This is a genomic window from Microbacterium sp. MDV22-iso44 (assembly GCF_058629135.1).
On the sequence record NZ_JBZVWS010000003.1, the window covers coordinates 1 to 218,989 of the forward strand.

Genomic DNA, 218,989 nt, shown 5'->3' on the forward strand with positions numbered 1-218,989 from the left:
TCGGTGACGGGCTTGACGACTTTGTCGGTGACGGGCTTGACGACTTTGTCGGTGATCGGCTTGACGACCTTGTCGGTGACGGGCTTCACCACCTTGTCGGCGACAGGCGTGACCACCTTCTCAGTGGCAGGCTTCACAATCTTGTCGGTGACCGGGGTCAGTACAGCGTCGGACACCGGTGAGACCGTCTGTCCGACGACCTTGGTCACCCCGCCGAGCAATCCATCGTCTTCGCGATCGGCGGCGCGGGCGTGCGATGCATCCAGGACGGCCGTGAAGGTCATCCAGAGCAAGGCGATGCCGAATCCGATCGCAGCGAGGAGACCGAGTCGGACGAACGCGCGTTGCGTTGCGAGCACAGGTCACCTCCACGATGTCTCATCGGAACGCGTGCCGTGATGGCCGCGTTCTGCGGGGTGCCTGGACCACACACGGTACCGAGTTCCTATGAATTTGACAAGAGCTCTTCGACGCGCTCTTTGAGGGGCTGAGAGGCGTCAGGAACGGGCCGACTTTCTCATTTGACAAATCCCGGATTCTGCACATGGGTGGGGATAACCCCGAACCTTCAACCCGCACTTGAAGTCGGTTGTCTATCCACAGAGTGTGGGAAACGAAAGGCCAGGTCAGAGGCTATTCGAAGCGAGCGGGTTCAACAGATTCCACGTCCTGTCCACAGGGTCTGTGCACAGGACCTGCGGCGTTTCGCGCACGTTGTCCACACAGTTATCCACAGGCCGGTTTGCGTGTGTCGGAACCCCTCCATAACGTGTGCGAGGGCCTTCCAGCGGGCCCGGAAGAGGGGCTTGGATGTCGATTGCGGATCTGTCCGACGACCGGATCGGCGGAGCCCGAGGCCCTGAGCGGGTCCCTCCTCACGACATGCTCGCCGAGCAGAGCACCCTGGGCGGCATGCTCCTTTCGGGCGACGCGGTCGCCGACGTCATTGAGGCGCTCCGCGGCACGGACTTCTACGTGCCGAAGCACGAGCTGATCTTCGAAGCCGTCCTCTCGCTGTACTCCCACGGTGAGCCGACCGACGTCGTCGCCGTTACGGACGAGCTGATCAAGACCGGCGATCTGCAGCGCGCCGGCGGTGCCGACTACCTGCACTCCCTCACGTCGATCGTCCCCACCGCGGCGAATGCGGCGTACTACGCATCGATCGTCCGTGAGCGTGCGCTGCTCCGCCGCCTCGTCGAAGCCGGCACCCGCATCGTCCAGATGGGCTACAACGGGCAGGGCGAGGCGCTCGACCTCGTCAACAACGCCCAGGCCGAGATCTACTCCGTCACCGGTGCGGAGCAGTCCGAGGACTACGTCCCGCTGCAGGTCGCCGTGGATGCCGCCGTCGAGGAGATCGAGGCGGCACGTGGCCGCGACGGTCAGATGACCGGCATCCCGACCGGCTTCGCCGCCCTCGACCAGCTCACCAACGGCCTGCACGGCGGTCAGATGGTCGTCGTCGCCGCTCGCCCCGCGATGGGTAAGTCGACGCTCGCGCTCGACTTCGCCCGCGCGGCCGCCATCAAGCACAACCGCCCGACCGTCTTCTTCTCGCTCGAGATGGGGCGCAGCGAGATCGCGATGCGACTCATGAGCGCCGAGGGTGCGGTGCCGCTGCAGAGCATGCGAAAGGGCATGCTCGACAGCCGCGACTGGACGACGATCGCCTCGACCCGCGGGCGCATCAACGACGCGCCGCTGTACATCGACGACAGCCCGAACATGACGCTCGTCGAGATCCGCGCGAAGTGCCGCAAGCTCAAGCAGCGCGTCGGGCTCGAGATGGTCGTCATCGACTACCTCCAGCTCATGACGAGCGGCAAGCGCGTCGAGTCGCGTCAGCAGGAGGTCTCGGAGTTCTCCCGTGCGCTGAAGCTGCTGGCGAAGGAGCTGCAGGTCCCCGTCATCGCCCTGTCGCAGCTGAACCGTGGTGCCGAGCAGCGCGCCGACAAGAAGCCTGCCATCAGCGACCTGCGTGAATCGGGCTCGATCGAGCAGGATGCCGACATCGTCATCCTGCTGCACCGCGAGGCCGCCTACGAGAAGGACAGCCCCCGCGCCGGCGAAGCCGACCTCATCGTCGCCAAGCACCGTAACGGGCCGACCGACACGGTCGTCGTCGCGTTCCAGGGCCACTTCTCGCGCTTCACCGACATGGCCGTCGGGATGGACTGAGCTGTCGGATCCGGATGATCTTTGCGCAAACCGCGATATCGACCGGGCCACTCTGCGATTATGAAAAGTACGGCTGGATTGATCGAACCTCGACTGCCGCTGACGAGGGATGCTATCTACGCCAGACGTCGCGGTAGTCGGCGTGGTCCTGATGCGCGGATGCGAGTTGCATCAAGACACGTTCGAGAGTCGTCAACGCTGGATCTGACGCGACCAGAAGTCGTTGATGATGCTGCGCTTAGCGGCGCACTCGGCGATCACTCGTTGATAGTCCGCTGCGACGATCATCCGCTCTGGGTCGAAGGCGAACTGGGTCGCCCACAGGCAGAACTTGGTGTCGGTAGTTGGCGAGACGGATGCAACGTGGTCGGCGATGCGTTCGTCCTCCTCGATACGGGCGAGCAAGAACTCTGCGAGATCCGCTGCGTCGTCGGTCATGGCCGTGTCCTTCGCTCGAGTAACTGGCCAGGATGCCACATCCCGTGCTCAACGAACAGTGGCCACCTGAGCCGCAACGGTCCCGTCGAAGAGCGCTGACACGCCTCGATCCATGAGCTCTTTCGCTGCGCCAAGCAGGACTTCGCGAGCGCCAATGCGTTCGACGAACTGCCCAACGGCCGCCCGTGCACCGGCAGACTCCGCGAGGGCGACTGCCCCCAACCCCACTCCCGCGCATGTGAGCGCGACTTTTCCCGTAGTTGACATGGATCTCCGATCTCTGACCTGACTCATCGTCGGGTTCCCATCCCGATGGACTGCAAAGTTAGTGCGCTAAGCTGGATTGTGCAACCGCTAATTCTCGCGAGCCGCGCTATGCTTGTGGTCATGACGGTGTCGGAGTCGGCATTCGGGCAAATTGTCCGTGACCTGAGGCGCGAGAAGGGCCTCACCCAGGGAGCCCTCGGTGCCGCGGCGGGGTACCAAGGAGGGGCGGGCGTCACTGTATCCCGAATAGAGAATGGTCTTCTGGAGCCGAGTGCGGAGAGGCTCGAAGGAATTGCTACGGCCCTCGGCCTGACGAGCCGCGATCTTCTACACCTCGCAGCCGTACGCGCAACCACCGAGCGCGAGCAGTCACCGAGTGGGGTCGAGAGCTTCGACCATCGAATCGCCGCTATCCAAGAGGTGAATGAACGCCGGAAGAGCCTTGCAACGGCTTATCGTGCGTATACCGAGGCTGGAGCTGCCGCCGATTCAAGCTTCCTCGCTCCATTTCGTGCGATCGCCGCGCGGATGGAGGGGATCGAGGTCGAGGATGCGCCGCACGTTGAGGCTGAGGGCGGCGGAGATCAGAACGCAAGCGCCGAAGCTGCCTATCAACTTCGACTCACGACTTACGGGGTCAAGGAGGCGCTGGCAAGGTCCTCAAGGATCGGATCAGCCGGTGGTGCGAGCTTCGACAGTTTCGCGGAAGCAGTCGCGCTCTCCACTGTGGCAGCGGGAGCCGCCGCAGCTAACGCCAGCATGACGTCGGCCATGAGTGGTCTAGGCGCGGCGCTCAACGTCGCGTCTTCCGTGCGTGGCGCGCGGTCCACTGGGTGGCTCGCAGTCGCGGGAGGCGTCGTTGCGGGTGCCCTCGTCGCCGCCCTGACCGCCTCCGGAGCGAAGCGCACGAGGAAGCAGCGGCAGGTTCTTGAGGAGGAGCTCATCAAGGTCGAGGAACAGATCGCGGACACCCAGCCCGGTCTCGATGCGCTCCTCGAAGTCCTCCCGGCCGCTACGAAGACGCTGAATTACATCGCTGTTCACGCTGGACATGCACTTCATCGATGGGATGTCGTCGGCGCCTCTGGTCACGTCGACTGGCGGAGTCTTGGCGGCCTCGATCGTGCGCGGTACGAGGCGTTCACCGAGATCGCCGCTGCGCAGGTTGCTGTCCAGACCATCAGCGTCCGCGACCTCGTCGAGAGTCGCGGGCAGGAGTTGGATCGCACGAAGTCGCTCGTCGATGAGGTTCTGACCCAGTCGTGGGACAGGGTCACTCAACAGGTCTAGATGGGGTTCGCCCTGCCTGTCGGAGCGCGGACGTACACTCCGAGAGCCAACACCCACAGGAAGCCGTCCGCTCTGTAGCGGCCCGATATGATTCGGGCATCATGGCAGATGGTGCGTCGACGCAAAAGGAGCGGTTCAGTCGTGCCTGGATCATCGCAGCCGCAGCGTCTGCCAACTACACGTATGAGATCGTCGCTGACGACGCGCGCGGCGTCGACATGACCGTCCACAGCGACGTGCACACACTGGACTTTCAACTCAAGGCGACGAGCAAACCTGAGATCCAAGACGGCCACCTGATCCACGATCTCGATGTTCGAACCTACAACCTCCTTCGGTCGCAGAAGCGCTCCGGGTACGGAGTCCTTGCTCTCGTCGTGGTGGGGTCGGATACGTCAACTTGGCACCTCATGGACCACAACGGCACCGCCCTCACTCGGTCCGCGTACTACCTGCCGCTCATGGGCATGCCAACGACAACAAACTCGGCGACCGTTCGCCTCAAAGTCCCCATTAGCAACCTCCTGACCGCGGACGCTTTGCGGACGCTCATGGATGCCCAGGCAGCAAGGTGGGCGGCGTGATGGAGTCGCAGGAGTATGCATCCGAATCCGTCGCACCGGCCGATGTTGGGCAGTGGCTGAGAGCTCACGGGTGGCGTCGAGTCGCACAACTTGGCGACATCGCTCAACGCTGGCAGGGCGAAGAGGCTCAGGTAGTCGTGCCGATGCTTGAGTCATCGCCGGACTTCGGACTTCGATGGTCGGAGATGCTTGGTCTCCTGTCGAAGACATTGGACACGGACGAGGCCGGCATTCTGCTTGCCATTGCAAAGTCCGGCTCGGATGTGGCCGAGTTCCGAGCCACCGGTCAGATCGATGACTCCCTTCCTCTGGGCGACGCCGCCACGTTTATCGACTCAGTCCGCCGCTGGATGCAGGCATCTGCCAACTCCGTTCTACAGCCACGCAGCTACTTTGGGCACAGTGTCCCTGACGCTGCGCGAGATCACGCCCGCAAGGTGCGCATGGGGCAGACTCGTCGGGGCAGCTACGTCGTACCAGTGATCAGCCGCCTTCCGATTCTCTCGCCTGAGGATGACGACGACGCGGTCCTGTTCGATGAAGTGTCGTATCAACCGTTTGCGCGTAGCGCGATGCTTCGTCTTGCAGAAGGGCTCGGCACTCTGCGCGACCTTACGCACGGTGCCAGCGCACCAAGCCGGAGCAAGATCACTGAGGCCGTTGGTGCGGGCGTATCCTCCGAGCTCTGCGAAGCAGTCGCCAATACGCTTGAGACCGAGAGCATCGCTAGCCTTGACGTTTCCTTCAGCTGGGCCGAGAGACTGCCCGTTGCTCAAGCGCCGGGATTGGTAACACTGGAGGAGGGTGCGGTCGCGGTGATCCGCGACGTCGAGAACTTCCTCAAGGGCGAGCCGGTTGTGGGCCGCCAAACTGTCACGGGATACGTCAAGCGACTCGATCGGGGCGAAGAGGACCAAATTGGCCGAGTCACGCTGAGGATTCTCGACAACGACAAGGCGCGCAACGTCACGATCGAGCTCAATGATGACGACTACCACGTCGCGGGCGAGGCGAACACGGAGCGGAGGATGGTGTCAGCGACCGGTGTTCTGAACCGCACGCCTGGACGCGCTCTACGGTTCACGGAAGTCGATCAGTTTCGGTTCCTAGACGACCTCCCCCTGTTCGTTGATGATTCCGTGTAGGGCCGTGAGCTGTCACTCGCAGCCGAGCGCGTTGGATACGGTGTGCCGGCGCCGAGATATGGTCCCTCAAATTAGCTGACGGGGTCGCCGATGTGCGCGAGCGTTCGCAGCACGTCGGGCTTGGTCTTTCGGTAGAGAAGCGTCCGCTCGCCCGGGAGACCGCCCGCTCGCTCAATGACGCCGATGCGAATCAAGCGTGAGATCAGGACGTGGATGATGTTGCAGCTAATGCCCTGCGCGTACGACTCCCATGTGGCGGGGGAGCGCGTACTGCTGGGCATCTCCCAAGGCTGACGATTAGGCCACCTCGGCATGGCCTAATCGGTATGGAATTCTGTGATGAATGTTACGTTGAGAGGTCGCCAACCGTGGCATCTCGGCTCTGACGACCGTGGACAGTCCGCGGCATGGGCCAGGATGGGGAACGGGGACGCTGTGTCGCGCCCTCATCGTTGCTAAGCCAGGAGTGCCCACCTGTGGTGAACCACGTCAACTTCATCTGGAACATCGCCGAGTCTCTGCGCGGCCCGTTCAAGCCCTCCGAGTACGGCTCTGTCGTTCTCCCGTTCACGGTGCTCCGCCGTCTCGACGCGGTCCTCGCTGACACGAAGGCTGAGGTGCTGAAGGTCGCGCCGACGGTCGAGTCGGCGCCGGAGATGCTGCAGCAGATGAAGTTGACGGATGCCGCGGGCCACCAGTTCTACAACACGTCGCCGTTCGACTTCGCCAAGCTCGTCGCCGACCCGCAGGACCTGCGCGCGAACCTGTCCTCGTACCTGGCGGGGTTCTCGTCGAACGTGCGGGACATCTTCGAGCGGTTCGAGTTTGACAAGACGCTGAACAAGCTTGCCGAGAAGAACAAGCTGTTCGCGGTGACGGAGAAGTTCGCGCAGGCCGACTTCCACCCCCGCGCGGTCAGCAACATTCAGATGGGCCTGGTCTTCGAAGAGCTCATCCGGTGGGCGAACGAGCGCTCAAATGAGACTGCGGGCGACCACTACACGCCGCGTGAGGTGATCGCGCTGATGGTGCAGCTGCTGTTCGCGCTTGACGACGACGCCTTATCGAAGTCGGGTGTGGTGCGGTCGATCTACGACCCGACCGCTGGCACCGGCGGGATGCTCTCGGTCGCGGACGAGTACCTGCGCAAGATGAACCCGGGCATCCAGCTCAGCCTGTACGGGCAGGACTACAACGACCAGTCGTACGCGATCTGCAAGGCCGACATGGTCATCAAGGGGCAGGATGTCGACAACATCGCCCTCGGCGACACCCTCACCGAAGACGCCTTCGACGACAAGAAGTTCGACTACGGCCTGTCCAACCCGCCCTTCGGTGTCGACTGGAAAGACCAGCGTAGCTACGTCGACGACGAGCACACCAAGCTCGGCTTCAACGGCCGCTTCGGACCCGGCACACCGGCCGTCAGTGACGGCGCCATGCTGTTCCTGCTGCACCTCGTGTCGAAGATGCGCAAGCCCGAAGACGGCGGCTCCCGCATGGCGATCGTCCTCAACGGGTCGCCTCTGTTCTCCGGCGGCGCCGGCGGCGGCGAGTCGAACATCCGCAAGTGGCTCCTCGACAACGACCTCGTCGAAGCGATTATTGGACTGCCGAAGGATATGTTCTACAACACCGGCATCTCCACCTACATCTGGGTCCTCACCAACCGCAAAGACGAGGCACGCAAGGGCCGCGTGCAGCTCATCGACGGCCGCGAGATGTTCACCAAGCTGCGCAAGGGCCTCGGCTCCAAGCGCAACGAACTCTCCCCGAAGAACATCGAGACCATCGTCGGCCTTTACGCCGGGTTCGAGGACGGCGAGCACTCGAAGACCTTCCGCAACGAGGACTTCCTCTACCGCACCATCACCGTCGAACGCCCCCTCAAACTGAACTGGCATGCCACCCCCGAACGCATCGACGCCGTGTTCGAAGCCAAGGCGGTCCAGAAGCTGAACGAAACGGATGCCGCAGCCCTCCGCGCGACCCTCGACCGGCTCGGCGCCGACACGGTGTGGAAGAGCCGTGCCGAGTTCCAGAAGGCGCTAAAGGATGCCGCGAAGGCCGAAGGCCTCGCCCTCCCCGCACCGCTCCTCAGGACGGTGACGGCGGAGCTCGGCGAGCAGGACGACACCGCCGACACCTGTACCGACGCGAAGGGCAACCCGGAGCCCGATGCATCACTCCGCGACACCGAGAACGTGCCGTGGGACGAGGATGTCGACGCCTACGTCGCCCGCGAAGTCCTGCCGTACGCGGCCGACGCGTGGGTCGACCACGCGAAGACCAAAGAAGGCGCGGAGATCCCTTTCACGCGCCACTTCTACCAGTACATCCCACCGCGCCCGCTCGAAGAGATCGACCGCGACCTCGAAGCCGTGATGGATGAGTTGCGCGCAATGCTCGTCGAGGTCGAACGGTGACTCGCTCCCGGAGAGACTCCGGCATCGGCTGGATTGGGGACATCCCGGAGGACTGGATGGTCGAGCCGTTTCGACGGCACTTCCGCGAATCGAAAGAGGTGAACGGGGCGACGCCTATCGGTCCGATGGTATCGATATCGGGGTATCGCGGTGTCGAGGAAAGGGTCTACGAGTCCGCCTCTCTTGTTCGTGATGACGACCAACTGGAGAACTATCGAGTGGTTCGCCCTGGCCAACTCGCCGTAAACACGATGTGGCTCAATTACGCCGGCCTCGGCGTGTCCGATCTGCTAGGGCATATGAGCCCGGCCTATCGGGCTTATTGGATCTCGGACCGCCTTGACCGACGCTACGCGCACCACCTCCTGCGGTCGTCCATCTACGTTCAGGGCTACACGGCTCTTCTCACGGGTATCCGACCCAACTCCCTGCAGATGAGTAGGGCGGACTTGATGTCGTTCCCAGTCCTCGTGCCTCCACTGGCTGAGCAGCGGGCGATTGCGGACTATCTGGATCGGGAAACGGCGCAGATCGACGCGTTCATCGCGAAGAACGAGGAACTCATCACCCTCCTCACCGAACGCCAAACGGCCAGTATCGTCCAAGCAGTTACCTCTGGGCTAGACCGCTCAAGCAATACTTGGAAAAGTAAAGTCGACTGGCTTAGCGGAGCAGCCGTGCCTTCGCACTGGGAAACCTGGAAGCTTGGTCTACTCGCGAAGCTGCAGAGCGGTGACTTCATTAGCGCAGACGAGATAGAACCAGAAGGCGCCTTCCCGGTGTACGGAGGCGGAGGCCTGCGGGGGTACGCCGCAACGTGCAACGTGCGAGGTGAGCATGTAGTGATCGGCCGTCAGGGCGCCTTGTGTGGTCAAGCTCGGCTGATCAACGGCGACTTCTACGCCACAGAGCATGCTGTCGTTGTGTATCCCCGTCGCGGCGTTGACCTCACCTGGCTACTGGCGATCCTGAACGCCATGAACCTCGGACAATACTCAGTCAGTGCGGCACAACCCGGCCTGTCGGTGGATGTCATCGCCTCGAAGCGTCTCCCGGTGCCGCCGCGGTCTGAGCAGCTAGAGATCGGTGAGTATCTACGACGAGTCGTGATGCGAACGGAGTCGGCGCTGTCGGTTGCCCGAAAGGCTATCGAGCTGGCGCGCGAGCGTCGTGCTGCCCTGATCTCCGCGGCCGTAACGGGCAAGATCGACGTAAGGGTGGCTGAATGATGAGCATGGCTGGGGCGCATCTCGAGTCGGTGTTGGAGAACGAGATCGCTGAGCACCTCGCCGCGAACGGCTGGCTCTACTCGCCGACCGACGTCGGGTACGACCGTGAGCTCGCTCTGTTCCCCGAGGACGTGCTGAAGTGGCTGGAAGACTCGCAGTCGGCGGAGTTCGCGAAGGTCGTTCGCCCTGGCGACACCGAGGCGCAGCGCGAGGCGGCGGGGCGCAGCATCCTGAATCGCCTGTCGAAGGCGCTCGACAACGATCCGTTGAAGAACGGCGGGACGATCCGGATGCTGCACGAGGGTTTCTCGATGGTGCCGGACCACGGCGGTGCGGTTAAGTTCACGCTGGCGCAGTTCCGGCCGGCGACGACGAACAACCCGGACACGCTGGCGGCGTACGCGAAGATGCGGATGCGGGTGATGCGTCAGGTGCATTACTCGGTGAAGCATCCGAACAACGCGTTGGATCTGGTTCTGTTCGTCAACGGCATCCCGGTTGCGACGATCGAGTTGAAGACGGACTTCACGCAGTCGATCGGCAACGCGGTGGCGCAGTATCAGTTCGATCGAAACCCGGCGGGTGAGCCGTTGTTCGCGTTTGCGAAGCGGTCGCTGGTGCATTTCGTGGTGTCGAACTCCGAGGTGCGGATGACGACGAAGCTCGCCGGCGCGAGCACCCGGTTCCTGCCGTTCAACAAGGGCGCCGACGAGGGCGCGGGCAATCCGCTGAACCCGCACGGGTCGGCAACCGCATACTTCTGGGAGGAGATCCTGCAGCGCGACACGTGGCTGCAGCTGCTGGGGTCGTTCGTGCACCTGCAGGTCGAGGTCGACGTCGACCCCGACACGGGCAAGAAGACCCGCTCCGAGAAGGTGCTGTTCCCCCGGTACCACCAGTGGCGGGCGGTGACCCGCCTCGTGGAGGCGGCGCGGGTGGAGGGGCCGGGCAACCGGTACTTGGTGCAGCATTCGGCGGGGTCGGGCAAGACGAACTCGATCTCGTGGCTCGCGCACCGTCTGTCGCAGCTGCACGACGACGCGAACGAGCGGGTGTTCGACACGGTGGTGGTGGTGACCGACCGGACGGTGCTCGACAAGCAGCTGCAGGACGCGATCGCGCAGTTTGAGAAGCAGGCCGGGGTGGTGCAGTCCATCACCCGGGATGCGGGTGAGTCGAAGTCGAAGCAGCTCGCGACGGCGCTGACTGGTGGCAAGAACATCGTGATCGTGACGATCCAGTCGTTCGAGGCACTGATCACCGCGATCCAGACCCTGCCCGAACTGCGGGAACGTCGGTTCGCGGTGATCGCGGACGAGGCACACTCCTCACAGACCGGGTCGACCGCGGGCGCGTTGACGAAGGTGCTCTCGCCGTCGGAGCAGGCTGCGGTCGCGGAGGGGGCGCCGATTGATTCGGATGCGTACCTGCAGTGGGCGATGGAGGCCACGGCATCCGCGCCGAACATCTCGTACTTCGCGTTCACCGCGACGCCGAAGGCGAAGACGCTCGAGTTGTTCGGGCGGGTCCCTGAGGGTGGGGATCTTCCGGAGCCGTTCGATCTGTATTCGATGCAGCAGGCGATCGAGGAGGGGTTCATCCTCGACGTGCTGCAGAACTACACGCCGTACAAGGTGGCGTGGAAGCTGCAGCATCCCGATGGGGACTACGACGGTGCGGGGGAGGTCGACGAGTCGACCGCGGTGAAGGCACTGGTGCAGTACGTCCGGTTGCATCCGACGAACATCAGCCAAAAGGCGAAGATCGTCGTCGACCACTTCCGCACATACGCGCAGCCGTTGCTGGACGGCAAGGCGAAAGCGATGGTCGTCACCGGCTCGCGGGTTGAGGCCGTCCGCTGGAAGAAGTACCTCGACAAGTACATCGCCGATGCCGGCGTGCAGGACGTGCGGTCGCTGGTCGCGTTCTCGGGCACGGTCGAGGACCCGGACGATGTCGGTGAGGGGCTGACCGAGCGCACCCAGAACCCTGGAGTGCCGTCTGATCTCGCGGAGGCTTTCAAGCCGGCGACGTTCAACGTGATGATCGTGGCGGAGAAGTTCCAGACTGGGTTCGACCAGCCCCGCCTGGTCGCGATGTACGTCGACAAGAAGCTCGGCGGGGTGCAGGCCGTGCAGACCCTGTCCCGCCTGAACCGGACGTACCCCGGCAAGGACAAGACGTTCGTCCTCGACTTCGTCAACGAGCCCGAGGAGGTGCTGGATGCGTTCCTGCCGTACTACCGGAAGGCGACGCTGACGGCGACGACCGACCCGAACCTGATCTACGACCTTGTGGTCAAGCTGGACTCGGCGGGGATCTACGACATGTCGGAGGTCGAGCAGGCGTTCGACGCCGCCCTCGCGGGTGGAGTGAACGTGAACTCGAAGGTGTCGGCGGCGACTGCGCTGGCGGTGGACCGGTTCCAGAAACGATGGGTCGCCGCGGTCCTGGATGACGACAAGACCGAGCAGGACGAGCTGCGGCTCTTCAAGGCCGACGTGGGCAACTTCGTGAAGTTCTACGACTTCATCTCTCAGGCCCGCAACCTCGAAGACACCGACCTCCCGCGCCGGCATTACTTCTTCCGCCGCATCCTGCCGCAGCTGTCGACCGCGACAATCCTCGAACCGGTCGACATCTCGGACGTGACACTCGTCGGCTACAAGATCAGCGCCGGTGAGTCCGTGAAGCTCAACCTCGAGCAGGGACCGGGCCTCGACCCGATCACCGCGATCGGCTCGGGTGCGATCCACGAGAAGCACCGGTCCGCGCTCGAGGAAATCATCCACAAGCTCAACGAGCGCCTCGGCGACAAGTACGGCGTCGGCGTCATCGACCTCCAGATGAATCACATCGTCGGCCAGCTCGCGCTGGATGTGGATCTCGCGAACCAGGCCGCGGTGAACAGTCCGCAGCAGTTTGCCGAGTCCCCGGCTCTGCCGAAGGCGTTCGCGAAAGCGCTGCTCGGCGTGCGGGACGAGACACCCGCGTTCATCGACGACCTCTTCAACGACAGCGGACTGTTCGCAGAGCTCGGGAAGGCGCTGCCGGCGATGCTGTACGAGTATCTGAAGGACCAGGGGGCTGTACGTGGCTGACCTCAAGCTCTTCCGTGTGACCGCCGGCGTTGCGGCCGAGCTGCACAGTACGACGGTGGCGCTGGAACGTTCTTTGCAGCAGTTGATCGAGCGGAACATGGAGGAGATGTTCGCGACGCGGTTCCTCGCGAGCGAGTTCTCCACCGGCAGCAGGCACGGCGGACGGATCGATTCTCTGGGCATCAATGAGAACAACTCCCCTGTGATCTTCGAGTACAAGCGGGCCACCAATGAGAACGTCATCAACCAAGGCCTCTTTTACTTGAACTGGCTCCTCGATCACAAAGCCGAGTTCACCCTGCTCGTCATGGAGAAGCTCGGACGCGACGTCGCCGACGCGATCGACTGGCGGGCACCCCGCCTCGTGTGCGTGGCGAGCGGGTACACCCGATACGACGAACACGCTGTCGAGCAGATCAACAGATCGATCGACCTCGTCACATACCGCGACTTCGGCGGCGAGCTCTTCGCGCTCGAACTCGTCCACGCATCGCGAGTCGAGCCGCAGTCCGCGAACGATGCCCCCGACGCATCACGCGGGCACGGGCGCACGGTCACGGAACTGCTGAGCCAGGCATCTCCGGAACCCACGGCGTTGTACGAGCAGCTAGATGCTTACCTCGCCGCGCTCGGCGATGACGTGTCGAAGAAGGCGACGAAGCAGTACTTCGCCTATCGGCGCCTGAAGAACTTCGCGTGCGTCGAGGTGCACCCGCAGTCCCGAAACCTGCTGGTGTATCTGAAGGTCAACCCTGACGAAGTTGACCTGGAGGAGGGGTTCTCAAGGGACGTCCGGAACATCGGACATTTCGGCACAGGCGACCTCGAGCTCCGAATCTCGAACCAGCGCCACCTCGATCGAGCGCAGGACTTTCTGCAGGCGAGCTACGAGAACAGCTGATTCATGGAGCCAAGGGTGGTGAGCGTCGACGTTGACGCCAGGTCGAGGACGGCATCGTGAACATTCCAGATATTGACTTCGCACGAATTCGTTCGATGGGTCCCGGGGGGCAGCGGGATGGTTTCGAGCAGTTCGTGTGCCGGCTAGCAGGCCAAGAGCCACCGGCCGAAGATGCCAGGTTCGTCTCGTTGAATGGAGCTGGAGGCGACGGTGGTGTCGAGTGCTATTGGACGCTGGGTGATGGAAGCGAGCACGGCTGGCAGGCGAAGTACTGGACAGATCACGGTGATGTAAGCAAGCGTCAGCTTGACAAGTCGGTTGATGCTGCGCTCGCTCAGCATCCATCGCTCACCAAGTACACAATCGCCATTCCGACTGACCCCACCGGTCCCACCGGCGGCCAAGGCAAGTCTCTCCTTGAAAAGATCACCGATAGGGACGGTTGGCTCGACGGGTGGAGGGCTAAAGCCAGCGCCCGAAACATGAGCGTGGAGTTCGAGCTTGAGTGGTCAACGAACCTCATTAGCCGCCTCGAACGGCTGGACTCGACGGGACTTCAGCGCCGCTACTGGTTTGATGCGGACATTTTGGCGGACCAGTGGTGGGCGGACCGACTCGCCAGCTCTGTTACCGCGGCAAGACCCCGATACATCCCCGAATTGAACGTCGAGGTTCCCGCGCATTTGGCAATCAGCGCGCTCTGTTCCGACGACGACTGGTGGGCGATCGTCGAAGGCCACGTTTCAAGGATCGATGAAGCGTCCCGCGCTGTCGGTACAGCCAAGAATCTCGCCCTGGCAGCCAACATGGACGCGGCTCTCGACGCAGCAGGCCCGGTGAACGACACCCTAGCCGCCTGGCAGGGTCGGCGACGCACGCAAGATCTCGAGGCTCTTGCAGGTGCGCTTGACGCGTCTGTCGCCGCGGTTCGGGAGCAGGAGTCCATTGAGGTCGCCGCAATGGATGCCCGATATCCTGAGACTCGTTGGGACTCCAAACGCTGGCGTCAGTACCAAGCCGAGTATGGAGTTTCCTTTCCCGCCGCCGCGGTTGACGCGTTGCGCGATCTGGATGCCGCGCTGAGCGCCACCACCGAAGCTCTTGTTGGCCCGCTTGGAAGACTCGCGAGCTGCCAAGCCGCGCTCATGACTGGAGCCGCAGGGGTCGGCAAGACATTCGTTGCGATCGATGCGGTAGCGCGCCGCCTGAATCAGGCCCGGCCAAGCCTCGTCTTGCATGGGCGTTGGTTCAATGATCACGACCCCCTCCTTCAGCTCCGCGACCTCCTGCACATGCCCCGCGACCTCACCGGGGATGAAGCCCTTGGCCTCCTCGACGAAGCCGCCATCATTGCGGGGGCCACGACGCTCGTCGTCATCGACGCGCTGAACGATACGCGTCCACGGTCGACCTGGCGAGACAACCTCGATCGCCTCGTATCTGCTGCGGAAAGGTACCCGGGTATTCGCATTCTGGTGACAGCGCGGACACACTACGTCTCCCAGGTCCTCCCGACAGGCATGACGCTGGAGAGGTTCGAGCACACAGGATTCGAAGGCGTCGAGTTTGAGGCGATCACTGAGTACGCCGACTTCTACGGGCTCGAACCTCCTGCCTCGCCCCCCATTCACGGCGAGTTCGACAATCCGCTGTACTTGCGCCTAGTGTGCGAAGCCCTCCTGCGGGAAGGTCGACTTGGGCTCGAACACGCCGCCATGGGTCTCGGCGAGCTGACTGCCATGATCCTCAACAACGCAAACGAAGTTGTCAGTGACCGCATTGATGCGCCGCGTGCGGACCGAGTGGTGCACTCGGCGATGCACGCGCTGGCCTCCGCGATCGTTGACGGCGGACCTGACCCATGGCTGACACGCAGTCAGGCACAGGCTGTGGTCGCTCCAATTTGGCCCGACCGTTCCGCGGAGAAGTCGCTACTTGACGCGTTGATTGCACAGGGCCTCCTCGAAGAGGACGTAGTTCCCGACGGCACGACCTACGGCCGCGACATTATTGCGATCACTTTCGAGCGCATCGGCCAGCATCTCATCGTCAGCGACGCGCTTTCACAGGTGCAAGACGCGGCTGGCATTGAGGCCGAGCTCAAGAGTCGACTGGGCAGGATCGTCGGGTTGGGTTCCACAATCGACCTCGGCTTGTTGGAAGCTACCTCGGTCGTGATCTCTGAGCGGTTTGGGATCGAACTAGCCGAGTTCCGGTCGGTGATCGATGATGACGACGCCATTGCGGCAGCCGTTGTGGCCGGCACCGCATGGCGTAACGACACCTCCATCGACACCGCAACACGCGACATCGTGCTGGACGCACTCCGCAGCTCCCGGACCGTCTCCGACACACTCGCGCTACTCTTCCGGCTCGCCGTCCGCCCCCAACATCCGCTCAACGCAGACTTCCTCCACGAGGTTCTCACCAGCAAGCGCATGGCGGTACGCGATGCTGTACTTGCGCGTTGGTTCCACGGTACGCATGAGACCGGCGGCTCCGTCGATCGCCTGATCCGGTGGGCGCGAGAGAAGCCCCTCGAACGGGTTGGCGACGAAACGGCAAGACTCTGGGTTACAGCACTTCTCTGGTGCACGTCCGCAACGGATCGTCGAGTACGCGACACCGCGTCGATCGCAGCGGTTCGCCTTCTGACAAGGCACACCGATCAAGTGGCCGGGTCCCTTGAACGGTTCACCGCTGTGGATGACGAATGGATTGTTGAGCGCGCGTGCGCCGTCGCCTACGCCGCTCTGCTTGCAAACGGCGCTTACGAAGACTGGACTGCGGCCGCTGAGGTTGCTTCACAGAGAATTTTCGCGGCTGGCCAGGTCACGCGGAATGCCAGTGTTCGGGATGTGGCGCGTAGCCTGCTCGAGGCTGCCAACCATCGGGGTTCGCTACCCGCGGGGCTCACACCGGAGCAGTTTCGGCCACCCTATGCAAGTAGCTGGCCGCTTGAGTGGCCGACTGAACAAGAGGTTGCAGCGCTCGACCGGAACGACTACCCGAAGCTTGTTCACTCCACCACGGGTGACGACTTCTTCACGTACCAGTTGAGCCCCGTGCTCAGGGACCGACCCGGTATCGACCTCGATGCGGCTGCTCGATGGGTGGTCCTTGAGGCGATCCGAATCGGATACGAACCAGGGCTGCACCGCTCGTTCGACATCTACGTCATCAATGAGTTCGGCGATGGTCGTTCAACGCCTGCATGGATCGAGCGCATCGGCAAGAAGTACCAATGGATCGCGCTCAATCACCTCGCGGGAGTCGTCGCTGACCACATTCCGGCAACGCGCGAGTCCTGGGACCCACCGGAGACACCCGTTCCGGGTCCGCAGACGCGTCTCACTACGCAGATGGACCCCACGGTCGTGGAGTTCGACGTGAACCCGGACAGACCGCGACCGTGGGTCCCCGAGTACGAATGGCGACCGGCCATGGAGGCAGCGGAGGCGGACTGGATCGCCAAGGGGACGGACTTCCCTCGCATCGCAGTCGATGCACCGATCCTGGATGGACGGCCGCATCTGGTGCTCTCCGGCGCCTACACCTGGCTCCATGAGGATGAGTCGTCATCCCGTCAACGTCGCATCTCGACCAGCGTCTACTCGCACCTCGTCTCTACTGATGATCTGGCTACAGTCATCGACGAACTCCAGCAACGCGACCTGGTCGGTAGCCCCGTTGCTGAGAGCACCTACGTGTACGACGGGTACGTCGGCGACTTCCCCTACGGCCATCATCACGAGCCGTGGCTCCACCTCGTTCGTCATGAATGGACCGAGCCCCTGAGTGTCGTTTCGCGACGCGCCACGTGGGACTTTCTCGGCGAGCATGAATATGCCCCCGACGACCTGAAGACGATCTCGCTCGACGTCCCCGCACCCGAACTATTTGGATCGGCGCCCGGAGGGCTACGTTGGAACGGCCACAACGGCTGGGTTGATGAAGCCGGACTCCAAGTCGCAACCGTTCGCCACGTCGGAAGGGGCCAGAACGAACTCTTGATGGACACTGACTGGCTCGCACGGTGGTTGACAGCGGAGCGAATGTCGCTCGTCCTCGTCGAGAACAGTGGCAAGGAGGTATACGGCGGGATAGGCGACAGCTCGAACTACCCCGGTCGACACACTCGATCACAGGTCCACAGCTGGACTCCTGGTGAGGACTTGCGGACTGCAAAGCCGGGATGGAATCACACCGAAGCTCGCACCGCATAACCGGTAAGCGCGCGACCACGGCGCGCGCCGTGAGGGTGTTTGGGCGACGTAGCGGGTACCGGGCGACCTAGCTTCTAGCTTAGAGCTTCACTTTCCTTCACCTCCTCACTGTCTATCCCTTTGTCTAACCGGGCCGCTTCGTGGAACCTATGGATAGACAAACGGATTGCTAAGGAGCATTCATGCCCGTCAACTGGATTCCTCTTCTGGTGCCAGAAGCCGACTACCTGGAGCTCGCCGCCATCGTGGCGAGCCGCACCCGAGAGCGCGGTGAGGAACTCGCCTTCCCGCCAGTCGTCGCTGCCCTATCGAGTGAGGAGAGCGCGAACACCAGCACTGCACTGAGCTATGCCAAGGCGGGCGTTGCTGAACTCGTCGCATGGAGCATCGAGGACCTCCGCCGCTTGGCGCGGAGCGAAGCGGTGACTGCGCAGCGCTGGGCACGTGCAATGGATGCCTGCACGGAACGCGTGGGGGAATACCTCTCGACCCAAGAGGTCGCCGCGATGACGGGCATGACCATCAACGAGTGGCGCGATGCACCTCGCAAGATCACGCGGCACTTAGCAACTCACTACCCCGACAACCCTGGATGGCCGCTAGCTGTCCGAAGCGGCCGGCGGCTCGGGCACTCGTATGATCAGGCCTATTGGGCCATCAGCGAGGAGCAGGCCAAACGGTGGCGTGAGGTTCGCGCGGAGGCGAGCTGATGGACGTGCACGAGTACATCGATGAGCCGGACACGAACTCGGGGGCTGGCCGGTACGCGTCGCTGGACGCGGCGTTCGCGGATCAGCGCACTCCGATGGAGAATCGTGATTTCATCCGACGATTGCTCTCGAGGTTCAACGTCGAGGGCTACTACGACCGGGGACGCTACATAAAAGCCGTCCGTCGGGACAGCAAGTTTGCGATCCAGGTTCATCACGGTTGGACGAACGGCTTCACCAGCGAAGACGAGATCGTCGATGCCGTGGGCGATGTGGATCGCTGGCCTAGTGGGCGCAGCAAGAAGTTGTGGGGCGTCGCGCATCCAGAGCACCGCATCCGCTCTGGCGGTGTCAGCCGCGCGAGTCGCCAGGAGCGAAAGCCGTCCCCCTGCCCAACTTGCGGGCTCCAATTGCCCGCGACCGGGCACTGTCCCTACTGCGCGTAGATCGTCGGAGATCACCTGGACAGATTTCGGTCGTCCCACCGTCGGCCGTCGGTGGGAATCCGAAATCTATTGCGGTCAGACCTGCCCGGATTTCACGCAAACTAGGGCGAAACATCTGCTGCTCTGCGCAACGTGTATCGGGATCCGACAGCCCCGCGCGAGCAGGCAGACGAAAGCGGAGAACGAAGAAAAGGGAATACGGGCGCGGTCGACGCGCTTATGGTTGACCAAACACAACTTGTTCTGCCGGCCACTGCTGGCCCCCCGTCGCGCATGACCCGTCGCGCGGCATCCTTATCGGCCTTCACCCCTCCGAGGAACCGTGACCACTGCTGCCGTGTCGAGCCCGACCACCCGAAGCACCCCGGTGATGACCCACCGCCAGATCCTGTTCGTCATCTTCGGGCTCATGGCGGGTATGTTCCTGTCTGCGCTCGACCAGACCGTCGTCGGCACCGCGATCCGCACGATCGGCGACGACCTCAACGGCCTCAGCCAGCAGGCCTGGGTGACGACTGCGTACCTGATCGTGTCGACGATCTCGACGCCCATCTACGGCAAGCTCTCCGACATCTTCGGACGCCGGCCCCTCTTCATCATCGCCATCGCGATCTTCATCGTCGGCTCGGTCGCCGCGAGCTTCTCGACCTCGATGATCGAGCTCTCCGCCTTCCGCGCGATCCAGGGTCTCGGCGCCGGTGGTCTCATGTCGATGCCGCTGGCGATCATGGGCGACATCCTCGCCCCCCGCGAGCGAGCCAAGTATCAGGGCTACTTCCTGGCCGTCTTCGGCATCTCCTCGGTGATCGGTCCCCTCGTCGGCGGCCTGTTCGCCGGCTCGGGTGAGATTCTCTTCATCGCCGGCTGGCGCTGGGTCTTCCTGATCAACGTGCCGATCGGCCTCGTCGCGTTGGCGGTCGTCCTGCGGTTCCTGCACATCCCGCGGCACCCGCACGGGGCGGTGCGCATCGACTGGTTCGGTGCGGCCGCGGTCATCATCGCGCTCGTTCCGCTGCTGCTCATCGCGGAGCAGGGCCGCGAATGGGGCTGGACCTCGCCCATCGCCATCGCCTGCTACGTCGTCGGTGTGATCGGCATCGTCGCCTTCATCCTGATCGAGCGCGGCATGAAGGATGACGCGCTCATCCCGCTGAAGCTCTTCCGGTCGTCGACGTTCTCGATGGCGACGATCATCGGCGTCTTCGTCGGCTTCGCGATGTTCGGCGCGATGCTCACGCTGCCGCTCTACCTGCAGCTCGTGCTCGGCTCGACGCCCACCGAGAGCGGCATCCAGCTGCTGCCGATGATCCTGGGACTCATGATCTCGTCGATCGTCAGCGGTCAGATCATCGCCCGCACGGGCCACTACCGGATCTTCCCGACCATCGGCACCGCCTTCATGGTGCTGGGCTTCCTCACGCTGACCTTCGTCCGGTACGACTCCTCGTACTGGCACCTCGCCGGCGCGATGCTCCTCATCGGTCTCGGCCTCGGCCAGCTCATGCAGACCCTCACGATCGCCTCGCAGAACTCCGTCGGTCCGCGGGACATCGGCGTCGCAACCTCGGGGTCGACCTTCTTCCGTCAAATCGGTGGCACGCTCGGCACGGCCGTGCTGCTGTCGCTGCTGTTCACGCTCGTGCCACTGAACCTGCAGACCAACTTCAAGGATCAGCAGTCACTCTCCGACGCCCTCGACGCCGCCCTCGACCCGACGGTCGCGAGCGCACCGGCCAACGCCGGCATCATGTCGAAGGTTTATGACCCCTTCGTGGGCCAGCTCTCGGACGGCGCCCTCGACGGCGCGCAGAAGGGCGTCGACGAGGCGAAGGCCGCGGCTGCCGACGCGGTCGCTCAGCAGGTCGCATCCGGGGCGATCCCCGCCGCCGCCCAACAGGAGGCCACCGCCCAAGCCGAACAGCAGGCCATCGCGCAGGCGGGGGCGAAGATCACCGAGCAGCTGCCCGTCGCGAAGGTGGCGGCCGACGGCACGGTGACGCTGGACTTCACGGATGCCGCTGCCCGCCGCGCCTTCGTCGACCAGGCGGTCCCGCAGATCATCGACGGGATGTCGAACTCGTCCGGCTCGTCCTTCGACGACAGCACGATGGACGACACCTCGTTCCTCAACGGTGCCGACCCGCGCCTGACGAAGCCGCTTCTGGTGTCGTTCAACCAGTCGACGGTGAGCGTGTACTGGGTGGCCATGGGCGTCGCCCTGATCGCGTTCGTCCTGACGCTGTTCTTCCGCACTCCGCCGCTGCGTCAGAAGTCGGCGCTGCAGGAGTCAGCCGACGCCGAGCGTCAGCCCGAGCCGATCGCGCTCGGCTGACGCCGGCGGGATGCCGCGAGCCCCACTCGAGTTCCTAGAGTGGGGGGATGAGCTCGCGAGGCGACCGCACCCCGTCGCCGGCCGTGCAGATCGTGATCGTGGTCCTCGCGGTGGGCGTCGGGGTTCCGGTCGGGATCGGCGCGTGGATCGGCGGCATCCTTCTCGCCGAGAACCTCGGGGTGCAGATCTCGCCGGAGCAGGTCTTCGCGTGGATCATCGCCGCTGTCGTCGGCGTCGTCCTCTGGCCCCTCTCGCTCCGCGCTGCACGGCGAGGGTTCTCGAAGACGACCGGCGCGGGTCCGGTGATTGCGGCGGCGGCGCGGGGCGAGCGAGCCCTCCGTGCGCTCGTCGTCATGGTGGGTGCCGTCGCGCTCGTGGCCCTCTGTGGACCGCGCGAGACGGCGAGCACGCTCGCCGCCGCGTGGGAGGCCCTCGCGATCGGTCGGCGCGAGAGCGGTCTCGTCATCCAGCTGCTCAGCCTCATCCTGGTGGCCATCCTCGCGACGCCGGTCGTCGTCTACACGCACCGCGCGGCGAAGAAGCTGCCTGCGGGTGACCCGCGCCGCCTCGTACTGCAGGAGCGCGAAGCGTGGACCCTGGCCGCTGCCACCGCGTGGACGACCTCGCTCATGCTCGGCCTCATCCTCGCCATCGCCATCCTGCTCTGGCTCTGACACGCAGACCCCCGAAGGAGACATCATGCGCAACCTCGTCTACTACGTCGCCGTGAGCATCGACGGCTGCATCGCCGACGAGAACGGCGGGTACGACGCCTTCCTCATCGACGGCGACCACAACGCCGTCATCTTCGGCGAGTACGCCGACGCCCTGCCCGGGCACGTGCAACGGGCGGTCGGCATCCACCCCACGAACACGACGTTCGACACCGTGATCATGGGCTGGAACACCCTGATTCCCGCATTGGATGCCGGGATCACGAGCCCGTACCCGCACCTCCGGCAAGTGGTCGCCAGCCGTCGGGAGCGCGAGGTCGATCCGTCGGTCACCCTGACGAACGATCCAGTGGCGACCGTCCGGTCCCTCAAGCAGGAGGACGGCGCCGACATCTGGCTCTGCGGTGGGGGTGAGCTCGCCGGAGCCCTGCTGCCCGAAATCGACCGCCTCGTGCTGAAGCGCCACCCGGTGGCTCTGGGCTCCGGCATCCGCTTGTTCGGTGAGGCCGCCCCCGCGGAGTACCCCTTCACGCGGACGCGCGTGCGCGAGTTCGCCTCGGGTGTCGCGATCGAGGAGTACGCGCGCCGCGCGGGCTGACGAGGGTCAGGCGGGATGCCGCCGGAGCAGCTTCTCGGCCACCATCATCGCTCCGCCGAGCACGGCCGGAATGCCGCCGCCCGGGTGCACCGCGGCGCCGACCCGCCACAACCACGGCCGCCGGAGGTCGTGGTGCGCGGGCTGGTGGAACGGACCGCTCATCCAGAGCGGCCGCGCCGCTCCGTACAGGGCGCCGTGGCGCTCGCCGAAGGTACCGAAGTAGGCGGGGTCGAGGACCGCGGCATCCGTCATCGAATCGGTGAGCAGCTCGTCGAGGCCCATCGTGCGGGAGATCCGTTCGACCTCGCGCCGCACGAACGGGCGCTCGAGGCTGTACCCCGACCCGTCGGCCGGCGCGGTCAGCAGCACGGCGAGCGTGCTCCGATCGTTCGGGTAGACCTGACCGGCGCGGTAGAGGTTGACGAACGCCATCGTGTCGGCGGGCTCATCGCCCGCGGCGAGGCTGCGGTGCAGGGCGTCGGGCTTCGTGGGGAGGATGACGCTGTGCGCGGCGATCCGCTCGGGCAGCGGCTCGCGGAGCGCGCCGTAGATCGCCACCGCGGAGCACGACAGGGCGCCCGGGGTGCGCCGCCGCCCGCCGAGCAGGTCATTCACCCGGTCCGCGTCGAGCGCGCTCACGACGATGTCGGCCGCGAACGAGCCGCCCGCCGTCGTCACCCGTCCACGCTCGATGCGGGTCACGATCTCGCCGGTGCGGATGTCGACGCCCGCGGCATCCGCCATGCGCTCCAGGGCGAGCGGGATCTCGTACACGCCGCCGCGGGGAACCCACACACCGGATGCCGCCATGACGGCCGGCATGCTCGCGTAGAGCGCGGGCGTGCGCTCGGGCGGGACGCCGGCGTTGAGCGTGTGGATGGCGATGATCTCGCGGAGGCCGTTGGGCATCCACGTGAGGCTGTCGAGGTACGAGCGGGTGCTCAGCCGCGGTCCGTAGACCGCGAGCAGCCGGCGCAGCGCCGGGAGCGACCGTCGGTCGAGCGGATCGGCGACGAGGAGCGCGGTCACGTCGTCGGCGAGGGGCGCGTGCTCGTCGCTGAACCGCTTCCACGCCGGGTACCAGGGGTGCTCCGGCGGCACGGGGAGGGTGACCTCCTCGCCGTCGTAGTAATAGCGGCCGACCTCGGGGAGCCGCTCCAGCTCGATCGCGCGGGGGTCCGTGCCGAGGCGTGCGCACAGCTCGTGCCACACGCCGGGGAACGTCACGAGCGACGGACCCGAGTCGATGCGCTCGCCGTCGACCTCGAGCCGGCGGCTCTTGCCGCCGACCGTCGCCGCCCGCTCCAGCAGGGTGACGTCGTGTCCGGCACGGGCGAGCAGAGCGGATGCCGCCAGCCCCCCGAGACCTGCCCCGATGACGACGATGCGGCTCATCCGTACACCTCGAAGAACATCTTCGTCAGCTGCAGCCCGCTCGCGACCGAGCCGGCGACGTAGGGGAAGGCGATCGACACCGGGTACAGGCGACGCCCGGTCGCGGGGGTGGGGCGCAGCAGCATCCACACGACGAGGACGCCCGCGATCGCGAGGTTGAGAGCTGCGACCGGGATGCTGACGGGGGCGAACAGGACGGTGGACGCCAGCCACCAGAATCCGCTCCACACCGCCGTGCCGCGAGGCCCGAGAAGCACGGCAGTCGTCCGGATGCCGGCCTCGCGATCCTCGTCGATGTCCTGCACCGCGTCGTAGGCGTGCTTCGCGACGCTCCATGCGAGGAGGCCGATGACGGCGGGCCACAGCGGCGGCTCGCCGAGCGCGACCGGGACGATCAGCAGGGGCAGGCCGTAGGCGGCGTTGCTGAGGGAATCGAGGAACGGCCGCTGCTTGAACCGCAGCGGGGGCGCCGAGTAGAAGACGAAGACCAGCGTGTAGAGGAGGATCAGCCCGACGGCCGCGGGCGGGTAGGCGATGAGGAACCAGACGAGGAACGGCACATTCGTGATCGCGACGGCCCAGACGATCAGCCGCACCTCGCGCGGCTCGATCCGAGCGCCCTCGATCGAGCCCTTCCGCGGGTTCAGCGCGTCGGTCTCCTGGTCGAAGATGTCGTTCACGCCGTAGATCAGCAGATTGAACGGCAGGGTCAACCAGATGAGGAGCGGGATCGCCGCGGCATCCAGCAATTGCCCCGTGAGCCACATGCCGAGAACACCGGTGCCGATCGTGTTGATCCAGAGGACCGGGCGCGAGATGTGGACCAGACGGCCGAGCGTCGACCAGGCCGAGGCGCGGCGAGTCGGGGCGGGCTGATGGTCGATGGCGGGACTCCTCGGGTGGCGACGGCGCGGACGACCGTGTCCCGCGATTGTATGCGGCGGGGGTGCCGCACCGGCGGCTCTTGCGCCGGGGTTGCTCGCCTGTCGCGACGTGCGAAGGCGCGCGGCGTGTTGTGACAGGGGAGCGGGGGTCAGGGGCGCGGCGCTCGCTGCCCTGTCGCGATGTGCGGAGGCACGCGGCGTGTTGTGACAGGGGAGCGCGGGATGCCGCGTGGAGCGGGGGTCAGGCTGCGGGGGCTCCCGTGCCCGTGAGCCAGGGCTTCAGGATGTCGCGGGCCGTCGTCCAGGTCTGACGTCCGTAGCGCTCGTTGTCCACGTGGCGCAGTTCGCCCTCGCCGCTGAACATGCTCACGAAGTACTGCATCCCCTGCCAGGCGGGGAACGTCTCGTCGGGGTCGCGCGAGAGGCGTCGTCCCACCGCGGCCATCGCCGAGAGCGTCCTCGTCGTGCCCGCCCACTGCAGTTTGAACGTCTCGCCACTGAACTCGGAGGCGAGCTCCGCCACCTGGCGGGCGGTGATCCGGTCGCCGGCGACCTCGACGACGCGAGGGGCGTCCGCATCGAGGGCGACCAGGGCGACGGTCCGAGCGGTGTCGTCCTTCGTGGTGACGTCGAGCACCTGGTCGGCCGACGACCAGAACAGCACGCGTTTGCGATCGCGGAGGATCATCGGTGCCTGACCGGCGAGCAGTTCGGTGAACATGCCGTTCAGCACCGACGTCGCCTGGATCGGCGCCGCGTCGAGGTCCGCGGCGAACTCGCGGCGCAGCTCGAGGTTGCGGTTGGTCCCCGGGGTGAGGCGCCGGTAGTCGGCGGAGTAGTCCGACGGGAGGAAGCGGGGCACCCCGGCCGCGACCGCTGCGGCGAGGAGTGCGCGCTGCGCGTCGACGATGACCGGCCGGATGCCGCTGAGCGCCGAGACGACGACGTCGACATCGGATGCCGCGGCCACGAGCGCGTCGTGGTCCGCGTAGTCGGCGGTCATGATCTCGACCCGTGCGTCGTCGCCGAATAGCTCTGCCGCGGCCGAGCTGCCCGGACGGGTCAGCACCCGGAGTCGGACGTCGTGCGAGAGGAGCTCGCGGGAGATGCGGCTGCCGATGTCGCCGGTTGCGCCGGCGACGAGAACGGTGGTGGTCACGAGGGGGTCCTGTCTGTGGGGGTGGAGGTTCCACGGCGCGAGCGCTCGGGCGCGGCGACGGGGTGTTCGAAGTCCGGGTCGGTGCGCGCCGCGTCGGCGGCGACGGCGACACGGGCGAGGAGGGTCCGGAGCGTCGCGCGCTCATCGGGGTCGAGCGTGCCGAGCAGGCGGTCCTCCGCCTGGCGGAGCTGTGCACGCGCGGTGTCGAGGGTGGCGCGGCCCGCGTCGGTCGGATGGACGTGGCGCACGCGTCGATCGGTCGGCGCCGGCCTGCGCGAGACGAGGCCCTCCGCTTCGAGCGCGTCGAGCAGGTACGTCATCTGCGTCTTGTCGATCCCGAGGCGCTGGGCCAGCTGCAGCTGCGACGAGGGTTCCTCGGTCGTGATCGCGACCAGCACCTGATACCCGCGCGGACCCTGCGGCATCGCGCTCACCGCTTCGGTCCCCAGGCGCGTGAACGTCTGGAAGGTGAGGGGCAGGGCCCAGCCCAGCTCGGTCTCGATGCCGCCGGCATCCCAGTCGATCTCGGATGATTCTGTCTCGATCACGTCGCAACCGTACATGTGCAAGATCGTCTTCTGCAAATACGATCTTGCGATCGACTGAATCAGAGGCGACGGGAGATGATGTCGAAGACGTGCCAGTGCTTCGGCCCCCGACCCGACGGGCCGTCCCTCTCGCGTTCGCTGAGTTCGACGATCTGCCATTGCGCAAGAAGGTCCGCAACCTCGCTCGCCGAGTGTGTGAGCACGTCGTCGTGCGCAGCCCAATCGTTGCGATGTCCGAAGAGCTGACCCGCGAAGACGCCACCCGGGCAAAGCGCCGCAGTGATCAGCGTCCAGATGTGGGCGAATTCGGTCGCGCGAGCGAACGGAAGCGAATAGCTTGCGAGGACGAGATCGGCATCCGGCAACTCGGCGAGATGCTCGAACGACGCATCCCGCGTATCGAGACGCGGTGATGCGTCCGCACGTGCCGCGATGCGCTCCCGCAGTCCGGGTGTCGCGTCGACGGACACGACCTTCCAGCCCCGATCAAGGAGGAATCGCGAGTCGACGCCGTCCCCGGCACCGAGGTCGATCGCCGTCCCTACGCGGGTCACGTGTTCGAGAGCCGCGATGAGGTGCGGTCGTGGCGCCCGGCCCGCCGCAGCGGAGTAGTACTGCTGCCAGTCGCTCGCCTCCGCCATCAGGCCATTCTCGCGCGGTGCGCGGCTCTCGGGCGCAGCATCCGCTCGCCTGTCACGAAGTGCGCGGGCGCGCGGCGTGTTGTGACAGGAGAAGCGGGCGCGACCGCGCGGCACCCCCTCGTCTGTCGCGAAGTGCGCGGGCGGGCGGCGTGTTGTGACAGGGGAACGGGATGCCCCCGGGGGCGCCCCTAGGCGACGTCGAGCGCGATGCGGGCGCGGCGCGCGACGTCGAGGATGCGCCCGACGTTCTCGACCGCGACGCCCGGTTCGTCCGCCCCGAGGTGCTCGAGGGTCGCGAGCTGCGAGGCCAGGAGCGCCGGCGGCATGAAGTGCTGACGCGACCGCATCCGACGGTCCAGCTCCTCGGGCGAGACGACCAACTCGACGAAGCGCACGTCGGGCGCAGCGGCGCGGATCCGGTCGCGGTAGCGCCGCGCGAGGGCGGAGCATGCGACGACGAGGCCCGGCGCCTCGGCGAGGGTCTGTCCGACGATGTCGAGCCAGGGCGCGCGATTGTCATCGTCGAGCGGGTGACCCGCTTCCATCTTCTCGACGTTGGCAGCGGGGTGCAGATCGTCCGCATCGACGAAGTCCACGCCGAGGTCGACAGCGAGCGCCGCGCCGACGGCGGTCTTGCCCGATCCGCTCGGACCCATGACGACGACGCGCGGTGCAGTGCTCACGATTCCACCTTCGCAGAGTTCATAGCGACGACGACCTTGCTGCTCTCGGCGGAGCGCCGTGCGGTCTCGAACGCGTCGACGGCCGCGTCGGGGCGGAACTCGTGGGTGATGACGGCCTCGATCTCGGGGCGACGCCGCAGGACCTCGATCGCCTCGTCGATCTCGTCGAGGAAGCGGAAGGCGCCCGTGAGCGTCGCCTCCTTGGAGATGAGCGGGGCGATGTTCACGCCGACCGGCTGGTTCGGCAGCATCCCGATCTGCACGATGGTGCCTCGACGGCGCACGGCGGCGATCGCGGACGACACCGCGGGTGCGGCACCGGAGCACTCGAGGACGACGTCATACGTGTCGGACGGGATCTCATCCTGGCCGACGCGCCAGACGCCGTCGGCCCCGAGCGCCCGTGCGCGCTCCAGCGGCTCGGGCAGCAGGTCGATGATCTCGACGCTCGCCGCTCCCGCCTCCTGCGCGGCGACGACGGCGAGGAGCCCGATCGGACCGGCGCCGCACACGAGCACGCGCGCACCGGCGAGGGAGCCGGCGCGGCCGGCGCCGTGCAGGGCGACGGCGAGCGGCTCGGCCAGGACGGCGCGGCGCACGGGCAGGTCGGCGGGCAGGGTCCGGATCATGCCGGCATCCACCACCAGGTACTCGCTCATCGCGCCCTGCGTGTGCGGGGTCGTCGCGGCGCTGCCGAGGTAGCTGCCGCCGGGACGCAGGTGCGGCTCGACGGGAATGGGCCCCTCGGGACCGAAGCGGGCAGGATGCACCGTCACCGCCGTGCCGGGTGCGAAGCGGCCGTCGGGGTCGAGGTCGACCCAGCCCGACAGCTCGTGCCCGGGAACGAGCGGCTCCGTCACCACGAACGCGCCGTTCGCGCCCTCGGAGTAGTAATGCAGGTCGGATCCGCAGATGCCCACGTATCCCACCCGCACGCGGACCTGCCCCGCGTCGGGCTCGGGGACGGGACGATCCGCCACCGTGAGGTCGAGCTTGCCGCCGATGACGACTGCGTCCATGTGTGTCTCTCCTCGGATCAGACGACCGCGGTCATGCCGCCGTCGACGAACAGGTTCTGGCCGTTCACGAAGTCGCTCGCCGCCGAGGCCAGGAACACGAGCGGTCCGCGCAGCTCCGCGACGTCACCCCAGCGGCCGGCCGGGGTGCGCTGGGCGACCCAGTCCGAGAAGTCCGCGTCCGCGACGAGCGCCGCGTTCATCTCGGTGGCGAAGTACCCCGGCGACAGCGTGTTGACCTGGATGCCGTGGCGCGCCAGATCCGCGGCCATCCCGCGACTGAGCTGAGCGATACCGCCTTTGCTCGCGGCGTACGGCGCGATGGTCTGACGCCCGAGCAGCGACTGGACGGAGGCGATGTTGATGATCTTGCCCGAGCCGCGCGCGATCATGCCGGGCGCGACGAAGCGCGACACGTAGAACGCGCTCGACAGGTTGCTCGAGATGACGGCATCCCAGTCCGCGACGGGGAACTCCGCGAAGGGCGCCCGTCGCTGGATACCGGCGTTGTTGACGAGGATGTCGGGTGTCCCGACCCGCTCGACGAGCTCACCGATCGCCGTCTCGACAGCCGCGGCATCCGTCACGTCGAACAGGGTCGTTTCAGGACGGACGCCGGTGCGCTCGGCGATCGCGTCGGCGCTGCGGCCGGCCGCCTCGGCGTCGCGGCCATGCACGATGACGCGGGCGCCCGCCTCGGCGAGACCGACGGCCAGGCTCTGGCCGAGCCCTCGCGACGATCCCGTCACGAGGGCCAGGCGGCCGGTGAGGTCGAAGACGTCAGACAAGGGACACCGCGCCGAAGATGCCGAGCACGATGAGGAAACCGACGACCGATTCGATGGCCTGCTGCACGGTCCACGTCTTGAGCGTCGTCTTGACGTCCATGCCCATGAGGCGACCGACGAGCCAGAAGCCCGAGTCGTTGACGTGACCGGCGAAGACCGAGCCGGCGGCGGTGGCGAGCACGATGCAGGCGACCTGCAGCGGGTTGAAGCCGCCGGAGACCACGGCCGGGGCGACGAGGCCCGCGGCGGTGACGAGGGCAACCGTGGCCGAACCCTGCGCCACGCGGAGGAGGACGGCGATGATGTAGGCGGCGAAGATGACCGGCACACCGATCGAGGCGAGAGAGTCCGAGAGCGCGTCGCCGATGCCCGAGGCGCGAAGGACTCCGCCGAACATGCCGCCGGCGCCGGTGATGAGGACGACCGAGCAGATCGGCCCCAGCGAGGACTCGACGATCTTGTCCAGAGCGCTGCCGCCGACCCCGCGGCGGGTGCCGAGGACGAACAGGGCGACGAGCACCGCGATGAGCAGGGCGACCTGGCTCGTTCCGATGAGGCCGAGCGCCTGCACCCAGACGGCGGTGCCGTCGACGGCTCCGGACGAGACGAGCGCGGCGGAGCCGGTGTTGAGGAGGATCAGGACCAGCGGGATGGCGATGACGCCGATGACGGTGCCGGCCGTCGGCGGGTTCGTGGGCTCGACGTCCTCGCCGAACAGGCGCGGGATGGCGAGCGGGATGCGGCGGTCGATGAAGCGCGCCCAGAGGTAACCACTGAGGTACCAGGTGGGGATCGCGACGACGAGGCCGATGAGAAGGACGAGGCCGAGGTTGGCGCCGTAAGTCTCGCTGGCCGTGATGGGGCCGGGGTGCGGCGGCACGAAGACGTGCATGACCGAGAAGGCGGCGGCGGCCGAGATGCCGTAGAGCAGCATGTGCTTGCCGCCGATGCGCCGGGCCACCGCGAAGATGATCGGCAGCATGACGACGAGGCCGGCGTCGAAGAACATCGGGAAGCCCATGAGGAGCGACGCGACGCTGAGGGCGATCGCGGCGCGCTTCTCGCCGAAGACCGAGACCATCTTCTCGGCGAGCACGCGGGCGCCACCCGAGCTCTCGATGAGGGCGCCGAGCATCGCTCCGAAACCGACGAGGAGCGCGACCGTGCCCACCGTGGAACTGAAGCTGTCGATCAGCACCTTGCCGATGCTGCCGACGGGGATGCCGGTGGCCAGCGCCGTGAGCAGCGAGACCAGCACCAGCACGATGAACGCGTGCAGGCGCACCTTGATGATGAGCAGGAGGATCAGGGCGACCGCTCCGGCCGCGATCAGGAGGAGCGGTAGCGCTCCGAGTGTTTGCGTCCACTCATCCATGGGTGTGTTCTCCAGTGAATCGTCCCGGTGCCGGGGCCATTCCCGGCAGCGAGCCCACGGTGCCACATAAGTAGTACCTTTCGCAAGCGAATGATCGTACTTTTCGCGGTAGCGTGAGCATCGCTACGAAGGACACCGATGCCCACGCCTGCCACCACCGCATCCCACGCCCACATCGTCGAGACCCTCGGCCGGAGGATCGTCGGCGGTGAGCTGCCGCCCGGAACCGGGCTGACCCTCGCCGGTCTCGAGGAGTCATTCACCGCATCGCGGACGGTCGTGCGCGAAGCGGTCCGGGTCCTCGAAGCGCACGGGCTGCTCACCTCGCGTCGCCGCGTCGGGCTCGTCGTCCGTCCGCAGGCGGAGTGGGACATCCTCAACGCGGACATCATCGAGTGGTCGCTCGACAGCCCGCGTCGGCGCGACGTGCTGATCGAGCTGACCGACCTGCGCGTCGCCGTCGAACCCGTCGCCGCCCGGCTGGCGGCGGAACGGGCGGGGGGTGCCGAGCGCGACGAGCTTGTGCGGTGGGCGACGCTGCTCAGCGACCTCGGAAGTCAGGGGCTCGGTGACTCGGACGAGTATCTCGATGCCGACATCGCCTACCATCGGCTCCTCCTCAAGGCCTCTGGCAACGCCCTGTTCGAGAAGCTCGGTGACCCCATCGCCGAGATCCTGCGCGGCCGATCGGTGCGAGGTCTGACGCCCGGGATGCCGCGCGTCGGCACCCTCGAGGCCCACCTCGCGACGGCCCAGGCGATCCGCGACGGCCGCGGTGCCGACGCGGAGGCGTCGGCCCGAGAGCACCTGACCCTCGTCTCCGGCGAGGTCGAGGAAGTCTGACTCAAGGCGCTTGACGCGCATACCCTAGGGGGGTACCGTATCCAGCATGAACGGATACGACGCGAACAAGGACGATCTGCAGAAGCGGCTGCGCCGCGTCGAAGGCCAGGTCCGCGGCATCGCGCGCATGGTCGACGAGGACAAGTACTGCATCGACATCCTCACGCAGGTGTCCGCCGCGACGAAGGCACTCGAGACCGTCGCGCTCTCGCTGCTGTCCGACCACCTCAGCCACTGCGTCGCCGAGGCGAGTGCCGAAGGCGGCCAGGTCGCCGCCGACAAGATCCGCGAGGCGAACGACGCGATCGCGCGTCTCGTCCGCTCCTGAAACCCGGAGGAAGAACACCATGACCGACCGCATCCAGCTCGGACTCACCGACGTCTCCGCGTCCGCCGCAGCCCCGGCATCCGCTGTCAACGAAGAACTCCTCGTCACCGGGATGACCTGCGCGCACTGCGTCGCGAGCGTCCGCGAAGAGCTCTCCGAGATCGACGGCGTCGAGGCCGTGTCCGTCGACCTCGTCGCCGGCGGCACCTCGCACGTCACCGTGCACAGCGCGACCCCCCTCGACGACGACGCCCTGACCGCCGCCATCGAGGAGGCCGGATACACCCGGGTGTCGGCGTGAGCACCACCGACGTCGAGCTCGACATCTCGGGGATGACCTGCGCCTCGTGCGCCACCCGCATCGAGCGGAAACTCAACAAGCTCCCCGGCGTCGAGGCATCCGTCAACTACGCCACCGAGAAGGCGCGCGTCCGTGCCGAGGGTGTCGAGACGGCGCAGCTCATCGCGACCGTCGAGGCCGCGGGGTACGCCGCGACCGTACCCACGCCCGAGCCGGAAGCGGCCGAGCCCGAGGACGAGACGAAGCCGCTCCGCCAGCGGCTGCTGATCAGCGCCGCGCTGTCGCTGCCCGTTGCGCTGATGTCGATGATCCCGCCGCTGCAGTTCGAGAACTGGCAGTGGCTCGCGCTGACCCTCGCCGCTCCCGTCGCGGTGTGGGGCGCGTGGCCGTTCCACCGGGCCGCCGCCGTCAATCTGCGCCACGGCGCGGCGACGATGGACACCCTCATCAGCCTCGGAGTGATCGCCTCGTTCGGCTGGTCGCTCTACGCGCTCTTCTTCGGCGGCGCCGGCATGCCCGGCATGACCATGACCTTCACGCTGGTGGGTGCGCCGCGGGCGGGCGGGCACGAGATCTACCTCGAGGTCGCCGCGCTCGTGACGGTCTTCATCCTCGCGGGCCGCTACATCGAGGCCCGCGCGAAGCGGGCGTCGTCCGAGGCGCTCCGCGCGCTCCTCGAACTCGGGGCGACGGATGCCGCGAAACTGCAGAACGGTGTCGAGACGCGCGTTCCCGTTTCACAGCTCGTCGTCGGCGACACGGTCGTCGTGCGACCCGGCGAGAAGATCCCATCGGACGGACTCGTCACCGCAGGGCTCAGCAGCATCGACGCGAGCATGCTCACGGGTGAGTCGATGCCCGTCGAGGTCGCCGAAGGATCCCGCGTCGTCGGCGCGACGATCAACGTCGGCGGGCGCCTCGAGGTGCAGATCACCCGCGTCGGCGCCGACACTGAACTGGCGCGGATGCGGCGGCTCATGGAAGAGGCCCAGACCGGCAAGGCCCAAGTGCAGCGCCTCGCCGACCGGGTCTCCGCGGTCTTCGTGCCCGTCGTGATCGGGCTCGCGCTCGCCGCCCTCCTCGGCTGGACGATCGCCGGTGCGCCGTGGGAGCTCGCCTTCACCGCCGCCGTCGCGACGCTCATCATCGCGTGCCCGTGTGCGCTCGGACTCGCGACCCCGACCGCCCTGCTGGTGGGGACCGGACGTGGCTCGCAGCTCGGCATCCTGATCCGCGGACCTCAGGTGCTCGAGCAGACCCGCACCGTCGACACGATCGTGCTCGACAAGACCGGCACCGTCACGACCGGACGCATGAGCGTCACCGAAGTGCTGCCTGCGGGCGTGTCCCGCGATGAGCTTCTTGCGGTCGCTGCGGCAGTGGAGTCGGGGTCGGAGCACCCGGTCGCCCGCGCGATCGTCGCGGCATCGCCGGCCGGACGTGTCGAGTCGTTCCAGTCGCACGCGGGGTTCGGCGTGCAGGGTGTCGTCGACAGCGCGGCCGTCGTCGCCGGCCGGCCGTCGTGGCTGGCCGAGCAGTGGGCCGTCGCCGTGCCCGCGGATCTGCCCGAGGGGACGGTCGTCGCGGTCGCCCGTGACGGCGCATACCTCGGTGCGATCGTCGTGGCCGACACGGTGAAGGACTCGAGCGCCGCGGCGATCGCCCGGTTCCGCGAGCTGGGGCTCGAGCCGATCCTGTTGACCGGCGACACGGCCTCCTCGGCAGCGCGGGTAGCCGCCGACGTCGGGATCTCCCGCGTCGAAGCCGGCGTGACTCCGGCGGGCAAGCTCGACGCGATCCGTCGCCTGCAGGGTGAGGGCCGGGTCGTCGCGATGGTCGGTGACGGCGTCAACGACGCCGCGGCGCTCGCCGCTGCCGACCTCGGCATCGCGATGGGCGGCGGAACGGATGCGGCGATCGCGGCATCCGACATCACCGTCGTCTCGGGCGACCTCACCGTCGTCGCCGATGCGGTGCGCCTCGCGCGGCGGACCCTGGGCGTCATCAAGGGCAACCTGTTCTGGGCGTTCGCGTACAACGTCGCCGCGATCCCGCTCGCGATGGCGGCGCTGCTGAACCCGCTCGTCGCCGCGGCCGCCATGGCGCTGTCATCCGTGTTCGTGGTGACGAACAGCCTGCGTCTGCGCGGGTTCCAGGGGGTCGGGCGGGGCTGAGCGTGTGCTCGGCGCGCGGGCGTCGCGCCCGTTCGCGGATGCAATAGTTCGAGCGCGACACGCCGGGCCGCGGCATCCCTCACCGGGGTGTCGCCCCGGATCTCTTGCATTCGTTGACAGGGTGGCGGGCGGGAAGCGTCGAGGGAAATGTTCACCGATGCAGTGGATGCCGAGCGACACGCCGCACTCCGGCATCCATCACCCGCGTGTCGCTTCGGATCTCTTGCATCGGCGGACGCCGAAGCGCGTGGAGGTGCAAGCGATGATGGAGCTGATGCTCGCGAACAGCCACGTCCTCCTCACCCCGATCACTCCTGACATCGCCCGCCGGATCATCGATCGCACCGAGCAACCGGGTGACGACTGGCATCCCGACTACCCGTTCGTCGACGAACTCGACCCGTTGGCCGCGCTGGCGGCCTCGGAACTGTCGGAGACTCCGTTCACGATGTACGCGATCCGACGCCCTGATGACCGCGCCGCCGTCGGCGGATTCGGGTTCTTCGGGCCGCCCGATGCGAGCGGCGCGGTCGAATTCGGCTACGGCCTGATACCCGCGGCACGAGGGTATGGGCTCGCATCGGCCGCGGTCATGCTCGCCCTGCATCACGCCGGGCAGTGGGGTGCGCTCCGCGCGAAGGCCGACACCGAACGCACGAACGCGGCATCCCGCCGGGTGCTCGAGAAAGCAGGGCTTCACGAGGTCGGCCGACGTGGGGACCTCGTGTTCTTCGAACGCGCCCTCGGCACCGTGACACGATCGGACCATGACTGACGCCGTGTACGCCGAGCTCGATCGACTGCTGGCCGCACGCGATCGCGACGACATGGCGCCGACACTGGCGGCTCTGAAAGTCATTTACGACGAGCATCCGACGGACGCGGGGGTGCTCTACGAGTACGCCGGTGCGCACGACACGGCCGGTCAGGAAGAGGCGGCTGCCGAGCTCTACGAACAGGCTCTCGCCGCTGGCCTCGAGGGAGATGTCCGACGCCGTTGCCTCCTGCAGTACGGCAGCACGCTGCGCAACCTCGGTCGTTTCGACGAGTCCCTCGCACTTTTCGCCGGAGCGCGGACGGAGTTCCCGGATGCCGCATCCCTCGCCGTCTTCGAGGCGATCACGCTGCACGCGGCGGGGCACGTGCACGCCGCGCTCGGATCGCTCCTCGATGTGATCGCCAGCTACGTCGACTCTCCCGAGCTCGAGCGCTACAAGCCGGCGATCCGCGGCAACGCCGCCTATCTGCGCGACCTGGACGCGGGAGAATCCGCCGGCTAGACCCCGGCCTCGCCGTGGCGCGCGTTCCGCAGCGGCGAGAACACGATCACCAACGCAGCGACGGCGAAGACCGCGGCCGCGACGCCGAGGCTGGCCGCATACCCGAGCCAGGTGGCGAGCACCCCGGCGCCGAGGGCACCGAAGAAGAAGACGATGCGGTTCGTCGTGCGGATCGTCGCGTTCATGCGGCCCTGGATCGCATCGGGCGCGATCGCCTGACGATACGAGATGTCGTTCGCATCCTCGACGCCCATCGCCAGGCCGAAGAGGAACTGCGCGATCGACACGATCACGAGGAGCACCGTCATGGTCGTCGCGCTGCTGAGAGGGACGACCGCCAGGAGCAGCCACGGCACGACCGTCAGGCTGCGGCCGACGAGGATCGCCCGCCCGGCTCCGATCCGCTCGCCGACGGCGGGCGCGATGATCGCGCCGAGGAAGCCGCCGACCCCGCCGACAGCCACCGCGATGCCGTAGGCCCAGGCAGGCATCCCCAGTTCTCGGAGCGCGAAGACGGCGAACACGGTCGCCACGATGCTGTTGCCGAGGAACCAGACGTGCACCGACAGCGCCAGCGGGCGAAGCGTTTTGTGCCGGTACGTGAAGCGCATGCCTTCGACGATGTCGTGACCGATGTGACGACCCGCCCTGCGGGGAGCGGGCGCGGACTCGGTGACCCGGATGCGGGACTGGAGAACGGCCGACACCGCATGGATGACGGCCTCGAACACGAAGATGAGAGGCGCGCCGAGGAGGGTGAGGAGTGCGCCCCCGGCAGCAGGGCCCGCCGTCCCCGCGACGGTCTCGCTCTGGCCGAGTCTCGCGTTCGCCGACACGAGGGACGACCGGGGGACGATCTGCGGCACGAACGGCTGCTCCGCCGACTGGGCGAACAGGGTCAGGACTCCGAGCGTGAGCATGATCGCCGCGAGCGACCAGAAGTCGAGGTGGCCGAGCAGCAGCAGGACCGGGATCAGCGCGAAGACGACCGCGCGGCCGATGCTCGTCAGCACCAGCGTGCGCTGCCGGTTCCAACGATCCATCAGCGCTCCGATGATGAACCCGAGAAAGAGGTACGGCGCGACGCCCAGCGCGTTCAGGATGCCGATCTGCGCCGGCGTCGCCGCGACCACCGTGACGATGAGCACTTGGAACGCGACGTTCGCGATGGCCGACCCGAACCCGCGGATGGTCGTCGCCGTCCAGAAGAGCCGGAATGCCGGGATGCGCAGGACCTCGGTTCGGCCTTCGCCGGACGATCCCGGCGGGCCCGCGTTGCGCATGGTGCGACCCTATCCGCGCGGGTGGGTGGGTGATGCGCGGTCAGCGGAAGTAAGCATCCGGGAGCAGTTCGCCGACCGGCCGCATCACGGGACCGTCGGCAGTGGGGATGGCGACCAGGATGTCCGGGTGCTGGTCGAGCAGGACCTGACGGCACCGGCCGCATGGTGGGATCAGGCTGCGCCCACCGTCGCCGGCCGCAGCGATGGCGAGGAGTCGCGGTGCCCCAGCGGTCGCCGCGACGCCGAGAGCGACCAACTCTGCGCAGGGCCCGCCGGTGAAGTGGAAGACGTTCACGGCCTCGTGGACGCGACCGTCGATGTCGATCACGGCGGCGGCGACGGTGTGGTTCGCGTTCTCCCCCAGCGTGCGGGCACGGGCCTCAGCCGCGGCGATGACCTGTTGGTCAGGTTCAGAGGGTCGCATGGAGGGCAACTGTAGTGTGCGCTGGGTCTTGTCATCGCTGGTGCGCAGGTTCGGACGACGCACACCTTGTCGACCTAGGCGGCGGCGTCCGCTCAATGCACGGCGCTGGCGGGTCGGAGGGTCGTGCCCATCTGCACGCGCCGCCCGTAGCGGTCGAGTCCGAGGCGTGCCTCGACCTCGACGAGGGAGCGGTGGAACGCGGTCGAGGGCTCCTCCTCGGCGAAGCCCACCGTCGCGTAGAACGGTGCGTTCCACGGCACGTCCGCAAACGTCCGGAGCGTGATCCGCGAATGCCCGCGTTCACCGGCGTGACGCTTCGCGGCCTCCGTCAGGGCCCGGCCCAGGCCCCGCCGCGCGAACGCCGGACTGACGGACAGCTGCTCCAGGTGGCACGCGTCGTCGATCTCCAGAACGTGCACGAAGCCCACGACGTCCTCGTCGACCTCCGCGACGAGAACGAACCCCAGGTCCGTGATGCGCTCCGGACTCGGGGGCGCCGGCGACCATGCATCGGGTTCGAGCCGGTCGATCAGGAGACGGTCCGCGTCGTTCTCGATCCGTTCGATCGAGGTCGCGTCCGCCGTGGTTGCGAACCTGATGCGTGGCGACACCTGACCAACGTACAAGTAGGCGGCATCCGGGGTCATGGTCGGAAGCCCGCGAAGCCAGCCTGTCGAGGTGATCTTCCGGCCCCGCCGGTGACGGATGCAATAGTGCAGGGGCGGCACGCCGGTGATGGATGCCGGGGCGCGGCGTGTCGCGCGGCATCCATTGCATCCGTGCACAGCCGCACGCTCAGCACGCCGGCCAGGAGCCCGCGTTCGACACGGATAGAGTCCCGGAGTGTCCACAAACCCGTTCGGCGAAGTTCCTGTCCTGCCGGTGGCGATTCCGCTCGGCGTCGCACTGTTCGTCCTGCTGATCGCCGTGCTGGCGCGGCGGAAGAAGCTCACATGGGCTCGCGCCGTGACAGCTCTCGTCGTCGCGGTCTACGCCGCCGGGATCTTCGCCAACACGATCTTCCCGATCTACCTGATCCCGGTTGACAGCGGTGAGCCGTGGACCCCGAAGCTCGCGCTGGTGCCCTTCTACGACTACGAGGTCGACGACGCGCTCATGAACATCGCGGTCTTCGCACCGTTGGGAGTTCTGATTCCGCTCCTCGTGCGCCGCGCGTCCTGGGCGAAAGTTGTGCTCATCGCCGTCTCGATCAGCCTGGGGATCGAGTTCCTGCAGCTCGCGGCGCAAGCCTTCTTCGCCGGCGGTCACATCGCCGACGTCAACGACCTGATGTGGAACACCGTCGGAGGTGTCGTCGGGTACGGGGTCTACCTGGTCGCTCTGCGGATCCCCGGATTGTCCGCGCTCGTTCGCCTGTTCCGGTGGCACGAAAGTCCGGTTTCGGATTCAGCGTTGGGCGCACCCGGTGTCGGCGGACCCACGCCCTCGAGATCACCTGCGAAAACGGACGCCTCTTAGTCACCGCGGCTGCGAAAACGTGAAGGCCCCACCGGCTGGCCGGCGGGGCCTTCACACATTCAGTCCACCTGGCTTACTTGAACGCGTCCTTGACGTTCTCGCCGGCCTTCTTGAGGTTCGCTTCGCGCTGGTCGGCTTCGCCCTCGCGGCGAAGGTCCTCGTCATTGCGGTGCTCGCCCAGGGCTTCCTTCGCCTTGCCGGCGATGTCCTGCGCAGCGTTCTTGATCTTGTCGTCGAGACCCATGGCACACTCCTCAGTTCGTGGGAATCCCAGGATCCGACTCGCGACGATTCCACTCAACCGCTTGATTTCGGCGCCGATTGGTGAGAGTCACAACTCGCGCCGCCGACTCGCCGTCGCCTCGTAGGCGTGCAGCCACACGAGGTCGAACTCCTCGCGGGTGATCCGGCCTCGCACGAGGTCCTGCTCCGCGTGGTCGAGCTCGTCGGCCTGCTGTTGGATGCGGTGGGCCACATCCAACGCCGACGGCGAGAACATCGCCTGCTTCGCGGTGGACGCGCGACCGATGAGGCGGCAGTGCTCCCACTGGATCGGGAGGTCGTGGGTGGTGCAGTCGACGAGCGCCAGACGGCGCGCGTCCTGCGAGTCGACGCGCAGCGTCACGCGGAAGACGAGGACGGTGGCGTCCATGCCGATGCCGCGGCGACGGGCATCCTGCGTGTGCGGGTGGGCGAGGTCGCCGGTCATCACGCACGGCGTCCCTTCGAGCTCGGCCAGGCGCGTCAGCGACACACCCGCCACGGTCACATCGCGCACCTCCGCGACCGTGTGCTCGGGCCATGCCCGCCGTTCGATCGGATCGGGGATGCTGCGTCGCAGCGAGGGGAGGACCGTGGTCAACGTCATGAGCACAGTCCTAAGCGCTCGCCGAGGCCCGCGGAACAGGTCCGAACGGAACCCATACGGCCGGCCCGCGCGTCGCATCCGGCACCTAGGGTGAGGGGATGTTCACCGTCACCGAGTCCGTCACCATCGACCGCCCGGTGACCGAGGTGTTCGACTTCTTCACCGAGGGCCGCGCCCGCTGGGACGAATCCGTCATCTCCGAGGAGCTCACCTCACCGCCGCCCGTCGGCGTCGGGTCGACTCTCCACACGCGGATGCGGGCGGTCGGCCGCGAGGTCGACTTCGACTGGCGCGTCACGGCCTACGACCCCGGTGCGCGGATGGCGGTGACCAGCACGAGCGGGATCATGGCCACGTCCTCCGACCTGCAGTTCGCCGACGCGAACGGCGCGACCGTCGTCGCCGTGCGCATCGACGCCGAGCCGACCGGGATCATGCGCCTCGCGGAGCCGATGATCGCCGACTCGATCCGCTCGACGCTGTCGACGTCACTCACGCGCGCGAAGCGGATGCTCGAAAGCTCCTGACCCGGCGTCATCCTCTCGGCTGACACGGATGCCTCTCCAGGCCGACGCCCCGCGCGCGACGACTGCGTAGACAGAAAGCATGAAGCGCACACTCGCCGCCCTGTCCCTCGTCCTCGCCGCCGCCGGGCTCACGACCGCCTGCGCGCCGGGGAGTAGTGACGTCGAAGACCACGTTGTGACGGCAGTCAGCGGAGGCCCGTCCGTCCCGGTCGCAGACCTGGTCGACGACGCGGACGCGAAGCGGTTCACGATCGTGTGCCCGTACGAGCTGCCCGCGGATGTCGCGACCCGCCTCGGCGTCTCGGCGAAGGACCTCCCCGATCTGTCGAAACGCGACGACGCGCAGGCGCTCGTCGCCGTGACGGCGAACGGCGTCGATGCGGCCGAGTTCCGACGCGAACGCGTCGACCTCTGCTCCTCGGAGGGGCCGTGGCCGGTGTACGAGAAAACGGACACGGCCACCGTCGCCGTCACGCGGAACGAGGACGACGTCTACATCGTCACCCGAGCGAGCTGACGGCCTGTCACTTCACGAGCGGACGCACCGTCGTGAAGCCGCCGTCGACAGGGATCACCTGACCGGTGATGCGACCGGCATCCGTCGACAGCAGCCAGTCCATGACGGCCGCGACATCGTCGGCAGTCTGCACACCACCGAGCGGGTACTGCTTCTCGGCGCCGTCGCGCTGCATCGGCACGCTCAGCATGCCGGCGGTCATCGGGGTGTCGGTCATGCCCGGGGCGACCGCGTTGACCCGGATGCCGCGCGCGGCATACGTGGCAGCGGCGCTGCGCACGAGCGCCTCGACGCCTCCCTTCGCGGCGGCGATCGCCTCGTGGTTGGCGACGCCGATGCGGGCGACGACCGAACTCGCGAACACAGCGGCACCCGGCTTCTTACCCGTCGCCTCGAGCCAGGCCTGCAGGATCCAGATGCTGCTCTCGAGGTTCACGCGCAGGATGTCGCGCGCGGCGTCGGCCTTCGTCCGATGCAGCGGGGTGATGAGCGTGCTGCCGACCGCGTGCGCGAGCCACGCCGGTGCGTCACCCAACTCGGACCGGCAGCCCTCGAGCGCCGCGGCGGCACCCTCGGGCGTCGTCACGTCGGCTTCGATGTGCGCGTCCGCATCGACGGAGGCGAGGGATGCGGCATCCCGCCCCACGGCGGCGACGCGCAGACCGCGCGCCCGCAGCCGTGCGACGAGGGCGCTTCCGACGCCACCACGGGCGCCGGTCACGAGGGCGATGTCGGTCGAGGTCATGATGCTCTCCTTGCTCAGGTGTGCGGAACCGCGATGTCGCCGCGCCGGATCGCGTCGGCGCGCTCACGGATGCCGGCGATCTCGTCGTCGTCGAGGCGCGACACGTTCTTCACCTGCAGCGACATGCGGTGATTGGCGGCGAGGGGCTCCTCGTGCCGGATGAGGTAGTCCCAGTAAAGGGTGGTGAAGGGGCACGCGTCGTCGCCTACCCGCTTGGCAGGGTCGAACGGGCACGTCTTGCAGTAGGGGCTCATGCGGTCGATGTACTTGCCGGTAGCGGCATACGGTTTGCTGCCCATCAACCCGCCGTCGGCGTACTGGCTCATCCCGAGCGTGTTCGGCAGTTCCGCCCACTCGACCGCGTCCACGTAGACGGCGAGGTACCAGGCGTGGACCTCCTTCGGATCGACGCCGAGCAACATCGCGTAGAGCCCCGTCACCATCAGCCGCTGGATGTGGTGCGCGTACCCGTTCTCGAGCGTCGTGCCGATCGCGTCCTGCAGGCACGCCATCGCCGTGTCGCCAGTCCAGTAGAAGTCGGGGAGCGGTTCGAACGCCTCGAACGCGTTCCGCTCGAGATACCCGGGCATCTGCGTCCAATAGATGCCGCGGACGTACTCGCGCCACCCGAGGATCTGTCGGATGAAGCCCTCGACGGCAGGCAACGGCGCCTTCTTGTCGCGGTAGGCCGCCTCCGCCGCGGCGACGACCTCGCGCGGGTTCAGCATCTTCAGGTTCAACGACGACGACAGGTGCGCGTGCCAGAGCCACGGCTCGCCCGGCCACATCGCATCCTGCGTCTCGCCGAACCCGGGCAGGCGTTCCTCGATGAACAGGTCGAGGGCCTCGAGCGCCTGCGCGCGGGTGACCGACCACGCGAACGAGTCGAGCGAGCCGGGGTGGTCGGCGAACCTCGCCTCGACGAGGGCGATGACCTCGCGGGTGGTCTCGTCGGGGTCGAACCGAGCGCGCGGGGGAACCAGCCCGGGTCCCTGCTTCGGGAACGCCTTGCGGTTGTCGGCGTCGTAGTTCCACGAACCGCCGACGGGCTGACCGCGGGTCGTCATCAACACGTCGTGCTTCTTGCGCATCTCGCGGTAGAAGTACTCCATCCGCAGCGAGGTCCGTCCCTCGGAGTGTGCGGCGAACTCGGCGACGGTGCTGAAGAAGTGGCGGTCCTCACGGATGTCCAACGGGATTCCGCTGTGCTCGGCCACTTCGCGCAGCGCTTCGCGCACCCGCCACTCGCCGGGCTCCGTCACGACGAGCCCCTCGGGCTTCAGCTTGGTCACATCGGCCGCGAGCTGGTCGGCCAGCGAGTGCTTCGTCGACCGACCGTCGAGCTTCGCGTAGTGCAGGGGACGCTCGGCATCCGTCAGCTCTGCGGCGAAGTGCCGCATCGACGCGAGGAAGACGGCGGTGCGCTGCTTCGTGCTCCAGACGTGCTCGGATTCGCCGGCGACCTCAGCCATCCAGACGGCATCCTGATCGGCGTCGAAGTCGTCGAACGCGCTCGAGTCGTGATCGAGCTGATCGCCCAGCACGATGACGAGGTGTCGCAGCATGGCGCCAGCGTAGGAAGAGGGTCGGACGGTTCCCAGCGCTTGTGTGCGCGACGGGGCTGCGCTAGCGAAGGGGTGTTCTGCCAGGGACTCCCTCGTCCGGGTCGCGGGGCTTAGCGTCGAGGGCAGGAGGTTGACACATGCACACCAGGACACTTGGACAGGACCTGCAGGTCTCGGCGATCGGGCTCGGAGCGATGGGGATGTCGCAGAGCTACGGACCCAACCCCGGCGACCGCAGCGAGATGATCGCGGTACTCCGTTCGGCGCTCGACGCGGGCGTCACATTCTTCGACACGGCCGAGGTCTACGGCCCGTACGTCAACGAGGAGCTCGTCGGCGAGGCCCTCGAACCGGTGCGCGACCAGGTCGTCATCGCGACGAAGTTCGGGTGGGACATCCAGAACGGCCAGTCGGTCGGACTCGACAGCCGTCCGGAGCAGATCCGTCGCGTCGCCGACGCCTCGTTGCGCAGGCTCCGAACCGACACGCTCGACCTCTTCTACCAGCACCGGGTCGACCCGGACGTGCCCATCGCCGACGTCGCGGGGACGGTCGGCGAGCTCGTCGCCGAGGGGAAGGTGCGTCACTTCGGGCTGTCCGAGGCTTCCGCCGCGACGATCCGTGCCGCGCACGCCGTGTTCCCGGTGACCGCTGTCCAGAGCGAATACTCGTTGTGGACCCGCGACCCCGAGGTCGAGGTCCTGCCGACCCTGGCCGAACTCGGGATCGGCTTCGTGCCGTTCAGCCCGCTGGGCAAGGGATTCCTCACGGGAACGGTGAGCACCGACACCGCGTTCGACGACGGCGACATCCGGCGCCGGGTACCGCGTTTCGAGGCGGAGAACCTGGCCGCGAACCAGGCGCTGGTCGATCACGTGAAGGTCCTCGCCGAGGCGAAGGATGCCGCGCCCGGCCAGATCGCGCTGGCGTGGCTGCTCGCGCAGCATCCGTCGATCGTCCCCATCCCCGGCACGCGGCGCACGTCGCGCATCGGCGAGAACGCCGCCGCGACCGAGGTGGCGCTGTCGGCGGATGAGCTCGCCGACCTCGACGGCCTCGCGCAGCGGGTCGGCGTCGCCGGCGACCGCTATAACGCGACCCTCATGGAGTACGTGAACCGCTGAGCGACGGCGGCCTGCGGCGCGCGGTACCGGCGCGGGCTGGCATCCTGGGTGCATGCCCGCGACCGAGGATGCCCCCGACGTCGACGTCGAGCACGTCGGACGCGGCACCCACCGCACACGGGTGACGCGCGTCGAGACCACGGCCGGCGACGGCGGACGGCCCTTCGTCCTCGTGGCCGGTGTCGGCGTTGCGGCGACGTACTTCGAGTTCCTCGCGCCCTCGCTCGCCGAGCACGGCGACGTCTTCGCGCTCGACCTGCCCGGCTTCGCAGGGATGCCGCGGCCCGGCGACCAGCCCACGGCCGAGTTCTTCGCAGACCGGGTCGAAGAGGTCCTCGACCACTACGGCCTCGATGATCCTGTCGTCATCGGTCATTCGATGGGCACGCAGGTCGTCACCGAGGTGCTGATCCGGCGGCCGCAGGTGCGTCACGCCGTCCTGGTGAGCCCCGTCGTCAACGACCAGGAGTCGTCACTCCCGATCGTCGCGCTCCGCTTCGCCCAGTCCGCGACGCGCGAGACGTTCCACCTCGCGATGACGGCGCTGTCGGCCTACGTCCTCTGCGGCTTCGTCTACTTCATGCAAGTGCTGCCGCACATGCTCCGATACCGGTTGGTCGAGCGGATGCCGCGGGTCGAGGCATCCGTCCTGTTCATCCGCGGCGAGTACGACGCGACGTCGCCGCGCCGGTTCCATTCGCGGCTGGTCGCGGCCGCGCAGAACGCGCGCCGCTGGGAGATCCGCGGTGCGGCGCACTCGATCATCAACGCGCACGCCGTCGGGGCGGCCGAGCTCATCGTGACGCACGCGAACGACACGCTGCCGCCGAAGGGACGGATGCCGGCCGAGGAGGCCGCCGTCCCGCCGCCGCCGCACGCGGGCATCGGCGTGGTCTGGAGCGCGATGCGCGAACGCGCCGCCGAATGGTGGTCGGCCGCGCGCCGCGACGAGGCCGGCGTCGAACGCGCGAAGGAACGGCACGCCCGCATCCTCTGGCGCGTGTACTCCCGCGCCCGTCAGGACCCACGCCGCGAGGTGCGCTGAGGCGCGAACACCCCTCACCCCGCAGCGGAGCCCCACACGTCGAGCGCGCGCTCGCGCGCCGAAGCCACGGCGGCGGCGACCGCCCCGGTAACCACGACGTCGCCGCCGAGCGTCGAGGCGACGAGCTCCGGCGCGGGCAGGTCGAGGTCGGTCGGGAGCGACCGCCGCGCAGCGGCGACCACCTCGTCCACGCCGTCGGCGATCGCACCCGAGACGACGACGCGTTCGGGGTCGAACATGCTGCCCAGGACGCTGACGATGCGGGCGAGGGTGAGGCCGACCCGCTCGACGATCTGCAGCGCATCGGCATCGCCGCGGGCGGCCATCGTGAGGACGGTCCGGGCGTCGAGGCTGTCGGGGGAGCCGGCGCGGAAGCCCGCGGTCGCCTCGCCCGACCGGGCGAGCTCGGCGGCCCACGCGGACACGCGTGCTCCGAGACCCTCGGCGCCGCGCACGCCCTCGACGTGATCGAACGCGACCATCTCGCCGACGCCGCCGTGGTGGCCGCGCAACAGATGCCCGTCGACGACGACACCGGCACCCAGGCGTGATCCGGCGAGCAGGGTGATGTAGTCCTGGCATCCCACCGCGGCGCCGACCGAACCCTCTGCGACCGCCGCCAGCGACGCGTCGTTCTCGATCCGGGCGATGGGTGCCCAGGTGAGGACGTCGACCAGGTCCGGGTTCATCCGCTCCCAGAAGCCGGTCGGATGCCGCGGCGACCGCCCCGTGCGGTCGACGGGCGCGGGCACACCGGCGCACACCGCGAGCACGTCGGAGCGGGAGCGGCCGGCGGCGCTCAATGCGCGGTCGACCGTGTCGCTGACGACGCGCGCCCGGGCGGGGGCGTCTTCATGATCGAGGACGAGGCGCGCGTCGGCGTCCGCCATCGGCTTGCCGCGCAGGTCCGCGATCCAGACCGACACGTGTTCGTGGCCCGCGTCCACGCCGACGACGACGGCGGCATCATCGCGCAGCGCGAAGCGGCGGGCGGGTCGGCCCTTGCGATAATCCCCGGCGAGACGGGCATTCGGTAGCTCGGTCACGAGCCCCCGAGCCACGAGTGCCGCGGTCGCTTCGATGGTCGTCGACCGCGTCAAGCCCGTGGACTCCATCGCGTCGGTCGCGGTGAACTCGAGCGTCTCCCACGCGAACGCGAGCACGGCGTCCTGACTCGCCGGGCGAGCTGAGGTGGAGGCGAGTGTCGACATCGGGGCCTTGACCTTTCGGGATCTGCCCTGCAATATTGCCTGCATCGGATTGATTTGGCGACTAAATATAGTCGTCGAGCCATCCGAGAGGGATCTTTCGTCCGCAACGACGCGATCGGATACACATGTCATCGACCCATTCCCCCTGGCGCCGAGCCGCGGCAGCACTCGCCGTCACAACGCTCGGCGTGGCTCTCCTGGCCGGTTGCTCGGCCGACGGCCGCGAAACCCTGCGCTTCACCTTCAGCAAGCGCGAGGCGCTGCCCTTCATGCAGGACGTCGTCTCGGAATACAACGCCTCGCAGGACGCGGTGACCGTAGAGATGGACACGTCGGGTGTCGACGTCGTCTCGGCGAGCTTCGTCCGCGGCAACCCGCCCGACATCATGCTCGCCAACTACAACTACGAGGTCGCCCGGTTCGTCCAGCGCTGCGCGCTCAGTGACCTCGGGGGGACGGATGCCGCCGGCACGGTCCGCGAGGACCTGCAACCGCTCATGGAGCAGTACGGCGCTTGCGAGGGTCGCACCAGCGCCCTGCCGTACTCGGTGATGGCCTCGTCTGTCATCTACAACACGAAGATCTTCGAGGACAACGACCTCGAGGTCCCGACCACGTGGGACGAGCTCATCGCCGTCTGCGATGCGCTCGAGCAGGCCGGCATCACGCCGATCTACGGCACGTTCAAGGACGACTGGACCGTCGCGCAGGGCTGGTACGACTACGCGATCGGCGGGTCGGTCGACGTGATCGACTTCTTCGACCAGCTCGCCGCCGAAGGCGCCGAAGTCGACGGCTCATCGGATGTCTCGTTCGAGAAGGACTTCACCGAACCGATGGAGCGCGTGCTGCAGCTCGCGACGGAATACACGAACGACGATGCCGACAGCCGGGCCTACGGCGACGGCAACCTCGACTTCGGAAACGGCGAGGCTGCCATGTATCTGCAGGGCCCCTGGGCCTTCAGCGAGATCGCCAAGACCGCGCCCGACGCACCCCTCGGGACCTTTCCGCTCCCCATGACGGACGATCCCGACGACCGTGCGATCCGCGTGAACATGGACCTCGCGGCCATGATCCCCGAGGCATCCACCAAGAAGGATGCCGCGCGGGACTTCCTCGAGTACCTCTACCAGCCCGAGATCATCGAGGCCTACAACGAGTCGCAACTGGGCTTCGCGCCCACGACTGATGCCCCTCCGCCCCAGGATCCGCGCATCGAGGGCATGCAGTCCTTCTACGACGAGGGACGGATCTACCAGGGTCCGTCGGTCCTCGTCCCGAAGACCATCCCGGTCTTCGCTTACGCCCAGGCCATGCTCTTCGGCCAGGACCCCGCACGCACGTTCGCCACCATGGACAACGACTGGTCGCGACTCGCGTTCCGCCAGCCCGTCCTCACCGACGAGGCCGAGGAGGCAACGCGATGACCACCACCACCGGGTCGACGACGACCCTCCTCACCCAGGGCGACCGTACCGCGAGGCGCAGCTCGAAGCGCGTCGAGCCGATCTACTACCTGTTCCTGCTGCCGACGGTGCTGCTGTTCACCCTGGCGATCACGGTCCCGGGGCTCATCGGCATCTTCTTCAGCCTCACCGACTCGATCGGGCTGGGGGAGTGGAACTTCATCGGGTTCACGAACTACATCGCGCTCTTCAGCGACCCTGCGATCCTGCAGAGCTACCTGTTCACGGCAGGTTTCGCCGTCGCGACGGTCGTCGTCGTGAACATCGCGGCGTTCCTGCTGGCGGTCGGGCTGACCTCCCGCATCCGTTTCAAGACCGGCCTGCGCACGATCTTCGTGATCCCGATGGTCATCTCGGGCATCATCATCGCCTACGTCTTCAACTTCCTCTTCTCGAACTCGCTGCCGTCGGCCGGCTCGACCCTCGGTATTCCGTGGCTGCAGGAGAGCCTGCTCGCCAACCCCGATCTGGCCTGGGTGGCCATCGTCATCGTCACGGCCTGGCAGGCCGTCCCCGGGACGCTCCTCATCTATATCGCAGGACTCCTGTCGGTGCCGGGCGACGTGTACGAGGCGGCCGACCTCGATGGCGCCTCGAAGCGCCAGCAGCTCTTGCGGATCACGATCCCGCTCGTCGCGGGCTACGTCGTCATCAACGTGATCCTCGGGTTCAAGGGCTTCCTCAACGCCTACGACATCATCGTCGGCCTCACCGGCGGCGGGCCCGGAACGGCTACCCGCAGCGTCGCGATGACGATCATCGCGGGCTTCAACGGCGGCGACTACGCCTACCAGATGGCCAACGCGACGATCTTCTTCATCGTCGCCGTCCTGATCTCCCTCCTCCAACTCTCGCTCACGCGCGGAAGGAACCGAGTCTGATGTCCACCACGCAGCCCGCGCTCGCGTTCGAGCAAGCCGACGCCGTCACCGCGACCGACCGACCCGCAGCACCCCCGCGACGCCGCAAGAGGGTGACCGAGCGCCTGAACTGGTCGACCACCGTCATCCTCTTCCTCTGCTCCATCACGGTTCTCCTGCCGCTGTACGTCACCATCTCGATGTCGCTGAAGACGACGGGGCAGGCCGTCGACGGCAATGCGTTCTCGCTGCCGGCCCCGATCAGCTTCGACGGCTTCGTCCAGGCGTGGAACCTCACGCAGTTCCCCGTCGGGGCGGCCATCTCGTTCTTCGTGACGGCTGGCACGGTGATCGCGACGATCATCCTGGCCGCCTTCGCGTCGTACGCGATCGTCCGCAACTGGGAGCGGAAGCTCTTCCGGTACTCGTTCTTCTACCTGCTCGCGGCGATGTTCATCCCGTTCCCCGTCGTGGCGCTGCCGCAGATCCAGCTCACCGGGCGGCTGGGGCTCGACAACCCGTTCGGGGTCATCCTGCTGGCGACGATGTTCCAGTTGAGCTTCAGCGTTCTGTTGTTCACCGCGTTCCTCCGGTCGATTCCGATCGAGCTCGAAGAGAGCGCACGCATCGATGGTGCGTCGACGTGGCAGACGTTCTGGAAGCTCATCTTCCCGCTGCTCGCACCCATGAGCGCGACGGTCGGCATCTTCGCCTTCCTGTACGCGTGGAACGACTTCATGCTCCCGTCGCTCATCATCTCCGACCCGTCGATGCAGACCCTGCCCGTGCGTCAGAACCTGTTCCAGACGCAGTTCAGCAACAACTACAACGTCGCCTTCGCGTCGTACCTCATGGCCATGGCCCCCGCGATCCTCGCGTACCTCTTCACCCAGCGATGGGTGATGGAGGGCGTGACGCAGGGCGCCGTCAAGGGCTGACCGAACCCCACCGAAAGGACCCCCGTGACCACTGACGTGCGTACCGCCACCGAGACCTCCGAAGAGACCGTGACCCCGGAATGGTGGCGGCAGGCCGTCGTCTACCAGGTGTACCCGCGCAGCTTCGCCGATGCCGACGGTGACGGCATCGGCGACCTGGGCGGCATCCGTTCTCGAGTGGCGTACCTGAAGGAACTGGGGGTGGATGCCGTCTGGCTGAGCCCGTTCTATCCGTCCGAGCTCGCGGACGGCGGGTACGACGTCGCCGACTACCGAAACGTCGACCCCCGGCTCGGCACGCTCGAGGACGCGGATGCGATGATCGCCGCCCTACACGAAGCCGGGATCAAGGTCGTCGTCGACATCGTCCCCAACCACACCTCCGACCAGCACGCGTGGTTCCGAGAGGCGCTCGCCGCCGGGCGTGGGTCGGCGGCCCGTGCGCGGTACATCTTCCGAGAGGGCCGGGGCGAGAACGGTGAGGAGCCGCCGGCCGACTGGCAGTCCGTCTTCGGCGGCCCGGCGTGGGAGCCGGTCGGCGACGGCCAGTGGTACTTCCACAACTTCGCCGTCGAGCAGCCCGACCTGGACTGGTCGAACCCTGAGGTCCGCGCCGACTTCGTCCGGACGCTGCGGTTCTGGTCGGACCGGGGCGTGGACGGATTCCGCATCGACGTCGCCCACATGCTGACGAAGGATCTTCCCGACGCGTTGCCCACGCAGGCTGAACTCGACGCGATGCCGCACGACGGGCAGCATCCGATGATCGACCGCGACGACGTGCATGAGGTCTACGCCGAGTGGCGCCAGGTGTTCAACTCCTACGATCCGCCGCGCACCGCGGTCGCGGAAGCGTGGGTCGCCCCCGACCGCATCCCGCTGTACGCGAGCGCCGACAGCCTCGGGCAGGCGTTCAACTTCGACCTCCTCGAAGCTGACTTCGAGGCGAGCCAGTTCCGCCGCATCGTCGCCGATAACCTCGCGCTCGCCGCCTCGTCCGGGTCGTCGACCACGTGGGTGCTGTCGAACCACGACGTCGTGCGGCATGCGACGCGCTACGGGCTGCCTCATCCGGATCGGGATGCCTCGGGTCGCCCCTCGCGCAAGCACGGCAATGAGTGGCTGCTCGCGGGTGGCGCGGCGGCGACCGTCGATACCGAGGCGGGGCTGCGTCGGGCGCGCGCGGCGAGCCTGTTCGTCCTCGGTCTGCCGGGATCGGCGTACATCTACCAGGGCGAGGAGCTCGGCCTTCGGGAGGTCGGGGACATCCCCGACGCGGACCGGCAGGACCCGACATTCTTCCGCAGCCCCGGCGAGGACATCGGGCGCGACGGATGCCGCGTGCCGCTGCCCTGGACCGAGTCCGGGTCGTCGTTCGGCTTCGGCTCGGGGCGCGCGCACCTGCCGCAGCCCGCCTGGTTCGGCGAGATGTCGGTCGAGGCCCAGGAGGGCGACCCCGCGTCGACGCTGAACCTGTACCGCCGCACGCTGCACCTGCGCGACGAGCTGCAGACCGCGGAGGAGCTGACATGGCTCGAGACGGGTCGTGCCGACGTGCTCGCGTTCGCTCGGCCGAACGGCTGGACCGTCGTGACCAACTTCGGCGGCGAGCCGGTGGACCTGCCGGCGGGTGAGGTGCTGCTCGCGAGCGGAGATCTGGACGGCGGGCGGCTGCCCGGGGCTACGACGGTCTGGCTGCGTGCCGCGGGCTGACGCCGCACGTCGCCGAGGCACCCTCCGGCGAGGTTCCGTTCTCCGGATGGAGGGGGGCTTCGCGGCGGCGGTAGGGCTCCTGTGCCTCGATCCTCCGGAGAACGATCCGCTGTCGTTCCCCCTCCGGTAGGACGCGCACGCGAGCAGCCGTGCCGGAGTGAAGGACGATAAGCGGAGATTGGCACGCAGGAGGGGGACGGATGCCCGAGGGCGACAGCGTGTACCGGTTGCAGGAGCGGCTGGCCGCGGCATCCGTCGGGCACGTCGTCATTGCAGGCGAGCTGCGTTCCGGCGCGGCGGCGGGCACAGCGCTCGCCGGAGCGCGGATCATCTCGTACGACACGCACGGCAAGCACCTGCTGACCCGCTTCGACACCGGGCGGACGCTGCACACGCACCTGCGGATGCAGGGCAGCTGGACGGTGACGCGGCCGGGGCGCCGCATCCCTTCCCGAGAGGATCACCGGGTTCGCGTCCGGATGCGGCTCGATGACGGGTCGACGCTGTGGGGCATCGACCTGCCCGTCGTCGAACTCGTCGCGACTGCTGATGAGGGTGCGCTGCTCGGGTACCTCGGTCCCGATCCGCTGCGCGACGACTGGGATGCCGCCGAAGCCGTCCGCCGCCTTTCGGTACGGCCCGAGCGGCCCCTCGTCGCCGCGCTCCTCGACCAGCGCAACATGGCAGGACTCGGCAACCTGTGGGTCAACGAGACCGCGTTCCTCTCGGGGGTTCATCCGTTCGCGCCGATCGCGTCGGCCGACCTCGGGCCGCTCGTCGAGCGGGCAGCCCGGATGCTGCGGATCTCGGCCACCGTGCCGGGCATGTACCAGGTGACGACCGGCTCGACGCGGAAGGGCGAATCGCACTGGGTCGTCGGTCGCGCCGGGCGCCCGTGCCTACGGTGCGGCACCCGGATTCTCGTGCGCGACGAGGTCGCGAACGACCCCGAGCGTCGCCGCACGTGGTGGTGCCCGCGCTGTCAGCCTGATGCGTGACGGTGCGGCATCCGCAACCCCTTCGTCCGCGCCGGTCGGGCGACGTAGCGTCGCGGCATGGCTTCCACCCCTGCACCCAAGACGTGCGCCTCGTGCGGACGCGAGATCCAGTGGCGCAAGAAGTGGGAGAAGAACTGGGCCGACGTGAAGTACTGCTCCGACGCGTGCCGGAAACGCGGCGTCCGTCCTGTCGACGAGAAGCTCACGGCGTCGATCCGCGAGCTGCTCGATGCGCGCGCGGCGTCGGCGACGATCTGCCCGTCCGAGGCGGCGCGCGCCGTCGGCGGCGAGGACTGGCGTGACCTCATGGAACCTGCCCGCCGCGCCGCGCGTCGCTTGGTCGCGATCGGCGAGGTCGAGATCACCCAGCGCGGACAGGTCGTCGACCCGTCGACCGCGAAGGGACCCATCCGCATCCGGAAGGCACACTGACGTGCAGACCTTCGTCCCGTTCGACGACCTCGCCCGCGGCATGGCGGCGCTCGACACGAAGCGGCTCGGCAAGCAGCGCGTCGAGACGCTGCAGGTGATGCGCGCGCTCACGATTCCGGACTACGGCTGGCGACACCATCCGGCCGTAAAGATGTGGCGCGGGCACCGAGCCGCGCTCATGGTCTACCAGGACCTCACGGTCGATGAATGGATGCGGCGCGGCTTCGCCGACACGACCCGCGCCTCGACCCTGGCGACCCTCGACGAGATCCCAGAGGACGGCGCCGAGTACCGGTCCGGAACGGTGCGGATGCCGTCGTGGTTCGGCCGCGAGGACGTCCACCGCTCGCACCGCTCGAACCTGTTGCGCAAAGATCTCGAGTACTACCGCGCGCAGGGCTTCGACGACCCCGACGACCTGCCCTACGTGTGGCCGAGGGCCGAGAGCGGCTGACTGGATCAGTACTCGATGCTGGGCGAACTACCCTCGGACAGGCCGAAGCACGGGGAGAACGACGCCACATTCACACTGTCATCGGTCCGAGGATCGACGATGTACCCCGAGTTGTACGGGCCGAGCAACTGCACCGCTGGGCCGACGGAATCGGTGACGTCGCGCGGGCGGAGTTCGTCATCGTCCGCATATGCCTCGAGGACCTCTCGGATCACGCTCTCCGGCGAGGTCGACTCCGTCAGCGTGACGACGGTCAGTCCCGTCCACTGATACTCGCGGTCAGGACCGCAGCGCATGAGAACGCCTGTTGCCCGCTGATCAACCGACGCCACCATCGACTCGGGCAGCTTCGCGACGATCGAATCCTCAACGCCCTGAGCCACGCGCTTCGCCTCGGCGATCGTCAGCCCCGGCTGCGTCTTCTCGACCGCCCTGTCCTGGTCGGCTGCCTGTGCGCACCCGACGAGCATCAGCACGGCCGCCGTTGCGGCGGCCATTCCCGTCACCCTGTTCGTCATCGGTGCCTCGATCCGTCGAGTCTGACACCCGCCCCCCGGCCGGATGCTCGAACCCTAGCCGGTGTTCGGCCGTCGCCAACCGGTTCAGACACGGGCTCTGCACTGATCGATCAGGCGGATCCCGCCCACTCCCGCACCTGTGCGAGGAGGTCCGCTTTGCGCCCCGCATCCGCGAAGGACGCCTCGATCGAGTTCGCGGCGAGCTGCGCCAGCTCGGCCGTGTCGAAGCCGAGCGAGGCGACGGCGGCGTAGTTGTCGCCGATGTATCCGCCGAAGTACGAGGGATCGTCGGAGTTGATCGTCACGACGACGCCGGCATCGACGAGCTCGCGCAGGGGGTGGGCGCTGAGCTCGGGCACGGCCCGCAGGCGCACGTTCGAGAGCGGGCACACCGTCAGCGCGACGCGGTGCTCGGCGAGATGCGCGAGCAGCTCGGGGTCGTCGATCGAACGGATGCCGTGGTCCACCCGCTCGACCTCGAGCAGACGTAGCGCCTCCCAGACGTACGCGGCCGGTGCCTCCTCGCCGGCGTGGGCGACGCGACGCAGTCCCAGCTCTGCAGCCCGGCCGAAGACGCCCTCGAACAGCGACGGCGGGTAGCCGACCTCCGCGGAGTCCAGGCCGATGCCGAGCAGCTGCTGCGCACGCGGCGCGATCTCTTCGAGAAGGGCTTCGGCCGACGCAACCGGGTGGTCGCGGACGATGCAGACGATCAGCCCGCCGGTGATGCCGAACCGCTCCCGCCCGATGTCGAGCCCGGCGCGGAGCCCGTCGATGACGACGTCGACCGGCACGCCGTTGGCGGCGTGGACCTGCGGGTCGAAGAACATCTCGACGTGACGGACACCGTCGGCCGCGGCCCGCTCGAGATAGGCGGTCGCGAGGTCGGTAAAGTCCTGCTCGGTTCGCAGCACCGCCATGCACGCGTAGTAAAGGTCGAGGAACGACTGCAGATCCTCGAAGTCGTAGCGGCGCCGCAGATCGTCGACGTCCGCGAACGGCAGGGTCACGCCGGTGCGCTCGGCGAGAGCGAACGCAAGTTCCGGCTCGAGCGTGCCCTCGATGTGCAGGTGCAGCTCGGCCTTCGGGAGGGTGCGCAGATCAGGGCTCGTCACGGGGAGCCATCGTACGCACCCGCGTGAGGTGAAGACGGTCCGTCCCCGGCCCCGGATAAGACGGAAGGGTGCGGAGGCGGCGAGTCGGCCGTCTTCCGCACCCTTCCAGGTACTCAGCTCTGAGAGCTGATCAGCGCTTGGCGCCCTTTCGGCCGACGAGCGCGCCGTAGATCAGCAGCACGATGAGCGAGCCGCCGATGGCGAGCAGCCACGTCGACAGCGAGAAGAACTCGTTGAGGTTGACGTTGAAGATCAGACCGCCGAGCCAACCGCCGAGCAGCGCGCCGACGATGCCGAGCAGCAGCGTGACGAACCAGCCGCCCCCCTGCTTGCCCGGCAGGATCAGCTTCGCGATCGCGCCCGCGAGCAGGCCGAGGATGAGGAAACCGAAAAAGCCCATGATGACTCCTTAGTAGTGAATCGGATACCGCTGGAACGGATGCCGTCAGCTCAGTCGCTTGCGCACGTCGTGCGCTACGTCCTTGACGGCGGCGGTGATCTTCTTCGCTTTCCGTTCGCGGTCCTTCTTGGCCTTGCGCTCATCGCGCAGCCGCACGAGCTGGTGCGGCACCGATTCGGACTTCTTCACGGTCACCGACCGGCTGCCGATGACGTAGGCCGCGAACGCGATCGCGCCGAGGACCAGGATCTTGTTGCGCATGGTCAGGCGACGCGCGACTCGGTCTGCTCGTCCTCATCGTCGGCGATGTGGACGTCGTGGATCTCGACGTTGACCTCGACGACGTCGAGTCCCGTGAGCCGCTCGATGGCGCCGGCAACCGAGGTGCGGACCTCGTCGGCGACGCGTCCGATCGGCGCCGGGTACTCGACGACGACCTTCAGGTCGGCGGCGGCCTGCGTTTCGCCGACCTCGACCTTGACGCCCTGCGTCAGGTCGGTCGCGTTCACGGCCTCGCGGATCGCGCCGAGCGCGCGGGCTCCGCCGCCGCCGAGCGCGTACACGCCGCTGACCTCGCGAGCGGCGATGCCGGCCACCTTGGCCACGACGCCGTCGGCGATCGTGATCCGACCGGCGACCGTCTGGTCGTCCTGGTGACGGGTGGATGCCGCACGGTCGACGCGCGTGGCGGGGGTGGTCGTCGTCTTCTCAGCCATGGAAGTGTCCCTACTGTGTGCTCTGTGCCGCGCCGTGCCGAAGCGGCCGCGCGGGAGGGCGTCCCAATCCGCCCTCACAGATGAGAGGGCCGGAACGCAAGGAACGTCACAAAAAAGTCGCCGGGGATACCCTCGATGTATGACGACCCTGGCGTGCTGCGGAATCGAGCACACCGTGTCGTCGTTCGTCGGCTGTCCGCCGTCCGCGTCCTGAGGCACCCCTCCCACCACGTCTCAGCGACCCCCCGATCCCCCGCGGAAGGCGATCCGTCATGTCCTCTTCATCCCACACGGCACCGCACGAGATCTGGCGCGGGATCCGCCAGACCGTCCGCACCGACACCTTCGGCGGCATCCTGCTGCTGGCCGCCACGGTCGCGGCCCTCGTCCTCGCCAACTCGCCCCTCGCGGACTGGTACGTGGGCGTCCGCGAGACCTCGTTCGGCCCCGAAGCCCTCCACCTCGACCTCACTGTCGCGCATTGGGCAGCGGACGGCCTGCTCGCGATCTTCTTCTTCGTCGTCGGCCTCGAGCTGAAGGAGGAGATCGTGGCCGGGCGTCTGCGGTCGCCGCGTGTCGCCGCCGTCCCCGTCATCGGCGCGCTCGGCGGCGTCATCGTCCCGGCGCTCATCTTCACCGCCTTCACCGCGGCTGTCCCCGGCGACGCCGTGCGCGGCTGGGCGATCCCCACTGCGACCGACATCGCCTTCGCGATCGCGGTCTTCGCCGTCGTCGCGAAGGGCTTGCCTCCCGCGCTGCGCGTGTTCCTGCTCACCCTCGCCGTCGTCGACGACCTCTTCGCGATCACCATCATCGCCACCGTCTACACCGACGACCTGCAGCCGATCTGGCTCGCGGCCGCAGTCGTCCCGCTGGTGCTGTTCGCCCTGGCGGTGCGGCGCGGCATCCGTCACTGGTGGGTGCTGATGCCGCTCGCGATCGTCACGTGGGGCTTCGTGCACGCATCGGGCGTGCACGCGACCATCGCCGGTGTGGTCCTCGCCTTCATGGTCCCCGCGACGGTGACGCCGCGGGCCCGCGTGCGGGTGGGGACGGATGCCGACGGTTCCCCGATCCACGATGCGTTGACGGCGCACTTCGCCGACCGCTTCGGGCCGATCTCGACCCTGGTCGCGCTGCCGATCTTCGCCTTCTTCTCGGCGGGCGTCACGGTCGGCGGTTGGGAGGGGCTGACGGCGGCCTTCGCCGATCCGGTGACCCTCGGCATCCTGGTCGGCCTCGTCCTCGGCAAGCCGATCGGCATCCTGCTCGCGGTGTTCCTGCTGACGCGCATCCCCGCGGTCCGGCGGACGTTCGAGCTGCGGTGGGGTGACATGGTGGGCGTCGGCCTGCTCGCCGGCATCGGGTTCACCGTCGCGCTGCTCGTGGGCGAACTCTCGTACGGGGTCGGATCGCTCGAAGACGAGCACGCGAAGATCGGCATCCTCGCCGGGTCGGTCGTCGCCGCGATCCTCGGCGGAGTCGTGCTCGCCTGGCGGGCCCGACGGGTGCGTCAGACTGGAACCACACCCCCGTCCTGAGGAGCCCCGTGAGCCGCACGCAGCCGACGCCCGCGATGTACCAGCGCAACGCCCTCGCGCCGAGCCTGCTTGCCGCGGCGGTGCTGTTCGTCGCGCCGGCGCTGCTCGAGAGCGACTGGTTCCTCACGGTGCGCTTCGTCGCGACGATCTTCGCGATCATCATCGGGTGGTTCGCGTTCCAGGCGAAGCACTGGTGGTGGGTGCCGGTGATGCTCGCCATCGCGGTGGTCTGGAACCCGATCTTCCCGTTCGAGTTCTCGGGTCCGATCTGGAGCGCCGCTCAGGTCGCTGCCGCGTTCGTCTTCCTCGGCGCCGGGGCGACGATCAAGACACCGCGCGAGGTCTGAGTCAGCGGAGGTCGAGCGTGACACCCGGGTGACCGGCGAACACCTCGAGCACGCGGTCGAAGTACGTCGCCCCCGTACCGGCGAGCAGGTCGTCGAGTTGCCGTTGCAGGTCGTCCGCGCGGAAGGTCCCCGGCTGCGCGAGCTTTCCGCGGAGCCACCGCTCGGTCTCGGCGACACCGAGCGCGTCGCGGCTGTGCGCGGCATCCCGCCAGACGATCCGGACGGCGTCATCCTCCGCCAGCGCCCCGTACCCGCCGTAGAGCAGGTCGTCGAGCGCGTCGAGACTGGCGCCGAGCTGCCAGTCCTCTCCGGTCATGAAGAGGCGGTTCAGTTCGACGTAGAGATCCGGGATGCCGCCGATGCGGCCACCCTCGATGACGTACTCGGCCACGCGGCTCAGGGGACCTTGTGCCCTGCCGCGGTGATGAGGCCGTACCACTCGGGTCGGGTGAGGGGGATGTCCGACCCGGCGGCGGCATCCGCGACGCGCTGGGGATTCGTGGTGCCGAGCACGACCTGCATGTGCGCGGGATGCCGGGTGATCCAGGCGGTCGCGATCGCGGTCGGCGTCACGTCGTAGTTCGCGGCCAGGCGGTCCATCAGCTCGTTCAGCTCGGGGTACTCGGGCGCGCCGAAGATGACGCCGTCGAAGAAGTTCTTCTGGAACGGCGACCAGGCCTGCAGCGTGATGCCGTTGATGCGCGAGTAGTCGACGAGACCGCCTCCGTCACGGGTGATGGAGTCGTCCTCGCCCGCCATGTTCGACGCGAGGCCCTGCGCGACGATCGTCGAGTGCGTGATCGACAACTGCACCTGGTTGGCGACGATCGGCTGGGTCACCGCCGTCTTGAGCAGGTCGATCTGCCGCGGCGTGTGGTTCGAGACGCCGAAGGCGCGCACCTTGCCAGTCGACTCGAGGTGGTCGAACGCGCGCGCGACCTCCTCGGGCTCGACGAGCGCGTCGGGACGGTGGAGGAGCAGCACGTCGAGTCGGTCGGTGCCGAGGGCCTGCAGGGACTCCTCGGCAGACGTCACGATGTGCTCGTACGAGTGGTCGAAGTGCCAGTCGTCGGCGACGATGCCGGTCTTGGTCTGCAGCGTGATCTCGTCGCGCTCCGCCGGGCTGAGGCCCAGCGCCTCGGCGAAGCGGCGCTCACAGCCGTGGCGGCTGCTGCCGTACAGGTCGGCGTGGTCGAAGAAGTCGACGCCGGCGGCGCGGCACGCGTCGTAGAGCGCGCGGATGGCCTCGTCGGACATCTCCTCGATGCGCATCATCCCGGCGACGACGTTGGGGACCTGGCGATCGGTGGGACCGAAGGGAACGCGGCGCATCATGCTCCGTTTCTGCGCCCGGCGGGCGCGGTCGAGGGGTCGGTGTGGCCGACGGCGGCGCGCGCGTCGAGCAGGGTGCGCGCCAGGACGGTCGAGCCGGCGACGGCGGCGGGCATCGCGAGGACGGCGCCGAGCGGCACGAGGAAGCAGAGCTGGGTCGCGACGCCGAATCCGAGCACCCGCGCGCGATTGTCCCTGCGCAGGGCCCGGCGGGCCGCGGCATCCAGGCCTCGTGCGACCAGCGCGCGCGAGGTGAGCTCGTCGGCGAGCAGCCAGCCCGTGAGGAAGGCGGCGACGACGGCGCCGAGCGCGGTGCCGACGAGCGGGATGAGGCCGATGAGGCCGGCGATGATCGCCGCGACCAGGCCGCGGAGGATGAGGCCGATGCTGTCGCCGACCGAGCGCCAGAACCCGTAGTCCGACTCGGGCGGAGCGTCCCCGAGGTGACCCTCGACGGAGCGCCAGATGCGCTCGTAGAAAGGATCGCCGACCAGCAGGGTCAGCGCGGTGAACGAGACGACCGCGAGGACGATCGCTCCGCCGAGGATCGCCGCGCCGATGCCGAATCGCACGAGGCCCGCGAAGAACTCGGACCACGTGTCGGCGAATCCGGTCAGGGCGGTGACGATGTCGCCGAGGAACACCGCGAGCGTGATGATCCCGCCGAGCAGCAGCGCGCCGACGATCGCCGCGGGGATCAGTCCGAGCGCCATCGCACCGGGCAGGCGCCCCCAGAACGCGAAGCCGCGGCCGAGGTCGCCGACGCCGCGGAAGAACGAGGCGAGCGGATGCCGCGGGGCGGCGGGTGTGGTCATGTCCCCATCCTGCCGTGTCGCCGCGACGCGCGGTCTCGACACGGAGCGCTGTTTATCGATATACATAGATTGAATAACGATAGATGGAGGACGCATGATCGCACTCGCGAAAGCAGGGGCCGGCTTCGTCTTCACCGTGATCGTCGTTCTGCAGGTGTGGGTCGTGCCGGGCATCCTCGACGTCGTCGTGGGCTGGGTGCCGGAGCTCGCCGGGCTTCGGGATGCCGGTGTGGTGCTCACCGGCATCCTGTCGCTCTGCGCGCTGGCCGCCCTCGTCTGTCTCTGGCGGCTGCTCACCCGCGCCGACCACGGGCGGCTCTTCGAGGACGGCGCCATCCGCGGGGTCGACGCTCTGATCGGATGCGTCGCCGCGGCGATGATCGTGGTCGTCGTCGGCTGCGGGGTCGCCTTCGGCGCGGGGGCGGGGAGCCGCGCTGTGCTGCTGATGACCGGCCTCGCGATGGTCGCCGGGCTCGGCGTCGCGCTCATTCTTGGGGGGCTGCGCGAGGTGCTCAGGCAGGCGGTTCTGTTGCAGGATCAGGTCGCGGCCGGCGCGCACGCATGAGAGAACCCGCCGTGGAAGGGGTTGCATCGCAGGCGCATGTTGGTTGAAGTGGTGCGATGACAAACGACACCTCGGCTCCACCTGCTCAGGAAAAGCCCGGTCTGAAGCGTGCTGTCGGCACCTGGCTGCTCTTCGCCTTCATCGTGGGCGACACCCTCGGCGCGGGCATCTACACACTCGTCGGAACGATGTCGAAGGACGTCGGCGGCGTCATCTGGCTGCCCCTGCTCATCGCACTCGTCGTCGCCCTCCTGACGGCGGGCACCTACGCGGAGCTCATCACGAAGTACCCCCACGCGGGCGGTGCGGCGCGCTACGTCGACAAGGCGTTCGGTCGCCCGTTCCTGTCGTTCCTCATCGGCTTCCTCATGATGGCGTCCGGCATCACGACCGCGGCGGCCCTCGCGAACGCGTTCGCGGGCGACTACTTCGCGGCGCTGTTCAACCTCCCGCCGATCCCCGTCGCCCTCGGTTTCATCGTCGTGCTGACGCTGATCAACCTGCGCGGCGTGAAGGAGTCCCTCGCCGCGAACATGGTCGCGTCGATGATCGAGGTCACCGGCCTCATCATCATCATCGTCATCGCCGGGATCGTCTTCGGCAGCGGTGGAGGCGAGCCCTCGCGCATCTTCGAGTTCGCGCCCGATGTGGCTCCGCTGCAGGGTGCGTTCGCGGCATCCATCGTCGCGTTCTTCTCGTTCCTCGGGTTCGAGGCCGCGGCCAACATGGCTGAAGAGGTCAAGAACCCGACCCGGTCCTACCCGCGGGCTCTGTTCGGTGCGATCCTCACGGCTGCCGTCGTGTACCTGCTCATCGCCGTGGGCGCTGTCATCGTGGTCGACCCGAACGTCCTCGGGGCGTCGTCGGCTCCTCTGCTCGAGGTCGTGAAGGCGAGCGGCGCGGCCCTGCCGCCGTGGCTGTTCAGCGTCATCGCGCTCATCGCGATCGCGAACGGCGCGCTGCTGTTCATGGTCATGGCGAGCCGCGTCGGGTACGGCCTTGCCGAGTCGGGCCTGCTACCCCACGCGTTCGGCAAGGTCCTTCCGAAGCGTCAGACGCCGTGGGTCTCGATCATCGTGGTCGCCGGTGTCACGATGCTGCTCAGCGTGATCGGCGACATCGGGACGCTCGCGAACACGACGGTGCTGCTGCTTCTGCTGGTCTTCATCTCGGCGAACGTCAGTGTCCTGGTGCTGAAGAAGGACAAGGTCGAGCACTCGCACTTCTCCGTCCCGCGCATCGTGCCGATCCTCGCGATCATCGCGTCGATCGTGCTGCTCACCCAGCAGGAGGGTCCGGTCTGGCTCGGCACCGCGGTGTACGTCGTGGTCGGCGCCGTGCTGTTCTTCTTCGCGCGCGCCGGACGCCGTCGCGGCGACCGCAAGATCGCCGAGCGGACGGGTGCCATCCCCACGGTGGGCGGTCGGTGACTGAAAGGGTCAGCACGCGCTGTATAGTCAGCGTGTGCTGACCCTTTCGTCTCGTCTCGACGTCATGAATCGCCTGGGGCGCGCGATGGCCGACCCGTCGCGGTCCCGCATCCTGCTGTCACTCCTGGAGCGACCCGGCTACCCCGCTGACCTCGCCCGCGACCTCGAGCTGACGCGGACCAACGTCTCGAACCACCTCGCGTGCCTGCGTGGCTGCGGACTCGTCGTGGCGACGCCCGAGGGCCGGCGCACGAGATATGAGATCGCCGACCCGCATCTGACCGCCGGGCTCGCACAGCTGCTCGACGCTGTCGTGGCGGTCGACGCCGGCGAAGAGTGCGCGATCGACGGATGCCGGTGCTGCGGGTGACGGCTCTCGCTGAGGCGCCCCGGAGAGAGCTGCTGCGCCGCCGCATCCGCTGGATCGTCGCCGCAACGATCGCGTACAACCTCATCGAGGCCGTGGTCGCGGTGACGGCCGGGACGATCGCCTCGTCCGCCGCGCTGATCGGTTTCGGGCTCGACTCGACCATCGAGGTGCTGTCGGCGGCGGCGGTGGCGTGGCAGTTCACGCGGCGCGACCCGGAGCGCTGGGAACGGGGGACTCTGCGGGTTATCGCGGTCGCTTTCTTCGCTCTCGCGACTTACGTCACCGTGTCGTCGGTGACGGCGCTGGTCCTTCGCAGCGAACCCGAGACCTCTCCGATCGGGATCGTGCTCACGGCGGTGAGTGTGATCGTCATGCCGTTCCTCTCGCTCGCCGAGCGTCGTGCCGGCAGGGAACTGGGCTCGGCGACGGCGGTGGCCGATTCTCGACAGACCCTCATCTGCACCTATCTCTCGGCTGCGGTCCTCGTCGGGCTCCTGGTCAACGCCGCATTCGGCTGGTGGTGGGCGGATGCCGTCGCCGGCCTGATCATCGCGGTGTTCGCGGTGCGCGAGGGCGTCGAGGCGTGGCGCGGTGACGCGTGCGCGACGTCGGTGGGGATGCTGCTGGAGGACGAGCACAACCACTGATCCGGTCTCGTCAGCTCGACGGTCGGACGCCTGCGGGCACTCGCACGGTTGCGCGCAGTCCCCCCGTCGACCGCGCCGCGAGTGTCAGCTCGCCCCCGTGAGCTCCGACGATCGCGCTGACGATCGCCAATCCGAGCCCGTTCCGCTCCTGATCGGACCGGCGGATGCGGGCTGTGCCGCGCTGGAACGGTTCGGCGAGCGTGGCGACCGCGGCCGGGTCGAGTCTCGCGCCGCCGTTCTCGACGATCAGGACCGCGGCACCGTTATCGCAGTGAGTCGAGACCGTCACGGGTTCAGCCGCATCGCCGTGGATCAGAGCGTTCTGCAGGAGGTTCAGCACAACCTGTCCGAGCAGGCCGGCTGATCCGGACACGATCGTCTCATCGCCGTGGACGACCAACTCGACGCCGCGGGCCTCGGCGAGAGGCAGCAGGGTTTCGACGGCGTCCTCCGCGAGCAGAGACATGTCGACGGATGCCTGGGGGAACCCGCCCCGGTCCGCACGCCCGAGGAGCAGCAGCCCCTCGACCAGTTCGACGCCGCGCTCGTTGACTGCGGTGAGGCGGTCGAGGAGATCATCGACGTCACGATCGGGGTCCGACCGGGCGACGTCGAGCAGAGTCCGCATGATCGCGAGTGGAGTGCGCAGCTCGTGGGACGCGTTGGTCGCGAACCGTCGTTGCTCTTCGACCTGCGATTCGATGCGCTGCAGCATCCCGTCGAAGGAGTCCGCGAGCTCGCGGAACTCGTCTCGCCGACCCGTCATCCGGACACGTGTCGACAGGTCCCCGGCGTCGGCTCGTCGCGTCGCCTGCGTCAGCAGGCGCAGCGGCGCGAGCATCCGCCCAGCGAGGAACCAACCGCCGACGGCACCGGTGACCAGCAAGGCGATCATCGCCGCTCCGGCAGGTGGTGCGAACGCGCGAAGCAGGTCGCGCTGACTCGGGGCGAAACCGGTGCCGGTGAACAACGGCTCGTCGGGAACGTAGCGAAGCAGGAACAGCCACACGATGGTGAGGATGAGCGCGCCCGCGACGAGGGCGAGCACGACGTAGCTCAGGGTGAGCTTGATGCGGGCGCTGAGTCCAGGCGGCCGCGTCACGCGGACGCCTCGATGCGATACCCGACGCCCGGCTCGGTCACGATCAGCCACGGCTCGCCCAGTCGTTTGCGGAGCGCCGACACGGTGATGCGCACGGCGTTGGTGAAGGGGTCGGCGTTCGCGTCCCAGGCCTGCTCGAGCAGGGACTCCGCGCTCACGACCCCGCCCTCGGCCGCGACGAGAACGTCGAGGACGGCGAACTGCTTGCGTGTGAGCGCGACGTAACGACCGTCCCGGTACACCTCGCGGCGGAACGGGTCGACCCGGAGTCCGCCGTACTCCCGAACAGGGGGCCGAACCGACGCGCGGCGCCGGTCGAGGGCGCGCAGACGGAGGACGAGCTCACGAAGCTCGAACGGTTTGGTGAGGTAGTCGTCGGCTCCGAGCTCGAACCCGGACTCCTTGTCGTCGAGGCGGTCCGCGGCCGTCAGCATCAGGATCGGCATCCCGCTGCCGGAGTCGACGATCGAGCGGGCGACCTCATCTCCGGACGGCCCCGGGATGTCGCGGTCGAGGATCGCGATGTCATACGAGCCCACGGCGAGGAGCTCGAGCGCCGTGTCACCGTCGCCGGCGATGTCGGCCGCGATCGCCTCGAGGCGCAGACCGTCGCGGATGGCTTCCGCCATCAGGGGTTCGTCCTCGACGATCAGCACACGCACGTGTCGATCGTACGAAGCCGGCCGTATCGTCGGCGTATCGATTTCCGCGTACGCCCTCGCAACACCGCGACCCGTGGGATGGGGGCATGAGATCCACGGCCCTTCTTGCTCCGCTCGTGTTCGTCCTGGCCGCCGTCGTCGTCGGGACGGCGGGATGCGCCGCCGCGGGGTCGGGCGGAAGCCCCGGCATCCGTCCCGTCCTCTCGCCGATCGACCAGGGAGAGGTCCCCGACGACACGACCGTCTACGACACGGACGTCCCTGCCGTCGCCCGGCTCGACGGCGACCTGCGCGCGGCCCTGACCGCGGCATCCGACCGGGCGGCGGGCGAGGACATCACGCTCCGGATCAACAGCGGGTGGCGCTCGCCGGAGATGCAGGAACGTCTGCTGCGCGACGCCGTCTCGACGTACGGGTCGCTCGACGAGGCGTCGCGCTGGGTGGCGACTCCCGAGACGTCGGCGCACGTGTCGGGCGACGCCGTGGACGTGGGCCCGTTCGACGGCGCCTACTGGCTCGATCTTCACGGGGCCGAGTTCGGCCTGTGCCGGACGTACGTCAACGAACCCTGGCACTTCGAGCTCCGCCCCGATGCGCCGATGGTCGGATGCCCGGACCAGTACCTCGATCCGACCGAGGATCCGCGGATGGCGGGATGATCCGATCCGGGTCGCGCGCGCAGCCGTAGGCTGGCTCGCATGAGCGACGGCGCAGGCGAGAACTGGTCCCGGAACATCCGCTACTCGGCTGAGCGGTTCGTCGCGCCGCGGACGGTCGACGAACTGCGCGAGGTGGTCGCCGCATCCGATTCGGTGAAGGCGCTGGGCTCGCGTCACTCGTTCACGCGCATCGCCGATACGGCGGGGACGCTGGTGTCGACGGCCGAGCTCGACCTTCCAATCCGAGTGGATGCCGCGCAGAAGCGGGTGCGCGTCGGAGGCGGCGTTCGCTACGGAGAGCTGGCGCAGGAGCTCGACCGGCAGGGGTGGGCGCTCGCGAACCTGGCGTCGCTGCCGCACATCTCGGTCGCCGGCGCCGTCAGCACGGGCACGCACGGGTCGGGCGTGGGCAACCACTCGCTCGCCGCGGCGGTGACGGGTCTCGAGCTGGTCACTTCGACAGGCGAGCTGGTTCAGCTGACCGAACGCGACGACGCGCTCGCGGGGGCCGTCGTCGGTCTCGGCGCACTCGGGATCGTGACGACCGTCGAACTCGCGATCGAGCCGTCGTACGAGGTCGCGCAGACGGTCTACGAGAATGTGCCGCTCGAAGCGGTCCGCAAGAACTTCGACGTCATCGCCGGTTCGGCGTACAGCGTCTCGTTCTTCACGACGTTCCGAGAGGACATGTACGTCGACCAGGTGTGGCGCAAGGAGCGGACGGATGCCGCGGCGACCCCGATCCCCGCGGCGCTGCGCGATCGCGAGGCGTCGGGCGCCCGGCATCCGCTCCCCGGTGTCTCTGCCGCGTCGTGCACCGTGCAGGGCGGGAAGGCGGGGCGCTGGCTCGACCGCCTGCCGCACTTCAAGCTGGAGTTCACGCCGTCGAACGGCGAGGAGCTGCAGTCGGAGTTCCTGTTGCCGTTCGCCGACGCGGTGGCCGCGTTCGACGCGGTGCGAGAGCTGAAGGATCGGCTGAAGCCCGTCCTTCAGGTGTGCGAGGTGCGCACGATCGCCGGCGACGACCTGTGGCTCTCGCCCAGCTCGGGCCGAGACTCGGTCGCGTTCCACTTCACCTGGACCGACGACGAGGCCGGGGTGGCCGAGGTGCTGCCCGAGCTCGAGGCCGCGCTGGCCCCCTTCGGTGCGCGGCCGCACTGGGGCAAGGTCTTCACCCCGCGCGATCCCGCGGAGCTGTACCCGCGGTGGGCGGAGTTCGTCCAGCTGCAGCGGGCGCTGGACCCTCGCGGTGCGTTCGTGAACGACTACCTCCGCGCGGTCGGACTGTAGGGCGGGCGGGGCGCTCCTGCGTGCGGGGCGCTGCTCGCGACCGCACGGATCGGCGTCAGTCAAAAGGGTGCCGGGTCTCCGGGGTGTGTGGTGGCAGGTGTGAAGGCGACGGCCGGGGTGGGTGCGTCTTCGCGGTAGATCCTGCCGAGGGGTGAGGTCCATTCGAGGACTCCACCCTTCAGTTGTCGGACCCGCCACGCGGTGAACTGCTTCATCGAATGATGCCGTTGGCACAAGTGGGCCAGGTTGGAAAGTTCCGTCTTGCCGCCGAGGGCGTGGTCGTGCGTGTGGTCGACCTCACACCGGATCGCGGCGACCCGGCATCCCGGAAACCGGCAGTGCTGGTCGCGGGCTTGCAGGAACCTGCGCATGCCGGAGGGCACGCGGTAGGAGTCGGTTGAGACGGTGACTCCGGTGGTGGGGTCGTGGAACAGACGCTCCCATGTGTGCGTCGCACCGGCGAGAAGGCGGGCGGTGGCCGGGTCGATGGGCGAGCGGCCGGCAAGATCGCACGGACCGTCGTCCGCTCCGGTGAGTGTCGCCGCAGGGACGAGCACTTGCACGCGGGCGCGGATCGCGCCCAGCGGCCCGGCGGTCGTGTCGCGCGTGTCATCCAACGCCGGGGTTCCCGCGAGGAGCAGGTCCGCGAACACGTCCGCGCGGACCTGATCGGTCGAGCGCGCGTCGGTCGCGACGACCTCCGAGTTCGCGGCGCGTTCGTCTCTCGTGTCGACGATCGCCCGCGCCTGCTGCGTGAGCCGAGCGTGGATCCCCTCCGCAATCACGGTCGGGAGAGTCGCGATCAGATCCGACATCCCATCCCGCCCCGGGATCACCCGCACGCACCGCCCCGCCGCGGCCTCTTCATGCCTTTCCGCGAACGATCGCGGGTGCATCCGGTGCGCGAGGATTTCCAGCTCACCTCGCACCCGGTTCGGCGTCTCACCTTCGCACCGTTCGATCGCTATGGTCTCGAACTCCGCCCACAACTCAGCCGGCAGGTTCACCCCAGCGTCGACGATCGCCCTCACATGCCCCTGCACGATCCGGCCGGCCTCCCACGCGGCTACCGCCGCGGGGAATCCTTCGATCGTCACCCGGGCTTCGCCGATCCGACGCTGCACGGTGCGGTCGGTGGTCCGCATCGCCCCGGCGACTTCGGCCGAGATGGACCGCAGCACCATGTCGTGCAGGGTCACTCTCGCGTTCAAGTGCGCGCCCTGCTCCTCCGCCAACCGGCCCGCGGCAGTGAGCGTACGGAGCTGCGCGATCTGCACGGCGGCCATCCGCCGCTCAACGTCCTCGACGTCCGCAACGATCCCCGCGATGGCCGCGAGATACGCCTCGCCACCGGGGGTTTCCATCGCTTCCGTCATACCTGCACTCTTGCACCAACCTCCGACATCGAGACCCCGAAAACCGCCGGAATCCGCGCTCCGGCGACACCTTGCAGATGAGAGATCGTTCATCCTCGGAAGCGTCGCGGTACCGAGCACCTCGTCGACGCAGACCCCTGCCTTTGCGGCATCCTGAAACCACCCCACAAGCGCTCCCAGAGGACCGATGCCCCACCTCCGCACCCGACCCGGCGACCACGACGCGACGGTCAGCTTCTTCATCGTCCGCACCGACGGCCCGGAAGCGCGCCTGACCTACCACCTGCACCTCAAGGCGCAGAAGCTCATGATGTTCGGCGGACACATCGAGCGCGACGAGACGCCGTGGGCCGCGGTGTTGCGCGAGCTCGTCGAGGAATCCGGCTACCAGCCGTCGCAGGTGCGCGTCCTGCAGCCGCGCGTCCGGATGAGGCAGGTGACGGATGCTGCGGCCCACCCGGTCCCCGTCATGTCGTCCACCGCCTGCACCTCCGCCGAACCGGCACACTTCCACACTGATCTGCTCTACGCCCTCGTCACCGACGAGGAGCCGGTGGGCGCTCCGGATGCCGGTGAGTCCACGGACATCCGCTTGGTCACGCGCAGCGAACTCGGCCGCATCCCCGACGAGGACATCGTGGAGATGTGGCGCGAGGCCGGACGGTTCATCCTCGATGAGATCCTCGACGCCTGGGAACCCGTTGCGATGGCCGACTACCCGGTCGCCGCGCCGCTCGTCGGCTGAGCGTCAGGCCTCGTCCGTCTCGACGTCGCCGTTCGCGATGGCGTCGGCGTAGGTGCGCAGGTCCGGACCCGGCTCCCAATCGATGAACTTGTCCTTCAGCGTGCCGGTCAATGCCGCGAAGGCCTCGTCCGAGGTCATCGCGCCCGACCCCGCGAGGTCCACGACGGCCTCCCGTAGGACGCGGTCGGCGTCGTCGAGGATCTTGCCGCGTGCTTCGTCGTTCCATCGGATCTCTGAGCTCTTCATGCCGGGACGGTAGCCCGCCGGCGGACACCGCAATCCGGGGTTGCGCTCCTGCGCACGATGCGCTTGCGCTCCGTACCCCATCGCCGCACCCCTGGCAACCGCATACCTCGTACCCGGCCCAGGCCGAAGGATGGCCGAAGCGGTCGAAGCTCGACTCCTCGGGTGGATCTGCCCGGTCGGGCTCCCGCAGGAGGAGTCGCCGTGAGCAGCACCACATCCCGAGGCGTCGCCGTCGTCACCGGCGGCAGTGCAGGACTCGGCCGCTCGATCGTCCGCGAGCTCGCCGACCGCGGCTGGGATGTCGCCGTCCTCGCCCGCGGCCGTGACGGGGTGGATGCCGCCACCGCCGAGGTCCGTGCGAAGGGACGCCGCGCCCACGGCATCTCGGTAGACGTCGCCGACCACGCCGCGCTCGACGCCGCCGCATCCGAGGTCGAAGCGGAGCTCGGTGAGATCGACCTGTGGGTCAACAACGTCATGACGGGATCGATCGCCCCCTTCCTCGACACCACCCCCGAGGACTACGAGCGGGCGACGCAGGTCACCTACCTCGGCACGGTCAACGGCACCCGTTCCGCGCTCCGACGGATGCGTGTGCGCGACCGCGGGCACATCATCCAGATCGGGTCGGCTCTCGCCCACCGCGGCATCCCGCTCCAGGCGGCCTACTGCGGCTCGAAGCACGCCGTCCACGGGTTCACCGACTCGGTCGTCTCGGAACTGACCCACGAGAACAGCGCCGTCGCCGTCTCGATCGTCGACATGCCCGCGCTGAACACGACCCAGTTCGGCTGGGTGAAGTCGCCCTTCTCGAAGCACCCGCAGCCGGTCCCGCCGATCTATCAGCCCGAGGTCGGAGCGCGCGCCGTCGGCGACGTCGCCGACAAGCCCCGCCGCCGCACCTGGGTGGGGGAGTCGACCGTCGGACTCGTCCTCGGCACCCGCGTCGCGGGCCGTTTCATGGACTGGTACCTCGCCAAGAACGCCTGGGAGGGCCAGTTCGCCGACGACAAGGGCTCGTCGACGACACCGCCGAACCTGTACGAACCGGTTCCCGGCGATCACGGAGCCCACGGCGCATTCGACGACCGGGCGCGCGGCGAGAGCATCCAGACCCGCGCGCTGCGGCACCGGCCCGAGCTGTACTCCGCGGCATCCGTCGCCGTCGTCGCAGCACTCGCCGGGGTCGTGAAGCTGCTGCGGCGCTGAGTCCTCCCGGGCCGCGCAGGCCCCGGGTAGCATCCCTACTCGTGCCCGCCTATTTCGAACGAACCGACGTCACCAGGTTCCAGCCGACGACATTCACCGGCGGAGCCTGGAACGTCACCGAGCAGCACGTCGCCCCGCCGATCGGCCTGCTCGCCCACGCGATCGAGGCCGATCACGCGGCGCGCAGCCCGCAGCCGATGCAGCTCTCGCGGCTGTCGGTGGACATCCTCGGGGTGATCCCGATCGACGAGGTCGAGGTGACCTGCAGGGTGCTGCGCCCGGGGCGGAGCATCGAGCTCGTCGAAGCGACCCTCGCGCACGCGGGCCGGCCGGCCCTGAGCGCACGCGCCTGGCTGATGCACACGCGCGACACCGACGCGCTCGCCGGATCCGCGCACCCCGCGATGCCGCCGCGCGACGCGATCGAGCGCGTAGACCCCTCGTCGGCCTGGCCCGGTGAGTTCATCGCCACGGTGGGGGAGGTGCGCCGCCGGCAGGAGGCCCCCGGTCGCGCGTGGACGTGGATCCTCCCCGCCGTGCCGCTCCTCGAGGGCGAGGCCGTATCGACGACCGCGCGCCTCGTCTCGCTCATCGACATCGCCAACGGTGTCACCCCACGCGCCGACCCCCGCGACGTCGCCTTCCCGAACCTCGACCTCACCCTGCACCTCGTGCGGCAGCCCGAGGACGGCTGGATCGGTTTCGACACCACGGTCTCCTTCGGCGCGACCGGCCTCGGTATGACCCATACGGTCCTCCACGACGAACGCGGTGTCGTCGGCTCCGTCGTCCAATCCCTCACCGTGAGGCCGCACCGATGACCCTCCCCCTCGCAGGAAAGAACGCCCTCGTCACGGGCGTCTCGCGCCGTCGCGGCATTGGCTTCGCGGTCGCCTCCCGCCTCGCCGAGCTCGGCGCGAGCGTCTTCGTGCAGCACTGGCGGCCGCACGACCTCGATCAGCCGTGGGGCGGGGACGACCTCGATGCGGTGCGCGGCGGCATCCGCTCTTCCCTCGTCGGCGACGCGAGCTTCGGCGACGTCGAGGCGGATCTGACGGATGCGGATACGGTCCCCGGTCTCATCGACGCCGCATCCGCGCTCACCGGGCGCCTCGACATCCTCGTGTGCAACCACGCCAAGAGCGGCGACGACGGCAGCATCCTCGACATGACCGCCGACCGGCTCGACGCGTTCTGGGAGACGAACACCCGCTCGACGCTGCTGCTCACCGCCGAGTTCGCCCGCCGTCTGGCGCCGCCGCAGTCGGGTCAGCGGCGCCCGGGCGACGCGATCGAGGGCGCGAAACCGTACGCCGAGCCGACCGGTCGCGTGTTCTGGATGACCTCGGGGCAGGGCCACGGCGCGATGCGCGGCGAGGTCGCGTACGCGACGAGCAAGGCGGCGCTCGCAGGCATCACCCGCACGGTCGCGGCGGAACTGCTCGAACTCGGGATCGTCCTGAACACCGTCAACCCGGGCCCCGTCAACACGGGCTACATGGACCCCGACACCGCCGACCGCGACACCTCCGCGCTCGAGGAGTGGCTCGGATCGACGCCGTTCGGCCGGGTCGGCGTTCCGACCGATCCCGCCGCGCTCATCGGCTGGCTGTCGACCACCGAGGGCGCCTGGATCGTCGGGCAGGTGCTCACCAGCGACGGCGGCTTCAGCCTGTAAGGCGACATCCGCACGACGCCTGGTGCAGGAGTCGCCTCGCCAGGCGGCGCAGGCATCACCCGCACCTCGGGTCGTGCATTCGTCACCGAGACCTGGTGCGAGCACGGCCGATGTGGTGGGATCGGCCCATGAGAGCGGGGTCGCCGGGGCGCGCGGTGCTGTGGGGTGTCGTCGCGCTGATCCTCGCGACGATCGTCCTCGCCCCGGTCATCGGCGTCGGACGCTGCGCGGACTCGATCGTCCCGGGGCAGTCGTTCTGCGAGTCGTACACGACGACGTTCGCGGGTTTCCGCATGGACGTGTGGCCCTGGCTCATCGCCGTCGTCGCCATCGTGCTGGTGACCGCCGTCATCGCGGTCCGTCGCCGCGGCGACCCGGCGGCTTAGAGTCTCTTCAGCACCCGTCACCGACGATGGGTGCTGCGGAGGAGACGCACGCATGACAACGGATGCCGCGGACGCGATCGTCGTCGGAGCGGGACTCGCGGGGCTGATCGCCGCCTCCGAGCTCCTCGACGCCGGCAAGCGTGTCCTCATCGTCGAGCAGGAGCCCGAGGCGAGCTTCGGCGGGCAGGCGTGGTGGTCGTTCGGCGGCCTGTTCCTCGTCGATTCGCCCGAGCAGCGGCGCCTCGGGGTGAAGGACTCGCTCGAGCTCGCCCGGCAGGACTGGTTCGGCTCCGCCGGCTTCGACCGGCCCGAGGACCGCTGGCCGCGCGCGTGGGCCGAGGCGTACCTCGAGTTCGCCGCCGGTGAGAAACGGGCATGGCTGCGGGAGCGCGGCATCCGCTTCTTCCCCGTCGTGGGATGGGCCGAGCGCGGCGGCGACCGGGCGACCGCGCACGGGAACTCCGTGCCGCGGTTCCACATCACGTGGGGCACCGGGCCCGGCGTCCTCGAACCCTTCGTCCGCCGCGTGCTCGCGGGTGTCGCAACCGGTCGCGCCCGCATCGCCTTCCGGCACCGGGTCGACCGGCTCGAGGTCGAGGGCGGCGCGGTCGTCGGCGTGAGCGGCGCGGTCCTCGCCCCCGACACCGCTGAGCGCGGCGCCCCGAGCAACCGCGACGAGACGGGCGAGTTCTCGTTCCGCGCCGGCGCGGTGCTCGTCTCGAGCGGCGGCATCGGCGGCAACCACGACCTGGTCCGCGCGCAGTGGCCCGCCCGCATGGGGCGTGCGCCCGAGACGATGCTCTCCGGCGTTCCCGCGCACGTCGACGGACGGATGCTGGGGGTCGCCGAGACCGCCGGAGCCCACCTCATCAACGGCGACCGCATGTGGCACTACGTCGAGGGCATCCAGAACCACAGCCCGGTGTGGCCGAGCCACGGCATCCGCATCCTGCCGGGTCCCTCGTCGCTGTGGCTGGATGCCACCGGTCACCGCCTGCCCACCCCCCTGTTCCCGGGCTTCGACACGATCGGCACGCTCGAACACATCGTGCGTGGAGGCCACGACCACAGCTGGTTCGTGCTCAACCAGGCGATCCTGAAGAAGGAGTTCGCGCTGTCGGGCAGCGAGCAGAACCCCGACCTCACCGGGAAGGACGTGCGACTCCTCGCGCAGCGGCTGAAGGGTGACCGGGCGACGGCACCCGTCGAGGCGTTCAAGGAGCGCGGCGCGGACTTCATCGTCGCCGACACGGTTCCGCAGTTGCTCGAGCGGATGCGGGCGGCATCCGCTCTGCTCGACATCGATCGCGTGCGCCTCGAACTCGAGGCCCGCGACCGCGAGATGACGAATCCGTTCACGAAGGACGCGCAGGTCACCGCCGTCCGGCAGGCGCGGCGCTACCGCGGCGACAAACTGCTGCGCGTCGCGACACCGGGCCCGATCGCCGACCCGAAGAACGGACCGCTCATCGCGGTGAAGCTGCACGTCATCACGCGGAAGAGCCTCGGCGGCATCGAGACCGACCTGTCCGGCCGTGCGCTCGCCGCTTCGGGTGAGCCGATCCCGGGCCTGTACGCCGCGGGCGAGGCGAGCGGCTTCGGCGGGGGCGGCGTGCACGGGTACCGTGCGCTCGAGGGCACCTTCCTCGGCGGCTGCATCTTCTCGGGACGCGCCGCCGGCCGCGCGATGGCCGCCGCCGTCTGATCCGAGCGCGTTCCCCTGTCGCAACACGCCGCGCGGAGCCGCACTTCGTGACAGGCGAGCGGCGTCCTGGCCTCGCCCGATCGTTCCCCTGTCGCAACACGCCGCGCGGAGCCGCACTCTGTGACAGGCGAGCGGCGTCCTAGGCGACGGCGCCGGTCTGCGGCGGCTGGATCGGGGTGGAGCCGGTCAAAGGGAGCACGATCGACTCGGCGAGGGGGCGCGCCGCCTCGCGAAGCTGGTCGAGCGCGCTGCGGGTGCGTGCTTTCACCGTGGCCAGGGGAGTGCCCGTCATCTCGGCGATCTCGGGCTGGCTGTGGCCGCCGAAGTAGGAGAGCGAGACGACCTGTTCCTGCTCGTCGGGGAGCTTTCGAAGTGCCCGGTGACTGGCCGCGGTGCGATCCGGGGTGTGCGCCTCGGCGCCGGCGGGCCGCGCGTCGCGCAGGCTCTCGACGGCGTGCCGGTGGACGATGGCCAGGATCCAGGTGCGCGGGGACGTCCGGCGCGTCGAGTACCGTCGCGCCTCGTTCCACACCGACACGAAGGCGCTCTGCAGCACCTGCTCGGCGAGATGTCGGTCATCGGTCACGCGCACGGCGACGGCGAACGCCGCCGCGGATGTCGCGTCGTAGAGACGCGTGAAAGAGGCGACGTCGCCGGATGCCGACCGGGCGATGAGTCGCGCCAGCGCGGCATCCGTCGCGGACGCGGGTGTTTCGGACATGACTGAATGGTGCGCTTCCGCGACCCCCGCAACGAGCGCTTGCCGCCCGGTCGGGAGAGTGCTAGGAGATTCCATTCATGTGAATCGCTTCACGTGTCGTCAGCGCACCGCTGCCCCGAGCGTCGCCATCAGGCGCGCCACCTGCATCGCGAGGACCACGCGGTAGAGCGGTGCCATCACCCAGCCGAACGCGCTCCGTCGACGGGAGTAGGTGCGCTCCCAGGAGTAGTCGATGTGCACCGTCGTCCCACCGGCGGCGGGTTCCAGACGCAGGCCGATGCGTCGCGCGTTCGCCTTCGGTGCGTCGGGGTAGCGGAACGTCCAGGTCACGAGGAGCGCCTCGGCATCCATCGTCCGCGAGATGGACAGGCGACGGAACGCCGGCTTCGCTTCGACGTCGTCGCGAGGCGCTCCGGCCCATCCGCCGTCGGGTGCCTCGCTCACATGCCCGACCGACTCCTCCCACTCCGGCAGTCGCTCGGGGTCCGACACGAGCGCCCAGGTCTCGTGGACGGGTGCGGCGACGAACGACGCGGCAGACCGGGCGAGCGGATGCCGCCGCCGCACCGTCGTCGCCGGCGGCAGCGCGCCGGCGGCATCGAGTCGCGCACGCAGATCGTCCGCCGTCAGGCCCAGTCGGCGCAGCAGGGCCTCGATCGCACCGCTCGGCTCGTCGAGGAGTCGGCGCAGGATGCCGGAGCTCGTCCCGTCTCCCGGTGAGGTCAGCACCCGCTCGGCCACCGGAGACCACGCCCATCCGGCCGAGGGTCCGACCGCGATGGGGCCGGGCGAGAGGGCAGCCCCCGCTGCGCCGAGCGCGGCGAGGTGTGCGGCTTCCTCCGCGGCGACGGCCTCACGGACGGTCGTGATCGTCGCCCCCGCCGCTCGCAGGACCTGACCGGCATCCGCCTCGTCGAGGGTGAGGGCGAGGAACAGGTGCTCGACGCCGAGTTCGGTGCGACCGGTGCGGGATGCCTCTTCCATCGCGTAGCGCGTGAGGCGATGCGCGTTCCCCAACGCCGTGGTCATCTTGCTCATGCTCTCCTCCGGGGGACCTCGATGGTCGGATCGATCCGCTTCGCATACTTCTTGTGCACGGCCTGGCGGGTGACGCCGAGCGCATCGGCGATGCCCTGCCACGACAGGCCGGCGCGCAGGGCGGCCTCGACCTGCCGGAGTTCGAGAGTGTCGGCGAGGATGCGGAGCGATGCGACGGCGCGGAGTCCCGCGCGGGGGTCCGTCGTGTCGCTCGCGACCTCGATCGCGCTGGGAGTGTCCATGAAGCAACCTTGGTTGACAGAGCGACGAGTTGTCAACCTTCGTTGCTCGACACGGACACCGATGCCGCATCCGCGGCGATTCGTCAAGGCATAGGGATCGCTCATCCTGCGGTGGAAAAGTGACACCCATGACCGTTCCCACCATCACACTCAACGACGGACACACCATCCCCCAGCTGGGCTTCGGCGTCTTCCAGGTCGACCCGGCCGAGGCCGAGCGCATCGTCAGCGTCGCCCTCGAAGCCGGCTACCGCCACATCGACACCGCAGCTGTCTACGGAAACGAAGAGGGCGTCGGCCGCGCGATCGCGGCCTCCGGCATCCCCCGCGACGAGCTGTTCATCACCACGAAGCTGTGGAACTCCGAGCAGGGCACCGACACCCCCCGCCCGGCGATCGAGGCGAGCCTTCAGAAGCTCGGACTCGACCACGTCGACCTGTACCTGATCCACTGGCCGCGTCCCGACAAGAACCGTTACGTCGAGACCTGGCAGCAGTTCGAGACCTTCCGGTCCGAGGGTCTGACGCGCTCGATCGGCGTCTCGAACTTCCACCAGCCGCACCTGGAGCGACTGTTCGACGAGACCGACACCGTGCCAGCCGTCAACCAGATCGAGCTGCACCCGGCGTTCGCGCAGCGCGAGCTCCGCGCGTTCCAGGAGCCCAAGGGCATCCACACCGAGTCGTGGGGCCCCCTCGGGCAGGGCAAGTACGACCTGTTCGGCGAGAAGGCCGTGGCGGATGCCGCCGAGGCCCACGGTGTGAGCCCGGCTCAGGTCGTCATCCGCTGGCACCTGCAGGAGGGCCTCATCGTCTTCCCCAAGTCCTCGACGCCCGAGCGCATCGCGACGAACTTCGACGTGTTCGGCTTCGAGCTGAGCGCTGACGAGGTCGCCGGTATCAACGCGCTCGACCGCGGCCAGCGTGTCGGTGCCGACCCGGACACCGCCACCTTCTGATCCATCCACGAGGGGAGGGCGCCGAGGAATCGGCGCCCTTTTCTTGTGCGACCCCCCTTTCGGCTCCCAGGGTGGGCTCGGTACAATCGATCGTCCTCGAATCGATTCGAAATCCCCCGAAGCCCCGAAAGCCCGCATGGCCACCTCTTTGACGACGGGCCGCCCCTGGCGCGTCATCCTCCTGTTCACCCTGCCGCTCATGATCGGCAACGTTGTGCAGCAGATGTATCACTTCGCCGACACGATCGTCGTGGGTCGGCTGCTCGGCGTCGACGCGCTCGCCGCCGTCGGCGCCACCGGGAGTCTGCTCTTCCTCCTGCTCGGCTTCGCGTGGGGACTGACCTCGGGTTTCGCCATCCCGACCGCGCAGGCCTACGGAGCGATGGATGCCGCGGGCGTCCGCCGGTCGGTCGCGACCGGCGCGTTCCTCAGCGGCATCACGACGATCCTCCTGACCGTCGGCGCCCCCCTCATCGCCGAGCCGGCACTCGTCGCGCTGCAGACTCCGCGCGAACTCCTCGCCGACGCGACGGTGTTCACCCAGATCAGCTTCCTCGGCGCCGGTGCGCTGATGTTCTTCAACTTCCTCTCCGCCGTCATCCGGGCCATCGGCGACTCGCGGACGCCCCTCATCTTCCTCATCGTCTCGTGCGGCCTGAACGTCGTGCTCGTCATCGCCGCCATCGCCTGGCTCGGCATGGGCGTCGCCGGAGCGGCCCTCGCGACCGTGATCGCGCAGGCGACGTCGGTGCTCCTGTGCCTCGAGTGCGTGCGCCGCCGCATCCCCGAACTGCACCTGCGCCGCGAGGACTGGCGCATCACCCGCGCCGACATCGTCGCGCACCTGCGCCTCGGCCTCCCCATGGGGTTCCAGGCGTCGATCATCGCGATCGGTGCGCTCACCGTGCAGGTCGCGCTCAACACGCTCGGCGGCGAGGCGATCGCCGCCTACACCGCGGCATCCCGCGTCGACGGTCTCGCCGTCGCCCTCCTGCAGTCCATGTCGCTCGCCGTCTCGATGTACGTCGCGCAGAACTACGGCGCCGGTCGTCCCGACCGCATCCGCCGGGGTGTCGTGCAGGCGACGTGGATCGCGCTCGGCACGGCGGTGGCCCTCGGCATCCTGCTGATCTCCTTCGGCGGTCCCATCGTCCGGATCTTCGTCGGCGATGGCGCGGACGAGGTCGTCCATCTGGCCGTCTCGATGCTCGTGATCAACGGCCTGAGCTACACGGCCCTCGGCGTGCTGTTCGTCACGCGCGGTGCGCTGCAGGGGCTCGGCAACGCCGTCATCCCGACGGTCACGGGCGTCGTGGAGCTCATCGCGCGCGCGGCCGCGGCGATCCTGCTCGGGTCGCTGTTCGGCTTCATCGGCGTCGCGTGGTCGAACCCCCTCGCCTGGATCTCGGCCGCCGTCATCCTCATCCCGTCGTACATCCGCGCGCACAAGACGCTCGCGACCATGCCGATGGCGCCCATGACGATCACCCCGACGACCCCGATCGCGGTCATCGGCCCGGTCGACGGATCCATGACGGTCGAGACGGTCGTCACGCAGCCGGTGCCGCTGCCGCAGCATCCGTCCCGTATGCGTCAGGCGCTCCGGCGCCGCCCCCGCGCGCCGCGTCGGCTTTCGCGCAAGCGCTGACCCCGCGGCGCCTCGCGCGGGTGTCGGCGCCGAGGTCCCACTCCGGACGGGTACGTGCCCGCCATTCCCGGCCCGATCGGGACCTCGATCGGGCCCCAGGCCGCCGCCTGCGCGTCAGGAGGTCGCGCCGTCCTCCAGACGCGCCCGTGCGCGATCGTGGCGGCGGCCGATCTCGACCAGTCCGGTCGCGGCCCCCAGGCCCATCGGGGGAGTGTCGACGTAGATCGACTCCGCGGCCGCGACCCGGTAGGTCTCGTGCCACACGCCGATCGCGCCCGGGTGCTTCCGCGCGTTGCGGTTGAAGCTCGTCCACGCGGGGCGGTGCGCCTGCTCGGGCGCCGACGCGTAGGCGTAGAGCTTCTCGAGCGACGACCAGTACTGAACGAGGTACGGCCCGCGGCGTCCGAGGAGCATCGTCGAACCGAGCAGGCCCGACTCGGGGTCGCTGAACAGCTCGCCGAGCATCTTCGGCATGCTGGCGGAGACCGGCATCCACACGTCGGGACGCCACCACTTCTTGATCGTCATGCCGATGTGGAAGACGACGAGCTCGCCGTCGTACGAGTGGGTCATGCGGGCCATGTCGACGCCTTTCGATAGTGTCGCTATCTAGAATGGATAGCGGTACTATCGATGTCAAGGGGGAATCGATGCGGATCTCAGAACTCTCCACCGAGACGGGCGTCCCGGTAGCGACGATCAAGTACTACCTGCGCGAGAAGCTGCTCCCCGAAGGTGAGCGCACCTCGGCGACGCAGGCCGTGTACGGCCCTGCACACGTCGAAAGGCTGCGGCTGATCCGCGCTCTCGTCGATTCCGGCGTCGGGATCGCCGCCTCGCGACAGGTCATCGCCGCGCTCGACGATCCGCCCGCCAACCCGAACCATCTCCTGGGGATGGCGCACGCCGCGGTCTCGCCGCCGGCCCCCGCAGACATCGATCTGTCGGCGGCCGAAGCGCTGATCTCGCGGTGGGGATGGAACCCCGACGCCTGCGGTCCGCAGCAACTCGCGGGCGTCGCGCGTGCCCTCGACACCCTCGATCGGGCCGGCTTCACCGTGCCCGAGGCCACCATGGACGCCTACCTCGCCGGCATCCGTCGGATAGTCGACGCGGAGATCGACGCGATCCCGACGACATCGACGGATGCGGCGGTTCGGTACGTCGTGCTGGGGACGGTGCTCGTCGAACCGCTCCTCCTCGCGCTGCGTCGCGTCGCCGAGGAGTTCGTCTCGGGCGACCGGTACGGCGACGCGGTTTCCTGAGGGGAACCTGGGGGGTGCACAATCGGGGGATGACCACCGTCTTCCCCGCGTTGACCGAGACCCCCGACCCGCAGTTCGTCATGGTCGGCGACGGGTACCGGATCGCGACCTACGAGTGGGGACCGGCGGATGCCCCGACGGTGCTCCTCGTGCACGGGTTCGCCTCGAGCGCGCGTGACAACTGGGTCAACACGGGCTGGGTGCGCGACCTGCTGCGTGCCGGATACCGTGTGCTCGCCGTCGACCAGCGCGGTCACGGCGCCAGCGACAAGCCGCACGAGTCGCGGGCCTACGCGCTCCGGACGATGGTCACCGACGTCGAGGCGGTGCTCGACACCTATCTCGTCGACGAAGCGCTCTACGTCGGGTACTCGCTCGGCGCCCGCGTCGGCTGGGAGGTCGCCCGCGACCTGGAGCCCCGCATCCCGCGCGTCGTCCTCGGCGGCGTCCCCGACGGCGTTCCGCTCGGACGACTCGACCTCGACCAGGTTCAGGCGTACGTCGATGAGGGCACGCCGGTGACGGATGCCGTGACCCTGAACTACATCACCCTCACCGAGCGCGTGCCCGGCAACGACCTGCGCGCCCTGCTCGCGATCGCCCGCGGCATGCGCGCGACCGGCACCGTCGACCCCGACCCGGGCAACGCTCCCGCCCAGCCGGTGCTCTTCGCGACGGGGACGAAGGACGGCATCATCGAGGGCTCCCGCACGCTCGCGGCGGCGACCCCGCAGGGCCGGTTCGTCGAGATCCCCGACCGCCACCACTTCAACGCGCCCGGCTCCCGCGCGTTCCGCGAGGCCGCGCTGGCGTTCCTCGCCGAGTAAGGCGCGGCATCCGTCGAGGTCCCGTTCCGGCCGGGAATCGCCGGGGCATACCCGGCCCAATCGGGACCTCGCGGCGGACTACGCTCGCGTCATGACAGACCTCTCGTCGTGGGGCGTGGCATCCGACTCGCCGACGGCGGAGCACTACCGCACGTTCGGCTCCGTCGAGGCCCGCGGCTCGTCCGACACATACGAAGGCTGGGCCCTCGGAGTCGCGGACGACGCCGAGATGCTCGCGCTCATCGATGAACTCCCCCGAGCCAAGCGGCAGGCGAACCTCGTCTTCGCGGCGATGCGCGTCGCCGGGGTGCCGGTCGCTCCGTGGCGCGATGCCCGCCGCGCGGCGATCGCGCGCTGGCCGCGCATCCGCGACATCGCGCTCACCCACGCGACCCAGACGAACGAAGCCGCGCGCTGCGCCGTGCTCCTGCCGCAACTCGCGCGCATCCCCGGTCCGCTCGCGCTCCTCGAGGTCGGTGCCTCCGCCGGGCTCTGCCTGTATCCCGATCGCTACGCATACCGCTACACCTCCGCCGACGGCACCGTCACGACGCTCGACCCGACGGAACCGTCCGGCGTCGTGATCGACTGCGACCTCTCGGATGCCGCGCCCCCGATGCGCCTGCCCGAGGTCGTCTGGCGCGGGGGCATCGATCTCAACCCGCTCGATCCCGCCGACCCCGACACGCTCGCCTGGCTCGACGCCCTCGTGTGGCCGGAGCACGAGGACCGGCGCGCCCGCCTCCGTGCCGCCATGGCGGTCGCGGCATCCGATCCCGCACCGATCCGCGCCGGCGATCTCAACGACCTGATCGCGGATGCCGCGGCATCCGCCCCCGCCGACGCGACCCTCGTGGTCTTCCACACCGCGGTGCTCGCCTACCTGAGTCCCGAGGATCGCGAGCGCTTCCGCCGCACGATGGTCGACACGGATGCCGTCTGGCTCTCGAACGAGGGGCTCGGCGTGTTCCCGGAGTTCGAGTGCATCGTGCCGCCGGGGGAGCGGCACCGCTTCGTCCTCGCCGTGGACGGCGAGCCCGTCGCCCTCACCCACCCGCACGGCCGCAGCTACCGCGGCCTCTGATCGCGCTCCGGGGACGCCACGCGCCGCTTCGGCGGCATTCCCGCGACACCACGCGTCCCCGGAACCGACCCCCTCGCCCCGCACCCCCGCACCTGGCAACATCGGCAGAAGACACCGAGAGGATCGACCATGGCAGGCAAGACCAGTGACGGCGCCGGCTTCAGCGACGCCGAGAAGGCCGCGATGAAGCAGCGCGCCGAGGAACTCAAGGCGATGAAGGGACTCAGGGGCCTCGCGAAGATCGAGAAGGAGAACCAGGCCTGCCTCGACGCCATCGAGGCGCTCGAGGGCACCGACCGCATCGTCGCCGAGAGACTGCACGTCATCGTCCTCGAGGAGGCGCCGCACCTCAACCCGAAGACGTTCTACGGCTTCCCGGCCTATGCGAAGGACGGCAAGGTCGTCGTCTTCTGGCAGCCGGCATCCAAGTTCACCACCCGCTACGGCACGGTCAGCTTCGACGAGACCGCGCAGCTCGACGACGGTCCCATGTGGCCGGTCTCGTTCGCGGTGATCGAGATGACGGATGCCGTCGAGCAGCGCATCCGCGAGATGGTCAGGACCGCGGCACCGCGAGACTGACGATCCGGTCGTCGCCCTCCCGCGGGGACCCGCGTCCGTCGGTGTTGTTCGTCAGGACGAACACGGTGCCGTCCGGGCCGACGGTCACGTCACGGAGCCGGCCGTAGTCGGCGCTGAGCTCGGTGGACGTCGACGGGTCCGCCACGGGGACGGCGCGCAGCACGCGCCCGCGCAGGTTGGCGATGAGGATCGTGTCGTTCACGATGGCGATGCCGCTGGGGCTGGCGGCATCCGTCGGCCAGGTCTGGACGGGATCGATGTACCCTTCCGCCTCGCCGCCGGTGCCCTCGACGTAGGGCCAGCCATAGTTGCCGCCCGGCTCGATGATGTTGATCTCGTCGCGGTAGTTGCGACCGAATTCGCTCGCGAACATCGTCCCGTCCTCGGCCCACGCGAAGCCCTGCACGTTGCGGTGTCCGAGGCTGTAGACCGCTGACTGCGGGTCGGGATTGTCCGACGGGATGCCGCCGTCCGGGGCGATCCGCAGGATCTTGCCCGCCAGCGAGCCCGGGTCCTGCGAGGCCGGTTCGTCGCTCGTGTCGCCGTTCGCGATGTAGAGCATGCCGTCGGGACCGAACGCGATACGACCGCCGTTGTGGTGGGTGCCGGCAGGCATCCCGTCGATGACGGCCGCCGGCTCGCCGAGACCGTACGAGCCGGGAGTTCCGGTCAGCGGGTACTTCTCGACGCGGTTGCCGCTGCGGGCGGTCGAGTAGACGTACAGCGCGTCGCCGTCGGTCGCGAGGCCCAGGAGTCCGCCTTCGTCGCTGTGCACGACGCCCTCCACGGTGGCGGCAACGCGCGTGGTCCCGTCGAGGGATACCTCGAGGATGCGGGCGGTGTCCCGCTCGCTGACGAACACGACGTCGCCGACAACAGCCATCGACCAGGGAGCGTCGAGCCCGCTCGCGACGGTGCGGGGCGTCACCGGTACGGGCGTCGGCGTCGGCGTCGCGGTGGGGGTCGGGCGCGGGCTCGCGCTCGGCGTCGAGGAGGGTGTCGGGGATGCGGCGTCGGGATCCTCCGCCGGCGTGCACGCGCTGAGCAGCAGGGCGGCGGCGACACCGACCCCGGCGACGGACGAGGAGGTGCGGCGGCGCGGCGACATGCGCCCAGTCAACCGCATCGGGCCCCGCGGAGAGCGAACCCAGGTGAACGACCTAAACTGGGGGCATCCCGTTCCTGTCTGTGAGAACCACGCCTGTGTCTGACGTCGCCCCCCGCACCTTCGAGGTGCGCCACCTGCAGATGGGGCGCGCCCTCTTCGCGGCTCTCGCGGCGATCATGATCACGTTCTCGGTCGACCATTCCGCGCCGGTCGGGATGTCGGTGTTCAGCGGGTTCGCGATCGCCACCGCGCTGATCCTCCTGCTCTCGGCCTGGCTCGTCTTCCGCGCCGGCGAGCGTTGGCAGGCGGTGCTCCTCGGCTCACTGACCCTCGTCGCCGGGATGGTCGCCTCGTTCCCGGCGCTCCGCACGGTCGACGGCTTCTTCACGACCGTCCTCGTCTGGGCGCTCGTGACGGGGGCGGCCGAACTCGTCATCGGCATCCTCGGACGCCGTCGCGGCGACGCCGCCGCGCGCGAGGCGGTGTTCGTCGGCAGCCTCACCGTGCTCCTCGGCGTCGCATTGCTGTTCGTCCAGCGGGACTACCTGCTCGAGTACTACATAGCCCAGGCCCGACAGTCGTTCAGCCTCACCGGCATCACGATCGGCGTGGGTGTCCTGGGCGGCTACGCGGCGATCGTCGCCGTGTACCTGGGAATCGCGGCGTTCTCACCCCGCCCCGACGCGGCGGCCGCCGTCGAGACGGCCGACACGGATGCCGCTGGAGGCCGCGCATGAGCGAGAAGAACCCCACCCGTCGCGATCTGATGCGTCCGGTGCAGCTCCTCGGATTCGCCCTGCTGGCGGCGGTGTTCGCCGGTGTCGTCACCCTCGTCTCGATGGGCGTGCTGCAGGATCAGCGTCCGGGGAGCGACGTCGACCAGCACCTGCGTGCGTGGGCTGTCGCCGGCATCGTCACGGGCATCACCTTCATCGCGACGCTCGTGATCATGGCGCTGTCGCTGCTCGCCGTCGACCCCGCGCAGATGGCCAAGCCGGTCGAGCGGGGACTGCTGCTCGACGCCGAGGACGAGTCGACGCCCGGTGAGGGCGACGCGGGTCGCCGTCCGGCCCCGCCCTCCGGGCACTGACCCGGGCTTCGGTCTGCGCCGCGGTTCGGCCTGCGCGGTGCGCGCGGCCGGCGCCGCGGCATCCGCTGGGCTCGGTTGTCGCGTTCAGTCGCGTCAAAGTGCGGCCTCGTGCGCGCTGAACCCGCCTTTCGGCGCGACTGAACGGTAGGGCCGGCGTTCATTCGCGCCAAAGTGCGGCCCCGTGCGCGCTGAACCCGCCATTCGGCGCGAGCGGATGCCGGGGCCACGCGCCCCCGCCCCGCCCCCGCGCGTCAGCGCAGCAGGTCGACGAGCCGGTCAGCGAGGCCCGCGTAGCCGGCGGGCGTCAGGGCGAGCAGGCGCTGCTTCGCGGCATCCCCGATGTCGAGCCCGTTCACGAACTCGGCGAGCTCCTGAGCGCCGACGCGGCGGCCGCGGGTGAGGTCCTTCAGCAGCGCGTACGGGTCGGTGATCTGCGAGCGACCGGCGACAATCTCGGCGCGGACGACGGTCTGGATCGCCTCGGCGAGCACTTCCCAGTTCGCGTCGAGGTCCGCGAGCAGCACGTGGCGCGACAGCGAGATCTCGGTGAGACCGCGCTGCAGGTTGTCGAGCGCGAGCAGTGAGTGTCCGAACGCGACGCCGATGTTGCGCTGCGTCGTCGAGTCGGTGAGGTCGCGCTGCTGACGTGAGGTCACGAGCGTCGACGCGAGCGTCCCGAACAGGCCGCCGGCGATCTCGAGGTTCGCTTCGGCGTTCTCGAAACGGATCGGGTTGATCTTGTGCGGCATCGTCGACGACCCGGTCGCCCCCGCGACGGGGATCTGGGCGAAGAAGCCCATCGAGATGTAGGTCCACACGTCGGTGGCGAGATTGTGCAGGATGCCGCCCGCGTGCCGCACGCGGTCGTAGAGCTCGACCTGCCAGTCGTGCGACTCGATCTGCGTCGTCAGCTCGTTGAAGCCGATGCCGAGACCCTCGATGAAGCCGCGCGACAGGGCGGGCCAGTCGACGTCGGGCTCGGCGGCGAGGTGCGCCGACCACGTGCCGGTCGCGCCGGAGAACTTCGCGAGGTACTCGCCCTGCGAGATCTGGGCGGCGACGCGCTGCAGGCGCCAGGCGAAGACGGCGAGCTCCTTGCCCATGGTCGAGGGCGTCGCCGGCTGACCGTGCGTGCGCGACAGCATGACGGCATCCCGGTGCTCTTCGGCCAGCTGCGTCAGCGACTCGACCACCGCATGGAGCTTCGGCAGCCACACGCGCTCGACGGCGCGCTGGACGGTGAGAGCGTACGAGGCGGAGTTGATGTCCTCGCTGGTGCAGGCGAAGTGCGTGAGCTCGGCGATCGCGTCGAGTCCGAGGGTCGAGAGGCGGTCGCGGACGAGGTACTCGATCGCCTTGACGTCGTGGCGGGTGACCGCTTCCTTCTCGGCGAGCCAGCCGATCTCGTCGGCGCCGAAGTCGCGGTAGAGGGCGCGGAGCGACTCCTTCTGCGCGTCCGTCAGCGCGGACGAACCGAACAGTCCGCGATCGGTGAGCGTGATGATCCACTCGACCTCGACCTCGACGCGGGCCCGGTTCAGGCCGGCTTCGGAGAGGTACTCGGTCAGGGGAGCGACGGCGGGGGCGTAGCGTCCGTCGAGGGGGCTCAGCGACATCGAGGGCAGGGAGGACACGCGACTCCGTTCGGTGGGGGGTGCGCTCACCGGCGAAGCGCGGGTTCGAGCTGCCGGAACAGAGCCCGGCTCGCGCTCTCGATCATACCGAGCACCTCGTCGAACATCGTGGGGCCGCCGTAGTACGGGTCCGGGACGTCGAGCGCACCGTCCGCGCGCGCGTCGAAGTTCAGCAGGAGTGCGAGCTTGTCGACGTCAGCGGGGCTCCGTGCCCACTCCGACAGGATCCGTTCGTGCGAGCGGTCGAGCGCGATCACCAGGTCGTTGCGGTCGAAATCCTCACGCGAGAACTGCTTCGCCCGGTGGCGGGTGCCGTCGTAGCCGCGTCGCTCGAGTGCATCGAGGGTGCGGCTGTCCGCGCGCTCCCCGACGTGCCATTCGCCCGTGCCGGCGCTCGTCGAGACGACGCGGTCGCCGAGTCCCGCCTGATCGGCGAACCACCGGAAGACGACCTCCGCCATGGGGGAGCGGCAGATGTTCCCGGTGCACACGAAAACCACGCGAAAAGCATCATCGGGCGCGGGCACCACTCCATTGTGCTGATCGAAGCGCCTTCTGCACAGACCGGGGGGTTCCTGAGGCATCCACCGGGCTTCGTCAGGGTCGCTCGCAGACGGATGCCGCGGGCCACCCTCGACGCATGTCCGATGTCGTCGCGCCCTACCCGTACCTCTGGGGCACCCCTCTCGAGGAGCGTCTCGCCACCTTCGATCAGGCCCTGGCCCTCCTGCGGCAGGCTGACGAGGAGGCACTTCGCCTGCTCGCCGACGTCCGCGGTCTCGCGCACCTCGTGGATTGGAGTGCGGATGCCGCCGATGCATTCCGCGCAGCGGTGTCGGCCTGGGAGAGCGAGCTGGTGCAACTGACCGCCGCCATCCAGGCCGTGATCGACCAGACCTGTCTCGACCGGCGTGTGGCGGAGGCGGCGGGCTGATGGGCGATCTCGAGATCCGCAGCGGGCGGGTCGTCGCGGTGGACACCGAGACGCTCCGACATGCGGCCGCGCGAGCCGACCTGGCCGTGGCCGATGCGGAGACGCTCGGCACGACGCTGCGACAGGCGGACCAACTGCTCGACATCACCCTGACCGGTGTGATGGTCGGCCACCCCGTGACGATCGCTCAGACGGTGACCGAGCAGGGGCGGATGCTGGTGACCGCGCTGCGCGACACCGCAACGGCCTACGAGCTCGTCGAGCTGCAGGCGCGTCACGCTGCCGCGGCGGCAGGGGACGCCGCGGATCGTCGTGACGCGGTGCTTCTCGCCCGCCGGATCGAGCAGCTCGAGGCATCCTCTCCCGCGGCCGCAGCGCTCGCGGAGCAGGCGGTCGCCGATGCTCCGAACCCCTTCGCGACGGTCGCGCGCGAGCTGTTCTGGCCGAGCCTCCTCCTCGGCACGCTCGGCGCCGGCACCATGGGTCTCTACGGCGCGGGGACGCTCGCGATCCGCGCTGCGGGGAAGGGGGCGATCCCCGACGGCAGCAGACTCGTGGGAACGCCGAGGACACCGACCGTCTCGCTGATCACGGTCGCGAAGGGCACGGCGCCCGAGTCGATGTCGGCCCTCGCCCGGCGGCAGCCGTCGACGGAGCGACCGGGAGACATCCGCGTCGAGCGGTACACGATGCCCGGCGGAGGTCGGCGGTTCGCTCTCTACGTCTCGGGGACGCGCACCAAAGGCGACGTCGGCACCTTCGGCATGGGGACGAACGTGCCGCTGTACCTCGGTGCCGCGTCGTCGTCCTATGAGTCCGTCCGGATCGCGCTCGAGAAGGCGGGCGCGAAGCCGGGCGACTCGGTGATGGTCAGCGGGCATTCGCAGGGCGCGATGATCGCCAGCCGCGTCGCGCTCGAAGAGGAGTACGAGGTGCCGATGCTGGTCGGATTCGGCAATCCCGTGCAGGCCGACGTCGGCGCCGACACCCTGCAGGTCGACCTCCGCCACAGCGACGATCTTGTGCCCCTCCTGGCTGCCGGAGGGCATGACGGATCGATCGGCGCTCAGGGCAGCATGGTCGTCGAGCGGGACGTCAGTCCCTGGCCGGGTCTCGACTCCCACCAGATGGACGCCTACACCGAGACCGCCGAGATGCTCGACGCATCCTCCGACCCGCGGGTGGATGCCGTCCGGCAGCGTCTCGCCGAGTTCGGGCAGGCCGAATCGGTCGAGGTGTTCGTCTACGACACCGAGGAGGGCGTCACGCCTTCGTCTGCGGACGCAGGATGATCCCGAAGACGAAGTTGATGATCGAGATGATGAGGGCGGCGACGACGCCGAGCCAGAAGGACTCGACCGTGAGGCCCCAGCCCCACCACTCGGTGAACCATCCGGTCAGCCAGAACAGGAAGCCGTTGATCACCAGGGAGATGAGACCCAGGGTCAGGATGTAGAGCGGGAAGGCGAGGATCTTCAGCACCGTCCCGATCACGGTGTTCACGATCGCGAACACGGCCGCCACGGCGAGGAGCGACAGCACGAGCTGCAGCGTCTCGCCGGGGGCGAACGGGGTGACCTCGACGCGCAGCGGCTCGATGAGGGTGACGACCCAGATCGCGAATGCGTTGATCACGACGCGGATGATGAAGCGCATGCTCGCAGTCTCCCACGCGCGCCGCCACGCCGCTCGTAGACTCGTCGCGTGACCGACATCCCCATCCGGGTTCGCCCTGAGATCGCCGCCCTCCCTTCGTACAAGCAGGGCAAGCAGGCCGGCGTCACCGCCTACAAGCTCTCCAGCAACGAGAACCCGTTCGAGCCCCTGCCCGGCGTCGTCGACGCGGTGCGGGGTGCGGTCGCGTTCAACCGCTACCCCGATGCGCTCGCCGGCCGGCTCCGAGCCCGGCTCGCCGAGCGGTTCGGCGTGAGTGACGACCGCATCCACATCGCCGCGGGCTCCGTGTCGATCCTGTACCAGCTCGCTCAGGCCGCGGCATCCGTCGGCGACGAGATCGTCCTGCCCTGGCGCTCCTTCGAGGCGTACCCCGGCATCGTGACGGTCACGGGCGCGACCCCCGTCATGGTGCCGCTGAACGACGCCGCCGCCGTCGACCTTCCCGCGCTCGCGGCAGCCGTCACCGACCGCACCCGCGCCGTTTTCGTCTGCACGCCCAACAACCCCACCGGTGCCGTCGTGACCCAGGCCGACTTCGACGCGTTCGTCGCGGCCGTCCCCTCGGATGTGCTGATCGTCCTCGACGAGGCGTACGTCGAGTTCGTGACGGATGCCGCAGCGGTCAAGGGCGAGCAGGTCATCGCCGCCGGGCATGACAACGTCGTGATCCTCCGCACCTTCTCGAAGGCCTACGGGCTCGCGGGTCTGCGCATCGGCTACGCCGTCGGGCACCCCCGCATCCTCGATGTCGCCCGCAGCGCCGGCATCCCCCTATCCGTCACGGCGCAGGCCGAAGCGGCGGCTCTCGCGAGCCTCGATGCCGAGGACGAGCTGCGTGAGCGGGTCGCCGTCGTCGCCGAGCGGCGCGACCGCTTGGTCACGCGGCTGCGCGAGATCGGCTGGGACGTCCCGACCGCGCAGGGCAACTTCGTCTGGTTGCCCGCGGGGGAGCGCTCGCTCGAGGTCGCAGCGGCGTTCGAAGCCGCCGATCTCGTCGTCCGGCCGTTCGCCGGCGACGGCGTCCGTGTGTCGGTGGGCGAGGACGAGTCGATCGATCGCGTGGTCGAGGTCGCGGCATCCGTCCGTCCCTGACCGGGCCCTGAGACGACGACGTCCCCGGAGCCCTGAATCGGGCACTCCGGGGACGCGTCGTGTCGGGGTCTGTGTCGTGTCTGTGTCTGGCGGTTCGGGCGACGTCTCGCGTCCCCGGAACCCGTCGCGGCTCAGCGCGAGGACTTCTCCTTCTGCTTGCGCACGAACAGAGTCTCGGTCTGCTCGAGCTCCATGCCCTTCGTCTCGGGCACGCGCCAGGCGACGTACACGAACGACAGGGCCGCGAACAGCGCGTACATGCCATAGGTGAGCGGCAGCGACCAGCCCGACATCGCCGGGAACGACACCGTGATGAGGAAGTTCGCGATCCACTGTGCGGCGGCCGCGACACCGAGCGCCTTGCCACGGATTCGGCTGGGGAAGATCTCGCCGAGCAGCACCCAGACGAGCGGGCCCCACGACGCGCCGAAGCCGACGACGAACAGGTTCGCGGCGACGAGGGCGATCGGACCCCACGCGCCGGGCAGCGAGACCTCGCCGTCCACGGTCACCGCGAAGGCGAACGCCAGTGCCATCGTCGCGAGCGACAGGGTCATGAGCACCGAACCGGTCAGCAGGATCGGCTTGCGGCCGACGCGGTCGACCAGCCAGATGGCGATGAGCGTGACGACGACGTTCGTGATCGAGGTGATGACGCTGATCGTCAGCGAGTTGCTCTCGTCGAAGCCGACCGCCTTCCAGAGCGTCGTCGAGTAGTAGAAGATCACGTTGATGCCGACGAACTGCTGGAACGTCGACAGGATGATGCCGACCCAGACGATGCCCTGGAGCCCCAGGACCGGGCCACGCAGCGACGCGCTCTTGCTCTTGCGGTCCTGCTCGATCGCCGAGCGGATCTCGTTGACGGACTTGTCGAGGTCGGCCTGGGGGACCAAGCGCGAGAAGACCTCTCGGGCTTCGTCGTTGCGGCCCTTGGCGAGAAGGAAGCGCGGCGATTCCGGCATCGTGAAGGCGAGGATGCCGTACACGGCCGCCGGGATGACGCCGACGAGGAACATCCAGCGCCAGGCCTCGAGCCCGAGCCACAGCTGCTCCGCGGCACCGCCGGCACTGTTGGCGAGGACGGCATCCGACAGGAGGGCGGCGAAGATGCCGAGGGTGATCGCGAGCTGCTGCAGCGACGCGAGGCTGCCGCGGATCTGCCGCGGCGCGATCTCGGCGATGTAGGCGGGGGCGACGACCGATGCGATGCCGATGCCGATGCCGCCGATGACGCGCCACACGATGAGGTCGGGCACGCTGAAGGTCAGACCGGAGCCGATCGACGAGACGAGGAACATGACGGCGCCCAGCATCATCGTCTTGAGTCGACCCCAGCGGTCCGACAGGTTTCCGGCGATGATGGCGCCGACGGCACACCCGAGCAGGGCGACGGCGACGACGAATCCCGTCAGCACCTTGTCGAGTTCGAAGTTGCCCTCGATCGCATCGACGGCACCGTTGATGACGGACGAGTCGAAACCGAAGAGGAACCCACCGACCGCCGCGGCTATCGACAGCCCGATCGCTCGTCGCCCGTAGGGGCTTTTGATCGAGAAGGCGTCTGCAGGAATCGTGCCGGTAGTGCTCATGAGGGACGAGGTTACCCCCGCTCCCACGAGCCGAGGGTGGACTTGCGCGAGCGCGAGAATCCGGTAATGGATGCCGGTCGGCCCGCGGGTTCTCATCGTCCGGGTGCCGGATGGGGGTGTGTCACGATGCTCGCATGGGGATCCCGGTCACTGACGAGCTTCGCGCGTTGCGCGCCCGCGCCTACGGGCCGGCCGCCGACATCCATCTCGATCCCGCGGCCATGCGGCGCTTGGAGGAACTCGAGGAGGCAGGGCGGCGCTCGCCCGCGGTCGCGGAGCGGACCGATCCGCCGGCGCCTGCCGACACCGACGACGCCATCGACGACGACGACGACGACGACGACGCGCAGATGGATGCCGCGCGGGAAGGGCCCGCGCCGTCCCTAGCCGTCCCCGCGCCGAGCGCGTGGCGCCGCCGAGGAGTGAGGCGGGGTCTCTGGGTGGTCTCGGTGGTCGTCGCCGCGGCGGTGGGTGGGGGGCTCGCGTACTCGGTCGCGGAGATCACGCCGGTCCCGAGCTCCGCGGGAATCCGGCAGAGTGCGACCCTCGAACCGACGAACGGCGTCGAGGTGCCGGTCGGCTTCTTCGGGCGGAGCGAGGACACACCGATCTTCGAATACGAAGGCCTCACGCTGTTCGTGCAGACGGTGGACTACGGGCCGGAGGCGAGGGTCGACCCCTTCCCCTGCCTGGCGGTCGCGCCCACCTCGCTGATCCCGTCAGCCCGGGAGTTCGATCCCGACACCGACCAGGGGATCGACGGGCCGATCTACAGCGGATGCGAGACGGGCGCCTTCCCCGCGACGGTCACCTTCGGCCTCGACGACTTCTCGCCCGGTGCGCTCCCCGGCATCCGCGAGGGCCGCGCTCTCCAGTTCGTCCTCGAGGGGGATCGCGTCGGCGTCTTCCTCGACCGGGGCTGACCCCGGCGACGGGTCAGGACGACAGGCGGCGGTAGGCGTCGCCGAGCCAGCGGTCGTAGGCCGCCCAGGGCTCCCCGATCCGGCTGCGTACGTCGGCGATGTGCGTCGCCAGGTCGCCGGTCAGCGTGAACCACTCGCCTCCCTCGCGGAGGTCGGCGAACTCCACGTGCCGCTGATGCTCGACGTGGCGATCACCCGGTTCGAACGCGAGCAGCTCGTCGTGCATGATCGCGGCGAGGCGGCGTCGCGGCGTCGCGGACGTCCCGATCTTCACCCGGTCGCGGAACCGCAGGTAGTAGACGACGTCCATGCGCGGTCGGGGAAGGTCCGCGTCGGGGGCGTCGCCCAGTCGCCAGCCGCAACGATCGCAGTACCAGGCGTCGTCGAGACGATCGCCGGTGACGCCTCCGCACACGCGGCACGGGCGGGGGAGGGATGCGGGCACCCGCCCATCCTCGCCGCGACCGCCGACACCCGTTCGTCCGGCGGGAGGGTCCCGGGTCGGAGTCGAGGGGGAGGTCGACTCGACGAACCGGGCCCCCGGATGCGTAACTGCGACGTGCAGAAACGCGATCCCGCGCGGACACCCGGGGCTGGGTTGTCGGCGACGATACGCGCACGCACGCCGGGGCGGAACCCTCTATGGACGAACCCGGCTGGAGAGGGGCGTCCCCCTGACCCCAGCCGGGTCGTGTCGCTGTAGCGTGGCCCGCACGCGGGAACGCCTGGAATCCCCCAGAAACCAGTCCGGGTGCGGGCTAACCAGCTCCCCAACTGTTGGTCTACAGCAGGACGAATATAGAACCTCGCGAGGAGCGATTTGTCCCCCTTTCGGGGGACAAGCCAGATGTGCTAAAAACTTCTCCCCACTCCCGCGAGGCAGCCAGGATGGAGGGATGTCCACCCTCATCGTCGTCGCACACCCCGATCCGGCCTCCCTCACCCACCACGTCGCGAAGCGTCTCGCGGCGACGCTCGCCCCGGGTGACGTCGAGGTCGCCGATCTCGCCGCCGAGGGCTTCGACCCGCGATTCTCCCCCGCCGACCGGCACTCGTACGCCGTCGCGGGCGAGTACCCGGACGACGTGGCAGCCGAGATCGCGAGGATCGAGCGCGCGGACCACATCGTCCTCGTCTTCCCCGTGTTCTGGTGGTCGATGCCCGCCCTCCTGAAGGGCTGGATCGATCGCGTGTTCGTCAACGGCTGGGCATTCGGCGTCGGTGAGGGCGGCGGCATCCGTCCCGGACTCGGACGTCTGACCGCGCACCTGGTTCCCCTCGCGGGGTCGGATGCGGCGCTCTACGAACGGCGCGGGTACGACGTCTCGTTCTCGACGCAGATCGCGACCGGCATCTTCGACTACTGCGGCGTCCGGCGCGGACTCACCGAGTTCCTGTACGAAGCGGATGCCGGTGTCGCGGCATCCGACATCGACGCGGCTGTCGAGCGCATCACGGCCGCCATCCGCGGCTGAGAGCTCGCCGGCCTCACCGCGATCCTCATCGGAAGGCGTCGACGACCTCTGTGCGGCGCTGCGGAACGGTCTGCGAGACGGTGTCGAATACGCGGGTCGCGCGCGTCGCCCCGAAGGCCGGCCAGCCCGGGTCGCCGGTGCGGATGAACGACACCCACGCGCCGTGCATCTCGTCGGCGAGGGACTGCGGGGCATCCTCTCCCGAGAGCGCCACCGCGTCGGGGCCGCTCAGCCGGCCGAACGCGAACGCGATCTCGACGGCGTGCGCGGCGCGCAGACCGCGGACGGGGCTCTGCCAGGCGAATTCGTACACGAAGGTGCGTTCGGGGCGGTTCTGCGCGAGCCGCGTCGCGGGCGCGCGCAGGATCTTGTCGCTCAGCGCCTGACCGAGCGCTTCGGCGCCGTGTGACCCGTCGGCCCGGGCCGCGCGCATCGCACCTGCCGGGATCCGCCCGAACAGGGCGAGGGCGGCGACCTTGAGCGGGCCCAGCGCGGCGATCGCGGCCGGCGACAGCCAGAGTCGGTACTCGTCGGTGTTGGTGCCGAGGAGGATCGGGGCCGCGGCATCCGTCAGCGCCTTCTCGGGAGCGCGGGGCACCGACGCGGGGTCGAGGGCGAGGGCGAAGCCGCCGACGGGGATCGGCGACGACTTCCGCGTCAGCTCGAGTCGGGCGTCGACGAGCCGCTGCGGGCTGACGGCGGCGAACGCGTCGCGGGTCGCGGGGATGCCAAGGTGCTTCGCGATCGCCCGGGTGACGCGGCCGGCGCGTTCGGGGGTCGACGCGTCGAGCGGCCCGGACTGGATGATCGCGCCGTGCGCGCGCTCGCCGATGCGGGGGATCGCCATGGCGGCAGCGACCAGTGCACCACCGGCGGACTCGCCCATGAGGGTGACGCGCTCGGGGTCGCCGCCGAACGCGGCGATCTCGCGGAACACCCAGTCCACGGCCGCCCCGACATCGAGCAGCCCGAGGTTGCGGGGCACGTCGTCGAGCACCGAGAACCCCTCGCTCCCCAGGCGGTAGTTGAGCGAGACGAAGACGACACCGTCGCGGGCGAACGTCGTACCGTCGTACCCCTCGAGCGCCGCCGTGCCGCGCTCGAGGGCGCCACCGTGCACCCACACCACGACGGGGGCGGCGTCGGCATCCGCGGGGGTCCAGACGTTGACGGTCAGGATGTCCTCGCCCGGGATCTCGACGCTGCTCAGCAGCGTCGCCGAATCGCCCTGGTACGGACTCTGAGGTGCGGTGGGCCCGAATCCGGTCGCCTCGCGCACGCCCTCCCACGCACGTGCCGGGACGGGGGCGGCGAACCGCCGGTCGCCGAAAGGCGGTTCCGCGTAGCGGATGCCGAGGAACCGGCGGACGCCGGCGCTCTCCGTCCCGGCGACGGTGCCCGTCGTGAGGGTGACGCTGGGTGAGGGGTGAGGCATCGGCATCCTTCCGAGACGGTGCGGCGGATGATGGCCGCGGCAGTCATCGTGGCATTCGGGGCTATGCGAACGCCATGCTCGGGTGACGGACGCCGACGGGCGCGGACCCCGAAGGATCCGCGCCCGGAGCGAGGGATGCCGCGCCGCGGCATCCGCTCAGTCGTCGATCTCGGTGGCGATGACCTTCCCGCCGGCGTCGAGGGTGACCTCGACGATCTGGCGGTCACCGGTGAGGATCGACACGTCGAACGGCGAGCGGTTGTCGTCGTCGGCGTCGATCTCGAGGACGCGGCCGGGCTGCTCGGCCAGTGCGGCGTCGACCATGGTCGCGAGGGTCTTCGCGTCGAGCACGTTCTTCGGGGCGCGGTCGTCCGCGTCAGCGGCCTCGGTCTCGCGGACGACGGCCTTCCCGTCGGCGCTCACGCGCACCTCGGTCTCGGCGCCGTCGGGTGCCGTCAGGGTGACGTCCCAGCTGCCGTCGCGGTCGGCGTCGATCGAGGTCGGAGCACCGTCGGCCACGCCCTTCGCGGCGCTGACCGCGGCGCTGAGCTCGTCGGCGCCCGCCGCGCCGATGGATCCGGATGCCGCACCCGCCGCGTCGTCGTCCGCGCGGTCGTCGGTGCGGTCGTCGTCGGTGTCCGTCGTCGTCGCGGCGGGGACCCCGCTGGACGGGGCGTCGGAGAGCCGGCTCGAGGCGACACTGTCGAGACCGTCCTCGTCGCGGTCGTCGGCCACCGCGGAGCCGATGGCGACGCCCCCTCCGACGAGGAGGAGCGCGCCGAGCGTGGCGCCGCCCGCGATGAGGGCCGTGCGTCCGCGCCGCTTCGGGGCGGTGGGGGCCTCGGCGACGGTCGCGTACTGCTCGGTGGGGGCGGTGGTCTGGTCGGGGGTGGTGTTGTTCTCGCTCATGACCCCAGAGTGCCGAGTGGGCACTGAAGCGGACCTGAAGCGACCTGAAGCCGTCTTCAGGATGCCGGGGTGAGAGGATCGACGGATGTCCGAGAGCCTCTCCTCCGCCGCCTTCCCCCTCGACCGCGACGCCGCCGACCGGATGTGGGCCGACTACCGCGCGGCGCACCCTGCCGCCGCTGCGGCCGGAGCCGAGTACACCGTCGAGCACTTCGGCGACAGCCCGCGCCTCGCCGACCAGCTGCTCGACGCAGTGCTGAACGGTCCGAAGCGGGCGACCTCCGAGCTGGTCGCCGAGTTCTCCGAGCACGGCGACCCGCTGCCGCGGATCGGCTCGCACTGGATCGCATGCGATGGCACGGGCGCCCCGCGGATCATCATCCGCAGCACGGAGCTGCGCGTCGGGCCCTTCGCGAGCGCCGACGCGGCGTTCGCGTTCGACGAGGGCGAGGACGACCGGTCGTTCGTGAGCTGGCAGCGCGAGCACCGTCGCTACTTCACGCGGGTCGCCGCCGCGCGCGGCGCGGAGTGGTCGGAGGACGACGAGATCGTCTTCGAGCGCTTCGCCGTGGTCTGGCCGCCCGAGCACGCCGACTGAGTCTCAGCGGTCCGGCTCAGCCGACGGCGGGGATCAGCCTGCCGCCGGCAGCCGGACCGTGAAGCGTGCGCCGCCCCAGGGCGACTCGCCCACCGCGACGGTGCCGCCGGAGGCCCGCACCACGCCCGCGACGATCGCGAGGCCGAGGCCACTGCCCCCGGCATCCCGCGCCCGTCCCTCGTCGAGACGCACGAAACGTTCGAACACGCGCTCGCGCTCTGACGCGGGGATCCCGCTGCCGTCGTCGTCGACCGTCAGTACCGCGTCCGCTCCGTCGCGCGCGACGCCGACGGCGACGCGGGATGCCGCGTGCCGGGCCGCGTTGTCGGCCAGGTTGCGGGCGATGCGGCCGAGCAGGCGTTCGTCGCCCACGACCTGCACCGCCGTGATCGCGGAGCCGTCGACCGTGACCCCGGCAGCGCGCAGGCGCGACACCTCGGCGAGGGCGAGGTCGTCGAGGTCGACGACGCCTCGCCGCTGCGGGGCCTGTTCGTCGAGGCGGGTCAGCACGAGGAGGCCGTCGACGAGGTCCTGCATCCGCACACCCTCGGCGGCCACCACTTCGGCGAGGTCGTCGAGCGTCGTCGCATCGGGATGGGCGCGGGCGAGCTCGGCGTGCTGTCGCATGGTCGCGAGCGGGGAGCGCAGCTCGTGCGAGGCATCCGACACGAACCGGCGCTGCGCGGTCGCGGATGCGTCGAGCCGGTCGAGCATGCGGTTCATCGTGACGGCCAGCGCGGCGATCTCGTCGCCCGACGAGGGCTCGGGCACGCGACGGTCGAGTCGGTCGGCGGTGATGTCCTCGACCTCGCGACGGATCCGACCCACGGGACGGAGCGCCCGCCCGACGACCCACCAGGTGACGGCGGCGACCACGAGGACGACGAGCAGAGTGGATGCCGCGAGCAGCCAGCCCGCCGTGGTGAGCGTGGCCTCGTCGCCGTCGACCCGTGTCGCCAGCACGACCCGCATGTCGTCGTCGGTCTCCTCCACGACGATGAGGACCGGGTCGCCGTCGTAGGTCACGACCTCGCCGCCGCGATCCGCGGGCAGGGTGCCGTCCTCCGCGTCCTCGGATGCCGCGATCACACGACCCGACTCGTCGATCACCTGCACGATGTCGTCATCGAGGTCGGGGATGCCGGCGGTGCCCGTGTCGTCGATGCGGGTGGCCAGCTCGGAGGCCCGCGTCTCGGCCGCTCGGGTGGTCGCGTCCCGCACCTCTGAACCCAGCACCGCGCTGAACCCGATCGACGCGAGAATCATGACGACCGCGACGATGACGGTCGCGGCGGCGGTGATGCGCGCTCGCAGGGACCTGAGGAGCGGCATCCGTCCGCTCGTCGTCACCTGGTCAGCCACCGTCGGCCGCCAGCCGGTATCCGGCGCCGCGCACCGTCTCGATCGCGGTCCGGTCGAACGGTCGGTCGAGCTTGCGGCGCAGGTGCCCGACGTACACCTCGACGATGTTCGGGTCGCCGTCGAAGTCGTCGTCCCAGACACCGGCGATGAGGTCGCGCTTGGAGACGACCTGTCCCTTGTGGCGGATGAGGTGCAGCAGCACGGCGAACTCGCGAGAGGTCAGTTCGATCGCGGTGTCGCCGCGGTGGACGCGTCGCGCGGCCGGATCGACGTGCAGGTCGCCGGCCTCGAGGGCGACGGGGCGCTCGACGCCGCCGCGGCGGATGAGGGCGCGGAGCCGCGCGACCAGCACGGGGTAGGAGAACGGCTTCGTGACGTAGTCGTCTGCTCCGGCATCGAGCGCGTCGACCTGGTCCCACTCGCCGTCCTTGGCGGTCAGCATGAGGACGGGGGTCCAGTTCTCCTCGGCTCGCAGCGCCTCGCAGACCTTCCATCCGCTCATCCCCGGCATCATGAGGTCGAGCACGATCGCGTCGTACCGCGTCTCGCGGGCGCGCCACAGTCCGTCGACGCCGTTGTGCGCGACGTCGACGGCGAAGCCCTCGGCCTCGAGCCCGCGCCGTACGCCGTCGGCCAGGCGTACCTCGTCGTCGACCACCAGAACACGCATGCGCCCAGTGTGGCGTGCGCACGCTGAAGCGGGGCTGAAGCGGATGCCGGGGCGGGGCCGCCTTGTCCTGAACGCACGGCGAATCGCGGCATCCGTTGTCGACCTCATGCAGAACCGGTCATGCGCGGGGGGTTAGCGTGGGAGGGTGACCCCCTCGTTCGAGGCTCCGGCCGAAGCATCCGACGTCGTCCGCGTCCTCGCCGCCGACGGTTCGTACGCCCCCAGTGAGGCGGCCGAGCGCTACCTCCCCCTCATCGACGCGCTGACCGACGCCGAGCTCGAGACGTTCTACCGCGACATGGTCGTGGTGCGCGCCTTCGACCGGCAGGCGACCAACCTGCAGCGGCAGGGGCAGCTTGCGCTGTGGCCGCCGTCCCTCGGGCAGGAGGCCGCGCAGGTCGGCTCGGTGCGCGCCGCCCGCGCGCACGACCACGTGTTCCCCTCGTACCGCGAGCATGTCGTCGTGACGACCCGCGGCGTCGACCCGATCGACATCATCCGCCTGATGCGCGGTCTCACGCACGGCGGCTGGAATCCTGCCGAGCACCAGAACACGCACATCTACACGCTCGTCCTCGGCGCGCAGACCCTGCACGCGACGGGTCTCGGCATGGGCCTCGTCTTCGACGGTCGCACCGGCACCGGCGACCCGGAGAAGGACGAGGCGGTCATCGTCTACTACGGCGACGGCGCCTCGAGCCAGGGCGACGTCCACGAGGCCATGGTGTTCGCGGCCAGCTACCAGACGCCGCAGGTCTTCTTCCTGCAGAACAATCACTGGGCGATCTCGGTGCCCGTCTCGACCCAGTCGCGCGTGCCTCTCGCTCGCCGCGGCGAGGGCTACGGCATCCCGTCGGTGAGGGTCGACGGCAACGACGTCCTCGCCAGCTACGCCGTCAGCAAGCTCGCCCTCGACGAGGCGCGCGCCGGTGGCGGTCCCCGCGCGATCGAGGCGCTCACCTACCGGATGGGCGCGCACACGACGAGCGACGACCCGACCAAGTACCGCACGAGCGACGAAGAGCAGTCCTGGGCCGAGCGCGACCCGATCGCGCGCATGCGGACCTTCCTGCAGAACCGCGGCACACCGGCATCCTTCTTCGACGAGGTGGATGCCGCAGCCGCCGCCTACGCCGACGACGTGCGCGTGCGCACCAACGCCCTCGGCGACATCCCGACGGGCATCATGTTCGACCACGTCTACGGCGACGCCCACCCGCTCGTGCAGGAGCAGCAGCGCTGGCTCGCCGAGTACGAGGCATCCCTCGAGGAGGGGAACGCGTGAGCGACATCCAGACCCTGCCCTTCGCGAAGGCGCTCAACGCGGGCCTTCGCGCGGCGATGAACGCCGACGACCACGTCCTGCTGATGGGCGAGGACATCGGTCCGCTCGGCGGCGTGTTCCGCGTGACCGAGGGCCTGCACGCCGAGTTCGGCTCGCAGCGCGTGCTCGACACCCCCTTGGCGGAATCGGGCATCGTCGGCACGGCGATCGGCCTGACGATGGCAGGGTTCCGTCCCGTCATCGAGATCCAGTTCGACGGCTTCGTCTTCCCCGCGTTCGACCAGATCACGACGCAGCTCGCGAAGCTCACGAACCGCCACGAGGGGAACGCGAACTTCCCCGTCGTCATCCGCATCCCCTATGGCGGGCACATCGGCGCCGTCGAGCACCACCAGGAGAGCCCCGAGGCGTACTTCGCGCACACTCCAGGCCTGCGGGTCGTCTCGCCGTCGACACCGAACGACGCGTACTGGATGATCCAGGACGCGATCGCTTCGCCCGACCCCGTCATCTTCCTCGAGCCCAAGGCGAAATACTGGATGAAGGGCGAGGTCGACGTCGCCGAACGCGCCCTGCCGCTCCATGCCTCGCGCGTCGTCCGCAAGGGCACCGATGTGACCCTCGTCGGTCACGGCGCCATGGTCACGACGCTCCTGCAGGCCGCTGCGCTCGCCGAGGGTGAGGGCACCTCGTGCGAGGTCATCGACGTCCGCTCGCTCGCGCCGATCGACTACGAGCCGATCCTCGAGTCCGTCCGCCGCACCGGGCGCATGATCTACGCCCAGGAGGCCCCCGGCAACGTGTCGGTGGGCTCCGAGGTCGCGGCGACCGTCATGGAGAGGGCGTTCTACGCCCTCGAGGCGCCGGTCCTGCGGGTCTCGGGCTTCGACGTGCCGTTCCCGCCCGCGAAGCTCGAGGGCCAGTACCTCCCCGACGCCGACCGCATCCTCGAGGCCGTCGACCGCGCCCTCGCCTACTGACCCCCGACGATGCCCCCCTACCCGCGACCCCCGCACGTCCGCGAGACTGCACGTGTGCGCCGAGACTGCGGCGTCAGCCCGCTGTCTGGGCGCGCGGCTGCAGTCTCGCGGGGATGGAGATGACATGAGCACGCAGACCTTCCACCTGCCGGACGTCGGCGAAGGCCTCACCGAGGCCGAGATCGTGCAGTGGCGTGTGGCGCCCGGCGACAGCGTCGACGTCAACGACGTCCTCGTCGAGATCGAGACGGCGAAGTCGCTCGTCGAGCTGCCGTCGCCGTTCAGCGGCACGGTCGGCGACATCCTCGCCACCGAGGGCACGACCGTCGAGGTCGGTGCGGCGATCATCACGATCGCCGGTGGCGAGGGGCAGCCGGATGCCGACATCGGCCGCTCCGAGCACGGTGAGAAGCCCGCCGAGGAGCCCGGTGGATCGGTGCTCGTCGGCTACGGCACCGGCGGCGAGGTCAAGTCGCGTCGCCGCAAGCCGGCCGAGAAGCCCGTTACCCGCGCCGTGGGCGTCGTCGCGAAGCCCCCGATCCGCAAGCTCGCGCGCGACCTCGGCGTCGACCTGGCCGACGTGTCGCCGAGTGGCACCGCCGGCGAGGTCACCCGCGAGGACGTCGTCCGCCACGCTGAGCAGGCCTCGGTGTTCCGCAACATCGCGACCCCCGACCTCCCCGAGGAGCGCGAGCTCTCGATCCCCGTCGCGGCACCGGCGGCATCCGCCCCCGCTCCTGCAGCACCCCAGGCTGATGCCCGCGAAGAGGCCATCACGGTGAAGGGCGTGCGCAAGGCGACCGCCAACGCGATGACCTCGAGCGCGTACACGGCGCCGCACGTGTCGGTCTGGACCGACGTCGACGCGACCCGCACGATGGAGCTCGTCAAGCGGCTCAAGGCCTCGCCCGACTTCGCCGACGTGAAGATCTCGCCGCTGCTGATCTTCTCGCGCGCAGTCATCTGGGCCCTCCGCCGCACGCCGATGATCAACGCCGCATGGGTCGAGACCGAGAACGGCGCCGAGATCCGCGTGCGTCACTACGTGAACCTCGGCATCGCGGCGGCGACCCCCCGCGGTCTGCTCGTCCCGAACATCAAGGACGCGCAGGACCTCAACATGCGCGGCCTCGCGCGGGCCCTCGAGAAGCTGACCACCACGGCGCGCGACGGCAAGACGACGCCCGCCGACCAGCAGGGCGGGACGTTCACGATCACGAACATCGGCGTCTTCGGGATGGATGCCGGGACCCCGATCATCAATCCGGGCGAGTCCGGCATCATCGCCATGGGCACGATCCGGCAGAAGCCGTGGGTCGTCGACGGCGAGGTGCGCCCCCGCTTCGTGACGACCGTGTCGGGATCGTTCGACCATCGCGTCATCGACGGCGACGGCATCAGCCGCTTCATCGCCGACGTCGCGTCGGTGCTCGAGGAGCCGGCGCTCCTGCTCGACTGAGACCGGCGACGCCGACCTCAGGCCCGGCCGGCGACCGCTTTGTCCGTGAACCAGTCGCCGAGGGCATCGGTCGACCGACGCGTCGACTGCTCGTCGACGGGCTGCTGCAGGGCGGTGACGGCGTCCCCTGAGCCGTCGCCGGGGACGGTCGGTTCGTAGCCCATCGACCAGGTCGCGTACTTGCGTTCCGGGACCTGCTCGTCGAGCAGGACGCGGACGTCGGTGTGGCGCGGGTCGCGGCCGATGCGCTCCAGGAGGGCGCGGACCGCGGCATCCGGTCCTTCGAGGATCTGGATGAAGTCGGGCTCGCTGTAGACGAGCATCCCCGTGATGCCGTCGCGGGAGTTGTTCGCGCGGCTCTCGGTGAGCAGGTCGACCAGGCGCGCGTGATCGAAGGATGCCGTGGCGCGGCTCGCGTACGCGATGAAGGTCAGCTGCTCGGTCATGTGCGAATCCCCCGGGTGATGGTGCGCCGGAGGGTGCGGGTGCCGCCCGGTCCGACGACAGTAACACCGGGTGGCGGGCGTTTCCGTCGGCCGGGCACGGACCAATGAGTCCGCTGAGCGTTACACGCTGAGTTTGAGAACCGTTATCAACAGGCGGTACAGTCGGGACATGACCTCTCGTGTGCCCGCCCTCGCCGCCCTCGCGGCCGGATCCGTCCTCGTCCTCGCCGGATGCGCCACGGCGACACCGGCCGGTTCGTCCGGCGGCGACGCCTCCCCCCTCAAGGTCGTCGCATCGACCAACGTCTACGGCTCCCTCGCCGAGGCCATCGGCGGCAAGGACGTCGAGGTCACGTCGATCATCCACTCGATGTCACAGGACCCCCACTCCTACGAGGCATCCGCCCGCGATCAGCTGACCATCTCGGACGCCGACCTCATCCTCGAGAACGGCGCCGGCTACGACAGCTTCCTCGACTCGCTCGTCGAGGCGAGCGGCACGAAGGCTCCGGTCCTCACCGCCGTCGAGTACTCGCACGCCTACGAGGACGCCGACCCGCAGCACGCCGACGACCACGGCCACGGGCACATCGAGGGCTTCAACGAGCACGTCTGGTACGACCCGCACACGATGGAGGAGTACATCACCGCCATCGCGAAGGAACTGGGCACGCTGGATGCCGCCAAGGCCGACACCTTCACGAAGAACGCCGACACCCTCATCGAGGGCATCAGCGGTCTCGAGACCTCGCTCGACGGTCTCAAGGCGAAGTACGACGGCGAGAAGGTCTTCGTCACGGAACCCGTGCCGCTCTACCTGACCGCTGCCGCGGGCCTCGAGAACGCGACCCCGGAGGCGTTCAGCGAAGCCGTCGAAGAGGGTCAGGACGTCCCGCCGGCGACGCTGCTCGAGGCCACGAAGATCCTGGAGTCGGGCGAGGTCCGTACGGTCGTCGTCAACGCGCAGACCGGTGGTGCCGAGACCAGCGAGATCGAGAAGCTCGCGAAGACGAACGACATCCCGGTGCTGAAAGTCACCGAGGTGATGCCCGAAGGGCTGACTTACGTGACGTGGATGCAGAAGAACATCGACGAGCTGGCGGGTACGCTGACCCGGTGACCCGGCACGCATCACCCCCTCTCGAGATCCGGGGTGCCGCGCTCCGGCGCGGCGGACGCGAGCTCTGGAGCGGACTCGACCTCACGGTCGAGCCGGGTGAGTTGATCGCCGTCCTCGGCCCCAGCGGCTCGGGCAAGACCACCCTTCTGCGCGCCATCCTCGGACTCGAGGACCTCAGCGAGGGCACGGTCGAGGTCGACGGCAAGCGGGTCGCCCGCGCGGGGAACCGCGGCATCGGCTACCTGCCGCAGACCCGGCCGCTCCCGCGCGACACCGCACTCCGCGGCCGCGACCTCGTCGCCCTGGGCGTCAACGGGCACCGCTTCGGGCCCCCGATACCGCGGCGCAGAGACCGCGAGCGGGTCGACGAGCTGATCGCCGCGATCGGCGCCACCGACTTCGCCGATCGACCCGTCGGCATCCTGTCGGGTGGTGAGCAGCAGCGCCTGCGCGTCGGTCAGGCCCTCGCCGACGACCCCCGTCTGCTCCTCTGCGACGAGCCGCTGACCAGTCTCGACCTCGCGAATCAGCAGGCCGTCGTCGGTCTCATCGACCGGCACCGCCGCAGCGGTGCCGCAGTCCTGCTCGTCACCCACGACATCAACCCGCTGCTCGGCAAGGTCGACCGCATCCTCTACATCGCGAACGGGCGGTTCACCCTCGGCGCACCGAAGGACGTCCTCACCTCCGAGGTCCTCACCGACCTCTACGGCGCTCCCGTGTTCGTGCTCGAAGCGGGCGACCGTCTGGTCGTCGTCGGCGCTCCCGACGCCGAGGCATCCCACCACCATCACGAGGACCACGCATGAACTGGGACGACATCGCGAACGCCATGTTCGGCGGCGTACCCGTGTACGGGCAGATCCTCGCGCTCGTGCAGAACTCGGTGTGGGCGGGTGCCATCCTCGGCCTCGTCGGCGGGCTCATCGGCGTCTTCGTCCTGCAGCGCGACATGGCGTTCGCCGTGCACGGCATCAGCGAGCTCTCGTTCGCCGGTGCGGCGGCAGCGCTCCTGATCGGTGCGGACGTCGTCACGGGGTCGATCGTCGGGTCGATGGTCGCCGCGGCGTTGATCGGCTGGCTCGGCTCGCGCGCCCGCGACCGCAACTCGATCATCGGCGTGCTCATGCCGTTCGGTCTCGGCCTCGGCATCCTCTTCCTCGCGCTCTACAACGGGCGCAGCGCCAACCGGTTCAGCCTCCTGACGGGGCAGATCGTGTCGGTGCAGTCCGACCAGCTGACCTGGCTGATCGCGATCTCCGCCGTCGTGCTGGTGGCGCTTCTGCTGATCTGGCGACCGCTGCGATTCGATTCGCTCGACCCGCAGTCCGCGGCGGCGCGCGGCGTGCCGACGGGGCTGATCTCGCTCGCGTTCATGCTGCTGCTGGGACTCGCGGTCGCGGTGGCCGTCCACATCATCGGCGCGCTGCTCGTCCTCGCGCTGCTCGTGACGCCGGCCGCCGCCGCGGCGCGCATCGCGCACGGCCCCGTCGCGGTCCCGCTGCTCGCGGCCCTGTTCGGCGTCGTCTCGGCGGTCGGCGGCATCCTGCTCGCCGTCGCCGGAACCCTGCCCGTGAGCCCGTACATCACGACGATCTCGTTCGTCATCTACCTCGTCTGCCGTGTCGTCGGCGACCGGCGGGGCCGGGTGGAGCGCACGGATGCCGCGCACCGCACCCAGCCCGTCGCTAGCGTCCGCGCGTAGAATCCGCCCCATGGCCCAGCGCAACACCTGGCAGCGAGAGCGCGTGCGCTCGGCGCTGTCCGACGCTCCCGGATTCGTGAGCGCCCAGGATCTGCACGCCGCCCTTCGCGACGAGAACACCGGCATCGGTCTCGCGACCGTCTACCGGGCGCTCGCGACCCTCGCCGCGAGCGGTGAGGCGGATCAGCTCCAGTCGCCCGAGGGCGAGGCGATCTACCGCGCCTGCGCCAGCACCGGCCACCACCACCACCTCATCTGCCGGGTGTGCGGCAAGGCCGTCGAGATCCAGGCCGACGAGGTCGAGACCTGGGCGAAGCGGACGGCGGCGGCGAACGGGTTCACCGACGCCGAGCACGTCGTCGACATCTTCGGCACGTGCGCCGAGTGCTCCGCGCGGATCGCGCAGGGCGACGACCGGCCTGAGGCTCGTGCGGACTGAGGTCCGCCCCGCGGCATCCCGAGCATCGTCGACTCCCTCACCGGGGTCGGCTGCGCGCGGCGCGCTCTGGCTGGGGCTCGGGCTCCTCGCCGTCCTCGCGCTCATCGGCGTCGCGCTGTGGAGCCCGTCGCCCGAACTCCCCACGCGAGCGCAGGACGGCCTGACCCTCGCCCTCAGCGTGCTCATCGAGTCGCTGCCGTTCGTCATGCTCGGCGTGATCCTGTCGATCGTCGTGCAGGTGTGGGTGCCGCCGGGGGTCATCGAACGGTGGATGCCGCGGAACGCGTGGGGTCGCCGCGCCGTCCTGTCGCTCCTCGGCATGCTGATCCCGGTGTGCGAGTGCGGCAACGTCCCGTTCGCCCGCGGCCTCATGATGCGCGGGTTCTCGGTCGCCGAGACGCTGACGTTCCTGGTGGCGGCGCCCATCGTCAACCCGATCGTCATCATCACCACCCACCAGGCCTTCGGCCTCGACGACGGCATCCTCGTCGCCCGTCTGCTCGGCGGCTACCTGATCGCCAACGTCATCGGATGGCTGTACAGCCGGAATCCCGATCAGGACGCCCTGATCACCGACCGCTTCCGTGACGCGTGTCTGGCCGAGCAGGGCGTGAGCGGCGACCGGGCCCGCCGCAGCCTCGCTCAGTTCGTCGTCGAGCTGCGCGCGGTCATGCCGGCCCTCATCATCGGGTCCGCCGTCGCCGGCGCCGTCCAGGTCATCGTCCCGCGCAACGTGCTGCTGTCGATCGGGTCGAACCCGGCCCTGTCGATCGCCGCGATGATCATGCTCGCGATGATCGTATCGATCTGCTCGAACGTCGACGCGTTCTTCGCGCTGTCGTTCGCCTCGACGTTCACCCCCGGTGCGATCGTCGCGTTCCTGCTCGTCGGACCCCTCGTCGACGTGAAGATGCTCGCGCTCCTGCGCACCACCTTCCGGACGCGGGTGCTCGGCGTCCTCGTGGCGACGGTCGTCCTCGCGGCGGCCGCGATCGGAGGGGTGGTGAACCTCCTTGCGTGACACTGTGTGGTTCCGGATGCTTGGCGTCGGTGCCGTGGCATCCATCGCCGCCCTGACGATCGCCCTCGCGGTGACCGGCCGGCTCGGTCTGTACATCAACCCCGAGTCGTCGTGGTTCGCCGTGACGATGGCGGTGCTCGCGCTGGTCGGCTCGGTCCTGAGCTTCCTGCTGCCGCTCGGCGCGGCCGAGGACCACGGGCACGACCACGGCGATGCTCCCGCGGCGGATGCCGCGCACGACCACGACCACCACGATCACGCGCCGCGCACGAGCCGTCAGCTCGTCGGCACAGCGGCGACGGTCGCGGGCGGCGTGCTCGCCCTCGGGGTCGCCACGACGATGCTCGTCGTCCCGCCGGCGACGCTGTCGGCGGAGCTCGCGGCCTCGCGCAACACGGGAGCCCCACCGCTGTTCCAGGGGTCCGACACGGTGGCACTGGCGATCACCGGAGACACCGCCTCGTTCGGCATCGGCGACTGGGCGAGCGTGTTCGCGACGGCGACCGACCCCGAGGTGTTCGACGGCACCGAGATCTCGCTCACCGGGTTCGTCGCCCCCGGCGAGGGCGGCTTCGACCTGACGCGGCTCATCATCACGCACTGCGTCATCGACGCGCAGCCGGCGAGCCTGCCGGTCACGGCCGACGACATCCCGGACGACGGCCAGTGGGTGACCGTCACGGGCACCATCCGCGACGTGAACGGGCAGCTGCAGGTGGCGGCGGCATCGGTGAAGCCGATCGCCGAGCCCAAGGATCCGTATGAGTTCTGACAGCCGCCGCTCCCATCGCCAGCGGCGGCGGGCGCGCGGGTTCTCGGTGCGCGTCCTCGCGGTCGTCGCGGTGCTCGGCGTGGTGGCGCTCGCCGGCGGCCTGGTGACCACGCTGCAGGGTCCCCGCGTCACCTCGGTTCAGTCCGACGCCGCGGCCGCGGTCAGCTCGGCCGGCTCGCGCCTCATCTTCGAGACGACGCAGTCGCTGCAGAAGGTGGATGCCTCGCAGGTCACCGTGACCCCCGCGGCGCCGTTCACCGTCGACACGTCGGGGCGGAGCGTCGGCATCCGTTTCACCGACCCGCTCTGGGACGAGACGACGTACACGATCCGCATCGACCGGCTCGCGGGCCTCGGCGGAGGGCCGACCTCGACGGTCGAGGAGTCGTTCTCGACCCCGAAGGTGCACTCCTACGTCCTGCAGCGCGGCGAGGGCGGCGACAAGATCTACCGCGTCGGCCTCGACGGCGACAACGAACCCGTCTTCGAGGACGAGCACATCGAGGACTTCCGGGCCACCGCCGCCCGCCTCGTCGTCTCGACCGTGAAGGACGGCGTCTCGCACCTCATCGTCACCCGCACCGACGGCACCCACCGGCAGGAGCTGACCCTGCCGGGCAAGGGCGTCGTCACGAACCTGCAGAGCGCCGAGCGGGGCAACACGATCGGCTACACCTTCACGGATGCCGACATCTCGGCATCCGGCGGCCGTGAGAGCCTGCTCTTCACCGGATCGACGGCCGATCCCGCGGCGAAGCCGACCGAGATAAAGGTCACCGGTGCTGACCCCCGCGTCGAGGACTGGCGCTTCGTGCCGGGCACCGACACCATCCTCATGCTCACCTTCGACGGCGCCCTCAGCCTCGTCTCGTCGACGGGCGCCGCGCCCGTGGAGCTCGGCAACGCGACCGGCATCGACGACATCTCGGGCACGACGGCCTACATCGAACGGCTCGAGGGACCCGTCGTCGTCGACCTCGCCTCGGCGAAGGAGAAGCCCCTGCCCCCGACATCCCCCGACCTCGGCCAGACCGGGTCGGTCCTCGCAATGTCCGACGGCTCGACTCTCCGCGCGCTCACCCCGTTCGACGGACTCAACCCGCTGGGGACGAACATCCTGCGAGTGGATGCCGCCGGCAAGACGAGCGTCGTCGCGAAAGTCGACACCGCCGACGGCCTGCTGCAGACCTGCGTCTCGCCGAGCGGTCGATACGCGGCCCTCGTCATCGCGCCCGACGTGGTCGACAACCCGTACGACGGGTACACGCTGCCCCTCCCGAAGAAGCTCGAGACCCGGATCTTCAGCTTCGACGGGAAGCAGATCACGACGCTCGAGGGGTTCGACGTCGCGTGGTGCCGCAAGGCTCCGTCGCAATGACCTCGCTGGTTCCCGCGACGCGCGAGGCGCTCGAAGGGCTCCCGGCCGAGGTCGCCCCCGCGCTGCTCGGCGGCGAGCTGCGGGTGCAGACGTCGATCGGTTCGGTGGCGCTCCGCATCACCGAGGTCGAGGCGTACCACGGGCGGGGTACCGGCCCGCAGGTCGACCCCGGCTCGCACGCCCGCATGGGGCCGACCGCCCGCAACGCGACGATGTGGGGCGAGCCAGGCCATCTGTACGTCTACTTGAGCCACGGCATCCACTCGTGCGTCAACGTCGTGAGCGGTCCCGAGGGCGTCGCCGGCGGAATCCTGCTGCGCGCCGGAGAGGTCGTCGACGGAGCGGATGCCGCGCACGCCCGCCGTCCCGCGGCGCGCGTCGCGCGCGACCTGGCCCGCGGGCCGGGTCGCCTCGGCGATGCGGTGGGGCTCCGGCATCCGATCCACGACGGGATCGACGCGGTCACGGGGGAGGAGCGGGCCGGCGCGAGCGCGCGGCTGTTCCTGCTCGCCGAGCCGCTGGCCGAGATCGCGACGGGACCCCGGGTCGGTGTCGCGGGGATCGCCGGGACGGATGCGTTCCCGTGGCGCTTCTGGATTCCGGGCGACCCCACCGTGTCGGCGTTCCGCTGGGGCCGCGGCGCGCGCGAGGCGGCGGGCTGATTCGGCGCCCGGGAACACCCGCCGGCCTCGGCGCGTTGCCGTGAGGGTGGGATGCCGCCTCCCACCCGACCCCGTGAGGTGACCCGTGACCGACACCACCGCCGCAGACCGCCTCGAGGCGGCGCTCGCGTCGCTCGACCCGTCGGCGCGTGTGCAGGCCGCGATGACGGCCGGCACCCACCCGCGCTCGGAGTACATCCCGGTGCTCGTGGCGCAGTGCCGCATCGAGCCGCAGTTCCTCGTGCGCGAGATGCTGACCTGGGCGTTGACCCGGCACGACGCCGATGAGGTCATCGACCGGCTCCTCGTCGAACTGGGCTCGCGCGGTGCGCAGATCCGCGCGCAGGCGCTGCACACCATGTCGAAGATCGGCGGGCCGCGCGTGTGGCCGGCGATCACCTCCGACCTCCTGAAGGATGCCGACGACGCGGTCGCACGCGTGGCCTGGCGCACGGCGGCCCGGCACGTGCCGGCAGCCGAGGCATCCGCTCTCGCGACGACCCTGGCGACGCAGTTCGCCCGCGGCGAGGACGACACTCGGCGGAGCCTCAGCGAGGCGTTCGCGACGCTCGGCGAGCCCGCCCGCCCGCAGGTCGACTGGGCCCTCGCGACCGGCGGCCCGTACACGCGCGCCCATGCGGCCGTGACGGCTCGACTCATGGACGACCCGGAGCAGACGTACGACGAGGCAGTGGCCGCGGCATCCGCCTGAGTCAAGGCGACACGCCCGGCCGTGCTAGACTGACTCTTCGTCTGCGCGCACTCCAGCACGCAGTTCGCATCCCACCCTCAGAAGACGGCCTACAGCCGTGTCCGGGAGCGGGGTGCAGACAAGGGATCTTGGGTGGCACCGTCCGGTGTCACGGTACTAAGGAGAATCACTATGGCAGCAGTGTGCCAGGTGACTGGAGCTGTTCCCGGCTTCGGTCACAACATCTCGCACTCGCACCGCCGGACGAAGCGCCGCTTCGACCCGAACGTGCAGAAGAAGACCTATTTCGTTCCTTCGCTTGGTCGCAAGATCACGCTGAACGTCTCGGCTAAGGGCATCAAGGTCATCGACGCCCGCGGCATCGAGTCGGTCGTGAAGGACCTCCTCGCGAAGGGTGTGAAGCTCTAATGGCGAAGAAGGCTCAGGACGTTCGTCCGATCATCAAGCTGCGTTCGACCGCCGGCACGGGGTACACCTACGTGACGCGCAAGAACCGCCGCAACAACCCCGACCGCATCGTGCTCAAGAAGTACGACCCGGTGATCCGCAAGCACGTCGAATTCCGAGAGGAGCGCTGATCGCATGGCGAAGAAGAGCAAGATCGCGCGCAACAACCAGCGCGAGGTCATCGTCGCCCGCTACGCCGAGAAGCGTGCCGAGCTGAAGAAGACCCTCGTGGACCCGAACGCGACCGACGAGGCCCGCGAGGCCGCCCGCGTCGGCCTGCAGAAGCTTCCCCGCAACGCGTCGCCGGTCCGCCTGCGCAACCGCGACGCCATCGACGGACGCCCCCGCGGCCACCTGTCGAAGTTCGGCATCTCGCGTGTCCGCTTCCGCGAGATGGCGCACCGTGGCGAGCTGCCCGGCGTGACCAAGTCGAGCTGGTAAGCACCACTTCCGCACGAAGCCCCCGTCTCCGGACGGGGGCTTCGTCGTTCTCGCGGGCTCTCGAGAAGCGGCCGGAAGCTCACCGCCCGGTCGGGTCAGAATTCGAAGATCCGCGCGAGGTCATCTGACAGGAGGACCGTGTGCGGTAGATCCCGGAACGCGGAGGCGTCCACGTTCACGCCGCGAAGTCGTGCTGCTTCCGCGTACTCGTCCCATGGGAGCGATTCTGGATCGGGTTCGTCGGCTCTGATGATCGTGAGGATCTCCTCGATGACGTCAGCAGGTGAGCGTCTCCACGACACCGGGCGGGCGTGACCGTGCGCGAACGATGACAGACCGCGGTCCATGTCCAGTCGAATCATGGAGCCGTCGGACATGCGGATGTACTGGGTGATGCTTACGTGAAGAGATGGTCGGATGTTCTCTGCCGGCACATCATCGAGCTCGCACACGATCACGAGGCTTGTTGCGGTGAGTTGCGTGAGCGCGAACGGGAGCCGCTTCGCTGCCTCTTGCTGCAGCCGATCGGGTCGGTTCGGCACGTATCGGACAACGTGGTCGGGCGGGTTCATGCGGGTGAGCATGCCACATCCTTCTTGACGCCGTAGTCCCACCCGAAGGGGTCGAAGAAGTCGGTCAGCGCGGTGTCGACGCGTCCGCGCCATCCGACGACGCTCGAGCTCGCGCATCGCTTGTGCGGTGTTGCCCATTTGCCGGTACCGGATCCAGGTTTCACGCCCTCGACTGTGTGGGAGGCCTGAGTAATCCAGGTGCATCCGTAAAGCGAGCTACAGGCCAGAGCTTGCAGCTCAGCGGTCACGGTCCCGGTAGTTGGACAGTCGCCACCGTCTTTCACCCAATACCCGTGCACGGAGGCCTCGCCGTTTGTCTTGTGGGGATAGTCAGCCTGACCGTGCCAGTCGCACCCCCACCAGGACCAAAGGGGCATGAAGATCGGCTCGTCGCTACTCGCCGGATCGCTTTCCTCAGCCCGCGCGTCGAAACCGTACGCTTCCTCCGCCTCGTTTATCGACACGTACTCCATGGCCGGGTCACCGGCTACCAACGTGGCGACGGCAGAGGGGCTTACAGGGTCCTCGACCGGCTGGGCTTGAGCCGCCGCGGGGCCAGCCAAGACGAGAGCTGCGGTGGTTGCGGCGATGAGCAGAGCTCTCTTGTTCAGGTGCATAGGGACCGCTCTTCCTCGGCGCGCGTCGCTGGAAGCGGGCTTTGCTTGCAGCCGAACGTTGTTCGCGCGTTCGTGTCTTCGACACTAGGTCCCCGCCACTTGGACCACCATCGGCCGTTCGGGGGACACGTCAGTAAGCCGGGTGTGTGGCCATGACGATCGGTGCCCGGAGACGGGTGCTCCGTTTCGGGCCAATTGCTCGGCGCCGAGTCCGCTCGGCTCGACCGGCGGTAGATCGAACCGCCGATCCCGTGTCCGCCTCCGCGAGATGGCGCACCGTGACGAGCTGCCCGGCATGACCAAGTCGAGCTGGTAAGCACAGCTTCGTCGTTTCCGGGGGCTCAGTCGGCCCGACGTTCGATGAGGATCGTGTCGCGCCAGGTGCCGGCCCACGGGCCGTGAGTCATGTACGCGATGCGTTCGCGGCGACCGACCTGGCGGAAACCGGCCCGCTCGTGCAGCGTCAAGCTGGCGATGTTCTCGGGGAAGATGCTCGCTTGGACCATCCAGATGCCGGCGGCGGCGGCATCCGTCACGAAAGCCTCGAGGAGACCTCTGCCGACGCCCCGGCCCTGGGCGCTATCGGCGACGTAGACGGAATGCTCCACGACCCCTCGGTAGACCTCACGCGTCGAGACGGGGGAACCGGCGATCCAGCCGAGCACCATGCCGGTGGGGTCGGCAACGACGAGTCTGCCGACCTGGAGCTTTGCTCGGTCGAACTCCTCCCACGACGGGGGTGCGCTCTCGAAGGTCGCGTTCCCCGCTGCGATGCCTTCGCGGTAGATCGACTCCACCTGGGGCCAGTCGTGCGCGGTCAGGGCCCGGATGGTGGCGTCGGTCATGGGCGGAGGGTCTGGGATGCCGCGTCGAGCGCGTCGGTGACGACGCGGTAGTACGCCCATCGGCCCCGCTGCTCGCGCGTCGCGAGTCCCGCGTCGACGAGCTGCTTCATGTGATGGGAGACGGTCGGCTGAGACAGTCCGACGGGCTCGGTGAGATCGCAGATGCACGCCTCGCCGTCGGCGGAGGCGGCGATCAGGGAGAGCAGACGCACACGGGTGGGGTCGCCCAGCGCTTTGAAGACCCGCGCGGTTCGCTCCGCATCCTCTACCGAGATCACACTGCCCGTGACCGTCCCGCAGCACACTGCACCTTCGGACGGGGCGAGAAGCGGGAGGTGTGCAGGCATGCGGTCATCTTCTCACGTCGTATTGACATCTGTCGATGGATCTGTGCATCCTCTATCCATCGAGCTTTGTCGATGCGTGTGAGGAGGCCCCAGGTGGACGATGTCCTGCCCGTCGTCGTCATCGGTGCGGGTCCGCAAGGGCTCGCCGCTGCGGCACACCTCGTCGAGCGGAACATGCCCGTCGTGGTCCTCGAGGCCGGTGCTGCTCCTGCTGCGGCTGTCGCGGAGTGGGGCCACGTCCGCTTGTTCTCCGAATGGCCCGAGCTCATCGACGCAGCCGGCGCCCGCCTTCTGCGCACGTCGGGGTGGCAGGCGCCCGCTGCCGGATACCCCACCGGCGACCAGTGGATCGGGAAGTACCTCGCCCCCCTCTCTACGGCGTTGGGTGATCGGATCCGCTTCGGCTCCCGCGTTACGGGTGTCTCCCGGATGGGTCGGGACCGGCTCGTCGATGCCGACCGCGGGGAGCAGCCGTTCACGGTCCACATCTCGCCCTCCGAGGGGGAGGAGTACCGGCTGCAGGCGCGGGCCGTGATCGACGCATCCGGCACGTGGGCCAGTCCGAACCCTGCCGGAGCCGACGGCCTGCCCGCGCTGGGGGAGGCCTCCGCGGCGGACCTGCTCTCGTACCGCATCCCCGACTTCCGCGATCGGGCGGGTTTCTCCGGCAAGCACACGATCGTGATCGGCTCCGGGCACTCCGCGGTGACCGCCGTCCTGGCCCTCGCCCGTATGGCTCGTCGCGACCCCTCGACGACCGTGACCTGGGCGCTGCGCCGCGCGACCGCCGGCAACACGTTCGGCGGAGAGGATGCCGACGAGCTGCCTGCGCGCGGCGCCTTGGGGATCCGGGCGAAAGAGTATGTCGATGCCGGTCTCGTCTCCCTCGTCACCGGGTTCCGCGTCGAGCGGGTCACTCATGACGGAGAGCGACCCACCGTGGTCGCGGAGGACGGTCGCACCCTCACCGCTGACCGCGTCGTGGTGTTGACCGGGTTCCGTCCCGACCTGTCGTTCCTCTCCGAGCTGCGATTGGAGCTCGACCCGACACTCCAGGCGCCGGTGCGGATCGCCGCGGAGGTCGATCCGAACGTCCACTCGTGCGGTTCCGTCGCCGCGACGGGCGCCGCGGACCTCGCTCAGCCGGAGCAGAACTTCTACCTCGTCGGGGCGAAGTCCTACGGTCGTGCGCCGACGTTCCTCGCCCTCACCGGGTACGAGCAGGTGCGCAGCGTCGTGGCCGAGCTGGCAGGCGATCACGAAGCCGCCCGCCGCGTAGAGCTGGTCCTGCCGGACACGGGCGCGTGCGGCGGCGCGGGACTGTTCGATGCGTCCGGAGCCTCGCTCGGTGGGGCGTGCTGCGCCCCGCCTGTCGCGCTCGTGCAAGTCGGCCGCGCCCCGGCATCCGTCTGATCCGTGGATATGCACACTGCATCGTCTCGGCCACCGCTGGCGCGCCGGATGCTGGCCGAGTTCATCGGAACGGGGATGCTCGTCACCGTCGTCGTCGGCTCGGGGATCGCCGCCCAGCGACTGTCCCCGAACGACGTCGGCCTGCAACTGCTCGAGAACAGCCTCGCCACGGCTCTCGGCCTCGCTGTGCTGATCCTCATGCTCGGCCCCGTGTCAGGGGCGCATCTCAACCCCGCCGTCTCGCTCGCGGACTGGGTGCTCGGTCGGCGCCGCGCCGGTGGCCTTCCCACGACCGACCTCGGGGGCTACCTGGCCGCTCAGCTCGCGGGCGGCGTCGCCGGGACGCTCCTGGCGGGCGTGATGTTCGACGTCGCGCCCGCGTTCTCGACGCATCAGCGAGCAACTCCCGGGCAGCTCATCGGAGAAGTCGTCGCCACCGCCGGGCTCGTGCTGCTGATCTTCACCCTCGCCCGTACGAGCACGCCGAGCGTGACCGCCGCAGCCGTCGGGGCGTACATCGGCGCTGCGTACTGGTTCACCAGCTCGACATCGTTCGCGAACCCTGCGGTCACGGTCGCCCGCATCTTCACCGACACCTTCGCCGGAATCGCCCCGGCATCCGCCGTGCCGTTCATCCTGGCGCAACTCGTCGGCGCCTCCATCGGGCTCGGCCTCCTCCTCGTCCTCCAGCCGACAGCCACACGCGCAGCCGGCCGTGCCGTCATCCCCACCGAACCCGAAACCACCCCGCAGGAGCACTCATGACCGAGACCACCAAGCCCGCCGTCCTCTTCGTCTGCGTCCACAACGCCGGCCGATCGCAGATGGCGGCCGGATACCTCCGCGCGATCGCCGGAGACCGCATCGACGTGTTCTCTGCCGGGAGTGAGCCCGGCAACGCCGTGAACCCGAACGCCGTCGCCGTCATGGCGGAGGAAGGCATCGACCTCGCCGGTGCCGTCCCCCAGATCCTGACCACCGACGCCGTGCGTCAGGCCGACGTCGTCATCACGATGGGATGCGGCGACGCCTGCCCGATCTTCCCCGGTAAGCGCTACGAGGACTGGGAACTCACCGACCCCGCCGGGCAGCCCCTCGACGTCGTCCGTGAGGTCCGCGACGACATCCGCGGGCGGGTCGAAGGACTCGTCGCCAGCCTGCTCTAGGTTTTCGCGCCACGCCATCGTCGCGGGCGCTGACGGTGAGTTGCCGGGTCATCGCTCTCAGTCGCGGCCTGATCCACCTTCTTCCATCCAGTCGCTTACCCGCGCGCTCTCGTCACTCAGGTCGCCTGCATCTGGCGGCGTGAATGCGATCGATTCGGCTAGCACTGCAACCGCGGCGGCGCGCGCCTTTTCCTGATGCGACGCGTCCTGGAACCGGTGGGCGTCGGCGTTTCGCTGGATCGCCAGATGAGTGTCGATGTCGCCCAGGCGCTGTGCGATCACGGAGGCGAGTCCATCACGGAGCTCTTCGAGATTGGTGTTGTGGATCTCAAGCCGACGGTCGGACACCCGCAGTTCCGCGGTCGAGTACCCGTGCGCGGACAGCTGCGCGCGAGTCTCGTTTCCTTGAATATCGGCTACCTCATCCGGCTCCACCCTGCGGGTGAAGACAGCTTCGACGGTGTATCGGTCGGGTGCATCGACGGTCATCAGCTCCGACGGGAGGGTGGTGACCAGGATCGACCGGAGGCCCAACAAGGCGGGGCCACTGCCCGCGCTCTTCACTTTTGCATTCATGAACCGACGTTACGCCTCCGGCCTGGGCGTCGCACAGAAACCGTCGGCTGCCCCAGCCTGTCGCTGGAGCGGGGACCTCGCCAGGCGCGCACTGGGGGTTGCGTCGGCCTCAGAAGACGAGGTCCCCTCTCAAACGGTCGTGCAAAAACAGGATCCCCTCACAATCACCCCCCAGGTGAGTGCAAGGGGATCCACCCATCTCCAAAACACGAGGATCAAAAGATCTGCGGTGCTGGCGGGGCTTCTCCAACCGGGCGGGCCCCCCGACCGCCCTCATTGCTGACAGTGTCACGGATCCCTGCGCACCGATAGGGGGGTAGCCGGATACCACCCGGCCGGACACTTCGGGGGCGTTGGTCAGATGACGTCTGCGGCCGCTTCGGCGCGATGGTCATCCGGCGGCTCGGACACGAGGTAGAGCCCGCTGGTCGCGTCGGCAAGGCGCGCGAGCTTGCTCAACCACGCCCTGTTGATGGTCGGCGCGCGGCTACCGCGGTACGTGAAGCTGAGCTTCGAGTCGGAGTGGATCCAGACCGCTCGTCGGCCGTCATCCATGCTGAGGTCCTCGCGCCAGGTGAAGAAGAACGGCTCACCACGTTTCAACTTGTTCCCGATCACGATCTGTAAATGCGCGAGCGCGCGATCTTCGATGTCGGTCTTCGCGTTGGTGCTGTAGTTGAAGCGCCCCATGGTGGTGACCTTCCCTTAACCGGACGCATCCCATCAGACACACTGCTGAGCAGTGCTGCGGATCCAACATTCTGGTGCCCCACTCTGCAGGTTCCTCGCGTCACGCCGATCGGGCGAGGGGTTGCGCGCCACACGACAACGTGATGGGCGGCGGGTGGCAGATCGAGATGTACGACTTATCCGGCGAGGTGGTTCCAGATGCCTGTGATGCCGGCGGCGCGTGCGATCGTGCTGTGGCTCGACTCGATAGTCTTGCGGCACATGGCGAACGGCTTCCCGCCGGTACGGCAGGCCACCCGGCTGCACGCGCCGTTCCGTTCGGTTCGGTTCAGCGGGCACGCTGGCCGCGAGGGGTCGTCAGATGGGGCAGACGTGCACGGCAGGCAGGTAGCGGCTCGCTGCGCTGATTCGCCCCGCGGCGGTCTGCGGTTCAGATCGGTGAGGGAATGACGGTCAGCGAAACCGTCGCGAAAGGGACGGCGTCGCTCGTCGTCTTCGCCGCGGCGCTCGTCGTCACGATGGCGGGGTCGTGGGTGCCCTCGTTCTGGTACGACGAGGCCGCCACACTGCAGCTCGCACGGCTGCCGCTGCCGGAGTTCTTCGGCTTCGTGATGCAGCGGGATGCCGTCCACGGGCTGTACGCGTTCATCATGCACGGGTGGATCCAGGTCTTCGGAGAATCCGAGTTCTCGGTTCGGTTCCCCTCTGCGCTCGCCGTCGCGGTCGGGGCGACCGGTGTGTTCCATCTCGGCCGTCGGTGGTTCGGGGTGGCCCCCGGCATCGTGGCGGTGGTGGTCTTCGTCGTCCTCCCGAGGATGACGATGCAGGGCATCGAGGCGCGGTCGTATGCGATGGCTACCGCCCTGCTGGTCGTCGCCGCTGTGCTCGTCGCGCGGGCGCGTGAGCGCCGTGGCTGGGCGCCGTGGATCGCTGTCACGGCGGCTGCCACGGCGTCGGTGTGGATGTTCGCGTATGGCCTGTTCGTGCTTCCCGCGCTCGCGCTGCTCGCGGACGACCCCACCCTTGCGAGGCGCACGCGGGTCCTCCGGGCTTCGGCCGCGCTGGTCGTTCCCGGATTGCTCGCTGTGCCCCTCGTGCTCACGATGATTCCGCAACGCGGTCAGGTGGCGTGGTTGTCCGGGCAGGACGTCAACCTCTACACCGTGCTGATAGAGCCGATGTTCGGCTCGGCGTTCTGGATGGTGATCGGGTTGGCGCTGCTGGTCGCGGTGGCGGTGCGAGCGGGGTGGCGGGTCACGCTGTCGCGCCCCGTGGTATCGCTCCTCGTCTGGCTGTTGCTGCCCGGCACCGTGCTCGTGACGCTGTCGCTCGCGGGGACGCCGGTGTTCACTCCGCGCTACCTGACCGTCTCTGCGCCTGCACTCGCGCTCTTGGTCGGCTCGCTTCTGGGGGGCGCACGTCGCCGGACCATCGTCGCTGCGAGCGTCCTCATCTGCATGCTCACGGTGCCGCATTACGTCGCATCGCGGTTGCCGATGGCGAAACCCGGGGGCATCGACCTTCGCGCCGCGGCATCCTTCATCGCGTCGCACGCCCGACCGGGCGACGCCATCCTGCTGGAGGCTGCAGGCCCGGCGGGAACCCGGCCACGCGTCGCCATTGCCGCCTACCCAGACGCCTTCGCAGGCCTCCGGGACATCGCGTTCGCATCGAGCTACGTCGGAACCGGCACCTACTCAGACTCCCTCGTCGATCCGAAGTTCACTGAGGTTCCCGGCGATGCCGACATCTGGGTCGTCACGAGAGATGGGTCGACGTTCGCGCAGCAACTGGCCGACAACGGATACGCTCCGGCATCCGTTCGAGACGTCGGTGGTCTGACGGTGGGCGAGTGGCGCCGGGATGACGCGCGCTGAGCGGAAGGTCAGAACGGCAGGTCGCGTGACCCCGGCGGGGCGATGAGGATGCCGGTGATCTTGCCGGAACCGTTGTAGGCGACGCGTCCAATCCACTCGCCGGCCTCATGCTGGAGGGTCACCTGCACGATCGCTCCCGTGCTCAGATGCCGGTTGGCGAGCTTGGCCAGCGGTGTGCTGCCGTCGGCCGTCCGCACCGTCGCCTCGACACACGCGTCGAGGCGACCGGATTCGCCCCGGACCTCATCCCACACGCCCATCAGCTTGCGTTTGGTCAGCGCGCGGCCGCAGGTATACGTCATGTGCGCCCGCACCGCCTCGTAGTCGCCGGCGTCCAGGTGCGCGAACACCTCGCTGGTCCGATCCGTCAGGTCTATCCCCGGTGCTGCCATCGTTTCCCCCTCGCCCTTGGCGCCGAATCGCTTGAAGGCCGCCTGTCGGCTGACCCCGAGCGCATCACCGATCTCCTGCCACGAGACGTCGTGAGAACGCGCCGTGGAAACCACCTCCTGCAAGCGCTCGCGCGAACGTCGCACCAACTGGTCGGCGTGACGGATGCCCCGAACCTCACCACCCGAATCGGGAGGGGCGCCTGCTCCGGCGGCCTCCACGAGTGAGGCGAGCTCGGCAAGCGACATGTCGCTTGTGGATGATCCGGCCATGGGGCGAGCGTACGAGCGAAGATCGTGAGTGTCAACCAAAGGGTGACATCACGCAATGCGACGGCGTGACACACTCACGCTGGCGGGCAGGTTGGCTCGATTCGATTGAGAGGATCATCGATGGCGGATGACGCCGGTTCCGATGACGAGCGCTGGCTCACCATCAACGGGCGGCGGTGGCGGCGCACCGATCCGTCCTTGCCCGCAGACCTCGTGGCGGCGCTGACCTCCCACCTCGGGCGCGGTCGATCAGGTGTGCGCCGCGCGCAGGGCGATCCGGACGCCACGTCAGCGTCACGCCGACGAGTCGACCTCGCCAAGCACGGGCTCGGCGAGCGGGGCCCGTACTGGTGGGACGAGCCGGAGGACGAGCGCCTCCGCAGAGCGAGGCAGGCGCTCGCCGAGTTGGAGGAACTCGAGGACTGAGAAGCTCAGCCAGAAAGAGATTTCGATAGGCGGTTTCGGTGCCTGCGATCCCTCTTCTTTCGTTATCTGAACGCGCGCACTCTCGGATCAGACGGGTCCCCGTCGTGAGAACCCTTCGCGACGGGGAGGTAGTCGAAGGGTGAGTGGCCCGTCACCAGCGCCGGGACACCGATCATCGGGAGATTCTCTGCGATACCGATCGATTCGAGCTCGGTGAGTATCACTCTCACGGCGCGGATAACAACGTGGCCCCGTGCTCGTGGGTGATCAGCCGCGAGACGATCAGTAGTTCATGACTCGTCACGGAAGTCGGAGATCGTGCGTCTCTCGAGGCGCGGTTCATCGAAGACAACGTCGCAGCCTTCGCTCTGGGGCGACTGGGCCTCGAATCCAACCTCGAGCGGCTTGTGCGCGCTGGGGAGCGAGAATGCGCGGATCAGCTCCCACCGTTCGCCGTCCAAGGACGCATGGAAGGCGAAGACGGTCCCCTTCCGAGACACGCGCAGGTGCACGTGATCACCATCGACGGTGAAGGCGTTGGCGTCGTCGGACACGCGATTGTTGACGACGCTGACAATCATGCCCTGCCCGCGTGGAGAGAACTCGAAGCAGAGCTTCGCCCACGTCTCACGATCGTGGCGCAGGAAAAGTACGCCGGCATCGAATGTGCCCGCGAAGCGCACGCGAACCCGCGCGCTGAGCTGGAAGTCGCCGGCGGGAGCGTCGGTGAGAAGTGTTGCGGCGTTGTGCAGCGTCGAAGAGGTGACCTGGCCGCCGTCGTTGCCGCCTGGGTCGGTGAAGATGTCCGTGCCCGGAATGCTGGATACACGGATGCTGCCCGAGACAGGATCTACCGACCAGCGGTCGTCGGGGAACGGCCGAAATGGGGTCTCAATGGTGGGGATGTATACCGTCATGCGATCACAGTATCGAAAAACCGTGCACATGCACGGTTTACAGGGCCATGGTCACCACTGCCTGGAAAGCAGCGCCTTCCGTCGTGCGCACCCGAGCAACGCGGCAGGGCCCAGCATGAAGACTGCTGAGAGGCAATGCCGGAAACGCCGGGGACGGCCTACGGTGCCTTCGCGACGAGAGTCGCCCAGGCGCCGGCCACGGTGTCGTCGTTTGACTGGATTTCGACGGAGACGGCTTCCGCTGCGGTATCGAATGTGAGCCCGGTCACCTCGCCGGGGCTCTCACAACCTTCCGCCCTCGCCACCATTCCGCTTGAAGAACCGGTGGCTTTGAAGGTGACGCTGGCCTCCGCCGGGGTGCAGTCATACCGGAGCGTGTAACGGACCCCTCGATCGGCCTCGCCCTGCGACATGTTGAGGCGATATGCACTGTTTTCGCCGCCCTGCGAGAGCGCGCGCGCTACCTCGCCGGTCACCTTCCCGGGCACCTCATAGTCGGGGTCGACGATCTTGAGCGCCACGAACGGAGAGTCATCGACGCCCGCCTCGGTGATCGATGGGCTTGGAGAGGGCGAGCGCTCAAGACCGACTGTCGAGATGCAACCGGACATCAATAACGCCGCCGATATGAGTACGAGGAAGCTCGGTGCGCGCCGCACCATGAAGCCCAGAGCCGGCCGGAAAGGATCGTTTTCGGCGGGTTCCGGTTGCGTAGCCTTCGAACATGAACAAGCCACTTCTGATTCAAGTCGCGGTTCTGTTCCCGTTGGTCGGAGTGGCGTCCATTCTGTTCGCGCTGGGGTGGTGGATCCCGGCCGTCGCCGCGTCAGTTGCGGTGACCGCTGCTTCGATATGGGTGAGACGAGCAGTCGTGGATATGCACGTGGATGAGGCCCTCGCCGCGCCTGAGCAGGACGTAGATACAGCCGACCAAGGCGAGCACGAGGGCGAGTCGCGGCTCGACCGATAACGATCGTTTGTGGCGGGACCGGAACCGTCGGCGCTTTAGAGGCGCCACAAACGATCACCGAAAACCCCTTACGGCAGGGATTTTCGGCGCATCGCTGCGAGGCGCGCGGTGTTGAATCCGACGCCGGCCCGCGAGACCTGTTCGGTGTCGCGGGCCTTCGCGTGCAGGTCAGCCGCGGTCGCGTGCCATTCCTGCTTCGGTGTTACGGGTGCCGACCGTGATGCCGTGCGGGGATGCGGCGTCGATGCGTTCGAGGTCGTTGGCGGTGAGTACGACGTCTGCGGCGGCGGCGTTCTCCTCGATGCGCGCGGCTTTGGCGGTGCCGGGGATCGGCACTGTGCCAGCCTGGATCAGCCACGCGAGCGCGAGCTGCGCCGTGGTGACGCCCTTTTCGTCGGCGATGACCTTGAGCGCTGCGACGACGCGGAGGTTCGCCTCGATGGCCTCGTCAGAGAACCGGGGGAGGTTGCGGCGGGCGTCGCCTTCAGGCAGGTCGTCTTTGCGGGTGACGGTTCCGGAGAGGAATCCGCGCCCGAGTGGGGAGAAGGGTACGAACCCGACGCCGAGCTCCGAGGCTGTGTCGAGGACGCCGTTGTGCTCGGCGTCGCGCTCGAAGAGGCTGTACTCGGACTGGATCGCTGTGATCGGGAACGTCGCATGCGCCCGACGAAGCGTCTCGGCCGAAGTCTCTGAGACGCCGATGTAGCGCACCTTGCCAGCAGCGACGGCTTCGCTCATCGCGCCGATGGTCTCCTCAATCGGCACTTTCGGGTCTGCACGGTGGAGGTACCAGAGGTCGACGTGGTCGGTACCGAGGTGCCCAAGGGACCGGTCGATCGCGCGGCGCGCGTGTTCTGAGGAGCCGTCGAGGCCGATTGGTTCGCCGTCGTCGGTGAAGTCCGTCGCGAACTTCGATGCAATGACCACACGCTCCCGGTCCGTGCCGAGGACGCGACCAAGGAGTCGCTCGTTCTCGAACGGCCCGTACGCCTCCGCTGTGTCGAACAGGGTGATCCCGAGGTCGAGCGCTCGACAGATGGCTTCGGTGGAGCCTGCTTCGGTGGCGCCGCCGTAGAAGGCGCTCATGCCCATGCATCCGAGCCCGAGCACGGAAGTCTGAAGGCCTTGGGAGCCGAGAGGGATCTGTTGCATGTGGTGTCCTTTCCTCGCCGGGGTGCCCCGGGCGAAGACAACCTTCCACACTGGTGTGCACACCATGTCAAGTGGCAGACTCAGTTCCATGCTGCTTCCCGAGGTCCACGTCGACGAGCCCGTCACGATCAGTGTCGCCGCAGACCTCCTCGGCATCACCGTCGACACCATCCGCTACTACGAGAAGGAAGGCATCGCGCCCTCGCCCGACCGTGGTCCGGACGGGTGGCGACGGTACGACACGGCCGCGTTGAGCTGGCTCGCCGGAACGGTGATGCTCCGCGGCACGGGGATGAGCGTGCAAGAGATGCGCGAATACGCGGCGGCGTACCGGGCCGGTGCTGATCATGCCGAGCGTCTTGCGCTCCTCGAACAACACCACTCGGCCGTCCTCGCCCGGCAGGCCGAGGTCCAGCGTCACTTGGCGGCGCTGGAGCGGAAGATCAAGGCGTACCGCCAGACCATCGTCGCGACGAGCGACAGCGCCCGACCGGCTGCCTGACGGCTCTGTCGGGTCAGCCGTCGGCTTGTGGGGGGCGCGATCAAGACACACGCATCGCTGCGAGAACGACGATCTCTGCGGAAGTGCCCACAGGGATGACTCCGCCGAAAACGATCGTTTTCGGCCGTATCGCGGACCATTCGCTGAGACGTCGACCGGAAACGTGGTTGGCAACCTGGTTTTCGGCGGGCGTTTCGGCGGCCCGGTGGCTGCCTCGAAGAATGCGTGCACGCGCGTGCTCGATGAGTGCGTATCCGGAACTTCAACCTGGCGATCGCGCGCTGCGCTGAGTTGCCTTGGGTCCGCCGGAGATGGTCGGTTGGACGAGGGAAATCGTCAGATGCGGGACTGAGCGAACTTGCCGCTCACTCACCCGAACAATCTGCATTGCCGTGTTTCGCGCGATGACGCGCTCCCTACTCTGAGGCAGGCATCTGGTGGAGCATCAGCGCATGCGTCATGCAGGCGCTTCACAATCGGGGGGTACGAGTATGTCGAGAAGCACACGTGGCACATCACGTCAGCTGATCAAGGCGCTGGTCGGGTGTGTGGTAGCGGTGGGACTTTTGGTTCCAGGGGCCGCTGCACATGCAGGGTGGAGTCAGTTGTACTCCAACAGCAAGGCGAAACAGGAGACCTGGTACGGACCAAGCCTTGCCGGATCGATTACCGGAACGCGCACATCGGTCTCTGGCTGGATCCCGGGCAAGAACGCCATCACCTGGGCTCGAACAGGCACTGGTACCTCGGCGTTCATCGGGTCCTCGAGCGGACTCGTGACCCAGGTTGACCATCCTGCCCGAAGTGCCCGTAGTACCGGCAAATGGCGTTTCGTAATCGACCCCACCGACCCGGGCACAATCACGCTCGACGTTTATCGAAATGGCACCGGTACGGGGCCGATGCGCATAGCCGGCACGTCGTCGGATGATCTGCACGTGCTCGACACGCTCCCGACGAGCCGGGATACGCGACTTGCTGGTGAAGCTGACGGGCTGAGCGAGACGGTCGACCTGGATTCACTGCGGGTCCTCGGGAAGGTCGGGTCGGCGACTTACGCCGCTGGATCATCTCTTGATGGAGGTGTTGCGCTCGTCGCCGTCGTTCCGGGTGGGGTTTCGGCTGTCGCGGTCGCGACTCCGGAGCAATTCGCCGCTCAGGGGCTCGGCATCAGTGTCAGCACCCCGGCGGTCGACGCCGCGCCCGTCTACCTCATTCCGGACTTCGCTGCGGCAGGTGATCGCGGGAGCGTCGAAAAGGTGGGCACGAACCTTATTGCGGAGGCTCCGCAGGAGCAGAACGGGCGGGCTGCAGGAACATTCATCAGCCTGGGAGACGAGTTCGCGTTGCTCCGGGTACCGGACGCTGGACTCGAATGACCCATTCAATGAGAGGCCACCGCCGGGGCTCCCCCTGGCGGTGGCCTCTCGGCCTGGGACTCCCGCTGATCATGCTGACGGGGTGCACTGCCTCGGACCTGCCGAGCATCCCTACCCATACCCCCGTCGCCTCACCAGCAGCCGTCGCCGCCAACGAACTGTTCTCCGTTCTGGATTCGCCGCAAGAGCCGAGGGATACGTACGTCCCCAGTGCGGCACCCTTCGCTGTTCACTTAGACGCAAGCTCCGCGCGATGGCTCTTCGACCACGGTGAGACACGTGGCTGGATCGTCGCCGGTGACGAGGGTGCAGACGAAGAGTGGGCCATCTGCCTCGCCCTGCAAAGACTCGACTCTCCCGGAGTCGGCTCCGTCGCCTGTACCGAGCCGGCCCAGATCGTCGACCAAGGGTATTTATGGTTCGAAGCGAAACTGGGGGAGGGCGCGGAGAACTTGTCGTTGTACCTCGTCGCAGATGGAGATGAGTTCGCCGGAGGCGGTCAATCCCTGTCAGACCGAGCCCAAGTCTTCATCGCACCAGGGCCCGAAGAAGCCCGAAATGACGACGGTGAACCCTGAGATGCGGCGGTGATGGTTCCGCCGAAAACGATCGTTTACGGCGGTTCAACTCAGCGCCCCCACTCCGGTGTGCCGCAAACGGCAGCCACTACCGGGTTTCGGCGCGGGGTATTGGCCCACGCTGATTGGCCCTTTAGTGGCCGGGCGAGCCAGTGGCTCGGTAGCGTCGGGCGTATGCGTACTCGTTCTGTCTTACCCGCGGCTCTCTGCGCGCTCCTCGCAGGCTTGGTCGGATGCGCACCGCATGCAGAACCAGACTGGCCAACGGCGGAAGCGGCGGCGCAGAAATTCGAGCGCGTTGCGTCGAGTCAGAGTGGTTTCCTCGGCTCGGCGAGCGTTCGATCAGACCATCATGAATTGCCACCGCCGAACGAGAGTGAGGTTGCGCTTTCCTACACGGAGGCTGTGCTCGTCGAGGGCGTGACGCTGGCCTGCTTCGGTGAGGGGGCAGCGGATATCGGGTTCAACCTTCGGGTGGGATCATCGTGGCTGGGCGGGGATTCTGCGCGAATCGAATGTGATGGCGCTGCTCGCGAGATCGATTTCGATGAGCCGTTCGCGGATGTCAATGGCGTCAGTATCAGTGGCGCTCGGGCCGACGGCGCCGGAGGCATGCTCGTGGCCGTAATTTCCGGAGTGGGATCGCCCGGCCAACCCGCCTTCTAGTCGTGGTCTCAACGGGGAGCCATCGACGTCGGGCGACTTACGGTATCTCGGCGACGAGGGTCGCCCAAGCGCCCGCCACCGTGTCGTCGTTCGACTGTATTTTGATGGACACTGCTTCCCCTGCGGTGTCGAATGTGAGCCCAGTCACCTCGCCGGGGCTCTCGCAACCTTCCGCTCTGGTCACCATTCCGCTTGAAGAACCGGTGGCCATAAAGGTGACTCTGGCCGCCGCCGGGGTGCAGTCATACCGGAGGGTGTAACGGCCCTCCCGACTGGCTTCGCCCTGCGACATGGTGAGCTGATACGCACCGTTTTCGCCGCCTTGCGAGAATGATCGCGCAACCTCGCCGGATACCGTCTCGGGCACCTCAAAGTCGGGGTCGAAGATGCTGAGCGCGACGAATGGAGCCTCATCGATGTCCGCCTCGGTGGTCGACGGGCTCGGAGAAGGCGAGCGCTCGAGACCGACTGTCGAGATGCAACCGGACATCAGCAACGCCGCCGACATGAGTACGAGGAAGCTCGGTGCGCGCCGCATCCATGAAGCCTAGAGCCCACCGAAAACGATCGTTTTCGGCGGAGGTGTCTGCTCGCCGGTTTAGGTGTGACCAGAAACGATGTCCGATACCTGGTTTCGGCGGGCGTTTACGGCGGGGTGTCGTAGGTGGGTATCTCGCGCCTGGTATCGACCGCTCATCCCTTCACGGACGCCCCGTCACCCGGAGCTCGGTGTCCAGACCCATACTCCGAGAGCGGCGGCCGCGGTCAGGACGAGGAGCACCCCCGCCGCACAGCCCAGAACTAGCAGCTGTCGACGCGGACGGGCGAAGTTCACTCGGGCCGATATTGCTGCGAAGGCCACTGCGGGGGACGGCATAAGGCAGACAAGGGATTTCAGCCAGGCGGTCCAGCGCCAGTCGCCGAAAGGCTTGTCCATCGTTGCGAACGAGGCCGCGGCCACCATGACTGCGCCGTATGTGAGGAGGAGCACGCAAGGTATGACGCAAGCCGCAGCGAGATAGGTCGGGCTCAGGAGTCGCTGAATCGGTCTCGCCAGAGTTGCGATCGCGAGGGCTGCGGTGAGCAAGATCGCGAGGAGGGTGAGCGCGATGGCCGTCGTCGCGTCACCTATATCTGCGGCCGAAAGGATCGGAGAACTGATCATCGTGGCTGCGATCGCGGCTGCGGCATAGGCGGCCACGTATCCGAGACCGGCCGCTGCCCGAACGACCCGCGGTCCCTGTGGCGGTGATGGGGCGGGCTGCGCGTGAACGCGACTCACTGGATTACCGCGCGCCGCTGTCCCCGTCATGGGCACCACTATCGCAGGTCGTAGTTCATCGGTGTCTATGGTGCGGTTCGGCGGACTCTCGAAAAGCTGGCGAGATACCCGAGAAGGCCCGGCTTTGGGGCCGCGCCGTCTTCGTTCCAGGGCATCGCTACGGGCGAGTCATGAGAGGGACCGGGCGGAGACGCGCCCACCCAATCTCGAGTGTGATGAAACGGTTCGCGTTAGTGCGGACATGAACTGGGTGTTCAGACACGATGGGAGCGCTCATGAAGATGATGTCCGACGCCGAGTTGATCGCCGCCCTGCGGGCGGCCGACCCCGCAGCGTTGGCGACTGTCTCCGACGGTGATGCACTGCGGGCGGTGCGCCGCGCACGACGCGAACGGAAGCGGCCACGCTGGGGGCTGATCGCAGGGGCGATCGCTGCAACGCTCGTGGTGGGGGTCCCTGCCGGTGCGGTTGCGGCAGGTTTCATGGCGCGGACGGGATGGTTTGGATCCCCGAACCCCGGCGACCATCGTGATCACTGCATCAGCGCTGAGGTCACCGAGTATGACTGTGGTGACGAGTGGATCGATCTGAGTGCGCCCGATCTCGACAAGGTCGTGGCATCGGTCTATCCCACGTGGATGCCGCTCGCGCCGGGAGTCACCCGTGAGGACCTGACCGCACGCGTCGTCGACATCTCGTCCGCTGACGCACTCACCCCGGTCACGTCGCTTCGACGTACCTACGAGTCGGAGTCATACAAGGACTGGCTGACTGCGTGGATCGCCGCGAACGACCGCGGCGACACAGCCGCGCAGGAAACCGCTTCTCGGGTCCTCACGGAAGCAGCTGACTGGCCGGCGATCGTAGCAACTGATGGTGGTCGGATAACAGACATCATGCGGGCGTTCGCAGAGCGGATCGCGGCGGGTGACCGGGAAGCTGCACAGGCCGCGGCGGAGTATGAGGGAGCTCCAGGGTGGGACGGGATCGACCGCCACGAGCTCACGGATCAGATTCTCGACGAGGTCTATGGGGACGACCGATGACCGCGGCCAGAGCAGCCTGGGGCGAGCTGAAGTCACCCGCTGATCAGCTTGCGAACCATGAGACCGTCGACACCGGCAAGGTTGGGGAGCGGGCATTCGAGGAAGCAGTCGCGCCACTCGTCCCGTTGCTTCTGAGGTACTTCGCCCGGCGCGTCACGCCAACGGACGATGCCGCAGACTGCACGTCGGAGACGCTCGCTGCCCTGTGGAAGCATCGCTCCCGACTCCCGGCGGCAGATGACGAGCGTCGAGCGTGGGCGTACGGCATCGCCCGCAAGGTGCTCTCAAACCACCACCGCGGCAAAGCCCGCCGAGATCGAGCCGACGAGGCGCTTCGGGCCGCGGCACCGCTTGCATCAGTCGAGGCTGTTTCAGACGAAGCGTTCATCGCTGCCGAGGCGTTGAAGCTCCTTCCCGCACGCGATCAAGAACTCATCCGGCTCGTTGTATGGGAGGAGCTGTCGATCGCCGCCGCGGGCAGAGTGATCGGAATCAACCCAGGGACAGCCCGTACCAGATATGCGCGAGCACTCGGCAAACTCCGCCTCGCCTACAGTGCGATCGACTCCTAACGCGGAAGTGCTGCGCGCGCACCGGATCAACGGGCTCCACGATGCTCACGCTGAGGGTCCGACATTCGGATACCGGTTCCTGGCCGATGAGACCCGTCGGGTGCCCGTCACACGATTCGGCGCCTTGGAGCATCGCGGGCCACTCTTGCTGATTCGGTGAATTACTGCGACGGTTTTCGGATGACGGACGAGGATGCTTCCGAGGCACGGTCGGAAGGCGGCCTAATCATGCAGAGGATGGTCGCCGAACGTGGGCGGCTGGAGGCGAGCGGTTGTCTGATTCTGGCGGCAGTGATGTTCGCCCAAGCGGCTTTGAGGGGTGTGCCGACTGACGCGCTGGAGTGGGTCTTTCTCGCGGTGAGTGTAGTTCTGGGCGTCGGGTTCATCGTGTTGAGTGTCCGCGTCCTTCGCACGCGTAGTAAGCGGATAGAGGAATTCGAAGCGAAGCACGGTGTCGGGGCGGGGCGACAAGAGCCTCTGACGCGCGAGTAGGTCGCTCCGGCGGCTCACACACGGTCTGATCGGTGATCGGCGGCTGCAAGTTCGTATCCCCGGGAGGGGGATTGAGCCCCGCCGAAAACGATCGTTTTCGGTGGGCGACTAGCTACCCGAAAGTGCGAGGGGGCGCGTAGCCCTGAACATTTCGCCAGGGCTGCGCGTTCGTCGTCATCGTTGCGCTGGTTTGTCTGACGTAGGTACCGGGATAGAGAACGTTGCGGGTAGGACGATCGTGGCCGGGGTGATCGGCTCCGGCTTGGTCATGGCACGCTGTCCACGACGGTCGTTCTGATCGCGGGCACTGACGTCTGCTCATCGGCTCCCCAGCCGAAGACGGTTGGGCCAGAGGTTTCGCGTTCCCCGATGACGAGCCCGGTGTCGGCGCACCCGCTGCTAGAAGAGCGCACGCTCGTCGACGTCAACCCATAGGTAGCAGCGAGCGTCCTCCTCCAACGTGGATCGCGCCAGGCCCCGCAGGTCAGTTGCGAGGGCGAGGACGTCCGGGCCTCGCAGGCGCTCGACCCGCACCTCATCGCTCCGTGCCCACCTGCGCAGAATTCGTAGCCCTCTGATGCCTCGCAGCTTCGCAAGACCAGCCGTCAGATCGTCGCTCAGCCTGATCACAAAACGCTGGCCCTCATTAAAGACTGCCAGCGGCTCCGGATAGCGCTCCATGACTTCAGATGACGATCGTCCCGTCAGGATTGCTTCGAGAACGACGAGCCCGACGAAGCCCGGGTCGCACACGACGCTCTCACCGGGACCGGTGTAGAGAACGCTCGCTGCCTGCTCGTCGGACGTAGCAATGAAAACGTGTTGTCGTACCAAGAACCCCATGCTCATCCTCCGGCCCTCCGCAGCGTAGCCCAGACGGTGTCAGGTTTGGGCTCACCGTTCTTGTTCTAGCGCCCCCTATCTCGTGGCAGCGTCGACATTTCATCCTGCGCCGAGCAGGGCATGCGCGCGGTTCGTTCCGAGGCACTCTCACAAGTTGCATGCGCACGACCGATATCGCGAAAGCGGTCGCCAGAAACGATCGTTTCCGGCGGCCCCGAACAAGAGGCAGCAATGTGCCCACCGGAAACGTGTATCAGAACCTGGTTTCGGCGGACCTTTTCGGGAGAGTTGGCGACACGCGCTGGGGTGAGTGTCAAAGCTGCGCGGTACTACGAGCAGCCGGGGTTCACGAAGCTGTCTATGCATGCGCTGGACACGTTCTGTGGGCGTGCCCAGCACACGCATACGAAGATCAGCAGGGCTGGCTGACCGGCGCAATCCTCCCGTAGTCTGCGGAGACCCAGCACTTTTCAGGACTGGCCTTCCAGGCCCGGGTTTCGTTCAGGGTGCTGCGGGAAGTTGCATATTTCCAGGCGGGGTCGACACCTTGAAGTCCCATGCAGTCGGTGAACGCGAACGTTCCGTTGAAGGTACAGAGCGAACTGTCGACGAGCTGAAGGTTGCCACTGACAAGGCTCGAGGTCTTAGTCCCTACCTTCGCGTCGATGAAGGTTTCGAGGCTGGCATTCGGCCCAGCGGGGAAGTTTGGCAGATCGTAGGGAGACGCCAGCCCAACAGCCATCGAATTCAATCCACACGGGTCGAACAGATCGTTCAGATCAGCGTAGGGATAGGCCTTGCTGACGCCGCCGTAGTACGACGAAATCGACCAGCTGTTCAGGTTGTAGTTCTTTGCGATGAACTGATCCCGGAAGTTAGGCCCGCAGATCTGACCAGGAACCACGCTTCCTCGAGTGCCTGAGGCTCCGTTTTGGATGTTTATCTCGAACTCGATGCCGATTGGCCCTGTCAAGGTTTTCGGTCCGTAAGGGGCGTACCAGTCCAGGCTGTTGTAGAAGTACTGTGATTTGCCGCTCCGTATCGTTCCTGCATAGACGACCTGTGGTTGCCATCTGACCGTCGTGGCGGCGGCCGCCGCGGTAGCTGAGGAGGCGGATACCTTCTGCGAGCCGGCGGACACTGTCTCAGGTCCCCCCCCTGTTATTCTCACGCAGCTCTGCTGCATCCTCGGACGTCATCCGGGGCGCGACAAATGGAGTTCCCGGAACGTCGATCTCAGCAAGGGGCTCATATGTGGGCGAGCTCCCACGCGCGCTTCCAGCTAGTTCCGGATCGCGATAGTCGACAGCGACGAGGAGCGAAGAAGCCTCGGGCTGGGTGCCGTACATGTCAGCGAACTGCGCGAGAAACTCCGCTGGGCTCTTATCGCCGCCTAGAAAGTACTCCCCGACGACCTGATCGTTCTCGAAGCGGACGCCGACCACGTCACCGGGGTAGGACTCGCTGATGTTCAGAGCGTCGTCGAGCTCGATGTGATGACTGAAAGCCGCTTGAAGGACGGATATTTTGCCAAGCTCCTCCTCCGTCTCGGCAGGCCTTGCCACTACGGCAGAAGACGCACTAGCTGGGCCGACGATGAGTATCGCCGCGGCCAACATTGCCCCTGCAGTTGTGCTTGCTTTCCTCACACTTACCCCCCGATTTTGCGTTTTGAGCGCACGGAAGCGTAGATCCCCCCAACAGCAAGAGCCATTCCCCCGTACACGATCAACGTACGAGACCACCCGTCGTCTGTCCACACGCGACCGTCCTCCACCGGCCACGCGCAGCGGAGCATCAGAGGAAAGACTGTTGTCTCGCCGCGCACCTCAGCTTCAGTGGCCTCCGTGAGCGGCAAGGTGGCAGGCGGGGCGAGCTCCTTTGTCTGCAGCACACAGCGGCGGTCTGGATCCTCTTTCCAAAAGAGAAACGGCGCGGCAACGGCCCCGACCAGAAGCAGCAGAACAATCGAGACAGTGAGCAGCGTCACTCGCAGCAACTTACGGTTACCAGTCGATGTCGGCGCCATGTCGTCACTCTAGGTGGCTCGCCTTATGCCTCGCATTCTTGAGCTCCGACGACGGAGACGCCACAAACGATCGTTTTCGGCGGACTGCTGGCAGCGCCTCGCAAGCGTCCGACACGCCGCGAATCGACCCGCCGAAAACCCCCGCCGAAACCTTCCCGCGCCGAAACTCCCCGCGAACGTTTTCGGCGGGGGCCTGTGGGCCCACCTAGACACCGTCCAACGCATCGGCGCCCGGGGCTACGCTCGAACGGTCGGAGGGAGCACCGTGCCGCTGGATCCGTTCTTCCGCGAGCGCCTGCGCACGCATCGGCGATACCTCGCGAAGAAGGCGTGGACCGACCTGACCGCGCGGTTCCGACCGGCGGCACCGGCAGCGACGGCATCCGCTTCAGCCAAGAAGACGGTGCCGCTCACGCCGCGCGAGCGGCACCGTCGCGCGGCGCTCAACTGGGACCGCATGGAGCTGCGCAACGCGGGCATCCCCGGTCCCGACATGGAGACCACCGACGTCACCGTGCCGGTCGAGGGGCACCCCGACGTCCGCATTCGCATCTACCGCCCCGCCTCCGCCCCGACCCCGGCACCTGCGTGCCTCGTGATCGGCGGCGGAGCGTTCCGCATCGGCGGCATCGACTACCCGACGGCGGATGCCTCGTGTCGCCGTCGCGCCGATCGGTCCGGCGTCGTGCTCGTCACCGTCGGGTACTCGCTCGCTCCCGAGCAGCGCTATCCGACGCAGATCGAGCAGGTCCACGCCGCCTGGGTGTGGCTGCACGCGCACGCGGAGGAGCTCGGGATCGACCCGGACCGGATCGGCCTGAACGGTGCCTCGGCGGGCGGATGCCTCGCGGCATCCCTCACCCTCCTCAACCGCGACCGCGGCACGCCTCAGGCGACGCTGCAGATCCTCGAGGTTCCGGTCACCGACCTCACGGGCCGGTGGATCGACCTGCGCGCGACGTACGCGCTGGGGGTGCCCGCGTTCATCGCGCTGCGCGAGCTGCGCTCCGTCGCGAGCACCTACCTCGGCGACCGGGCGCGGGCGCGCGAGCAGTACGCGTCGCCAATGCGGGCCGCCTCGCACGCAGGCCTTCCGCCCGCCGTCGTGCTCACGGCGGAGTACGACCCGCTCCGCCGCGACGGCGCGACCTACGCGGCGAAGCTGCGGGACGCCGGCGTCGATGCGAGCGCGACCCGCTACCTCGGCGTGACGCACGACACCCCTCTTTATGTGGGCGCACTCCCGGCCGCGCGCCGCTGGGAGGACGACGTCGTCGCCGCGCTCCGCCGCATCTGAGGAGCCCACTGGTAGCGTGCGCGACGTGCATCCTCCGATCGAGCCCCACGCCTCCGGAATGCTGGACCGACCGGACGGTGCCCGCCTCCACTGGGAGGTCTCGGGCTCCGACACCGGCCGCGCCGCGCTCTACCTGCACGGCGGACCCGGCGGCGGCCTCGGCAAGGGCGGCTACCGGCGCGTCTTCGACCCCGAGCGTTATCGCATCGTCGGTTTCGACCAGCGCGGATGCGGCGCCAGCACGCCCTGGGCGATCGACGACCTCGAGAACCTCGACGCCAACACCACTCCCACGCTCATCGCCGACATCGAGGCGCTCCGCGAGCACCTCGGCATCGACCGCTGGCTCCTCTACGGCGTCTCGTGGGGGTCGACCCTCGCCCTCGCCTACGCGCAGGCCCACCCCGAGCGGGTGAGCGAGATCATCCTCCTCGCCGTCACCGCCGGTGCGCGCGACGAGATCGAGTGGATCACCGACGGGGTGGGATGCATCTTCCCCGAGGCCCGCGACCGGCTCGGCGACCTCGTGCCCGCGGGTGAACGCGTCGTCGACGCCTACGCGCGGATGCTGCGCGACCCCGACCCGGCCGTCCGCACCCGTGCGGCCGACGCGTGGGATGCGTGGGAGTCGGCGCACATCACCCTCTCGCCCTGGGCGACACCCGGCCCGCTGCACGACGACCCGCGCTCGCGCGAGAACTTCGCCACTCTCGTCACGCACTACTGGTCGCAGGACTGCTTCCTCGACGCGCCCGTCCTCGAGCGGATGGACCGGCTCACCGGCATCCCGGGCGTCCTCATCCACGGCCGACGCGACGTGAGCGGTCCGGCGCTCACGCCGTGGCTGCTGCACCGCGCCTGGCCGGGCAGCCGGCTGCACATCCTCGAGGAGGAGGGGCACGGTGGTCCGGCATCGGCGCAACTCGCCTGCGACGCGGCAGACGAGTTCGCCCGCGAGTGACCCGGATTCGGACATGTGCGCCGGACTCGGACGGGAGAGCGCCCCCCGATCCGAATCCGACAACAGCGTCCGAATCCGGCAACCGGCGGGCGGACACGCACACACGGCCCGAAAAGCAACCCCCTCCGCGGAATTCCGCGGAATCCGGCCAAAACGGCCTCATTCGCCTCAAAAGTCACATCCGACACGCGACACGCCGTCCGATTACGGCCCAGATGACCGAAAATCCGCGGAATCACGGGGTTCGTGGGTATATTCGGGACCGGTCGCAACGACCAACCGGCGGTCACCCCGTCGGTCCGAGTAACTGAAGACGGCGATCCGCCGTCTGGAGGAGCACCATGGCCATCACCAAGACCGAACTCGTCGCCAGCATCGCCAGCGCCACCGGCGAGAGCCAGGCCACCGTCTCGCGCGTCGTCGACGGCCTGTTCGCGTCCGTGTCCGAGGCTGTCGCCAAGGGCGAGAAGGTCTCGATCCCGGGCTGGATCGCGTTCGAGCAGGTCGAGACCTCCGCTCGCACCGGCCGCAACCCGCAGACGGGTGCCGAGATCAACATCCCCGCCGGCAAGCGCGTCAAGGTGAGCGCCGGCTCGAAGCTGAAGGCTGCCGTCAAGTAAGACGCTGCAGTCGTACGAAGGGGGATGCCGCGAGGCATCCCCCTTCGGCGTTCCCCCACCTGCCCGCGCGTAGGCTTGCAGGGTGAATCCGCGTGCTCTCCGCTTCGCCGGGCCCGCGATCCTCGCAGGCGCCGGTCTGATCGCGCTCCTGCTGGGTCTGGCCTACGGCGGCGGCGCCACGCCCCTCGTCATCGGCGATCCCGGCCCCATCGTCCGCTGGGTGCTCCCGGTCACCGAGCTCACGGTCAACCTGTCGGCTGCTGTGCTCGTCGGCTCACTCGTCCTGGCCCTCTTCTCGCTGGTCGCCGGGTCGAAGGAGTTCGACTTCGCCCTGGATGCCGCCTCTGCCGGCGCCGCGATCCTCACCGTCGCGAGCGGTGTCACCGGGTACCTGACGTTCCTCAAGGTGATCCCCGCGCGACCGAGTGCCGACGCCGCGTTCGGCGAGCAGCTCGGTCGTTTCCTCGTCGACACCGATCCCGGTCGCGCGTGGCTCATGACCACCGTCGCCGGAGCGGTCCTCACCGTGCTGGCCTTCGCCGTCCGCGGGTGGCTGCCCACCCTCCTCGTCGCCGTGCTCGCGATCGCGGCCATGGTGCCGATGGCGACGGCCGGCCACACCGGCAGCGAGGCGAACCACAACACCGCGGTCACCTCGCTCGCCCTCCACATCATCGCCGCGGCGGCGTGGCTGGGCGGGCTGCTCCTGCTGATCCTCCTGCGCCCTCTGCTGACGCGCGACCGGCTCGCCGACGTCCTGCAGCGCTACTCGAGCATCGCCCTCGCCGCCTTCGTCGTCGTGACCCTGTCGGGCATCGCGCGGGCGGCCGTCGGCATCCTCTCGTTCCAGAACCTGTTCTCGGCCTACGGCGCGATCCTCACGGTGAAGGTCGTGGCGCTGCTGGCCATGGGCGTCCTGGGTGCCGTCTACCGGCGGCGGCTGATCGCCGGCATCCGTGACACCGCCGTCGCGGCCCGCTTCTGGACGCTCGTCGTCCTCGAGGTCGTGTTCATGGGGATCGCCTCCGGTGCCGCCGTCGCCCTGTCGCTCACGCCGCCGCCCGTCGACACCACGCTGCCGCTCGATCGGACGCCGGCCGAGGTGCTGACGGGCTCGGCCCTTCCGCCCGAGCTCACCATCGACCGCTTCTTCACGGCGTGGGACGTCGACCTGATCTGGGCGTTCGCCGTCGGCTTCGGACTGTTCTTCTACCTCGCGGGCGTCCGCCGCCTCGCCCGCCGCGGCGACCGTTGGCCGGTCGGCCGCACGGTGCTCTGGATCACCGGCCTGGTGCTCCTGTTCTACGTCACCTGCGGTCCCGTGAACGCCTACCAGGACTACCTGTTCAGCATGCACATGGTGGGCCACATGCTGCTGTCGATGGCGATCCCGATGTGCCTCGTCTTCGGAGCCCCCATCACCCTCGCCTCCCGCGCGATCCGCAAGCGGGACGACGGCACGCGCGGCGGTCGCGAATGGATCCTCTGGGCCATCCACAGCCCCTACGCCAAGGTGATCACGCACCCGCTCGTGGCCGCAGCGCTGTTCATCGTGTCGCTCTGGGCGTTCTACTACACCGACATCTTCCGGTGGACGCTCTACGACCACCTCGGGCACGAGTGGATGGTGCTGCACTTCCTGACGGTCGGCTACCTCTTCGTGATGTCGCTCGTCGGCATCGATCCCATCCCGTACCGGCTGCCTCACGCCGGTCGCCTGCTGACCCTCATCGGCGTCATGGCGATGCACGCGTTCTTCGGCATCTCGATCATGATGTCGTCGGGCCTGTTCGTCGCGGAATGGTTCGGGTCGATGGCCCGCCCGTGGGGGCTCGATCCGCTCGCCGACCAGTACATGGGCGGCGGCATCGCGTGGTCCATCGGCGAGATCCCGACGCTCATCCTCGCGATCGTGGTCGCCGTGCAGTGGAGCCGCTCGGACGAGCGTCGTCAGCGCAGCAGCGACCGTCAGGCCGATCGCAGCGGCGATGCGGAGCTCGAGGCCTACAACGCGCGACTCGCGGAGATCGCCGCCCGCGATGAACGGGATGCCCGGCGCGAAGCGGCGCGCTGACCGCGCTCAGTCGGCGGCCGAGACCGCGATGGACGCCGTGCCGTCGGGGAGGATCGTGATCTTGCCGGTGAGGAAGAACGGCACGAGCTCGTTCACGTCGTAGACCGAGCCGTCGAAGATCGAGCGGATCTGCACGTCGATCTTCGCGACCGCCTGCGTGCGGGTGATCGCCCAGCCGGCACCGTCGGGCTCGAGGGTCACGACGGGGTTCTCCTCGATCTTCCAGGTCGGCGGCTCGACGATGCGGTTGCGCACGTAGTAGCCGAACGGGCACCCCGTGGGCTGGAGGACCTTCTGCGTCGCGCACTGCGCGAGGAAGTCGTCCACCTCCTGCTGCACGACACCGATGAACTTCTCGGTCGGCTCCGCCTGGAACGACACCGGGATCTCGGCGAGGGGCGTGTCCGAGAGGACGGCGACGCCGGGGCTCGTCGTGGCGGCCGTGTCGACGGTGATCGAGTACAGCCCGGGAGAGAAGGCGAGCAGCGGGATCGGTTCGAGGGGGTCGGCGTCGCTGCCGTCGGGCGAGACCTGACGCTTGTCGATCGAGAAGCCGTTCACCTCGAACTGCATCGAGCCGCGCACCGCGAGCTCGATGACCGCGAGCGGGCTCTGCGCGAAACGCCACCGGGGGAGGAGACCGCTCTCGTCCTCGTCGCGCTCCACCTCGAACGTCGTCGTACCGGCGTGGCCGCCCACCCGGTACGACACGGTGACCGTCGTCGTGCCGTCGGCATCCGTCGTCTCGGAGACCGGCTCGACGTCGGACAGCGGCGTCAGGGTGTTGCTGCGCAGCAGGGCACCGCTCGCGTCGGCGGGCAGCTTCGCCGCGGCGAGGGTCGACGACGTCGTCGAGACGCCGGGGACGAGGAGCGCGTCGGTCGCGCGTCCGTCGGCGAGCAGGTGCAGGTAGTCCAGGACGAACGCGGTCGGGCTGTAGAGCTGTCGGTAGAGCACGGCGGAACTCGCACCGATCGCGCCGACGAGCAGGATGCCGACGACCCCCAGCACCGTCAGGTCGATCGCGAGCTTGCGTCGGCGTCGGGGCCCCGCGACGGTGGCCGTGCGGGTCGCGACGACGGTGGCGTCCGGCGCAGCGGCATCCGCTGTCTGGTCGGTACCGTCGTGTTCCACGTGCCCAGTCTAGGAAAGCCCCGCTGGTAGCTAGCATGGTTCCGGTGAGCACGCCGCCCCTGTCTCCTGAACAGGACGCGCTCTTCCGTCTGATCGAGGACACCCGCGAGCACGTGTTCGTGACGGGACGCGCCGGGACCGGCAAGTCCACGCTGCTCCAGCACCTGTCGTGGAACACGAGCAAGCAGATCGCCGTCTGCGCGCCGACCGGCGTCGCCGCCCTCAACGTCGAGGGCCAGACGATCCATTCGCTGTTCAAGCTGCCGATCGGGCTCATCGCCGACAGCGAGATCGAACAGACCGAGGCGACCCGCAAGATCCTGAACGCGATCGACACGCTCATCATCGACGAGGTGTCGATGGTCAACGCCGACGTCATGGACGCGATCGACCGCTCGCTCCGCCAGGCGCGACGCAAGCGCGCCGAGCCGTTCGGCGGCGTGCAGGTCGTCATGTTCGGCGACCCGTACCAGCTCTCGCCGGTGCCGCCCCGCGGCGACGAGCTGCGCTACATCCAGGACCACTACCGCTCGTTCTGGTTCTTCGACGCGCAGGTGTGGGCGGGTCCTCGAGCGGATGCCGGTGCCATCCGCTCCGACGGCCTGCTCGACCTCGGGCGGGTCGGCGCTCCGCTGCACATCGCCGAGCTCCGCAACATCCACCGCCAGTCCGACGACGCGTTCAAGACGATGCTGAACGCGGTGCGCCACGGAATCGTGACCGCCGACATCGCAGGCGCGCTGAACGCGGCCGGTGCGCGGAAGCCGCCGGAGCCGGCAGCCGATGAAGTGCCGATCATCACCCTGGCCACCCGTAACGACATCGTGTCGCGCATCAATCAGCGTCACCTCGATGCCCTGCCGGGCCCCGCGCAGACGGCTCGGGCCGAGATCAGCGGCGACTTCGGCCGGGGCGACGCGTCGTACCCCGCCGACCAGGAGCTGCAGCTCAAGGTGGGCGCTCAGGTGATGTTCCTGCGCAACGACATAGGCGGCTTCGGCGGCGACGGCCCGCGCTGGGTGAACGGATCGATCGGCACCGTCACGCGCATCGCGGGCGGAACCGTCCGCGTCGAGCTCGACGGCGAGGAGCACGACGTCGAGCCGACGGTGTGGGAGAAGTTCCGCTACGCGTACGATCCCGGCACGCGCAAGCTGACCCGCGAGATCGTGGCGGAGTACACGCAGTTCCCGCTGCGGCTGGCGTGGGCGGTCACGATCCACAAGTCGCAGGGCAAGACCTACGACCGGGCGATCATCGACCTCGGCAACGGTGCGTTCGCCCCGGGGCAGACCTACGTCGCGCTGTCGCGGCTCACGACGCTCGACGGGCTCTACCTCTCGCGCCCGCTGCGCCCCGCCGACATCCTGGTTGACCGGGACGTGCGGCGCTTCATGGCCGGGGTGCGGGCGGCGCAGAACGCGGGCTGACAGGCGGCATCCGTCGCCGCGCGACGTGCGCGAGCGGAGGGAGCGGACGGGTGTGCTGTAATCATTGAGACGAAAACCGGGGGTGATCTGCGCGTGGCAGGACGTGTGTCGAGGCGAGTGCTCGCTGCAGTGACGGCGCTCGGCCTCGCGATCGGTCTCGGCGCCTGCGCTCCCGAACCCGACCGGGTCGACATCGGTGTGGACCAGGTCGACGGTGCTCTGCCGTCCGATCTGACGACGCAGATGCAGGAGCTCACGCAGACGGCCATGACGTCGATCGGCGCCAGCGGCGCGATCGTCTCGGTCTCGGTGCCCTGGTCGGGCGAGTGGACCGCGGGCGTCGGCACCTCCGGCGTCGGAGGGCCCAAGGTCGACCCGTCGATGACGTTCAAAGCGGTCAACGCGACCCGTCCCATGACGTGCGACCTGCTCTACGCCCTCGTCGAGAAGGGCACGGTCAAGCTCGACGACACCATCGGGAAGTGGCTCGACTCGTACCCCGGCGAGAGCACGGTCACGCTGGCCCAGCTCTGCGACAGCACCAGCGGCATCCACGGGTACCTGAACGAGATCTTCTCGCGTGTGCTCACGGTGCCCGAGCGCGTCTGGAATCCGCGCGAGCTCGTCGCCTACGGCCTCGGGCAGCCGGCGTCGTTCGCGCCCGGAGCGCGTTTCGGCGAGTCCGACACCGGCTACGTGCTCCTCGGCCTCGTCCTCGAGCGCGCCTCGGGGCAGTCCCTCGACGAGCTGTACGACGAGTACGTCTTCCAGCCCCTCGGCATGGGCTCGACGTCGGTGCCCATGGGCGTCGGCGGCGGCGACCGCCTCAAGGGGTCGTACCTCGACTCGGGTGAGGACGGCAAGCCGAACTGCAAGGCTCCGCTCGACATGACGGACCTGACCTCGAGCGTGGGTTCGTCCGCAGCGGGCGCGGTCTCGACCGTGTCGGACCTGTCGACCTACGTCCGGGCTCTCGCCGTCGGCGCGCGCCCCTACGACACCGACCAGCGGTTCGAGGGCGCCCCGCCCATCAGCGACAGCCTGCCCACCTGGTTCACGGCGAAGGGCGGCGCCTATCAGGGCGGCAGCCTCGTCGGGCAGTACGGGTCGCTCCCCGGTTACATGGTGGCCGCCTTCGCCGACCGCCAGACCGGCATGTCGGTGGTCGTCGTGCTGAACGACTCACGGGCGTCGTCGAACGTCGCGCGCCTGCTCGCGTGGCAGCTCGCGGCACTCGCGTCGAAGGCGCCGGCCGCCGACGGCCGCACGGCGCCCGAGGTCGGCCTGCCGTGGACGGTCGAGAGCCTCGGCGAGGAACTCGCCGGTTACGCCATCTGCGGCGGGTGAACGCGCGCAGCACATCGACGACCGCCATCGGGCTGGTCGTCGTGGGTCTGTGCTGCCAAGAGGTGGGTGCCTCTCTCGCCGTCGTCCTGTTCCCCCAGGTCGGTCCGCTCGGCATGGTGATGCTGCGGCTGGTCTTCTCTGCCCTCATCCTCGGTCTCATCGCCCGCCCGTCGTGGCGGGGACGGACGCGCGCGGCGTGGGTGGGCGTCATCCAACTCGGTCTCGCCTTGGCCGTGATGAACGGGTTCTTCTACCTCGCCCTCGAACGGCTCCCCCTCGGGGTGACGGTGACGATCGAGGTGCTGGGGCCGCTCACTCTGTCGATCATCGCGAGTCGGCGGGCCTCGGCGTGGATCTGGGCGGGGCTCGCGCTCGTCGGCGTGCTCGCCCTCGGCGGCGGCGGGTTCGACCGCCTCGACCTGCTCGGTGTCGTGTTCGCTCTCGGGGCGGCGGTCACCTGGGCGCTCTACATCCTCGCGTCGGCCAAAGTCGGCGCGGCGTTCCCGAAGCTCGACGGGCTCGCCTTCGCGATGGCCGTCGGGGCGGTGGTCTCGCTGCCGTTCGGCATCGCGGACGCAGGGTCGGCGCTCCTGCGCCTCGACCTCGTCGCGCTCGGGGCCGCCGTCGCGTTGCTGTCGTCGACGATCCCCTACGCCCTCGAGCTCATCGCGCTCCGGCGCCTTCCCGCGGCCGCGTTCGCGATCCTCATGGCGCTCGCCCCCGCGACGGCAGCACTGGCGGGCTTCCTGCTGCTCGGGCAGCACCTCACCACCCTCGAACTCGTGGGCATCGCGCTCGTCATCGTCGCCTCGGTCGGCGCGGTCCGCTCCGCGGGTCGTCGTGTCGAGGATGTCGCCGAGCCGATCGGCTGATAACCCTTCAGGCCACGTCGACGGGAGCGCGGACGGCGGCGAGGTAGCGCTCGACCACGACGGCGGCGACGGCGGCGTCGGGTGCCAACGGGGTCGTGACGGCGTCGGCGCCGGCGCGGGCGATGACGTCGGCGAAGAAGCCGGGGGCGAGGACATAGCTCGCGGCCACGACGCGGCGGGCTCCGGCATCCCGGGCCGCAGAGACGGCTGCGTCGATGCGCGTCCCTCCGCCCGCCGCGAAGCCCACGGACACCGGCGCGGCGACGCGTTCCCGCAGCAGATCGGCCATCGCGGCGACGTCGACGGATGCCGCCGGATCGCTCGACCCCGCGGCGGCGAGCACCACCGCATCGCCCGGTGCGAGGCCGACCTCGCGGAGCCGCGTCGCGAGCAGGTCGGCCAGAAGGGGATGCGGACCGAGCGCGGCGGTCGCGGTCGCGCGGTGCCCGGCATCCGTCACCGCGCGGGCGATGTCGACCTTGGTGTGAAAGCCGGTCGACAGGAGGAGGGGGACGACGATCGCGTCGCGCGGGGCGGTGGCGCGGACGACGTCGTCGATCTCGGGCTGCTGCACGTCGACGAACGCCTCCTCCACTGCTACGCCCGGAAGGAGCAGGCGCACGTTCTCGACGAGGTCGGAGATGGCGGCGCGACCGTCGAGCGAGCTGGTGCCGTGCGAGCAGGCGATGAGGACGGGCGTCATGGTGTCTCTCCCGGGGTGACGACATCGAGGCGGTACCCGCGTTTGACGACGGTGCGGATGAGGGTCGGGATGCCGAGGGCTTCCCGCGTGCGCGCGATCGCCACGTCGACGGCGTGGGTGCTGTCGCCGGTTCCCGACCGGGGGAGGGCTGCGGCGAGCTCGCCGCGCGAAACGACACCGCCTCGCGCGGCGAAGAGCAGGGCGAGGATGGCGGCGGACGTGGGTGACAGGGGGAGGAGCGCGCCACCCAGGACAGCGGCGCCGCTGCGCAGCTCGAGTCGTCCCGCAGCGGTCTCGACCGCAGGCGCGCCGCCACCCCCGAAGTGGGTGACGACGGCGCGCACGAGGGAGCCGAGGCGGCCCCGCTCGGCGATGAGCGGAGCTGCGCCGGCGTCGACGAGCGGACCCGCGGTGATCGGCCCGACCGCGGCGAGCAGGAGCGTGCCCGCCGTCGACCGGCGGACGATCGCCTCGAGCGCGCCTTCGCGACGGGCGGTCGCGAGCCACTCCGCGGCGCCGGGCGCGGAGGTGAAGAGGACGGCGTCCACGTCGCCCTGCGCGGTCTGGATGACCGAGCGCGCGACGGCGGCCGGGTCGGGCGGTGGCCCCCAGCGGTAGACCGTCAGGCTGACGACGTCGGCGCCCGCGGCCGAGATGAGCTCGTCGAGCCCGTCTGCTCCCGACCCGTGGTGCTGCACGGCGACGCGGCGACCGGCGACGCCTTCTGCCAGCAGGAACGCCCCGAGTTCCTCGGAGGTCTCGGACTCAGCCACCCAGTCCGCGGCGAGACCGGCCTGCTGGATCGCCCCGCGTGCCTTCGGTCCGCGCGCGACGATCTGCGCACCCGCCAGGGCGGCGTGGAGTGCGCCCTGGAGCCCGGCCTCGTCGGCGGCCTCCATCCAGCCGCGGAATCCGACACCGGTGGTGGCGACGACGATGTCCGGCGGATCATCGATCAGCGCGCGCGTCGCGCCGATGAGCGCGTCATCGTCGATGTGCGACTCGATCGTCAGCGCGGGGGCGTGCCGCACCGTCGCCCCGTGCCGCTCCAGTGCGGACGCGAGCTCGGCGGACCGACGATCGACGGCGATGACGATCGTGCAGCCGCCGAGCGCGGCCGAGAGGGCGGGGCGGACGGTCGTCACCGAGGCGGTTCCCCCGTCCCCGCGGCGACGGGCGGCGCGGGCAGCAGGAGCCCTGCGGCGGCAACGTCGCCCACCACGATGACGGCGGGATTGCTCACTCCCGCGGCCGCGGCATCCGTCACCGCGTCGGCGAGGGTCGTGCGGGTGGTCCGCTGCGTGGGCGTGTGGCCGCGTTCGACGATCGCGAGTGGCCGATCCGCGGGGGCGCCGGCGGCGAGGGCGGCGGCCACGAGCTTCGGCAGGGCGGCGACCCCCATGAGCACGACGGTCGTGATCGTGTCGTCCGCGAGCGCGGCGCGGGTGGCGGGGGTGACGGGACCTTGGCCGATCGTCACGTGGAGTCCCGCGGCGGTCCCGCGGTGGGTGACCGGGATGCCGGCGGCTTGGGGGACCGAGACGACGCTCGTCAGCCCCGGCACGACCTCGACGGGCACGCCCGCGGCCAGGCACGCCGTGACCTCCTCGCCGCCGCGCCCGAAGACGAACGGGTCGCCGCCCTTCAGGCGCACGACGCGCTTGCCGGCCTTGGCGTGGGCGACGAGGAGGGCGTTGATCTCCTCCTGCGGAACCGGGTGGTTTCCGGGCGCCTTGCCGACGTCGATCACCTCGACGTCGGGGTCGAGCTCGCCCAGGATGTCGGTGGGTCCGAGCCGGTCCGCGATCACGACGTCGGCCTCGGCGAGCAGGCGTCGACCGCGGACGGTCATGAGATCGGCGGGGCCGGGACCTCCGCCGACGAGGTCCACGCGCCCGGCGGCCTTCCGGCGGCGACGAAGTGGCAGCATCCCGTCGCGCAGGGCCGCCCCGATCGCGTCGCGCAGCCGGGCGGATCGGCGCGGGTCGACGCCGGCGTCGGAGGCGACCGCGACGATGACATCCCCCGAGCGGGTCTCGGCGGTGAGCCTCGCCGTCCCGTGGGCGCCGTCCGAGGCGTTGACGCAGAACACGCGAGCCGCCTCGCACCACGCCGCGACCGTCGCATCGACGGATGCCTGGGCCGTCGCCGCGTGCACGAACCACGCCTCGGCGACGTCGCTCTCACGGGCGGTGCGCGCGATCCACGCGACCCTGCCGGCATCGACGTGCGCGCGCATCGCGTCGCCCAGCGCGGGAGCGACGACGGTCACGAGCGCGCCCTCGTCGAGGAATCGTCCGACGCGACGCCCGGCGACGGCGCCGCCGCCGACGAAGACGACGCTGCGGCCCGAGAAGGTGAGCCCGAGCATGGTGGTCATGACTGCTCCCCCCGCAGGTAGACGATGCCGTCCGCGACGGCGGCGGGCCATACGCGCAGGGTGTGCTGCTCTTTGCCGTTCGTCTCGAGGCAGACGCCCGTACGAAGGTCGAACACCTGCTTGTACATGGGCGACGCGACCGTGGGGATGTCCCCGCGGGTGCCGACGATGCCGCGCGAGATGACATGCGCGCCGCTGTAGGGGTCGAGGTTCTGCACGGCGTGCACGCGGCCGGCGTGGGTGAGGAACAGCGCGATCTGCATGGCGCCGAGGAGGGCGGCCCGACCGCGCTCGGTCTCGAGGTCGGTCACCGCGCAGATCGCCGTCCAGCTCGCGGGCGGGGCCGCGGCATCCGTGTCGTGCGTCACCGTCGTCACCGCCGCACCTCCAGTGTCGTACCGGCGATGAGCACACCGGCGTCGCGGTCCTCGGGCGTCGCGGGGCGCGCCTGGCCGCGCTCGGCGGTGTACGCCAGCGACGGGTCGGGAGTCGTGGGTGCGTTGACGAACGAGGCGAACCGGCGGAGCTTCTCGGGGTCGTCGAGGGTCGCCTTCCACTCGTCCTCGTAGTTCTCGACGTGCCGGGCCATCGCGGCATCCAGGTCGGCGCAGATCCCGAGCGAGTCGTCGAAGATCACCCGGCGCAGCTCGTCGATGCCGCCCTCGAGGTCCTCGAACCAGGGGGCCGTGCGCTGCAGCCGGTCGGCGGTGAAGACGTAGTACATGAGGAAGCGGTCGATTGCCTGCAGCAGCCCGGCGTCGTCGAGGCCTTCCACCAGCAGCACCGCGTGGCGGGGCGTGAAACCGCCGTTGCCGCCGACGTACATGTTCCAGCCCGCCTCGGTCGCGATGACGCCGACGTCCTTGCCGCGGGCCTCGGCGCATTCGCGCGCGCACCCCGAGACACCGAGCTTGATCTTGTGCGGTGACCGCAGCCCCCGGTAGCGGAGCTCCAGCTGGACGGCCATGCCCACGGCATCCTGCACGCCGTACCGGCACCAGGTCGAGCCGACGCAGGACTTCACGGTGCGCAGGGACTTGCCGTAGGCGTGGCCCGACTCGAAACCCGCGTCGACGAGGCGCTTCCAGATCTCGGGCAGCTGCTCGAGGCGCGCACCGAACATGTCGATCCGTTGCCCGCCGGTGATCTTCGTGTACAGCCCGAAGTCCTGCGCCACCTGCCCGATCACGACGAGGCCCTCGGGGGTGATCTCGCCGCCGGCGATGCGGGGGACGACCGAGTAGCTGCCGTCCTTCTGCATGTTCGCCATGACGTGGTCGTTCGTGTCCTGCAGCGTCGCGTTCTCGCCGTCGAGCACGTGCCGACCGGTGAGGGTCGACAGGATGCTGGCGAGCACGGGCTTGCAGATGTCGCAGCCGCGCCCGGTGCCGAACCGCTCGATGACCGCGCTGAAGGTCGACAGCCCCGAGACGCGCACGGCGTCGAAGAGCTGACGGCGCGACATCGCGAAGTGCTCGCAGAGCGCACTGCTGAGGGCGGCGCCGGTCTTCGCGAGCTCGCTGCCGAGGAGCTTCGTGATCATGCCCACGCACGATCCGCAGGCCGCCCCCGCTTTCGTGCAGGCCTTGATCGCCTTCACTTCCGTGCAGCCCTCGTCATGGACGGCCGAGCGGATTCCGCCGGCCGTGACGCTGTTGCAAGAGCACACCAGCGCCTCGTCGGGCAGCTCGCCCGTCGGGGCGGCGACGCCGTCCTGCGGCATGAGGTACGCGACCGGATCGCCGCCGAGCGCGCCGCCGACGAGGGGGCGGAGCGAACCGTAGGCCGACGCGTCGCCGACCAGGATGCCGCCGAGCAGCGTCTTCGCGTCGTCCGAGAGGACCAGCTTCTTGTAGACCCCGGCGATCGGGTCGGCGTAGACCACGTCGAGTGCGCCGGGCGTCTCGGCGAACGCGTCGCCGAAGCTGGCGACGTCGACACCCGAGAGCTTGAGCTTGGTCGAGACGTCGAAGCCCGCGAAGGACGCCTCGAGTCCGAGCAGCCGAGCAGCCGCCACCTCTGCCATGGCGTAGCCGGGTGCGACGAGCCCGACGCACTGGCCGCCGAAGCTCGCCACCTCACCGATCGCGAGGATGCGCGGGTCGGACGTGTCGCAGCCGCCGTCGATGACGACTCCGCCGCGCGGATCGACCGTGAGCCCGGCGGCGCGGGCGAGCTCGTCGCGGGGACGGACACCGACGGTGAACACGACGACGTCGGTGCGCTCCCACGAGCCGTCGCGGAACTCGAGGCCGATCACCTGACCGCTGCGGTCGGCATCGAGCCGCGTCGTCAGCGCCGAGGTCCGCACGCCGATCCCGCGCTGCTCGATGAGCCGACGCAAGGCGTCGCCGGCGGGCAGGTCGAGCTGCGCCGACATGAGGCGGTCCGAGGACTGGACGACGGTGCACTCGACATCGAGTCCCTGCAGTGCGCCGGCTGCTTCGAGTCCGAGGAGCCCGCCGCCGATGACGGTTCCGGTGAGCCGGCGTCCGAGCTCGGCCGACCGGCGCTCGACGAAGCGCTCCAGCGCCTCGACGTCGTCGAGGGTGCGGTAGACGAAGCATCCCTCGTGGTCGTAGCCGTCCACCGCGAGCCGGGCGGCGTACGACCCGGTCGCCAGGACCAGCCGGTCGTAGCCGATGCGCTCGCCGCGGTCGGTGACGACCTCGGCGATGCCCCGGTCGATGCGGGTGACGGTCGCGCCCCGGACGAAGCGCACGCGCTCGTCGGCCAGGGGCGACGCGTCGAGTTCGAGGTCCTCGGCGGACGCGCCGGCGAAGAACGAGGTGAGACCGACGCGGTCGTACGGATGCCGCGGCTCCTCGCCGATCACGGTGACCCGCCACGCCTCGTCGGTGCGGCTGAGCAGGCTCTCGACGAAACGATGGGCGACCATCCCGGCACCCACCACGACCACGTGGGGCGGGGTGGGGCCGGTGGAGCTCATGTCGCGACCGTAGGCGGGCGACGTTGCAGCCGAGGTCCCGTCGTGTTGCGGGCTCTTTACGGGGCGGGCCACGGTCGTCACCGGACGGCGACGGGCGCGTCCGCCGCGGCGGCGCGGGCGGCATCCTCACGGCGCGAGGCGCGCACGCGGCGGGGGGCCGCGGGGCGTCCGTACGTGAAGAACAGCGGCAGTCCGACGAACAGCAGTCCGCCGACGAGGTTGCCGACCACCGTCGGGATCTCGTTCCAGATGAGGTAGTCGCCGATCGTGAAATCACCGCCCAGCAGCAGACCCGAGGGGAACAGGAACATGTTCACGATCGAGTGCTCGAAGCCCATGAAGAAGAAGAGCATGATCGGCATCCACATCGCGACGATCTTGCCGATGACGTCCTTCGAGACCATCGCGAGGACGACGCCGGTGGCGACCATGGCGTTGCAGAGGACCGCGCGGACGAACAGGGTCAGCATGCCGTTCGCCCCGTGCTCGGCATAGCCGACGGTGCGGCCTTCGCCGATGTGGCCGATCGCCTGTCCGACCTCGTTGGGCGGGGTGGAGAACCCGTTCGTGAAGACGATCGCCATCAGCACCGCGATCGCGAAGGCGCCGATGAAGTTGCCGAGGAACACGAGTCCCCAGTTGCGGAGGATGCCGCCGAGCGTGACACCCGGGCGCTTGTCGAGCCACGCCAGCGGGGCGAGCACGAACACGCCCGTCAGCAGGTCGTAGCCCAGCAGGTAGAGCATCACGAACCCGATCGGGAACAGCACGGCACCGAGGAGCGGACTGCCGGTGGTGACGCTGATCGTGACGGCGAAGGCGGCCGCCAGCGTGAGGATCGCGCCGCCCATGATCGATCGGATGAGGGTGTCGCGGGTGGAGAGCATGACCTTCGACGCGCCGGCGTCGATCACGGTCTGGACGAGCTCGGTGGGCTTGACGTACGTCATCGCAGAATCCCTTTCAGTCGTGGAGCCGGGTGTGAGGCTCGACGCTAAAGGGCGGGTGTTTCCCCCGATCGCGCGGGGATCGACCGCTTTGGTTACCTCTTCCTCTCAAACGAAGAGGTCGCGATGTGAGAAGGAAGGGGCCTCAGGCGTCGTCTGGCTCCGCGTGACCGACGGAGCGCGCTTCGAGGTACGCGCACAGCTCCGCGGCGACGGCGAGCTCGACGGCCATGCCGTGGAGCTGATGGCTGTTGAGGATCGTCGTCTCGGGCTGCGGTTCGATCGTCACGCGCCACGGGGCACCGCCGATCTCGACGGGCTCCATCGAGATCGAGACGGATGCGTTCTCGAGAGGAACGATGACGAGCCCCGTGTCGCCGCCGTCGGAGCCGTCCTGCACGATGACCTTGATGCGGTCGCCCGCGCCGCGGGCATCGTGGAAGTCGGACACCCACGCCTCGAGGGTTTCTTTACTGCGGAACGGCATCGGGACTTCCCCTCGTGGTCGGGCGGGAGACTAGCGGATCCGAAGACACAGTGCCACGGGAACTGGGCCGCTCCTCCCCATCACCTATTCTCGACCATGGCGTCGGATACGGCGCGAACGACAAGGAGTGGATGTGGCGGACGGCGAAGATCGAACCTCCGCTGCGGGTGAGTCGAAGACCGGATATTGGTACGACGAGGCCCCCGGCCACCGTGATCGAGCCCGTCGAGTGCTCGAGGCGCTCCGAACCTATCGAGCTGCCGAGGCGGCGATGAGGCGCCGGACGCGGGACTCCATGGCGATGGGGGAGAACGAGCTCCTCGCCCTGCGCTATCTCTTGCGTCAGCCCGACCATTCTGCGCGACCGGCTGAGCTCGTCAAGTACCTCGGTGTCACCTCGGCGTCGATCACCACGATGCTCGACCGGCTCGAGAAGACCGGACGCATCGAAAGGTTGGCGAATCCGACCGATCGTCGCAGCATCTTCGTGCGCGCGACTCCGCATGCGAACGAGGAGGTGCGCGAGACGCTCGGACGCATGCACGGACTCATGTACGACGTCGCCGTGGGCATGAGCCCAGAGGCGCAGGAGCATGTCGTGGAATTCCTCCGACAGATGTCGGACGCCGTCGACGGCGTCGACCCAGTGGTCACCGAGGAGACGGTCGACGCCTGACGACCGGGATGCTGTACCCGGCTCGGGGCGTCAGCGCAACGCCCACGGGCAAACCCGTATCACCGCGCATAGTGGGGGTATGAGATGCATCACCTACGCCGGCGAGACCGTGGTCACGACCGATGACGTGGCGGAGGCTCTCATCACCCTGACCGCCGCCGTCGCCGAACTCGGACGGGCGGATGCCGTGACGATCCCCATCGTCTTCGAGAAGAATCACGAGATCGGCGAGGCATCCCTCGTCATCGGCGTGGGGAACGACGTCCTGTCGGTGGCGACCGAATGGGAAGGTCCCGAGCCGGACTTCGCGTTCGCTGCGGCCCAGCTGCGCCACCATCCGCATTTCCCTCGCGAGGCCGAGAGCTCGGGCGAACAGGCCTACGAGATCGAACCCGACACCTACTGGGACCCCGACCTCGACGGTTTCGGATCCCGCTGAAACGTTTCTCGACACGACGACCCCGCGCCTCGGCGTGACTCTAGGCTGAGCCCTGGTTCACGTCTGAGCGAAGGGGCTCTCCATGCCGGTGTCCGCGTCACCCGTCCCTGTGTCGCCGCTGTCCGAAGCGGTCTTCCTCTCGGCCGAGGCCGCTGAAGGCGTCGCCCCGAGGTTCACTGCGACCGTCCCGCTCAGGGCGCCCCGCGACGACGTCGTCGCCGCCACGCTGTGGGCGACCGCCCGGGGTGTGTACGAGGCCGAGGTCGACGGCGTGCCGGTGACGGACTCGGTGCTCAACCCCGGGTGGACCTCCTACGAATGGCGCCTGACGTACCAGCAGTTCGACGTCACGGATACGGTCCGCGGCGGGCACGGTGACGTGCGGCTGGCGCTGATCCTCGGCAACGGGTGGTGGCGTGGCCATCTCGGATTCGGCGACGCCGATGCGGACTACGGCGACGAGATCGCGGTCGCCGCGACCCTCGAGGTCGTCTATCGGGACGGGTCCGTGCAGCGGGTGTCGACATCGGATGCCTGGGGTGCCGCGGCATCCGATGTCACCCGCAACTCGCTCTACCGCGGTCAGAGCGTCGACGCTCGATTGCGCGAGGGCGGTGCCCCGCTGGCCGTGCGCACGAGCGAGATCGATCACGGCGTGCTCGCCCCGCAGACGTCGCCGCCGGTGCGTCGTCACGAGGCCGTTCCCGCGCAGCGCGTCTGGCGCTCGCCGTCGGGGCGGACGCTCGTGGACTTCGGACAGAACCTCGTGGGATGGCTGAGATTCACCGTCCAGGGGCCGCGCGGCGACCTCATCCGCATCCGCCACGCGGAGGTGCTCGAAGACGGCGAGCTGGGTGTCCGGCCGCTGCGTTCGGCCGACGCGACCGACGAGTTCGTCCTCTCGGGCGGGGTCGACGCCTTCGAGCCGACGTTCACGTTCCACGGCTTCCGTTACGCGGAGGTCGAGGGGTGGCCCGGTGAGCTGCGCGCCGCCGATCTCGAGGCCGTCGTGGTCCACTCCTACATGGCTCGCACGGGTCGGTTCTCGTGCTCCGATCCGCTCGTCACCCGGCTCGTCGAGAACTCCGTGTGGAGCCAACGCGGCAACTTCCTGAGCGTCCCGACCGATTGCCCGCAGCGGGACGAGCGGTTGGGGTGGACCGGCGACATCGCGGCGTTCGCGGCATCCGCGTCGTTCTCCTTCGACACCGCGGACTTCCTCGACAGCTGGCTGCAGGACCTGCGGCTCGAGACCGAGCACGCCCCCGACGGCGCCGTGCCGTTCGTCGTGCCGGCCGTCCTGAAGTACGCGAACTTCCCCGCGGGTCACCTGAGCGAATGGGCCGGTCCGACCGCGATCTGGGGGGATGCGGCGGTGTGGGTTCCGCAGGCGCTGTGGCACGCCTACGGAGACGCCGATCGCCTCGCGGCGCACTACCCGGCCATGGCGATGCACCTGTCGTCGATCGAGCCGCTGATCTCGGAGCGGGGCCTCTGGGAGCGAGGCAACCAGTTCGGCGACTGGCTCGACCCCGACGCACCTCCCGAGGATCCCGCTGCCGCGAAGGCGGATGCCGCGGTCGTCGCCACGGCGTGCCTGTACCGGTCGGCCTCGTTCGCCGCCGAGGCGGCCGCCGTCCTCGGGAAGGATGCCGAGGCGCGGCGTTGGCGCGGGCTCGCCGCGCGCACGCGGGACGCGTTCGTCCGCTACTACGTCGACGACGACGGCATCGTCCGGTCGGACTGCGCGACCGTCTATGCCCTCGCGATCACGTTCGGCGTCCTCGAGGGCGACCTGCGGAGCCGGGCCGCCGCGCGCCTCGCCGAGATCGTCCGCGAGTCCGGATTCCGGGTGACGACCGGGTTCGCCGGCACGCCCTACGTGACGTGGGCACTCTCCGAGACCGGGCACGTCGACGAGGCGTACCGGCTGCTGCTCGAGAAGGAGTGCCCGTCCTGGCTCTACCCGATCACGATGGGCGCGACGACCGTGTGGGAGCGCTGGGACTCGATGCTTCCCGACGGGTCGATCAACCCCGGCGAGATGACGAGCTTCAACCACTACGCTCTCGGCGCCGTCGTGGACTGGATCCACCAGGTGGTCGGCGGGCTCCGGCCTGCCGCCCCCGGCTACGCCCGCGTGCGCGTCGAGCCTCGGCCCGGGCCGGGCATCGAGTGGGCCGAGACCTCGCTGCGCACCCGGCAGGGGGATGTCAGCGTCGCGTGGCGGGTCGCATCGGGGGAGCTCACCGTCGAGGTCGCGCTCCCCGATGATGTGCCGGCCGAGGTCGTCCTCCCCGACGGGCGGACGGTCGAGGTCCTCGGCGGGGGACACGTCTTCACGAGCACGCTCTGACCCGCGGTGCTTCCGATGAGACTCATCAGAGGGCGGGCGTAGCGTTTCCCGTGAGGGATGCCCCGACCCGAGGCATCCGTCTATCGATCAGCAAGGAGACCCCATGCCTACTGTCGCCGCTTACGCCGCGCCGTCCGCGACCGACCCGCTCGTCCGCACGACGATCGAGCGCCGCGAGACGGGACCCCGCGACGTCCTCATCGCGATCCGCTACGCCGGGATCTGCCACTCCGACATCCACCTCGTCCGCGGCGACTGGGGTCCGGTGACCTACCCGCAGGTCGTCGGCCACGAGATCGCCGGCGAGGTCGTCGAGGTCGGCTCCGAGGTCACGGACTTCGCCGTCGGCGACCGGGTCGGCGTCGGCTGCATGGTCAACTCCTGCCGCGAGTGCGAGAACTGCCTCGCCGGCATGGAGAACTACTGCCTGAACGGCAACACCCAGACCTACGGGTCGGTCGACCGCGACGGCACGATCACCCAGGGCGGCTACTCGACGCACGTGGTCGTCGACCAGGACTTCGTCCTGCGCATCCCCGAGGCGCTCCCGTACGAGTCGGTCGCGCCGCTGCTGTGCGCCGGCATCACGACGTACTCGCCGCTCGCGCACTGGAAGGTCGGCGCCGGCTCCAAGGTCGCCGTCGTGGGCATGGGCGGGCTCGGACACCTCGCCGTCAAGATCGCCGCCGCCATGGGTGCGGAGGTCACGGTCCTGTCGCAGAGCCTGTCGAAGCAGGAGGACGGCAAGCGGTTCGGCGCGACGCACTACTACGCCACGAGCGACGCGTCGACGTTCACGACCCTCGCCAACACGTTCGACCTCATCATCAACACCGTGAGCGCGCCGCTGAAGCTCGAGGACTACCTGCGTCTGCTGCGCCTGGACGGCACGATGGTCAACGTCGGCGCACCGTCCGAGCCCCTGTCGCTGCGCGTGTTCACCCTGTTCGGCAACCGCCGCTCGTTCGCCGGCTCGAACATCGGATCGATCGCCGAGACCCAGGAGATGCTCGACTTCTGCGCCGCGCACGGCATCGCTCCCGAGACCGAGCTGATCGGTGCGGACGAGATCAACGACGCTTACGAGCGCGTGCTGCGCTCCGACGTCCGCTACCGCTTCGTGATCGACATCGAGACGCTGAAGGACTGAGTTCGGATACCCGACGGGACGGCGTCGTCCGGGGGTGTTACCCTCGCGACAGAGCACGACGTCGTCCCGCCGGGGGCACCGGCACGCCGTCGCGCCAGGAAGACGAACACATGCCGTACCGCAGTCGCGAAACCTTGCAGCTCTGGTTGGACGAGTTCGTCGCCGCGCGGCAGGACGGGGACCTCATCAAGGTCGTCATCCAAGACGACTCGTGGGGGGATGACGGGGGTCTCGTCGTCGTTCCGCTGCGGAACGCGTCGACGACGGTCTACGTCCGCCCTCCGATGAACGAGGATGCGCGCTGGCGCGTCGTCTTCGAGCCTCAGCTCGACGAGGTCGCGCTGTCGGCGGAGGAGACCGCCGCGCTCGTCGCGGAACTCGGGACCGCCGCGGATCTGTGCGGCTACCTCGAGGTGCGCTCGGTCGCCCACATCGAGGCGTCGCCGACCGCCTGACACGCAGGGGCGGCTCCGCCCCGCACGAGCGTCCTCGCGGGGGCGGAGCAGTGTCGTCAGTGGGCGGAGTAGCCGCCGTCGACGAGGTGGTAGCTGCCCGAGATGAAGGATGCCTCGTCGCTCAGCAGGAAGAGCGTGAGCGCTGCGACCTCGGCATCCGTTCCGAGTCGGCCGGCGGCGTGCTCCTTCTCGAGGGCCGACAGTGCGTCACCCGAGAGGCTCGCGCGCACGAGCGGGGTGTCGATGAAGCCCGGGCCGACCGCGTTCGTGCGCACACCCTGAGCCGTGTACTCGAGGGCCGCCACCTTCGTGAGGCCGACGAGGGCGTGCTTGCTGGCGACATAGGCCGCGTTCTGCGCGAGGCCGACCGAGCCGAGCACCGACGCCATGTTGACGACCGCGCCGCCGCCGGCAGCCACGATCGCGGGCAGCTGGAACCGCAGCCCGTAGAAGACGCCATCGAGGTCGACTGCGCGAACTCGGTCCCACGCCTCGATGTCGTAGTCGCCGATGTTCTGCGGGGCGGCGCCGATGCCGGCGTTGTTGACCGCGAGGTGCAAGGCGCCGTAGGTGTCCTGCGCGTAGCGGACGGTCGTCTCGGAGTCCTGCCATTTCGCCGTGTTCTGAGCGAACGCGGATGCGGTGCCCCCGGCATCCGTGATCTGCGTCACGACCTTCTCGGCCGCGTCGAGCTTGATGTCGGTGACCACCACCGACGCGCCTTCGGCCGCGAGCTTGCGGGCGATCTCCGCGCCGATGCCGCTGCCGCCGCCGGTGACCAGTGCCGTCTTGCCGTCGAACCGTGCCATTGCGTTACCTCTTTTCGCAGGCCTGACGCCGTGACTCTCGCGGCCGGTGCCATGCATCTGAATACAACGGATGCCCGGCGTTGGCATTCCTGCTCAGCGCGGAAAAGTAGGTATCAGAGGTACTGGTCCCGCGCGGCTCGCCGGATCGAGTGATCGCGGATGTCATCCCAGTCGAGCACCACGACGCCGTGCTGGCCCACGGGGTCCGCGCAACGGTCGAGAAGGCGCTCCGTCAGCGCCGGGACGTCCCCGCACTCGCTGACATCCAGGAACGTGACCTCGACGTCCCGCGCATTGTCGCGCTCCAGTTCCGCGTGGACACGCGCACCCAGCGCGGACGCGACCCGGTCGAACGCCAGCGCGTGTCGTGGCGCGAGAGTCACCGCGAACACGACCTGTCGAACCCCGACATGCCGCTTCGTCTCGACAGCCGCCAGGGTCGCGAGCGCACGCAGACGATCCTTGCCCGTCACGCGGGAGTAGTCGCGCAGATCGGCGAAGGCGACGACCGCGCGCGGGCGGCTCACCTCCTCGCCGTCGAGGGGTCGGCGGGCGGTGATCCCGCGGGCGACAGCGGTGTCCGTGTCGCCGAGTGTCACTACGGGGTGTTCCATCACTGGCTTTCGTTCGAAGGGAACGGTCGAGCGACCGCTGCCGACCAGACTTCCCGGCTCACCATTTCTCGTGCGCAGGCGACGTTACCCCTGGTGCGGCGATGTGGGCGCAGGCGCTTCCTGATAGATGTCGGGCGTGCCGTCGGCATCCTCGTCCACGGTCTCTTCGGCTGCGATCCGGCGGTAGCGGCGGTTGCGGGCGATGAGGATGCCGGAGGCGATCAGCGCCGCGAGTACGGACGCGATCATGATGGCGATCTTCGCGTCGTCACCCTCGGTCGAGCCGGCGGGGAAGCTGAGCTCGGCGATCAACAGCGAGACGGTGAATCCGATGCCGGCCAGCAGCGCGACGCCCAGGAGGTCGACCCACCGCAGCGCCGGGTGCAGCCGGATCTTCGTCACGAGTGTCAGCGCGCGGACGGCGAGCAGGATGCCGATCGGCTTGCCGAGCACGAGTCCCGCGACGATGCCGAGGGCGACCGGATCGGTGGCCGCGCGGAGGATGCCGTCGGTGCCGCCCACGGCGACTCCGGCGGCGAAGAAGGCGAAGACGGGTACGGCGAAGCCGGCCGACAGCGGGCGGAAGCGGTGCTCGAACTCGTGGGCGAGGTCGGCCGCGCGGGGGCCGTCGGTCGCGCCACGCGCAGCCTTGACCGGGATCGTGAAGGCGAGGGCGACGCCGGCGATGGTGGCGTGCACGCCCGACGCGTGCAGGAACGCCCAGGCGACGAACCCGATCGGCAGGAGAACCAGCCAGGCCGCGAACGGGCGGCCGGCGAACAGCGACCGGTAGCGCTGCGCGATGAAGCCGTAGAGTGCGACGACCGCAACAGCCACCGCGAGCGGGACGACCGCGATGTCCTCGGTGTAGAAGACCGCGATGATGCCGATCGCGATCAGGTCGTCCACCACGGCGAGGGTGAGCAGGAAGATGCGCAGCGGGCTCGGCAGGTGCGACCCGACGAGAGCGAGGACGGCGACGGCGAACGCGATGTCGGTCGCCGTGGGGATCGCCCACCCCTGGACCAGCCCCTCCTGCCCGCGCACCACGGCGACGTAGATCAGAGCCGGCACGGCCACGCCGCCGATCGCCGCCGTCACCGGGACGACCGCCGTGCTGAACCGCCGTAGATCGCCGACGACGAGCTCGCGTTTGAGTTCGAGTCCCACGAGGAAGAAGAAGATCGCGAGCAGGCCGTCGGCCGCCCATGCGCCGAGGGAGAGCTCGAGATGCCACGGTTCATGGCCGACGCGGAAGTCGCGCAGGGCGAAGTAGCTGTCGGATGCCGGTGAGTTCGCCCACACGATGGCTGCGACGGCGGCGATCACGAGCAGCGCTCCTCCGACGGCCTCTTTGCGGAGGATCGCCGACACGCGGGCGGCCTCGGTGTGACCGCGCCAGCGTGGTGCGCGCAGGTCGGTACGGTCAGTGCTCGGCGTGTTCACGGGGCGGTCCTCCGGAAGGGTCGACAGACAGAAATGTCGACCAGACTTCCCGACGCGCCGCGACCAGTTTACCGTCCGACCGCCTGTGGGCCGGGGGTGGCATCTTCCTCGGTGGCGCGCCGAGCCGCGGCATCCTTCGTTGCACTTTTGTTCGGTCGGCTCGCAAAAAAGTCGCGACGGTGCGAGGCGGGTCGGGGAAAGTCCTGCACACGTGTGCATTCCGCACCGGGTTCATAGGAATCTCCATAGATTGGCGGTCGCGCGACGGGAATGAGCCCGGCGTGGATATCGGGCCCGATGTGGGGTCCGCGTGTGAAGGAGCACCTTTCGATGAGGCATCGAACTTTCCGGCGCAACACCTTCTGGTTGGCCATCTCACTTGTGCTGATGCTGGTCTCCAGCGTCGGCGCGTCGCTCGTGCAAACCGTCGGCGGGAGCGTCGCCGTCGAGGACCTGCGGTGGGAGGCCGCCTCTGGTCGCCAGATGAGCGCCCTGCTGTTCAAGCCGGCTGCGGTCTCGGCGGAGGATCCGCGCCCGGCGATCGTGGTCAGCCACGGGTGGTGGAACAACCGCGAGATGCAGGACGCCAATTACGTGGAGCTCGCCCGGCGCGGCTATGTCGTGCTGTCGATCGACATGTACGGGCACGGCAACTCCGACCCGCTCCCCGCCGGCCAGGAAGCCGTCGGCGGCACCGGCATGTACGACGCCGTGAAGCTCATCGCCGACCTGCCCTACGTCGACCCGAGCCGGATCGGCGTGACCGGCCACTCGAACGGCGCGCGTGCGGCGAACTTCTCGGTCGCGCTCGACAACGAGGCCGAGACGCCGCTCATCGCCTCGGTCCTCCTCGTCGACAACGACCCGGTGTACGTCGACGACACCGGCGCGTTCACGAACATCTACGGAAGCCGTGACACCGGCGTCATCCAGGCGCAATACGACGAGTTCTTCTTCCGCAGCTATGACGCCGAGGGCAACGCACTCACGCCGCCGCGCGAATACCTCACCACCCCCAACGCCCAGTCGTTCCTCCACTTCGGGCAGGACCCGTCCGAGGCGTCGGATGTGCGCGAGGCCGGGCAGATCTACACCCAGGACGTCGACGGCGCCGAGGCGATGCGCGTCGTCTGGTCGCTGCCGCAGACGCACCCGTGGTCGACGATCTCGAGCACGGCCGTCGGGCACCTCGTCGACTTCTTCGACGAGTCCCTCGGCGCACCGAACCCGCTGCCGGCAGGAGATCAGAACTGGCAGCTCAAGGAGATCCTGACGACGTTCGGTCTGATCGGCTTCGGCATCTTCCTCGTCGCGTTCACACGGGCGCTGCTGTCGACCCGTGCCTTCGCGGGGCTGCGCGTCTCGGAGCCGATCGCGGCGGTGGCGAACACGCGCCGCGGTCTGGTGTGGTTCTGGGGCGGGCTGGTCGTCACGACCGTCTTCTCGATCCTCAGCTACGTGCTGCTCAGCCAGGCCGAGTGGGCCGGTGCGATCGCGTTCGGTTCGGTGAACCTCATCGCCCCCGGTGTGCCGTGGTTCATCGGCATCTGGGCCGCGATCAACGGTGTCGCCGGTCTCGTCATCATGATCGTGTCGTACCTGCTGTTCGGTCGCCGCAGCGGTCAGGACCTGCGGGCCGTGGGTGTCATCCCGGGCTGGCGGCGCTTCGGTCTCGGCGTGGCGCTTGCGCTGACGACGACCGTCGCCGCGTTCGGGATCGTGTTCGTGCTGGACTACTTCTTCAAAACCGACTTCCGGTTCTGGGTGATCGCCGTCAAGGCCTTCAACCCCGAAATGATCGGGTACTCCCTGATCGTCCTGCCGCTGTTCCTCGTCTACTTCATCGCGAACTCGGTGGCGATCAACTCGTTCAACCGCTTCACGCTGCGGGGACGTGAATGGGTGAACACCGCACTGCTCGCGCTGTTCAACTCGCTCGGACCGATCGTGCTGGTCGTCGCGCAGTACACGACGTTCTTCATCACAGGGGAGACGATCGATGGCTTCGGTGGCATCTTCAGCATCTGGCTGTTCCCGGTGGTCGTCATCCTCGCCGTCGCCGCGGTCATCAGCCGGAAGATCTACCGCGAGACGAACAACCCGTACCTCGCCGGCTTCCTCAATGCAGCCGTCGTGACCGTGATCAGCGTCACGAACTCCCTCGTGATGAGCTGACGAACCGGTGCCCGGGACGGCGAGGCCGTTCCGGGCACCGAGTCAATGTCGAGCCGCTGACGATGCGGCGGGCGGCTAGCCCGCCGTCGCGAGGAGGCGCAGGCGACTTGCCATGCGGAACGCGTCGGGTCGATGCGAGGCTGTCGCGAGGAAGTCGTTCAGGTCGACGTCGGCGTAGAAGTCGACGGGCAGGTCCTCGGCGACGAGCACGTCGATGAGGTTGATGAATCGCTGCTGCGCCGGCGGGTCGACCGCGTCGAAGCGGGGGACACCCGTCACGGTCCACCGGTCGAAATCCTGCGCCCATCCCAGGTACTCGATCGTCGACGTCGGGGTGCGGCAGAGCTGATCGAATGTCAGCGTCAGCTCGCCGGCATCCGCTGACGTCACCGGGAAGACCCGGCCGTTCAGAGTGAGGTGTTGCGGCGGAGTCGTCGCGCGCGGCGGGGTACGCGTCGACCAGGTTCCCGACGCGAATCCTCGTGTGTGGTTGTCGGTGATCGTCCGGTAGTCCGTCGGTCCTTGGAGCGGCATCACGTCCATGTTCGTCTCGATGAGGGCGATGCCGGGGACGAAGATGTGGTGCCAGTCCGGGTCGGGGAGGAGGTCCTCGGGCGCGTAGTTGGAGGTCGCGAGCACCGTGACCTTGCGGGTGAAGGCGTGATCGAGCAGCCGGGTCAGAAGCCGCGCGTCTCCCGGATCGTGCACGTGCAGCTCGTCGAAGAAGAGCAGTCTGCTGTCGCCGACGGCATCGTCGATCGCCCGCTCCGCCGCGTCGGGCTCAGTGCGGTGCCGCTGGATACTGCGGTGCAGTTCGTGGAAGAAGCCGTGGAAGTGGACACGACGCTTCTCGCGCAGCGGGATGGCGGCGTACGCGGCATCCGCCAACCAGGACTTGCCGCGGCCGGCGTCGCCCCACAGATAGAGGCTGCGGGCTTCTCCGGTCGCCAGCTCGCCCCCGAGCGCCGCCAGCCGATCCAGGACCGCCCGTTGCCGCGGGTCGAGCGCGAACCCCTGAGCGGATGCCGCGGCCTCGACCGCGTGGACGAGTTCGTCTCTGCTCAGCACGGTTCCAGCGTGTCACGCTGCGAGGTATCGGAGTCTCAGTGAGCGGGAAGTGCGAGCGGTCGGTGCACGATCATTCGATTACGCGTTGGGTCGACGTGGTCTGCATCTCGGCGACCGGCAGGAGGCCGTTCGACCAGGCGAACGCGATCAGCTCGCTGCGAGAAGACAGCCCGAGCTTCGCCAGGATGCTGCTGACGTGCGTCTTCACCGTGGTTTCGCCGATGTAGCTCGAGGCGGCGATCTCGGCGTTGGACCTGCCGGTGGCGACGAGCTCGAACATCTCCCGCTCGCGCGGCGAGAGGTCGGAGATGAGGTGTCCGCGATCCTCGGCCCGGTCGTGATCCGATACCGAAGGAGCGGGACGAGGACGTCCGATCCGCCAGCTGAGCACGGTGACGAGAAGAGCCACGGCGGTCCAGATCGCGGTCGCGTCGAGGCTGCCCGCGACGTCCTTTCCCGTGATCGTTCCCCACTCGCCCGAGACGGACAGGGGGAGGCAGCGTCAGGAGCGAACCGACCGCAACGCTCGCGGCCAGCGTGATCGCGAGCATCAGCGGGCGCCGGGTGGTGCGGCCAGACCTGCTGATGAGCGCCGGCACGACAGCGAGAGCGAGGTATCCGGTCCAGGCGATCTGACTGAAGCGCGCGGGCCAGAAGAAGATCTGCAGCACGAGGAGAGTGGTCAGAAGCGCGAGCGCCCACGTCGGGCGGTGCGTCGATACGGCGATGACCAGAACGAATCCGACCATGATGGCCAACGCGTACGGACCGGTGATGAAGGTCTGGTCTCGCGACGGAACAAGATCCAACCGCTCGATTTCAGCTCGGGGGAGCCAGATGGCGAACAGCGCCAGGCCTATCAGCGGTGGCAGCCAGAAGGGCAGGGCGCGTCTCATACGCCGAGACTAGGGGCGTCGGTTGCTCGCCGAGAGTCGCGGAGGCGGAGATCATCCGTGAGACGACCCCGCTCCTCCTTCAGGAGGAGCGTCCCTTCTAAGGGCAGAGTCTCGATCGTTACTCAAACGGTTGGTGCCGCCGCCGCGGAGGCCGATAGCTTCGACGCACATGAGAGCTCCATGGGGTGTGGCGACGGTCCTGACCGCGGTCTGCGTGACTCTGCTCGCCGGATGCGCGCCCGTCGCGGAGAAGTCACTCGGGATCACGGCGGACGACGTCGCCTTCGTCGAGTACTACGAGTACCCGTGGGGCGACGTACCCGACACGATCGACAGGTTGACTCTCGATGTTCCTGAGGTCCTGAGCGAGTTCGTGCGCGCGTACTCCGACATGCCGGTGACCGACGCCTCTCCGTCTGATCTGAACGACCTCGCCGATGGGCAGACGCAGTCGACTCGGTTCGTGTTGACGGACGGGCGGAAGATCGAGATCACTGCTGTCTGGCTCGGGCCGGCAGACGTCATCGTGCTGTGGCCGGATGGGGCCGTGTCGAAGACCGAGTGGGGTTCTCCGGAACTATTCGACGCGTACGAGAGTGTCGGGACCGTCGACGAGGTGGATGCCGCGGAGCGGCCGGCAGCTACCTTGGGGCGATGAGCCCCGCATCCGCTGATCCCGGGCCTCAGCGGGACCGCGAGCGGCTGGAAGAGATCCGCTCAGCACCGGGTCGACTCGGTTGGGCTGGACGGTGTTGACGCTCTCGGTCGTGGTCGTGGTGTTCACTCTCGCCGTCCTCGCGAACATCTAGGCGGCGGTCTCGTCACGACGCCATTCGACCCCTATGGTGACGCCATGGGAAGCATCCGCAGGCTTCGGCTCGTCCAGATCGTCAGCCTGGTCGTGTGGATCGGATCGGTCGCCCTTTTCGCGAGTGGTGAGGGCCCGCTTCGTTCGCTCTGGATGGTGCTGTGGATCGTTGCGTTCGTCGTATTCCAGGTCGCCTTCTGGCGGTCGATGTGGCTGGTGAGCCAGCCGCGGATGCCGCGGGACGAGCCTGACGCCGACGCGGGCTGAACTCCGGTCTACGTCTGACAGCGCTTATCGACGGGCCAGATGGCGACGCCCTTCCAGATGAGCCACGCACCGAACGCAGCGGCCCGGACGGTCAGAAGCCACACAGGACGCGGCACGAAAAGTGACAGTGGAGGGGCTGACGGGAATCGAACCCGCGCTATCTGCTTGGGAAGCAGATGTTCTGCCATTGAACTACAGCCCCAGTGCGCCCGGAGGCGCCCCGTAAGCCTAGCAAGGCTCGGGGACACTCGCCCGTCGCGGTGCTCAGGGGTTCGTCGGAGGCGCCGGCGGAGCCTGCGGAGGCGTCTGCGGCGGAACCGGCGGCTGAGTGGGGCGCGGCGGCTGACCCGCCTGCGGTGCCTGACCGGGGTAGGGCGGCTGAGCTCCCGGATGCTGAGCGCCAGGCTGTCCACCCCCGGGGTAGGGCGCGCCGGGGCGGGGAGCGAAGGTCATTCCGCTCTCCTGCATCGCGCGCAGCATCCCGTTCTTCACGGCGGTGCGCTGGATCAGGTAACCCACCCAGATCGCCAGGGCGAACGTTCCCACGTAGAGGACGACCGCCATGATGATCAGGCCGGCGCCGAGCCCCGCGTAACTTCCGTAGTTGTCCATGCCCGGCACTGTAGCGAGGGCTGCGTCGTCAGTCCCGCACCTTGACGGAGGCCAGAGCGACCAGCACGCCGAGCACCGCGACGAGCCCGGCCAACGCCACCCATCCCGCCGCGGTCCACGCGGCGGCGCCGACGGTGCCGAGCACACTCGAGCCGATGTAATACGCGACGCTGTAGAGCGCGACGGCGTGCTGCCGACCAGAGCCGCCGGCCCGCGCCGTCGCGGCGTTGGCCGTCGCGTGGGCGAGGAACATCCCGGCCGTGATGAGGAGGACGCCGACCACGATGACGGCCACCGGCGACGCCAGCGTGACGGCGGCGCCGACGGTCATCGCGGCCCCGCCGGCGACCAGCGGCATCCGTGTCCCGAAGCGCTGGACGAGCGCGCCAGACAGTCGCGAGGTCACCGTGCCCGACAGGTACGTCAGGAACACGAGCGAGACGGCCGTCGCCGACAAGAAGTAGGGCGCCGCCTCGAGGCGGAAGCCCAGCGCGTTGAAGACGGCGACCATCGCCCCCACCACCATCGCGCCGATCGCGTACAGCGGCAGTGCGCGCACGTTGACGGCCTGCCGTCCGAGGATGCGCAGGCTGCGGCCGAACGGCACCGGCCGATGCTCCTCGGTCGGCGGCAGCAGCACCGCGAACAGCACGGTCAGCGCCGCCGCGAGGATGCCGAGCAGCTCCAGCGACAGCCGCCACCCGACGAGCTCGCCGACCGGGGCGGCGACGAGGCGTCCCGCGAGACCGCCCACGCTCGTCGCGGCGACGTACGCTCCCGCCGCGACCCCCGCGCGCTGCGGGCCGGCGGCCTCGTGAACGTAGGCGACCGCGAGAGCCGGGATGCCGCCGAGCGCCGAGCCGAGCAGGAATCGGCCGACGAGCAGCCCGGCGAACCCGGGCAGCAGCGGCGATGCGACGGCGATGACCGCCGCGGCCACGGCGGCGACGCGCAGCATCCGCCTGCGCCCGAAGCGGTCGGCCGCCAGCGCCCACGGCAGGATCGAGAGCGCGAGTCCGAGCGTCGCGGCCGACACGACCCACGAGGCGTCGGCCGCGGTGAGCCGGTACGTTTCGGCGATCCCCGTGAGCAGGCCCTGCGGCGCGTAGAGCACCCCGAACGTGGCGATCCCGGTCGTCCACATCGCCGCTCCGAGGCGGCGCGGCGACGCGGTGAGTGGGGGGATGCCGACGGTCGTCACCTGGTCCACGGTAGGCATGTGTCGCATGCAGATCCAATACCGATAGGCGTGAAGCGATAGCGTTCATGCATGAGTCGTGACCGCCTGATCGACCTGTTGCCACACCTCCCGCTCCTCGACGCGCTGGGCGAGGACGAGCACGTCACCCGCGCGGCGGAGGCACTCGGCGTTCCGCAGCCGACCGTGAGCCGTGCGCTGCGGCAGCTCGAATCGCGGCTCGGCGTCGCACTCGTGGCTCGCGACGGCCGCGGCATCCGACTCACCGGAGCCGCGCGACGCATGCTGCCCGCCGTCCGCGTCGCCCTCCGCGCCGCGCAGGATGCGCTCGACTCGCTCGACGGCGCCCGGTCGACTGTCGGGCTCGCGTTCCAGAACTCGCTCGGCGAGAACCTCGTCCCGCGGCTCGTCCGGCGGCTGCGGGAGGAGCGCCCCGACATCCGCGTGCAGCTCTGGCAGGGAGCCCGCGACGGCTGCCTCGCCGAACTCGACTCCGGACGGACGGACCTCGCGATCGTCTCGGGGGTCGCCGCGACGCATCCCTCCGGAGAAACGCTCCACCTCTATGACGAGCCGCTCGTCGTGATCGTCCCCGAGCATCACCGGCTCACGACGGCGACGCGGGTCTCGCTCGCGGACGTCGTCGGTGAGACGCACGTCACGCTCAAGCCGGGGTACGGACTGCGCCGCACGCTCGAGCAGCTGTTCGCCGCCGAGGGCGTACCGCTCGACATCGCCTTCGAGGGCGACGATCTGCGGACGCTCCACGGCCTCGTCGCGGCAGGTCTCGGCATCGCGATCGGACCGGAGGTGCCGCATCCGCTCGACGGGTGCGTGCAGCGGCCCATCGATGATCCGCGCGCGGCGCGCGACATGGGGGTGGTCTTCCGGGCCGGACCGCGCCCGCCCGCGGTCGACGATGTCATCGCGGTGCTTCGGGAGCTCACCCGGTTCTGATGCCCGGCAGAATCGAGGCATGCGCGCGATGGTGATGGAACAGATCGCAGGACCCCTCGTCGTCACCGAGGTCCCCGATCCGGTCGCGCCCGCGGGCGGCGCTGTCATCGAGGTCCACGCGACGGGGCTGTGCCGCAGCGACTGGCATGCCTGGGTCGGACACGACGACATCGCCCTGCCCCACATTCCCGGGCACGAACTGGCGGGCGTCGTCGTCGAGGTCGGCGCGGGCGTCGAGAAGTGGGCGGTCGGCGACCGGGTGACGGTGCCGTTCGTCTGCGGATGCGGCCGGTGCGAGTGGTGCCGCAGTGGCAACGCGCAGGTCTGCCCCGACCAGCAGCAGCCCGGCTTCACCCACTGGGGATCGTTCGCCGAGCGGGTCGCCCTCCACGCCGCCGACCGTAACCTCGTCGCCGTGCCGGAGTCGATCTCGTTCGCCGCTGCCGCCGCACTCGGATGCCGCTTCGCCACCGCCTACCGCGCGCTCACCGCCCGAGCGCGGCTGACCGCCGGGGAGTGGGTCGTGATCGTCGGGGCCGGCGGGGTCGGCCTCAGCGCCGTCATGATCGCGAAGGCGCTCGGCGCGAAGGTCATCGCGGTCGACCGGTCGACCGCGGCGCTCGACGTCGCCCGCACGCTCGGCGCGGACGAGGCCATCGTCGCGGACGGGCGTGACGTGCCCGAGGCCGTCCACGCGGTCACGGGCGGCGGCGCCCACGTCTCGGTCGACGCCGTCGGCAGCGAACAGACCTGCGCGGATGCCATCCACAGCCTGCGCCGCCGGGGGCGGCACGTGCAGGTCGGGCTGCTGCCCTCGGCATCCGGCCTCACCCCTGCACCGCTGGCACGGGCCATCGCGTGGGAGCTCGACCTGCTCGGCAGTCACGGCATGGCGGCCGAGGACTACCCCGGGATGCTGGAGCTCATCGCGCGCGGCACGCTCCACCCGCAGGACCTCATCGAGCGGACCGTGTCGCTCGAGCAGGCCGCCGAGCTGCTGCCGGTCATGGACTCGGCCTCGCCGGCGGGGATGACGATGATCGACCCGCGGCTCACGCCTTCGGCTTGAGCAGAGCGCCCAGTGCGACGCGCATCGCGGCGACGGGGTCCGTGCCGTCGGCGAGCCACCGCACCTGGATGCCCTCCCACGTGCCGATCACGAGATCGGCGAGCATCGTCGCGTCGGCCGTCGTGGTCAGGCGTCCGGCCGCGCGGTCGTGCTCGATCGCGTCGCGGTAGTCGGGGATCACCGATGCGTAGCGCTCCTGCAACCATGGGTGCGCCTCGTGGTCGGCGTGCGTCGCCTCAGCCTGCACGACCGTGAACATGCGCACGAGCTCGCGTCGACCGATGTTCCGCTCGACGATGGCGATCACCGTCGGGATGAAGCCGTCTCGGGCGGATCGATCGAGAAAGTCCGTGTCGGCGGCATCCTCCTGCGAGAGGACGGCCGCGAGAAGTGACACCTTCGTGGGGAAGTGGTGCATGACGGTCGTCAGGCCGAGATCGAGCTGCTTGGCGATCTGCCGCAGCGACCCGCCGCGGTACCCGTGCGTGCCGAAGACGGCCGTGGCGGTCGCGATGATCTCGCTGCGCCGCGCGGCGGACTTCGCGTACGGGCCGCGGCCGGGTGCATCGGTCATAGACGAACAGTAGATCACCTGAAACCGTGCAAGTGCACGTTTTTGAGATACGGTGATCGGATGGAGAACTACCGCTGGGTGAAGGACGGCTCGCAGGGGCCCGGGACGATGCGCTACGGCGCCGACTACAACCCCGAGCAGTGGCCGCGCGAGGTGTGGGACGACGACGTCCGGCTGATGCGCGAGGCGGGCGTCAACATCGTCTCGCTCGGCATCTTCTCGTGGGGCCTCCTCGAACCGCGCCCGGGCGAGTTCGATTTCGCGTTACTCGACGACATCATCGACCTGCTGCACGCGAACGGCATCGACGTCGACCTTGCCACCGCGACCGCCTCACCGCCGTCGTGGATGGCCCGGCGGCATCCCGAGATCCTGCCGCAGACCGTCGACGGCACGATCCTCTGGCCGGGCGCGCGCCAGCACTGGCGGCCCACGTCGCCGGTGTTCCGCGAGTACGCCCTCCGCCTCGTTCGGGCGCTGGCCGAGCGCTACGGCGACCATCCCGCCGTCGTCGCGTGGCACATCTCGAACGAACTCGGATGCCACAACCTCTACGACTACTCCGACGACGCCGCCCGTGCGTTCCGCGTCTGGCTCGAAGCCCGCTACGGCACGATCGACGCGCTCAACGACGCGTGGGGCACGGCGTTCTGGTCGCAGCACTACGAGGAGTGGGACGAGATCCTGCCGCCGCGCTCGGCGCCCACGATCCGCAACCCCGGGCAGCAGCTCGACTTCGAGCGGTTCTCCTCCGATGCCGTCCGCGACCACCTGCGGGCGGAGGCGGCTGTGCTCGCCGAGGTGACCCCCGGCATCCCGCGGACGACGAACTTCATGGTCGCGCAGAACGTCCGCGACATCGATTACCCGTCGTGGGTGCCCGACGTCGACTTCGTCTCGAACGACCACTACCTGCGCCCCGGCGAACACGGCCGGGACGACCTGTCGTTCTGGGCGAACCTCACCGGCAACATCGCCGGCGGCCTGCCGTGGTTCCTCATGGAGCACGCGACGAGCGCCGTGAACTGGCGCGAGGTGAACACCCCCAAACGCTCGGGTGAGCTCGTCCGCGATGCGCTGACCCACGTCGGGCACGGCGCGGATGCCGTCTGCTACTTCCAGTGGCGCCAGTCCCGTGCCGGCGGCGAGCGGTACCACTCCGGCATGGTGCCGCACGCGGGTGAGAACAGCCGCGTCTTCCGCGACGTCGTCGCGCTCGGCGGCGCGCTCCGCGACCTGTCGCCCGTGCACGGCTCGCGCCGCGAGAAGGCGCGCGTCGCGATCGTCGTCGACTACGAGTCGTGGTGGGTCAGCGGGCGCGACGCGCACCCGTCGGACTCACCCGCCTACGACGACGAGACCCTCGCCTGGTACCGCGCGATGCTCGACCTCGGCGTCCGCGCCGACGTCATCCCGGTCGGTGCGGCCTTCGACGGGTACGAGGTGCTCATCGCCCCGATGCTGCACGTCGTGCCCGACGCCCTGCGGTCGCGTCTCGAGGCGTACACGGATGCCGGTGGCCACCTCATCACGACGTACTTCTCGGGCATCGTCGACGAGAACGACCGCGTCTGGCTCGGCGGCTACCCCGGCGCATTGCGCGAGCTGCTCGGCGTCGTGGTCGAGGAGTTCGTGCCGCTGCTGCCCGACGAGCGCATCGCCCTCGCCTCGGGAGCCGTCGCGCACGGCTGGACCGAGCGGATCGTGCACGTCGGCGACGACGTCGAGGTCCTCGACACCTATGCCGACGGCGACCTCGCCGGTGCACCTGCGGTGACCCGGCGGAGCCTGCGCGGGGGCGGGTCGGCGACGTACGTGTCGGCCGACATCGGACGGGATGGCGTCCGCGCGGTGCTCGCAGGGCTGGGGCTGGACGCCCTCGCCGGCGACCCGCGGTCGGCGGACGGCCGGCTCGACGTCATCGAGCGCGGCGACGCCGAGGCGCGGTACGTCTTCCTCTCGAACCGCACCGACGACGAGGTCTCGGCGCCGGTGGCCGGCGAGGTGCTCGTCGGTGTGGCCGCGGCACCCGGTGTCGTCTCGGTGCCGCCGCGGAGTGTGGTGGTCGTCCGCGTCGCGCGCTGAGGGTGCGGCGCGCCAGTAGGCTGGCCGCGTGCTGCTCAGCGACCGCGACATCCGAGGCGAGATCGACGGAGGCCGCATCGGCCTCGACCCGTGGGACCCGACGATGGTCCAGCCGTCGAGTGTCGACGTGCGGCTCGACCGGTACTTCCGGCTGTTCGACAACCACAAGTACCCGTTCATCGATCCGTCCGAGGATCAGCCCGAGCTGACGCGTCTCATCGAGGTCGCGCCCGACGAGCCGTTCATCCTGCACCCGGGTGAGTTCGCGCTCGGCGCGACGTTCGAGCAGATCACGCTGCCCGACGACGTGGCCGCGCGCCTCGAGGGCAAGAGCTCCCTCGGTCGCCTGGGTCTCATCACCCATTCGACGGCGGGCTTCATCGATCCCGGCTTCTCGGGTCATGTGACGCTCGAGCTCGCGAATGTCGCGACGCTCCCCATCAAGCTGTGGCCGGGTATGAAGATCGGGCAGTTCTGCTTCTTCCGCCTGAGCTCGCCGGCCGAGAACCCCTACGGCACCGGTTCGTACAAGAACCGGTACCAGGGTCAGCGGGGGCCGACGGCATCCCGTTCGTTCCAGAACTTCCACCGCACCGACGTCGGGACGACCGACGCCGGTGCGAAGGGGAACTGACCGCGCTCAGTCGCGCTGCGCCTGCTCGTAGCCGCGGCTGAAGCCGCGCTCGAAGGCCTCGGCGACGGCGGGGTGCGGCGCGAAACCGCGGCGCTGGCCGTGGCCGCAGTCGCGACCGTGTTCGCCGTGCCCGTGCCCGCCATGGCTGTGCCGCGGGCCGAACCCGTGTCCGTGCCCGAACCCGCCGCGCGGGCCGAAGCCGCCGTGCCGGTGGCCGCGCCCGGGGCGGGGCGGCATCGGCTGCGATTCGTCCCAGCCGAGTTCCCGCGCGATCGCGTCGAGCGAACGCAGCAGAGTGTCGTAGTCGTCCTCGGGGACGGCGGTCGAGATGCGGGCCTGGAGGTCCGCTCCGTCCGACGCCGTTTCGTCGTGGAGCTCGCGCGCCAGCAGGCGGTGGACGAGCTTGAGTCGGAATCCGAGGGTGTCGTTGATCGAGGTGTTCATGGGTGTCCTTCCGAGACGTCCTGTCATCGGCGGACTGTCCGCGATGACCATTGCATGTCACTGTGCAAGTACATGCAGTGTGACATATATCCGTGTTGCATGTCAAGTGACATGGATGCCGCGCCGAGCGGTATCGTCGAGGGGTGACCGATCCCACCGGCGACCTCGACGCGCTCCTCGCCGCCTTCGCGCAGATGCGCGGCCGCGGTCCGCACCGCCACCATCCCGGCGGACCCCACGCGCACGGACCGCACTCCGACGGCGGCGGCCCGCCCTGGATGCGGGGGGAGCGCGGGTTCGGTCCCGGTGCGCGCCTCGCCGGCGCCCCCGCCCGCATCCGGTTGCTCGACGCCTTGGTGCACGCGGAGAACCCCCTCTCGGTGAGCGAGATCGCCGAGGCGATCGGCGTCGACCAGCCACGGGCGTCGCGGCTCGTGCAGCAGGCGGTCGAGCTCGGCTTCGCTGCACGCGAGGCCGATCCCGACGACGCTCGGCGCACCCGCATCGCGCTGACCGCCGAGGGGCGGCGACGGGCGGGCGACTTCCGGGGCGAGCGCCGCGAGCGGCTGTCGCAGGCACTGGCCGACTTCACGGCGGAGGAGCGCGCGGAGCTCGTCCGCCTGCTCGGCAAGCTCGCGGCATCCTGGCCCCGCGACTGAGGCGCTAACCCGGCCGGCCCCCGGAATGCAAGAAGGTGAGCGGATCCCCCTCCGTCAGTAGCCTGGCGGCATGTCCGACAGCGCCTCATCTTCAGAGACCGTCGCCCACCCACCCGCGTCGCGGGCGAAGGCCAGCGTGTGGGTGATCGCGCCGGCAGCCGTGGTGGCGGTCGTCTTCAGCGCGTTCGCGATCGCGCTTCCTGCCCAGGCCGAGGCGTTCTTCGGGACGATCCAGGGTGCGATCATCGACACCTTCAGCTGGTACTACGTCCTCATCACCGCCTTCTTCGTCGCCTTCTGCCTCTTCCTCGGGTTCAGTCGGTTCGGCGACATCCGTCTCGGCAAGGATGAGGACAAGCCCGAATTCTCGACGGGTGCCTGGTTCTCGCTCCTGTTCGCCGCGGGGATGGGGATCGGCCTCGTCTTCTACGGCGTGAGCGAGCCGCTCAGCCACTTCGTGGACCCCAAGCCCGGTGTCGAGGGCACCTCCGCGCAGCTCGCGCAGTCGGCGTTGACGCAGACCTACCTGCACTGGGGCGTCCAGGCGTGGGCCGTCTACGTCGTCGTCGGCATCGCCCTCGCGTACGCGATCCACCGCCGCGGACGCCCGCTGTCGATCCGGTGGGCGCTCGAGCCCATCCTCGGTCGGCGTGTGCGCGGCGGGTGGGGCAACGCCATCGACGCGATCGCCCTCGTCGGCACGCTGTTCGGCGTCGCGACGAGTCTCGGCCTGGGTGTGCTGCAGATCAGCTCCGGCCTCGACAGCGCGGGGATCATCAAGGACCCCAGCCTGCTCGTGCAGGTCATCATCATCGCCGTCATCACGACCGCCGTGCTCTTCTCGGTGCTGTCGGGCGTGACGAAGGGCATGAAGTGGCTGTCGTCGCTGAACCTGATCCTCGCCGGGCTCCTGCTCCTGTTCGTCCTGTTCACGAACGACACCTTCTACCTGCTCCGCGAGTGGGTGCAGTCGATCGGCTCGTACCTGCAGAACTTCGTGGGGCTGAGCTTCAGCGTCAGCGCGTTCCAGGGAGCCGAAGGCCAGGCGTGGCAGGCGACGTGGACCTCGTTCTACTGGGGCTGGTGGATCTCGTGGGCGCCGTTCGTCGGCATCTTCATCGCCCGCGTCAGCCGTGGTCGCACGGTGCGCGAATTCGTCATGGGAGTGCTCATCGTGCCGACGCTCGTCGGTGTGCTCTGGTTCGCGGTCCTCGGTGGCTCCGCGATCAAGCTCCAGCTCGACGAGCCGGGCGTGATGACGCAGGCCGACGGATCCGTGAACGTCGAGGGCGCGCTCTTCCAGCTGTTCCAGCACCTCCCCGCGCCGCTCCTGCTGACCATCGGAGCGCTCGTCCTCATCGCACTGTTCTTCGTGACGTCGGCGGACTCGGGTGCGCTCGTCATGGGCATGATCGCAACGGGCGGCGACCCCGAGCCGAGCAAGCCCGTGCGGACGCTCTTCACGCTCATCACCGCGCTCCTCGCGATCGCGCTCCTGATCGCGGGTGGGTTGACCGCGCTGCAGACGGCGGCGATCATCATCGCCCTGCCGTTCAGCATCGTCATGCTGCTCATCTGCTGGTCGACCGTCGTCGCGTTCCAGCGCGAGAGACGCATCTACGAGAAGGCGGAGCGCGCGCAGCTGCTCGATCACATCGGGGAGCACTACGGCCTGGAGGTCGAGTCCGAGAACGAGCGAGGCATCCGACTGCCCTGGGGCCGGAAGCGGGCCGACTGACCCGCCCCGGCGGGCCTCAGACGGTCTCGAAAAGGAGCGCGAACGACGCGTCGCGGGCCGGCAGGCGGTGACGCGGCAGCACGCCGGGGCCGCACGTCGCCGTCCCGACGCCGGACTGCGCGATGTCGATCGACACGTGAGTCGCGGTCGGCGTCGGCAGGAGCGACGCGTGCGACGTCGTGCTGAGGGTCGTCCGGTCCCACGGTGACACCGTCAGGGCGACGCCCGCGTCGAGGGCCTCGCCGCCGACGACGCTCACGCGCACGCCTCCCTCGGTGGTGCGGATGACGGCGGTCCGCACACCGCGTCGCGATCCGCTCTCCTGCGGCCGCACGTGCGGGGTGACGAGGTCGTCCGCGTCGGCCTCGAACCAGCCGAACTGCACGCCCGACGCGGTGTCGGGGTAGCTCGGACCGGGGCCGTACCCGGCGAACTCCATGCCGACGGGCGCCCCCGCGAACGTCACGTCGATGCCGAGTCGGGCCCAGTCGACGGTCCACGAGAAGGGCGCCTTCTCGATCCAGGAGTTGTCCCACGAGCCGATGCTGCGCAGGTCCAGCTCCAGCAGCAGCCCTTCGGGAACGGTCGACCAGCGCCACAGCGCGTCGACGCCGCTGTCGAACGAGGGCGCGCCGACGCGGGTGTCGGCGATGAGGGCCGCGGCATCCGAATCGACGCTCCGGACGCGGGTCTGCATCCGGTCGATGCGCGCGAGGGCCCAGCGCTCCGCCATCGGCGGGAGCGTCGGCTCGTCCCACCCGGGGAAGAGGTCGTTGTCGGTCGGTGCGCGCCAGATCCCGATGCCCGGTCCGTCGACGACGTCGAGCGAGCCGAGACGCCGCGGGCGGCCGCGGCGATCGAACTCGTCGGGCTCCGGCGCCGACGCCTGCCCCACGCGGGGAGTGCCGGCGGCGACGTGCTGACCGGTCGCGACGACGTGCCCGGCCGACGCCCAGCTCGTCCCGTCGCGCAGCACGGCGTCGACGGTGAGGACGTCGGCCACGGTCGAGCCCGACACGACGCGGGCCTCATCGGGGAGGGGCACCTCGGCTCGCTGGCGCGGTCCGACGGCAGGAACGGTCAGCTCGCCGTGCGCGACCGTCTCGCCGTCGACCTCGCGCCGCCACCGGAAGGCGAGGTGGCTCGTGTCGACGTGGTCGTAGCGGTTCTGCAGCCGGATGCGGCGACGCGCGGCATCCACCTCGATCACGACGGGCGCGACGATCGCGGCGTAGTCGACGAGGCCGGGCCGCACGTCGCGGTCGGCGCTGATGAGGCCGTCGATGACGAAGTTGTGGTCGTGGACGGACTCGCCGAAGTCGCCGCCGTAGCGGAAGGCCCGGCGACCGTGCTCGTCCTCGACCGCGATGGCGTGCTCGATCCACTCCCAGATGAAGCCGCCCGCCAGGCGTGGGAACCGCTCGTAGAGGTCCCAGTACTCCTTCACCCCGCCCGGGCTGTTGCCCATGGCGTGCCCGAACTCGCAGTGCACGAAGGGGAGCGATCGGCGCCGCAGCTCGGCCGCGCCGATGTCGGCGGGCGCGATCTCATCGGCCTCCTCGCCGATCTGCCGGACCTCGTCGTGCGAGGCGTACATCCGCGAGTACACGTCGGTGTCGCGGCTCGAGTGATCGCCCTCGTAGTGGATGAGGCGGGTGCCGTCGTTCTCGCGCACCCACCGCGCCATCGCGCGGATGTTGCAGCCCGCGCCCGACTCGTTGCCGAGCGACCACATGATCACGCTCGGGTGGGTGCGGTCGCGCGTGACCGTGCGACGGATGCGGTCGACGAAGGATGACTCCCACGCCGGGTCGTCGCTCGGGTTGCCGCGCCACGACACGTACTCGTACTCGTGCGTCTCGAGGTCGCACTCGTCGATGACGTACAGGCCCAGCTCGTCGGCGAGGTCGAGCAGCTCGGCGTGCGGCGGGTAGTGGGACGTTCGGACCGCGTTGATGTTGTGCTGCTTCATGAGCACGAGGTCGCGGCGCGCCAGCTCGGTCGTGTGCACCCGTCCGCGGTCGGGATCGTGCTCGTGGCGGTTGACGCCGCGGAGCATGATCGGGCGTCCGTTCAGTGTCAGCACGCCGTCGTCGGCGCGGACACGGCGGAAGCCGATGCGCACCGACACGGTCTCGGATGCCGTGGCGAGGGTCGCGGTGTAGAGGCGCGGCGTCTCGGCGGACCAGGGCTCGACCTCGCCTGCGTCGACCGTGCTGCGCCCGGCGCGGACCTCGGCGCGGAGGCCGAGCTCCGCGATCTCGAGCACGGCGTCGGCCGAGGTGGCGACCTCGACCGCACCCCGCCCGGTCTCGTGGTCGAAGTCGCCCGTGACGACCGCGTCGTCGATGCCGCCGACGGGGCGGGCGAGCAGGGTGACGCTCCGGAAGATGCCCGGCAGCCACCACATGTCCTGGTTCTCGAGGTAGGTCCCGTCCGAGAACTGCGCGACGCGCACGGCGACGACGTCCCCGGTGCCGGTGAGGTGGTCGGTGACGTCGAACTCGTGCGTCAGGCGGCTGCCCCGGGTCGAGCCGAGGCGCGTGCCGTTGACGAAGACGTCGGCGGCCGACTCGATCCCGTCGAAGCGCAGGAGCACGCGGCCCCCGGCATCCGTCACCTGTCGGATCGCGTCGTCGACGTCGATGCGGCGCACGTAGTCGCCGACCGGGTTCTCGTCGGGCGGGTAGGGCGGGTCGATCGGGAAGGGGAACTGCACGTTCGAGTAGGCCGGGGTGCCGAACCCGCTCATGTTCCAGTGCGCGGGGACGGCGATCTCGTCCCACCCGTCCGTGTCACCGGCGGTCCAGTCGTCGTGCGGTGCGAGCGCGGGGGACGGCGAGAGACGGAACCGCCAGCGGCCGTCGAGCGACTGGGTCGGAGCGTCGGACGTCAGGCGCGTGCGGGGAGTGATCGATCCCTCACCGGGCCCGATGCGGGCGACGTCGAAGACGGGCGCGCTCATCGGGCGGCCTCGACGGGGAGCGATGCGGGGCTGAGGCGCGAGGCTGCTGCGGCGTCGAGGACCAACGTCACGCGACCGTGGCGTTGCAGGAAGGATGCCGGGAGCTCCGCGGTCTGCGGCCCCTCGACGGCCCGCGCCACGGCCTCGGCCTTCGACTCGCCCCATGCGATCAGGACGATCTCGCGCGCGTCGAGGATCGTGCCGATGCCCTGCGTCAGCGCTCGCGTCGGGACGAGCCCGGCGTCGCCGTCGAAGAAGCGGCTGTTGTCGGCGACGGTGCGCGGAGCCAGGTCGACGACCCGTGTGCGGGAGTCGACGGCGGAGCCAGGCTCGTTGAACCCGATGTGGCCGTTCGCGCCGATACCGAGGATCTGCAGGTCGACGCCGCCGGCGGCGGCGATCGCCGCCTCGTACCGTGCGGCGGCCGCGGCGGGATCGGCGGCGGCGCCTTCGGGGACGTGCACGCGGGCGGAATCGAGGCCGAGCGGCCCGGTCACCTCGCGCGCGATGACGGCGTGGTAGCTCTCGGGGTGGTCGACCGGCAGGCCGACGTACTCGTCGAGCGCGAACGCCGCCGCCCGCGAGAGGTCGAGACCCGCCTGCACGCGGTCGGCGAGCGCGCGGTAGAGCGGCTGCGGGCTCGAACCGGTCGCGACGCCGAGGACGGGAGCCGGGCGGTCGCCGACGGACGAGGCGATGATCGCGGCGGCGATCTCGCCGGCGCCGGCGGCATCGGGGGAGAGCAGGATCCTCACGAGAGCACCTTTCGGGGGGAGGGAGCGTCGGAGTGGGCGAGCGCGAGCGCGAGCGCGCCCGCGACGGGGGGTTCGTCGAGGACGTGCAGGCGGAGGGCCTCGTCGTGGCGCTGCAGGTCGGCCCGCAGCAGCTCGGCGAGCAGGGGTTGCGCGGTCATGACGCCGCCCGCGGCGATGACGTCCGTGCCCTGCGCGCCGCGGCCGCGGACCGCCCTGACGGCGTCGGCGAGATGGGTGGCGGATGCCGCGATCACTCGGTGCGCGATCGTCGATCCGGCTGCAGCCGCGTCGAAGACCTGGGGGGCGAAGCCGCCCCACGAGGCCTCGCTCGCGCTCGCCTGGAAGCGCAGCGCGAGGTCGACGTGATCGAGGGCGTCGAAGGCGGCGAGGAAGCGCGCCGCGAGCGGGTCGCTCATCGCGGTAGCACCGTCGCGGTCGACGGCGCGGAGCAGGGCGACGGCAGCGCGGCGCGAGATCCCGGGCGCGCTCGCGTCGTCGGCGATGAGCCAGCCGTAGCCGTCGGCCGTCACGGGCTCCCCGTCGACGTCGAAGCCGACGATCGCCGAACCCGTCCCCGCGATGACGCAGACGGCCGCCTCGAGCCCCATGGCCGGGGCGAGGAGCACGGCGTCGTTGACGACCGCCACGACCCCCGGCATCCGCTCGCCGAGCAGAGCCGTGGCCTGGTGACGCTGCCGAGTGCTGTCGATGCCGTGGGCGCCGACGACGGTGACGGCGGGCGCGGTGCCGACCGTGTCGGTCACGAGCCGGGCGAGCCGGCCGAAGTTCTCGGCATCGTCGAAGATCGCGCCCACGCGCCAGAGCTCGCTCGGCACGATGCGGTCGACGACCTCGCCGTCCACGAGGGCGCGCAGCTGCGTCTTCGTGCCACCCACGTCGACGCCGACGATCGCGTCGGGGGTCGGGTACCGGATCTCAGGCAAGGTAGACCGCCCCTTTCACATGGTCGATGGTGCGCTGGCCGATCCCGACGAGGGCCGCGTCCTCGCCGAGCGCCCCCACGACCAGCGCGGGAGGACGGGGGATGCGGCCGGCCAGTCTCGCCGCGACGCCCTCGATGAGTCGGTCGGTCCGTCGCGGCAGACGCCCGGCGAGGATCACGACGCGGCAGTCGAGGATCACGGTGAGCGCGGCGACCGACATCGCGATGTGGTCGAGCAGCCGCTCGGCGCGGGCGTCGTCGCCCCGGTCGAGGACGGCCATCGTCGAGGCGTCGTCGGCCGATGCGGCGCCGAGTGCGAGCACGCGCGTCTCGAGATCGCCGCCCGTGCCGTGGTCCTGCGCGAACGCCGTGCGGTCGGTGATGAGGTAGCCGATCTCGCCCGCGGCGGAGCCCGCTCCGCGCACGAGGCGGTCGCCCGAGACGATCCCGGCGCCCACGCCGATCCCGAAGACGAGGGCCGCGAGGTCTCCGGTGCCCTGCCCGGCGCCCCGGGTCCACTCGCCGATCGTGACGGCGTTGGCGTCGTTCTCGACGACGACGGGGAGTCCCGTGCGCCGGTGCATCAGATCGCGGACGGCGACGCCGTTCCAGTCGAGCTCGACCGAGTCGCTGACGGCGCCGTCGGTGTCGACGACACCCGGCACCGACACGCCGATGCCCTGCGCGGGCGTCCCGAGCTCGGCGGCCGTCCGGATGAGCCTGTCCGCGAGCCGGCCGATGCCCTCGAGTCGAGAGGATGCCGACGGCGTCCCGTCCTCGCCGCGAAGGGATTCGCGGGCCTCGTGGCGGATGTCGCCGTTCAGGTCGATGAGCGCCCCGCGGGCGACGGTCGCGGTGACGTCGAGGGCGACGACGGTGCGCGCCTCGCCGAGGGGGCGGTACCGGTGCGTCGGGCGACCGACGCCGCTCGCGTCGCGCTCCACGGCGAGGAGCCCGTCGGCGACCATCCGGGCGCACAGGCGGTGGACCGTCGCCGAGGCGAGTCCGGTCGCCTCGATGAGCTCGGCGCGGGTGAGGGAGCCGCCGGCCTGCAGGGCGTCGAGGATCGCGGTGCGGTTGATGCGGGTGACGTCGGCGTTGGTCGCCGTTCCCCTGCTCGCCGCGCGTTCGCCGCTCATCATTCCCCTGACGCCCTTTTCGTCTTACTCTGAGATAAAAGCAGACGGATGCCGCTCCCGCAAGACCACCGGCACCGTCCCCGACATCGGAGCAGCCGTGGCCCCCACCCTTTCCCCGTCCACCGAGTCCCTCCGCGCGGCGGGACGGTTCGGTCTCGGTGCTGCGCCCCTCGGCAACCTGTTCCAGGAGATCGACGACGCCGAGGCCACGGCGGTCGTCGACGGCGTCTGGGACAGCGGCATCCGCGTCTTCGACACCGCTCCCCACTACGGACTCGGCCTCAGCGAACGACGCCTCGGCGCCGCGCTCGCCCACCGACCGCGCGACGAGTTCGTCCTCTCGACGAAGGTCGGACGGCTGCTCGAACCCGACCCGAGCGGTGCGGGGCGCCTCGACGACGAGGGGTTCGTGGTCGAGGCGACGACGCGGCGCCGGTGGGACTTCTCGGCCGACGGTGCGCGCCGCTCGCTCGAGTCCTCGCTCGAGCGGCTCGGGATGGACCGGGTCGACATCGTGCACCTGCACGATCCCGAAGGGCGCGTCGACGAGGCGATCGACGGAGCGCTCCCCGCGCTCGTCGCCCTCCGCGACGCGGGCGTCATCTCGGCCGTCGGCGTCGGGTCGAAGGACCCCGCCACGCTCACCCGCATCATCGAGACCGGCGTGGTCGACGTCGCCATGGTCGCGGGGCGGTACACGCTGCTCGAGCAGCCCGCCGCCGCCGACGTCCTGCCCGCGGCGCTCGCGCACGGGGTCGCGGTGATCGCGGTCGGCGTCTACAACTCGGGGCTGCTCGCGACCCCGCATCCCGATCCCGCCGCCCCCTATGAATACGGCACGGCGCCCGAAGCCGTCTATCGTCGAGCTGTACGGCTCGCGGACGCGTGCGCGGCGCGCGGAGTGCCGTTGCCCGTCGCCGCCCTGCACTTCCCGTTGCGGCATCCTGCCGTGGTGAACGTGACGGTGGGGCTCGGCAAGGCATCGCACGTCGCGCAGACAGCCGGATACATGAACGAGCCGCCGACCGAGGATTTCTGGCGCGGCCTCGCAGAGGAGGGCCTGGTGCCCGAGGGAGAACGATGACAGAGCACGTCCTGTGGTACCGCCGACCCGCGGAGACCTGGAACGAGGCGCTGCCCCTCGGCAACGGTGCGCTGGGGGCGATGTGCTTCGGCGGTGCCACCGACGCCCTCCTGCGCCTGAACGACGAGACGCTCTGGTCGGGAAGCCCCGCGAGCGAGCTCGCTGCGCCCGTCGTCACGGCGGATGAGGCGCGCGACGCGCTCGCCGAGGCCCGCGCCGCCGTCGCCGACGGCCGTGAAGAGGATGCCGACCGTCACGTCCGGCGCCTGCAGCACCGCCACGCGCAGTCCTTCCTTCCGTTCGCCGACCTGCGCCTGCGCATCGACGGCGCGACCTCCGACGAGGTCGAGGACTACCGTCGCGAGCTCGACCTGGCGACGGCGACCCACGTCGCCACCGGCACCCGCGCCGGCGCAGGCCTGAGCCACCGCACGTGGATCAGCGCCCCGCACGGCGTGCTCGTCCACGAGCTCGAGAGCGACGAGCCGATCGACGTCCGCGTCGAGCTCGAGACGCAGCTGCGCGAACTCGGCCGCGTCGAGATCGACACCGCCACCACCCTGCTCGTGCAGGCACCCTCCGACGTGACGCCCCCGCACGACGAGGTCGACGAACCCGTCGTGTACGAGGACGACGTCGCCTCGGTGCGGGGAGCCCTGCACGCGCGCATCGTCACCGACGGCACTCCCGTGCGCGGCGGACGCGTGCTCCGCGCGACCCGGGTGACCGTCGTCCTCGCGACCGCGACGACCTTCACCGGTATGGGACGGATGCCGGCAGGCACCGAGCGTGCCGCGGCCCGCCGCGCGACCGAACGCGTCGACACCGCGATCGCCGCGGGTCTCGACCAGGTGCGGGCGGCGCAGCTCGCCGACCACGCGAGGTTGTACGCCCGGGCCGAACTCGCGATCGGCGTCGCGCCGGACCCGGAGCGCGACACCGCCGAACGCCTGCGCGACCTCGCCGGGGGCGGCGGGGTCGACATCGGCCGCGACCCGGGGCTCGCCGCCCTTCTGTTCCACTACGGCCGGTACCTGCTGATCTCGTCCTCGCGACCCGGGGGATTGCCCGCGACCCTGCAGGGCATCTGGAACGAGGACCTCCGCCCCGACTGGAGCTCGAACTACACGACGAACATCAACGTCGAGATGAACTACTGGGGCGCCCACACCGCCAACCTCAGCGAGACCGAGGAGCCGCTCCTCGCCCTCATCGAGGCGCTCGCCGACAGCGGTGCCGAGACGGCGCGACGGCTGTACGACGCCCCCGGCTGGGTCGCCCACCACAACACGGATGCCTGGGGCTACACCCAACCCGTCGGTGACGGCGTGCACGACGCCGCCTGGGCGTTCTGGCCGATGGCGGGCTTCTGGCTCTGCCGGCACCTCGCCGAGCGCGACGCGTTCGGTGTCGCCGACGAGGCCGAGCGCCGCCGCGCGTTCCGTCTGCTGCGGGGGGCGACCGCCTTCGCCCTCGCCTGGATGACGCGGGCCGAGTCGGGCGAGCGCGGCACCGCGCTGTCGACGTCGCCCGAGAACACCTTCCGCACCCGCGACGGTGGTTCGGCTGCCGTCGCCGAGTCCGCCACCCTCGACATCGTGCTGCTGCGGGCGCACCTCGACGAGTTCCTGCGCCTCGCGCACCACCTCGGCCACGAGGACGATCCGCTCGTCGCCCAGGCGCAGGACGCCCGCGCCGGACTCCCCGAGATCCCGATCGAGGACGGCTCGATCGCCGAGTGGCCCGGCGGCCGCGAGGCCGTCGATCCCCATCACCGGCACCTGTCGCCGCTCGTGTTCGCCTACCCGGGGACCGAAGCCCTCACGCCCGAGCTCGGGGCCGCGGCATCCCGCTTCCTCGATCTCCGCGAGGACGAGTCCACCGGATGGTCGCTCGCCTGGAAGATCGCCCTCCGCGCCCGGCTCGGCCAGGCGGATCGCGTCGCGGACCTGCTCGCGCTCGTGTTCCGCGACATGTCGATCGACCGCGGCGACCAGTCCGGCGGCCTCTACGACAATCTCCTCGCGGCCCACCCGCCGTTCCAGATCGACGGCAACCTCGGGTACGTCGCCGGCCTCGCGGAGTGCCTCGTCCACTCGCACGGTGACGCGATCACGCTGCTGCCGTCGTGGCCGGCACCGCTCGGAGCCGGTTCCGTGCGCGGTCTCGTGGCCCGTCCCGGTGTCGAGATCGACCTCGCGTGGGATGACACCGGTGCGGTGACCTCCGCCCGCGCCCGTGCGCGCGTCGCGTCGGCGCATGCCGCTCACACGTTCCGAGCGGGCGAGCGCGAGATCGAGGCGACGATAGACGACGCGTGGAGCGTCCTCATCGGCGAGTGATCGGGTTCGTACAGCGCGTGTCGGGAATGCGCGCCTGGCGCATGCGTTCTCCCGACGTATGACACACGTAGGAATCATCGGAGCAGGTCACATCGGTTCGGCTGTCGCGCGCGGTCTCGTCGCGCAGGGGCACCAGGTCGCGATCAGCAACTCGCGCGGTCCCGAGACGCTCAGCGATCTCGTCGCCGAACTCGGTGAGAACGCTCAGGCCCTGACCGCGAAGGATGCCGCAGCCTTCGGCGAATGGGTCGTCGTCACGATCCCCCTGAAGGCCATCGACGGACTCCCCGTCGACGAGCTCGCCGGCAAGTTCGTCGTCGACACGAACAACTACTACTGGGAGCGCGACGGCCACATCGCCGAGCTCGACGAGAAGAAGACCACCACGTCGCGCATGCTGCAGGACCGTCTGCCGCAGTCGACCGTCGTGAAGGGCTTCAACCACATCCCCGCCGCCGACATCCTCACCGACGGCGCCCCCGCCGGCACTCCCGGCCGCCGCGCGCTGGCGACCTCGAGCGACTCGGCCGACGCCGTCACCTTCATCACGAAGATCTACGACGACTTCGGCTTCGACACCGTCAACGTCGGCGGTCTCGACGAGAGCTGGCGCGTCGAGCGCGACCAGCCGGCCTACGTCGTGCGCCAGACCGCCGACGAGCTGCGCGAGAACCTCGCCCGCGCGGAGCGCTGAGCCCCGGCATCCCTCTTCGACCCGACGCGACCTGCGTCCATTCCCGGTGAATGGATGCCGGATGCGTCGGGTCGACGCGTTCGCGGGAGCTGCCGCGGTCAGCGCAGGTGCGCCGGCCGCGGCAGCTTCACGAAGAGCATGAGCACGAGGCCGACGACGAGCACGATCGCGATGCCGAGGATGCCCCAGTAGGTCGCACCGAAGACGGCGATGAACAGCGTCCACATGCCCGGAGCCAAGAAGCTGACGACGCGTCCGGTCGTGGCGTAGAGGCCGAACACCTCGCCCTGCATGTGCTCCGGCGTGACGCGGGCGAGGAGTGAGCGCGTCGAGGCCTGTGCAGGGCCGACGAAGGCGCAGAGCGCGAGCCCGAGGATCCAGAACGGGAGCTTGCCCGCGTCGTGCAGCAGGAACACTCCCAGTGCCGAGACGACGAGCCCCACGAGCGACGTGAGGATGATCGCGCGGGCGCCGTACCGATCGTCGAGGCGGCCGGCGAGGACCGTCGAGATGCCCGCCACGAGGTTGGCGGCGATGCCGAAGAGGATGACTTCGTTCGGCGAGAACCCGAAGGCCACGGCCGCGAGCACGCCGCCGAAGGCGAAGACGCCGCCGAGTCCGTCGCGGTAGACGGCGCTCGCGAGCAGGAACCACGCCGTCGGTCGGTGCGAGCGGAACAGGTCGCGGATCGAGCGGAAGAACGCCCGGAACCAGGCGGCGAATCCGAGCGGCGGCTCACCCGGGGGAGCCGGCGGCTCGGGGACGTTCCGGAAGAGCGGGATCGCGAAGACGATCGTCCACACCGCGCAGCCGACGGCGATCAGGCGGTAGGCGAGGCCGCCCGACGTGTCGAGGCCGAACCACTCGACGGCGTTCAGGACGACGACCGCGACGAGGGCCAGGATGCCGCCGATGTAGCCGAGTCCCCAGCCGAGCCCCGACACCTTGCCGACGGTCCGAGGCGTCGAGACGCTCACGAGCAGGGCGTTGTAGTTGACGCCGGCGATCTCGGACGCGACGGCACCGAGCGAGACGAGGATCGCGCCGAGCCAGAAGTACGACGGGTCGGCGAAGACGAAGAACAGGCTGAACTGCAGCAGCGCGAGGAGGGCGGTCGCGATGAGCAGCCACCGCTTCTTGCGGCCCTTGCGGTCGGCGACCTGTCCGAGGATCGGCGCGAGCAGCAGGATCGCCAGTCCCGCGATCGTCGACACGAGTCCGTAGCCGGTCGACAGGTCCGCCAGGGCCGACTCCTTGATCGGGTCGTCGTCGGCGAGGCGGGCGACGTTCTCGGGCAGGAACGTGTCGGACACGAGGTACAGCGACACGAAGACGAAGGTCAGGATGACCGAGTTGAAGGGCTGCGTCGCCCAGTCCCACATCGCCCAGGACGCGACGTTCCTGCGAGGGACGGGACGCTCCTCGAGGTCCTGGAACATCACGGGGAGGGCGCCGCTGTCGGCGGTGGCGGGGATCTCGGGCGTCCCGCCGGTGGAACGCGTCATGAGCCGCACCCTACCGCGCGTTCACGGCGCGCCGGTGACGTGGCGCGTCAGGCTTCCCGCGGGGGATCCCAGACCACGGGTGTGACGGTGCCGTCGCGCCAGTCGCGGCGGAGGACGCTGTAGGCGACGGATGCCAGCAGTCGCCCGCCATCGGTCGGCCACCCCTCGCGGTAATAGGCCTCCTGCACCCAGCCGCAGCGGACGAACACCCGCCGCATCGCGATGTTGTCCTCCCGCGTCTGCCCTTCGAACCTGTTGACCTCGGGCATCGTCGTGAAGACGTGGTCGGTCGCCACGCGCAGGACGTCCGTCGCGAGCCCGCGGCCGCGGTGCGCGGCATTCAGCCGCAGGTCGAACAGGGGAGCGTCGTCGCTGAGGTCCTCGAGCCGGAAGAACCCGATCCGGCCGTCCGCGTCCGAGTCGATCCAGAACGAGGCGTGATCCTCGTCGGCGTACGCGCCGTCGTCGATCGCCTCTGCGATCTGCGCCGCCGTGGGATCGGTCCGCACGTGGAACGGGAACGACTGCGACGTCATGAACGAGATCAACGCCTCGCGGTCGGCGCCGGTGGGATCGAGGGGCGTCAGGCGGATCGGCATCCGTCCACGCTAACGGCGATCGCGATCACGCCGAGCCTGCAAACTTGATATGCATCGGCTCAAGTTGGTTTGACGGTCGGCGAGGGCCGGAGTAGCCTTGAGTCATCGCGGCTCAGGTTGTGGCCAGAGCCGCCGGAAGACTTCAGATCTACGCAATCGCCACACGAAGGAGAATCACATGGCACGTGCAGTGGGAATCGACCTCGGAACGACCAACTCGGTCGTCGCCGTCCTCGAAGGTGGCGAGCCGAAGGTCATCGCCAACGCCGAGGGTCTTCGCACGACCCCGTCGGTCGTCGCGTTCACGAAGGACGGCGAGGTGCTCGTCGGCGAGACCGCCAAGCGCCAGGCCGTCACGAACGTCGACCGCACCCTGACCTCCGTCAAGCGCCACATGGGCACCGACTGGAAGACCCAGGCGATCGACGGCAAGAACTACACGCCGCAGGAGATCTCGGCCCGCATCCTCCAGAAGCTCAAGCGCGACGCCGAGCAGTACCTCGGTGACACGGTGACGGATGCCGTCATCACCGTCCCCGCCTACTTCAACGACGCCGAGCGTCAGGCCACGAAGGAGGCCGGTGAGATCGCGGGCCTCAACGTGCTCCGCATCATCAACGAGCCCACCGCCGCCGCTCTCGCGTACGGCCTCGACAAGGGCAAGGAGGACGAGCTCATCCTCGTCTTCGACCTCGGTGGTGGAACCTTCGACGTCTCCCTCCTCGAGGTGGGCAAGGACGACGACTTCTCGACCATCCAGGTGCGCTCCACCGCCGGTGACAACCGCCTCGGTGGCGACGACTGGGATCAGCGCATCGTCGAGTACCTGATCAAGCAGTTCAAGGACACGAGCGGTGTCGACGTCTCGGGCGACAAGATCGCCCTGCAGCGTCTGAAGGAAGCCGCTGAGCAGGCCAAGAAGGAGCTCTCGAGCTCGCAGTCGGCCTCGATCAACCTGCCGTACCTCTCTCTGACCGACTCGGGCCCCGTATCGCTGTCCGAGACCCTGAGCCGCGCGAAGTTCGAGGACCTCACCAAGGACCTCCTCGACCGCACCAAGAAGCCGTTCGAGGACGTCATCCGCGAGGCCGGCATCAAGGTCGCCGACATCGACCACGTCGTGCTCGTCGGTGGATCGACGCGTATGCCCGCCGTGAGCGAGCTCGTGAAGAAGGAAGCCGGCAAGGAGCCCAACAAGGGCGTCAACCCGGACGAGGTCGTCGCCGTCGGCGCCGCCCTGCAGGCCGGTGTCCTCAAGGGTGAGCGCAAGGACGTGCTGCTCATCGACGTCACCCCCCTGAGCCTCGGCATCGAGACCAAGGGCGGCATCATGACCAAGCTCATCGAGCGCAACACGGCCATCCCGACCAAGCGCAGCGAGACCTTCACGACCGCCGACGACAACCAGCCGTCGGTGGCCATCCAGGTCTTCCAGGGTGAGCGCGACTTCACCCGCGACAACAAGCCGCTCGGCACGTTCGAGCTCACCGGCATCGCGCCGGCACCCCGCGGCATCCCGCAGATCGAAGTCACGTTCGACATCGACGCGAACGGCATCGTCCACGTGTCGGCGAAGGACAAGGGCACCGGCAAGGAGCAGTCGATGACGATCACCGGCGGCTCGTCGCTGCCGAAGGACGACATCGAGCGCATGGTGCGCGAGGCCGAGGAGCACGCGGCCGAGGACAAGAAGCGCCGTGAGGCCGCCGAGGTCCGCAACCAGGCCGAGACGCTCTCGTACTCGATCGAGAAGCTCCTCAGCGAGAACGCCGACAAGCTGCCCGACGACGTGAAGACCGAGGTCCAGGCCGACGTCGACGCGCTCAAGACGGCGCTCGCGGGCGACAACGACGACACCGTCAAGGACGCCTACGACAAGCTGAACGCGTCGCAGACCAAGATCGGCGAGGCGATCTACGCCGCGAGCCAGGCCGACGCCGCACAGGCGCCGACCGATGCTCCGGCCGGCGAGCAGACGGCATCCTCCGATGAGGATGTCGTCGACGCCGAGGTCGTCGACGACGAGGACGAGAAGAAGTAAGCATGGCGGACAAGGACTTCGAGAAGCCGGACGAGGGCGACGACGTCGCCGCGACCCCGGCCGAGGAGTCGGTGGAGCCCGCCGGGGATGCCGACACGGAGCCGGACGCGCTCACGGTCGACGACATCCTCGGCGCGGCCCAGTCCGACGAGGCTGCTGTCGCGGATGCGCCGGAGGAGGAGCACGACCTGCTCCTCGACCTGAAGCGCGTGCAGGCGGAGTACGCCAACTACCGTCGCCGCACCGAGGAGCAGCGCGAGGTGGAGCTCGCGCGCGCCAAGGGCGCCGTCGCGAAGGGGATGCTCCCCGTGCTCGACGACCTCGACCGCGCTGAGAAGCACGGCGACCTCGCCGAGGGCAGCGCGCTGGCGGCGATCGCCGAGAAGATGCGGGCCGTCGTGGCCCGCCTGGGAGTGGAGCGTTACGGCGCTGCGGGCGACGCGTTCGACCCGCAGCAGCACGAGGCGATCTTCCAGGCGCCCACGCCCGGCACGACCGAGCCGACGATCCTCGAGGTCGTCGAGATCGGTTACCGCCTCGGTGACCTCGAGCTGCGTCCGGCGAAGGTCGTGGTCGCGGTTCCGGCTGAGTAAGGGGCGCGCTGATGGCCAGTCAGGATTGGTTCGACAAGGACTTCTACAAGGTGCTCGGGGTGTCCAAGGACGTCTCCGACGCCGACCTGAAGAAGACGTACCGCAAGCTGGCGCGCACCTACCACCCCGACTCGAACGCGGGGGACCCCGCGGCCGAGGCGAAGTTCAAAGAGGTCAGCGAGGCGTACTCGGTGCTCAGCGACAAGGAGCAGCGCGCCGAGTACGACCAGCTGCGCGCCATGGGGTCGGGGAGCGCCCGCTTCCAGCCCGGGGCGAGCGGCGGGTTCGAAGACGTGTTCAGCCGGTTCCAGCCGGGTGGCGCGGGCGGCCAGCAGGCCGACTTCGATGACCTCTTCGCGATGTTCGGGCAGCAGAGCGGCGGACGGTTCGGTTCCGGTCGCTTCGGGCAGCCGAGCGGCGGATTCCGCGGCTTCGGCGGCCCGCAGCGCGGGGCCGACGTCACCGCCCGCACGACGCTCGACTTCACGACGGCCGTGAAGGGCGACACCATCACGCTCCAGGGCGACGACGGCAAGCCCATCAAGGTGAAGATCCCCGCAGGGGTCTCAGACGGGCAGAAGATCAAGCTCCGCGGTCGCGGTCGCCCCTCGCCGGACGGCGGCGAGGCGGGTGACATCGTCCTCACGGTCGGTGTGCGCCCGCATCCCGTCTTCACGCGCGAAGGGCTGAACCTCCGCATCCATGTCCCCGTCACGTTCACCGAGGCGGCGCTGGGTGCGACCATCGAGGTCCCGACGCTCGGCGGCGACAGCGTCAAGCTGCGCGTCGCGCCGGGGACCCCGTCCGGGCGCGTGCTGCGCGTGAAGGGCCGCGGGGTGCAGACGGCGAAGGGCACCGGTGACCTGCTCGCCGAGGTCCAGGTCGCCGTCCCGACCCACCTCGACGGACCCGCGCGCGAAGCGCTGGAACGTTTCCACGAGTTGGAGCCCAAGGAGAATCCCCGCGCCGATCTGATGGCCAAGGCGCGCGAGTGAGGTGAGACGCATGGCGAACGAGCAGGTCGACGAAGACGCCCCGATCCTGGCGATCGCGGTGGCCGCTGAGCTCGCCGGCATGCACCCGCAGACGCTGCGTCAGTACGACCGGCTGGGACTCGTGGTACCGGCGCGCACCCGCGGCGGGTCGCGCCGGTACTCCCTCCGTCACGTCGCGCAGCTGCGCGAAGTGGCGCAGATGTCGGCTGACGGCGTGAGCCTCCCGGCCATCTCGCGCATCATCGAGCTCGAGAACCAGGTGCGGATGCTGCGCCGCGAGGTCTCGGGACTGCAGGGTCGCCTGCGCGACGAGGTCGCCGCACGCCGCGGTGCCCGCGTGTTCGCCGCCGGCGCGACGGGCTCGGTCGTGACGCTCCGCCAGGGCACGCGCGTGCGCCGCGCCACCGACGTCGTCCTGTACCGCCCCCACCCCCCGACCGACTGACGCGCCGGCGCCGGGTCGTCGAAAGGTCGCAGATGGTCGCCCGGCGACATCGAAAGCGGCCATCTGCGACGTCTCGAGGCGTCTGCACGGGGCGCGCCGCCCGTGGGGCTTTCCACAGGGGGGCGGATTCGGGGTGGGGCCGGTGGTGAGGGGTGGATCGTGGGCGGATGCCGAGCGTCCTTCCCCCGGAGCTGCCGGACCGCTTCCTGGTCGGGTGGGCGATCGACGCGGGTGTGACACGCCGTCGCTTGCGGCATCCATCACTCGCGGCGCCGTTCTACGGCATCCGCTCGCGCGAAGCGGCGGACGACGTCAGAGCACTCGCCCTCAGCTACCTGCCCAAGCTGCGGTCCGGCGAGCACTTCTCCCATGCGACGGCCCTCGTGCTCGCCGGCGGCTGGGCTCCTGATCGGCTCCGACTCGCCCTCGATGTGACCGCGATCCCACCGACCGTGCGGGCTCGCGGCGCGGGAGTGCGCGGGCACCGTTCGCAGACGGCGCACGTCCGATTCGTGGACGGGATGCCGGTGGTGGACCCGGCCGCTGCGTGGTGCCAGGCGGCATCCCTTCTCAGCGATCGAGAGCTCGTCGTGGCGGCGGACGCGCTCCTCCGTCGCCACAACCCTGTGCTCACCGTCGGGGCTCTGGAGGCTGAGGTCGCTGATCGGGACGGGTCACGCGACGTGCGTCGACTGCGACGTGCGCTTGAGCTCGCGGAGCCAGGCACGGATTCCGTCGCGGAGACGCTCCTTCGACTGGACGCGCGAGACGCAGGGCTCCCGCCGTTCCAGGTGAACGCCGAGATCAGGGATGCACGCGGGCGGTTCCTGGCCTACGGTGACCTGGTCCACGCGCCGACGAAAGTCCTGCTCGAATACGACGGGCAGCAGCACCGCCTCGATGACCGCCAGTACTCGCGCGATGTCGATCGCCTCGACGACCTCGCCACCGCAGGGTGGCGCGTGATCCGCGTGAACCGCTCGCACCGTGGTGCCGCGCGTCGCGGCATCCTGGAACGCGTTCGAACCACCCTGATCGAGCGAGGCTGGCGTGCCGAGACGTCGCAGATGGTCGCTGGGCGGCAGCGAAAGTGACCATCTTCGACGCCTCGCCGACGGCCGAGCGGATGCCGGGGGTCAGGCGGGGTCGATGCGGAGGGTGCCGGGGCCCTCGCCGACGGTCAGGTCGGTCACGAGGCGGAGCGAGCGGGCGAGGGCGTCGACGGCGGGGATGACGGTGCCGAAGCGCTCACGATCGGAGATGACGGCGGTGAGGGTGACGAGGTGGGTGCCGGTGTCCCACGTGTACGACGCGAAGGGCGTCTGGCGCGTGTTCGGCGGCAGGGGCATCTCGAGCTTCTCGGCGACGCCGAGCGGGGAGCCGGTGAAGCTCACCGTGTCGTCGTACTCGATCGGCATGCTCGCGCGCATGGTCCGCAGCTGGGGCGTGAGCTCCTGCACCTGCGCCATCGCGACGAGGAGTTCGGGATCGTCCTTCCACACCCAGGCCAGCAGGCGCCCGTCGGCGCGGCGCATGAGGGCGGGGATCGCCTGGCTCATCGCCCATGCGGCGACCTTGCTGCCGGGCTGGTCGCGGCCGAAGGCGGCGTTCGCCTGGGCGAGCAGCATCCCGATCGCCTTCTTGCGGGCGCGGCGCCCGCGGAACCCAAACGAACCGGTGATCGGGACCCACTGCGCGGGGTCCACCTGGGCGGAGAGGCGGAGGCCGGTGAGAGGCGTCATCGCTCCAGCGTAGGTTGCTAGGATCCGCCTATGCTGCGCGCCCCCCACGTCCGCAGCGCCGTCGCAGTGATCGTCGCGATCGCGCTCAGTCTCGCCCTCCCCGTCTCGCCGGCGGCTGCCGCCGGCAGCGTCCCCGCCAAGCCCGGGCTCGTCAACTACGTGGGCGCCTCGCTCACGTCGCTGACGGTCGACTGGGCCGACATCCCCGGTGCGACGAGCTATTACGTCTACGCGAACACCAGCCACGATCTGGTCACCCGGCCCGCGCAGCCGATCAACCAGAAGGTCACTTCCTCGAAGGCGACCGTCACCGGACTGAAGCCGGGGGTCGCCTACTTCATCCAGGTGCGCGGCGTCTCGGCCGCGGGCATGGGGCCCCGGTCATCGCCGGTGGCCCACGAGACGATCACGGCGCAGGCGACGCTGCCCGCGGGCTCGCCGAGCTACCTCGCGGTCAGCTGGAACGTGTGCTCGAACGTCTGCTCCGGTTTCTCGACGCGCAAGAACGTCATCAACAAGCGCATCACCGAACTCGCCCCCGACATCGTCGCCCTGCAGGAAGCGTCGAAGTACACGACGCCGCCCAGCGGCTACACCTTCGCGTACAACGGGCAGAACGACATCCTCATCCGCAACGGCCGGTTCACCCGCGTCGCCGCCAAGTCGGGCGGCGCCACCTCGGGCGCCGTGCTGTTCCCGTCGCAGTACGCCTCGGCGGGCAAGGGAATGTCGTGGGCCGCCGTCCGGCACAGTTCCGGCGCCTACCTCCTCGTCGTCGACACGCACCTCGTGGTCGGGACGTCGGCATCCGTCGTCCGTCAACGCCAGTACGAGGCCGGCAAGCTGGCGGATGCCGTGACCGCGACGCTCACGAAGCTCAACAAGACGCACCGGTCCCTGACCGACTGGACCAAGGCGCCCGTCATGATCGTGGGCGACCTCAACACGCACAAGTCGCGCGTGGGCGACGGCACCATGGCCGCACTCGAGAAGCGCGGGTGGCACGACGCGTACGACCAGGCGCGCACCCTCAGCCTGCAGCACTACAACACGGCGAACCCGACCATGTCGCTGACGCCCTTCACGAGCGTGACCTGGGGCGACCACATCGACAAGGTGCTCGTGCGGCCCTCGCGGTCGGTCGTGTACTCGTGGAAGAACGCGGGGAAGACCGCGGGCGGCAAGTGGATCGGACCCCTCGGGTCGGACCACCATCCGCTCGCCGTCCGCGTCGGCCTCCGCTGAGGCGCGCCGATCCTCCACCGGAGGACGTCCCGGTCCCGGGCTAGAATCGAGCCCCGGCGCCCCGCACATCCCTGCGCCCCATCGGCGGAGAGCCCCCTCCCGCTTCCGACGCACAGATTGGCCCGTACCCCGTGACCATGACGCCCCCGGACGATCCCGCCCCTGAGCGCGGACCCCTCACCATCGTGATCGCGGCCGACACCTTCGCGCCCGATGTCAACGGAGGGGCTCGCTTCACCGAGCGCCTCGCCGCGGGCCTCGCCGCACGCGGTCACGACGTCCACGTCGCGACGCCGAGCGTCGGGCACCGCAACCACGGCGTGTTCACCGAGGACATCGAGGGCCAGCCGCTCACCGTGCACCGCCTTCCCGGGTGGCGCTACCGGCCGCACGACTGGCTGCGGTTCGTCCTGCCGTGGATGGGCAAGCACTACTCGCGGCGGCTGCTCGACGAGGTCGACGCGGATGTCGTGCACAGCCAGTCGCACATCGTGATCGGTCGCGCCCTGACCCGTATCGCGAACCAGCGTGGCATCCCCGTCGTCGCGACGAACCACATCATGGCCGACAACATCCTGGACTTCACGCTGCTGCCGAAGTTCCTGTACGACATCTTCCTGAAGATCGCGTGGGCCGACGCGGAGCGCACGTTCAAGATGTCGCGCGCGGTGACGACCCCCACCCGCAAGGCGGCGGAGTTCCTCGAGAACACGATCGACATCTCCGGCGTCGTGCCGATCAGCTGCGGCATCCGCCAGAGCAACTACACGCCGAACCTCGAGCCGCGTGAGAACCGCCGCCGGGTGCTGTTCGTCGGCCGCCTGACGACGGAGAAGCACGTCGAGGTCACCCTCGAGGCGATCACGAAGCTGCCCGACCTCGACATCCAGTTCGAGATCGTCGGCGGCGGCGATCAGCGCAAGAGCCTCGGCCAGGTGACCGAGCGTCTCGGCCTGGCCGACCGTGTGACCTTCCTCGGGCGGGTGTCCGAAGAGGAGCTCCGCGCCGCCTACACCCGCGCCGACGTCTTCGTCATCGCCTCGGTCGCCGAGCTGCAGTCCATCGCGACGATGGAGGCCATGGCCTCGGGCCTTCCCGTCATCGCGGCGAACGCCGTCGCGCTGCCGCACCTCGTCCACGACGGCGAGAACGGCTACCTGTTCGAGCCGGGCAACGCCGACGAGCTGGCCGAGAAGATCCGCACCGTGCTGACGGCGGACCAGGCCGAGTACTCGCGGATGCAGCAGGCCTCGCTCCACGGCGTCGAGATCCACGACATCGAGCGGACCCTCGACACCTTCGAGAAGCTCTACCGCGGCGAACCGCTCGGCGGCTGAGATGCGTCTGTTCTTCGACGCACGCTACATCCGCACCGACTTCCACGACGGCATCAGCCGCTACTCCGCCGAGCTCGCGCAGGCGGTGGCGGATGCCGCATCCGCCTACCGCACCGAGGTCACCTACCTGATCCACGACGAGCGGCAGCGCGCCTTCCTGCCCGCCGATGCGATCACTCTGACGATCCACGCGCCCACGTCGGTGAAGGAACCGTTCTCGTCGCTGCTGCTGAACCGCCACCGGCCGGACGTGTTGTTCTCGCCGATGCAGACGATCGGGTCGGGCGGCCGGCGGTTCCGGCTCATCCTGACGCTGCACGACACCATCTACTACCGGCACCGGACGCCGCCGCGGGCGCTGCCCTGGTACGTGCGTGTCGGCTGGCGGCTGTTCCACCTGTCGTACTGGCCGCAGCGGTGGACGCTGAACGCAGCCGACCTCGTCGCGACCGTCAGCGAGACGAGCGCGCGCCAGTTCGCCCGCGTGCGGCTGACGAAGCGCCCGGTCGTCGTGATCCCGAACGCACCGCAGCGCCTCGCCGAACTGCTCCCCGACGGTGCCGTCGTGGGCTCCGGCCCCGTTCGGAACCTCGTCTACATGGGCTCGTTCATGCCGTACAAGAACGTCGAGACGCTCGTCACGGCCATGCGGGAGCTGCCGGATCACACCCTCCACCTGCTGTCGCGCATCGCGCCCGAGCGTCGCGCCGAGCTGACGGCGCTGGCCGGCGGAGCGTCGGTCGTCTTCCACGACGGGGTGACGGATGCCGCCTACGCCGCGCTCCTGGCAGACGACGCCGCTCTCGTCACGACGAGTCTCGACGAAGGCTACGGGCTGCCGGTGGCCGAAGCGCTCGAACTCGGGGTGCCCGCGGTGGTGACCGACATGGAGATCTTCCGCGAGGTGGCCGGAGACGGCGCGCTCTACGTCGATCCGCTCGATCCGGAAGCCGTCGCCCGCGCCGTGCGGTCGCTCGATGAACCCGGGATGCGGGGGCGACTCGTCGAGGCGGGGACGCGTCACATCCGCTCGTTCGAATGGGCTCGGTCGGCGAAGATCCTGCTCGCCGCGGCGACCGATCTGACGCGGCGCTGAGCCGGGTCAGGGGCCGGGGTCAGATGCCGCCGGCGCCGCCCGCGTTGCTGCGGTTGTCGACGTAGACGGCCGTGGCCTTCGCCATGCGCGCTTCGGAGTCGGCACCGCGACGCGCAGCCGCGCCGTGACCCTCTTCATCGGTCACCGAGCGGTCGAGTCGCGCGCGTCGACGTGCGACGACAAGGCTCAGGGCGACGATCGCGACGACGACGGCTGCGAATCCGAGTTCCATGGTCACAATCTAGCCGTTACCGCAGCGGGTGGAGGAAAAGCGGTCAGAGGAACTGTCCGCCGACCGTGGAGGAGAGGAACCCCAGGACCGTCCCCACGAGGGTCGCCGCCGCGAGGCCGATCGCGATCCCGCCGAGGAGGCGGGCCCCGGCATCCCGGCGCACCGCGATGAACCCGAGGATGAGGGCGACGACGGCGAGGGCGCAGGTGAAGAGCGAGAACACGGCGTTGACGATGCCGTACAACTGCGGGTCGTAGACCGACCGATACAGCTGGATCGTGATGGCCGGCCAGAGTCCGCCGAGGAGGACGGGGGCCGCCGCCACGAGCAGTGCGGCGATGGCGAAGCCGCGGGCGCTTCCGGCGCCGGCCGCCGGAGGAGGAGTGCCGTACGGGTAGGACGGCTGCCCCTGGGGCGGGTACTGGGGTGAGTACTGCGGCGGCTGCTGCGCGTCCGGCGGGACGGGGTCGGTCATGGCTGTCCTCTCGCGGGGACCCGAGTCTAGGGGCGTGGTCCCGCGGGGCGGAAGGGGGTGCTCCGGGGGTCATGCCGCCGTCGTGGCAGGAACGCTATGCTTGCACGCATCCTGCCATCAATGGTCGCATCGACGCTGCTCGTAGGAATAATGCCAGCCGAACACCATCCGGGGAGAACGCCATGATCCGCACCGTCGCCTGCGTCGTCCAGAGCGGGTTCGCGCCCTTCGAGTTCGGGCTCGCCTGCGAGGCGTTCGGGCTCGATCGCAGCGACGACGGCATCCCGAACTTCGACTTCCGGATCGTGACCCCTGATCCCGGCGCGATCCCCAGCAACCTCGCGTTCTCCATCAACGTCGATCACGATCTGACGTTCGCGGACGAGGCCGACGTCGTCGTCATCACGCCGATCCCCCGGGAGGCGTGGGGCAGCGTGGACGAACGGGTGCTCGACGTGATCCGCAGGGCGGTCGCGCGAGGCGCGTGGGTGCTGACGGTGTGCAGCGGGGCGTTCGCGGTCGCGGCATCCGGTGTCCTGTCGGGGCAGCGCGCGACGACGCACTGGCGCTACGCCGAGACCATGGCGAGCATGTACCCCGACATCGAGGTCGACCCGAACGTGCTGTACGTGCAGTCGGGGCGGATCATCACGAGCGCCGGGACGGCGGCCGGGCTCGACGCGTGCCTGCATCTTCTGCGGCTCGAGCTCGGGGCCGAGGCGGCGAACACGATCGCGCGGCGCATGGTGGTGCCCCCGCAGCGCGACGGCGGCCAGGCGCAGTTCATCGCGTCGCCGTTGCCGGTGTCGACCTCGCTCTCGCTGACGCCGGTGACCGAGTGGATGCTGGAGAACCTGCGGCGCGACTTGTCGGTCGACCAGCTGGCGGCGAAGGCGCACATGTCGCCGCGGACGTTCGCGCGGCGGTTCAAGGCCGACTACGGGACGACGCCGGCGGCGTGGTTGGGGCGGCAGCGGATCCTCCATGCGCAGCGCCTGCTCGAACAGACCGACCTCGGACTGGACGCGATCGCGTACGAGTGCGGCTTCGGTTCGGCGGCCGTGCTGAGGCAGAACTTCGCGCGGGTGCTCGGGACGACGCCGACGGCATACCGGTCCCGCTTCGCCTGCGCCGCCGTCATGGCGTCGTGATAAAGTTGAGCCTGACGGACTCAACTTTTTATCGAGCTTTCAGGAGCAGATGATGAACGCACAACCGGCATCCGGCCAGGGCGATCAGGGCAGCGCCCTGGAGCAGTACGGCATCAACCTCACCGACCGTGCGCGTCAGGGCAAGCTCGACCCCGTCATCGGACGGGACGGCGAGATCCGCCGGGTCAGTCAGGTGCTCACGCGGCGCACGAAGAACAACCCGGTGCTCATCGGCGAGCCCGGCGTCGGCAAGACCGCCGTCGTCGAGGGGCTCGCCCAGCGCATCGTCGCGGGAGACGTCGCGGAGTCGTTGAAGGGCAAGGAGCTCATCGCGCTCGACATCTCCGCGCTCGTGGCCGGGGCGATGTACCGCGGTCAGTTCGAGGAGCGGCTGAAGAGCGTCCTCAAGGAGATCACGGAGTCCGAGGGGCGCGTGATCACGTTCATCGACGAGCTGCACACGCTGATGGGAGCCGGCGGCGGCGAGGGGTCGGTCGCGGCATCCAACATGCTGAAGCCCATGCTGGCGCGCGGGGAGCTGCGCCTGATCGGTGCGACGACCCTCGACGAGTACCGCGAGTTCATCGAGAAGGATGCCGCACTGGAGCGGCGCTTCCAGCAGGTGTACGTCGGCGAGCCGAGCGTCGAGGACACGATCGCGATCCTTCGCGGGCTCAAGGAGCGGTACGAGGCGCACCACAAGGTCGCGATCTCGGACGGCGCCCTGGTGGCGGCGGCGGCGCTGTCGAACCGGTACATCCCGGCGCGGCAGCTGCCTGACAAAGCGATCGACCTGATCGATGAGGCCGCGTCGCGCCTGCGCATGGAGATCGACTCCGCGCCGCTCGAGATCGACGAGCTGCGCCGGCACGCGGATCGGCTCAAGCTCGAGGAGCTGGCGCTCAAGAAGGAGAAGGACGACGCGTCGAAGGAGCGTCTCGCGGCGCTGCGCGACCAGCTCGTGAAGGTGCAGCAGCAGCTCGACGACCTGCAGGCGCGGTGGGAGCGGGAGCGCGCGTCGCTGAACGCGGTCGGCGATTACAAGACGCGGCTCGATGCGCTGCGCGTCGAGGCGGAGCGCGCGCAGCGCGAGGGCGACCTCGAACGTGCGTCGCGGTTGCTCTACGCGGAGATCCCGGCGCTCGAACGCAAGCTCGCCGAGGCGGAGATCGCGGAGGGTGCCGTCGGTGATGGGGCCGAGCGGATGGTGGGCGATCGGGTGACCGAGGAGGACATCGCCGAGGTCATCGCCGTGTGGACCGGCATCCCGGTCGGAAAGCTGCTGCAGAGCGAGAGCGCTCGACTGGTGCACCTCGAGTCGGAGCTGGGCAAGCGGTTGATCGGGCAGAAGCCGGCCGTGAAGACGGTGGCGGATGCCGTGCGTCGGTCGCGCGCGGGGATCAGCGACCCGAACCGGCCGACCGGCTCGTTCCTGTTCCTGGGGCCGACCGGTGTCGGCAAGACCGAGCTCGCGAAGGCGCTCGCGGAGTTCCTCTTCGACGACGAGCGCGCGATGGTCCGCATCGACATGAGCGAGTATGGCGAGAAGCACGCCGTCGCGCGGCTCGTCGGTGCCCCTCCGGGGTACGTCGGGTACGAGCAGGGCGGTCAGCTGACCGAGGCGGTGCGGCGCCGTCCGTATTCGGTGGTGCTGCTCGACGAGGTCGAGAAGGCGCACCCTGAGGTGTTCGACGTGCTGTTGCAGGTGCTCGACGACGGACGGTTGACCGACGGCCAGGGGCGGACGGTCGACTTCACGAACACGATCCTGATCCTGACGAGCAACATCGGATCACCGGTGCTGATCGATCCGACGCTGACGGACGACACGAAGCGCGAGCAGGTCATGGCGATGGTGCGGCAGTCGTTCCGGCCGGAGTTCCTGAACCGCCTCGACGACGTCGTAATGTTCACACCGCTGACCGAGTCGGATCTGGCTCAGATCGTCGAGCTGGCGGTCGATGCGCTGCAGCGGAGGCTGCACGCTCGCCGGTTGACGCTCGCGGTGACGCCGGACGCGCGGGCGTGGCTCGCCGAGCGCGGCTACGATCCGCTGTTCGGGGCGCGACCGCTGCGGCGTCTGATCCAGTCCGAGATCCAGGACAGGTTGGCGATGGCGCTGCTGTCGGGCGGCGTGCACGACGCTGATGTGGTCCGGGTGGATGTCGCGGTCGACGGCTCGCAGCTGGTGCTGACGAGCAGCGGGCCGACGCCGCCGGAGGAGTCGGGCGACGACACCATCGAGGCGGAGCTGCTCGACTGATGACGCCGGTCGCGCTGGGGCATGGCGTGGTCCTGCGCGAGGTCGTCGGATCGGATGCGGCTGCCCTCGCCGAGGCGTACCGCCGCAATCGAGAGCGGCTGGCGCCGTGGGAGCCGGAGCGAGCCGAGCGCTTCTTCACGGATGCCGGTCAGGAGTCGGCGATCGAGGTGATGCTGCGCGAACGTGAGGCGGGGACCGGCGTTCCGTTCGTGCTCGAGGCGGGAGAGCGGATCGTGGGGCGGGTGAACCTCTCGGGCATCGTGCGCGGACCGTTCCAGAGCGCGAACCTCGGGTACTGGATCGACGGCGAGCTGGGTGGACGGGGTGTGATGACCGCCGCGGTGGATGCCGTGGCTCGAGTCGCCGCTGAAGATCTCGGCCTGCACCGCATCCAGGCGGCGACGCTGCTGCACAACGCGCCGTCGCAGTCGGTGCTGCGCCGGTGCGGCTTCGCGGAGATCGGCGTCGCGCCGAGGTACCTGCGGATCGCGGGGCGGTGGCAGGACCATCTGCTGTTCCAGCGGATCCTGGAGGACTGAGCCGGTCGCGTGTCGGTTCGTGGCGGTGTCGGTTCTGAGCGGTGTCGGTTCGTGGACGTGCCGGTTCGCGGGCGAGAGGCCCGTGCGCGGGCTCGGGTAGGTGCCCACTGTCCACGCCGTGCGGGGCCGGGGAGCGGCGGTTCAAAACGGAGCGGGGTCTCCGGGTGAGGCGGCGGCAGGGGTGAAGGCGACGGCCGGGGTGGGTGCGTCTTCTCTGTAGGTCCTGCCGAGGGGTGAGGTCCATTCGAGGACACCACCCGACAGTTGTCGGACCCGCCATGCGGTGAATTGCTTCATCGAATGATGCCGTTGGCACAAGTGGGCCAGGTTGAACAGTTCCGTCTTGCCGCCGAGGGCGTGGTCGTGGGTGTGGTCGACTTCGCAGCGGATCGCGGCGACGCGGCATCCGGGGAACCGGCAGTGCTGATCCCGGGCTTGCAGGAACCTGCGCATCCCCGAGGGCACCCGGTACGAGTCGGTCGACACGGTGACTCCGGTGGTGGGGTCGTGAAACAGGCGCTCCCACACCAAGGTGTCGCCGGCGAGTGTGCGAGCGGTGGCCGGGTCGATGGGCGAGCGGCCGGTCAGGTCGCACGGCCCGTCGTCGACACCGGTCAGGGTCGCCGCGGGGATGAGTACTTGCACGCGTGCGCGGATCGCGCCGAGCGGTCCCGCCGTCGTGTCGCGCGTGTCGTCGAGCGCCGGGGTGCCGGCGAGGAGGAGATCGGCGAACACGTCGGCGCGGACCTGATCGGTCGAGCGCGCATCGGTCGCGACGACCTCCGAGTTCTCGGAGCGTTCGTCTCTCGTGTCGACGATCGCCCGCGCCTGCTGTGTCAGCCGGTCCTGGATCCCCTCCGCAATCACGGTCGGCAGGGTCGCGATCAAATCCGACATCCCATCCCGCCCCGGGATCAACCGGACGCACCGCCCCGCCGCAGCTTCCTCATGCCGTTCGGCGAACGATCGCGGGTGCATCCGGTGCGCGAGGATCTCCAGCTCACCCCGAACCCGGTTCGGCGTCTCACCTTCGCACCGTTCGATCGCGACCTTCTCGAACTCCGCCCACATCTCTGCGGGCAGGTTCAGCCCGGTCTCGACGATCGCCCTCACGTGCCCCTGCACGATCCGCCCGGCCTCCCACGCGGCCACCGCGGCGGGGAATCCTTCGATCGTCACCCGGGCTTCGCCGATCCGGCGTTGCACTGTCCGGTCAGTGGTCCGCATCGCTCCGCCGATCTCTGCTGCGATCGACCGGAGCACCATGTCGTGAAGGGTCACTCTCGCGTTCGGGGGCGCGCCCTGCGCCTCCGCCAGCCGTCCCGCGGCAGCGAGCACGCGCAACTCCCGGATCTGCGCCCGAGCGAGCTCAAGGGCCACGTCCTCGACGTCCGCAACGATCCCCGCGATGGCCGCGAGATACGCCTCGCCACCGGGGGTTTCCGCCGCATCCGTCATACCTGAACCCTGCCACCAACCTCCGACATCCAGACCCCGAAAACCGCTTAAAACACACGCTCCGCACACGGCCGAAGGTGAGAAACGTCTCATCTGCGATGGACCCACCCTCCGTACCTGAGTCGGCCCCAGCCAAGCCCCGTCCGGAGCGTGAAAGGATCGAGCATGCGAACCGCACGGGCCCTCTGGGGTTCCACTCACCCGGGTCCCTCGCTCGTCGTCACCGTGTTGTCCCTCGCCCTCGGCATCGCCGCCGGTCTGGAACCCTGGCGGCTCATCGTCCTCGTCGTCGCGGTGTTCGCCGGTCAGGTCTCGGTCGGTCTCTCCAACGACGCGATCGATCTGTTCCGCGACGCGACCGTCGGTCGCTCCGACAAGCCCCTCGTCCGAGGCGACACCCGCGTCCGCACCGCGTGGATCGCAGCGGGGATCGCACTCGGGGTGGCCGTCCTCCTCTCAGCGGTGCTCGGCTGGGGCATGCTGTTCGCCCACGTCATCGCCCTCGTCTCGGCCTGGAGCTACAACGCCGGACTCAAGGCGACGCCCGCCTCACTGCTGCCGTTCCTCGTCAGCTTCGGGATCTTCCCCTCGCTGGCGACGCTCTCGGCGCCGGCCCCGCAGCCGGCTGCACTGTGGGCCGCCTTCGCGGGGGCCATGCTGGGCGCCGCGGTGCACCTCACCAACGTCCTGCCCGATCTCGACGACGATCGGCGCACCGGCGTCCGCGGTCTGCCGCACCGGATCGGGCCCGCGGCATCCGTGATGCTGGCGGTCGTCGGCATCGTGGTCGCCGCTATCGCCGTCCTCATCGGCAGTCTCGTCGAGGGCGCCTCACCGCTCGCGATGATCGCGTTCGCTCTGCTCGTCACGGGAATCGCAGCAGCGGTGATGATCCGGATGCGGCGCCGCGGCCCCGACCGCACCGGTTTCCGTCTCGTGATGCTCGCCGCGCTCGTCCTCGCCCTCCAGCTCGTGGTGGCGTCGGGCGCCGCATGATCCGCGCACTGGCGGAGTAGCTCCGACACTCATCTCGCGGCGCTGTCGAGCCCCATCGCGTAGGCGTGCGGCACGAGCGACCCCGTTGCGGCGAGCAGCGAACCGAGAACCCGCGACCGGACGGCGTCGGCGCTGCGTGACACCGGTCGACCGAGCCCCATGTTCACGGCCGCCATCCGGCCGGCGACACGGGAGGAGCGCAGGCGGTCGCGTTCCCACTGGGCGAGATCCGCCTCGGGCGCCGACCCGAGCCGCACCCATGCCGCGAGGAGGGGCGCGAGGGTCGCGGCATCCAGCAGACCCAGATTGAGGCCCTGCCCGCCGATCGGGCTGATCTCGTGCGCCGCATCCCCGATGACGAACAATCGGTCGCGACGCATCGACGGAGCGAGCACGCGCCGCACGCCGAACGCGGTCGCCTCGCTCACGACGTCCGCGGCCTCGGCTTCGCCGCGCGTACGCATCGCGTCCTTCAGCCGGCGAGCCAGCGCATGCGGCTCGAGCGATCTGCCGGCGTCCCATGCGACGAACCGGCGCCGCCCGTCCGGCAGCGGGAACGACTCCAGCACGCCTCCCGGGGCCAGGTGCACGAGGGCGGTCTCGGCGTCCTCACGCGGTGGGAGGGCGGCATCCGTCATCAGATACCGATCCGGGTATGCAGTCCGCCGCAGCGCATCGGGGCGGTACACGAGGTCGCGCACACTGACACCCCCGGCGACCACGACGATCGGCGCGACCCGCTCGCCGCGATCGGTCTCGACCCGCACGCGAGCGCCGTCGGGCGCCACGCGCGTCACCGTCACGCCGCGTTCGGGATGCGGGCCGTCGCCGCGCAGGGCCGCCTCGGTCTCGACCTGCGGCAGTGTCGCGACGTACGGGTGCCGCGCGTCGAGCCGCCCGAAGTCGACCACGCCGATCGCGCGCCCGCCGCTGCGCGCCTCGCCGCGGCGCACGCGGACAGCCCGGGTCAGGATGCGGTCGGTCGCCCCGCCGGCTTCGAGTGCAGCGAGCGTCGGGGCGTGCAGACCGATGGCCCGCGATCCGCCACCGGCGGTGGGGCGGCGCTCCAGCACGGCGGCGTCGACGCCGAACCGCGCCAGCTCGGCGGCGAGCAGCGTGCCGACCGGGCCGGCGCCGACGACGAGGACCTCAACCATCGCCGTCCGCCACCGCGAGCAACCGGAACGGCGCCGGCGAAGCCACTCGCCACGGCTCACCCAGGGCCGATCGGAGTTCGCCTGCGCGATAGCTGCGGCGGATCGACCGCAGTCCGTCGGTACGGAGGAACGTCCCGCGCTCGAGCGCCGCGATCCCCATGCCGTAGAGCGCATACGCCAGAGCGCCGCGCTCGATGTCGGCGTGCATCACGGTCCCGGCGGAGAGCGCCCGGGTGTCGACGGCGAACTCGGTGAGCTCATCCGCCTCGAGGTGATGCAGGACGTGGTTCGACAAGACCAGGTCGAACGTCTCACCTGCCGCACGGAGGCTCGCGGCATCCGTGGCGGCGAAGCTCACCCGATCGCTCGCGCGCGTCCGCGCCACCTCGAGCGCCCGCGGGTCCGGATCGATCCCGAGCCAGTGCACGTCGAGCCCGTCGCGCTCCGCCCACTGCGCGAGTCGCGCGATCACGTCTCCGCCGCCGCTGCCGACGTCGAGCACGCGGGCGGCGCGCCCGAGGCGCTGCAGCCGGGGACGGATGCCGCGGCGCCAGACCCGGCCCCACCCGCCGATCGCCCGGTTCACGAGGTCGAAGCGCTCGAGGGTCGCCGCGAGCGCGACCGGATCGCAATCAGGGTCGTCCATCAGTTCGCGGAGGGCCGCGTCGCGTTCGGCGAGGTTCATGCCGCCGCCCGCCGGAACGTCAGCCGTGCCGCCTCGAGGGTGAGCCCGGGGCCGAACGCGAGCGTCGCCACCCGGTCGCCGTCGTCGAGCTCGCCGGCGAGCAGCGCGCCGAGGATGAACAGGATCGTCGCGCTCGACATGTTTCCGTAGTCGCGGAGCACGTCGCGCGACACCGCGAGCGCGTCGGCGGGCAGGGCGAGACCCATCTCGACGCGATCCAGCACGCTGCGCCCGCCGGGGTGGACCGCCCAGGTGTCGACGCCGTCGTCGCCGAGGAACGACTCGACCGCGCCGCGGATCTCGCGACCGATGATGCGCGGCACCTCCGCCGAGAGGATCATCTCGAATCCGGTGTCGCCGATCGTCCAGGCCATGTCCTTCTCGCCCTCGTCGGTGAGCACCGTCGCGAACCGATCGAGCTCGAACGAGACCCCGGTCGCGCGCGACGCGTCCGCACTGACGATCGCCGCGGCGGCACCGTCGGCGAAGACGGATGCCGAGACGATCTCGTCGTGGTCCGCCGGGGTCCGCACGTGCAGTGAGCAGAGCTCCGCGCAGACGACGAGAACCACGGCGTCGGGTTGGGCGGCGCAGATCTGCGATGCCGTGCGGAGCGCAGGCACGGCGGCCGCGCACCCCATGAACCCGAGATGCGAGCGCGCGACGGTCGTCGGGAGCCCCAGGTCGCGGACGAGGCGGTAGTCGGGCCCCGGCGCGAACATCCCCGTGCACGACACGGTCACCACGTGGGTGACCTCGGCCGCATCGACGGATGCCGCAGCCAGAGCCTTCCGCGCCGCCTCGGCGAACAGCGGCGGGGCCAGTCGGATGTACGCGTCGTTGCGCGCCCCGGTCGAGGGCGACAGCAGGTCGCCCGTCGCGGTGACCGTCGGCATCCGCTCGTCGCCTTCGGGCGCGGCCGTCGCAGCGGCGGCTGCGGCGAGATCGTCGAGCACCGTGTGGCGGGTCTCGATCGCCGAGGCGTCGAACGCGGCGCCGATGAGGCGCTTGGTGAGGCGATCGGCGCCGGGTTGCCCGGCGAACAGATCGCGCACCTGGTCCTGTCGCAGGCGGGCGCGGGGCACGGCGGTGCCGATCGACAGGATCCGGGTGGTCATTGCCTCACCGTAACCGTCGGAGGCGTGCGTGGCGCCGCGGGTTGACCGTGGCGGACCTATGTGGGCTGTCGCAGAGGCAGGCGGAGGGTGAACGTCGCCCCGCGGCCCGGGGCGCTGTCGACCCGGATGCTCCCGGAATGCGCGACCGCGATGGTCCGGAGGTTCGTCAGGCCCAGGCCGAATCCCTGCACCTGACGGGCTCGGGCCTCGGCCGTGCGGTAGAAGCGGTCGAACACGCGCCGCTGCTCGGCGTGGGTGAGACCCGCGCCCGGGTTCGTGACGGCGATCTCGACGACTGCGCCGTCGGTGCGGCAGGCGACCGTCACCACGCCGTCCGGCTGGCCGAACTTGACCGCGTTCGTCACCAGTTCGGTGACCGCGACGAGCAGCTGCCGAGCGTCCGCCTCGACGACGACGGTGCCCGGACCGACGATGTCGATGCGCATTCCGCGGGCGGATGCGGCGACCCGCGCCTCGCCGACGGCCTGCCGCACGACCTCCGCGACGTCGACGGGGGCGATCGTGAGCTCCTTGACCGTCTCGGTCGCGTGCAGCAGGTCGCCGACGCGGTGGAAGAGGTCGTCGGTCTTGCGGGAGACGATCTCGATGTAGCGCTGCAGCCTCTCGTCAGACGGGTCGGCGGCGTCGGCGAGCAGGTCGAGGAAGCCGGTGATGCTCGTGATCGGCGTCCGCAGCTCGTGCGAGACGGTGCGCAGGAACTGTTCCCGCACCTCGACCGCGTCCGCCAGCTCGGTGACGTCGTACGCGACGACGACGGTACCCAGGAGGCGGCCGTCCTCGCGGTGCACCTGGCCGGAGGATGCGAGGATCGCGACCTGCGAGTCGGCCGGGCCCAGCCACTCGACGTGGTTGTCGATGACCTCTCCGCGCAGCGCCCGCGGGATGATCTGCTGGTCGTACGGGATCTGGCTCACCCGATCGGCGGCGAGCACGTCGTCGCCGGCGTAGGGCGGTTCGTCGAGACGGAACCCGACCATCTCGACCATGCGATGGGCGAGCGGGTTGGCGATGTCGAGGCGCCCCTCGTTGTCGTAGAAGGCCACTCCTGCGTTCACCGTGTTCAGGATGCCGAGCGCGATCGCCTCGGCATCCTTCGCCTCGCGGAGCGCCTCGTCCTGCGCCCGCGACGCCTCGGCGAGACGGATGCTGTTGCGATGGAGCTGGCGGGCGGCGAGGAACACGACGACGGCGATACCGACGATGAGGGTCGGGAAGGCGAAGACGTTCGCCCAGTCAGCGGGCGTCGTCGGCCAGGCCCCCGTGTACACGTATCGGAAGCCGATGACGAAGACGGCGCCCATGACCGCCACCGCGATGCCGTACCACGGGAAGCCGTAGGCGAGCCAGAGGATCGGGAAGAGCGCGAGGATCGTCACCGCGGGGACGAAGGGCATCAGTTCGGCCCGGAACAGGGCGACGGTCAGGAGGTCGGCCACCGCTATCAGGATCATCCACGCGCGCGGCAACCTCTCCCACGGGACGACCGCCGCGGCGAGCGTCGCCAGGGCCGCGACGGCGAGCCCCGTGAGCAGCGCGACCGTCCGCAGGCTGTCGGGGTGCGCGATCGCTCCCACCAGGGCGATGAAGACGACACCGATCGCGAAGGGCAGTTGCGCACGCAGGAAGACACGCATCCGACCGGATCGGCTGGCTTCCATCTCGAACAGCGGCACCGTCGCCTCGTCCTTCCTTCGACCGAACGTCAGGTACCCGAACGGTATCCCACTCCGGCCGATCCGCGATCACCGATCGGCGACCCACACTTCGACGCCCGATTCGCCCAGGGTGAAGTTGATCGCCGTCCCGGGCGCGTACGCCTGCCGGGCGGCGGGCGGGCTCAGCGAACTGACGACGGCCGTCACCGAGACGGGGAACGGGCCAGCCCCGCACGTCGAGAGGGTCTCGCCGATGGTCGGGTCGGCGGCCTCCTCGGGGCTCACGATGCTGAGGCACCGCACGGGATTCGGGTCGGCGGGGGTCCCGACGGTGTTGGTGAACACCGAGAAACCCCGGAAGTCCGCGTACCGGCGACTGTCGGAGTCATTCTGCGGGCGCAACGGCACGAGCTCGGACAGTCGGGTCACCTCGGTCGCATTCGGATACCGCGGCACGTCGCGCGGGATCGACAGGGTGACGGCCGCGGTCGCCGCGACGAGTCCGACGGCTCCCACGGCCACGGCGGCGGGTCTCACCCAGCGCGGCCAGCGCCGTGGGGTCAGATACGGGCGCTCGGCATCGCCGCCGGTGAGCGCGCCGGGCGGGTCCGTCTCGGCCGGACCGGGGGCGTCCGGGGCGCTCTCGTCCTCGTCGTCTGCGCCGGGCGCGACGCTCGGCGCCCGCACCGCGCGCGTTTCGAGCTCCCGCAGGCGCTGCAGCGCTGCAGCATCCCCTGCGATGTCAGCGGTGCGCCCGTAGGCGCGTTCGCGCAGGCGGGCCAGCTCGGCGGCGTCATCGTCGTCCATCGGGACTACTAAACCAACAACGCGACCCCATCGGGGCGGAATGATCGAGAAGCGGCGGGCGCCGCGACCGGTCAGTCGTCGACGAGCACCGATTCGGCGACGGGGCGACGTTCGCGGGGCGCTTCTTCACGGGCGCGCAGGTCGTCGCCGGCCGCGTCGATGTCGCCGAGCGGGCCGACGGCCATCACGGTGATCGCGCGCTGGTCGTCGGCCAGGCCGAAGGCCTCGGCGACGCGGTCGGCGTGGAACCCGCCCATCTGATGCGTGCTCAGCCCGTTCGCGTGCGCCTGGATCGTGAAGTGCGCCGCAGCCTGGCCGACGTCGTACGCCGCCCAGCGCAACTCCTTGCCGTCCTGCTGGGTCGTCGCGACGAACACGACGAGAGCCGCCGCATCCGCCGCCCATGCCCGGTTGAACCCCATCAGGGTGTCCACCACGCTCGCGTGGGATGCCGTTCCCCGTCGCGCGACGATGAAGCGCCACGGCTGCGTGTTCGACGCGGACGGCGACCACCGTGCGGCCTCGAGAGCGGACGCCAGCGCCTGCTCGTCGATCGGCGCGGACGCGTCGAAGATCCGCGTGCTCCAGCGCTCGGTCAGAACGTCGAGGATGGGGGCGTCGGTGGATGCGGTGCGATTCGGCATCCGTCTATTCCATCACCACCGACGATGCCTCGGCCTCGCCGAGCCCTTAGGACGTGGCCCAGTCGGACGGCCCGGAGGTGCCGGCGACGTACTCGTCGAGAGGGACGCGCCCGTCCCGCCAGGCGTCGATGACGGGCTGGACGATGTGCCAGCAGTCGACGGCGGCGTCGCCGCGCACCGACAGCATGGCATCGCCGTCGAGGATGCCCGACAGCACTTCGGCATACGCCTTCAGCGCCCCTGCGCCGAGTTCCGCCTCGAGCGTCACCTTCTCGAGTTCGAGCGGGTCGGCCTCGCCGTTGACGTTCAGGTCGAGCGCGATGGAGTCGGGCCCGAGCGAGAAGCGCAGCACGGTCGGGCCGGGGTCGCCGGTGAACCCGCGAGGGAGGTGCCGAACGGGGTGGAAGCGCACCTCGACCTTCGCCTCGGCGTTCCCGAGGGCCTTGCCCGAGCGGAGCGTGATCGGAACGCCCTGCCATCGCGCGTTGCGCACCTCGACCGTCATCTCGGCGAGCGTCTCGGTCTCGCGGCTCGGATCGACCCCCGGCTCGTCGACGTACGACGGGAAGTCCCGCCCCTCGACGGTGCCGGCCGTGTACCGCGCCCGGCGCGACGAGGCGACCGGGTCGTCGCCCCACACAGCGGTGGCTCGGAGCGCGGCGCCCGTCGCGTCGCGGAGGTCGCGCTGATCGAGGGATGCCGGGGGCTCCATCGTGGCGAACGCCATGACCTGCAGCAGGTGACTCTGGATCATGTCGGTGAGCGCGCCGGCCTTGTCGTAGTAGCCCGCGCGGCCTTCGAGTCCCAGCGGCTCGTCGAACTGCACGAGCATCGAGGCGATGTGATCGGCGGACCAGGCCGGCTCGATGAGCCGGTTCGCGAAGCGCGCCCCGAGCAGGTTCAGGACGGTGGAGCGGCCGAGGAAGTGGTCGACGCGGAACACCTGCGACTCGGGAACCAGCTCGGCGAGCGTCGCGTTGAGGTGCTCCGCAGATGCGGCATCCGACCCGAACGGCTTCTCGAGTGCGAGGATCGTGCCCTCGGGGATCGTGACCGAGCGGAGCGCATCGCACGCCTTCGCGGCGACGGCGGGCGGCACGGCGAAGTAGAGCGCGGGCCGGCCCTCGGCGGCATCCAACAGCTTCTGCAGTTGATCAGCGTCGGTGATGTCGGCCCGCGTGTAAGTCGTGTCCGACAAGGGCTCGAAGGCGGACTCCGAGTCGGTCGTGGCGAACGCCTTTTGCACGGTCTCGCGCCACGCGTCATCGCTCCACTCCTCGACACCCGCCCCCGCCAGCCGCACGCGGCGTTCGGGCTCGCGTGCGAGCAGCTGCCCGAGCGCGGGGAGCAGCAGCCGCGAGGTGAGATCCCCCGAGGCGCCGAGGATGAGCAGGGTCGTGTCGGCCGTCATGGGCGTCACCCTAGCCCGCTCCCGATGACGACACCCGTCGCGCCTCGTCTCTTGCCCCGCCGCCCGCCGCGAACGACAATGACGTCGATGCCTGCCCCGATCGAGTCCTATGCCCTGCTCAGCAACTGCCGGACGGGAGCCCTCGTGTCGGATGCCGGGAGCCTCGACTGGCTGTGCCTTCCCCGCTACGACGACGCGTCGATCTTCGGAGCACTCCTCGGCGACGACGAACACGGTCGGTGGAGTCTCCGCCCCGCGGACTCCGCCGCCACGTCTACCCGCCGCTACGACGGCGACACCTTCGTGCTCGTCACGCGCTGGCAGACGCCGACGGGCAGCGCCGAGGTCATCGAGTTCATGCCGATGCACGACGACACGGATGCCGTCGTCCGACGCGTCGTCGGCATCGAAGGCACCGTCGCCTTCACGAGCGAGCTGCGCCTGCGTTTCGATTACGCTCGGGCGCTCCCCTGGGTGCGGCAGATCGGGCACGCGGACGCGCCGGTGTTGCTCGCGATCGCGGGTCCCGACGCCGTCGCCGTGCGCGGCCCCCGGCTGCACCCGGACGGCACGATGCACCGCGCCGTGTTCACGGTGGCGGCGGGCGACACCGTCGACTCGGTGCTCACCTGGGACCGGTCGTACCACCGGCATCCCGTCGGGATCGACGTCGACGCCGCGATCGCGCACACCCGCAGGTGGTGGAGCGACTTCGCGGCGGGCGTCGAGGACGGCGGACCCTGGGGAGCCCACGTGGTTCGCTCGATGCTCGTGCTCCGCGCCCTCACCCACACCGAGACCGGCGGGATCGTCGCCGCCGCGACGACCTCGCTCCCCGAGGACCCCGGTGGCTCGCGCAACTGGGACTACCGGTTCGTCTGGTTGCGGGATGCCGCCCTCACCCTCGAGGCCTACCTCGCCCACGGCTACACCCGGGCACCGGAGCGCTGGCGCGACTGGCTGCTGCGTGCGATCGCCGGCGACCCGGCCGACGTGCAGATCATGTACGGCCTCGGCGGCGAACGAGACCTCCCCGAACGTGAGCTGACGAGCCTGCCGGGCTACGAGGGATCCGCGCCCGTCCGCATCGGCAACGGCGCCGTCGACCAGTACCAGGGCGACGTCATCGGCGAGGTCCTCGTCGCCCTCGAGGCCGCCCGCCTCGCCGGGGTGACCGAGACCCCCTCGTCGTGGTCGCTGCAGCGCGCGCTGCTGGCGCAGGTCGTCGCGTGGGTCGACCGCCCCGACCACGGCATCTGGGAGATGCGCGGCGACGTGCACCACTTCACGCATTCCCGCGCGATGGTGTGGGCCGCGCTCGACCGCGGCATCCGCGCGGTGCGCGAGCACGGTCTGCCCGGCGACGCCGACACGTGGGATCGGCTCCGCGATCAGGTGCGCGCCGAGATCGATGCGACCGGGGTGGATGCCGCGGGTGGCCACTTCACGCAACACGACGGCACCGACGAGGTCGACGCCTCGCTGCTTCTCCTGCCCGTCGTCGGGTTCTGCGCCGCCGACGACCCGCGGATGCTCGCCACCGTCGCCCGCATCGAGCGCGACCTCCTGCGCGACGGTTTCGTCATGAGGTATCGCACCGCGGCGGGGACCGACGGGTTGCCCGGCGACGAGCACCCCTTCCTCGCGTGCTCCTTCTGGCTCGTCGAGCAGTACGCGGCGACCGGACGCATCGAGGATGCGACGCGCCTCATGGACCGGCTCTGCGCCGTCGCGAACGATGTGGGTCTGCTCTCGGAGGAGTACGACCCCGGGGTGGGACGCCACATCGGCAACACCCCGCAGGCCCTCAGCCACCTCGCGCTCGTCGGGGCCGCGGACGCGCTCGCCGGGCACACCGGCCGCGCCGCGCATCGGACCTGACCGGGGTCGACACCGTGGCATCCGATCGTCCGTCAAGGCCGTGCGCGGCGCCGCGGCGCTGACTATCGTCGAGGGCACCGCGTCGGAACCCGGAGGAGGACGCGATGACGGACACATCCGAGCCCCTGCCCGGCGACGTGCTGGCAGAGCGCTACCGCCTTGTCGCGCAGATCGGACAGGGCGGCATGGCGCGCGTCTTCCGCGCCGACGACACGGCACTGGGGCGCCGCGTCGCCGTCAAGGTGCTCCGCCCCGGTGTCGAGGGGGCGGTCAGCGCGCCGGATCGGGCGCGCAGCGAGGTCACCCTGCTCGCCTCGCTCAACCACCCCTCGCTCGTGACACTGTTCGATGCGCACCTCACCGGTTCGCCCGACTACCTCGTGATGGAGTTCGTCGACGGCCCCACGTTGAGTGCGCGCATCGCGGAAGGCCCTCTGCCCACCGCCGACGTCGCCGCCCTCGCCGCAGAGCTCGGCGAAGCCCTGCACGTGGTCCACTCCTCGGGTGTCGTGCATCGGGACGTGAAGCCGTCGAACGTGCTCCTCGCCTCACCGCACCTTCCCGGTGGGCGGCCCCGCGCCAAGCTCGCCGACTTCGGCATCGCGCTCCTCCTCGACAGTGCGCGGGTGACGACGCCGGGCACGATCATCGGCACCGCCGCCTATCTCGCCCCCGAGCAGGTCGAGGGCCGCGACCCTTCGCCCGCGTCCGACGTGTACGCCCTCGGTCTCGTCCTGCTCGAGGCGCTCACGGGTGAGCGTGCCTATCCGAACACCGACGGGGTGGGCGCCGCCCTCGCGCGCCTGACGACGCCGCCGACCGTTCCCGACACTCTCAGCGAGGGGTGGCGTTCGCTCCTCTCACGCATGACGGCGACCTCGCCCGAGGAGCGGCCCACGGCCCTCGAGGTCGTCCACGCCGCGGAGCGGCTGCGGACCGAGCCGATCGACGGCGCGCCGCCGCTGCCTCCGGTGCGTGCGGCGGTGGCCGCCGGCATCCCCGCCGCCGGCGCTGCCGATTCCCGTCGGTTCGATGAGGAGACCACGGGGGATGCCCCGACCCGCCGCTACCCCCGCCCTTCAGCGACGGCGGCGACCGTCGCGCTCGCCGGGGCCCCGGCAGCAGCCGGAGCCTCGGCGGCATCCGGCGTCTCGACCGATCGGCCCGAGAAGCGACGGTCGCGTCGCCCGCTCGTGATCGGACTCGCCGCCGCCGCGGTCGCACTGATCACGGCGGGGAGCATCTGGGCGGGATCGCTCGCCGGTTCGCCGCAGCCCGCCTCGACCGACCCCGCGCAGACGGAGCCGCAGGAGTCGGCACCCGCCGAGGTCGTCTCGACGGATCCCACGCCGACCCCGACGCCGACCGTCACGACGACGAAGGTCGATCCCGCTCCCGACGACGACGCGGCCGACGAAGCGGCGAAGGACGCCGAGAAGGCGGCCAAGGACGAGCAGAAGCGGGCGGAGCGCGAGGCGAACAAGGACCGCAAGGGGCCGAAGGACAAGCCGTGAACGACGGAACCGCCCCGCCGCGGCTGCGGACGGGACGGTTCCGATCGAGCCGGACTCAGCGCGCGAGCGCGTCGCGGAGCTTGACGCGGGCACCCATCCGCAGGAGCGAGTTCTCGTAGATCTTCGCGCCGACGAGGATCGCTCCCACGCAGGCGGCGAGCATGACGGCCAGCGCGAGCAGCGGCTCCCACCACTGCGCCTCGCCGACGAAGATCCGCACCGGCATCCCGACCGGAGCCGAGAACGGGACGTACGACATGATCGTCAGCACGACGGGGTTGTCGTTGAAGAAGATCACGAGGAAGTACGGCGCCATCACGATGTAGGTGAGCGGTGTGATCGTCGGGCCGATGTCCTCCTGGCGCGACACCAGCGCACCCGCCGCGGCGAACAGCGCCGCGAGCAGCACGAACCCGAAGAGGAAGAAGACCGCGAACCAGGCGATCGGCCCGCCGAGACCGGCGATCAGGAAGTCCTGGCCCGTCACGGTCAGCCCGATGATCGCGACCGCGGCGATGCCGACGATCTGCCCCATCGCGAGGATCGTGTTGCCGAGCACCTTGCCCGCCAGGAGTGCGCGGGTCGGGATCGCCGAGATGAGCAGCTCGACCACACGCGTCTGCTTCTCCTCGACGACGCTCGTCGCGATCGTCGTACCGAAGGTCAGTGCCGCGGCGAAGAACACGCCGCCGAAGGCGATCGCGATGATGTAGCGGAGGAATCCGTCGGTGCTCTCCGGCTCGAGGATCTCGACCTTCGGGGCGATGCTCAGCTGCTGCAGCAGGCTGTTCGACACCGACTCGTCGAAGACCACGGTGTAGCCGAGCGGCTCGTCGCCGCCGGGGATGACGGCTGCATCGACCGTGCCGTCGCGGACGAGATCGCGGGCCTCCTCGGCGGAGGCCGCATCGGTCACATCGAACGCCTTCGGGTCGGTGATGGCCGACGCCGTCTCGGAGGTGACCGCGATCGGCGTGCGGCTGTCGCTCTGAGCGGAGAAGCCCGCCCAGAGGACACCGGCCAGCACGATCAGGAACATGACGGCGGTGGAGATGATGAACGACTTCGAGCGCAGCTTCGAGCCGAGCTCGCGCTCGGTGACGAGCCAGACGCTCTGGCCGAACGAGGGGGAGACGGACGTGTTCACTGGATGACCTCCGTGAAGATCTGGGCGAGGGTGGGGCGGCGCGGCGCGAACGTGGTCACGTCGCCCGCGGCGACCGCGCGCTGCAGGACGCGCTGGACGGTCTCGTCGGAGTCGGCCTCGAAGAGGGCGTAGCCGCCGTCGAAGTCGACGACCTCGACGCCCGGCTCGTCGCGGAGCCATCCGGCATCCGTCCCCGAGACGAGTTCGACGCGGCGGGTCGTGTGCTCGGCACGGAGCCCCTCACGGGTGCCGGCGGCGCGGATCGTGCCGCCCGCGATGATGACGAGGTCGTCGCACAGGCGCTCGACGACGTCGAGCTGGTGCGACGAGAACAGCACCGAGGCTCCCTGCGCCGCGCGGGTCTGCAGGACGTTCGCGACGACGTCGACGGCGATCGGGTCGAGCCCCGAGAACGGCTCATCGAGGATGAGGACCTCGGGGTCGTGCACGAGGGCGGCCGCGATCTGCGCGCGCTGCTGGTTGCCGAGCGAGAGGGTCTCGACGTTGTCGCCGAGGCGCTCGCCGAGCCCCAGCTCCTCGAGCAGGGCGGTCGCGCGGGTGGCGGCATCCGTCTTCGAGAAGCCGTGCAGACGGGCGAGGTAGACGATGTGCTCGAGCACCTTCATCTTCGGGTACAGCCCGCGCTCCTCGGGCATGTAGCCGAACAGGCGCCGGTCGGCAGCGGTGACGGGGGCGCCGTTGAGGGTGACCTCGCCGGCGTCGCGACCGAGCACGCCGAGCATGATGCGCATCGTCGTGGTCTTGCCGGCGCCGTTGCCGCCGACGAAACCGGTCAGCCGGCCGGGCGCGACGTCGAAGGCGACGTCGTCGAGGACGCGCCTCGACCCGTAGCTCTTGGTGATCCCGCGTAGCTGCAGCATCCGTTCCTCCTGTGGTCGGTGCGCCACCGGCGGCGGCACGTGTCCCACGTTAGGAAGATCGGATGCCGGGGACCTCCCCCCGGCGGGTGAAACCCATCCCCTCCCCACGGGGGAGAGACGTTGTCGGTGCATTCATAGGAATAGGGATGCCGGGGGTCTCGTTGGGTTCTGCGATGCCCACCGGCATCCCATCCACTCTCTTTGGAGGACCCATGACGAATCGCACCATCGGCTACATCGTCGGCAGCATCTCGTCGACGTCGATCAACCGGACCCTCGCCAAGGCGCTCGAGCGCCTCGCCCCCGAGGGCACCACGCTGGTCGAGATCCCGATCAAGGACCTGCCGTTCTACTCGGTCGACCACGACGGGAACTTCCCGCAGGTGGCCGTCGACTTCAAGCAGGCGATCGCGGACGTCGATGGCGTCATCATCGTGACCCCCGAGTACAGCCGCTCGATCCCCGGCGTGCTGAAGAACGCGCTCGACTGGGCCGCCCGTCCGTACGGCCAGAACGCGTTCCACAACAAGCCCACGGCCGTCATCGGCACGTCGGGCAGCGGCGTCGCGACCGCTGTCGCGCAGCAGCACCTCAAGGCGATCCTCAGCCACTTCAACGCGCCGACGCTCGGCCAGCCCGAGGGCTTCATCCAGACAACGCCCGGCCTGTTCGCCGAGGACGGCGAGGTCACGAACGACGCGACCGCCGGCTTCCTGACCGGCTACCTCGAGGCGTTCAACGACCTCGTCGACCGCTACGCGAAGGTCCCCGCGAGCGCCTGACGCTCGCTGCCGGAAGAAACGGCCCCACCCCGATTCGGGTGGGGCCGTTTCTCGTCAAGCGAGGCCGTAGCGGTGCGCCCAGACGACGGCGGCGACACGGTCGCGGGCGCCGAGCTTCTGCAGGACGTTCGACACGTGCGTCTTCACCGTCGCCTCGCCGATGTAGAGCTCGCGGGCGATCTCGCCGTTGCTCATCGCCTGCGCGAGCAGCCGCAGCACCTCGACCTCGCGGTCGGTGAGCTCCACCGGAAGGCGGGGCGCGGCATCCGTCTCACGGGGGAGGGATGCCGCCGGTTCCGTCGCGGTCGACGCGAACCGCGCGATCACCCGGCGGGTCACCGACGGCGACAGCAGCGCCTCGCCCGAGTGCGCGAGGCGGACGGCGCTCGTCAACTCCTCGGGGCCGGCGTTCTTGAGGAGGAACCCGCTCGCCCCGGCCGAGAGCGCCTGGAACAGGTAGTCGTCGCGGTCGAAGGTCGTGACGATGACGACGGATGCCGCGATCCCGGCATCCGCCACGATCTGCCGCGTCGCCTGAAGGCCGTCCATGTCGGGCATCTGCACGTCCATGCAGATGACGTCGGGCTGGAGCGTGCGGGCGGCTTCGACCGCTGCGCGACCGTCACCGGCCTCACCGACCACCTCGATGTCGCCCGCCGCCTCGAGGATCATGCGGAACCCCGCGCGCATGACGGCGTGGTCGTCGACCAGCAGCACCCGGATCATGCCGGCACCGCCTGCGACAGCGGCACGCGCACGCGCACGAGGAACCCGCCGCGCGGGCGCGCCCGCGCCTCGAGCGCTCCTCCGGAGGACGTCGCACGTTCGCGCATCCCGACGAGGCCGAGGCCCGCCCGTCCGGAGATCGGCGCGCGGCCCTCGTTCGAGACCTCGAGTTCGACGGCGTCGTCGGCGTAGCGCAGCCGCACGTCGGCGGTCGCACCCGGACCGCCGTGGCGGCGCGCGTTCGTTAGCGCCTCCTGCGCGATGCGATACAGGTTCACCTGCACGAGTTCGGGTGTCGGCACGGGGGTGCCCACGACCGAGAGAGTCGTCGGCAGGCCGTTCTCGTTGGCATGGGCGACGAGGTCCGGCAGGGCGTCGAGGCGGACGGTCGACCCCCCGGGCGCCTCGGTCTCGGGTGTCCGGAGCGTCTCGAGCAGCTGGCGCAGTTCGGTCAGCGCCTGGCGCGCCGAGGACTCGACGCCGGTCAGCGCGGTGCGCGCGGCATCCGGATCCCGGTCGAGCACCGTGCGCGCGGCTCCCGCCTGCACGCCCATCGCAGAGACGTGGTGCGCGACGACGTCGTGCAGCTCGCGGGCGATGCGCACCCGGTCGAGGGCGACCGCCTGGGCGGCCGTCCGCTCGCGTTCCCGCTCGAGCTCGGCCGTGCGCTCCTCAAGGGCGGTGCGCTCCGTCGCGCCCGTGTAGGCGCGCTCGCCGAACAGGTATGCCCCGCCGAAGAAGGCCACGTTGACGAGGAACTGGATCATCGCGAAGGCCGCGAACGGCGAGAACGGCCCCTCCTGCGACAGGCCGCCCTCGGACGACGAGGCCGCCGTCTGGAAGATCGTGATCATCAGCCACACGAACATCGCGACGATGAGCAGGATACGCACGAGCGCCGCGCGGCGACGATCCGCCACCCAGGAGCCGACCGTGTACATCCCGACGAACAGGGCGACGTTGCCGACGTAGAGCTCGGGGATGCGCGCCGAGACGCCCACGAAGAACACGACCGACACGACGATCAGGGCCGTCATCGGGTAACGCCGCCGGAAGGCGAGAGGCGCGGTCATGGCGAAGGAGTAGAGGAGCCCCCAGACGAGGTCGGGTTGCGCATCGTTGTAGATGCCCGAGACCGAGCCCAGGGCTGTGCTGATCATCGCGGCGACGAACAGTCCGGCGGCGAGCCAGGCGTCCTGGCGGCGTTCGGCCGCGGTCGCTGCGCGGCGGAGCATCGATTCGGGCATGCTCTCCACGCTAGAGGGGGTCGCGGGTCCCGGCATCCGTCGCGCGGGGGAGCCGCCGGGCCGTCGTCAGAAGATCATCGGACGGTCGTCGTCGTCCTCGCCGTTCAGATCCAGGTCGACCACGACCGGGACGTGGTCGCTCGGGATCTCGCCCTTGCGCTCGTCGCGGTGGATGGATGCCCCGACGACGCCGTCGGCGAAGGCCGGGGAGCCGAGGATGAAGTCGATGCGCAGGCCCTCGTTGCGCGGGAAGCGCAGCTGCTTGTAGTCCCAGTAGGTGTAGCCGGTGGGGACGAGCGGGCGGACGGTGTCGGTGAGGCCGGCGTCGAGCAGTGCCTGGAACGAGGCGCGCTCTTCGGGGGAGACGTGGGTCGACACGCCCTGGACGATCGTCGGGTCGCCGTTGTCGGCATCCGTCGGGGCGATGTTGAAGTCGCCGACGAGCGCAAGAGGCAGGTCGGGTTGAGCGGCGAGCGTCGACTGCGTGTAGGCGCGCAGGGCCTCGAGCCAGTGCAGCTTGTAGGTGAA

225 protein-coding genes, 1 tRNA gene and 1 pseudogene (1 of these 227 cut by a window edge) are annotated in these 218,989 nt (G+C 69.3%); 126 read left to right on the top strand and 101 right to left on the bottom strand.

The window, feature by feature from the left end; genetic code table 11:
- Nucleotides 1–284 (bottom strand): annotated as a pseudogene (locus tag AC4NN1_RS10195) (hypothetical protein); the annotation flags it as partial.
- Nucleotides 285–810: 526 nt separating this feature from the next.
- On the opposite strand from AC4NN1_RS10195, the gene dnaB reads away from it, so the two are divergent.
- Nucleotides 811–2,181, top strand: a complete 1,371-nt coding sequence (gene dnaB, locus AC4NN1_RS10200) for a replicative DNA helicase (protein WP_018187763.1) — start codon at nt 811–813, stop codon at nt 2,179–2,181.
- 192 nt (nt 2,182–2,373) lie between these two features.
- On the opposite strand, the gene AC4NN1_RS10205 is transcribed toward dnaB, so the two are convergent.
- Nucleotides 2,374–2,619, bottom strand: coding sequence for a DUF6221 family protein (locus AC4NN1_RS10205; RefSeq protein ID WP_491955216.1), 246 nt, complete (start codon nt 2,617–2,619; stop codon nt 2,374–2,376).
- Between the two features lie 387 nt (nt 2,620–3,006).
- On the opposite strand from AC4NN1_RS10205, the gene AC4NN1_RS10210 reads away from it, so the two are divergent.
- The 3 genes from AC4NN1_RS10210 to AC4NN1_RS10220 all read left to right on the top strand — a co-directional run bounded on the left by AC4NN1_RS10210 (nt 3,007) and on the right by AC4NN1_RS10220 (nt 5,905).
- Nucleotides 3,007–4,176 (top strand): helix-turn-helix domain-containing protein, encoded by a 1,170-nt coding sequence (locus AC4NN1_RS10210; protein ID WP_491955217.1) that lies wholly within the window; start codon nt 3,007–3,009, stop codon nt 4,174–4,176.
- Between the two features lie 101 nt (nt 4,177–4,277).
- On the top strand, nt 4,278–4,760 hold the full coding sequence (locus tag AC4NN1_RS10215; protein ID WP_491955218.1) for a DUF4365 domain-containing protein: 483 nt from the start codon (nt 4,278–4,280) through the stop codon (nt 4,758–4,760).
- Complete coding sequence (locus AC4NN1_RS10220) at nt 4,757–5,905, top strand: hypothetical protein (RefSeq protein ID WP_491955219.1); 1,149 nt, start codon at nt 4,757–4,759, stop codon at nt 5,903–5,905. Before AC4NN1_RS10215 ends, AC4NN1_RS10220 begins: the two co-directional genes overlap by 4 nt.
- Before the next feature lie 71 nt (nt 5,906–5,976).
- Here AC4NN1_RS10220 and AC4NN1_RS10225 read toward each other — a convergent pair whose 3' ends face one another.
- Nucleotides 5,977–6,186 (bottom strand): hypothetical protein, encoded by a 210-nt coding sequence (locus AC4NN1_RS10225; protein ID WP_491955220.1) that lies wholly within the window; start codon nt 6,184–6,186, stop codon nt 5,977–5,979.
- Nucleotides 6,187–6,381: 195 nt separating this feature from the next.
- Here AC4NN1_RS10225 and AC4NN1_RS10230 point away from each other — a divergent pair, with 195 nt between their 5' ends.
- The 10 genes from AC4NN1_RS10230 to AC4NN1_RS10275 all read left to right on the top strand — a co-directional run bounded on the left by AC4NN1_RS10230 (nt 6,382) and on the right by AC4NN1_RS10275 (nt 22,548).
- A complete protein-coding gene (locus AC4NN1_RS10230) occupies nt 6,382–8,331 on the top strand; it encodes a type I restriction-modification system subunit M (RefSeq protein WP_491955221.1) in 1,950 nt (649 codons plus the stop codon).
- A 56-nt stretch (nt 8,332–8,387) separates the two neighbouring features.
- On the top strand, nt 8,388–9,560 hold the full coding sequence (locus tag AC4NN1_RS10235; RefSeq protein WP_491955222.1) for a restriction endonuclease subunit S: 1,173 nt from the start codon (nt 8,388–8,390) through the stop codon (nt 9,558–9,560).
- On the top strand, nt 9,557–12,661 hold the full coding sequence (locus AC4NN1_RS10240; protein WP_491955223.1) for a type I restriction endonuclease subunit R: 3,105 nt from the start codon (nt 9,557–9,559) through the stop codon (nt 12,659–12,661). Before AC4NN1_RS10235 ends, AC4NN1_RS10240 begins: the two co-directional genes overlap by 4 nt.
- 16 nt (nt 12,662–12,677) lie before the next feature.
- A complete protein-coding gene (locus tag AC4NN1_RS10245; RefSeq protein WP_491955224.1) occupies nt 12,678–13,562 on the top strand; it encodes a DUF5655 domain-containing protein in 885 nt (294 codons plus the stop codon).
- 56 nt (nt 13,563–13,618) lie between these two features.
- Nucleotides 13,619–17,788 carry an NACHT domain-containing protein gene (locus AC4NN1_RS10250; RefSeq protein ID WP_491955225.1) on the top strand — a complete coding sequence of 1,390 codons (4,170 nt, stop codon included), beginning with the start codon at nt 13,619–13,621 and terminating at the stop codon, nt 17,786–17,788.
- A gap of 182 nt (nt 17,789–17,970) precedes the next feature.
- The gene (locus AC4NN1_RS10255; RefSeq protein ID WP_491955226.1) at nt 17,971–18,498 is read left to right on the top strand and encodes a hypothetical protein; all 528 of its coding nucleotides are present in this window, start codon (nt 17,971–17,973) and stop codon (nt 18,496–18,498) included.
- Nucleotides 18,498–18,944: a hypothetical protein gene (locus AC4NN1_RS10260; RefSeq protein ID WP_491955227.1), complete on the top strand. Its 447-nt coding sequence runs from the start codon at nt 18,498–18,500 to the stop codon at nt 18,942–18,944. The genes AC4NN1_RS10255 and AC4NN1_RS10260 overlap by 1 nt, the downstream gene beginning before the upstream one ends.
- 370 nt (nt 18,945–19,314) lie before the next feature.
- The gene (locus AC4NN1_RS10265; RefSeq protein WP_491955522.1) at nt 19,315–21,276 is read left to right on the top strand and encodes an MDR family MFS transporter; all 1,962 of its coding nucleotides are present in this window, start codon (nt 19,315–19,317) and stop codon (nt 21,274–21,276) included.
- 47 nt (nt 21,277–21,323) lie between these two features.
- Nucleotides 21,324–21,950: a hypothetical protein gene (locus AC4NN1_RS10270; protein WP_491955228.1), complete on the top strand. Its 627-nt coding sequence runs from the start codon at nt 21,324–21,326 to the stop codon at nt 21,948–21,950.
- A 25-nt stretch (nt 21,951–21,975) separates the two neighbouring features.
- Nucleotides 21,976–22,548: a dihydrofolate reductase family protein gene (locus AC4NN1_RS10275; protein ID WP_491955229.1), complete on the top strand. Its 573-nt coding sequence runs from the start codon at nt 21,976–21,978 to the stop codon at nt 22,546–22,548.
- Between the two features lie 6 nt (nt 22,549–22,554).
- On the opposite strand, the gene AC4NN1_RS10280 is transcribed toward AC4NN1_RS10275, so the two are convergent.
- From AC4NN1_RS10280 to AC4NN1_RS10320, 9 genes are all read right to left on the bottom strand, one after another.
- Entirely contained in the window at nt 22,555–23,943 is a 1,389-nt protein-coding gene (locus AC4NN1_RS10280) for a phytoene desaturase family protein (protein WP_491955230.1), read from the bottom strand.
- Complete coding sequence (locus AC4NN1_RS10285; RefSeq protein WP_491955523.1) at nt 23,940–24,827, bottom strand: UbiA family prenyltransferase; 888 nt, start codon at nt 24,825–24,827, stop codon at nt 23,940–23,942. Before AC4NN1_RS10285 ends, AC4NN1_RS10280 begins: the two co-directional genes overlap by 4 nt.
- A 241-nt stretch (nt 24,828–25,068) precedes the next feature.
- Nucleotides 25,069–25,986 carry an NmrA family NAD(P)-binding protein gene (locus AC4NN1_RS10290; RefSeq protein WP_491955231.1) on the bottom strand — a complete coding sequence of 306 codons (918 nt, stop codon included), beginning with the start codon at nt 25,984–25,986 and terminating at the stop codon, nt 25,069–25,071.
- On the bottom strand, nt 25,983–26,534 hold the full coding sequence (locus tag AC4NN1_RS10295; protein WP_311868484.1) for a MarR family winged helix-turn-helix transcriptional regulator: 552 nt from the start codon (nt 26,532–26,534) through the stop codon (nt 25,983–25,985). The genes AC4NN1_RS10290 and AC4NN1_RS10295 overlap by 4 nt, the downstream gene beginning before the upstream one ends.
- A gap of 59 nt (nt 26,535–26,593) precedes the next feature.
- Nucleotides 26,594–27,175, bottom strand: coding sequence for a class I SAM-dependent methyltransferase (locus tag AC4NN1_RS10300; RefSeq protein ID WP_491955232.1), 582 nt, complete (start codon nt 27,173–27,175; stop codon nt 26,594–26,596).
- 188 nt (nt 27,176–27,363) lie between these two features.
- Nucleotides 27,364–27,858 carry a gluconokinase gene (locus AC4NN1_RS10305; protein ID WP_491955233.1) on the bottom strand — a complete coding sequence of 165 codons (495 nt, stop codon included), beginning with the start codon at nt 27,856–27,858 and terminating at the stop codon, nt 27,364–27,366.
- The gene (locus AC4NN1_RS10310) at nt 27,855–28,877 is read right to left on the bottom strand and encodes an L-idonate 5-dehydrogenase (RefSeq protein ID WP_491955234.1); all 1,023 of its coding nucleotides are present in this window, start codon (nt 28,875–28,877) and stop codon (nt 27,855–27,857) included. Before AC4NN1_RS10310 ends, AC4NN1_RS10305 begins: the two co-directional genes overlap by 4 nt.
- 17 nt (nt 28,878–28,894) lie before the next feature.
- Nucleotides 28,895–29,662, bottom strand: a complete 768-nt coding sequence (locus tag AC4NN1_RS10315) for an SDR family oxidoreductase (protein WP_491955235.1) — start codon at nt 29,660–29,662, stop codon at nt 28,895–28,897.
- Nucleotides 29,655–31,037, bottom strand: a complete 1,383-nt coding sequence (locus AC4NN1_RS10320; protein ID WP_311858392.1) for a GntP family permease — start codon at nt 31,035–31,037, stop codon at nt 29,655–29,657. The genes AC4NN1_RS10315 and AC4NN1_RS10320 overlap by 8 nt, the downstream gene beginning before the upstream one ends.
- A 138-nt stretch (nt 31,038–31,175) precedes the next feature.
- Here AC4NN1_RS10320 and AC4NN1_RS10325 point away from each other — a divergent pair, with 138 nt between their 5' ends.
- From AC4NN1_RS10325 to AC4NN1_RS10350, 6 genes are all read left to right on the top strand, one after another.
- Entirely contained in the window at nt 31,176–31,880 is a 705-nt protein-coding gene (locus AC4NN1_RS10325) for a FadR/GntR family transcriptional regulator (protein WP_491955236.1), read from the top strand.
- 46 nt (nt 31,881–31,926) lie between these two features.
- On the top strand, nt 31,927–32,208 hold the full coding sequence (locus tag AC4NN1_RS10330; protein ID WP_018187744.1) for a metal-sensitive transcriptional regulator: 282 nt from the start codon (nt 31,927–31,929) through the stop codon (nt 32,206–32,208).
- A 19-nt stretch (nt 32,209–32,227) separates the two neighbouring features.
- Nucleotides 32,228–32,509 carry a heavy-metal-associated domain-containing protein gene (locus AC4NN1_RS10335; protein ID WP_018187743.1) on the top strand — a complete coding sequence of 94 codons (282 nt, stop codon included), beginning with the start codon at nt 32,228–32,230 and terminating at the stop codon, nt 32,507–32,509.
- On the top strand, nt 32,506–34,683 hold the full coding sequence (locus AC4NN1_RS10340; RefSeq protein ID WP_491955237.1) for a heavy metal translocating P-type ATPase: 2,178 nt from the start codon (nt 32,506–32,508) through the stop codon (nt 34,681–34,683). Before AC4NN1_RS10335 ends, AC4NN1_RS10340 begins: the two co-directional genes overlap by 4 nt.
- 262 nt (nt 34,684–34,945) lie before the next feature.
- Complete coding sequence (locus tag AC4NN1_RS10345; protein ID WP_491955238.1) at nt 34,946–35,458, top strand: GNAT family N-acetyltransferase; 513 nt, start codon at nt 34,946–34,948, stop codon at nt 35,456–35,458.
- Nucleotides 35,451–35,963, top strand: a complete 513-nt coding sequence (locus tag AC4NN1_RS10350; RefSeq protein WP_491955239.1) for a tetratricopeptide repeat protein — start codon at nt 35,451–35,453, stop codon at nt 35,961–35,963. The genes AC4NN1_RS10345 and AC4NN1_RS10350 overlap by 8 nt, the downstream gene beginning before the upstream one ends.
- Here AC4NN1_RS10350 and AC4NN1_RS10355 read toward each other — a convergent pair.
- The 3 genes from AC4NN1_RS10355 to AC4NN1_RS10365 all read right to left on the bottom strand — a co-directional run bounded on the left by AC4NN1_RS10355 (nt 35,960) and on the right by AC4NN1_RS10365 (nt 38,317).
- Nucleotides 35,960–37,246, bottom strand: a complete 1,287-nt coding sequence (locus tag AC4NN1_RS10355) for an MFS transporter (RefSeq protein WP_491955240.1) — start codon at nt 37,244–37,246, stop codon at nt 35,960–35,962. The two genes, AC4NN1_RS10350 and AC4NN1_RS10355, sit on opposite strands and share 4 nt — an antisense overlap.
- Nucleotides 37,247–37,286: 40 nt before the next feature.
- Nucleotides 37,287–37,670 (bottom strand): cytidine deaminase family protein, encoded by a 384-nt coding sequence (locus tag AC4NN1_RS10360; protein ID WP_491955241.1) that lies wholly within the window; start codon nt 37,668–37,670, stop codon nt 37,287–37,289.
- 92 nt (nt 37,671–37,762) lie between these two features.
- The gene (locus AC4NN1_RS10365; RefSeq protein WP_491955242.1) at nt 37,763–38,317 is read right to left on the bottom strand and encodes a GNAT family N-acetyltransferase; all 555 of its coding nucleotides are present in this window, start codon (nt 38,315–38,317) and stop codon (nt 37,763–37,765) included.
- Between the two features lie 196 nt (nt 38,318–38,513).
- On the opposite strand from AC4NN1_RS10365, the gene AC4NN1_RS10370 reads away from it, so the two are divergent.
- Nucleotides 38,514–39,149, top strand: a complete 636-nt coding sequence (locus tag AC4NN1_RS10370; RefSeq protein WP_491955243.1) for a VanZ family protein — start codon at nt 38,514–38,516, stop codon at nt 39,147–39,149.
- A gap of 73 nt (nt 39,150–39,222) precedes the next feature.
- Here the strand turns inward: AC4NN1_RS10370 and AC4NN1_RS10375 are convergent, their stop codons facing one another.
- Together AC4NN1_RS10375 and AC4NN1_RS10380 are read right to left on the bottom strand one after the other, a co-directional pair.
- Nucleotides 39,223–39,393 (bottom strand): CsbD family protein, encoded by a 171-nt coding sequence (locus AC4NN1_RS10375; protein WP_018187735.1) that lies wholly within the window; start codon nt 39,391–39,393, stop codon nt 39,223–39,225.
- Nucleotides 39,394–39,480: 87 nt separating this feature from the next.
- Nucleotides 39,481–40,017 carry a hypothetical protein gene (locus tag AC4NN1_RS10380; protein WP_491955244.1) on the bottom strand — a complete coding sequence of 179 codons (537 nt, stop codon included), beginning with the start codon at nt 40,015–40,017 and terminating at the stop codon, nt 39,481–39,483.
- A gap of 98 nt (nt 40,018–40,115) precedes the next feature.
- On the opposite strand from AC4NN1_RS10380, the gene AC4NN1_RS10385 reads away from it, so the two are divergent.
- Both AC4NN1_RS10385 and AC4NN1_RS10390 read left to right on the top strand, forming a co-directional pair.
- Complete coding sequence (locus AC4NN1_RS10385) at nt 40,116–40,544, top strand: SRPBCC family protein (RefSeq protein ID WP_491955245.1); 429 nt, start codon at nt 40,116–40,118, stop codon at nt 40,542–40,544.
- 79 nt (nt 40,545–40,623) lie between these two features.
- Complete coding sequence (locus AC4NN1_RS10390; protein ID WP_491955246.1) at nt 40,624–41,061, top strand: hypothetical protein; 438 nt, start codon at nt 40,624–40,626, stop codon at nt 41,059–41,061.
- Nucleotides 41,062–41,068: 7 nt separating this feature from the next.
- On the opposite strand, the gene AC4NN1_RS10395 is transcribed toward AC4NN1_RS10390, so the two are convergent.
- Nucleotides 41,069–41,806: an SDR family NAD(P)-dependent oxidoreductase gene (locus AC4NN1_RS10395; RefSeq protein WP_491955247.1), complete on the bottom strand. Its 738-nt coding sequence runs from the start codon at nt 41,804–41,806 to the stop codon at nt 41,069–41,071.
- Nucleotides 41,807–41,820: 14 nt separating this feature from the next.
- Nucleotides 41,821–43,371 carry a cryptochrome/photolyase family protein gene (locus AC4NN1_RS10400; protein WP_491955248.1) on the bottom strand — a complete coding sequence of 517 codons (1,551 nt, stop codon included), beginning with the start codon at nt 43,369–43,371 and terminating at the stop codon, nt 41,821–41,823.
- 137 nt (nt 43,372–43,508) lie between these two features.
- On the opposite strand from AC4NN1_RS10400, the gene AC4NN1_RS10405 reads away from it, so the two are divergent.
- Both AC4NN1_RS10405 and AC4NN1_RS10410 read left to right on the top strand, forming a co-directional pair.
- Nucleotides 43,509–44,495 carry an aldo/keto reductase gene (locus AC4NN1_RS10405; protein WP_020098356.1) on the top strand — a complete coding sequence of 329 codons (987 nt, stop codon included), beginning with the start codon at nt 43,509–43,511 and terminating at the stop codon, nt 44,493–44,495.
- 52 nt (nt 44,496–44,547) lie between these two features.
- Entirely contained in the window at nt 44,548–45,540 is a 993-nt protein-coding gene (locus tag AC4NN1_RS10410) for an alpha/beta fold hydrolase (protein WP_020098357.1), read from the top strand.
- A 14-nt stretch (nt 45,541–45,554) separates the two neighbouring features.
- On the opposite strand, the gene AC4NN1_RS10415 is transcribed toward AC4NN1_RS10410, so the two are convergent.
- Nucleotides 45,555–46,751: an ROK family protein gene (locus AC4NN1_RS10415; RefSeq protein ID WP_491955249.1), complete on the bottom strand. Its 1,197-nt coding sequence runs from the start codon at nt 46,749–46,751 to the stop codon at nt 45,555–45,557.
- Nucleotides 46,752–46,876: 125 nt separating this feature from the next.
- On the opposite strand from AC4NN1_RS10415, the gene AC4NN1_RS10420 reads away from it, so the two are divergent.
- From AC4NN1_RS10420 to AC4NN1_RS10450, 7 genes are all read left to right on the top strand, one after another.
- Nucleotides 46,877–48,181: an ABC transporter substrate-binding protein gene (locus AC4NN1_RS10420; RefSeq protein ID WP_491955250.1), complete on the top strand. Its 1,305-nt coding sequence runs from the start codon at nt 46,877–46,879 to the stop codon at nt 48,179–48,181.
- Nucleotides 48,178–49,101: a carbohydrate ABC transporter permease gene (locus tag AC4NN1_RS10425; RefSeq protein WP_491955251.1), complete on the top strand. Its 924-nt coding sequence runs from the start codon at nt 48,178–48,180 to the stop codon at nt 49,099–49,101. Before AC4NN1_RS10420 ends, AC4NN1_RS10425 begins: the two co-directional genes overlap by 4 nt.
- Nucleotides 49,101–50,018, top strand: a complete 918-nt coding sequence (locus AC4NN1_RS10430) for a carbohydrate ABC transporter permease (RefSeq protein ID WP_491955252.1) — start codon at nt 49,101–49,103, stop codon at nt 50,016–50,018. The genes AC4NN1_RS10425 and AC4NN1_RS10430 overlap by 1 nt, the downstream gene beginning before the upstream one ends.
- A 24-nt stretch (nt 50,019–50,042) precedes the next feature.
- The gene (locus AC4NN1_RS10435; RefSeq protein ID WP_491955253.1) at nt 50,043–51,731 is read left to right on the top strand and encodes a glycoside hydrolase family 13 protein; all 1,689 of its coding nucleotides are present in this window, start codon (nt 50,043–50,045) and stop codon (nt 51,729–51,731) included.
- Nucleotides 51,732–51,931: 200 nt separating this feature from the next.
- Nucleotides 51,932–52,729: a DNA-formamidopyrimidine glycosylase family protein gene (locus AC4NN1_RS10440; RefSeq protein WP_491955254.1), complete on the top strand. Its 798-nt coding sequence runs from the start codon at nt 51,932–51,934 to the stop codon at nt 52,727–52,729.
- A gap of 57 nt (nt 52,730–52,786) precedes the next feature.
- Nucleotides 52,787–53,161 (top strand): DUF3253 domain-containing protein, encoded by a 375-nt coding sequence (locus tag AC4NN1_RS10445; protein WP_491955255.1) that lies wholly within the window; start codon nt 52,787–52,789, stop codon nt 53,159–53,161.
- A 1-nt stretch (nt 53,162) separates the two neighbouring features.
- On the top strand, nt 53,163–53,615 hold the full coding sequence (locus tag AC4NN1_RS10450) for an MSMEG_6728 family protein (RefSeq protein WP_491955256.1): 453 nt from the start codon (nt 53,163–53,165) through the stop codon (nt 53,613–53,615).
- Between the two features lie 5 nt (nt 53,616–53,620).
- Here AC4NN1_RS10450 and AC4NN1_RS10455 read toward each other — a convergent pair whose 3' ends face one another.
- The 5 genes from AC4NN1_RS10455 to AC4NN1_RS10475 all read right to left on the bottom strand — a co-directional run bounded on the left by AC4NN1_RS10455 (nt 53,621) and on the right by AC4NN1_RS10475 (nt 56,364).
- Nucleotides 53,621–54,112 (bottom strand): hypothetical protein, encoded by a 492-nt coding sequence (locus AC4NN1_RS10455; protein ID WP_491955257.1) that lies wholly within the window; start codon nt 54,110–54,112, stop codon nt 53,621–53,623.
- Nucleotides 54,113–54,243: 131 nt separating this feature from the next.
- Complete coding sequence (locus AC4NN1_RS10460) at nt 54,244–55,248, bottom strand: adenosine deaminase (RefSeq protein WP_491955258.1); 1,005 nt, start codon at nt 55,246–55,248, stop codon at nt 54,244–54,246.
- Between the two features lie 130 nt (nt 55,249–55,378).
- Nucleotides 55,379–55,648, bottom strand: a complete 270-nt coding sequence (locus AC4NN1_RS10465; RefSeq protein ID WP_018187723.1) for a GlsB/YeaQ/YmgE family stress response membrane protein — start codon at nt 55,646–55,648, stop codon at nt 55,379–55,381.
- 45 nt (nt 55,649–55,693) lie between these two features.
- Complete coding sequence (locus AC4NN1_RS10470) at nt 55,694–55,909, bottom strand: hypothetical protein (protein WP_020098361.1); 216 nt, start codon at nt 55,907–55,909, stop codon at nt 55,694–55,696.
- 2 nt (nt 55,910–55,911) lie between these two features.
- Nucleotides 55,912–56,364 carry an Asp23/Gls24 family envelope stress response protein gene (locus tag AC4NN1_RS10475; protein WP_311858372.1) on the bottom strand — a complete coding sequence of 151 codons (453 nt, stop codon included), beginning with the start codon at nt 56,362–56,364 and terminating at the stop codon, nt 55,912–55,914.
- 272 nt (nt 56,365–56,636) lie between these two features.
- Here AC4NN1_RS10475 and nhaA (AC4NN1_RS10480) point away from each other — a divergent pair, with 272 nt between their 5' ends.
- Complete coding sequence (gene nhaA, locus AC4NN1_RS10480; protein ID WP_491955259.1) at nt 56,637–57,905, top strand: Na+/H+ antiporter NhaA; 1,269 nt, start codon at nt 56,637–56,639, stop codon at nt 57,903–57,905.
- Nucleotides 57,906–57,913: 8 nt separating this feature from the next.
- Nucleotides 57,914–58,252 carry a DUF6804 family protein gene (locus AC4NN1_RS10485; RefSeq protein WP_018187719.1) on the top strand — a complete coding sequence of 113 codons (339 nt, stop codon included), beginning with the start codon at nt 57,914–57,916 and terminating at the stop codon, nt 58,250–58,252.
- Nucleotide 58,253: 1 nt separating this feature from the next.
- Here AC4NN1_RS10485 and AC4NN1_RS10490 read toward each other — a convergent pair whose 3' ends face one another.
- From AC4NN1_RS10490 to AC4NN1_RS10500, 3 genes are read right to left on the bottom strand one after another with little or no spacing between them, the layout of a single operon-like run.
- Nucleotides 58,254–58,643 (bottom strand): barstar family protein, encoded by a 390-nt coding sequence (locus tag AC4NN1_RS10490; RefSeq protein ID WP_018187718.1) that lies wholly within the window; start codon nt 58,641–58,643, stop codon nt 58,254–58,256.
- Nucleotides 58,644–58,648: 5 nt separating this feature from the next.
- On the bottom strand, nt 58,649–59,584 hold the full coding sequence (locus tag AC4NN1_RS10495) for an aldo/keto reductase (protein WP_491955524.1): 936 nt from the start codon (nt 59,582–59,584) through the stop codon (nt 58,649–58,651).
- Nucleotides 59,584–60,399: an EI24 domain-containing protein gene (locus AC4NN1_RS10500; RefSeq protein WP_491955260.1), complete on the bottom strand. Its 816-nt coding sequence runs from the start codon at nt 60,397–60,399 to the stop codon at nt 59,584–59,586. Before AC4NN1_RS10500 ends, AC4NN1_RS10495 begins: the two co-directional genes overlap by 1 nt.
- A gap of 94 nt (nt 60,400–60,493) precedes the next feature.
- On the opposite strand from AC4NN1_RS10500, the gene AC4NN1_RS10505 reads away from it, so the two are divergent.
- The 4 genes from AC4NN1_RS10505 to AC4NN1_RS10520 are packed head-to-tail and all read left to right on the top strand — an operon-like array spanning nt 60,494 to nt 63,411.
- Complete coding sequence (locus tag AC4NN1_RS10505; protein ID WP_491955261.1) at nt 60,494–60,964, top strand: DUF2975 domain-containing protein; 471 nt, start codon at nt 60,494–60,496, stop codon at nt 60,962–60,964.
- A 56-nt stretch (nt 60,965–61,020) separates the two neighbouring features.
- Nucleotides 61,021–62,394: an APC family permease gene (locus AC4NN1_RS10510; RefSeq protein WP_020098369.1), complete on the top strand. Its 1,374-nt coding sequence runs from the start codon at nt 61,021–61,023 to the stop codon at nt 62,392–62,394.
- Nucleotides 62,395–62,428: 34 nt separating this feature from the next.
- Complete coding sequence (gene cmtR / locus AC4NN1_RS10515) at nt 62,429–62,764, top strand: Cd(II)/Pb(II)-sensing metalloregulatory transcriptional regulator CmtR (protein ID WP_020098370.1); 336 nt, start codon at nt 62,429–62,431, stop codon at nt 62,762–62,764.
- On the top strand, nt 62,746–63,411 hold the full coding sequence (locus AC4NN1_RS10520; RefSeq protein ID WP_491955262.1) for a cation diffusion facilitator family transporter: 666 nt from the start codon (nt 62,746–62,748) through the stop codon (nt 63,409–63,411). The genes cmtR and AC4NN1_RS10520 overlap by 19 nt, the downstream gene beginning before the upstream one ends.
- Nucleotides 63,412–63,421: 10 nt before the next feature.
- On the opposite strand, the gene AC4NN1_RS10525 is transcribed toward AC4NN1_RS10520, so the two are convergent.
- Both AC4NN1_RS10525 and AC4NN1_RS10530 read right to left on the bottom strand, forming a co-directional pair.
- A complete protein-coding gene (locus AC4NN1_RS10525) occupies nt 63,422–64,513 on the bottom strand; it encodes a sensor histidine kinase (protein ID WP_491955263.1) in 1,092 nt (363 codons plus the stop codon).
- A complete protein-coding gene (locus AC4NN1_RS10530; protein WP_311858362.1) occupies nt 64,510–65,175 on the bottom strand; it encodes a response regulator transcription factor in 666 nt (221 codons plus the stop codon). The genes AC4NN1_RS10525 and AC4NN1_RS10530 overlap by 4 nt, the downstream gene beginning before the upstream one ends.
- A gap of 86 nt (nt 65,176–65,261) precedes the next feature.
- Between AC4NN1_RS10530 and AC4NN1_RS10535 the strand changes: the two genes are divergently transcribed.
- Together AC4NN1_RS10535 and AC4NN1_RS10540 are read left to right on the top strand one after the other, a co-directional pair.
- Nucleotides 65,262–65,834, top strand: a complete 573-nt coding sequence (locus AC4NN1_RS10535; RefSeq protein WP_491955264.1) for a M15 family metallopeptidase — start codon at nt 65,262–65,264, stop codon at nt 65,832–65,834.
- Nucleotides 65,835–65,873: 39 nt separating this feature from the next.
- The gene (locus AC4NN1_RS10540; protein WP_491955265.1) at nt 65,874–67,124 is read left to right on the top strand and encodes an FAD-binding protein; all 1,251 of its coding nucleotides are present in this window, start codon (nt 65,874–65,876) and stop codon (nt 67,122–67,124) included.
- A 59-nt stretch (nt 67,125–67,183) separates the two neighbouring features.
- Here AC4NN1_RS10540 and AC4NN1_RS10545 read toward each other — a convergent pair whose 3' ends face one another.
- Nucleotides 67,184–68,500 carry an HNH endonuclease signature motif containing protein gene (locus tag AC4NN1_RS10545; RefSeq protein ID WP_491955266.1) on the bottom strand — a complete coding sequence of 439 codons (1,317 nt, stop codon included), beginning with the start codon at nt 68,498–68,500 and terminating at the stop codon, nt 67,184–67,186.
- A 187-nt stretch (nt 68,501–68,687) separates the two neighbouring features.
- On the opposite strand from AC4NN1_RS10545, the gene AC4NN1_RS10550 reads away from it, so the two are divergent.
- Nucleotides 68,688–69,245 carry an NUDIX domain-containing protein gene (locus AC4NN1_RS10550; protein ID WP_491955267.1) on the top strand — a complete coding sequence of 186 codons (558 nt, stop codon included), beginning with the start codon at nt 68,688–68,690 and terminating at the stop codon, nt 69,243–69,245.
- A gap of 3 nt (nt 69,246–69,248) precedes the next feature.
- On the opposite strand, the gene AC4NN1_RS10555 is transcribed toward AC4NN1_RS10550, so the two are convergent.
- Nucleotides 69,249–69,491 (bottom strand): hypothetical protein, encoded by a 243-nt coding sequence (locus AC4NN1_RS10555; protein WP_020098378.1) that lies wholly within the window; start codon nt 69,489–69,491, stop codon nt 69,249–69,251.
- Nucleotides 69,492–69,692: 201 nt separating this feature from the next.
- Between AC4NN1_RS10555 and AC4NN1_RS10560 the strand changes: the two genes are divergently transcribed.
- The 5 genes from AC4NN1_RS10560 to AC4NN1_RS10580 all read left to right on the top strand — a co-directional run bounded on the left by AC4NN1_RS10560 (nt 69,693) and on the right by AC4NN1_RS10580 (nt 74,469).
- A complete protein-coding gene (locus AC4NN1_RS10560) occupies nt 69,693–70,700 on the top strand; it encodes an SDR family oxidoreductase (protein WP_491955268.1) in 1,008 nt (335 codons plus the stop codon).
- Between the two features lie 41 nt (nt 70,701–70,741).
- On the top strand, nt 70,742–71,521 hold the full coding sequence (locus tag AC4NN1_RS10565) for a thioesterase family protein (RefSeq protein WP_491955269.1): 780 nt from the start codon (nt 70,742–70,744) through the stop codon (nt 71,519–71,521).
- Nucleotides 71,518–72,378: an SDR family oxidoreductase gene (locus tag AC4NN1_RS10570; RefSeq protein WP_363455546.1), complete on the top strand. Its 861-nt coding sequence runs from the start codon at nt 71,518–71,520 to the stop codon at nt 72,376–72,378. The genes AC4NN1_RS10565 and AC4NN1_RS10570 overlap by 4 nt, the downstream gene beginning before the upstream one ends.
- 128 nt (nt 72,379–72,506) lie before the next feature.
- A complete protein-coding gene (locus tag AC4NN1_RS10575) occupies nt 72,507–72,764 on the top strand; it encodes a hypothetical protein (RefSeq protein WP_491955270.1) in 258 nt (85 codons plus the stop codon).
- A 52-nt stretch (nt 72,765–72,816) separates the two neighbouring features.
- The gene (locus AC4NN1_RS10580; protein ID WP_491955271.1) at nt 72,817–74,469 is read left to right on the top strand and encodes an FAD-binding dehydrogenase; all 1,653 of its coding nucleotides are present in this window, start codon (nt 72,817–72,819) and stop codon (nt 74,467–74,469) included.
- Between the two features lie 139 nt (nt 74,470–74,608).
- Here the strand turns inward: AC4NN1_RS10580 and AC4NN1_RS10585 are convergent, their stop codons facing one another.
- The 3 genes from AC4NN1_RS10585 to AC4NN1_RS10595 form a co-directional block, all read right to left on the bottom strand.
- A complete protein-coding gene (locus tag AC4NN1_RS10585) occupies nt 74,609–75,190 on the bottom strand; it encodes an RNA polymerase sigma factor (RefSeq protein WP_491955272.1) in 582 nt (193 codons plus the stop codon).
- 99 nt (nt 75,191–75,289) lie between these two features.
- Nucleotides 75,290–76,228 carry an SRPBCC family protein gene (locus AC4NN1_RS10590; protein WP_491955273.1) on the bottom strand — a complete coding sequence of 313 codons (939 nt, stop codon included), beginning with the start codon at nt 76,226–76,228 and terminating at the stop codon, nt 75,290–75,292.
- Complete coding sequence (locus AC4NN1_RS10595; protein WP_311868417.1) at nt 76,225–76,470, bottom strand: hypothetical protein; 246 nt, start codon at nt 76,468–76,470, stop codon at nt 76,225–76,227. Before AC4NN1_RS10595 ends, AC4NN1_RS10590 begins: the two co-directional genes overlap by 4 nt.
- Nucleotides 76,471–76,598: 128 nt before the next feature.
- On the opposite strand from AC4NN1_RS10595, the gene AC4NN1_RS10600 reads away from it, so the two are divergent.
- Together AC4NN1_RS10600 and AC4NN1_RS10605 are read left to right on the top strand one after the other, a co-directional pair.
- Nucleotides 76,599–77,429, top strand: a complete 831-nt coding sequence (locus AC4NN1_RS10600; RefSeq protein ID WP_020098387.1) for an aldo/keto reductase — start codon at nt 76,599–76,601, stop codon at nt 77,427–77,429.
- A gap of 136 nt (nt 77,430–77,565) precedes the next feature.
- The gene (locus AC4NN1_RS10605) at nt 77,566–79,077 is read left to right on the top strand and encodes an MATE family efflux transporter (RefSeq protein ID WP_491955274.1); all 1,512 of its coding nucleotides are present in this window, start codon (nt 77,566–77,568) and stop codon (nt 79,075–79,077) included.
- Between the two features lie 114 nt (nt 79,078–79,191).
- Here the strand turns inward: AC4NN1_RS10605 and AC4NN1_RS10610 are convergent, their stop codons facing one another.
- Nucleotides 79,192–79,659 carry a DUF4188 domain-containing protein gene (locus tag AC4NN1_RS10610; protein ID WP_018187694.1) on the bottom strand — a complete coding sequence of 156 codons (468 nt, stop codon included), beginning with the start codon at nt 79,657–79,659 and terminating at the stop codon, nt 79,192–79,194.
- A 68-nt stretch (nt 79,660–79,727) separates the two neighbouring features.
- Here AC4NN1_RS10610 and AC4NN1_RS10615 point away from each other — a divergent pair, with 68 nt between their 5' ends.
- The 4 genes from AC4NN1_RS10615 to AC4NN1_RS10630 all read left to right on the top strand — a co-directional run bounded on the left by AC4NN1_RS10615 (nt 79,728) and on the right by AC4NN1_RS10630 (nt 82,835).
- On the top strand, nt 79,728–80,342 hold the full coding sequence (locus AC4NN1_RS10615; protein ID WP_491955275.1) for a MerR family transcriptional regulator: 615 nt from the start codon (nt 79,728–79,730) through the stop codon (nt 80,340–80,342).
- Between the two features lie 29 nt (nt 80,343–80,371).
- On the top strand, nt 80,372–81,169 hold the full coding sequence (locus AC4NN1_RS10620) for an alpha/beta fold hydrolase (protein ID WP_020098390.1): 798 nt from the start codon (nt 80,372–80,374) through the stop codon (nt 81,167–81,169).
- A gap of 91 nt (nt 81,170–81,260) precedes the next feature.
- The gene (locus AC4NN1_RS10625) at nt 81,261–82,253 is read left to right on the top strand and encodes a DUF2332 domain-containing protein (protein WP_491955276.1); all 993 of its coding nucleotides are present in this window, start codon (nt 81,261–81,263) and stop codon (nt 82,251–82,253) included.
- 129 nt (nt 82,254–82,382) lie between these two features.
- Nucleotides 82,383–82,835, top strand: a complete 453-nt coding sequence (locus tag AC4NN1_RS10630) for a hypothetical protein (RefSeq protein WP_491955277.1) — start codon at nt 82,383–82,385, stop codon at nt 82,833–82,835.
- Here the strand turns inward: AC4NN1_RS10630 and AC4NN1_RS10635 are convergent.
- Complete coding sequence (locus tag AC4NN1_RS10635) at nt 82,810–83,943, bottom strand: PQQ-dependent sugar dehydrogenase (protein WP_491955278.1); 1,134 nt, start codon at nt 83,941–83,943, stop codon at nt 82,810–82,812. The two genes, AC4NN1_RS10630 and AC4NN1_RS10635, sit on opposite strands and share 26 nt — an antisense overlap.
- Before the next feature lie 95 nt (nt 83,944–84,038).
- Here AC4NN1_RS10635 and AC4NN1_RS10640 point away from each other — a divergent pair, with 95 nt between their 5' ends.
- Both AC4NN1_RS10640 and AC4NN1_RS10645 read left to right on the top strand, forming a co-directional pair.
- The gene (locus AC4NN1_RS10640; protein WP_018187688.1) at nt 84,039–84,680 is read left to right on the top strand and encodes a hypothetical protein; all 642 of its coding nucleotides are present in this window, start codon (nt 84,039–84,041) and stop codon (nt 84,678–84,680) included.
- Nucleotides 84,677–85,033: a hypothetical protein gene (locus AC4NN1_RS10645; RefSeq protein ID WP_116227728.1), complete on the top strand. Its 357-nt coding sequence runs from the start codon at nt 84,677–84,679 to the stop codon at nt 85,031–85,033. Before AC4NN1_RS10640 ends, AC4NN1_RS10645 begins: the two co-directional genes overlap by 4 nt.
- Before the next feature lie 251 nt (nt 85,034–85,284).
- Here the strand turns inward: AC4NN1_RS10645 and purB are convergent, their stop codons facing one another.
- Both purB and AC4NN1_RS10655 read right to left on the bottom strand, forming a co-directional pair.
- A complete protein-coding gene (gene purB / locus AC4NN1_RS10650) occupies nt 85,285–86,667 on the bottom strand; it encodes an adenylosuccinate lyase (protein WP_491955279.1) in 1,383 nt (460 codons plus the stop codon).
- A 26-nt stretch (nt 86,668–86,693) separates the two neighbouring features.
- Nucleotides 86,694–87,167 (bottom strand): low molecular weight protein-tyrosine-phosphatase, encoded by a 474-nt coding sequence (locus AC4NN1_RS10655; RefSeq protein WP_018187685.1) that lies wholly within the window; start codon nt 87,165–87,167, stop codon nt 86,694–86,696.
- 140 nt (nt 87,168–87,307) lie between these two features.
- On the opposite strand from AC4NN1_RS10655, the gene AC4NN1_RS10660 reads away from it, so the two are divergent.
- Complete coding sequence (locus AC4NN1_RS10660) at nt 87,308–87,601, top strand: hypothetical protein (protein WP_491955280.1); 294 nt, start codon at nt 87,308–87,310, stop codon at nt 87,599–87,601.
- Entirely contained in the window at nt 87,601–88,893 is a 1,293-nt protein-coding gene (locus tag AC4NN1_RS10665) for an alpha/beta hydrolase family protein (RefSeq protein WP_491955281.1), read from the top strand. The genes AC4NN1_RS10660 and AC4NN1_RS10665 overlap by 1 nt, the downstream gene beginning before the upstream one ends.
- On the opposite strand, the gene AC4NN1_RS10670 is transcribed toward AC4NN1_RS10665, so the two are convergent.
- The gene (locus AC4NN1_RS10670) at nt 88,865–89,257 is read right to left on the bottom strand and encodes a phage holin family protein (protein WP_018187682.1); all 393 of its coding nucleotides are present in this window, start codon (nt 89,255–89,257) and stop codon (nt 88,865–88,867) included. The genes AC4NN1_RS10665 and AC4NN1_RS10670 overlap by 29 nt on opposite strands.
- 48 nt (nt 89,258–89,305) lie before the next feature.
- On the opposite strand from AC4NN1_RS10670, the gene AC4NN1_RS10675 reads away from it, so the two are divergent.
- Nucleotides 89,306–90,370 carry a histidinol-phosphate transaminase gene (locus tag AC4NN1_RS10675; RefSeq protein ID WP_491955282.1) on the top strand — a complete coding sequence of 355 codons (1,065 nt, stop codon included), beginning with the start codon at nt 89,306–89,308 and terminating at the stop codon, nt 90,368–90,370.
- A gap of 131 nt (nt 90,371–90,501) precedes the next feature.
- On the opposite strand, the gene AC4NN1_RS10680 is transcribed toward AC4NN1_RS10675, so the two are convergent.
- Entirely contained in the window at nt 90,502–91,962 is a 1,461-nt protein-coding gene (locus AC4NN1_RS10680; RefSeq protein ID WP_018187680.1) for a sugar porter family MFS transporter, read from the bottom strand.
- Nucleotides 91,963–92,096: 134 nt separating this feature from the next.
- On the opposite strand from AC4NN1_RS10680, the gene AC4NN1_RS10685 reads away from it, so the two are divergent.
- Nucleotides 92,097–92,885 (top strand): hypothetical protein, encoded by a 789-nt coding sequence (locus AC4NN1_RS10685; protein WP_491955283.1) that lies wholly within the window; start codon nt 92,097–92,099, stop codon nt 92,883–92,885.
- A 13-nt stretch (nt 92,886–92,898) separates the two neighbouring features.
- Here the strand turns inward: AC4NN1_RS10685 and AC4NN1_RS10690 are convergent, their stop codons facing one another.
- Nucleotides 92,899–93,330: a GIY-YIG nuclease family protein gene (locus tag AC4NN1_RS10690; protein WP_491955284.1), complete on the bottom strand. Its 432-nt coding sequence runs from the start codon at nt 93,328–93,330 to the stop codon at nt 92,899–92,901.
- 451 nt (nt 93,331–93,781) lie between these two features.
- Here AC4NN1_RS10690 and AC4NN1_RS10695 point away from each other — a divergent pair, with 451 nt between their 5' ends.
- A complete protein-coding gene (locus tag AC4NN1_RS10695) occupies nt 93,782–94,360 on the top strand; it encodes an NAD(P)H-dependent oxidoreductase (RefSeq protein ID WP_491955285.1) in 579 nt (192 codons plus the stop codon).
- Between the two features lie 25 nt (nt 94,361–94,385).
- Here the strand turns inward: AC4NN1_RS10695 and AC4NN1_RS10700 are convergent, their stop codons facing one another.
- A complete protein-coding gene (locus AC4NN1_RS10700) occupies nt 94,386–95,795 on the bottom strand; it encodes a carboxylesterase/lipase family protein (RefSeq protein WP_491955286.1) in 1,410 nt (469 codons plus the stop codon).
- Between the two features lie 156 nt (nt 95,796–95,951).
- Nucleotides 95,952–96,704 (bottom strand): PepSY domain-containing protein, encoded by a 753-nt coding sequence (locus tag AC4NN1_RS10705; RefSeq protein WP_336125245.1) that lies wholly within the window; start codon nt 96,702–96,704, stop codon nt 95,952–95,954.
- A gap of 85 nt (nt 96,705–96,789) precedes the next feature.
- On the opposite strand from AC4NN1_RS10705, the gene AC4NN1_RS10710 reads away from it, so the two are divergent.
- Nucleotides 96,790–97,302: an ASCH domain-containing protein gene (locus AC4NN1_RS10710; RefSeq protein WP_020098403.1), complete on the top strand. Its 513-nt coding sequence runs from the start codon at nt 96,790–96,792 to the stop codon at nt 97,300–97,302.
- A 33-nt stretch (nt 97,303–97,335) separates the two neighbouring features.
- Here AC4NN1_RS10710 and AC4NN1_RS10715 read toward each other — a convergent pair whose 3' ends face one another.
- Both AC4NN1_RS10715 and AC4NN1_RS10720 read right to left on the bottom strand, forming a co-directional pair.
- The gene (locus AC4NN1_RS10715) at nt 97,336–98,664 is read right to left on the bottom strand and encodes a sensor histidine kinase (protein ID WP_491955287.1); all 1,329 of its coding nucleotides are present in this window, start codon (nt 98,662–98,664) and stop codon (nt 97,336–97,338) included.
- The gene (locus tag AC4NN1_RS10720) at nt 98,657–99,334 is read right to left on the bottom strand and encodes a response regulator transcription factor (protein WP_020098405.1); all 678 of its coding nucleotides are present in this window, start codon (nt 99,332–99,334) and stop codon (nt 98,657–98,659) included. Before AC4NN1_RS10720 ends, AC4NN1_RS10715 begins: the two co-directional genes overlap by 8 nt.
- A 145-nt stretch (nt 99,335–99,479) precedes the next feature.
- On the opposite strand from AC4NN1_RS10720, the gene AC4NN1_RS10725 reads away from it, so the two are divergent.
- The 3 genes from AC4NN1_RS10725 (at nt 99,480) to AC4NN1_RS10735 (ending at nt 103,058) form a co-directional block, all read left to right on the top strand.
- Nucleotides 99,480–100,619 (top strand): thiamine pyrophosphate-dependent dehydrogenase E1 component subunit alpha, encoded by a 1,140-nt coding sequence (locus tag AC4NN1_RS10725; RefSeq protein ID WP_491955288.1) that lies wholly within the window; start codon nt 99,480–99,482, stop codon nt 100,617–100,619.
- 56 nt (nt 100,620–100,675) lie between these two features.
- Entirely contained in the window at nt 100,676–101,599 is a 924-nt protein-coding gene (locus AC4NN1_RS10730) for an alpha-ketoacid dehydrogenase subunit beta (protein WP_442928141.1), read from the top strand.
- A gap of 124 nt (nt 101,600–101,723) precedes the next feature.
- Complete coding sequence (locus AC4NN1_RS10735; RefSeq protein WP_116227715.1) at nt 101,724–103,058, top strand: dihydrolipoamide acetyltransferase family protein; 1,335 nt, start codon at nt 101,724–101,726, stop codon at nt 103,056–103,058.
- Between the two features lie 17 nt (nt 103,059–103,075).
- On the opposite strand, the gene AC4NN1_RS10740 is transcribed toward AC4NN1_RS10735, so the two are convergent.
- Entirely contained in the window at nt 103,076–103,504 is a 429-nt protein-coding gene (locus tag AC4NN1_RS10740) for a BLUF domain-containing protein (RefSeq protein WP_020098408.1), read from the bottom strand.
- A gap of 169 nt (nt 103,505–103,673) precedes the next feature.
- Here AC4NN1_RS10740 and AC4NN1_RS10745 point away from each other — a divergent pair, with 169 nt between their 5' ends.
- From AC4NN1_RS10745 to rpsN, 12 genes are all read left to right on the top strand, one after another.
- A complete protein-coding gene (locus AC4NN1_RS10745) occupies nt 103,674–104,624 on the top strand; it encodes a metal ABC transporter solute-binding protein, Zn/Mn family (RefSeq protein ID WP_491955289.1) in 951 nt (316 codons plus the stop codon).
- Nucleotides 104,621–105,433, top strand: a complete 813-nt coding sequence (locus AC4NN1_RS10750; protein ID WP_116227712.1) for a metal ABC transporter ATP-binding protein — start codon at nt 104,621–104,623, stop codon at nt 105,431–105,433. The genes AC4NN1_RS10745 and AC4NN1_RS10750 overlap by 4 nt, the downstream gene beginning before the upstream one ends.
- On the top strand, nt 105,430–106,329 hold the full coding sequence (locus tag AC4NN1_RS10755) for a metal ABC transporter permease (protein WP_018187665.1): 900 nt from the start codon (nt 105,430–105,432) through the stop codon (nt 106,327–106,329). Before AC4NN1_RS10750 ends, AC4NN1_RS10755 begins: the two co-directional genes overlap by 4 nt.
- A gap of 10 nt (nt 106,330–106,339) precedes the next feature.
- On the top strand, nt 106,340–106,768 hold the full coding sequence (locus AC4NN1_RS10760) for a Fur family transcriptional regulator (RefSeq protein WP_018187664.1): 429 nt from the start codon (nt 106,340–106,342) through the stop codon (nt 106,766–106,768).
- Nucleotides 106,758–107,789, top strand: coding sequence for a permease (locus tag AC4NN1_RS10765; RefSeq protein ID WP_491955290.1), 1,032 nt, complete (start codon nt 106,758–106,760; stop codon nt 107,787–107,789). The genes AC4NN1_RS10760 and AC4NN1_RS10765 overlap by 11 nt, the downstream gene beginning before the upstream one ends.
- 4 nt (nt 107,790–107,793) lie before the next feature.
- Nucleotides 107,794–108,561: a TIGR03943 family putative permease subunit gene (locus AC4NN1_RS10770; RefSeq protein ID WP_491955291.1), complete on the top strand. Its 768-nt coding sequence runs from the start codon at nt 107,794–107,796 to the stop codon at nt 108,559–108,561.
- Nucleotides 108,551–109,939, top strand: coding sequence for a hypothetical protein (locus tag AC4NN1_RS10775; protein WP_491955292.1), 1,389 nt, complete (start codon nt 108,551–108,553; stop codon nt 109,937–109,939). Before AC4NN1_RS10770 ends, AC4NN1_RS10775 begins: the two co-directional genes overlap by 11 nt.
- Nucleotides 109,936–110,601: a DNA-3-methyladenine glycosylase gene (locus tag AC4NN1_RS10780; RefSeq protein WP_311868366.1), complete on the top strand. Its 666-nt coding sequence runs from the start codon at nt 109,936–109,938 to the stop codon at nt 110,599–110,601. Before AC4NN1_RS10775 ends, AC4NN1_RS10780 begins: the two co-directional genes overlap by 4 nt.
- Before the next feature lie 85 nt (nt 110,602–110,686).
- The gene (locus AC4NN1_RS10785; RefSeq protein WP_020098417.1) at nt 110,687–111,313 is read left to right on the top strand and encodes a HEAT repeat domain-containing protein; all 627 of its coding nucleotides are present in this window, start codon (nt 110,687–110,689) and stop codon (nt 111,311–111,313) included.
- A gap of 171 nt (nt 111,314–111,484) precedes the next feature.
- Nucleotides 111,485–111,721 (top strand): 50S ribosomal protein L28, encoded by a 237-nt coding sequence (gene rpmB / locus AC4NN1_RS10790; protein WP_018187658.1) that lies wholly within the window; start codon nt 111,485–111,487, stop codon nt 111,719–111,721.
- Complete coding sequence (rpmG, locus tag AC4NN1_RS10795; RefSeq protein ID WP_005051772.1) at nt 111,721–111,891, top strand: 50S ribosomal protein L33; 171 nt, start codon at nt 111,721–111,723, stop codon at nt 111,889–111,891. The genes rpmB and rpmG overlap by 1 nt, the downstream gene beginning before the upstream one ends.
- A gap of 4 nt (nt 111,892–111,895) precedes the next feature.
- The gene (rpsN, locus tag AC4NN1_RS10800; RefSeq protein ID WP_018187657.1) at nt 111,896–112,201 is read left to right on the top strand and encodes a 30S ribosomal protein S14; all 306 of its coding nucleotides are present in this window, start codon (nt 111,896–111,898) and stop codon (nt 112,199–112,201) included.
- A 568-nt stretch (nt 112,202–112,769) separates the two neighbouring features.
- On the opposite strand, the gene AC4NN1_RS10805 is transcribed toward rpsN, so the two are convergent.
- From AC4NN1_RS10805 to AC4NN1_RS10815, 3 genes are all read right to left on the bottom strand, one after another.
- A complete protein-coding gene (locus AC4NN1_RS10805) occupies nt 112,770–113,390 on the bottom strand; it encodes a hypothetical protein (RefSeq protein ID WP_336125205.1) in 621 nt (206 codons plus the stop codon).
- A 341-nt stretch (nt 113,391–113,731) separates the two neighbouring features.
- The gene (locus AC4NN1_RS10810) at nt 113,732–114,235 is read right to left on the bottom strand and encodes a GNAT family N-acetyltransferase (RefSeq protein WP_116227707.1); all 504 of its coding nucleotides are present in this window, start codon (nt 114,233–114,235) and stop codon (nt 113,732–113,734) included.
- Nucleotides 114,232–114,582, bottom strand: a complete 351-nt coding sequence (locus AC4NN1_RS10815) for an ArsR/SmtB family transcription factor (RefSeq protein WP_026302933.1) — start codon at nt 114,580–114,582, stop codon at nt 114,232–114,234. Before AC4NN1_RS10815 ends, AC4NN1_RS10810 begins: the two co-directional genes overlap by 4 nt.
- 93 nt (nt 114,583–114,675) lie before the next feature.
- Here AC4NN1_RS10815 and AC4NN1_RS10820 point away from each other — a divergent pair, with 93 nt between their 5' ends.
- From AC4NN1_RS10820 to AC4NN1_RS10830, 3 genes are read left to right on the top strand one after another with little or no spacing between them, the layout of a single operon-like run.
- Nucleotides 114,676–115,995 (top strand): FAD-dependent oxidoreductase, encoded by a 1,320-nt coding sequence (locus tag AC4NN1_RS10820; RefSeq protein WP_491955293.1) that lies wholly within the window; start codon nt 114,676–114,678, stop codon nt 115,993–115,995.
- A gap of 9 nt (nt 115,996–116,004) precedes the next feature.
- Nucleotides 116,005–116,760 carry an MIP/aquaporin family protein gene (locus AC4NN1_RS10825; RefSeq protein WP_491955294.1) on the top strand — a complete coding sequence of 252 codons (756 nt, stop codon included), beginning with the start codon at nt 116,005–116,007 and terminating at the stop codon, nt 116,758–116,760.
- Nucleotides 116,757–117,161, top strand: coding sequence for an arsenate reductase ArsC (locus tag AC4NN1_RS10830; RefSeq protein WP_020098422.1), 405 nt, complete (start codon nt 116,757–116,759; stop codon nt 117,159–117,161). Before AC4NN1_RS10825 ends, AC4NN1_RS10830 begins: the two co-directional genes overlap by 4 nt.
- A 57-nt stretch (nt 117,162–117,218) precedes the next feature.
- Here AC4NN1_RS10830 and AC4NN1_RS10835 read toward each other — a convergent pair whose 3' ends face one another.
- Together AC4NN1_RS10835 and AC4NN1_RS10840 are read right to left on the bottom strand one after the other, a co-directional pair.
- The gene (locus AC4NN1_RS10835; RefSeq protein WP_116227705.1) at nt 117,219–117,737 is read right to left on the bottom strand and encodes a hypothetical protein; all 519 of its coding nucleotides are present in this window, start codon (nt 117,735–117,737) and stop codon (nt 117,219–117,221) included.
- 357 nt (nt 117,738–118,094) lie between these two features.
- Nucleotides 118,095–118,427 (bottom strand): DUF7882 family protein, encoded by a 333-nt coding sequence (locus AC4NN1_RS10840; protein ID WP_020098424.1) that lies wholly within the window; start codon nt 118,425–118,427, stop codon nt 118,095–118,097.
- A gap of 446 nt (nt 118,428–118,873) precedes the next feature.
- Here AC4NN1_RS10840 and AC4NN1_RS10845 point away from each other — a divergent pair, with 446 nt between their 5' ends.
- Nucleotides 118,874–120,304: a glycosyltransferase family 39 protein gene (locus tag AC4NN1_RS10845; protein WP_491955295.1), complete on the top strand. Its 1,431-nt coding sequence runs from the start codon at nt 118,874–118,876 to the stop codon at nt 120,302–120,304.
- A gap of 8 nt (nt 120,305–120,312) precedes the next feature.
- On the opposite strand, the gene AC4NN1_RS10850 is transcribed toward AC4NN1_RS10845, so the two are convergent.
- Nucleotides 120,313–120,966 (bottom strand): hypothetical protein, encoded by a 654-nt coding sequence (locus AC4NN1_RS10850; RefSeq protein ID WP_491955296.1) that lies wholly within the window; start codon nt 120,964–120,966, stop codon nt 120,313–120,315.
- 120 nt (nt 120,967–121,086) lie between these two features.
- Between AC4NN1_RS10850 and AC4NN1_RS10855 the strand changes: the two genes are divergently transcribed.
- Nucleotides 121,087–121,392: a biopolymer transporter Tol gene (locus AC4NN1_RS10855; RefSeq protein ID WP_336125191.1), complete on the top strand. Its 306-nt coding sequence runs from the start codon at nt 121,087–121,089 to the stop codon at nt 121,390–121,392.
- Nucleotides 121,393–121,682: 290 nt separating this feature from the next.
- On the opposite strand, the gene AC4NN1_RS10860 is transcribed toward AC4NN1_RS10855, so the two are convergent.
- Both AC4NN1_RS10860 and AC4NN1_RS10865 read right to left on the bottom strand, forming a co-directional pair.
- The gene (locus tag AC4NN1_RS10860; protein ID WP_018187647.1) at nt 121,683–122,309 is read right to left on the bottom strand and encodes a DUF1349 domain-containing protein; all 627 of its coding nucleotides are present in this window, start codon (nt 122,307–122,309) and stop codon (nt 121,683–121,685) included.
- Nucleotides 122,310–122,467: 158 nt separating this feature from the next.
- Nucleotides 122,468–122,830 carry a hypothetical protein gene (locus AC4NN1_RS10865; RefSeq protein ID WP_491955297.1) on the bottom strand — a complete coding sequence of 121 codons (363 nt, stop codon included), beginning with the start codon at nt 122,828–122,830 and terminating at the stop codon, nt 122,468–122,470.
- 203 nt (nt 122,831–123,033) lie between these two features.
- Between AC4NN1_RS10865 and AC4NN1_RS10870 the strand changes: the two genes are divergently transcribed.
- Nucleotides 123,034–123,279: a hypothetical protein gene (locus tag AC4NN1_RS10870; RefSeq protein WP_491955298.1), complete on the top strand. Its 246-nt coding sequence runs from the start codon at nt 123,034–123,036 to the stop codon at nt 123,277–123,279.
- A gap of 168 nt (nt 123,280–123,447) precedes the next feature.
- On the opposite strand, the gene AC4NN1_RS10875 is transcribed toward AC4NN1_RS10870, so the two are convergent.
- A complete protein-coding gene (locus AC4NN1_RS10875) occupies nt 123,448–124,431 on the bottom strand; it encodes an aldo/keto reductase (protein ID WP_491955525.1) in 984 nt (327 codons plus the stop codon).
- 88 nt (nt 124,432–124,519) lie between these two features.
- Here AC4NN1_RS10875 and AC4NN1_RS10880 point away from each other — a divergent pair, with 88 nt between their 5' ends.
- The 3 genes from AC4NN1_RS10880 to AC4NN1_RS10890 all read left to right on the top strand — a co-directional run bounded on the left by AC4NN1_RS10880 (nt 124,520) and on the right by AC4NN1_RS10890 (nt 127,556).
- Entirely contained in the window at nt 124,520–124,933 is a 414-nt protein-coding gene (locus tag AC4NN1_RS10880) for a MerR family transcriptional regulator (protein WP_336125182.1), read from the top strand.
- A 938-nt stretch (nt 124,934–125,871) separates the two neighbouring features.
- Nucleotides 125,872–126,312 carry a hypothetical protein gene (locus AC4NN1_RS10885; RefSeq protein WP_491955299.1) on the top strand — a complete coding sequence of 147 codons (441 nt, stop codon included), beginning with the start codon at nt 125,872–125,874 and terminating at the stop codon, nt 126,310–126,312.
- Nucleotides 126,313–127,064: 752 nt separating this feature from the next.
- Nucleotides 127,065–127,556, top strand: coding sequence for a hypothetical protein (locus AC4NN1_RS10890; RefSeq protein WP_491955300.1), 492 nt, complete (start codon nt 127,065–127,067; stop codon nt 127,554–127,556).
- A 37-nt stretch (nt 127,557–127,593) separates the two neighbouring features.
- Here the strand turns inward: AC4NN1_RS10890 and AC4NN1_RS10895 are convergent, their stop codons facing one another.
- Together AC4NN1_RS10895 and AC4NN1_RS10900 are read right to left on the bottom strand one after the other, a co-directional pair.
- Nucleotides 127,594–128,094, bottom strand: a complete 501-nt coding sequence (locus tag AC4NN1_RS10895; RefSeq protein ID WP_491955301.1) for a hypothetical protein — start codon at nt 128,092–128,094, stop codon at nt 127,594–127,596.
- A gap of 177 nt (nt 128,095–128,271) precedes the next feature.
- Complete coding sequence (locus AC4NN1_RS10900) at nt 128,272–128,757, bottom strand: hypothetical protein (protein WP_491955302.1); 486 nt, start codon at nt 128,755–128,757, stop codon at nt 128,272–128,274.
- 356 nt (nt 128,758–129,113) lie between these two features.
- Here AC4NN1_RS10900 and AC4NN1_RS10905 point away from each other — a divergent pair, with 356 nt between their 5' ends.
- The 3 genes from AC4NN1_RS10905 to AC4NN1_RS10915 all read left to right on the top strand — a co-directional run bounded on the left by AC4NN1_RS10905 (nt 129,114) and on the right by AC4NN1_RS10915 (nt 130,948).
- Nucleotides 129,114–129,884 (top strand): hypothetical protein, encoded by a 771-nt coding sequence (locus AC4NN1_RS10905; protein ID WP_491955303.1) that lies wholly within the window; start codon nt 129,114–129,116, stop codon nt 129,882–129,884.
- The gene (locus AC4NN1_RS10910; RefSeq protein WP_491955304.1) at nt 129,881–130,456 is read left to right on the top strand and encodes an RNA polymerase sigma factor; all 576 of its coding nucleotides are present in this window, start codon (nt 129,881–129,883) and stop codon (nt 130,454–130,456) included. Before AC4NN1_RS10905 ends, AC4NN1_RS10910 begins: the two co-directional genes overlap by 4 nt.
- A gap of 180 nt (nt 130,457–130,636) precedes the next feature.
- The gene (locus tag AC4NN1_RS10915; protein ID WP_491955305.1) at nt 130,637–130,948 is read left to right on the top strand and encodes a hypothetical protein; all 312 of its coding nucleotides are present in this window, start codon (nt 130,637–130,639) and stop codon (nt 130,946–130,948) included.
- Nucleotides 130,949–131,347: 399 nt separating this feature from the next.
- On the opposite strand, the gene AC4NN1_RS10920 is transcribed toward AC4NN1_RS10915, so the two are convergent.
- From AC4NN1_RS10920 to AC4NN1_RS10930, 3 genes are all read right to left on the bottom strand, one after another.
- Nucleotides 131,348–131,797 (bottom strand): hypothetical protein, encoded by a 450-nt coding sequence (locus tag AC4NN1_RS10920; RefSeq protein WP_491955306.1) that lies wholly within the window; start codon nt 131,795–131,797, stop codon nt 131,348–131,350.
- A gap of 406 nt (nt 131,798–132,203) precedes the next feature.
- Entirely contained in the window at nt 132,204–132,932 is a 729-nt protein-coding gene (locus AC4NN1_RS10925) for a hypothetical protein (RefSeq protein ID WP_491955307.1), read from the bottom strand.
- A gap of 4 nt (nt 132,933–132,936) precedes the next feature.
- Nucleotides 132,937–133,356, bottom strand: coding sequence for a hypothetical protein (locus AC4NN1_RS10930; RefSeq protein WP_491955308.1), 420 nt, complete (start codon nt 133,354–133,356; stop codon nt 132,937–132,939).
- A 729-nt stretch (nt 133,357–134,085) separates the two neighbouring features.
- Between AC4NN1_RS10930 and AC4NN1_RS10935 the strand changes: the two genes are divergently transcribed.
- The 4 genes from AC4NN1_RS10935 to AC4NN1_RS10950 all read left to right on the top strand — a co-directional run bounded on the left by AC4NN1_RS10935 (nt 134,086) and on the right by AC4NN1_RS10950 (nt 138,772).
- Complete coding sequence (locus AC4NN1_RS10935; protein ID WP_491955309.1) at nt 134,086–135,117, top strand: alpha/beta hydrolase; 1,032 nt, start codon at nt 134,086–134,088, stop codon at nt 135,115–135,117.
- Nucleotides 135,118–135,175: 58 nt separating this feature from the next.
- Complete coding sequence (locus AC4NN1_RS10940) at nt 135,176–136,078, top strand: alpha/beta fold hydrolase (RefSeq protein WP_491955526.1); 903 nt, start codon at nt 135,176–135,178, stop codon at nt 136,076–136,078.
- A gap of 341 nt (nt 136,079–136,419) precedes the next feature.
- Nucleotides 136,420–136,698 carry an HU family DNA-binding protein gene (locus tag AC4NN1_RS10945; RefSeq protein WP_018187642.1) on the top strand — a complete coding sequence of 93 codons (279 nt, stop codon included), beginning with the start codon at nt 136,420–136,422 and terminating at the stop codon, nt 136,696–136,698.
- Nucleotides 136,699–136,780: 82 nt separating this feature from the next.
- The gene (locus AC4NN1_RS10950; protein ID WP_491955310.1) at nt 136,781–138,772 is read left to right on the top strand and encodes a bifunctional copper resistance protein CopD/cytochrome c oxidase assembly protein; all 1,992 of its coding nucleotides are present in this window, start codon (nt 136,781–136,783) and stop codon (nt 138,770–138,772) included.
- 6 nt (nt 138,773–138,778) lie between these two features.
- Here AC4NN1_RS10950 and AC4NN1_RS10955 read toward each other — a convergent pair whose 3' ends face one another.
- On the bottom strand, nt 138,779–139,906 hold the full coding sequence (locus tag AC4NN1_RS10955) for a hypothetical protein (RefSeq protein WP_018187640.1): 1,128 nt from the start codon (nt 139,904–139,906) through the stop codon (nt 138,779–138,781).
- 35 nt (nt 139,907–139,941) lie between these two features.
- Between AC4NN1_RS10955 and AC4NN1_RS10960 the strand changes: the two genes are divergently transcribed.
- The 3 genes from AC4NN1_RS10960 (at nt 139,942) to AC4NN1_RS10970 (ending at nt 143,555) form a co-directional block, all read left to right on the top strand.
- Nucleotides 139,942–141,336, top strand: a complete 1,395-nt coding sequence (locus AC4NN1_RS10960; RefSeq protein ID WP_018187639.1) for an ATP-dependent DNA helicase — start codon at nt 139,942–139,944, stop codon at nt 141,334–141,336.
- Between the two features lie 93 nt (nt 141,337–141,429).
- Nucleotides 141,430–142,683 (top strand): serine hydrolase domain-containing protein, encoded by a 1,254-nt coding sequence (locus AC4NN1_RS10965; protein WP_311858247.1) that lies wholly within the window; start codon nt 141,430–141,432, stop codon nt 142,681–142,683.
- The gene (locus AC4NN1_RS10970; protein ID WP_491955311.1) at nt 142,680–143,555 is read left to right on the top strand and encodes an EamA family transporter; all 876 of its coding nucleotides are present in this window, start codon (nt 142,680–142,682) and stop codon (nt 143,553–143,555) included. The genes AC4NN1_RS10965 and AC4NN1_RS10970 overlap by 4 nt, the downstream gene beginning before the upstream one ends.
- Nucleotides 143,556–143,562: 7 nt before the next feature.
- On the opposite strand, the gene AC4NN1_RS10975 is transcribed toward AC4NN1_RS10970, so the two are convergent.
- From AC4NN1_RS10975 to AC4NN1_RS11005, 7 genes are all read right to left on the bottom strand, one after another.
- Entirely contained in the window at nt 143,563–144,258 is a 696-nt protein-coding gene (locus AC4NN1_RS10975) for a sirohydrochlorin chelatase (RefSeq protein ID WP_018187636.1), read from the bottom strand.
- Entirely contained in the window at nt 144,255–145,403 is a 1,149-nt protein-coding gene (locus AC4NN1_RS10980; RefSeq protein ID WP_491955312.1) for a uroporphyrinogen-III synthase, read from the bottom strand. The genes AC4NN1_RS10975 and AC4NN1_RS10980 overlap by 4 nt, the downstream gene beginning before the upstream one ends.
- Nucleotides 145,400–146,638, bottom strand: a complete 1,239-nt coding sequence (gene cobA / locus AC4NN1_RS10985) for a uroporphyrinogen-III C-methyltransferase (protein ID WP_491955313.1) — start codon at nt 146,636–146,638, stop codon at nt 145,400–145,402. The genes AC4NN1_RS10980 and cobA overlap by 4 nt, the downstream gene beginning before the upstream one ends.
- Entirely contained in the window at nt 146,635–147,015 is a 381-nt protein-coding gene (gene nirD / locus AC4NN1_RS10990) for a nitrite reductase small subunit NirD (protein ID WP_491955314.1), read from the bottom strand. The genes cobA and nirD overlap by 4 nt, the downstream gene beginning before the upstream one ends.
- Nucleotides 147,012–149,588, bottom strand: a complete 2,577-nt coding sequence (gene nirB, locus AC4NN1_RS10995; RefSeq protein ID WP_491955315.1) for a nitrite reductase large subunit NirB — start codon at nt 149,586–149,588, stop codon at nt 147,012–147,014. Before nirB ends, nirD begins: the two co-directional genes overlap by 4 nt.
- A gap of 77 nt (nt 149,589–149,665) precedes the next feature.
- Nucleotides 149,666–150,538: a formate/nitrite transporter family protein gene (locus AC4NN1_RS11000; RefSeq protein ID WP_018187631.1), complete on the bottom strand. Its 873-nt coding sequence runs from the start codon at nt 150,536–150,538 to the stop codon at nt 149,666–149,668.
- 142 nt (nt 150,539–150,680) lie between these two features.
- Nucleotides 150,681–151,022, bottom strand: a complete 342-nt coding sequence (locus tag AC4NN1_RS11005) for a hypothetical protein (RefSeq protein WP_491955316.1) — start codon at nt 151,020–151,022, stop codon at nt 150,681–150,683.
- A gap of 295 nt (nt 151,023–151,317) precedes the next feature.
- On the opposite strand from AC4NN1_RS11005, the gene AC4NN1_RS11010 reads away from it, so the two are divergent.
- From AC4NN1_RS11010 to AC4NN1_RS11030, 5 genes are all read left to right on the top strand, one after another.
- The gene (locus AC4NN1_RS11010) at nt 151,318–151,698 is read left to right on the top strand and encodes a MarR family winged helix-turn-helix transcriptional regulator (RefSeq protein WP_311858238.1); all 381 of its coding nucleotides are present in this window, start codon (nt 151,318–151,320) and stop codon (nt 151,696–151,698) included.
- Between the two features lie 79 nt (nt 151,699–151,777).
- A complete protein-coding gene (locus AC4NN1_RS11015) occupies nt 151,778–152,137 on the top strand; it encodes a hypothetical protein (RefSeq protein ID WP_020098445.1) in 360 nt (119 codons plus the stop codon).
- Between the two features lie 82 nt (nt 152,138–152,219).
- Nucleotides 152,220–154,493, top strand: coding sequence for an alpha-L-rhamnosidase (locus AC4NN1_RS11020; protein ID WP_491955317.1), 2,274 nt, complete (start codon nt 152,220–152,222; stop codon nt 154,491–154,493).
- A 103-nt stretch (nt 154,494–154,596) separates the two neighbouring features.
- Complete coding sequence (locus tag AC4NN1_RS11025) at nt 154,597–155,643, top strand: NAD(P)-dependent alcohol dehydrogenase (protein WP_363455386.1); 1,047 nt, start codon at nt 154,597–154,599, stop codon at nt 155,641–155,643.
- A 110-nt stretch (nt 155,644–155,753) separates the two neighbouring features.
- Complete coding sequence (locus tag AC4NN1_RS11030) at nt 155,754–156,098, top strand: hypothetical protein (RefSeq protein ID WP_018187625.1); 345 nt, start codon at nt 155,754–155,756, stop codon at nt 156,096–156,098.
- Between the two features lie 56 nt (nt 156,099–156,154).
- Here AC4NN1_RS11030 and AC4NN1_RS11035 read toward each other — a convergent pair whose 3' ends face one another.
- The 3 genes from AC4NN1_RS11035 to nhaA (AC4NN1_RS11045) form a co-directional block, all read right to left on the bottom strand.
- Nucleotides 156,155–156,907: an SDR family NAD(P)-dependent oxidoreductase gene (locus tag AC4NN1_RS11035; protein ID WP_491955318.1), complete on the bottom strand. Its 753-nt coding sequence runs from the start codon at nt 156,905–156,907 to the stop codon at nt 156,155–156,157.
- Between the two features lie 113 nt (nt 156,908–157,020).
- The gene (locus AC4NN1_RS11040; RefSeq protein WP_491955319.1) at nt 157,021–157,521 is read right to left on the bottom strand and encodes a hypothetical protein; all 501 of its coding nucleotides are present in this window, start codon (nt 157,519–157,521) and stop codon (nt 157,021–157,023) included.
- Nucleotides 157,522–157,605: 84 nt separating this feature from the next.
- A complete protein-coding gene (gene nhaA / locus AC4NN1_RS11045) occupies nt 157,606–158,967 on the bottom strand; it encodes a Na+/H+ antiporter NhaA (RefSeq protein ID WP_020098450.1) in 1,362 nt (453 codons plus the stop codon).
- 330 nt (nt 158,968–159,297) lie between these two features.
- On the opposite strand from nhaA (AC4NN1_RS11045), the gene AC4NN1_RS11050 reads away from it, so the two are divergent.
- On the top strand, nt 159,298–161,142 hold the full coding sequence (locus AC4NN1_RS11050; protein ID WP_491955320.1) for an alpha/beta hydrolase family protein: 1,845 nt from the start codon (nt 159,298–159,300) through the stop codon (nt 161,140–161,142).
- A gap of 75 nt (nt 161,143–161,217) precedes the next feature.
- Here the strand turns inward: AC4NN1_RS11050 and zapE are convergent, their stop codons facing one another.
- Together zapE and AC4NN1_RS11060 are read right to left on the bottom strand one after the other, a co-directional pair.
- Complete coding sequence (zapE, locus tag AC4NN1_RS11055) at nt 161,218–162,210, bottom strand: cell division protein ZapE (protein WP_491955321.1); 993 nt, start codon at nt 162,208–162,210, stop codon at nt 161,218–161,220.
- Between the two features lie 70 nt (nt 162,211–162,280).
- Nucleotides 162,281–162,619: a response regulator transcription factor gene (locus AC4NN1_RS11060; protein ID WP_491955322.1), complete on the bottom strand. Its 339-nt coding sequence runs from the start codon at nt 162,617–162,619 to the stop codon at nt 162,281–162,283.
- 656 nt (nt 162,620–163,275) lie between these two features.
- Between AC4NN1_RS11060 and AC4NN1_RS11065 the strand changes: the two genes are divergently transcribed.
- Together AC4NN1_RS11065 and AC4NN1_RS11070 are read left to right on the top strand one after the other, a co-directional pair.
- Complete coding sequence (locus tag AC4NN1_RS11065; protein WP_491955323.1) at nt 163,276–163,764, top strand: hypothetical protein; 489 nt, start codon at nt 163,276–163,278, stop codon at nt 163,762–163,764.
- 195 nt (nt 163,765–163,959) lie between these two features.
- Entirely contained in the window at nt 163,960–164,181 is a 222-nt protein-coding gene (locus AC4NN1_RS11070) for a hypothetical protein (protein WP_491955324.1), read from the top strand.
- Between the two features lie 128 nt (nt 164,182–164,309).
- Here AC4NN1_RS11070 and AC4NN1_RS11075 read toward each other — a convergent pair.
- From AC4NN1_RS11075 to AC4NN1_RS11085, 3 genes are all read right to left on the bottom strand, one after another.
- Nucleotides 164,310–164,383 (bottom strand) — tRNA-Gly (locus AC4NN1_RS11075).
- A 62-nt stretch (nt 164,384–164,445) separates the two neighbouring features.
- The gene (locus AC4NN1_RS11080; RefSeq protein ID WP_018187616.1) at nt 164,446–164,793 is read right to left on the bottom strand and encodes a hypothetical protein; all 348 of its coding nucleotides are present in this window, start codon (nt 164,791–164,793) and stop codon (nt 164,446–164,448) included.
- Nucleotides 164,794–164,821: 28 nt separating this feature from the next.
- Nucleotides 164,822–166,012: an MFS transporter gene (locus tag AC4NN1_RS11085; RefSeq protein WP_491955325.1), complete on the bottom strand. Its 1,191-nt coding sequence runs from the start codon at nt 166,010–166,012 to the stop codon at nt 164,822–164,824.
- Between the two features lie 51 nt (nt 166,013–166,063).
- On the opposite strand from AC4NN1_RS11085, the gene AC4NN1_RS11090 reads away from it, so the two are divergent.
- Nucleotides 166,064–166,948, top strand: coding sequence for a LysR family transcriptional regulator (locus tag AC4NN1_RS11090; protein WP_491955326.1), 885 nt, complete (start codon nt 166,064–166,066; stop codon nt 166,946–166,948).
- A gap of 19 nt (nt 166,949–166,967) precedes the next feature.
- Complete coding sequence (locus AC4NN1_RS11095) at nt 166,968–168,017, top strand: zinc-binding dehydrogenase (protein WP_491955327.1); 1,050 nt, start codon at nt 166,968–166,970, stop codon at nt 168,015–168,017.
- Here AC4NN1_RS11095 and AC4NN1_RS11100 read toward each other — a convergent pair.
- Complete coding sequence (locus AC4NN1_RS11100; protein WP_491955328.1) at nt 168,001–168,591, bottom strand: TetR/AcrR family transcriptional regulator; 591 nt, start codon at nt 168,589–168,591, stop codon at nt 168,001–168,003. The genes AC4NN1_RS11095 and AC4NN1_RS11100 overlap by 17 nt on opposite strands.
- A 60-nt stretch (nt 168,592–168,651) precedes the next feature.
- On the opposite strand from AC4NN1_RS11100, the gene AC4NN1_RS11105 reads away from it, so the two are divergent.
- Together AC4NN1_RS11105 and dcd are read left to right on the top strand one after the other, a co-directional pair.
- Nucleotides 168,652–170,676, top strand: a complete 2,025-nt coding sequence (locus AC4NN1_RS11105) for a beta-galactosidase (protein WP_491955329.1) — start codon at nt 168,652–168,654, stop codon at nt 170,674–170,676.
- Between the two features lie 28 nt (nt 170,677–170,704).
- Nucleotides 170,705–171,310 carry a dCTP deaminase gene (gene dcd / locus AC4NN1_RS11110; RefSeq protein ID WP_491955330.1) on the top strand — a complete coding sequence of 202 codons (606 nt, stop codon included), beginning with the start codon at nt 170,705–170,707 and terminating at the stop codon, nt 171,308–171,310.
- Nucleotides 171,311–171,316: 6 nt separating this feature from the next.
- Here the strand turns inward: dcd and AC4NN1_RS11115 are convergent, their stop codons facing one another.
- Complete coding sequence (locus AC4NN1_RS11115) at nt 171,317–171,754, bottom strand: hypothetical protein (protein ID WP_491955331.1); 438 nt, start codon at nt 171,752–171,754, stop codon at nt 171,317–171,319.
- 143 nt (nt 171,755–171,897) lie between these two features.
- On the opposite strand from AC4NN1_RS11115, the gene AC4NN1_RS11120 reads away from it, so the two are divergent.
- Together AC4NN1_RS11120 and AC4NN1_RS11125 are read left to right on the top strand one after the other, a co-directional pair.
- Nucleotides 171,898–172,413, top strand: coding sequence for a MarR family winged helix-turn-helix transcriptional regulator (locus AC4NN1_RS11120; RefSeq protein ID WP_491955332.1), 516 nt, complete (start codon nt 171,898–171,900; stop codon nt 172,411–172,413).
- 70 nt (nt 172,414–172,483) lie between these two features.
- On the top strand, nt 172,484–174,151 hold the full coding sequence (locus AC4NN1_RS11125; protein WP_491955333.1) for a BCCT family transporter: 1,668 nt from the start codon (nt 172,484–172,486) through the stop codon (nt 174,149–174,151).
- 16 nt (nt 174,152–174,167) lie between these two features.
- On the opposite strand, the gene AC4NN1_RS11130 is transcribed toward AC4NN1_RS11125, so the two are convergent.
- Genes AC4NN1_RS11130 through AC4NN1_RS11145 form a run of 4 tightly spaced genes read right to left on the bottom strand, consistent with a single transcriptional unit; the run spans nt 174,168 to nt 179,953 of the window.
- Entirely contained in the window at nt 174,168–177,116 is a 2,949-nt protein-coding gene (locus AC4NN1_RS11130; protein WP_491955334.1) for a glycoside hydrolase family 2 TIM barrel-domain containing protein, read from the bottom strand.
- Nucleotides 177,113–177,871, bottom strand: a complete 759-nt coding sequence (locus AC4NN1_RS11135; RefSeq protein ID WP_491955335.1) for a glucosamine-6-phosphate deaminase — start codon at nt 177,869–177,871, stop codon at nt 177,113–177,115. Before AC4NN1_RS11135 ends, AC4NN1_RS11130 begins: the two co-directional genes overlap by 4 nt.
- Nucleotides 177,868–178,815, bottom strand: a complete 948-nt coding sequence (locus AC4NN1_RS11140) for an N-acetylglucosamine kinase (protein ID WP_491955336.1) — start codon at nt 178,813–178,815, stop codon at nt 177,868–177,870. The genes AC4NN1_RS11135 and AC4NN1_RS11140 overlap by 4 nt, the downstream gene beginning before the upstream one ends.
- Nucleotides 178,808–179,953 (bottom strand): ROK family transcriptional regulator, encoded by a 1,146-nt coding sequence (locus AC4NN1_RS11145; RefSeq protein WP_491955337.1) that lies wholly within the window; start codon nt 179,951–179,953, stop codon nt 178,808–178,810. The genes AC4NN1_RS11140 and AC4NN1_RS11145 overlap by 8 nt, the downstream gene beginning before the upstream one ends.
- Before the next feature lie 97 nt (nt 179,954–180,050).
- Here AC4NN1_RS11145 and AC4NN1_RS11150 point away from each other — a divergent pair, with 97 nt between their 5' ends.
- Genes AC4NN1_RS11150 through AC4NN1_RS11160 form a run of 3 tightly spaced genes read left to right on the top strand, consistent with a single transcriptional unit; the run spans nt 180,051 to nt 184,073 of the window.
- Nucleotides 180,051–181,037 (top strand): aldo/keto reductase, encoded by a 987-nt coding sequence (locus tag AC4NN1_RS11150; protein WP_491955338.1) that lies wholly within the window; start codon nt 180,051–180,053, stop codon nt 181,035–181,037.
- Nucleotides 181,034–183,379 (top strand): glycosyl hydrolase family 95 catalytic domain-containing protein, encoded by a 2,346-nt coding sequence (locus tag AC4NN1_RS11155; RefSeq protein ID WP_491955339.1) that lies wholly within the window; start codon nt 181,034–181,036, stop codon nt 183,377–183,379. Before AC4NN1_RS11150 ends, AC4NN1_RS11155 begins: the two co-directional genes overlap by 4 nt.
- Nucleotides 183,380–183,437: 58 nt before the next feature.
- On the top strand, nt 183,438–184,073 hold the full coding sequence (locus AC4NN1_RS11160; RefSeq protein ID WP_491955340.1) for an NADPH-dependent F420 reductase: 636 nt from the start codon (nt 183,438–183,440) through the stop codon (nt 184,071–184,073).
- 98 nt (nt 184,074–184,171) lie between these two features.
- Here the strand turns inward: AC4NN1_RS11160 and AC4NN1_RS11165 are convergent, their stop codons facing one another.
- On the bottom strand, nt 184,172–185,578 hold the full coding sequence (locus AC4NN1_RS11165) for an MFS transporter (RefSeq protein ID WP_491955341.1): 1,407 nt from the start codon (nt 185,576–185,578) through the stop codon (nt 184,172–184,174).
- A 47-nt stretch (nt 185,579–185,625) separates the two neighbouring features.
- Complete coding sequence (locus tag AC4NN1_RS11170) at nt 185,626–186,177, bottom strand: GNAT family N-acetyltransferase (protein WP_491955342.1); 552 nt, start codon at nt 186,175–186,177, stop codon at nt 185,626–185,628.
- 178 nt (nt 186,178–186,355) lie between these two features.
- Between AC4NN1_RS11170 and dnaK the strand changes: the two genes are divergently transcribed.
- The 5 genes from dnaK to AC4NN1_RS11195 all read left to right on the top strand — a co-directional run bounded on the left by dnaK (nt 186,356) and on the right by AC4NN1_RS11195 (nt 191,345).
- Nucleotides 186,356–188,218 (top strand): molecular chaperone DnaK, encoded by a 1,863-nt coding sequence (dnaK, locus tag AC4NN1_RS11175; RefSeq protein ID WP_491955343.1) that lies wholly within the window; start codon nt 186,356–186,358, stop codon nt 188,216–188,218.
- 2 nt (nt 188,219–188,220) lie between these two features.
- A complete protein-coding gene (locus AC4NN1_RS11180) occupies nt 188,221–188,811 on the top strand; it encodes a nucleotide exchange factor GrpE (protein WP_116227655.1) in 591 nt (196 codons plus the stop codon).
- Between the two features lie 11 nt (nt 188,812–188,822).
- The gene (locus tag AC4NN1_RS11185; protein WP_018187595.1) at nt 188,823–189,806 is read left to right on the top strand and encodes a DnaJ C-terminal domain-containing protein; all 984 of its coding nucleotides are present in this window, start codon (nt 188,823–188,825) and stop codon (nt 189,804–189,806) included.
- Nucleotides 189,807–189,816: 10 nt separating this feature from the next.
- A complete protein-coding gene (locus AC4NN1_RS11190; protein WP_018187594.1) occupies nt 189,817–190,251 on the top strand; it encodes a heat shock protein transcriptional repressor HspR in 435 nt (144 codons plus the stop codon).
- Nucleotides 190,252–190,418: 167 nt separating this feature from the next.
- Entirely contained in the window at nt 190,419–191,345 is a 927-nt protein-coding gene (locus tag AC4NN1_RS11195; protein ID WP_491955344.1) for a putative endonuclease domain-containing protein, read from the top strand.
- 42 nt (nt 191,346–191,387) lie between these two features.
- On the opposite strand, the gene AC4NN1_RS11200 is transcribed toward AC4NN1_RS11195, so the two are convergent.
- Entirely contained in the window at nt 191,388–191,993 is a 606-nt protein-coding gene (locus AC4NN1_RS11200; protein ID WP_491955345.1) for a hypothetical protein, read from the bottom strand.
- 30 nt (nt 191,994–192,023) lie between these two features.
- On the opposite strand from AC4NN1_RS11200, the gene AC4NN1_RS11205 reads away from it, so the two are divergent.
- The 3 genes from AC4NN1_RS11205 to AC4NN1_RS11215 all read left to right on the top strand — a co-directional run bounded on the left by AC4NN1_RS11205 (nt 192,024) and on the right by AC4NN1_RS11215 (nt 195,671).
- The gene (locus AC4NN1_RS11205) at nt 192,024–193,238 is read left to right on the top strand and encodes a fibronectin type III domain-containing protein (RefSeq protein ID WP_491955346.1); all 1,215 of its coding nucleotides are present in this window, start codon (nt 192,024–192,026) and stop codon (nt 193,236–193,238) included.
- Nucleotides 193,239–193,375: 137 nt separating this feature from the next.
- Entirely contained in the window at nt 193,376–194,575 is a 1,200-nt protein-coding gene (locus AC4NN1_RS11210; RefSeq protein ID WP_028497515.1) for a glycosyltransferase, read from the top strand.
- A 1-nt stretch (nt 194,576) separates the two neighbouring features.
- The gene (locus AC4NN1_RS11215; RefSeq protein ID WP_491955347.1) at nt 194,577–195,671 is read left to right on the top strand and encodes a glycosyltransferase; all 1,095 of its coding nucleotides are present in this window, start codon (nt 194,577–194,579) and stop codon (nt 195,669–195,671) included.
- A gap of 19 nt (nt 195,672–195,690) precedes the next feature.
- On the opposite strand, the gene AC4NN1_RS11220 is transcribed toward AC4NN1_RS11215, so the two are convergent.
- Both AC4NN1_RS11220 and AC4NN1_RS11225 read right to left on the bottom strand, forming a co-directional pair.
- On the bottom strand, nt 195,691–195,903 hold the full coding sequence (locus tag AC4NN1_RS11220) for a hypothetical protein (protein WP_018187588.1): 213 nt from the start codon (nt 195,901–195,903) through the stop codon (nt 195,691–195,693).
- A gap of 43 nt (nt 195,904–195,946) precedes the next feature.
- Nucleotides 195,947–196,378 (bottom strand): hypothetical protein, encoded by a 432-nt coding sequence (locus AC4NN1_RS11225; protein ID WP_018187587.1) that lies wholly within the window; start codon nt 196,376–196,378, stop codon nt 195,947–195,949.
- Between the two features lie 182 nt (nt 196,379–196,560).
- Between AC4NN1_RS11225 and AC4NN1_RS11230 the strand changes: the two genes are divergently transcribed.
- The 3 genes from AC4NN1_RS11230 to AC4NN1_RS11240 are packed head-to-tail and all read left to right on the top strand — an operon-like array spanning nt 196,561 to nt 200,331.
- Nucleotides 196,561–197,529, top strand: a complete 969-nt coding sequence (locus AC4NN1_RS11230; RefSeq protein ID WP_020098479.1) for a GlxA family transcriptional regulator — start codon at nt 196,561–196,563, stop codon at nt 197,527–197,529.
- A gap of 49 nt (nt 197,530–197,578) precedes the next feature.
- Nucleotides 197,579–199,792, top strand: coding sequence for an ATP-dependent Clp protease ATP-binding subunit (locus tag AC4NN1_RS11235; protein ID WP_491955348.1), 2,214 nt, complete (start codon nt 197,579–197,581; stop codon nt 199,790–199,792).
- On the top strand, nt 199,792–200,331 hold the full coding sequence (locus AC4NN1_RS11240) for a GNAT family N-acetyltransferase (RefSeq protein ID WP_491955349.1): 540 nt from the start codon (nt 199,792–199,794) through the stop codon (nt 200,329–200,331). The genes AC4NN1_RS11235 and AC4NN1_RS11240 overlap by 1 nt, the downstream gene beginning before the upstream one ends.
- A gap of 141 nt (nt 200,332–200,472) precedes the next feature.
- On the opposite strand, the gene AC4NN1_RS11245 is transcribed toward AC4NN1_RS11240, so the two are convergent.
- Entirely contained in the window at nt 200,473–201,789 is a 1,317-nt protein-coding gene (locus tag AC4NN1_RS11245; RefSeq protein ID WP_491955350.1) for an HNH endonuclease, read from the bottom strand.
- A gap of 165 nt (nt 201,790–201,954) precedes the next feature.
- Here AC4NN1_RS11245 and AC4NN1_RS11250 point away from each other — a divergent pair, with 165 nt between their 5' ends.
- On the top strand, nt 201,955–202,785 hold the full coding sequence (locus AC4NN1_RS11250) for a UbiA family prenyltransferase (protein ID WP_020098483.1): 831 nt from the start codon (nt 201,955–201,957) through the stop codon (nt 202,783–202,785).
- A gap of 29 nt (nt 202,786–202,814) precedes the next feature.
- Here the strand turns inward: AC4NN1_RS11250 and AC4NN1_RS11255 are convergent, their stop codons facing one another.
- From AC4NN1_RS11255 to AC4NN1_RS11285, 7 genes are all read right to left on the bottom strand, one after another.
- Entirely contained in the window at nt 202,815–203,942 is a 1,128-nt protein-coding gene (locus AC4NN1_RS11255) for an FAD-dependent oxidoreductase (RefSeq protein ID WP_491955351.1), read from the bottom strand.
- Nucleotides 203,935–204,627, bottom strand: a complete 693-nt coding sequence (locus AC4NN1_RS11260; RefSeq protein WP_491955352.1) for a methyltransferase domain-containing protein — start codon at nt 204,625–204,627, stop codon at nt 203,935–203,937. Before AC4NN1_RS11260 ends, AC4NN1_RS11255 begins: the two co-directional genes overlap by 8 nt.
- Entirely contained in the window at nt 204,624–205,745 is a 1,122-nt protein-coding gene (locus AC4NN1_RS11265; RefSeq protein ID WP_491955353.1) for a type III polyketide synthase, read from the bottom strand. Before AC4NN1_RS11265 ends, AC4NN1_RS11260 begins: the two co-directional genes overlap by 4 nt.
- A 56-nt stretch (nt 205,746–205,801) precedes the next feature.
- The gene (locus AC4NN1_RS11270; protein ID WP_491955354.1) at nt 205,802–207,439 is read right to left on the bottom strand and encodes a sensor histidine kinase; all 1,638 of its coding nucleotides are present in this window, start codon (nt 207,437–207,439) and stop codon (nt 205,802–205,804) included.
- A gap of 69 nt (nt 207,440–207,508) precedes the next feature.
- Nucleotides 207,509–208,228 carry a hypothetical protein gene (locus AC4NN1_RS11275; protein ID WP_116227636.1) on the bottom strand — a complete coding sequence of 240 codons (720 nt, stop codon included), beginning with the start codon at nt 208,226–208,228 and terminating at the stop codon, nt 207,509–207,511.
- Nucleotides 208,229–208,299: 71 nt separating this feature from the next.
- Entirely contained in the window at nt 208,300–208,872 is a 573-nt protein-coding gene (locus tag AC4NN1_RS11280) for a nitroreductase family protein (RefSeq protein WP_020098489.1), read from the bottom strand.
- Between the two features lie 46 nt (nt 208,873–208,918).
- Nucleotides 208,919–210,292: a glucose-6-phosphate dehydrogenase gene (locus AC4NN1_RS11285; protein ID WP_491955355.1), complete on the bottom strand. Its 1,374-nt coding sequence runs from the start codon at nt 210,290–210,292 to the stop codon at nt 208,919–208,921.
- 69 nt (nt 210,293–210,361) lie between these two features.
- Here AC4NN1_RS11285 and AC4NN1_RS11290 point away from each other — a divergent pair, with 69 nt between their 5' ends.
- Together AC4NN1_RS11290 and AC4NN1_RS11295 are read left to right on the top strand one after the other, a co-directional pair.
- Entirely contained in the window at nt 210,362–212,164 is a 1,803-nt protein-coding gene (locus AC4NN1_RS11290) for a glycoside hydrolase family 15 protein (protein ID WP_491955356.1), read from the top strand.
- A gap of 104 nt (nt 212,165–212,268) precedes the next feature.
- Nucleotides 212,269–213,678 (top strand): serine/threonine-protein kinase, encoded by a 1,410-nt coding sequence (locus AC4NN1_RS11295; protein WP_491955357.1) that lies wholly within the window; start codon nt 212,269–212,271, stop codon nt 213,676–213,678.
- A gap of 55 nt (nt 213,679–213,733) precedes the next feature.
- On the opposite strand, the gene AC4NN1_RS11300 is transcribed toward AC4NN1_RS11295, so the two are convergent.
- Together AC4NN1_RS11300 and AC4NN1_RS11305 are read right to left on the bottom strand one after the other, a co-directional pair.
- Entirely contained in the window at nt 213,734–214,825 is a 1,092-nt protein-coding gene (locus AC4NN1_RS11300; protein ID WP_363455247.1) for an ABC transporter permease, read from the bottom strand.
- On the bottom strand, nt 214,822–215,706 hold the full coding sequence (locus tag AC4NN1_RS11305; RefSeq protein WP_311858170.1) for an ABC transporter ATP-binding protein: 885 nt from the start codon (nt 215,704–215,706) through the stop codon (nt 214,822–214,824). Before AC4NN1_RS11305 ends, AC4NN1_RS11300 begins: the two co-directional genes overlap by 4 nt.
- A gap of 212 nt (nt 215,707–215,918) precedes the next feature.
- Here AC4NN1_RS11305 and AC4NN1_RS11310 point away from each other — a divergent pair, with 212 nt between their 5' ends.
- Entirely contained in the window at nt 215,919–216,488 is a 570-nt protein-coding gene (locus AC4NN1_RS11310; protein WP_018187570.1) for an NADPH-dependent FMN reductase, read from the top strand.
- A gap of 54 nt (nt 216,489–216,542) precedes the next feature.
- Here the strand turns inward: AC4NN1_RS11310 and AC4NN1_RS11315 are convergent, their stop codons facing one another.
- The 3 genes from AC4NN1_RS11315 to AC4NN1_RS11325 all read right to left on the bottom strand — a co-directional run.
- A complete protein-coding gene (locus AC4NN1_RS11315) occupies nt 216,543–217,214 on the bottom strand; it encodes a response regulator (RefSeq protein ID WP_491955358.1) in 672 nt (223 codons plus the stop codon).
- Nucleotides 217,211–218,461, bottom strand: coding sequence for a sensor histidine kinase (locus tag AC4NN1_RS11320; RefSeq protein ID WP_491955359.1), 1,251 nt, complete (start codon nt 218,459–218,461; stop codon nt 217,211–217,213). Before AC4NN1_RS11320 ends, AC4NN1_RS11315 begins: the two co-directional genes overlap by 4 nt.
- A gap of 66 nt (nt 218,462–218,527) precedes the next feature.
- Nucleotides 218,528–218,989, bottom strand: the 3' portion of a protein-coding gene (locus AC4NN1_RS11325) for an exodeoxyribonuclease III (protein ID WP_491955360.1). It continues 378 nt past the right edge of the window; the window shows 462 of its 840 coding nt (coding positions 379–840); the start codon falls outside the window, past its right edge; it ends in the stop codon at nt 218,528–218,530.

What these genes read in the sequence shown, in the direction of transcription:
- AC4NN1_RS10240 (WP_491955223.1), top strand. Translation starts at nt 9,557, where the DNA reads ATGATGAGCATGGCTGGGGCGCATCTCGAGTCGGTGTTGGAGAACGAG.
- AC4NN1_RS10755 (WP_018187665.1), top strand. Translation starts at nt 105,430, where the DNA reads ATGAACTGGGACGACATCGCGAACGCCATGTTCGGCGGCGTACCCGTG.
- AC4NN1_RS10685 (WP_491955283.1), top strand. Translation starts at nt 92,097, where the DNA reads ATGGGGATCCCGGTCACTGACGAGCTTCGCGCGTTGCGCGCCCGCGCC.
- AC4NN1_RS10345 (WP_491955238.1), top strand. Translation starts at nt 34,946, where the DNA reads ATGATGGAGCTGATGCTCGCGAACAGCCACGTCCTCCTCACCCCGATC.
- AC4NN1_RS11180 (WP_116227655.1), top strand. Translation starts at nt 188,221, where the DNA reads ATGGCGGACAAGGACTTCGAGAAGCCGGACGAGGGCGACGACGTCGCC.
- AC4NN1_RS10775 (WP_491955292.1), top strand. Translation starts at nt 108,551, where the DNA reads ATGAGTTCTGACAGCCGCCGCTCCCATCGCCAGCGGCGGCGGGCGCGC.
- AC4NN1_RS10205 (WP_491955216.1), bottom strand. Translation starts at nt 2,619, where the DNA reads ATGACCGACGACGCAGCGGATCTCGCAGAGTTCTTGCTCGCCCGTATC.
- AC4NN1_RS10960 (WP_018187639.1), top strand. Translation starts at nt 139,942, where the DNA reads ATGGTTCCGGTGAGCACGCCGCCCCTGTCTCCTGAACAGGACGCGCTC.
- AC4NN1_RS10695 (WP_491955285.1), top strand. Translation starts at nt 93,782, where the DNA reads ATGTCCACCCTCATCGTCGTCGCACACCCCGATCCGGCCTCCCTCACC.
- AC4NN1_RS10540 (WP_491955265.1), top strand. Translation starts at nt 65,874, where the DNA reads ATGAGCGACGGCGCAGGCGAGAACTGGTCCCGGAACATCCGCTACTCG.
- AC4NN1_RS11225 (WP_018187587.1), bottom strand. Translation starts at nt 196,378, where the DNA reads ATGACCGACCCCGTCCCGCCGGACGCGCAGCAGCCGCCGCAGTACTCA.
- AC4NN1_RS10465 (WP_018187723.1), bottom strand. Translation starts at nt 55,648, where the DNA reads ATGGGCTTTTTCGGTTTCCTCATCCTCGGCCTGCTCGCGGGCGCGATC.
- AC4NN1_RS11170 (WP_491955342.1), bottom strand. Translation starts at nt 186,177, where the DNA reads ATGCCGATCCGCCTGACGCCCCTCGATCCCACCGGCGCCGACCGCGAG.
- AC4NN1_RS10660 (WP_491955280.1), top strand. Translation starts at nt 87,308, where the DNA reads ATGTCCGATGTCGTCGCGCCCTACCCGTACCTCTGGGGCACCCCTCTC.
- AC4NN1_RS11070 (WP_491955324.1), top strand. Translation starts at nt 163,960, where the DNA reads ATGGGAAGCATCCGCAGGCTTCGGCTCGTCCAGATCGTCAGCCTGGTC.
- AC4NN1_RS11305 (WP_311858170.1), bottom strand. Translation starts at nt 215,706, where the DNA reads ATGCTGCAGCTACGCGGGATCACCAAGAGCTACGGGTCGAGGCGCGTC.
- AC4NN1_RS10665 (WP_491955281.1), top strand. Translation starts at nt 87,601, where the DNA reads ATGGGCGATCTCGAGATCCGCAGCGGGCGGGTCGTCGCGGTGGACACC.
- AC4NN1_RS11010 (WP_311858238.1), top strand. Translation starts at nt 151,318, where the DNA reads ATGGCGATGGGGGAGAACGAGCTCCTCGCCCTGCGCTATCTCTTGCGT.
- AC4NN1_RS10390 (WP_491955246.1), top strand. Translation starts at nt 40,624, where the DNA reads ATGAAGCGCACACTCGCCGCCCTGTCCCTCGTCCTCGCCGCCGCCGGG.
- AC4NN1_RS10335 (WP_018187743.1), top strand. Translation starts at nt 32,228, where the DNA reads ATGACCGACCGCATCCAGCTCGGACTCACCGACGTCTCCGCGTCCGCC.
- AC4NN1_RS10860 (WP_018187647.1), bottom strand. Translation starts at nt 122,309, where the DNA reads ATGACGGTATACATCCCCACCATTGAGACCCCATTTCGGCCGTTCCCC.
- AC4NN1_RS11275 (WP_116227636.1), bottom strand. Translation starts at nt 208,228, where the DNA reads ATGGACGACGATGACGCCGCCGAGCTGGCCCGCCTGCGCGAACGCGCC.
- AC4NN1_RS10475 (WP_311858372.1), bottom strand. Translation starts at nt 56,364, where the DNA reads ATGGCTGAGAAGACGACGACCACCCCCGCCACGCGCGTCGACCGTGCG.
- AC4NN1_RS10500 (WP_491955260.1), bottom strand. Translation starts at nt 60,399, where the DNA reads ATGACCACACCCGCCGCCCCGCGGCATCCGCTCGCCTCGTTCTTCCGC.
- AC4NN1_RS10520 (WP_491955262.1), top strand. Translation starts at nt 62,746, where the DNA reads ATGCCGGTGCTGCGGGTGACGGCTCTCGCTGAGGCGCCCCGGAGAGAG.
- AC4NN1_RS10555 (WP_020098378.1), bottom strand. Translation starts at nt 69,491, where the DNA reads ATGAAGAGCTCAGAGATCCGATGGAACGACGAAGCACGCGGCAAGATC.
- AC4NN1_RS10430 (WP_491955252.1), top strand. Translation starts at nt 49,101, where the DNA reads ATGTCCACCACGCAGCCCGCGCTCGCGTTCGAGCAAGCCGACGCCGTC.
- AC4NN1_RS10590 (WP_491955273.1), bottom strand. Translation starts at nt 76,228, where the DNA reads ATGAGCAAGATGACCACGGCGTTGGGGAACGCGCATCGCCTCACGCGC.
- AC4NN1_RS11080 (WP_018187616.1), bottom strand. Translation starts at nt 164,793, where the DNA reads ATGGACAACTACGGAAGTTACGCGGGGCTCGGCGCCGGCCTGATCATC.
- AC4NN1_RS10280 (WP_491955230.1), bottom strand. Translation starts at nt 23,943, where the DNA reads ATGAGCCGCATCGTCGTCATCGGGGCAGGTCTCGGGGGGCTGGCGGCA.
- AC4NN1_RS10365 (WP_491955242.1), bottom strand. Translation starts at nt 38,317, where the DNA reads ATGACCCCGGATGCCGCCTACTTGTACGTTGGTCAGGTGTCGCCACGC.
- AC4NN1_RS10630 (WP_491955277.1), top strand. Translation starts at nt 82,383, where the DNA reads ATGGCAGGCAAGACCAGTGACGGCGCCGGCTTCAGCGACGCCGAGAAG.
- AC4NN1_RS10880 (WP_336125182.1), top strand. Translation starts at nt 124,520, where the DNA reads ATGCTGCTTCCCGAGGTCCACGTCGACGAGCCCGTCACGATCAGTGTC.
- AC4NN1_RS10720 (WP_020098405.1), bottom strand. Translation starts at nt 99,334, where the DNA reads ATGCGTGTTCTGGTGGTCGACGACGAGGTACGCCTGGCCGACGGCGTA.
- AC4NN1_RS10835 (WP_116227705.1), bottom strand. Translation starts at nt 117,737, where the DNA reads ATGAATGCAAAAGTGAAGAGCGCGGGCAGTGGCCCCGCCTTGTTGGGC.
- AC4NN1_RS10580 (WP_491955271.1), top strand. Translation starts at nt 72,817, where the DNA reads ATGACAACGGATGCCGCGGACGCGATCGTCGTCGGAGCGGGACTCGCG.
- AC4NN1_RS10840 (WP_020098424.1), bottom strand. Translation starts at nt 118,427, where the DNA reads ATGGGGCGCTTCAACTACAGCACCAACGCGAAGACCGACATCGAAGAT.
- AC4NN1_RS10730 (WP_442928141.1), top strand. Translation starts at nt 100,676, where the DNA reads ATGAACGCCGACGACCACGTCCTGCTGATGGGCGAGGACATCGGTCCG.
- AC4NN1_RS10255 (WP_491955226.1), top strand. Translation starts at nt 17,971, where the DNA reads ATGCCCGTCAACTGGATTCCTCTTCTGGTGCCAGAAGCCGACTACCTG.
- AC4NN1_RS10740 (WP_020098408.1), bottom strand. Translation starts at nt 103,504, where the DNA reads ATGACCGAGCAGCTGACCTTCATCGCGTACGCGAGCCGCGCCACGGCA.
- AC4NN1_RS11025 (WP_363455386.1), top strand. Translation starts at nt 154,597, where the DNA reads ATGCCTACTGTCGCCGCTTACGCCGCGCCGTCCGCGACCGACCCGCTC.
- AC4NN1_RS10535 (WP_491955264.1), top strand. Translation starts at nt 65,262, where the DNA reads ATGAGATCCACGGCCCTTCTTGCTCCGCTCGTGTTCGTCCTGGCCGCC.
- AC4NN1_RS11210 (WP_028497515.1), top strand. Translation starts at nt 193,376, where the DNA reads ATGACGCCCCCGGACGATCCCGCCCCTGAGCGCGGACCCCTCACCATC.
- AC4NN1_RS11290 (WP_491955356.1), top strand. Translation starts at nt 210,362, where the DNA reads ATGACGTCGATGCCTGCCCCGATCGAGTCCTATGCCCTGCTCAGCAAC.
- AC4NN1_RS10805 (WP_336125205.1), bottom strand. Translation starts at nt 113,390, where the DNA reads ATGCACCTGAACAAGAGAGCTCTGCTCATCGCCGCAACCACCGCAGCT.
- AC4NN1_RS11295 (WP_491955357.1), top strand. Translation starts at nt 212,269, where the DNA reads ATGACGGACACATCCGAGCCCCTGCCCGGCGACGTGCTGGCAGAGCGC.
- AC4NN1_RS10600 (WP_020098387.1), top strand. Translation starts at nt 76,599, where the DNA reads ATGACCGTTCCCACCATCACACTCAACGACGGACACACCATCCCCCAG.
- AC4NN1_RS10915 (WP_491955305.1), top strand. Translation starts at nt 130,637, where the DNA reads ATGACGGACGAGGATGCTTCCGAGGCACGGTCGGAAGGCGGCCTAATC.
- nirB (WP_491955315.1), bottom strand. Translation starts at nt 149,588, where the DNA reads ATGAGCTCCACCGGCCCCACCCCGCCCCACGTGGTCGTGGTGGGTGCC.
- AC4NN1_RS10945 (WP_018187642.1), top strand. Translation starts at nt 136,420, where the DNA reads ATGGCCATCACCAAGACCGAACTCGTCGCCAGCATCGCCAGCGCCACC.
- AC4NN1_RS11230 (WP_020098479.1), top strand. Translation starts at nt 196,561, where the DNA reads ATGATCCGCACCGTCGCCTGCGTCGTCCAGAGCGGGTTCGCGCCCTTC.
- AC4NN1_RS11315 (WP_491955358.1), bottom strand. Translation starts at nt 217,214, where the DNA reads ATGATCCGGGTGCTGCTGGTCGACGACCACGCCGTCATGCGCGCGGGG.
- rpsN (WP_018187657.1), top strand. Translation starts at nt 111,896, where the DNA reads ATGGCGAAGAAGAGCAAGATCGCGCGCAACAACCAGCGCGAGGTCATC.
- AC4NN1_RS11200 (WP_491955345.1), bottom strand. Translation starts at nt 191,993, where the DNA reads ATGACGCCTCTCACCGGCCTCCGCCTCTCCGCCCAGGTGGACCCCGCG.
- AC4NN1_RS11190 (WP_018187594.1), top strand. Translation starts at nt 189,817, where the DNA reads ATGGCGAACGAGCAGGTCGACGAAGACGCCCCGATCCTGGCGATCGCG.
- AC4NN1_RS10895 (WP_491955301.1), bottom strand. Translation starts at nt 128,094, where the DNA reads ATGCGGCGCGCACCGAGCTTCCTCGTACTCATGTCGGCGGCGTTGCTG.
- AC4NN1_RS11165 (WP_491955341.1), bottom strand. Translation starts at nt 185,578, where the DNA reads ATGACGCGTTCCACCGGCGGGACGCCCGAGATCCCCGCCACCGCCGAC.
- AC4NN1_RS10575 (WP_491955270.1), top strand. Translation starts at nt 72,507, where the DNA reads ATGAGAGCGGGGTCGCCGGGGCGCGCGGTGCTGTGGGGTGTCGTCGCG.
- AC4NN1_RS10615 (WP_491955275.1), top strand. Translation starts at nt 79,728, where the DNA reads ATGCGGATCTCAGAACTCTCCACCGAGACGGGCGTCCCGGTAGCGACG.
- AC4NN1_RS10620 (WP_020098390.1), top strand. Translation starts at nt 80,372, where the DNA reads ATGACCACCGTCTTCCCCGCGTTGACCGAGACCCCCGACCCGCAGTTC.
- AC4NN1_RS11090 (WP_491955326.1), top strand. Translation starts at nt 166,064, where the DNA reads ATGAGTCGTGACCGCCTGATCGACCTGTTGCCACACCTCCCGCTCCTC.
- AC4NN1_RS11085 (WP_491955325.1), bottom strand. Translation starts at nt 166,012, where the DNA reads ATGCCTACCGTGGACCAGGTGACGACCGTCGGCATCCCCCCACTCACC.
- AC4NN1_RS11065 (WP_491955323.1), top strand. Translation starts at nt 163,276, where the DNA reads ATGAGAGCTCCATGGGGTGTGGCGACGGTCCTGACCGCGGTCTGCGTG.
- AC4NN1_RS10470 (WP_020098361.1), bottom strand. Translation starts at nt 55,909, where the DNA reads ATGCGCAACAAGATCCTGGTCCTCGGCGCGATCGCGTTCGCGGCCTAC.
- AC4NN1_RS10940 (WP_491955526.1), top strand. Translation starts at nt 135,176, where the DNA reads ATGCTGGACCGACCGGACGGTGCCCGCCTCCACTGGGAGGTCTCGGGC.
- AC4NN1_RS10815 (WP_026302933.1), bottom strand. Translation starts at nt 114,582, where the DNA reads ATGCCTGCACACCTCCCGCTTCTCGCCCCGTCCGAAGGTGCAGTGTGC.
- AC4NN1_RS10270 (WP_491955228.1), top strand. Translation starts at nt 21,324, where the DNA reads ATGAGCTCGCGAGGCGACCGCACCCCGTCGCCGGCCGTGCAGATCGTG.
- AC4NN1_RS11020 (WP_491955317.1), top strand. Translation starts at nt 152,220, where the DNA reads ATGCCGGTGTCCGCGTCACCCGTCCCTGTGTCGCCGCTGTCCGAAGCG.
- AC4NN1_RS10910 (WP_491955304.1), top strand. Translation starts at nt 129,881, where the DNA reads ATGACCGCGGCCAGAGCAGCCTGGGGCGAGCTGAAGTCACCCGCTGAT.
- AC4NN1_RS10825 (WP_491955294.1), top strand. Translation starts at nt 116,005, where the DNA reads ATGCACACTGCATCGTCTCGGCCACCGCTGGCGCGCCGGATGCTGGCC.
- AC4NN1_RS11125 (WP_491955333.1), top strand. Translation starts at nt 172,484, where the DNA reads ATGTCCGACAGCGCCTCATCTTCAGAGACCGTCGCCCACCCACCCGCG.
- AC4NN1_RS11035 (WP_491955318.1), bottom strand. Translation starts at nt 156,907, where the DNA reads ATGGCACGGTTCGACGGCAAGACGGCACTGGTCACCGGCGGCGGCAGC.
- AC4NN1_RS10275 (WP_491955229.1), top strand. Translation starts at nt 21,976, where the DNA reads ATGCGCAACCTCGTCTACTACGTCGCCGTGAGCATCGACGGCTGCATC.
- AC4NN1_RS10395 (WP_491955247.1), bottom strand. Translation starts at nt 41,806, where the DNA reads ATGACCTCGACCGACATCGCCCTCGTGACCGGCGCCCGTGGTGGCGTC.
- AC4NN1_RS10235 (WP_491955222.1), top strand. Translation starts at nt 8,388, where the DNA reads ATGGTCGAGCCGTTTCGACGGCACTTCCGCGAATCGAAAGAGGTGAAC.
- AC4NN1_RS10710 (WP_020098403.1), top strand. Translation starts at nt 96,790, where the DNA reads ATGTCCGAGAGCCTCTCCTCCGCCGCCTTCCCCCTCGACCGCGACGCC.
- AC4NN1_RS11310 (WP_018187570.1), top strand. Translation starts at nt 215,919, where the DNA reads ATGACGAATCGCACCATCGGCTACATCGTCGGCAGCATCTCGTCGACG.
- AC4NN1_RS10455 (WP_491955257.1), bottom strand. Translation starts at nt 54,112, where the DNA reads ATGGCCGCCGCAACGGCGGCCGTGCTGATGCTCGTCGGGTGCGCACAG.
- AC4NN1_RS10225 (WP_491955220.1), bottom strand. Translation starts at nt 6,186, where the DNA reads ATGCCCAGCAGTACGCGCTCCCCCGCCACATGGGAGTCGTACGCGCAG.
- AC4NN1_RS10400 (WP_491955248.1), bottom strand. Translation starts at nt 43,371, where the DNA reads ATGCTGCGACACCTCGTCATCGTGCTGGGCGATCAGCTCGATCACGAC.
- AC4NN1_RS10300 (WP_491955232.1), bottom strand. Translation starts at nt 27,175, where the DNA reads ATGGCGGAGGCGAGCGACTGGCAGCAGTACTACTCCGCTGCGGCGGGC.
- AC4NN1_RS11115 (WP_491955331.1), bottom strand. Translation starts at nt 171,754, where the DNA reads ATGAACACCTCGATCAACGACACCCTCGGATTCCGACTCAAGCTCGTC.
- rpmB (WP_018187658.1), top strand. Translation starts at nt 111,485, where the DNA reads ATGGCAGCAGTGTGCCAGGTGACTGGAGCTGTTCCCGGCTTCGGTCAC.
- AC4NN1_RS11185 (WP_018187595.1), top strand. Translation starts at nt 188,823, where the DNA reads ATGGCCAGTCAGGATTGGTTCGACAAGGACTTCTACAAGGTGCTCGGG.
- dnaK (WP_491955343.1), top strand. Translation starts at nt 186,356, where the DNA reads ATGGCACGTGCAGTGGGAATCGACCTCGGAACGACCAACTCGGTCGTC.
- AC4NN1_RS10735 (WP_116227715.1), top strand. Translation starts at nt 101,724, where the DNA reads ATGAGCACGCAGACCTTCCACCTGCCGGACGTCGGCGAAGGCCTCACC.
- AC4NN1_RS10890 (WP_491955300.1), top strand. Translation starts at nt 127,065, where the DNA reads ATGCGTACTCGTTCTGTCTTACCCGCGGCTCTCTGCGCGCTCCTCGCA.
- AC4NN1_RS11005 (WP_491955316.1), bottom strand. Translation starts at nt 151,022, where the DNA reads ATGCCGTTCCGCAGTAAAGAAACCCTCGAGGCGTGGGTGTCCGACTTC.
- AC4NN1_RS11250 (WP_020098483.1), top strand. Translation starts at nt 201,955, where the DNA reads ATGCGAACCGCACGGGCCCTCTGGGGTTCCACTCACCCGGGTCCCTCG.
- AC4NN1_RS10510 (WP_020098369.1), top strand. Translation starts at nt 61,021, where the DNA reads ATGACAAACGACACCTCGGCTCCACCTGCTCAGGAAAAGCCCGGTCTG.
- AC4NN1_RS11255 (WP_491955351.1), bottom strand. Translation starts at nt 203,942, where the DNA reads ATGGTTGAGGTCCTCGTCGTCGGCGCCGGCCCGGTCGGCACGCTGCTC.
- AC4NN1_RS10700 (WP_491955286.1), bottom strand. Translation starts at nt 95,795, where the DNA reads ATGCCTCACCCCTCACCCAGCGTCACCCTCACGACGGGCACCGTCGCC.
- AC4NN1_RS10830 (WP_020098422.1), top strand. Translation starts at nt 116,757, where the DNA reads ATGACCGAGACCACCAAGCCCGCCGTCCTCTTCGTCTGCGTCCACAAC.
- AC4NN1_RS10545 (WP_491955266.1), bottom strand. Translation starts at nt 68,500, where the DNA reads ATGACGGAAGCGATGGAAACCCCCGGTGGCGAGGCGTATCTCGCGGCC.
- AC4NN1_RS11100 (WP_491955328.1), bottom strand. Translation starts at nt 168,591, where the DNA reads ATGACCGATGCACCCGGCCGCGGCCCGTACGCGAAGTCCGCCGCGCGG.
- AC4NN1_RS10705 (WP_336125245.1), bottom strand. Translation starts at nt 96,704, where the DNA reads ATGAGCGAGAACAACACCACCCCCGACCAGACCACCGCCCCCACCGAG.
- AC4NN1_RS10780 (WP_311868366.1), top strand. Translation starts at nt 109,936, where the DNA reads ATGACCTCGCTGGTTCCCGCGACGCGCGAGGCGCTCGAAGGGCTCCCG.
- AC4NN1_RS10385 (WP_491955245.1), top strand. Translation starts at nt 40,116, where the DNA reads ATGTTCACCGTCACCGAGTCCGTCACCATCGACCGCCCGGTGACCGAG.
- AC4NN1_RS10595 (WP_311868417.1), bottom strand. Translation starts at nt 76,470, where the DNA reads ATGGACACTCCCAGCGCGATCGAGGTCGCGAGCGACACGACGGACCCC.
- dnaB (WP_018187763.1), top strand. Translation starts at nt 811, where the DNA reads ATGTCGATTGCGGATCTGTCCGACGACCGGATCGGCGGAGCCCGAGGC.
- AC4NN1_RS10550 (WP_491955267.1), top strand. Translation starts at nt 68,688, where the DNA reads ATGCCCCACCTCCGCACCCGACCCGGCGACCACGACGCGACGGTCAGC.
- AC4NN1_RS11215 (WP_491955347.1), top strand. Translation starts at nt 194,577, where the DNA reads ATGCGTCTGTTCTTCGACGCACGCTACATCCGCACCGACTTCCACGAC.
- AC4NN1_RS11095 (WP_491955327.1), top strand. Translation starts at nt 166,968, where the DNA reads ATGCGCGCGATGGTGATGGAACAGATCGCAGGACCCCTCGTCGTCACC.
- AC4NN1_RS10355 (WP_491955240.1), bottom strand. Translation starts at nt 37,246, where the DNA reads ATGCGCAACGCGGGCCCGCCGGGATCGTCCGGCGAAGGCCGAACCGAG.
- AC4NN1_RS11105 (WP_491955329.1), top strand. Translation starts at nt 168,652, where the DNA reads ATGGAGAACTACCGCTGGGTGAAGGACGGCTCGCAGGGGCCCGGGACG.
- AC4NN1_RS11160 (WP_491955340.1), top strand. Translation starts at nt 183,438, where the DNA reads ATGACACACGTAGGAATCATCGGAGCAGGTCACATCGGTTCGGCTGTC.
- AC4NN1_RS10505 (WP_491955261.1), top strand. Translation starts at nt 60,494, where the DNA reads ATGATCGCACTCGCGAAAGCAGGGGCCGGCTTCGTCTTCACCGTGATC.
- AC4NN1_RS10635 (WP_491955278.1), bottom strand. Translation starts at nt 83,943, where the DNA reads ATGTCGCCGCGCCGCCGCACCTCCTCGTCCGTCGCCGGGGTCGGTGTC.
- AC4NN1_RS10975 (WP_018187636.1), bottom strand. Translation starts at nt 144,258, where the DNA reads ATGACGCCCGTCCTCATCGCCTGCTCGCACGGCACCAGCTCGCTCGAC.
- AC4NN1_RS11280 (WP_020098489.1), bottom strand. Translation starts at nt 208,872, where the DNA reads ATGCCGAATCGCACCGCATCCACCGACGCCCCCATCCTCGACGTTCTG.
- AC4NN1_RS10870 (WP_491955298.1), top strand. Translation starts at nt 123,034, where the DNA reads ATGAACAAGCCACTTCTGATTCAAGTCGCGGTTCTGTTCCCGTTGGTC.
- AC4NN1_RS10425 (WP_491955251.1), top strand. Translation starts at nt 48,178, where the DNA reads ATGACCACCACCACCGGGTCGACGACGACCCTCCTCACCCAGGGCGAC.
- AC4NN1_RS10680 (WP_018187680.1), bottom strand. Translation starts at nt 91,962, where the DNA reads ATGAGCACTACCGGCACGATTCCTGCAGACGCCTTCTCGATCAAAAGC.
- AC4NN1_RS10440 (WP_491955254.1), top strand. Translation starts at nt 51,932, where the DNA reads ATGCCCGAGGGCGACAGCGTGTACCGGTTGCAGGAGCGGCTGGCCGCG.
- AC4NN1_RS10265 (WP_491955522.1), top strand. Translation starts at nt 19,315, where the DNA reads ATGACCCACCGCCAGATCCTGTTCGTCATCTTCGGGCTCATGGCGGGT.
- AC4NN1_RS11050 (WP_491955320.1), top strand. Translation starts at nt 159,298, where the DNA reads ATGAGGCATCGAACTTTCCGGCGCAACACCTTCTGGTTGGCCATCTCA.
- AC4NN1_RS10350 (WP_491955239.1), top strand. Translation starts at nt 35,451, where the DNA reads ATGACTGACGCCGTGTACGCCGAGCTCGATCGACTGCTGGCCGCACGC.
- AC4NN1_RS10605 (WP_491955274.1), top strand. Translation starts at nt 77,566, where the DNA reads ATGGCCACCTCTTTGACGACGGGCCGCCCCTGGCGCGTCATCCTCCTG.
- AC4NN1_RS10375 (WP_018187735.1), bottom strand. Translation starts at nt 39,393, where the DNA reads ATGGGTCTCGACGACAAGATCAAGAACGCTGCGCAGGACATCGCCGGC.
- AC4NN1_RS11260 (WP_491955352.1), bottom strand. Translation starts at nt 204,627, where the DNA reads ATGAACCTCGCCGAACGCGACGCGGCCCTCCGCGAACTGATGGACGAC.
- AC4NN1_RS10405 (WP_020098356.1), top strand. Translation starts at nt 43,509, where the DNA reads ATGCACACCAGGACACTTGGACAGGACCTGCAGGTCTCGGCGATCGGG.
- AC4NN1_RS10745 (WP_491955289.1), top strand. Translation starts at nt 103,674, where the DNA reads ATGACCTCTCGTGTGCCCGCCCTCGCCGCCCTCGCGGCCGGATCCGTC.
- AC4NN1_RS10850 (WP_491955296.1), bottom strand. Translation starts at nt 120,966, where the DNA reads ATGGCCGGATCATCCACAAGCGACATGTCGCTTGCCGAGCTCGCCTCA.
- AC4NN1_RS10570 (WP_363455546.1), top strand. Translation starts at nt 71,518, where the DNA reads ATGACCCTCCCCCTCGCAGGAAAGAACGCCCTCGTCACGGGCGTCTCG.
- AC4NN1_RS10625 (WP_491955276.1), top strand. Translation starts at nt 81,261, where the DNA reads ATGACAGACCTCTCGTCGTGGGGCGTGGCATCCGACTCGCCGACGGCG.
- AC4NN1_RS11145 (WP_491955337.1), bottom strand. Translation starts at nt 179,953, where the DNA reads ATGAGCGGCGAACGCGCGGCGAGCAGGGGAACGGCGACCAACGCCGAC.
- AC4NN1_RS10260 (WP_491955227.1), top strand. Translation starts at nt 18,498, where the DNA reads ATGGACGTGCACGAGTACATCGATGAGCCGGACACGAACTCGGGGGCT.
- AC4NN1_RS10905 (WP_491955303.1), top strand. Translation starts at nt 129,114, where the DNA reads ATGAAGATGATGTCCGACGCCGAGTTGATCGCCGCCCTGCGGGCGGCC.
- AC4NN1_RS10360 (WP_491955241.1), bottom strand. Translation starts at nt 37,670, where the DNA reads ATGCGACCCTCTGAACCTGACCAACAGGTCATCGCCGCGGCTGAGGCC.
- AC4NN1_RS11205 (WP_491955346.1), top strand. Translation starts at nt 192,024, where the DNA reads ATGCTGCGCGCCCCCCACGTCCGCAGCGCCGTCGCAGTGATCGTCGCG.
- AC4NN1_RS10810 (WP_116227707.1), bottom strand. Translation starts at nt 114,235, where the DNA reads ATGACCGACGCCACCATCCGGGCCCTGACCGCGCACGACTGGCCCCAG.
- AC4NN1_RS10760 (WP_018187664.1), top strand. Translation starts at nt 106,340, where the DNA reads ATGGCCCAGCGCAACACCTGGCAGCGAGAGCGCGTGCGCTCGGCGCTG.
- AC4NN1_RS10495 (WP_491955524.1), bottom strand. Translation starts at nt 59,584, where the DNA reads ATGCGCCGCGTTCCCTTCGGTCCCACCGATCGCCAGGTCCCCAACGTC.
- AC4NN1_RS11320 (WP_491955359.1), bottom strand. Translation starts at nt 218,461, where the DNA reads ATGCCCGAATCGATGCTCCGCCGCGCAGCGACCGCGGCCGAACGCCGC.
- AC4NN1_RS10410 (WP_020098357.1), top strand. Translation starts at nt 44,548, where the DNA reads ATGCCCGCGACCGAGGATGCCCCCGACGTCGACGTCGAGCACGTCGGA.
- AC4NN1_RS10310 (WP_491955234.1), bottom strand. Translation starts at nt 28,877, where the DNA reads ATGGACGCAGTCGTCATCGGCGGCAAGCTCGACCTCACGGTGGCGGAT.
- AC4NN1_RS11155 (WP_491955339.1), top strand. Translation starts at nt 181,034, where the DNA reads ATGACAGAGCACGTCCTGTGGTACCGCCGACCCGCGGAGACCTGGAAC.
- AC4NN1_RS10445 (WP_491955255.1), top strand. Translation starts at nt 52,787, where the DNA reads ATGGCTTCCACCCCTGCACCCAAGACGTGCGCCTCGTGCGGACGCGAG.
- AC4NN1_RS10855 (WP_336125191.1), top strand. Translation starts at nt 121,087, where the DNA reads ATGGCGGATGACGCCGGTTCCGATGACGAGCGCTGGCTCACCATCAAC.
- AC4NN1_RS11195 (WP_491955344.1), top strand. Translation starts at nt 190,419, where the DNA reads ATGCCGAGCGTCCTTCCCCCGGAGCTGCCGGACCGCTTCCTGGTCGGG.
- AC4NN1_RS11000 (WP_018187631.1), bottom strand. Translation starts at nt 150,538, where the DNA reads ATGACGTACGTCAAGCCCACCGAGCTCGTCCAGACCGTGATCGACGCC.
- cobA (WP_491955313.1), bottom strand. Translation starts at nt 146,638, where the DNA reads ATGACCACCATGCTCGGGCTCACCTTCTCGGGCCGCAGCGTCGTCTTC.
- AC4NN1_RS10415 (WP_491955249.1), bottom strand. Translation starts at nt 46,751, where the DNA reads ATGTCGACACTCGCCTCCACCTCAGCTCGCCCGGCGAGTCAGGACGCC.
- AC4NN1_RS11240 (WP_491955349.1), top strand. Translation starts at nt 199,792, where the DNA reads ATGACGCCGGTCGCGCTGGGGCATGGCGTGGTCCTGCGCGAGGTCGTC.
- AC4NN1_RS10670 (WP_018187682.1), bottom strand. Translation starts at nt 89,257, where the DNA reads ATGCGCTTCATCATCCGCGTCGTGATCAACGCATTCGCGATCTGGGTC.
- AC4NN1_RS10875 (WP_491955525.1), bottom strand. Translation starts at nt 124,431, where the DNA reads ATGCAACAGATCCCTCTCGGCTCCCAAGGCCTTCAGACTTCCGTGCTC.
- AC4NN1_RS10380 (WP_491955244.1), bottom strand. Translation starts at nt 40,017, where the DNA reads ATGACGTTGACCACGGTCCTCCCCTCGCTGCGACGCAGCATCCCCGAT.
- AC4NN1_RS10330 (WP_018187744.1), top strand. Translation starts at nt 31,927, where the DNA reads ATGAACGGATACGACGCGAACAAGGACGATCTGCAGAAGCGGCTGCGC.
- AC4NN1_RS11130 (WP_491955334.1), bottom strand. Translation starts at nt 177,116, where the DNA reads ATGAGCGCGCCCGTCTTCGACGTCGCCCGCATCGGGCCCGGTGAGGGA.
- AC4NN1_RS10845 (WP_491955295.1), top strand. Translation starts at nt 118,874, where the DNA reads ATGACGGTCAGCGAAACCGTCGCGAAAGGGACGGCGTCGCTCGTCGTC.
- AC4NN1_RS10920 (WP_491955306.1), bottom strand. Translation starts at nt 131,797, where the DNA reads ATGAGCATGGGGTTCTTGGTACGACAACACGTTTTCATTGCTACGTCC.
- AC4NN1_RS10320 (WP_311858392.1), bottom strand. Translation starts at nt 31,037, where the DNA reads ATGGATGAGTGGACGCAAACACTCGGAGCGCTACCGCTCCTCCTGATC.
- AC4NN1_RS11015 (WP_020098445.1), top strand. Translation starts at nt 151,778, where the DNA reads ATGAGATGCATCACCTACGCCGGCGAGACCGTGGTCACGACCGATGAC.
- AC4NN1_RS10215 (WP_491955218.1), top strand. Translation starts at nt 4,278, where the DNA reads ATGGCAGATGGTGCGTCGACGCAAAAGGAGCGGTTCAGTCGTGCCTGG.
- AC4NN1_RS10585 (WP_491955272.1), bottom strand. Translation starts at nt 75,190, where the DNA reads ATGTCCGAAACACCCGCGTCCGCGACGGATGCCGCGCTGGCGCGACTC.
- AC4NN1_RS11040 (WP_491955319.1), bottom strand. Translation starts at nt 157,521, where the DNA reads ATGGAACACCCCGTAGTGACACTCGGCGACACGGACACCGCTGTCGCC.
- AC4NN1_RS11220 (WP_018187588.1), bottom strand. Translation starts at nt 195,903, where the DNA reads ATGGAACTCGGATTCGCAGCCGTCGTCGTCGCGATCGTCGCCCTGAGC.
- AC4NN1_RS10325 (WP_491955236.1), top strand. Translation starts at nt 31,176, where the DNA reads ATGCCCACGCCTGCCACCACCGCATCCCACGCCCACATCGTCGAGACC.
- nhaA (WP_491955259.1), top strand. Translation starts at nt 56,637, where the DNA reads ATGTCCTCTTCATCCCACACGGCACCGCACGAGATCTGGCGCGGGATC.
- AC4NN1_RS10420 (WP_491955250.1), top strand. Translation starts at nt 46,877, where the DNA reads ATGTCATCGACCCATTCCCCCTGGCGCCGAGCCGCGGCAGCACTCGCC.
- AC4NN1_RS11030 (WP_018187625.1), top strand. Translation starts at nt 155,754, where the DNA reads ATGCCGTACCGCAGTCGCGAAACCTTGCAGCTCTGGTTGGACGAGTTC.
- AC4NN1_RS10645 (WP_116227728.1), top strand. Translation starts at nt 84,677, where the DNA reads ATGAGCGAGAAGAACCCCACCCGTCGCGATCTGATGCGTCCGGTGCAG.
- AC4NN1_RS11265 (WP_491955353.1), bottom strand. Translation starts at nt 205,745, where the DNA reads ATGACCACCCGGATCCTGTCGATCGGCACCGCCGTGCCCCGCGCCCGC.
- AC4NN1_RS10210 (WP_491955217.1), top strand. Translation starts at nt 3,007, where the DNA reads ATGACGGTGTCGGAGTCGGCATTCGGGCAAATTGTCCGTGACCTGAGG.
- AC4NN1_RS11245 (WP_491955350.1), bottom strand. Translation starts at nt 201,789, where the DNA reads ATGACGGATGCGGCGGAAACCCCCGGTGGCGAGGCGTATCTCGCGGCC.
- rpmG (WP_005051772.1), top strand. Translation starts at nt 111,721, where the DNA reads ATGGCGAAGAAGGCTCAGGACGTTCGTCCGATCATCAAGCTGCGTTCG.
- AC4NN1_RS11235 (WP_491955348.1), top strand. Translation starts at nt 197,579, where the DNA reads ATGATGAACGCACAACCGGCATCCGGCCAGGGCGATCAGGGCAGCGCC.
- AC4NN1_RS10610 (WP_018187694.1), bottom strand. Translation starts at nt 79,659, where the DNA reads ATGGCCCGCATGACCCACTCGTACGACGGCGAGCTCGTCGTCTTCCAC.